The 230,686-nt window shown below is 42.9% G+C and carries 204 protein-coding genes and 4 tRNA genes (2 of these 208 running past the window's edge); 89 read left to right on the top strand and 119 right to left on the bottom strand.

Annotation, left to right across the window (positions count from 1 at the left end; all coding sequences use genetic code 11):
• A protein-coding gene (locus tag GO495_RS04760; protein ID WP_240915150.1) for a DUF983 domain-containing protein crosses the window boundary here: on the top strand, window positions 1-158 show its final stretch. It extends 226 nt beyond the left edge of the window; only the last 158 of its 384 coding nucleotides appear in the window; the start codon falls outside the window, past its left edge; it ends in the stop codon at window positions 156-158.
• Here the strand turns inward: GO495_RS04760 and GO495_RS04755 are convergent.
• Together GO495_RS04755 and GO495_RS04750 are read right to left on the bottom strand one after the other, a co-directional pair.
• A complete protein-coding gene (locus tag GO495_RS04755; protein WP_157298527.1) occupies window positions 151-672 on the bottom strand; it encodes a hypothetical protein in 522 nt (173 codons plus the stop codon). The genes GO495_RS04760 and GO495_RS04755 overlap by 8 nt on opposite strands.
• Window positions 669-1,448, bottom strand: a complete 780-nt coding sequence (locus GO495_RS04750; RefSeq protein ID WP_157298526.1) for an enoyl-CoA hydratase-related protein — start codon at window positions 1,446-1,448, stop codon at window positions 669-671. Before GO495_RS04750 ends, GO495_RS04755 begins: the two co-directional genes overlap by 4 nt.
• A 154-nt stretch (window positions 1,449-1,602) precedes the next feature.
• Between GO495_RS04750 and GO495_RS04745 the strand changes: the two genes are divergently transcribed.
• The 4 genes from GO495_RS04745 to GO495_RS04730 all read left to right on the top strand — a co-directional run bounded on the left by GO495_RS04745 (window position 1,603) and on the right by GO495_RS04730 (window position 3,542).
• Window positions 1,603-2,448, top strand: a complete 846-nt coding sequence (locus GO495_RS04745; protein ID WP_157298525.1) for a hypothetical protein — start codon at window positions 1,603-1,605, stop codon at window positions 2,446-2,448.
• A gap of 108 nt (window positions 2,449-2,556) precedes the next feature.
• A tRNA-Gly gene (locus tag GO495_RS04740) sits at window positions 2,557-2,632 on the top strand.
• A gap of 49 nt (window positions 2,633-2,681) precedes the next feature.
• Window positions 2,682-2,767, top strand: a tRNA-Leu gene (locus GO495_RS04735).
• A 232-nt stretch (window positions 2,768-2,999) separates the two neighbouring features.
• Entirely contained in the window at window positions 3,000-3,542 is a 543-nt protein-coding gene (locus tag GO495_RS04730) for a DUF4145 domain-containing protein (protein ID WP_157298524.1), read from the top strand.
• Between the two features lie 65 nt (window positions 3,543-3,607).
• Here the strand turns inward: GO495_RS04730 and GO495_RS04725 are convergent, their stop codons facing one another.
• The 3 genes from GO495_RS04725 to GO495_RS04715 all read right to left on the bottom strand — a co-directional run bounded on the left by GO495_RS04725 (window position 3,608) and on the right by GO495_RS04715 (window position 5,995).
• Entirely contained in the window at window positions 3,608-4,138 is a 531-nt protein-coding gene (locus GO495_RS04725; protein WP_157298523.1) for a Fic family protein, read from the bottom strand.
• Window positions 4,138-4,374, bottom strand: a complete 237-nt coding sequence (locus GO495_RS04720; RefSeq protein WP_157298522.1) for a hypothetical protein — start codon at window positions 4,372-4,374, stop codon at window positions 4,138-4,140. Before GO495_RS04720 ends, GO495_RS04725 begins: the two co-directional genes overlap by 1 nt.
• A gap of 361 nt (window positions 4,375-4,735) precedes the next feature.
• Window positions 4,736-5,995 (bottom strand): ATP-binding protein, encoded by a 1,260-nt coding sequence (locus tag GO495_RS04715; RefSeq protein ID WP_157298521.1) that lies wholly within the window; start codon window positions 5,993-5,995, stop codon window positions 4,736-4,738.
• A gap of 707 nt (window positions 5,996-6,702) precedes the next feature.
• Between GO495_RS04715 and GO495_RS04710 the strand changes: the two genes are divergently transcribed.
• Window positions 6,703-7,821 carry a hypothetical protein gene (locus GO495_RS04710; RefSeq protein ID WP_157298520.1) on the top strand — a complete coding sequence of 373 codons (1,119 nt, stop codon included), beginning with the start codon at window positions 6,703-6,705 and terminating at the stop codon, window positions 7,819-7,821.
• 40 nt (window positions 7,822-7,861) lie between these two features.
• Here the strand turns inward: GO495_RS04710 and GO495_RS04705 are convergent, their stop codons facing one another.
• The 3 genes from GO495_RS04705 to GO495_RS04695 all read right to left on the bottom strand — a co-directional run bounded on the left by GO495_RS04705 (window position 7,862) and on the right by GO495_RS04695 (window position 10,286).
• Window positions 7,862-8,329, bottom strand: coding sequence for a hypothetical protein (locus tag GO495_RS04705; RefSeq protein ID WP_157298519.1), 468 nt, complete (start codon window positions 8,327-8,329; stop codon window positions 7,862-7,864).
• Between the two features lie 331 nt (window positions 8,330-8,660).
• The gene (locus GO495_RS04700; RefSeq protein WP_157298518.1) at window positions 8,661-9,632 is read right to left on the bottom strand and encodes a quinone oxidoreductase family protein; all 972 of its coding nucleotides are present in this window, start codon (window positions 9,630-9,632) and stop codon (window positions 8,661-8,663) included.
• Window positions 9,633-9,701: 69 nt separating this feature from the next.
• Window positions 9,702-10,286: a Crp/Fnr family transcriptional regulator gene (locus tag GO495_RS04695; RefSeq protein ID WP_157298517.1), complete on the bottom strand. Its 585-nt coding sequence runs from the start codon at window positions 10,284-10,286 to the stop codon at window positions 9,702-9,704.
• A gap of 80 nt (window positions 10,287-10,366) precedes the next feature.
• Here GO495_RS04695 and GO495_RS04690 point away from each other — a divergent pair, with 80 nt between their 5' ends.
• Window positions 10,367-11,479: a Gfo/Idh/MocA family protein gene (locus GO495_RS04690; protein WP_157298516.1), complete on the top strand. Its 1,113-nt coding sequence runs from the start codon at window positions 10,367-10,369 to the stop codon at window positions 11,477-11,479.
• Window positions 11,480-11,738: 259 nt separating this feature from the next.
• Here GO495_RS04690 and GO495_RS04685 read toward each other — a convergent pair whose 3' ends face one another.
• From GO495_RS04685 to GO495_RS04640, 10 genes are all read right to left on the bottom strand, one after another.
• Window positions 11,739-13,913, bottom strand: a complete 2,175-nt coding sequence (locus GO495_RS04685) for an IPT/TIG domain-containing protein (RefSeq protein WP_170302630.1) — start codon at window positions 13,911-13,913, stop codon at window positions 11,739-11,741.
• Window positions 13,914-13,926: 13 nt separating this feature from the next.
• On the bottom strand, window positions 13,927-17,130 hold the full coding sequence (locus tag GO495_RS04680; protein ID WP_157298514.1) for a TonB-dependent receptor: 3,204 nt from the start codon (window positions 17,128-17,130) through the stop codon (window positions 13,927-13,929).
• Between the two features lie 20 nt (window positions 17,131-17,150).
• On the bottom strand, window positions 17,151-18,119 hold the full coding sequence (locus GO495_RS04675) for a fasciclin domain-containing protein (RefSeq protein ID WP_157298513.1): 969 nt from the start codon (window positions 18,117-18,119) through the stop codon (window positions 17,151-17,153).
• Window positions 18,120-18,129: 10 nt separating this feature from the next.
• Window positions 18,130-19,320 (bottom strand): fasciclin domain-containing protein, encoded by a 1,191-nt coding sequence (locus GO495_RS04670; RefSeq protein WP_170302629.1) that lies wholly within the window; start codon window positions 19,318-19,320, stop codon window positions 18,130-18,132.
• Window positions 19,321-19,330: 10 nt separating this feature from the next.
• Window positions 19,331-20,407, bottom strand: coding sequence for a fasciclin domain-containing protein (locus tag GO495_RS04665; protein ID WP_157298511.1), 1,077 nt, complete (start codon window positions 20,405-20,407; stop codon window positions 19,331-19,333).
• A 14-nt stretch (window positions 20,408-20,421) separates the two neighbouring features.
• Window positions 20,422-21,594, bottom strand: coding sequence for a hypothetical protein (locus GO495_RS04660; RefSeq protein WP_157298510.1), 1,173 nt, complete (start codon window positions 21,592-21,594; stop codon window positions 20,422-20,424).
• A 3-nt stretch (window positions 21,595-21,597) separates the two neighbouring features.
• A complete protein-coding gene (locus GO495_RS04655) occupies window positions 21,598-23,265 on the bottom strand; it encodes a DUF4397 domain-containing protein (protein WP_157298509.1) in 1,668 nt (555 codons plus the stop codon).
• Window positions 23,266-23,281: 16 nt separating this feature from the next.
• On the bottom strand, window positions 23,282-26,749 hold the full coding sequence (locus tag GO495_RS04650; protein WP_157298508.1) for a TonB-dependent receptor domain-containing protein: 3,468 nt from the start codon (window positions 26,747-26,749) through the stop codon (window positions 23,282-23,284).
• 84 nt (window positions 26,750-26,833) lie between these two features.
• Window positions 26,834-27,769, bottom strand: a complete 936-nt coding sequence (locus tag GO495_RS04645; RefSeq protein ID WP_157298507.1) for a FecR family protein — start codon at window positions 27,767-27,769, stop codon at window positions 26,834-26,836.
• Between the two features lie 73 nt (window positions 27,770-27,842).
• On the bottom strand, window positions 27,843-28,403 hold the full coding sequence (locus GO495_RS04640; protein WP_157298506.1) for an RNA polymerase sigma factor: 561 nt from the start codon (window positions 28,401-28,403) through the stop codon (window positions 27,843-27,845).
• A 171-nt stretch (window positions 28,404-28,574) separates the two neighbouring features.
• Between GO495_RS04640 and GO495_RS04635 the strand changes: the two genes are divergently transcribed.
• The 3 genes from GO495_RS04635 to GO495_RS04625 all read left to right on the top strand — a co-directional run bounded on the left by GO495_RS04635 (window position 28,575) and on the right by GO495_RS04625 (window position 30,588).
• Entirely contained in the window at window positions 28,575-29,219 is a 645-nt protein-coding gene (locus tag GO495_RS04635; protein WP_157298505.1) for an FAD-binding oxidoreductase, read from the top strand.
• 80 nt (window positions 29,220-29,299) lie between these two features.
• Window positions 29,300-29,659, top strand: a complete 360-nt coding sequence (locus GO495_RS04630) for a hypothetical protein (protein ID WP_157298504.1) — start codon at window positions 29,300-29,302, stop codon at window positions 29,657-29,659.
• Between the two features lie 98 nt (window positions 29,660-29,757).
• Entirely contained in the window at window positions 29,758-30,588 is an 831-nt protein-coding gene (locus GO495_RS04625; protein ID WP_157298503.1) for a helix-turn-helix domain-containing protein, read from the top strand.
• A 99-nt stretch (window positions 30,589-30,687) separates the two neighbouring features.
• Here the strand turns inward: GO495_RS04625 and GO495_RS04620 are convergent, their stop codons facing one another.
• The 3 genes from GO495_RS04620 to GO495_RS04610 form a co-directional block, all read right to left on the bottom strand.
• The gene (locus tag GO495_RS04620) at window positions 30,688-32,010 is read right to left on the bottom strand and encodes a HupE/UreJ family protein (protein ID WP_205691200.1); all 1,323 of its coding nucleotides are present in this window, start codon (window positions 32,008-32,010) and stop codon (window positions 30,688-30,690) included.
• A 3-nt stretch (window positions 32,011-32,013) separates the two neighbouring features.
• Entirely contained in the window at window positions 32,014-33,102 is a 1,089-nt protein-coding gene (locus tag GO495_RS04615; RefSeq protein ID WP_157298502.1) for a DUF3500 domain-containing protein, read from the bottom strand.
• A gap of 97 nt (window positions 33,103-33,199) precedes the next feature.
• A complete protein-coding gene (locus GO495_RS04610; protein ID WP_157298501.1) occupies window positions 33,200-33,877 on the bottom strand; it encodes a LytR/AlgR family response regulator transcription factor in 678 nt (225 codons plus the stop codon).
• A gap of 80 nt (window positions 33,878-33,957) precedes the next feature.
• On the opposite strand from GO495_RS04610, the gene GO495_RS04605 reads away from it, so the two are divergent.
• Complete coding sequence (locus GO495_RS04605) at window positions 33,958-34,524, top strand: TetR/AcrR family transcriptional regulator (RefSeq protein ID WP_157298500.1); 567 nt, start codon at window positions 33,958-33,960, stop codon at window positions 34,522-34,524.
• A 51-nt stretch (window positions 34,525-34,575) separates the two neighbouring features.
• Window positions 34,576-35,598: an aldo/keto reductase gene (locus GO495_RS04600; protein ID WP_157298499.1), complete on the top strand. Its 1,023-nt coding sequence runs from the start codon at window positions 34,576-34,578 to the stop codon at window positions 35,596-35,598.
• A 28-nt stretch (window positions 35,599-35,626) separates the two neighbouring features.
• On the opposite strand, the gene GO495_RS04595 is transcribed toward GO495_RS04600, so the two are convergent.
• Window positions 35,627-36,871, bottom strand: coding sequence for an alkaline phosphatase family protein (locus tag GO495_RS04595; protein WP_157298498.1), 1,245 nt, complete (start codon window positions 36,869-36,871; stop codon window positions 35,627-35,629).
• 49 nt (window positions 36,872-36,920) lie between these two features.
• Window positions 36,921-39,254, bottom strand: coding sequence for a GAF domain-containing protein (locus tag GO495_RS04590; RefSeq protein ID WP_157298497.1), 2,334 nt, complete (start codon window positions 39,252-39,254; stop codon window positions 36,921-36,923).
• Between the two features lie 42 nt (window positions 39,255-39,296).
• Between GO495_RS04590 and GO495_RS04585 the strand changes: the two genes are divergently transcribed.
• Both GO495_RS04585 and GO495_RS04580 read left to right on the top strand, forming a co-directional pair.
• Window positions 39,297-40,496 carry a serine hydrolase domain-containing protein gene (locus GO495_RS04585; RefSeq protein WP_157298496.1) on the top strand — a complete coding sequence of 400 codons (1,200 nt, stop codon included), beginning with the start codon at window positions 39,297-39,299 and terminating at the stop codon, window positions 40,494-40,496.
• A gap of 63 nt (window positions 40,497-40,559) precedes the next feature.
• On the top strand, window positions 40,560-41,579 hold the full coding sequence (locus GO495_RS04580; protein ID WP_157298495.1) for a class I fructose-bisphosphate aldolase: 1,020 nt from the start codon (window positions 40,560-40,562) through the stop codon (window positions 41,577-41,579).
• A 637-nt stretch (window positions 41,580-42,216) separates the two neighbouring features.
• Here GO495_RS04580 and GO495_RS04575 read toward each other — a convergent pair.
• Window positions 42,217-42,768, bottom strand: coding sequence for a hypothetical protein (locus GO495_RS04575; RefSeq protein WP_157298494.1), 552 nt, complete (start codon window positions 42,766-42,768; stop codon window positions 42,217-42,219).
• A gap of 109 nt (window positions 42,769-42,877) precedes the next feature.
• Between GO495_RS04575 and GO495_RS04570 the strand changes: the two genes are divergently transcribed.
• The 4 genes from GO495_RS04570 (at window position 42,878) to GO495_RS04555 (ending at window position 46,625) form a co-directional block, all read left to right on the top strand.
• Window positions 42,878-43,774, top strand: coding sequence for a LysR family transcriptional regulator (locus tag GO495_RS04570; protein WP_157298493.1), 897 nt, complete (start codon window positions 42,878-42,880; stop codon window positions 43,772-43,774).
• Window positions 43,775-43,838: 64 nt separating this feature from the next.
• On the top strand, window positions 43,839-44,279 hold the full coding sequence (locus tag GO495_RS04565) for a VOC family protein (RefSeq protein ID WP_157298492.1): 441 nt from the start codon (window positions 43,839-43,841) through the stop codon (window positions 44,277-44,279).
• 391 nt (window positions 44,280-44,670) lie between these two features.
• Window positions 44,671-45,276 (top strand): TetR/AcrR family transcriptional regulator, encoded by a 606-nt coding sequence (locus GO495_RS04560; RefSeq protein ID WP_157298491.1) that lies wholly within the window; start codon window positions 44,671-44,673, stop codon window positions 45,274-45,276.
• A gap of 215 nt (window positions 45,277-45,491) precedes the next feature.
• Window positions 45,492-46,625, top strand: a complete 1,134-nt coding sequence (locus tag GO495_RS04555) for an alpha/beta fold hydrolase (RefSeq protein WP_157298490.1) — start codon at window positions 45,492-45,494, stop codon at window positions 46,623-46,625.
• A gap of 177 nt (window positions 46,626-46,802) precedes the next feature.
• Here the strand turns inward: GO495_RS04555 and GO495_RS04550 are convergent, their stop codons facing one another.
• Entirely contained in the window at window positions 46,803-47,354 is a 552-nt protein-coding gene (locus GO495_RS04550; protein WP_157298489.1) for a hypothetical protein, read from the bottom strand.
• A 138-nt stretch (window positions 47,355-47,492) separates the two neighbouring features.
• Entirely contained in the window at window positions 47,493-48,017 is a 525-nt protein-coding gene (locus tag GO495_RS04545; protein ID WP_157298488.1) for a MaoC family dehydratase, read from the bottom strand.
• A 360-nt stretch (window positions 48,018-48,377) separates the two neighbouring features.
• Here GO495_RS04545 and GO495_RS04540 point away from each other — a divergent pair, with 360 nt between their 5' ends.
• From GO495_RS04540 to GO495_RS04530, 3 genes are all read left to right on the top strand, one after another.
• Window positions 48,378-49,400, top strand: coding sequence for an LLM class flavin-dependent oxidoreductase (locus GO495_RS04540; RefSeq protein WP_157298487.1), 1,023 nt, complete (start codon window positions 48,378-48,380; stop codon window positions 49,398-49,400).
• Between the two features lie 72 nt (window positions 49,401-49,472).
• Window positions 49,473-50,276, top strand: a complete 804-nt coding sequence (locus GO495_RS04535) for an AraC family transcriptional regulator (RefSeq protein ID WP_157298486.1) — start codon at window positions 49,473-49,475, stop codon at window positions 50,274-50,276.
• 40 nt (window positions 50,277-50,316) lie between these two features.
• A complete protein-coding gene (locus GO495_RS04530) occupies window positions 50,317-51,861 on the top strand; it encodes an FAD-dependent monooxygenase (RefSeq protein ID WP_157298485.1) in 1,545 nt (514 codons plus the stop codon).
• A gap of 60 nt (window positions 51,862-51,921) precedes the next feature.
• Here GO495_RS04530 and GO495_RS04525 read toward each other — a convergent pair whose 3' ends face one another.
• From GO495_RS04525 to GO495_RS04510, 4 genes are all read right to left on the bottom strand, one after another.
• Window positions 51,922-53,334: a glycoside hydrolase family 30 protein gene (locus GO495_RS04525; RefSeq protein ID WP_157298484.1), complete on the bottom strand. Its 1,413-nt coding sequence runs from the start codon at window positions 53,332-53,334 to the stop codon at window positions 51,922-51,924.
• Window positions 53,334-54,800: a RagB/SusD family nutrient uptake outer membrane protein gene (locus tag GO495_RS04520; RefSeq protein ID WP_157298483.1), complete on the bottom strand. Its 1,467-nt coding sequence runs from the start codon at window positions 54,798-54,800 to the stop codon at window positions 53,334-53,336. The genes GO495_RS04525 and GO495_RS04520 overlap by 1 nt, the downstream gene beginning before the upstream one ends.
• An 11-nt stretch (window positions 54,801-54,811) precedes the next feature.
• Complete coding sequence (locus GO495_RS04515; RefSeq protein WP_157298482.1) at window positions 54,812-57,769, bottom strand: SusC/RagA family TonB-linked outer membrane protein; 2,958 nt, start codon at window positions 57,767-57,769, stop codon at window positions 54,812-54,814.
• 288 nt (window positions 57,770-58,057) lie between these two features.
• Window positions 58,058-59,929, bottom strand: coding sequence for a 7TM diverse intracellular signaling domain-containing protein (locus tag GO495_RS04510; RefSeq protein WP_157298481.1), 1,872 nt, complete (start codon window positions 59,927-59,929; stop codon window positions 58,058-58,060).
• 57 nt (window positions 59,930-59,986) lie between these two features.
• On the opposite strand from GO495_RS04510, the gene GO495_RS04505 reads away from it, so the two are divergent.
• The 3 genes from GO495_RS04505 to GO495_RS04495 all read left to right on the top strand — a co-directional run bounded on the left by GO495_RS04505 (window position 59,987) and on the right by GO495_RS04495 (window position 63,592).
• On the top strand, window positions 59,987-60,421 hold the full coding sequence (locus GO495_RS04505) for a DUF2147 domain-containing protein (protein WP_157298480.1): 435 nt from the start codon (window positions 59,987-59,989) through the stop codon (window positions 60,419-60,421).
• Between the two features lie 46 nt (window positions 60,422-60,467).
• Entirely contained in the window at window positions 60,468-62,582 is a 2,115-nt protein-coding gene (locus GO495_RS04500) for a type IA DNA topoisomerase (protein WP_157298479.1), read from the top strand.
• 227 nt (window positions 62,583-62,809) lie between these two features.
• Window positions 62,810-63,592: a TonB-dependent receptor domain-containing protein gene (locus tag GO495_RS04495; RefSeq protein WP_157298478.1), complete on the top strand. Its 783-nt coding sequence runs from the start codon at window positions 62,810-62,812 to the stop codon at window positions 63,590-63,592.
• Here GO495_RS04495 and GO495_RS04490 read toward each other — a convergent pair.
• The 14 genes from GO495_RS04490 to GO495_RS04430 all read right to left on the bottom strand — a co-directional run bounded on the left by GO495_RS04490 (window position 63,589) and on the right by GO495_RS04430 (window position 77,534).
• Window positions 63,589-64,236, bottom strand: coding sequence for an ExbD/TolR family protein (locus tag GO495_RS04490; RefSeq protein ID WP_157298477.1), 648 nt, complete (start codon window positions 64,234-64,236; stop codon window positions 63,589-63,591). The genes GO495_RS04495 and GO495_RS04490 overlap by 4 nt on opposite strands.
• A gap of 79 nt (window positions 64,237-64,315) precedes the next feature.
• Window positions 64,316-65,176, bottom strand: coding sequence for a helix-turn-helix domain-containing protein (locus tag GO495_RS04485; protein WP_157298476.1), 861 nt, complete (start codon window positions 65,174-65,176; stop codon window positions 64,316-64,318).
• Between the two features lie 166 nt (window positions 65,177-65,342).
• Window positions 65,343-66,617 carry an HTTM domain-containing protein gene (locus GO495_RS04480; protein WP_157298475.1) on the bottom strand — a complete coding sequence of 425 codons (1,275 nt, stop codon included), beginning with the start codon at window positions 66,615-66,617 and terminating at the stop codon, window positions 65,343-65,345.
• A 265-nt stretch (window positions 66,618-66,882) separates the two neighbouring features.
• Window positions 66,883-67,761 (bottom strand): DUF5777 family beta-barrel protein, encoded by an 879-nt coding sequence (locus GO495_RS04475; protein ID WP_157298474.1) that lies wholly within the window; start codon window positions 67,759-67,761, stop codon window positions 66,883-66,885.
• Between the two features lie 8 nt (window positions 67,762-67,769).
• Entirely contained in the window at window positions 67,770-68,306 is a 537-nt protein-coding gene (locus GO495_RS04470) for a YceI family protein (RefSeq protein WP_157298473.1), read from the bottom strand.
• Between the two features lie 3 nt (window positions 68,307-68,309).
• Window positions 68,310-68,705 (bottom strand): c-type cytochrome domain-containing protein, encoded by a 396-nt coding sequence (locus GO495_RS04465; RefSeq protein ID WP_157298472.1) that lies wholly within the window; start codon window positions 68,703-68,705, stop codon window positions 68,310-68,312.
• 12 nt (window positions 68,706-68,717) lie between these two features.
• Entirely contained in the window at window positions 68,718-69,125 is a 408-nt protein-coding gene (locus GO495_RS04460) for an OB-fold protein (protein ID WP_157298471.1), read from the bottom strand.
• Window positions 69,126-69,147: 22 nt separating this feature from the next.
• Entirely contained in the window at window positions 69,148-70,398 is a 1,251-nt protein-coding gene (locus GO495_RS04455) for a PorT family protein (protein ID WP_170302628.1), read from the bottom strand.
• Complete coding sequence (locus GO495_RS04450; protein WP_157298469.1) at window positions 70,386-70,961, bottom strand: RNA polymerase sigma factor; 576 nt, start codon at window positions 70,959-70,961, stop codon at window positions 70,386-70,388. Before GO495_RS04450 ends, GO495_RS04455 begins: the two co-directional genes overlap by 13 nt.
• 540 nt (window positions 70,962-71,501) lie before the next feature.
• Entirely contained in the window at window positions 71,502-72,149 is a 648-nt protein-coding gene (locus tag GO495_RS04445) for a 3-keto-alpha-glucoside-1,2-lyase-like domain-containing protein (protein ID WP_157298468.1), read from the bottom strand.
• A 10-nt stretch (window positions 72,150-72,159) separates the two neighbouring features.
• A complete protein-coding gene (locus GO495_RS04440; RefSeq protein WP_157298467.1) occupies window positions 72,160-73,233 on the bottom strand; it encodes a hypothetical protein in 1,074 nt (357 codons plus the stop codon).
• Window positions 73,234-73,235: 2 nt separating this feature from the next.
• Window positions 73,236-74,084 (bottom strand): class I SAM-dependent methyltransferase, encoded by an 849-nt coding sequence (locus GO495_RS32035; RefSeq protein WP_205691199.1) that lies wholly within the window; start codon window positions 74,082-74,084, stop codon window positions 73,236-73,238.
• Window positions 74,081-75,802 (bottom strand): FAD-binding protein, encoded by a 1,722-nt coding sequence (locus tag GO495_RS04435; protein ID WP_205691198.1) that lies wholly within the window; start codon window positions 75,800-75,802, stop codon window positions 74,081-74,083. The genes GO495_RS32035 and GO495_RS04435 overlap by 4 nt, the downstream gene beginning before the upstream one ends.
• A 79-nt stretch (window positions 75,803-75,881) precedes the next feature.
• On the bottom strand, window positions 75,882-77,534 hold the full coding sequence (locus GO495_RS04430) for a chloride channel protein (protein ID WP_157298466.1): 1,653 nt from the start codon (window positions 77,532-77,534) through the stop codon (window positions 75,882-75,884).
• A gap of 91 nt (window positions 77,535-77,625) precedes the next feature.
• On the opposite strand from GO495_RS04430, the gene GO495_RS04425 reads away from it, so the two are divergent.
• Window positions 77,626-78,300, top strand: a complete 675-nt coding sequence (locus GO495_RS04425) for a Crp/Fnr family transcriptional regulator (RefSeq protein WP_157298465.1) — start codon at window positions 77,626-77,628, stop codon at window positions 78,298-78,300.
• A 2-nt stretch (window positions 78,301-78,302) separates the two neighbouring features.
• On the opposite strand, the gene GO495_RS04420 is transcribed toward GO495_RS04425, so the two are convergent.
• Complete coding sequence (locus GO495_RS04420; protein WP_157298464.1) at window positions 78,303-80,714, bottom strand: ABC transporter permease; 2,412 nt, start codon at window positions 80,712-80,714, stop codon at window positions 78,303-78,305.
• 172 nt (window positions 80,715-80,886) lie between these two features.
• Here GO495_RS04420 and GO495_RS04415 point away from each other — a divergent pair, with 172 nt between their 5' ends.
• The 6 genes from GO495_RS04415 (at window position 80,887) to GO495_RS04390 (ending at window position 89,094) form a co-directional block, all read left to right on the top strand.
• A complete protein-coding gene (locus GO495_RS04415) occupies window positions 80,887-82,179 on the top strand; it encodes an SWIM zinc finger family protein (protein ID WP_157298463.1) in 1,293 nt (430 codons plus the stop codon).
• Window positions 82,180-82,183: 4 nt separating this feature from the next.
• Window positions 82,184-83,656, top strand: coding sequence for a DUF5691 domain-containing protein (locus tag GO495_RS04410; RefSeq protein WP_157298462.1), 1,473 nt, complete (start codon window positions 82,184-82,186; stop codon window positions 83,654-83,656).
• A gap of 10 nt (window positions 83,657-83,666) precedes the next feature.
• Complete coding sequence (locus GO495_RS04405) at window positions 83,667-84,746, top strand: ATP-binding protein (RefSeq protein WP_157298461.1); 1,080 nt, start codon at window positions 83,667-83,669, stop codon at window positions 84,744-84,746.
• On the top strand, window positions 84,746-86,941 hold the full coding sequence (locus tag GO495_RS04400; RefSeq protein ID WP_157298460.1) for a DUF5682 family protein: 2,196 nt from the start codon (window positions 84,746-84,748) through the stop codon (window positions 86,939-86,941). The genes GO495_RS04405 and GO495_RS04400 overlap by 1 nt, the downstream gene beginning before the upstream one ends.
• 1 nt (window position 86,942) lies before the next feature.
• A complete protein-coding gene (locus GO495_RS04395) occupies window positions 86,943-88,079 on the top strand; it encodes a vWA domain-containing protein (RefSeq protein ID WP_157298459.1) in 1,137 nt (378 codons plus the stop codon).
• A gap of 73 nt (window positions 88,080-88,152) precedes the next feature.
• On the top strand, window positions 88,153-89,094 hold the full coding sequence (locus tag GO495_RS04390) for a helix-turn-helix domain-containing protein (protein WP_157298458.1): 942 nt from the start codon (window positions 88,153-88,155) through the stop codon (window positions 89,092-89,094).
• 65 nt (window positions 89,095-89,159) lie between these two features.
• Here the strand turns inward: GO495_RS04390 and GO495_RS04385 are convergent, their stop codons facing one another.
• From GO495_RS04385 to GO495_RS04355, 7 genes are all read right to left on the bottom strand, one after another.
• A complete protein-coding gene (locus GO495_RS04385) occupies window positions 89,160-89,723 on the bottom strand; it encodes a hypothetical protein (protein ID WP_157298457.1) in 564 nt (187 codons plus the stop codon).
• A 217-nt stretch (window positions 89,724-89,940) separates the two neighbouring features.
• The gene (locus tag GO495_RS04380; protein WP_157298456.1) at window positions 89,941-90,471 is read right to left on the bottom strand and encodes a YceI family protein; all 531 of its coding nucleotides are present in this window, start codon (window positions 90,469-90,471) and stop codon (window positions 89,941-89,943) included.
• A gap of 257 nt (window positions 90,472-90,728) precedes the next feature.
• A complete protein-coding gene (locus GO495_RS04375) occupies window positions 90,729-91,352 on the bottom strand; it encodes a hypothetical protein (RefSeq protein WP_157298455.1) in 624 nt (207 codons plus the stop codon).
• A gap of 98 nt (window positions 91,353-91,450) precedes the next feature.
• A complete protein-coding gene (gene galA, locus GO495_RS04370) occupies window positions 91,451-93,847 on the bottom strand; it encodes a beta-galactosidase GalA (protein ID WP_157298454.1) in 2,397 nt (798 codons plus the stop codon).
• Between the two features lie 102 nt (window positions 93,848-93,949).
• Complete coding sequence (locus GO495_RS04365; RefSeq protein WP_157298453.1) at window positions 93,950-96,199, bottom strand: multicopper oxidase domain-containing protein; 2,250 nt, start codon at window positions 96,197-96,199, stop codon at window positions 93,950-93,952.
• The gene (locus GO495_RS04360) at window positions 96,196-96,666 is read right to left on the bottom strand and encodes a DUF3347 domain-containing protein (protein WP_157298452.1); all 471 of its coding nucleotides are present in this window, start codon (window positions 96,664-96,666) and stop codon (window positions 96,196-96,198) included. Before GO495_RS04360 ends, GO495_RS04365 begins: the two co-directional genes overlap by 4 nt.
• Window positions 96,667-96,750: 84 nt before the next feature.
• Window positions 96,751-97,086: a hypothetical protein gene (locus GO495_RS04355; RefSeq protein WP_157298451.1), complete on the bottom strand. Its 336-nt coding sequence runs from the start codon at window positions 97,084-97,086 to the stop codon at window positions 96,751-96,753.
• 323 nt (window positions 97,087-97,409) lie between these two features.
• On the opposite strand from GO495_RS04355, the gene GO495_RS04350 reads away from it, so the two are divergent.
• Both GO495_RS04350 and GO495_RS04345 read left to right on the top strand, forming a co-directional pair.
• Window positions 97,410-98,255: a helix-turn-helix domain-containing protein gene (locus tag GO495_RS04350; protein WP_157298450.1), complete on the top strand. Its 846-nt coding sequence runs from the start codon at window positions 97,410-97,412 to the stop codon at window positions 98,253-98,255.
• Between the two features lie 85 nt (window positions 98,256-98,340).
• Complete coding sequence (locus GO495_RS04345; protein WP_157298449.1) at window positions 98,341-98,877, top strand: YbhB/YbcL family Raf kinase inhibitor-like protein; 537 nt, start codon at window positions 98,341-98,343, stop codon at window positions 98,875-98,877.
• Between the two features lie 2 nt (window positions 98,878-98,879).
• Here GO495_RS04345 and GO495_RS04340 read toward each other — a convergent pair whose 3' ends face one another.
• The 12 genes from GO495_RS04340 to GO495_RS04285 all read right to left on the bottom strand — a co-directional run bounded on the left by GO495_RS04340 (window position 98,880) and on the right by GO495_RS04285 (window position 114,388).
• Window positions 98,880-100,886, bottom strand: coding sequence for an alpha-N-acetylglucosaminidase (locus GO495_RS04340; RefSeq protein WP_205691197.1), 2,007 nt, complete (start codon window positions 100,884-100,886; stop codon window positions 98,880-98,882).
• Between the two features lie 7 nt (window positions 100,887-100,893).
• Window positions 100,894-102,414, bottom strand: coding sequence for a right-handed parallel beta-helix repeat-containing protein (locus GO495_RS04335; protein ID WP_157298448.1), 1,521 nt, complete (start codon window positions 102,412-102,414; stop codon window positions 100,894-100,896).
• Window positions 102,415-102,424: 10 nt separating this feature from the next.
• On the bottom strand, window positions 102,425-103,717 hold the full coding sequence (locus tag GO495_RS04330; protein WP_157298447.1) for an IPT/TIG domain-containing protein: 1,293 nt from the start codon (window positions 103,715-103,717) through the stop codon (window positions 102,425-102,427).
• Between the two features lie 30 nt (window positions 103,718-103,747).
• The gene (locus GO495_RS04325) at window positions 103,748-105,562 is read right to left on the bottom strand and encodes a RagB/SusD family nutrient uptake outer membrane protein (protein WP_157298446.1); all 1,815 of its coding nucleotides are present in this window, start codon (window positions 105,560-105,562) and stop codon (window positions 103,748-103,750) included.
• A gap of 21 nt (window positions 105,563-105,583) precedes the next feature.
• Window positions 105,584-109,009: a TonB-dependent receptor gene (locus tag GO495_RS04320; RefSeq protein ID WP_157298445.1), complete on the bottom strand. Its 3,426-nt coding sequence runs from the start codon at window positions 109,007-109,009 to the stop codon at window positions 105,584-105,586.
• A 127-nt stretch (window positions 109,010-109,136) separates the two neighbouring features.
• On the bottom strand, window positions 109,137-110,243 hold the full coding sequence (locus tag GO495_RS04315) for a FecR family protein (protein WP_157298444.1): 1,107 nt from the start codon (window positions 110,241-110,243) through the stop codon (window positions 109,137-109,139).
• A gap of 2 nt (window positions 110,244-110,245) precedes the next feature.
• The gene (locus GO495_RS04310; RefSeq protein WP_157298443.1) at window positions 110,246-110,788 is read right to left on the bottom strand and encodes an RNA polymerase sigma factor; all 543 of its coding nucleotides are present in this window, start codon (window positions 110,786-110,788) and stop codon (window positions 110,246-110,248) included.
• 416 nt (window positions 110,789-111,204) lie between these two features.
• Entirely contained in the window at window positions 111,205-111,411 is a 207-nt protein-coding gene (locus GO495_RS04305) for a hypothetical protein (protein WP_157298442.1), read from the bottom strand.
• Window positions 111,408-112,106, bottom strand: coding sequence for a LytR/AlgR family response regulator transcription factor (locus GO495_RS04300; protein ID WP_157298441.1), 699 nt, complete (start codon window positions 112,104-112,106; stop codon window positions 111,408-111,410). Before GO495_RS04300 ends, GO495_RS04305 begins: the two co-directional genes overlap by 4 nt.
• Entirely contained in the window at window positions 112,103-113,134 is a 1,032-nt protein-coding gene (locus tag GO495_RS04295) for a sensor histidine kinase (RefSeq protein ID WP_157298440.1), read from the bottom strand. The genes GO495_RS04300 and GO495_RS04295 overlap by 4 nt, the downstream gene beginning before the upstream one ends.
• An 86-nt stretch (window positions 113,135-113,220) precedes the next feature.
• Entirely contained in the window at window positions 113,221-113,499 is a 279-nt protein-coding gene (locus GO495_RS04290) for a hypothetical protein (RefSeq protein ID WP_157298439.1), read from the bottom strand.
• On the bottom strand, window positions 113,492-114,388 hold the full coding sequence (locus GO495_RS04285; protein WP_157298438.1) for a TraB/GumN family protein: 897 nt from the start codon (window positions 114,386-114,388) through the stop codon (window positions 113,492-113,494). The genes GO495_RS04290 and GO495_RS04285 overlap by 8 nt, the downstream gene beginning before the upstream one ends.
• A gap of 389 nt (window positions 114,389-114,777) precedes the next feature.
• Between GO495_RS04285 and GO495_RS04280 the strand changes: the two genes are divergently transcribed.
• Entirely contained in the window at window positions 114,778-115,257 is a 480-nt protein-coding gene (locus GO495_RS04280) for a molybdopterin-dependent oxidoreductase (protein ID WP_157298437.1), read from the top strand.
• Here the strand turns inward: GO495_RS04280 and GO495_RS04275 are convergent, their stop codons facing one another.
• From GO495_RS04275 to GO495_RS04265, 3 genes are all read right to left on the bottom strand, one after another.
• Complete coding sequence (locus tag GO495_RS04275; protein ID WP_157298436.1) at window positions 115,258-115,650, bottom strand: hypothetical protein; 393 nt, start codon at window positions 115,648-115,650, stop codon at window positions 115,258-115,260.
• A gap of 441 nt (window positions 115,651-116,091) precedes the next feature.
• Window positions 116,092-117,054, bottom strand: a complete 963-nt coding sequence (locus GO495_RS04270) for an MBL fold metallo-hydrolase (protein WP_157298435.1) — start codon at window positions 117,052-117,054, stop codon at window positions 116,092-116,094.
• 46 nt (window positions 117,055-117,100) lie between these two features.
• Window positions 117,101-118,510 carry an RtcB family protein gene (locus tag GO495_RS04265; RefSeq protein WP_157298434.1) on the bottom strand — a complete coding sequence of 470 codons (1,410 nt, stop codon included), beginning with the start codon at window positions 118,508-118,510 and terminating at the stop codon, window positions 117,101-117,103.
• 133 nt (window positions 118,511-118,643) lie between these two features.
• Here GO495_RS04265 and GO495_RS04260 point away from each other — a divergent pair, with 133 nt between their 5' ends.
• From GO495_RS04260 to GO495_RS04240, 5 genes are all read left to right on the top strand, one after another.
• Window positions 118,644-119,273, top strand: coding sequence for a cytochrome b/b6 domain-containing protein (locus tag GO495_RS04260; RefSeq protein ID WP_157298433.1), 630 nt, complete (start codon window positions 118,644-118,646; stop codon window positions 119,271-119,273).
• Window positions 119,270-120,049, top strand: coding sequence for a molybdopterin-dependent oxidoreductase (locus GO495_RS04255; protein ID WP_157298432.1), 780 nt, complete (start codon window positions 119,270-119,272; stop codon window positions 120,047-120,049). Before GO495_RS04260 ends, GO495_RS04255 begins: the two co-directional genes overlap by 4 nt.
• Entirely contained in the window at window positions 120,046-120,738 is a 693-nt protein-coding gene (locus tag GO495_RS04250; protein WP_157298431.1) for a response regulator transcription factor, read from the top strand. The genes GO495_RS04255 and GO495_RS04250 overlap by 4 nt, the downstream gene beginning before the upstream one ends.
• Window positions 120,735-122,207, top strand: a complete 1,473-nt coding sequence (locus GO495_RS04245; RefSeq protein ID WP_157298430.1) for a sensor histidine kinase — start codon at window positions 120,735-120,737, stop codon at window positions 122,205-122,207. Before GO495_RS04250 ends, GO495_RS04245 begins: the two co-directional genes overlap by 4 nt.
• A 125-nt stretch (window positions 122,208-122,332) precedes the next feature.
• Window positions 122,333-122,665 carry a DUF6799 domain-containing protein gene (locus GO495_RS04240; RefSeq protein WP_157298429.1) on the top strand — a complete coding sequence of 111 codons (333 nt, stop codon included), beginning with the start codon at window positions 122,333-122,335 and terminating at the stop codon, window positions 122,663-122,665.
• Between the two features lie 124 nt (window positions 122,666-122,789).
• On the opposite strand, the gene GO495_RS04235 is transcribed toward GO495_RS04240, so the two are convergent.
• Both GO495_RS04235 and GO495_RS04230 read right to left on the bottom strand, forming a co-directional pair.
• Window positions 122,790-123,590, bottom strand: a complete 801-nt coding sequence (locus GO495_RS04235; protein ID WP_157298428.1) for an FkbM family methyltransferase — start codon at window positions 123,588-123,590, stop codon at window positions 122,790-122,792.
• Between the two features lie 3 nt (window positions 123,591-123,593).
• Window positions 123,594-124,499, bottom strand: a complete 906-nt coding sequence (locus tag GO495_RS04230) for a hypothetical protein (RefSeq protein WP_157298427.1) — start codon at window positions 124,497-124,499, stop codon at window positions 123,594-123,596.
• A 325-nt stretch (window positions 124,500-124,824) separates the two neighbouring features.
• Between GO495_RS04230 and GO495_RS04225 the strand changes: the two genes are divergently transcribed.
• Genes GO495_RS04225 through GO495_RS04205 form a run of 5 tightly spaced genes read left to right on the top strand, consistent with a single transcriptional unit; the run spans window position 124,825 to window position 129,910 of the window.
• Complete coding sequence (locus GO495_RS04225; RefSeq protein WP_276611798.1) at window positions 124,825-126,003, top strand: acyltransferase family protein; 1,179 nt, start codon at window positions 124,825-124,827, stop codon at window positions 126,001-126,003.
• Window positions 126,004-126,035: 32 nt separating this feature from the next.
• Window positions 126,036-126,806: a polysaccharide biosynthesis/export family protein gene (locus GO495_RS04220; protein WP_157298425.1), complete on the top strand. Its 771-nt coding sequence runs from the start codon at window positions 126,036-126,038 to the stop codon at window positions 126,804-126,806.
• Between the two features lie 12 nt (window positions 126,807-126,818).
• Entirely contained in the window at window positions 126,819-127,745 is a 927-nt protein-coding gene (locus tag GO495_RS04215) for a Wzz/FepE/Etk N-terminal domain-containing protein (protein ID WP_157298424.1), read from the top strand.
• Window positions 127,742-128,686, top strand: a complete 945-nt coding sequence (locus GO495_RS04210) for an exopolysaccharide biosynthesis polyprenyl glycosylphosphotransferase (RefSeq protein ID WP_157298423.1) — start codon at window positions 127,742-127,744, stop codon at window positions 128,684-128,686. The genes GO495_RS04215 and GO495_RS04210 overlap by 4 nt, the downstream gene beginning before the upstream one ends.
• Before the next feature lie 9 nt (window positions 128,687-128,695).
• Entirely contained in the window at window positions 128,696-129,910 is a 1,215-nt protein-coding gene (locus tag GO495_RS04205) for a WcaI family glycosyltransferase (RefSeq protein WP_157298422.1), read from the top strand.
• A gap of 166 nt (window positions 129,911-130,076) precedes the next feature.
• Here GO495_RS04205 and GO495_RS04200 read toward each other — a convergent pair whose 3' ends face one another.
• The 8 genes from GO495_RS04200 to GO495_RS04165 form a co-directional block, all read right to left on the bottom strand.
• Window positions 130,077-131,024: a hypothetical protein gene (locus GO495_RS04200; RefSeq protein ID WP_157298421.1), complete on the bottom strand. Its 948-nt coding sequence runs from the start codon at window positions 131,022-131,024 to the stop codon at window positions 130,077-130,079.
• A 2-nt stretch (window positions 131,025-131,026) separates the two neighbouring features.
• Window positions 131,027-132,469: an MBOAT family O-acyltransferase gene (locus GO495_RS04195; protein ID WP_157298420.1), complete on the bottom strand. Its 1,443-nt coding sequence runs from the start codon at window positions 132,467-132,469 to the stop codon at window positions 131,027-131,029.
• 41 nt (window positions 132,470-132,510) lie between these two features.
• Window positions 132,511-132,702: a hypothetical protein gene (locus GO495_RS04190; RefSeq protein WP_157298419.1), complete on the bottom strand. Its 192-nt coding sequence runs from the start codon at window positions 132,700-132,702 to the stop codon at window positions 132,511-132,513.
• Between the two features lie 485 nt (window positions 132,703-133,187).
• Window positions 133,188-133,913, bottom strand: a complete 726-nt coding sequence (locus GO495_RS04185) for a hypothetical protein (protein WP_157298418.1) — start codon at window positions 133,911-133,913, stop codon at window positions 133,188-133,190.
• Between the two features lie 505 nt (window positions 133,914-134,418).
• Window positions 134,419-137,046 carry a glycoside hydrolase family 2 protein gene (locus GO495_RS04180; protein ID WP_240915149.1) on the bottom strand — a complete coding sequence of 876 codons (2,628 nt, stop codon included), beginning with the start codon at window positions 137,044-137,046 and terminating at the stop codon, window positions 134,419-134,421.
• A 158-nt stretch (window positions 137,047-137,204) separates the two neighbouring features.
• On the bottom strand, window positions 137,205-137,612 hold the full coding sequence (locus tag GO495_RS04175) for a hypothetical protein (RefSeq protein ID WP_157298417.1): 408 nt from the start codon (window positions 137,610-137,612) through the stop codon (window positions 137,205-137,207).
• A gap of 85 nt (window positions 137,613-137,697) precedes the next feature.
• Complete coding sequence (locus tag GO495_RS04170; protein WP_157298416.1) at window positions 137,698-138,972, bottom strand: HEAT repeat domain-containing protein; 1,275 nt, start codon at window positions 138,970-138,972, stop codon at window positions 137,698-137,700.
• Between the two features lie 3 nt (window positions 138,973-138,975).
• Window positions 138,976-140,247 (bottom strand): Gfo/Idh/MocA family oxidoreductase, encoded by a 1,272-nt coding sequence (locus tag GO495_RS04165; RefSeq protein WP_157298415.1) that lies wholly within the window; start codon window positions 140,245-140,247, stop codon window positions 138,976-138,978.
• Between the two features lie 175 nt (window positions 140,248-140,422).
• On the opposite strand from GO495_RS04165, the gene GO495_RS04160 reads away from it, so the two are divergent.
• The 3 genes from GO495_RS04160 to GO495_RS04150 all read left to right on the top strand — a co-directional run bounded on the left by GO495_RS04160 (window position 140,423) and on the right by GO495_RS04150 (window position 143,323).
• Window positions 140,423-141,328 (top strand): helix-turn-helix transcriptional regulator, encoded by a 906-nt coding sequence (locus GO495_RS04160; protein ID WP_157298414.1) that lies wholly within the window; start codon window positions 140,423-140,425, stop codon window positions 141,326-141,328.
• Between the two features lie 297 nt (window positions 141,329-141,625).
• Window positions 141,626-142,171 carry a sigma-70 family RNA polymerase sigma factor gene (locus GO495_RS04155; protein WP_157298413.1) on the top strand — a complete coding sequence of 182 codons (546 nt, stop codon included), beginning with the start codon at window positions 141,626-141,628 and terminating at the stop codon, window positions 142,169-142,171.
• Window positions 142,172-142,213: 42 nt separating this feature from the next.
• Entirely contained in the window at window positions 142,214-143,323 is a 1,110-nt protein-coding gene (locus GO495_RS04150; RefSeq protein WP_157298412.1) for a FecR family protein, read from the top strand.
• Between the two features lie 123 nt (window positions 143,324-143,446).
• Here GO495_RS04150 and GO495_RS04145 read toward each other — a convergent pair whose 3' ends face one another.
• Genes GO495_RS04145 through GO495_RS04120 form a run of 6 tightly spaced genes read right to left on the bottom strand, consistent with a single transcriptional unit; the run spans window position 143,447 to window position 150,392 of the window.
• The gene (locus tag GO495_RS04145) at window positions 143,447-143,635 is read right to left on the bottom strand and encodes a hypothetical protein (RefSeq protein WP_157298411.1); all 189 of its coding nucleotides are present in this window, start codon (window positions 143,633-143,635) and stop codon (window positions 143,447-143,449) included.
• Window positions 143,636-143,662: 27 nt separating this feature from the next.
• Window positions 143,663-144,451 (bottom strand): GDSL-type esterase/lipase family protein, encoded by a 789-nt coding sequence (locus GO495_RS04140; protein ID WP_205691196.1) that lies wholly within the window; start codon window positions 144,449-144,451, stop codon window positions 143,663-143,665.
• 16 nt (window positions 144,452-144,467) lie between these two features.
• Window positions 144,468-145,553, bottom strand: coding sequence for a sensor histidine kinase (locus GO495_RS04135; RefSeq protein WP_157298410.1), 1,086 nt, complete (start codon window positions 145,551-145,553; stop codon window positions 144,468-144,470).
• Window positions 145,554-145,600: 47 nt separating this feature from the next.
• The gene (locus tag GO495_RS04130) at window positions 145,601-146,203 is read right to left on the bottom strand and encodes a chemotaxis protein CheB (RefSeq protein WP_240915148.1); all 603 of its coding nucleotides are present in this window, start codon (window positions 146,201-146,203) and stop codon (window positions 145,601-145,603) included.
• Window positions 146,169-146,990 (bottom strand): CheR family methyltransferase, encoded by an 822-nt coding sequence (locus GO495_RS04125; protein ID WP_157298409.1) that lies wholly within the window; start codon window positions 146,988-146,990, stop codon window positions 146,169-146,171. The genes GO495_RS04130 and GO495_RS04125 overlap by 35 nt, the downstream gene beginning before the upstream one ends.
• 9 nt (window positions 146,991-146,999) lie before the next feature.
• Window positions 147,000-150,392: a response regulator gene (locus tag GO495_RS04120; RefSeq protein WP_157298408.1), complete on the bottom strand. Its 3,393-nt coding sequence runs from the start codon at window positions 150,390-150,392 to the stop codon at window positions 147,000-147,002.
• 388 nt (window positions 150,393-150,780) lie between these two features.
• On the opposite strand from GO495_RS04120, the gene GO495_RS04115 reads away from it, so the two are divergent.
• Genes GO495_RS04115 through GO495_RS04090 form a run of 6 tightly spaced genes read left to right on the top strand, consistent with a single transcriptional unit; the run spans window position 150,781 to window position 160,426 of the window.
• Window positions 150,781-151,161, top strand: coding sequence for a response regulator (locus tag GO495_RS04115; RefSeq protein WP_157298407.1), 381 nt, complete (start codon window positions 150,781-150,783; stop codon window positions 151,159-151,161).
• Window positions 151,162-151,210: 49 nt separating this feature from the next.
• Complete coding sequence (locus GO495_RS04110; protein WP_157298406.1) at window positions 151,211-152,338, top strand: HEAT repeat domain-containing protein; 1,128 nt, start codon at window positions 151,211-151,213, stop codon at window positions 152,336-152,338.
• Window positions 152,339-152,345: 7 nt separating this feature from the next.
• Window positions 152,346-153,788: a glycosyltransferase family 2 protein gene (locus GO495_RS04105; protein WP_157298405.1), complete on the top strand. Its 1,443-nt coding sequence runs from the start codon at window positions 152,346-152,348 to the stop codon at window positions 153,786-153,788.
• A 24-nt stretch (window positions 153,789-153,812) separates the two neighbouring features.
• On the top strand, window positions 153,813-155,309 hold the full coding sequence (locus GO495_RS04100) for a glycosyltransferase family 2 protein (RefSeq protein WP_157298404.1): 1,497 nt from the start codon (window positions 153,813-153,815) through the stop codon (window positions 155,307-155,309).
• A 6-nt stretch (window positions 155,310-155,315) separates the two neighbouring features.
• Window positions 155,316-158,180, top strand: a complete 2,865-nt coding sequence (locus GO495_RS04095) for a tetratricopeptide repeat protein (protein ID WP_157298403.1) — start codon at window positions 155,316-155,318, stop codon at window positions 158,178-158,180.
• Window positions 158,181-158,191: 11 nt separating this feature from the next.
• On the top strand, window positions 158,192-160,426 hold the full coding sequence (locus GO495_RS04090; RefSeq protein ID WP_170302627.1) for a DUF4838 domain-containing protein: 2,235 nt from the start codon (window positions 158,192-158,194) through the stop codon (window positions 160,424-160,426).
• Window positions 160,427-160,619: 193 nt separating this feature from the next.
• Here the strand turns inward: GO495_RS04090 and GO495_RS04085 are convergent, their stop codons facing one another.
• Window positions 160,620-162,158, bottom strand: coding sequence for an alpha-N-arabinofuranosidase (locus GO495_RS04085; protein ID WP_157298401.1), 1,539 nt, complete (start codon window positions 162,156-162,158; stop codon window positions 160,620-160,622).
• Between the two features lie 179 nt (window positions 162,159-162,337).
• Here GO495_RS04085 and GO495_RS04080 point away from each other — a divergent pair.
• Window positions 162,338-162,410 (top strand) — tRNA-Gly (locus GO495_RS04080).
• 134 nt (window positions 162,411-162,544) lie between these two features.
• Here GO495_RS04080 and GO495_RS04075 read toward each other — a convergent pair.
• Window positions 162,545-162,745, bottom strand: a complete 201-nt coding sequence (locus GO495_RS04075; RefSeq protein WP_157298400.1) for a hypothetical protein — start codon at window positions 162,743-162,745, stop codon at window positions 162,545-162,547.
• Window positions 162,746-162,806: 61 nt separating this feature from the next.
• Window positions 162,807-163,886 (bottom strand): glycosyltransferase family 2 protein, encoded by a 1,080-nt coding sequence (locus GO495_RS04070; RefSeq protein WP_240915147.1) that lies wholly within the window; start codon window positions 163,884-163,886, stop codon window positions 162,807-162,809.
• Window positions 163,887-163,912: 26 nt separating this feature from the next.
• Between GO495_RS04070 and GO495_RS04065 the strand changes: the two genes are divergently transcribed.
• Window positions 163,913-165,061 (top strand): sensor histidine kinase, encoded by a 1,149-nt coding sequence (locus GO495_RS04065; protein ID WP_157298399.1) that lies wholly within the window; start codon window positions 163,913-163,915, stop codon window positions 165,059-165,061.
• Between the two features lie 18 nt (window positions 165,062-165,079).
• On the opposite strand, the gene GO495_RS04060 is transcribed toward GO495_RS04065, so the two are convergent.
• Window positions 165,080-166,804 carry a carboxypeptidase-like regulatory domain-containing protein gene (locus tag GO495_RS04060; RefSeq protein WP_157298398.1) on the bottom strand — a complete coding sequence of 575 codons (1,725 nt, stop codon included), beginning with the start codon at window positions 166,802-166,804 and terminating at the stop codon, window positions 165,080-165,082.
• Between the two features lie 541 nt (window positions 166,805-167,345).
• Here GO495_RS04060 and GO495_RS31950 point away from each other — a divergent pair.
• Window positions 167,346-167,486 (top strand): hypothetical protein, encoded by a 141-nt coding sequence (locus GO495_RS31950; protein WP_170302626.1) that lies wholly within the window; start codon window positions 167,346-167,348, stop codon window positions 167,484-167,486.
• Here GO495_RS31950 and GO495_RS04055 read toward each other — a convergent pair.
• Window positions 167,476-167,877: a hypothetical protein gene (locus GO495_RS04055; RefSeq protein ID WP_157298397.1), complete on the bottom strand. Its 402-nt coding sequence runs from the start codon at window positions 167,875-167,877 to the stop codon at window positions 167,476-167,478. The genes GO495_RS31950 and GO495_RS04055 overlap by 11 nt on opposite strands.
• 289 nt (window positions 167,878-168,166) lie before the next feature.
• Between GO495_RS04055 and GO495_RS04050 the strand changes: the two genes are divergently transcribed.
• Together GO495_RS04050 and GO495_RS04045 are read left to right on the top strand one after the other, a co-directional pair.
• Window positions 168,167-168,343, top strand: coding sequence for a hypothetical protein (locus GO495_RS04050; protein ID WP_157298396.1), 177 nt, complete (start codon window positions 168,167-168,169; stop codon window positions 168,341-168,343).
• A 643-nt stretch (window positions 168,344-168,986) separates the two neighbouring features.
• Window positions 168,987-169,148 carry a hypothetical protein gene (locus GO495_RS04045; RefSeq protein ID WP_157298395.1) on the top strand — a complete coding sequence of 54 codons (162 nt, stop codon included), beginning with the start codon at window positions 168,987-168,989 and terminating at the stop codon, window positions 169,146-169,148.
• A gap of 87 nt (window positions 169,149-169,235) precedes the next feature.
• On the opposite strand, the gene GO495_RS04040 is transcribed toward GO495_RS04045, so the two are convergent.
• Window positions 169,236-169,616: a hypothetical protein gene (locus GO495_RS04040; protein WP_157298394.1), complete on the bottom strand. Its 381-nt coding sequence runs from the start codon at window positions 169,614-169,616 to the stop codon at window positions 169,236-169,238.
• 486 nt (window positions 169,617-170,102) lie between these two features.
• Window positions 170,103-170,186, bottom strand: a tRNA-Leu gene (locus GO495_RS04035).
• Window positions 170,187-170,408: 222 nt separating this feature from the next.
• Between GO495_RS04035 and GO495_RS04030 the strand changes: the two genes are divergently transcribed.
• The 3 genes from GO495_RS04030 (at window position 170,409) to GO495_RS04020 (ending at window position 172,437) form a co-directional block, all read left to right on the top strand.
• Complete coding sequence (locus tag GO495_RS04030) at window positions 170,409-171,038, top strand: HAD family hydrolase (RefSeq protein WP_157298393.1); 630 nt, start codon at window positions 170,409-170,411, stop codon at window positions 171,036-171,038.
• Window positions 171,039-171,177: 139 nt separating this feature from the next.
• On the top strand, window positions 171,178-171,810 hold the full coding sequence (locus GO495_RS04025; protein ID WP_157298392.1) for a DUF4136 domain-containing protein: 633 nt from the start codon (window positions 171,178-171,180) through the stop codon (window positions 171,808-171,810).
• A gap of 6 nt (window positions 171,811-171,816) precedes the next feature.
• Window positions 171,817-172,437, top strand: a complete 621-nt coding sequence (locus GO495_RS04020; protein ID WP_157298391.1) for an outer membrane beta-barrel protein — start codon at window positions 171,817-171,819, stop codon at window positions 172,435-172,437.
• Between the two features lie 126 nt (window positions 172,438-172,563).
• Here GO495_RS04020 and GO495_RS04015 read toward each other — a convergent pair whose 3' ends face one another.
• The 3 genes from GO495_RS04015 to pyrF are packed head-to-tail and all read right to left on the bottom strand — an operon-like array spanning window position 172,564 to window position 175,590.
• Window positions 172,564-173,541 carry an FAD:protein FMN transferase gene (locus GO495_RS04015; RefSeq protein WP_157298390.1) on the bottom strand — a complete coding sequence of 326 codons (978 nt, stop codon included), beginning with the start codon at window positions 173,539-173,541 and terminating at the stop codon, window positions 172,564-172,566.
• 17 nt (window positions 173,542-173,558) lie between these two features.
• Window positions 173,559-174,740, bottom strand: a complete 1,182-nt coding sequence (locus tag GO495_RS04010) for an acyl-CoA dehydrogenase family protein (protein ID WP_157298389.1) — start codon at window positions 174,738-174,740, stop codon at window positions 173,559-173,561.
• A gap of 25 nt (window positions 174,741-174,765) precedes the next feature.
• Complete coding sequence (gene pyrF, locus GO495_RS04005) at window positions 174,766-175,590, bottom strand: orotidine-5'-phosphate decarboxylase (RefSeq protein ID WP_157298388.1); 825 nt, start codon at window positions 175,588-175,590, stop codon at window positions 174,766-174,768.
• Between the two features lie 158 nt (window positions 175,591-175,748).
• On the opposite strand from pyrF, the gene GO495_RS04000 reads away from it, so the two are divergent.
• Both GO495_RS04000 and GO495_RS03995 read left to right on the top strand, forming a co-directional pair.
• The gene (locus tag GO495_RS04000) at window positions 175,749-176,618 is read left to right on the top strand and encodes a sugar phosphate isomerase/epimerase family protein (RefSeq protein ID WP_157298387.1); all 870 of its coding nucleotides are present in this window, start codon (window positions 175,749-175,751) and stop codon (window positions 176,616-176,618) included.
• Window positions 176,619-176,624: 6 nt separating this feature from the next.
• The gene (locus tag GO495_RS03995) at window positions 176,625-177,980 is read left to right on the top strand and encodes a Gfo/Idh/MocA family protein (protein ID WP_157298386.1); all 1,356 of its coding nucleotides are present in this window, start codon (window positions 176,625-176,627) and stop codon (window positions 177,978-177,980) included.
• Window positions 177,981-178,028: 48 nt separating this feature from the next.
• Here GO495_RS03995 and GO495_RS03990 read toward each other — a convergent pair whose 3' ends face one another.
• The gene (locus tag GO495_RS03990; protein WP_157298385.1) at window positions 178,029-179,126 is read right to left on the bottom strand and encodes an Mrp/NBP35 family ATP-binding protein; all 1,098 of its coding nucleotides are present in this window, start codon (window positions 179,124-179,126) and stop codon (window positions 178,029-178,031) included.
• Window positions 179,127-179,284: 158 nt separating this feature from the next.
• Between GO495_RS03990 and GO495_RS03985 the strand changes: the two genes are divergently transcribed.
• Together GO495_RS03985 and GO495_RS03980 are read left to right on the top strand one after the other, a co-directional pair.
• Window positions 179,285-179,950 (top strand): carboxypeptidase-like regulatory domain-containing protein, encoded by a 666-nt coding sequence (locus GO495_RS03985; protein WP_240915146.1) that lies wholly within the window; start codon window positions 179,285-179,287, stop codon window positions 179,948-179,950.
• 15 nt (window positions 179,951-179,965) lie between these two features.
• Window positions 179,966-180,856 carry a 3-hydroxyacyl-CoA dehydrogenase family protein gene (locus tag GO495_RS03980; protein WP_157298384.1) on the top strand — a complete coding sequence of 297 codons (891 nt, stop codon included), beginning with the start codon at window positions 179,966-179,968 and terminating at the stop codon, window positions 180,854-180,856.
• Between the two features lie 22 nt (window positions 180,857-180,878).
• Here the strand turns inward: GO495_RS03980 and GO495_RS32335 are convergent, their stop codons facing one another.
• The 7 genes from GO495_RS32335 to ribD all read right to left on the bottom strand — a co-directional run bounded on the left by GO495_RS32335 (window position 180,879) and on the right by ribD (window position 187,159).
• Window positions 180,879-181,445, bottom strand: a complete 567-nt coding sequence (locus tag GO495_RS32335; protein ID WP_205691195.1) for an acyltransferase — start codon at window positions 181,443-181,445, stop codon at window positions 180,879-180,881.
• A gap of 10 nt (window positions 181,446-181,455) precedes the next feature.
• On the bottom strand, window positions 181,456-182,193 hold the full coding sequence (locus tag GO495_RS03970; protein ID WP_157298383.1) for an oxidoreductase: 738 nt from the start codon (window positions 182,191-182,193) through the stop codon (window positions 181,456-181,458).
• Complete coding sequence (locus GO495_RS03965; RefSeq protein ID WP_157298382.1) at window positions 182,177-183,115, bottom strand: Gfo/Idh/MocA family protein; 939 nt, start codon at window positions 183,113-183,115, stop codon at window positions 182,177-182,179. Before GO495_RS03965 ends, GO495_RS03970 begins: the two co-directional genes overlap by 17 nt.
• Complete coding sequence (locus GO495_RS03960; RefSeq protein ID WP_157298381.1) at window positions 183,112-183,837, bottom strand: acylneuraminate cytidylyltransferase family protein; 726 nt, start codon at window positions 183,835-183,837, stop codon at window positions 183,112-183,114. Before GO495_RS03960 ends, GO495_RS03965 begins: the two co-directional genes overlap by 4 nt.
• A 293-nt stretch (window positions 183,838-184,130) precedes the next feature.
• Window positions 184,131-184,742, bottom strand: coding sequence for an IMPACT family protein (locus tag GO495_RS03955; RefSeq protein WP_157298380.1), 612 nt, complete (start codon window positions 184,740-184,742; stop codon window positions 184,131-184,133).
• A 3-nt stretch (window positions 184,743-184,745) separates the two neighbouring features.
• Complete coding sequence (locus GO495_RS03950; RefSeq protein ID WP_157298379.1) at window positions 184,746-186,131, bottom strand: hypothetical protein; 1,386 nt, start codon at window positions 186,129-186,131, stop codon at window positions 184,746-184,748.
• Window positions 186,128-187,159 (bottom strand): bifunctional diaminohydroxyphosphoribosylaminopyrimidine deaminase/5-amino-6-(5-phosphoribosylamino)uracil reductase RibD, encoded by a 1,032-nt coding sequence (ribD, locus tag GO495_RS03945; protein ID WP_157298378.1) that lies wholly within the window; start codon window positions 187,157-187,159, stop codon window positions 186,128-186,130. Before ribD ends, GO495_RS03950 begins: the two co-directional genes overlap by 4 nt.
• Window positions 187,160-187,223: 64 nt before the next feature.
• On the opposite strand from ribD, the gene prmC reads away from it, so the two are divergent.
• Window positions 187,224-188,069 (top strand): peptide chain release factor N(5)-glutamine methyltransferase, encoded by an 846-nt coding sequence (prmC, locus tag GO495_RS03940; protein WP_157298377.1) that lies wholly within the window; start codon window positions 187,224-187,226, stop codon window positions 188,067-188,069.
• Window positions 188,070-188,129: 60 nt separating this feature from the next.
• Here prmC and GO495_RS03935 read toward each other — a convergent pair whose 3' ends face one another.
• From GO495_RS03935 to pepT, 3 genes are all read right to left on the bottom strand, one after another.
• On the bottom strand, window positions 188,130-188,501 hold the full coding sequence (locus GO495_RS03935) for an ExbD/TolR family protein (protein WP_240915145.1): 372 nt from the start codon (window positions 188,499-188,501) through the stop codon (window positions 188,130-188,132).
• A 64-nt stretch (window positions 188,502-188,565) separates the two neighbouring features.
• Window positions 188,566-189,282 carry a MotA/TolQ/ExbB proton channel family protein gene (locus GO495_RS03930; RefSeq protein ID WP_157298376.1) on the bottom strand — a complete coding sequence of 239 codons (717 nt, stop codon included), beginning with the start codon at window positions 189,280-189,282 and terminating at the stop codon, window positions 188,566-188,568.
• A 99-nt stretch (window positions 189,283-189,381) separates the two neighbouring features.
• Complete coding sequence (pepT, locus tag GO495_RS03925; protein ID WP_157298375.1) at window positions 189,382-190,626, bottom strand: peptidase T; 1,245 nt, start codon at window positions 190,624-190,626, stop codon at window positions 189,382-189,384.
• 202 nt (window positions 190,627-190,828) lie between these two features.
• On the opposite strand from pepT, the gene metE reads away from it, so the two are divergent.
• From metE to GO495_RS03875, 10 genes are all read left to right on the top strand, one after another.
• Window positions 190,829-193,120, top strand: a complete 2,292-nt coding sequence (metE, locus tag GO495_RS03920) for a 5-methyltetrahydropteroyltriglutamate--homocysteine S-methyltransferase (protein ID WP_157298374.1) — start codon at window positions 190,829-190,831, stop codon at window positions 193,118-193,120.
• Between the two features lie 124 nt (window positions 193,121-193,244).
• Window positions 193,245-193,943: a LytR/AlgR family response regulator transcription factor gene (locus GO495_RS03915; protein WP_157298373.1), complete on the top strand. Its 699-nt coding sequence runs from the start codon at window positions 193,245-193,247 to the stop codon at window positions 193,941-193,943.
• Window positions 193,944-193,965: 22 nt separating this feature from the next.
• Window positions 193,966-194,259: a hypothetical protein gene (locus tag GO495_RS03910; protein WP_157298372.1), complete on the top strand. Its 294-nt coding sequence runs from the start codon at window positions 193,966-193,968 to the stop codon at window positions 194,257-194,259.
• 1 nt (window position 194,260) lies between these two features.
• Window positions 194,261-196,060, top strand: coding sequence for a tetratricopeptide repeat-containing sensor histidine kinase (locus tag GO495_RS03905; protein WP_157298371.1), 1,800 nt, complete (start codon window positions 194,261-194,263; stop codon window positions 196,058-196,060).
• A gap of 110 nt (window positions 196,061-196,170) precedes the next feature.
• Window positions 196,171-197,757: a hypothetical protein gene (locus tag GO495_RS03900; protein ID WP_157298370.1), complete on the top strand. Its 1,587-nt coding sequence runs from the start codon at window positions 196,171-196,173 to the stop codon at window positions 197,755-197,757.
• A gap of 95 nt (window positions 197,758-197,852) precedes the next feature.
• Window positions 197,853-199,106: a hypothetical protein gene (locus tag GO495_RS03895; RefSeq protein ID WP_157298369.1), complete on the top strand. Its 1,254-nt coding sequence runs from the start codon at window positions 197,853-197,855 to the stop codon at window positions 199,104-199,106.
• A gap of 20 nt (window positions 199,107-199,126) precedes the next feature.
• Window positions 199,127-200,377, top strand: coding sequence for a hypothetical protein (locus GO495_RS03890; protein WP_157298368.1), 1,251 nt, complete (start codon window positions 199,127-199,129; stop codon window positions 200,375-200,377).
• Between the two features lie 20 nt (window positions 200,378-200,397).
• The gene (locus tag GO495_RS03885; RefSeq protein WP_157298367.1) at window positions 200,398-200,910 is read left to right on the top strand and encodes a CARDB domain-containing protein; all 513 of its coding nucleotides are present in this window, start codon (window positions 200,398-200,400) and stop codon (window positions 200,908-200,910) included.
• 73 nt (window positions 200,911-200,983) lie between these two features.
• Window positions 200,984-201,196, top strand: coding sequence for a cysteine-rich CWC family protein (locus GO495_RS03880; RefSeq protein ID WP_157298366.1), 213 nt, complete (start codon window positions 200,984-200,986; stop codon window positions 201,194-201,196).
• On the top strand, window positions 201,174-201,569 hold the full coding sequence (locus GO495_RS03875) for an acyl-CoA thioesterase (protein WP_157298365.1): 396 nt from the start codon (window positions 201,174-201,176) through the stop codon (window positions 201,567-201,569). The genes GO495_RS03880 and GO495_RS03875 overlap by 23 nt, the downstream gene beginning before the upstream one ends.
• Before the next feature lie 56 nt (window positions 201,570-201,625).
• Here GO495_RS03875 and GO495_RS03870 read toward each other — a convergent pair whose 3' ends face one another.
• Window positions 201,626-202,051 (bottom strand): FKBP-type peptidyl-prolyl cis-trans isomerase, encoded by a 426-nt coding sequence (locus tag GO495_RS03870; protein ID WP_157298364.1) that lies wholly within the window; start codon window positions 202,049-202,051, stop codon window positions 201,626-201,628.
• 130 nt (window positions 202,052-202,181) lie between these two features.
• Here GO495_RS03870 and GO495_RS03865 point away from each other — a divergent pair, with 130 nt between their 5' ends.
• Both GO495_RS03865 and fmt read left to right on the top strand, forming a co-directional pair.
• Window positions 202,182-203,345, top strand: coding sequence for an exo-beta-N-acetylmuramidase NamZ family protein (locus GO495_RS03865; protein ID WP_157298363.1), 1,164 nt, complete (start codon window positions 202,182-202,184; stop codon window positions 203,343-203,345).
• Window positions 203,335-204,267 (top strand): methionyl-tRNA formyltransferase, encoded by a 933-nt coding sequence (gene fmt, locus GO495_RS03860; RefSeq protein WP_240915144.1) that lies wholly within the window; start codon window positions 203,335-203,337, stop codon window positions 204,265-204,267. Before GO495_RS03865 ends, fmt begins: the two co-directional genes overlap by 11 nt.
• Before the next feature lie 91 nt (window positions 204,268-204,358).
• Here the strand turns inward: fmt and GO495_RS03855 are convergent, their stop codons facing one another.
• From GO495_RS03855 to hemH, 4 genes are all read right to left on the bottom strand, one after another.
• On the bottom strand, window positions 204,359-205,357 hold the full coding sequence (locus GO495_RS03855) for a LysM peptidoglycan-binding domain-containing protein (protein ID WP_157298362.1): 999 nt from the start codon (window positions 205,355-205,357) through the stop codon (window positions 204,359-204,361).
• Between the two features lie 67 nt (window positions 205,358-205,424).
• Window positions 205,425-206,819 (bottom strand): methyltransferase RsmF C-terminal domain-like protein, encoded by a 1,395-nt coding sequence (locus tag GO495_RS32510; RefSeq protein WP_338075356.1) that lies wholly within the window; start codon window positions 206,817-206,819, stop codon window positions 205,425-205,427.
• Window positions 206,820-207,034: 215 nt separating this feature from the next.
• On the bottom strand, window positions 207,035-208,447 hold the full coding sequence (hemG, locus tag GO495_RS03845; protein ID WP_157298361.1) for a protoporphyrinogen oxidase: 1,413 nt from the start codon (window positions 208,445-208,447) through the stop codon (window positions 207,035-207,037).
• The gene (gene hemH / locus GO495_RS03840; protein ID WP_157298360.1) at window positions 208,402-209,433 is read right to left on the bottom strand and encodes a ferrochelatase; all 1,032 of its coding nucleotides are present in this window, start codon (window positions 209,431-209,433) and stop codon (window positions 208,402-208,404) included. The genes hemG and hemH overlap by 46 nt, the downstream gene beginning before the upstream one ends.
• Before the next feature lie 231 nt (window positions 209,434-209,664).
• Between hemH and hemA the strand changes: the two genes are divergently transcribed.
• Genes hemA through hemL form a run of 7 tightly spaced genes read left to right on the top strand, consistent with a single transcriptional unit; the run spans window position 209,665 to window position 216,732 of the window.
• Window positions 209,665-210,918: a glutamyl-tRNA reductase gene (hemA, locus tag GO495_RS03835; protein ID WP_157298359.1), complete on the top strand. Its 1,254-nt coding sequence runs from the start codon at window positions 209,665-209,667 to the stop codon at window positions 210,916-210,918.
• A 3-nt stretch (window positions 210,919-210,921) separates the two neighbouring features.
• Window positions 210,922-211,836, top strand: coding sequence for a hydroxymethylbilane synthase (gene hemC, locus GO495_RS03830; protein ID WP_157298358.1), 915 nt, complete (start codon window positions 210,922-210,924; stop codon window positions 211,834-211,836).
• The gene (locus GO495_RS03825; RefSeq protein WP_157298357.1) at window positions 211,826-212,497 is read left to right on the top strand and encodes a uroporphyrinogen-III synthase; all 672 of its coding nucleotides are present in this window, start codon (window positions 211,826-211,828) and stop codon (window positions 212,495-212,497) included. The genes hemC and GO495_RS03825 overlap by 11 nt, the downstream gene beginning before the upstream one ends.
• A 5-nt stretch (window positions 212,498-212,502) precedes the next feature.
• Complete coding sequence (gene hemE, locus GO495_RS03820) at window positions 212,503-213,531, top strand: uroporphyrinogen decarboxylase (protein WP_157298356.1); 1,029 nt, start codon at window positions 212,503-212,505, stop codon at window positions 213,529-213,531.
• Entirely contained in the window at window positions 213,528-214,439 is a 912-nt protein-coding gene (gene hemF / locus GO495_RS03815; protein ID WP_157298355.1) for an oxygen-dependent coproporphyrinogen oxidase, read from the top strand. The genes hemE and hemF overlap by 4 nt, the downstream gene beginning before the upstream one ends.
• 19 nt (window positions 214,440-214,458) lie before the next feature.
• Window positions 214,459-215,430: a porphobilinogen synthase gene (gene hemB, locus GO495_RS03810; RefSeq protein ID WP_157298354.1), complete on the top strand. Its 972-nt coding sequence runs from the start codon at window positions 214,459-214,461 to the stop codon at window positions 215,428-215,430.
• 6 nt (window positions 215,431-215,436) lie between these two features.
• A complete protein-coding gene (gene hemL / locus GO495_RS03805; protein WP_240915143.1) occupies window positions 215,437-216,732 on the top strand; it encodes a glutamate-1-semialdehyde 2,1-aminomutase in 1,296 nt (431 codons plus the stop codon).
• Window positions 216,733-216,797: 65 nt separating this feature from the next.
• On the opposite strand, the gene GO495_RS03800 is transcribed toward hemL, so the two are convergent.
• From GO495_RS03800 to GO495_RS03790, 3 genes are read right to left on the bottom strand one after another with little or no spacing between them, the layout of a single operon-like run.
• Window positions 216,798-217,583 carry a carboxylesterase family protein gene (locus GO495_RS03800; RefSeq protein ID WP_157298353.1) on the bottom strand — a complete coding sequence of 262 codons (786 nt, stop codon included), beginning with the start codon at window positions 217,581-217,583 and terminating at the stop codon, window positions 216,798-216,800.
• A 31-nt stretch (window positions 217,584-217,614) separates the two neighbouring features.
• Window positions 217,615-218,406 (bottom strand): O-methyltransferase, encoded by a 792-nt coding sequence (locus GO495_RS03795; protein WP_157298352.1) that lies wholly within the window; start codon window positions 218,404-218,406, stop codon window positions 217,615-217,617.
• Between the two features lie 5 nt (window positions 218,407-218,411).
• On the bottom strand, window positions 218,412-219,152 hold the full coding sequence (locus GO495_RS03790) for a glycosyltransferase family 2 protein (RefSeq protein ID WP_157298351.1): 741 nt from the start codon (window positions 219,150-219,152) through the stop codon (window positions 218,412-218,414).
• Window positions 219,153-219,402: 250 nt separating this feature from the next.
• Between GO495_RS03790 and GO495_RS03785 the strand changes: the two genes are divergently transcribed.
• Both GO495_RS03785 and GO495_RS03780 read left to right on the top strand, forming a co-directional pair.
• Window positions 219,403-220,656 carry a hypothetical protein gene (locus tag GO495_RS03785; RefSeq protein WP_170302625.1) on the top strand — a complete coding sequence of 418 codons (1,254 nt, stop codon included), beginning with the start codon at window positions 219,403-219,405 and terminating at the stop codon, window positions 220,654-220,656.
• A 183-nt stretch (window positions 220,657-220,839) separates the two neighbouring features.
• Entirely contained in the window at window positions 220,840-221,787 is a 948-nt protein-coding gene (locus GO495_RS03780; protein ID WP_157298349.1) for a hydrogen peroxide-inducible genes activator, read from the top strand.
• Window positions 221,788-221,866: 79 nt separating this feature from the next.
• Here GO495_RS03780 and GO495_RS03775 read toward each other — a convergent pair whose 3' ends face one another.
• The 3 genes from GO495_RS03775 to prmA all read right to left on the bottom strand — a co-directional run bounded on the left by GO495_RS03775 (window position 221,867) and on the right by prmA (window position 224,407).
• On the bottom strand, window positions 221,867-222,667 hold the full coding sequence (locus GO495_RS03775; RefSeq protein WP_157298348.1) for a M48 family metallopeptidase: 801 nt from the start codon (window positions 222,665-222,667) through the stop codon (window positions 221,867-221,869).
• Between the two features lie 150 nt (window positions 222,668-222,817).
• Window positions 222,818-223,459, bottom strand: coding sequence for a glycerol-3-phosphate 1-O-acyltransferase PlsY (gene plsY / locus GO495_RS03770; RefSeq protein ID WP_157298347.1), 642 nt, complete (start codon window positions 223,457-223,459; stop codon window positions 222,818-222,820).
• Between the two features lie 129 nt (window positions 223,460-223,588).
• Window positions 223,589-224,407 carry a 50S ribosomal protein L11 methyltransferase gene (gene prmA, locus GO495_RS03765; RefSeq protein WP_157298346.1) on the bottom strand — a complete coding sequence of 273 codons (819 nt, stop codon included), beginning with the start codon at window positions 224,405-224,407 and terminating at the stop codon, window positions 223,589-223,591.
• Window positions 224,408-224,567: 160 nt separating this feature from the next.
• Between prmA and GO495_RS03760 the strand changes: the two genes are divergently transcribed.
• On the top strand, window positions 224,568-225,146 hold the full coding sequence (locus GO495_RS03760; RefSeq protein WP_157298345.1) for a hypothetical protein: 579 nt from the start codon (window positions 224,568-224,570) through the stop codon (window positions 225,144-225,146).
• Between the two features lie 61 nt (window positions 225,147-225,207).
• Here GO495_RS03760 and GO495_RS03755 read toward each other — a convergent pair whose 3' ends face one another.
• The 4 genes from GO495_RS03755 to GO495_RS03740 form a co-directional block, all read right to left on the bottom strand.
• Window positions 225,208-225,990, bottom strand: coding sequence for an NIPSNAP family protein (locus GO495_RS03755; protein ID WP_338075355.1), 783 nt, complete (start codon window positions 225,988-225,990; stop codon window positions 225,208-225,210).
• Between the two features lie 195 nt (window positions 225,991-226,185).
• Entirely contained in the window at window positions 226,186-228,540 is a 2,355-nt protein-coding gene (locus tag GO495_RS03750; RefSeq protein ID WP_157298344.1) for a polyribonucleotide nucleotidyltransferase, read from the bottom strand.
• Window positions 228,541-228,626: 86 nt separating this feature from the next.
• The gene (gene rpsO, locus GO495_RS03745) at window positions 228,627-228,899 is read right to left on the bottom strand and encodes a 30S ribosomal protein S15 (RefSeq protein WP_157298343.1); all 273 of its coding nucleotides are present in this window, start codon (window positions 228,897-228,899) and stop codon (window positions 228,627-228,629) included.
• A 146-nt stretch (window positions 228,900-229,045) separates the two neighbouring features.
• Window positions 229,046-229,738 carry a cell division ATP-binding protein FtsE gene (locus tag GO495_RS03740; protein WP_157298342.1) on the bottom strand — a complete coding sequence of 231 codons (693 nt, stop codon included), beginning with the start codon at window positions 229,736-229,738 and terminating at the stop codon, window positions 229,046-229,048.
• A 799-nt stretch (window positions 229,739-230,537) separates the two neighbouring features.
• On the opposite strand from GO495_RS03740, the gene GO495_RS03735 reads away from it, so the two are divergent.
• Window positions 230,538-230,686 carry the 5' portion of a BlaI/MecI/CopY family transcriptional regulator gene (locus GO495_RS03735; protein WP_157298341.1) on the top strand. It continues 232 nt past the right edge of the window, so 149 of the gene's 381 nt are visible here — the first part of the coding sequence; it begins with the start codon at window positions 230,538-230,540; its stop codon lies off the right edge, out of view.

The following is a 230,686-nucleotide window of genomic DNA, read 5'->3' as shown; positions in this document are numbered from 1 at the left end:
GGCTCATTTTTGGCATTTCGTGGCGGGATGATAGTGTTTATCACTGGCTGATAACAAATGGTATTCTCCTGGCGCTGATCATGCCTGGATTGATACGCTGGTCCAGGACCCTGTATCTTTCTTTTTTTGTGAGTTACGAACCTGCGCGGGTTAATTAAGCGGGAATTTCTGCTTCCATTTTAATAGTTTATCAGGATATACAGAATCGTTCTTTTCTGCATATAATGTTACCATACCATTTACAGCTATGCCGATATAGATGATATCCCTGTTCATATCTACAGCCAGGGCAGCTTCATCTGTACCACAGTAATGCCGCCGGCATCCCTGGTTATAAAGGATGGTGCCCTCCACTTCTACAGGAGGTGTAACGTCGAAGCGTTCTGTGAAGACGGGTTCTTCTTTTCCCAATAACTTGTTTATACGCGTTTTAAGCGGTTCTTTCCGGAGCATCCCGGTCTCTAAAGCGTACTTCCCGTCATACTGTTCAAAGATCTGCCAGGAAGCCACCTGAAGTGGTTCTATGGTATCATTGACAGCAATCATGGTATCTGTTTCGGGTTGAATGGTCCCGTGTTTCTTTTCTTCTATTTTATTGTTTGCTACCGGTTGTTTACATCCGAGGATGCAAGCAGCCATCATATAAAAAGCAGTCAGTTGTCTATTACTCATTTTCCTGTAAATATGGGTGTCCTTTTTTCTACAAAGGCCTGCATACCTTCTTTCTGATCATCAGAGGCAAATAGCAGGTAAAAGTTTTTACGTTCAAAATGCAAACCTTCCTCGAGGGAGCTATCAAATGCTTTCAATACTGATTCCTTGGCCATTTTAACTGCTAAAGGGCTCAATGCGGCAATTTCTTCCGCCAGTTTCACGGCCTCCTGCAGATATAGTTCTACAGGCACTACCCGGTTAATGAGACCTGCTCTCAATGCTTCTTCTGCGGTAATAAAACGACCCGTCAGTACCATTTCCATAGCAAGGGCCTTCCCTACTGCCCTGGTAAGACGTTGGGTCCCCCCTGCGCCAGGCATAACACCTATCTTTATTTCCGGTTGTCCGAAGCGGGCTGTTTCGCTGGCGACAATCATATCACATAACATGACCAGTTCACAACCTCCTCCCAATGCAAAACCACTGACTGCCGCAATCAACGGCTTCTTTGTTTTTTTTATTGCATCCCAGGTGCTGAACTGATCGGTATTAAACATATCCATGGCAGTTTTTCCCGCCATCTGTTTAATATCAGCCCCGGCTGCAAAGGCTTTCTCGTTCCCACTTATTATGATCACGCGTACACCGTCATCTGCATCCAATACTTTTAAGGCCTCTTTCACTTCGGTCATAAGCTGCAGATTCAGCGCATTGAGTTCTTTAGGCCTGTTTAGTTGTATTTGTGCCACATAAGGGGCGATTTGCCGGTGTATGATAATATATTCTGGTTGCATATCCTAAGTTACGGGAATTTTAATGTTGGAATTTGCAAATATAAGTAGATAGGCTTACTAACAATCGGTTGAGTATCAATATTGTATTTTTTAGATACAATATCTTTCTTGTATCTTCCGTTCATGAATCATTATTTTTGCATCTAATATGTATATGAGAAAACTTATTTTGCTGATAGCAGCAGCGTTGGGGCTGCAGGGGGTAGCTAACGCACAGTTTTATTACCAGGATATTCTTAATACGATACGTACTGAGGAGAATCTGGATGTACTAAAGCAGAATAAAATCGCTGTACAGTGGGTGGAGAGCCTGGATGCGAATATGGAATCCGATGACGATTTCAGGTGCGAGCGGGAGATACTGATGAACTACAGGAAGATGAAGTCGAAGGTGCAGTCGAGGTCAACCGGCTATTCCACCATGATGTCTTACTTCTCTGCGAAAGGCAACCTGACCAAAACAGTGGACAGCTCTCAGAATAGTACCACGGTCATCAATTATATCCGGGATTCGGCTTCCAAACTCACGGAAGTGTACCTGGTTTCCCAGGACCAGAAGAGCAAATACCAGTTTACTGAAACACGGAGATATATTTACGATGCAGCGGGGCATATCATCAAAATGATCCACTTTCATAACGACCGTATTCAGGATTCTTCTATTGTCACCTTCACCTTAAATGAAAAGGGCCAGATCACAGAAGAGTTTGAATCAGGCAACAATATACACAGTCAGCGTATTTACTATAAATACAACGACCAGGGCCTGCTTACAGACATCGTCCGCTACTCTCCTTCCCGTCAGAAGATGTTACCGGATTATATGTTCGATTACGATGCACAGAAGCGGGTTTCACAGATGACTACCGTGAACGGGCAATCGGCGAATTACACGATCTGGAAGTACACTTATACTGCACAGGGGCTGCCGGATAGAGAGGAATGCTATGGTAAAAAGAAGGAGTTATTGGGGATGATCAAGTACAAATATTCGAAGTAGTTTTCAAAAAAAGAGGGTAGGAATTTTGTTTTTTCAAAACAATTCCTATCTTTGCAATCCCAACGAAAAAATAACGGTTCTTTTAGCGGGAAAGTTCTTACAAGATATGCGGAAGTAGCTCATTTGGTAGAGCACGACCTTGCCAAGGTCGGGGTGGCCGGTTCGAGCCCGGTCTTCCGCTCCAGATACAGATTTCCAAATTGCTTGCAGTTTGGATTTTTTGTTTCCAGGATACCCGGATGGTGGAATTGGTAGACACGCCGGACTTAAAATCCTGTTCTCCGCAAGGGGAGTGACGGTTCAACTCCGTTTCCGGGTACGTTTATTACGCAGACGCGTTAAAAAAGGCATCGATGTAAATCGGTGCCTTTTTTGTTTTCGAAAACTTCTGACAATAATTATACTCAACTTATAAAATATAAAATCTTCAAGTATAATTACTCTGTATATCAGGAGTAATTATACTTGAAGATTATGAACACAGAGCATAATCTGTTATAATTTTCCTACATTGTCCTACTTTTCATTAAGTGCGCAAAAAGAGTGCGCATATGTTCCATACAACAAATCAAAAGGTTCTAACAGAACACGTAGTTAATGATGACGATCCGATAGTAATGATATTTTCCACAGAAAAATATCAAGTCATCCAATGTATGGGATGCGACTTAATCAGCTTTCGTAAACTTTATACTGATCAAACAATGGACACCCAAGCTGAGATATCTGGATATGAATTTATTGATCCATGGGAACAATGGATATATCCTAAAGCAGAGCCTTCCACAAAAGAATTTACCAATGTACCCAAAGTTGTATTAAATATTTATAAAGAAACAATCAAGGCATTCAATAATGATCAACTTATCTTATGTGCCGCCGGATTGAGATCTATTATAGAAGGCATTTGTAATGACAAGGGAATCTATAAAGATGAAGAAGATAATGGTAAAAAGATTGACCTGTTTAAAAAGATTGATGGTTTAGCAGAAGAAGGTCTGCTGACAAAACCCAATTCCAATATACTACACAGTTTAAGGTTTCTTGGTAATGTAGCAGTCCATCGGCTTGAATCTCCAACTATTCCAGGGTAGTATTTAATCCTTTGTGTAACTCGTATACAGTTGCGTATTATACTATTTACACAAAGGATTAAATACTACCTTAATGGATGCTTATCAATATCATTTACATCTATGTCCTTTAATCGCTCATTAGTATCATGAATTAATTCTTTCATTGCACCTGTCACTTCTACTGGAAATGTATAAGCATGTATTACTCCTTTGCTTCTGACAGTCACATTCTCAAAAGACTTATATCTCCCAGGGCTATAGAGCCCATCATCATTCCATTGAGCCAGATTTTTCATCAGTTCTTTATGAAGAGATTTTATATTCTCTTCTGATAACTCTTTAGAATTGTAGTTATTAAATACACTATCTAAAATATTCTGATGATTTATTAAATCTAAGAGTTCTCCGGGAGCTGCTTTGGGGGGAGTTACAAAGTCTTTAAGTAATTTGATGGTTTGACCGTAAGTAAGTGTATTCCCTTCTAATTTATTGGAGTGATAAGTAAAATCAATTTTTACTTTTTCTAAAAAGGCTTTGTCCCAATCTGTGTGAGATGTGAGTTCAGATATCTGGTCTTTAAGTGCATTAATCTGTTCTATTTTTCCTGGAATCATTATTTAAAGTCAATCTCGTAATCAAATCCATGGGCCTGTATTTTTTCAAGCCATTTTTTATATAAATTATTACCAATAACAAGCTTTCCTTCCTTCATATAAAGTGTTTCCCCAATAATAAAGTTTTGAAGATCAAGCTTGAATTCTTGTTGTAGATCATTTAAAAAAATGGTTTCCTTTTGGGATAAAGTCGACAATGCATCTATTCTTTCAGATATTGAAGCAAGCCGATTCATAATTTGATCAGGGATTATACAATGTAAATTAAGAAAATTCTGACTATCTAAAGTTAATAACTATTATGCCCCATCATTGAATTAATAATAAAAAGTATATTATATTCTAATGAAAATCAATAGATGTGATAAGAATGCAATAAGTTTTGAAGTACTTTTATAACAAAAATGCTAGCTGGATAATTCACTGAAAATAAACAAATCTTGTGGTATTTGGTTAGATAATTCTCCGTTTCCGGGTACAGAGCAGACCCTCAAAAAGATAAAAGAAGGTGTATTTCAAAAGTAATTGACGCCCTCTTTTCAATACCATAAAGACCCGCATAATTAATACCAAACAACGGGATTATTTTACGTCAAATTATTGCCACAATATATGAAAAGGAACAGCCCAAAGATTTTTCCCGAAAGGAACTACTTCTTTTCCTGAATACAGCACCACTCCACCTATAAACTCTTTTTCTGTGAGTTCTGCCAATGTCTGAATACCTTTGAAATCGTGAATATTAACAGACTCCGATTTTTTTATTTCTATTGCAAACACAGATCCATCGGGTTTTTCCAGCACGAAATCAGCTTCCTTTCCATCGCTGGTTCTGAAATGTAAAAGCTTTGCTTTTGTTTCACTAAAAGTCAGCAGCTTTGTAAGTTCCGTGGCAATATAATTCTCCAGGACATGTCCGAAAAGGTCAGGCTTATTTTTTTCAATGTCTTCCAGATTTAAATCCAGCATATGGCACAGCATCAACGTATCTGTCAGATAGCCTTTGGGGGATTTAACAAGGCGCTTACCAATATTGCGATACCATGGCTCAACATCGAAATTCAAAAACATCATTTTTAAAATGTTGCGATACAATTTTGACGTTACAGGATTTAACCCAATATCACGAGCAACATCTGCATCATTCAATAGACTCCCGGAACGGATTGCCAGAATACGCAGGAGATTAGGAAGAACAGATATTTTTTCCAGCTCAGCCAGAAGACGCACGTCCCGCTGCAAGATGGTAGTAAGGTATCCATCAAACCAGATACCTCGCTCTGCAGCGTTTTTATCAGCTATTTCAGGGAAGGTTGCTAATTTCATGGCATCAGTGATGCTTAATCCACGATTACTGATATTGGTAAAATCAAGGTTAACGAGTCTATCCAGCCCATTTCCTTTCCCTTGTGAAGCCTCCGCCGTACAAAATGGATAAAGCGTAAGAACTGTCATACGCCCAACAAGCGGATCAGACAATTTCGGTAAAGCCAGAATATTAGCTGAGCCAGTCAAAAGATAACGACCATTCGCATTCGCTTTATCTTGTAATCTTAGTTCATCAACGACAACTTTTAGGGCACGGAAAAGTTCAGGGACAAGCTGCACTTCGTCAATGATTAAAGTGTCTTTATAAGCAGACAGAAAACTTTCAGGAGCTGATGATGCCGCTGCCATTTGGGTAGGACGGTCAAACGATACATAAGCTGCAGGATCATTATTGCGGCCAATTTGTTCCCGGAGATTTTGCACGAGTGTACTTTTACCGGATTGTCTGGCTCCATTAAGAAAAACGACAGGACTTACATTTAAAGCCTGTAGCAATCGAGGGGTGATATGACGGGGTAATGTTTTCATACCTTGCAAAAGTAAAGATAACCTTTATAATTTCAAAAGCAATACTTTAGTTTTACAAGAATCTTACATAAAGCTGCTACCAGTAAGGATAATCTTATTCTTAAATACCTACTAACAGGGCCTTAACAACTCACAATCAGGTAATTTTAGGGCAATTTCAATCTTGTCAGCCACTAAAATCCAGCAAATCTTTGCAATAATTGGTTAGATATTGTCCATTTTCCGGGTATCATTGTTATGCAGATACGCTAAAAAGGTATCGATGCAAATCGGTCCTTTTTGGGGTTTAGAACTCATTTCTAATTCTTAAACCCCAATCCTTTTCAAGTAGATTTTATTCCCTACTAAAGCAATTCTTATTGCAAGGGGGGAATATTTTTACGATCTGATAATGCTTTAGGTATACATATATTATTCCAATCACCATAGCTAGCGATGCGGCGAATAGTTTAAATTAACGCAAGAGTTTATTTCAAACTGAATTTAAGTACTTAAAGTACGTACATTAAAAGAATTTTAAACCTAAAGGCTGGCTCTTCATCTTTTTTCTTCTCTAAGAGTTCTATATAATTGAAATGCCTACCGTAAGTCTGACAATTTCATTAAAAACCAGCAAATATTGTAAAGACAGTCGAAACAGCAATCGAATATTCCGCTAATAATGATTTTATTATCTTTAGCACCGCATCTATCAAACTAAGGCGTAAATGAAACTGTTTCTAACTGTAGCACTGCTTTTATCCCAACTCATCCCTTCATTAGCTCAGGATCCGGATTATGCTAATAATCCCATACCTGTTCCGGAACAACCCAAAACCAAGGTAATAAAACTGAATGCTAACATTCCCGTTCATCATTTTGTAATGCCCGTCAAAGATATCCAGATGATTGCCATTTGCGGAGACAGCGTGAACTTAGGATACTTACCCTACAAAAAGAACTATTTTAAAAAGACCATAGCTCTTCCTGATAAACCATTACAGGATTACCTGCAGGAATATGTAAACAAGCAATATGGCGATCAATACAAAAGCGATAATGGAAAAGATTTACTTTGTTTGATACAGTCTTTCCGGATAGCCGAAGGTGCTGTGGACAAAGCTTATGTTCGTATCAAAGCTGTAGCCTTCCTCTCTGCCGATAATCAGCAATTTCAGCTTTCATGCCAGATAGATACAACTCTGGTATATGATAACAAACGTGATAGTCGTGCTCATAGTGAAAATATAACCCAGGCCATTGACCTGTTAATGAAAGCCGCTGACAGACAAAACATTACTGCTGCTTTTCACTCCAAAGATGAAATTCTCAATATAGCATGGAGAGGTTATAAGCAGCCAATCTATACTACCAGCCAATTTAATGATGGCATTTATACGAGTTACAAAGACTTTTTAAAAAATGCACCCTCTGTTACAAACTTCACTCTAGGCGTCGAGTATGGGAAAGTAGTTGCCTACCATATCCATGATGATAGTACCTGTAACATCATTAATCAGCCTTGGGGTATGTGTTACCAGGGACAACTTTACCGTTATAACGTGGACTGGTTTATTCCCATGAAACGGCAAGGGCTATCTTTCATGTTTACTGACCCTGAATTCAAATCCGACCAGGATACTAAAATTACCGGAGCGCAGATGGCAAATTATGCAGGCCAGACTGCGGAAGCAGTGGCAGGGTTCCTATTATTTGGAATGGTTCAGGTACCAGGTTTCCATGTTCCTGGTGGCAATCTAATCAACACACTACCTTACCTTAATAATCTGCCTGATCCTCCCATCGCCACCATGATCGATCCATTCACAGGAGAATTAATGTTTTAAAGACTATAACGTTTGCCAATATGCCGGCATGGGGTCACATTTAATAAATTTCAAGGATCACCGTATCCTTTTTATTAAAGAGGAAACTATCACCTGCTTTTTTGTGTAGTAATAATGTTGCAAGTGGAGCATAGGGTGAAAGAAAAAATATTGGCTGATCATCTATCAGTTGCTTACCCAATCCGGCTGCAATAAAAAAAGAATGGTCCGGACATCTTACAAAGGCACCTGTTTGAGCAGTTGTATAAATGATATCTGTATTTACTTTCTGTAGCTTGTCAAGCTCCTTGATGTTTTCTGCCAGTTGCCGTGCATACATATCTTTTTCCAGGTGCCCCATCGCTCTTCCTGTTTCGTATTTATCACCTGCCGAACTTTTGCCTTCACTATTAGCCGCTTCCTGCGCGTTATCAATAGCCGATTTTGCCATCGCAATTCGTTCTGCTATCAGTAGCTCTCCGGCTTTTTTCAGACTGGATTTAAAGGCGATCATTTCCTGGCTTGTCATAAATTGTCTATTGAATCTTAGTCAATTTAATAAAATTTTCCACCAGTCTTTCGTTTATATCGCTCCTTCGTCAATAGTTTTTTTAATTAGATGCGTTTCAGGAACTCATCTAATTAACATCAATAAAATTATTACTACAATGAAAAATTATATCATTGTAGTAATAAGATCAAATTCCTTTTGATTGATGCGCTTTATCACCTTTTATAAATCTGGCCACTATTCTCTTAAATATAGCTGTTTTACGAAACCTAAAGGCAATAAATGACCATGCGGCGATTAATAACGCAGCTATCATATGGTAATGTTTAAAGTGTTTGGGAAAGATTATTTATATGGTTACAACCAGGCGTTGCCCATCCGGAACATCTAAATTCCAAAGTTCAGCGATGCCCTCTATTTTAACGTTGATCGTTTTTACGGTGAGTTTTCCTTCGGCGGCTAATGCGAACATTTCCGGAAGTATTTCCTTAAATAGCAAACCAACCTGCTGCTTTGACCAGGCGCCAAGTCCTGACCCGGTTAACTGAAGATTAACGCTTCGCAGATTGGCAGCCGATAATTGGATTAGATCGCCGGCCATACTACCAACAGAAACATATCTCACCCGGTTCGTAAAAGCCCCATCGCCTTTTAAACACGCCAATATCATTTCCGCTGTATGTCCCCAGAGATAATCGATAACAATATCAATAGGTGTTTGCTTATGAATCGCTATAAGCTGTGCTTTAAATTGTTCATCATCCTGAACAACAGAAACTATCTCATCCGCGCCCAGCATCAACAGGTCATTCAGTGACTGCTGGTTTCTACCTGTAGCAATGACCTTCTTTGCACCGTAGTGTTTGGCGATCTGCACTGCTACCCTACCCGTAAAACCGGTAGCGCCATTGATCAGCACTACATCACCAGGCTGAATATCCGCTTTAAACCGTAATCCCATTGCCGCACCAATGACCGCATTAGGCAAGGCCGCGGCTATGGCATCATCCAGCTCTTTAGGCAATTTGACTATCCTGTCTTTATGAATGGTCGCTTTTTCTGCCAGCATACCACTTACGCCCATGCCATATATCTTCGTTCCATCTTCGAGCAGGCAAACACCGTCGCCTCCAATCACTCTTCCACCCTCTCCGGGTGCATCACTTGAATAGTGTTTACCGTTAGCACGCCCTTTATCAAAGTGTTTGATAGCAACCGCTTTTACAGTTACCAGTACTTCATCGTCATTTTGTGCTATTGGCTCAGGAAAATCAACATACTGAGGCAATTCTCCTTTTTGATACATTACTGCTGCTTTCATTTCTTTTCTTTTTGTTAAGGCAAAATTAGCCCCGAAGCAGTACCCGGACGATAACATATGTTATCAAGTTCAGAAATGTGGTTTGCCTTTTGCCAGTTTGCTTTTAATACGGCTTAAATGCACCGTACTGACACCCAGGTAAGAGGCGATATAGTGTTGCGGTACCCGTTGCACAATATGCGGCCTTTCGCTTAGCAGGTTCTGATAACGTTCTTCGGGTGTGTCTCTTATAAAAGAAACAAGTTCTTTGGTATAATGTGTAAGCCGACGGGAAAAAATCTGCAGTAACAATTGCATAAAATCAGGCACCTGACTCAGCTCATGTAACAACTGAGTAACATATTGTTTAGGAAGTAAATAAACAACGGATGATTCTATGGTCTCAATTGTAAACTGACTTGGGATATTATTTACAAAGCTTTCCAAAGAAGCCAATCCTTCATTTTCAAAAAAGAACTGCACTGTTTTATCATTGCCGTTGTTATTGAAAAAAGTACGCACACAACCTTTTTCAATAAAGATATACTGCTGAGATATTTTCCCTTCTTCCAGCAAAACAGTCTTTGCAGGAATCTCAAGTCGGGTCTGAAATTCCAGGTATTTATCCCAAAAAACATTTAATTCCGGAAACTGCGTTTTAAAATGGAAAAGCATATGCTAAGATAAAACTTCATATTTTATTCTTATCTTAATTCCGTTAAGCCTATCCAGACACATCAAATAACCCATTTGTTATGAATTCACGTCGCGATTTTTTACAAAAAATTACAGCTTCTGCAATAGCATTGACTATACTGCCACGCTACAGTATGGCAATGCCCGAACAGCCTTATGATGGTCCTGTGTTAAGAGTAGCCATCATGGGACTCGGAAGTTACGGTTCCCGCGTGGCAGAAGCCATGCAATCCTGTAAGAAAGCCAAACTTGTGGGAGTAATAAGTGGTACGCCATCGAAAATCAAAGACTGGCAAAGTAAATACAGTATCCCTGAAAAGAATTGCTACAACTACGAAACCTTTGATAAAATCAAAGACAACCCGGATATAGATGCAGTATATGTAATCACGCCTAACGCCCTGCATCATCCACACGTAATCAGGGCAGCACAGGCTGGCAAACATGTGATCTGTGAAAAACCAATGGCACTGAATGCAAAAGAGGGCCAGGAAATGATCAACGCATGCAAAAAAGCCAATGTGAAACTCCTGGTAGGATATCGCATGCATTTTGAACCACATACCTTAGAAATCATCCGAATGAGGAAAGCAGGGGAATTTGGAAAGATCCTGTTTTTCCAGGGCCTCTGCGGATTCAAAATAGGGGATCCTAATCAATGGCGCCTGAACAAACAACTGGCAGGCGGTGGCTCCCTGATGGATATAGGCATTTATGCGCTCAATGGCTCCCGGTATATGATAGGTGAAGACCCAATATGGGTAACCGCCCAGGAGACAAAAACAGACCACAATCTGTTTAAACCAGGGGTGGATGAAACCATCCAGTTCCAGATGGGCTTCCCCGGAGGAGCGGTAGCTTCTTGTCTTTCGACATACAACATGAATAACCTGGACAGGTTTTTCCTGAATGGAGAAAAAGGATTCGCTGAATTACAACCTTCCACAGGTTACGGTCCCATTAAAGGACGTACCAATAAAGGTGAACTGAACCAGCCCATTGTAGTACATCAGACTTTACAGATGGAAGAGATGTCCGCGATCATACTGCAAGGTAAACAACCCGTAGTACCAGTGGATGGAGAAGAGGCATTGAAAGACCTGAAAGTAATCGATGCTATTTATGAAGCGGTTAAATCCGGCAACAAGATAACATTGAAATTAGCTGAATAAAAAACAGGCTGTCAAAAGTAGCTAATACACCCTCGATATGTTTGTGGCAAAACATAATAGGCTCCTGACGGAGCCCCGTTTTTGTAGTAAACAAATAGAATAACAAAACACTGATTCCGTTAGGAGTCCCCTATTATTCGCGAGTTAGGGGACTCCTAACGGAGTCTATTATGTAGAAGATAGATTGTTGCTACAAACACGGGGCTCCTAACGGAGCCTTTTTAATGTCTACTAATGCTTTTGACATACTCTTTTAATCTTATTTTAAAAATATCTTTCGGATAGCGCTATTGCCTGCATCCATTACATATATATTTCCATCTTTATCTACACATATTCCATTCATATTTTTGAAATATGCTTCTGATAGCGTGCCATTTACGAAACCCGATTTAAAAGACTGATAAGTTCCTCCCGCTCCAGTGATAGTTGTTACTAACCCTCCGGGGGTAACCATTCTTACCGATTGGTTCAGGTCATCAATAAAGATAATATTGCCGGCGGCATCAAATGCCACTCCTAAAGGACTTCCCATTCTGGCAACATTTCCCTGTCCATCGGTATAGCCGGTATTGCTTTGATCTCCGGCCAGTATTGAATACGTCGCCGATACTTTATGGATAAAAGGATTGTAATAATCACCTCCCCCATAATAAATAACGCCTGCATCATCAATGACCATCTGCTGCGGAACAGATAAATACCCTGATCCTATTCTCGTAAGTACGCCACTTGCTTCCAATTTATATACGCCCTGATACTCTCTGCTAAGGAATATAGTACCGTTTTTGTCCACACCTAATCCACCAGGCAGCCTTTCTGCAATGTTTACCAGGGTAGTCACATCTCCGTCAGGAGTAATTTTCCGGACATATGATCTTTGATAATCCCCATCCTTCACATACAGATTATCTTGTTTGTCTATAATAATTGTTTTTGGGTCGTTAAATAATGCACTGGCAGCAGAACCGTCCCCATGCCCACTTACGCCGCTACTACTTCCGGCAAAAGAACTCACATCTCCGTTAGGTGTAATCTTTTTCACCTGATTCTGATCAAGCGTATATAAATTTCCCGCCTTATCAATTGCAAGACCTGTTGGGGCAGATAATACACCTGCAAGAAACGTCATTACACCCGCACGTCTAAACACAGGACCCGTAGCATCCAGCGTACTTACCCTTACATTCACAGTACCAGTACTTACTGTCGCTGGCGTCTGTACCTGCAATTCGGTTTCCGTAGCACTTAAAACAGTAGCCACCACTCCGTTAAAAGTTACCTGGTTGTCAGCGGCATTCAAACTAAAACCAATACCTGTGATGGTGACCACCGTACCTGCTAATCCGTTATCCGGACTTAATTTTATCACCCCTAAATTCTGCTCTTTGAATAATGGCCCACCAGTCTCCTGCCCGTTTACCCATACCTTCATATTGCCTGTGCCAGCCCCTGCAGGAACTGTTATCACCAGTTGCTTTTCATCAGCAGATTTCACCACTCCTTTCACTCCATTAAAACTCACTTCGTTCTCATCTTTCTCTATACTGAAATAATTACCGGTGATAGTAACATCTTTTCCGGCAGGACTGCTCAGGGGTGTTACTACAGCTAACACCGGTGGTGGCACCACCGTAAATACCGGACCTACCGTTTTCTCTCCGTTAACAGTTACACTCAATGGCCCTGTAGCTACATCATCCGGCGTAGCTACCACTAACTCTGTACCGGTTGCACTGATGACAGTCCCTGGCTTTCCATTGAAGACGATACTGTTCTCAGCAGCCACCGTACTAAACCCTTCTCCACTAACAGTAACATGCGTGCCCTTTCCACCTTTTAAAGGCTTTATTTTACTAATATTCTGAAATGTAAACACCGGACCGGTTACTTCTTTACCATCTACAATTACCTTCACCGGACCACTACCCGCTCCTACCGGCACAGCTGCTATCAAGAATGTATCATTCACAGTGGTGATAATAGCTTCCTTTCCATTCACCATCACCTTTGCCGGTGCAGATAAACTACTGAAACCCGCCCCATGAACAGATATGTTAGTGCCGGCAGGACCATTCAACGGACTCACACCCTGCATACTCAGGTTCTGATAAGTATAGGTGCCTGCTTCCACCTGCTTCCCGGACGCTTTGATAATGAGTTGTCCGGATGTACCCTTCTCCGGCGCAAGCACTGTCAATACAGTATCATTCACATCTGCCACCTTCGCTATCTCTCCGTTAAAAGTCACTTCATTATCAGCTGCACGACGGGCAAAGCCACTACCATTAATGGTAATAATAGTCCCGGCTTTACCACTGTTAGGCCAGAACGATTTTACAGCAAGTGTCATCTTCAACTCCTCCTGTTTATCTCTCTTACAGGCTGTTGCAATAACAAAAAGCCCAAGGAATAAGTATATAAAATATTTCATGATCATGATTGTTTTAAAAAGAATACCGCATACCCATCTGCACCTGTGCCCTGGAATTAAAGAAATCTACCGCATACGGTTTGCCTGGATTTTCGTAGATGTATACAGGATAGTTCCCAGGATTCTGCTTTGCAGGGAAAGCTGGCGTCAATCCTACACTCGCTGTAGAGTTAAATGTATTGGGAGAGAAATAAACCTTTCCCCAGTTACTGTTCAGCAGATTGGTAATATTGATCACCTCTATCGTAAATGTGATAAACTGATCTTTTGAGAAATGATACTCCTGCGCAAAATGAAGGTCTGCCTGTATATTCCATGGCGTACGACCAGCATTACGTTCCGTAAAATCTCCTCTGCGGCTGTGCAGGTATTTATCGCCATCTATATATTGATTGAATGCGGCAGCCTGCTGCTCATCCTGGAAGAACTTAACCGCATCTGCCGCACGGGGAATGTATACCAGGCTTACCTGTTGTGGCAATCCCTGTATACTGTTATTTACAATACCGTATGTAAAAGGACTACCGGATTGTGCTGAACCGAACAGACTGACAGTAGTGTTCCATTTCGCATTCCAGTTCTTATTATAATTGATGTTCAGTACTATCCTGTGACGGATATCGAAGTTGGAAGATGCCAGTCCGGGGTTATTTGGATTTAATGCCTGATTAAGCTGCCAGTTACTTTCCATAGAGTTCCTGATACCATTGGAGACATCCTTAGATTGTCCATAGGTATAAGCCAGAGAAGCATATAATCCGAAAGGATAATTACGGTTTATTGTTCCTGTCAGGCTATAACGATATCCCTTATTGGTATTACCCAGTTCATAAGCATTAGAAAAATGCGGATCCACCGTACCACTGAAAACAGGTTGTTTATGAGCAGAATCGTACGCATAATAACGGGGATCATCTTTAATATTTACCTGCTTAAACATTACATCCTTAATGGTTTTAGTAATGATCCCCTCAAAGCCCAGCTTATACCCAACAGGAGTTGTATAATCCAGTGCAATACTCGTACGCCACACCTGCGGCATTACAAAGTTATTATCCAGTACATCTACCTGTGTTTTACCTGCACGTGCATTATTTGTTACAGCCCCATTTGCCGTAATAAAATCAGCAATGCCATTCTTCCCTGGTTTCAAAGGATCGCTGCCCGGAACAAAGGCTTTTGTATCTGCTTTCTGATCAAAAGAACCATAATTCACCCCATTGTTATAGTAAGCATATGCCAGCCATGCAAAAGGGATACGGCCTGTAAACAAACCTGTACCACCACGCAGGATAAGGCTCTGATCACCATTCCAGTCGAAACGGAATCCTAAACGGGGAGATAGCTGTACTTTATTTAAATAATTATTGTTGATACGATTGAGTGGCGTATAGGTGTAAGTATTACCAAAAAAATCATCTGTATACGCGTTGCGTGTTTGTTCGCTTAATGCAGGTTTATTGGGCAACATTGTATAATCTGTTCTCAAACCCGGCATCAGTTTCAATTTGTCTGTCAGCTGAATTTCATCCTGTGCATACACACTCATCATATTCACATTAAACTTAGCTTCAGGATGTGCCAGAATATAATCACGATCATTATTAGTATAGTTATAACTGCCACGAACACGATAAGGCGTATTATTCAGATAATCATCAATACTTAAATAATCTACACGGCCATTCCAACTGTTCACAAAACCATAATCAATATGATATAACTCATTATGTGTACCAAACAGCAGGGTATGTTTTCCTTTATGCAATGTTAAGTTATCGCTGATCTCAATAGTACGCTGTTTCATATCGAAAATGGATGCTTCCCTGTCTGTGCCAAAGTAAATGGTAGTACCGGGAGAACGTCCCATAATCTGCACCTGTGGCAAAGCAGGATTAGCAGTAGGGTTACGCTTATCATGTACAATACTGTATCCCGCAATAAAGCTATTCGATAGCTGATTATTGAATCTTGTTTTCAGTTCTGCTACAGTAGAACTCTGGTTATTGACCTGCTGATAAGCCATACTGCTGAAACGAAAATCCTGCTGATCACGGTCCATATTAATGGCTTCCGAATGGATAGTATTGTTACGCAGAGAAAGCTGATTCTTATCATTGATATTCCAGTCCATCCTGTTAAAGAATTTCATGGAACGGGCATATGAATTATACGCACCGGCAGTACCAGGATCTATTTGATAACGTTGTAAGGTTGCATTCCGTATATCATCCGCATCTTTTATACTCATGATATTCGCGGTCTCTTTATAGCCCACCTGTAATTGTGCAGGGTCCTGCCTGCGGGTAATTTCCTCATTGGTAAAGAAAAACACCTTATTTTTCAGGATAGGAAAACCTATGCGCAAACCTGCCTGATAATCATAAAAGTCATTATCCATCTTGCCCAACGGGCTCTTACCGGTTAAAGCAGCATTGCGGCCAACCCCATATACAGAACCTGTTACCTTATTAGTACCACTACGAGTAACCGCATTAATACTACCACCTGTAAAGTTTCCGATCTTCACATCAAAAGGCGCCAGATATACCTGCATGTCTTCAATAGCATCCAGCGATATCGCATTGGTTCGGGTACCCGAACCCGCCATGCCGGAGCTACCGGTAATCCCTCCCATAGAAGGACTAAACCCTATCGCATCGTTATTAATAGCTCCGTCAATGGTCACATTATTATAACGGAAATTTGTCCCTGCAAAAGAGTTGTCTTTTGAACCCTGCGGCACCAGTTTAGTAATATCCTGTATGCTGCGGGAAACAGTAGGCATATTAGCAACCTGCACCCTGCTGATATTCTGACCAGCACCAAATGTATTTGCTTTAGGTCCTGCTTTGGTTCCTTTAATCACTACTTCGGATAATTGTTTCCCCTTATCTGTCAGTATGAAATCAAACTGCAATGGCTCTCCCAAACGGATCGAAAATCCCTCTTTCGTCTGGGCTTCCATCCCCATCATACTGATGCTGATGCTATAAGGACCACCTATACGCAGGCCAGGAAGAAAAAAGCGTCCGTCAGCACCGGTAACTGTCCCGTACTTTGTTCCGGACGACTGATGCACCGCTACCACCGTAACACCAGGCAGTAACTCGTTCTTATCATTGGTGATCTTTCCACTTAAACTACCATTCGTTTCCTGCGCACTTATCTCCAGACCCGAAGTAATAAGAAGTATAATCAGTAAAAATATCTTCATCTCAAAATGTCTTTTAATTGTTATTGATTCACCCTTAACACCTGGTCTATTGTATGCAATACACCATTCCCTGTCAGCACATTGCTTTTAATGACGTTTATAGTCCCTGTATTGCCTGATCCCTGCAAAGTAACGCCTGTATACTGCACACCAGTTTTAATCAGTCTAACGGTGATATTATTGCCATTCAGCATACTTTGCTGACTCTTATCAGTAGCATCTGTAGTAAGGATATAATCATAGATGAATTTTCTTCCCTGAAACATCGTATAGTACAGCATATCCTTTAATATAGCAGGAGAAGTAGCATTTACACTATCAATGGATGAATAACCCATTTTCCGGAAAGCGTTATTGGAAGGTGCCAGTACGGTATATACATCGCTGCCTGCCAGCATTGTTTTCATATCCGCCTGCTGTAATGCTACATTCAAAAAAGTAAGCGCGGTATCTGCTGCAATAGCATCCGAAAGAGAAGCATTCACCAATGGCTGTAATACTGCATCCATCACCTGTATCAATCCATTCTCAGCAGCCAGATTATAAGCCAGCACACGTGTACCATTGATGGTCACCACTGTATCTGCATTCTTCACCCAATGCGTAACATACATTTTGGCGCCGGCATCGGTGGTGAGTTCCTGATTAAAAGTATAAGGCAGTTTGTTTAATTCCCATGTACCACTAAGTATATGATAAGACACTATATTGTTCAATACAGTTCCGCTTTCTATTCTTACCGCATCGCTATTGGCATAACCTGCCTTTATAAATGCATTATTATCCGGCACTAACACTGTAAAAGGGCCGTCACCCGACAGTTTCTTTATATAACCGGTACGTTCAAGCACTGTATTGAAAGAAGAGAAATTGAACAGGTTATCCGCTATCACATAACTGATACGATTTGCGCTGTTATCCGGTTGTGCTGTATCATCCTTTTTACATGCTGCCAGAAACAGCATCGCTATATATATTGCTCTTTTCATTTATTCTGATTTATGGCATGAGTAATCCTTCATCCACTACATGGATCACCCCATTAAGCACCCTTATATTCTTATCAGCAAGTGGAAGCGCCGGTTTATCCGAACCCAGTCTTTTTACTAACACCTGCCCGTTGCTATTACTAAAGTCGAGACGGATGATGTGCGATTTATTATTGTACAGAGATCCCTGTTTTATTAGCAACCCGCTTACGCTACTTCCATTATCCAGTAGTTCATTCTCGAAGTAAACCATATTCATATCACGCGGACCTGTACCAGGGCCGTAAATACCGGCATAGTCCAAACGGTTAGGTAATAAAAGGGAATCCATCGCTGAAGTAGGCACTACGAAATAGTTATCGGCATCCAGATCCGGGGAACCTATAGGTAATGCACGCACAGAATATTCACGGATATCTTCTACTGAATTAAACCCGCTTTTTTTGAAGGCATTATTGGTAGGTGCGAATAGAGTCAGTTGCCCACCTGTTCCCGGCATGGCCGACAGTAAAGGCAGATTCAGCAAACCATTATCATAGGGAAATGCATCCAGGTACAGGCTATCATTGATCCGGCAGGCTTCCAGATAAAAGCTGAAACGCTCGTCCGATTGAAGATAAGTGAGCATATCCATCTGCGGAAGTGGCAACAACTTGTCCACCGGGTAAATAGTAGCTGTAACACTTTGTAATGCAATTCCCCATTTACTAACGGCCTTGCCGTTTATCATGAGACTATCATTATGCACACCGGCAAACAGCAGGTAGGTATAGGGATAATCAGCGGAATAGTTAGGAATATCCACTGATTTTTTTAACGATGTCAATACGATATTAATGAATGCAAGGGATAATGATTCGGGAAGAACATTACCTGCTGATACATAATAAGACAACAGGTCATTCAATTCATCGGCTGTCGCATTATTTATTTTATCCATTGTCCACCCTGCATCCTGAAACGCTTTATCTGTAGGCGCCAGCAACGTAAATGCCTTCGAGCCTGTTGCTTCCAGTTTTGCATCCATGCCTGCCCGTTTCCAGGCAGTATTAAAGTAGGTATAAGGAGACTTCTCCAATACTTCATTCAAAGAAGCGGCAGGGCCATTATAATCCACAGCCTCTCCTACCGGCGCCGGTGATATATCCTGTTTACGGCAGGATACGAATACAAGTAATAATATGATGACTGATAATCTCATTTTAATTATTTTATTTGATAAGTGTCTGCGGATATAATAACAGGTCATCTACTATATGTACAATACCATTTGTAACAATATGGTCTGCACCCATTGCCACACCGTTTTTGTAGTGGACCTGGTATGGCCCGTTAATGCCCGATTGCCCCGCATCATCGACTACTGTAATACTATGCGTCTCCTGCTGTAAAAATTCGTTGTAATTATAATATGGTTTGATAGAGAAACCAGGAAGGTGTATATAAGTACTTATACCTCCATAGTCAACATTGATCTGTTGCCAGTCTGTTGAGAATATATGCCGGGGCTCTTGTATCAATGAATATATACCAAAGGCAATGGCCTGGAACTTATCAGGATCCATTTTGTTAATACTGTCAGCCGTTAAGTCATACTTCCGGAAAGCATCATTATGCGGTGCAAACACCGTAAATGGTCCTTTTTCTTTCAGCCCGTCCCATAGCTTAAAACGTTTCATGGCAGTTACAAACAGGGAAAGACTGGTATCTGCCATTAAAAAATCCTGCACTGTTCCCTGCGTATATCTGAAAGGCATGCGCACAACATGCACTACTCCATTTGCCAGCGCAATATTCCTTTTGCTGTTACTATACACATATGCGCCATTCACATACACCGTTCTGTCGCTTGCTCCACTGCCATAGTTTACATTCTTTGAAACAGACACATACATTTCCGGCCCCGCCATGGAAACATATCTGTTCCCCAACTGAAAAGGAAAATCAGAAATATATTTTCTGTCCCTGAAACCCTGGCACTTTAATGCAAAGCGCAGACTATCCACATTCATTGTTTCGAAGTCCTTTGCGCTGGTAATACCAATCGAATTAAAGGCCGCATTATCCGGTGCAAAAAATGTAAATGGTCCTGGCTGATTCAAACTATCTGACAAACCCGCCTTTTCCAGTGCGGCGGATAGTAAAGTCAAATCGTAATTATTCCTGATAAAACTGCCTATAGACCTTGACTCGGCAGTCTTATCCCCTGGTATAGTGAGATCTTCTTTCTTGCAGCCTGCAATGAATAGCAGGGATATAAAAAAAGTGATCAATTTATTGTATTGCATACTTTATTAATTTATTAGTAAACAGGCGGTTCGTACTTGCGCTGTATGGTCATCAGGAAAAATCTCCCGTTCACGTATTCAATAGTATTGACAGTTGCGAAAGACCTGTTTAAATATGTTCCCGAACGGATACTTACTATCATACCTGTCAGTTGATCTGCCGGAATTTTAAAAGCAACATCAAAACTGGGTGATGTAGGCCCCACTGATAACTCTGAAAAACGCCCGTAGCTGTCACCCGAGTACTGATAAAAAGGATTATTCTCCGGTGTATATCCTGGTGCCAGAAAAGTGAAAAGCTGTGTGGTATTACCGGTAAATATTCTATTGGAAGAGGTATCCGGGAAAAGGGGGAAACTATAATACGGACTTACCTTTGCTACAAGCGAACGAATCAGCGGCGTCATATAAACACCTGTATACCCGCTAACAGGTTTTGCAAGATTAGGATCTTTCATACTATTCAGTGTATAAAACACATTCATGGTATCCCTGATCTTTACATTTGCCCTGTTATCGTTATCCGCCAGTTTTCCATACTGGAAATACCCTTCAGAACTGAGGTTATAAAAGTTTACATATACCAGGGAATCCGAAACAGGCTGTTTTACAAAGGTTTCATTACGCACATAAATACCCGCTGTTTTATGAATAGCTTCCTGCTCCAGTACATGCATCGTATATACTTCACCGGCGGTAAAATCCACTACTGTATCTATCAGCACCGTTTTACGCAGGTCATTACTCAGTTCATAAAAAGGGACCGTACTTAAAGGCCTGCTCAGAAACATAATACGATGTTTACCGGAAGGGATCTGTGCCCAGCTGGAAAGATCGTATCCGTTCAGTATAGGTCCTGCCAGTACTTTAGCCGTACCAGGATACTCTGTCTGGTAGGTAGCTGTATTGGCAGCATCAGGATAAGGCCTGGCCCATGTAGCCCGTTTATCTAAAAAATCTCCTGTAACAAGTGATTTTACGGGTGCACCATCTGCATTCATCTCAGGGTCCATCAGGAAAGTGAGGAAAGGTAGTGGTGCATCTTTATTATCAATAGTAATATTGTAATCAAGGTTATTGAATACACGTAAATAAGCAGGATTGCTGATGGTAGTAAATTCAGTTTTCCGGCATGCTGTACCTGCTAACAGTACCAGTAAAAAGAGAAGTATAAATCTATGATACATGTGCTATTTATTATGCTTTATAATGATCATCCTGGCTTGTTCCATATAACCGACCAGCGCTACCGTATAAAAACCGGGCTCGCTGCCAGGTAAGCCTGCTTTATATAATGCAGGATTGGCTATGAACTGCTGCCCCTTTAACACCGCCACATTTCTAAGCCAGTCTCCGGGTAATACAGCAGGTTGAGAAGCGTAAGCAAGAATGGAATTATAAAAACCGGTATTAAACTTTACATAAGGTGATTGTATAACAGGAACGCCTGTTAATAAATGTTGCCCGGGAAAAGGGTCTGAGAAAAGTTGTCCGTTCTCCTGTGTGAAAGTAACTTCTGGTAAATCCGGGCAAAAATTCATGAACCGTACCCAGCTGGGATATTCTGTTTGAAGATTGCTATAAGTGCCATCTTCGGTTGCGCCGTTATAATACACTGCGCTCAGGTTATTGGCTACAAAACTAATAGCTGCTTTACCATCTTTGCCTTCATACACCCACATGCTTTCGTTATCAGCGGGAGAAAGCGACAGGGATTTCTCTATCAGTACAGCACCTCCATCATCCATTACTTTAACAGTATGCTCCCCCCTGATGTATCTTGCATATTCAGAAGCAACCGCAAAATCAAGTGCCCCTCCAACAGTTTCCCCATCTACTGTCACACTTATTTTTTTACCCGGTAATACATTGATTGCCTGTAATCTTGCATAGGTAATGTTTTGGGGTTCTATATCATTAATAATCCTGAAAGCGTTATACTTTGCTGTCACTGTTTCCCCATTCGGATTACCGGTCGGGAACCTGAAATTGGGGCAATCTGCTACCACTATCGTATATACACCACCGGGCTGAAATGTCTTAAATGGAGAGAACGTGAGTTTTGAATCTGTTAATCCCACCTGGTTCGGATAAATCCTTCGGCCATCCATCATGATCCTGCCGGTAAGCGGATCTATAACGTCCAGATCCAGTGTACTACCTCCTACCCCTGGCACCTGTCCGCCGGCAGTAGCAAATACTTTAAACTGATAAGTACCATAAGGTATCTCTATATAATCCGAGTAAGCGCCGGGTGCCACGTTTTCCAGACCAGCTATAGGTGCACCATCTGCCCAGGTCATACTCACAGGGCCTTTTACCGCATAATCATTCACGCCCAGATTCAGCAACCGTATTTTAAAATTCTCCGGATTTGCAGGAGAGGATATAGAACGTGGTATAGCCATCAGGGAGTCTGCACCTGCAAAAGAAGTGAAGTAATAATCCGTTGGATGATTAAAATCATCTTTTGCACTTACACCTCTTGTTAAGTTAATACGCCTTTTCAAAGTAAGATTTGCAAAACGTATATCTGTTGCCATTCCATCAGCATTTACAAAACGCTGCGGGATGTAATAAGTAAGTCCCATACGTCCTGTTCCGGGAAAATAGATCGTTCCGATGGTATTACTCTCATTATAACCATCTTCCTTGTCAGGCGCTAAAAAGCTTGTTAACTGCTGCCCGTTCACCATCAGTTCAGTGGCGCCACGCAGATTTACGATACGTATGCCGGATGCAGCATCCGCACCGGTGTTTACCCGGTTATCATAAGAAAAATCAACCTTTTTGGTGCATGATACCATTCCTGCTCCCAGCAGGCACAATAACAAATATTGTATACATCTGATCATCATAATTCTAATTAATATTTTACAATGTATAGCTCAGTCCAAGCATTATCTCCGATCCGCGCTTATAACTCCGTCGGATATACTGTTTTCCATAATATTTACCACCGGTATCAGGATTTGCATATACTTCCTGTAATGGACGGTCCAGTATATTCTTCGCATATCCTTTCAGTTGCAGGTGTTTTAACAAACGCTGACTGAATACTATGTCCAGCACCGGATTAGGACGGGTATATAAATCCGGTGTACCATCCAGGTTCACTTGTATCAAGCGCTCCCCTACCATGTTAAACGTGGTGGTGATATCTGTGCCTCTGCGTGGATTGTTATAGTTCAGGTAAACATTCACAGAATAAGGAGCCTGTTCGAACAACGGGCTATTAGCTGGTGCGCGACGGTCTATTGCCTGTGAAGCGGCCATTCTCTCCTTTGTTTTCTTTATCTCACTTTGTGCCAGCAACAGGTTGGACCCCAGATAGAAATTGCTTAATGGTTTATATAATATACCCAGGCTCTTTACTATTTCCAGCTCTACACCATATACACGTCCTTTATTAGGATCATTCTGGAATTCAATGGCCGGAAACTCAGGGAAACGTGCATCCAATCCTGTTGAATTCTGTTTGTATACTTTTGTCAGCTGATTATCTATCTCTTTATAAAACACTGAAGCAGAGATCACTTCCCCGGGAGCCGTAAACCATTCCCATCTGAAATCGTAGTTAGTCGTTAACTGATTTTTAAGTTTAGGATTACCTACTACCAGGGCAAACTGGAAAGGATCAAAATCAAATACGTTTGTCAGTTCTCTCAATTCGGGACGGGCCAGTGAAGTACTGTATCCCAGTCTGAAATTCATTTTTTCCTCCAGGGTATAAGTAAGGTTGGCAGAATAGTAAGGTTTGTATTTCGTTTTATATACAGAGTTAGGTTCTGTGTATACAAGGTTTACCTTATTCCCGTTCTTGTCAGGTGTAGTGATAGAAGCATCCAGGAAAACGCCGGAGGTATCAACTGCCGCCTGAATATCTGTCATTTCAAAACGCACACCACCAGTGAAGCGCAGGTTCTCTCTCAGATGAAGGTCCAGCATACCATAGAAAGCACGGGTTTCATAAAAGCCTCTGTAGTTATTAGGAGATTTCTGGATATTATATAAGAACCCGCCTACCATTGGCTGCCCTTCGCCATTATAGCTGGAGGCTGGTCTTATGCCAATACGGTTATATCCCACCAGGCGATCCAGGTTACCATCTACTTCATATAAAGGCAATGATTTACTTTCAGAATAATTAGATCCCGGCAGGAATAATACGTTCTCTGTAAAGTCCCGTTTGCGATGCAGGTAGTTGACACCGGTTTTAAATTCCTGTTTCAGTCCTGCTATTTTAAATGGAACAGCTACATCTGCTTTATAGTTATAGTTTGTTTCACGCAATTTCCTGAACCTGCGTCCATTAGGATCTGCCTGAATGATACCATAAGGGCCATAGCCATTTACATAACCGGATACCAGTGAGTACAGATGAGAAGTATAGGTAGGAGTAGCGCCTGCATTTGGTGTTGTTGATGGCACGTCATAAGTACCTCCGTTTAATGGTTTATAATCTGCCAGATTCACGAAACGGTAATCAGGATCATCCTGTCCGGATGAAGAAGTGGCCATGTTATAACTTAACCTGATACCTTTTATCAGCTTATGTTCTCCCTGTAAATTAAATGTATTTAATGTACGGTAACTTTGTTTAAGCGAATAAACGATATTGGATACAGTACCTGGTAAGCCGGTATATTCATAATGTCCATACAGATTGCTTGCTTTAGTTTCAGCCCCCCGGCTGCCAAGATATTGCATACTGATCTCATGTTGCGGATTAAAACGATATGTTAATCCACCCAGGAAACCATAGTTTAATGTTTGTGTACCTGTATTCTCCTTATAAGTAAGATATCTACCTAAATGAATATTATTTGGTGTGATGTAATTAGGAATGATACGCGGACTGTACACATCGCTGTTACCGGATAATACCCCCTGATAAATACTCCACTGCGTGAGGTCCCCACCATAAATATCTGTAGTACGGCTATAATAATTCGCACCTGCAATGATACCTATCTTATGTTTCTTAAATACATCGAAACTATTTCCATAAGTAAGAGAATAAATCTGATTCAGCGGAGCCTGTTTGTACCTTGTAGTCATCACCGGATCAAATTCATGCATAATACCATTGATACGGTTCGCTTCAGCCAGTAAAGCAGGATCGTTACGACTGGCAGCTATTTTATCCTGAATATCCTTTAAGCCATTAGGATATTGTTTAGACAGGTTCAGAAAATCATTGCTTAATCCTTTGTCTTTTACTTTCTGTCCTAAAAATCCGGTTTCACTATTATAAAAACTATTCACTTTCCCATCCAAACCTACCTGCGTATTAAAACCGCTCTGTATAGTAATATTAAAAGTTTCATGTTCAGGGATTGATTTTGTTTTCAATTCAACGATACCTGCCGATGCATCAGCAGGTTTATCCGGTGAACTGGTTTTATATACAGTGATATTATCAAGCAGACTGGCTGGGATCAGGTCCAGAGGGATAGCGCTTCTATCAGGATCAGAAGAAGCAAGACGTACGCCGTTCAATTGTCCTATTACACTACGGTCTCCCAATCCCCGTATAGCCACGTACTTTTCATCCGTAATAGTAACCCCGGAGACACGTTGTAATGCCTGTGTGGTAGTAATACTGGCCGTTTTCTCTATGTTCTGTGCAGAGATACCATCAGAGATAATAGCGGAGTTCTTACGGTCGTTTAACAGCGAGGCTTCTGTATTGGTACGGCGACGCGCTTCTACCGTCACGCCACCCAGTGTTTTACTATCCTGTGTAATACTGATATTTAATATCTCCTTATCACCCACCTTTACTGTTTTGGTAGCATATCCTACAAAATAAAGTATCAATACATCCACGGTATCTTTTACTTCCACTGCAAACTTTCCGGCAGCATCTGCGGTAATATGATTACCTGTACTTTGTACAAGTATCTCAACACCACCTACCGGCGTATTCTTTTTTGCATCCCTTACCTCTCCTGTAACCGTCCTCCATTTACGTAGTGCAGGTGTTTTTTGCTGTATAACAATCTTACGGATGACGATCTTTTTATTATCCGCAGCTTCAAATTCCAATCCTGTACTTTGCAATAAACTATTTAAAATTTCCTGTACTGTTTTATTATCAAAACTGACAGTGTATTTTTTTGTTACTGCACTTAATTCTGCAGGATTGTAAAAGAACGTGATGCCTGAGCGTTGCTGTAAGATTTCAAGCGAACGGGATAATCCTTCATTTTTAAGGCTTATGCTTGTTCTTTTATTCAGTGCTCCATCCTGTGCCATCGCTGAAAACACTGTGAACAGTAACAATATTAAAACACGTCCCGGCCCGTATATAAGTCTTTGTAAAAATTTCTCCTTCATTCGATTAGTTAATTTTAGAAAATAGAATCCCCCTTATCATTGCGTTGCAATAATTTAAGTATCTGTATGATGAAATTGATGATGCTACCTGATCATAATAGTCCCGCTTTTACTTTTCTCTATCGTTAATCTGTAGGATAGAGAAATTACTTTAAGCATACCGTCTAAAGAATCACCTGTATCAAATGCCCCGGTGAATTTTGTTGTATCAATAGCAGGTTTTGCTACTTTTATTTTTACATCGAATAATTTCTCCATTTCACGGAAAACATCTGCCAGCGTGGAATTATTAAATACGAGTTGTTTGTTTGTCCATTCAATATCCACATCCATGTGCTTATCAATATTCACTATCCTGTTTAACTGATCGTATACCAGTCCCTCGTTAGCAGATAATTGTGTTTTCTTCTCATCAGTGGTTACAGCTACTCTTCCTGTTTTTACGCTTACGCTGGCAGCAGGGATACTGGTACCGTCTGTCACTACAAACGAAGTACCCAGTACCTGCACCTGTATATGCGGAGCTGTAACAGCAAAGACAGATGAGGGATCCTGTGCAATATCGAAGAACGCTTCCCCGTTCAGTTGTACATTTCTTTTATTTCCACGAAAGCGGACAGGGAATATAATTTCACTACCTGAATTCAGTATCGCAACAGAACTATCCGGGAGCACTATCTTTTTCACCTGGAATTTCATAGCAGCTACTTTCTGCATGGGTATAGGGTCTGTAATATCAAGTAGTTCAAACCTGTAAGTATATCCTGCTAATAATAAAAGGCAGGCAGCAGCAGCCATTCCCACCCATCTGAGCCATATTATCTTATGGTCCTTATTCATTGCTGCATGCAGGTTGCCAAGTACCTCTATACGCTGTGTTTCTGTATATTCTGTAACAGGTACCTGTTCCGCATCTTTCAATGCACGGCCAAACCATTCATTAATAAATGTGGTTTCTTTATCAGAAGCCTTACCGGCCAGATACCTGCTGATAATTTCTTTTAATTGCGCGATGTTCATTAGTTATATGTTCCCCTACATATATGTTCTCTAAAGGGAATCGCTTGTCCCGAAAAGGAAGGTTAAGGAATTATTAACAAACCAGAAATATGAGGACGATGGCAAGGTTATGACGGAGTGTTTTCAGGGCTATATGTAATTGATTCCGTACGGTTTTTTCAGATAAACCCATACGTATGGCTATTTCAGCTACAGATAAATGATGACGGCGGCTAAGCAAAAACATTTCCCGGGTTTTGTAAGGAAGGGTTTCCAGCTGGGCTTCTATTTCATTAAATACATCGGATTCATGGAGTTTATCCCATATAACATTTAATACCGGCATAAACTGCTCCTGTACCCTTTCCAGGTTTTCAGGGCTATCCATGATCTCTTTGAGCCTTTTGAGCGACTGATATCTTACTGCCTGTAGCAGGTAGTTTTGCAGCGAACCTGTTATTTCTAACTTTTCATGTCTGTCCCATAAAGAGATAAATACCATCTGCACTACATCTTTTGCATCATCATCAGATTTCAGCAATTTACCGGCAAATGTGAATAATACATGCCAATGCTCATTGAAAAACCTTTCAAAAGCGCTTTTATCACCCGACCTGACCTGATGTAACAACTCTATATCTTCACTACTTTGCATAGCTGCTCGTTTGGCATCGCAGTGCAAAATAATGCAATCATTTGCGGGAGTATCTTAATTTAATGTTATCAATTGGAAGAGGCCGTTACAGGGAGAACAATGGTGGCAATAACAGCGGAATATCTTCTGAATATAAAGAAAAATAAAGACCTTGCATTAAAACACATACATATGACAACCTTCTCTGTAAAAATCATTTCTATACAACAGGTGACTCATGATGTAAAATGCTTTCGTATAGAAAAACCGGAAGGTTATAAATATACCCCCGGACAGGCAACAGATGTATCTATCAATAAACCAGGATGGGAAAATGAAACCCGGCCCTTCACTTTTACCTCTTTAAACAGTGATGCCTACCTGGAATTCACCATCAAAAGATATAACAACGTTACCAATCAGTTACATCAGCTGGTAACAGGAGATGAACTGATGATCCGTGACGTATGGGGAGCGATCGAATATAAAGGGCCCGGGTATTTTATAGCAGGAGGGGCCGGTATCACACCATTTATAGCCATTCTACGTGAACTTCATCAGCAAAAAAAGCTGGACGGCAATATCTTATTCTTCTCCAATAAAACGGCCGCAGACATCATATATAAAGATGAATTAATCCATATGCTGGGAGAAAATGCCCGCTTTATTCTTACAAGAGAAGAAAAGGTTCATATTGATAAAGCCTTCTTACAGGCAAAAATCCCCGACTTCAATAAACACTTCTACGTTTGCGGCCCGGATAAAATGATCCAGGATGTAAATGCTACGCTGGAAGAATTAGGGGTAAAGTCAGAATCCCTCATATTTGAAAAATGACGGAGATCATGTCCTGAAATAACCCTCGTCATGATCTGTTTTTGCCCGTCTGGTTAATTTTGGCCGAAACAGCGTGACAAATGGTAAACGGAAAACTCAGTGAATACGAATCCTGGAAGAAAAGTTTAAAGGCACTGGAAGATGAAAACATTTATTTCAAAACCCGACTGGCACATATTCTAAAAACTGACCCTGACAAAGAGCAGCTGGAAGTATTGGAATATTTCCAGAACAGGTTCCTGAAAACTGATGAACAGATCAGCCTCTTAAGGCATGAGATCAGGGAACAGGAATACCTGCTTCAACCCACCAATGTGCACCAACTCAGGAAAACCATAGACCTTCAAAAAAGACTGGAAGTAAAGATTATCGTACTCCTGGAAAATGTCGAACATCTAAGGGTATCTTTCAATGATTACCTGTCTGAAAACTTCTCCTGATCACTGCCCGGTACCATAGATCAGATAGGGAATTTTAACCCCATATGTACAAATCGGGACTATAAGGGCTAAATTTGTACCCATAACAAGCTGTATAAATGGGACTCACAGGCAAACACTTCGAAGCAGAACCCCCGTTATCTGGTATCGTAAAACACTTTTACGCTATACAGACAACACCCGATTATGAAGAAAATACAGGACACCTTTCTCCCAATTATGAGATGATGCTGATCTTCAATTTCGGATCTCCTGTAAGAATTTCATTTGCCGCAGAGCCGTTAAGCAACCTACAAATTGAACATCTTGCATTGTTAGGGCCATTACGGAAAATGCTGAATTATGAGTTATTAAAAAATACGGATATCCTGGCCGTTGTATTTAACCTCGATGGCTTTTACCGCTTATTTCAACTCCCCATGGATGAAATGGACAGTGAAACGGTTCATTACCCTGATGAAGCCACTTACCATGAATTGTGGTCTATCTTAAACGGAACGCCTTACAACGACAGGCCACAAATCCTCAGTGATTATATTCTCTCTTTTACTCATATATCTGACAACGCATCTCTCCCATTGCTGGAAGGCGCCGGTTATTTTAATGACCCTTCCATCGAACCTGTCAAAGCCATTGCCGAAGATGCCAATTTATCTGAACGTACTATTCAATCGAGATTTAAAAAATATGTAGGATACTCCCCCAAAGAGATGCTGCGCTTTTTAAGATTCAAACAGGTGATTACCAGCATTGAACAAAATACAGGAAATGAAATAGACTGGTTTGACCTTATTCATGATTTTGGATATCATGATCAAAGCCACCTGATCAAAGACTTCAATCATTATTTGGGTATCAGTCCACAAACCTTTATCAAAAAATTCTTCGGGAAAGAGTTTTGTACAACAAAGCCGGGTAAGAACTACTAATATAATACACCTTGAATGACTTCTGAATGGCTTCTGAACAGGATAATCCTCCGTTTATCCTCCGTTTAAAAACGGAGGATAAACGGAGGATTATCCTGTTCAGAGCCTGTTCAAGTCCTGTTTACGACCATATCTCTCCCTGCTGACACTAATAATTGAAGCTATTCCTAACAACAATATCATCCAGGGAGCATACTTCATTAATTGCTGTACCAGGTCCGTGATAAAATTCGTCTTGTCTGATACCCGTTGAATAATCCATGCTAATGCCGCAATAGCCGCCAAAATAGCTCCGGCAATCCTGATATAGGGATAAGTACCTGTCCTGCTTAATAAAATCAACCAGGGGACTGTAATGGCGATTACGAAAAGCTGCATCAGCTCTATCCCGATATTAAATCCAAGAATACTTAATCCCATCCTGGTAGTATCGAGGTCAAGATTAGCCAGCGTACTGGCAAAAGCCATCCCGTGAATCAATCCGAATCCCGCAGCTATATAAGCCTCTTTACCGGAAAAAACCGGGCGTAAAGCATGGATAGCTGATACCAGGATAGAAATCGCTATCAAGACCTCTACCGGTTGCCCTGGTAAACGTAACCAGCCGGTAGCGGCGGCTAATAAGGTAATTGAATGACCGGCAGTAAAAGCCGTCACTACTTTTAAAAGACGGATAACACTGTATTTAGTCCCCCCGAAAGCACCCCATCGTTTCTCTTTTACCAGCAACGGTGCCGGTAACAATAACACCAGTAAGAACAACAGGTGATCTGTGCCTTCTGCAATATGCTGCATACCTAATGAAACCATACTTTTAAAACCTCTCCACATACTGCCGCCCGACTGGTTAATATGCAAAGGCAGGATAGTACCGGTAGGGATATCCAGGCGTATCACACCTACTTCTTCCGGCTGCTCACTGTAAACACCTTTTTCCCAGTCCTGACGAATAGCGACCAGCGCCTTATGTGTCACCAGCTGATGAATAATCACATCATAGTTCAGTGTAAAGTCCTTTGTACTAACACCGACTGGTGGCTGTAACCAGAGATGTGCCGTTAATTCCTGATAAGGACCGCTGGCGCTTTGCTCTACAGGTTGCACCCGCAGGTCCCGGACAGTCACTGTCCATGCACGCCCGTCAGCACTCACCGCGTGAATATGGGCAAGCAGGTAAGCGCGGAGTTCCGGAGACAGCCGCGCCACCAACGTACCCGAATTTTGTGCTACATCATGTCCAAAGGCCAGTTGCAATTCGCTTAGTGGTAGCTGTAATTCGGCATTAACGCCATCCGTTTTTATATCCAGCATTACAAAAGAGTTCGGCATCGGATGCGCGAAGACCTTGCAGGGAAATACCGTTAAAGCTAAAAGCAGCCACCGGATGGCAGTCCGGCGGCTGTAAAATATAAACCCTCTCATGCATCAAAATGTAAAACTGTTCCCGTAATCTCTTTTATGATCGCGCCAGATACTGTGATAATGAATCTGGCTTGGATATACCACTCCTGTCTGACAAACAAATTCTATCCATACACTTGGTCCGTCTATACGTACATAATCCGCATTAGTGGCCAGTGTAGCATTCCCTGAATAAGCAATGTAAGTAGTGCTTAATTCATCTTTATAGGTAGCCAGTAATGTAGCTGCGGTAGAATCATCCACATCTTCTACCCAGGGCTTCATGGCTGCCAGCACCAGCAATTGCTGTGCACTGGTTAATGAACTCACTGCCAGACCTTGTTTCGTAGCAGGGAACTGACCGTCTTCATTAGGCCCAAGTAATACATCGCTGAATGTAGCAGAGAGTTTCGCACTGGCCAGCTCACTGCTGCTTAAAGAAGCCAGCATGGCAGCCATGGCGGATTGTTCACCAGCCAGAGGAGCATAAGTGGTACCGCTTGTTACCCAGCTCTTAGGCTCAATCCCTTCGAACCTTGGAGTAGCCCCTGCCACTTCGCCCGCTTTATAAGTAATATTCACAGCCAGGTGATGCCCACCGAACTGCAACTGCCAGGTGCCTGTTGTAGAAGGCGTTCCTAAAAAAGCGATGAAGTAAATACCGGATGAATAACTGGTGCCCCCACTGGCGGCTTTTAATACATCATCCGCAGCCATGATCTGTTGGATCTCACTATACCCTTCATCTGTTACAGTACCCGAAGCCGCAGCAACTATTGCCAGGGCAGCAGTCACCTGTGCAGTAGTAAGATTACTCATCTGTAACCCATTACGGCAGGTAGCCCCACAGGGAAGGTTAGACCATTTCACCGCATTTGTTTGCGTATAGTCCACCTGTAAAGTAGCCAGCTGAGAGGATGTCAGCAACGCTTCAAACGCCTCTGCCAGGCATACGACCTTCGCAGGAGAGTTAGCAGCGCTGCTGCAATCCGTTGTTGTAGTTGTTGTATCAGTTGTAGTGGTCGTGGTGGTAGTATCCGTACTATCCTTTTTGCTGCAGGCAAAAAATAATAGCGCAGGAACACCGATAAGTAAGATGGTTCGCTTTTTCATAATATAGCTTTGTCTGATAGTAATGCTATACTGACGGAAACTATAAAATGAAGTTTAGTTTACAGGGGTGAACAGGCGATATGTTGTGGTGAACAGGCTATTCCCCTCTGAAAGACTGGAAAAACCCCTCCTCATAACTACTCCCCAATGGGATTTTCTGTCCTGCTACGGAAATAACCTTATTCCGTACCTGCTCAATATGACTAAGAGATACAATATAAGAACGATGCACTCTGATAAATAAATCTGCTGGTATAGACGATAACAATGCTTTCATGGTCATCCTTACAATAACGGGTTTAAGGTTTACCACATGAATCTTCAGGTAATTATCATAGGCTTCTATGAAAAGAATATCTGCTAACACAATTTTCACCAGTCCGTAATCCACCCGCAATACAAGGTCCTTAGGCTGTTCCAGCCGCAGGTATTTATCTGCTTTTTCTACGGCTTGCAGAAAGCGTTGAAAAGTAAAAGGTTTTAATAAATAATCAACTGCATTCAGATTATAACTCTCTACAGCATGCTCACTATAAGCAGTTGTAAATATCACCATGATCTTTTGTGGGATAGATTTATAAAAATCAATTCCCGAAATAGCAGGCATATTGATATCAAGAAATAACAGATCTACAGGAAACTGTTCCAGGTATTTTAAAGCGTCCGCAACTCCGGTAAATGTTTTCTCCAGCACAATTGTTCCCATTTTCTCACAAAAGGATTGCAACACATTTAATGCAGGAGGTTCGTCGTCCAAAGCTATTGCCCTGATCATTAGCGTATAATTATGCTTATCAGGCAATATAGGATTTTTTTTATTTGATCAGTATGAATAATTATTCATATTTTTGAGAAATGAAAGGAAAAGGCAGTACTAAGGAAGAGCTGATCTTTGACGCTACACTCAGGCTGGTAGAGCAAGTGGGGCTGTCCGGCGTATCTATGGAAGCCGTGGCTAAACAGGCAAAGATCGCTACCGGCACTGTCTATATCTATTTCAAAAGCAAAGAAGAACTGCTTAATAAGCTATACGTTACCGTTAAGCTGAAGTTTTACGGCACCATTTCTGATGGATTAAATGAAGATAAACCCTTCAAAGTGTTGTTTAAGAAAATGTGTAATGATTATCTCCGTTTCTTCCTGGAATACTACCCGGAGACCATCTTTCTGCAGCAGTTCTACAATTCCCCATATGTAACAGCATCTACTGTTGACGCCACAAAAGGATTGCTTCAGCCTCTCTCTGAATTATTACAGCGGGGTAAAACAGAAATGCTGCTGAAAGAGATGGATACCAGATTCATGATCACTTTTCTGCACGGCACTATCGGCCAGTTAGCCGGCTTTATCAGGGACCAGCCGGTACAGAAAACTTATACGGATCAGGTATGGACAATCTGCTGGGACGCACTGAAATTGTAGTTTTTTTTATCATAAATATGAATAATTATTCATTATATAAATCATATCATCATGAAGTACAATCTTTTAGGTAATACCGGACTGCTAGTGTCTGAGCTGTGCCTGGGTACAATGACTTTTGGCGGTAAAGGCAGGTTTGCTGCAATAGGTCAGCTGGGACAAGAGGCTGTAAACCAGTTGGTAAAAGAATCTGTAGAAGCCGGGATCAATTTCATTGATACCGCAAATGTATACTCAGAAGGGCTCTCGGAAGAAATGACCGGCCAGGCCATCCGCGACCTGGGGCTTAACAGGGATGAACTCATCATTGCAACCAAAGTACGTGGTACGATGGGTACCGGCCCTAACCAGGTTGGATTGACACGCAAACATATCATGGAACAGGTAGATCAAAGCCTGAAACGCCTGAACATCGACTACATCGATCTCTACCAGATTCATGGTTATGATGCGCTGACACCTATCGAGGATACAATCCGCACCCTTGATACATTGGTACAAAGCGGTAAAGTAAGGTACATCGGATGCAGCAATCTCATGGCCTGGCAGCTGGCGAAAGCCCTCTCCTTCTCCGAATACAAAGACCTTTCAAAATTTGTATCCCTACAGGCGTATTATACCATTGCAGGCCGAGACCTGGAAAGAGAACTCGCGCCTTTACTGTTAGATCAGAAAGTAGGCTTACTGGTATGGAGCCCGCTGGCAGGCGGACTTTTAAGCGGTAAATATGGCCGCAATATAGAAGGACCGGAAGGCTCCCGCAGAAAGAACTTCGACTTTCCGCCTGTGAACCTTGAAAAAACGTATGATATACTGGACGTGCTTCACCCAATGGCGAAAGAGAAAGGCATTTCTGTGGCACAGGTAGCATTAGCGTGGCTGTTGCATCAGAAAGTAGTGACCTCTGTAATCATTGGCGCTAAAGACAGCCAGCAGTTGAATGATAACATCAAATCTGTAGACGTACAATTCAATGAAGAAGAACTGAAACACTTAGATGATATCAGCAAACTGGCACCGGAATATCCGGGATGGATGGTCAACTTTATGGCAGGAGACAGAAAAGCGAAGTAGATAAAACAGGCTCCTTACGGAGCCTGTTTTATTTAATACATTCATTCAATACTTCAATCTTCCCATCTATCTTTTCTGTTATTGAAAGCCCTAACAACTTCGCTACCAACGGATAAACATGTATATTTTCAAAGGTAGCGATCCTGTAATGCGATTTGAATGCCGGTCCCCACGCCATAAACACCGCATTCATATTGGTGAGATTATTATCATACCCATGATGCCCCGGATATCTCTTTTTAGTTTCTTCGTTCACAAACATATACCCGGCTTCTGCCACCAGGATAATATCTCCAATCCGGTGATAAACGTCTTCCATGCCATAGTGCCATCTCAAAGGCGTCTCTTCCTTCAGATAAACCGTATAATGTGCCGCATGCTGCTTCAACGAATCATACACAAATTTCACCCGCGCTTCATTATCTCCGTACAACATCATCTTTTCATTACCACTGGCCGTTATCATATCCTTCACTACCGGGGCAACTATAACATTATGCACGGTATCCATTGTCGTCATACCATGATCGGATACTATAATATAATTAACCGGCAGATGCAGCTTCGATACCGCTGCCATCATCTTACCTATACTGGCATCCACAAACTGTACGGCATCTCTTGTACTATCTGAATCAGGACCATACTTATGCCCCTGATGATCTACTTCAGGGAAATAAAAAGTGATCAGATGCGGACGTTTCTCTTCCGGTAAACTTAACCAGTTCACTACCGTCTGTATCCGCTGATCAATACCTGTTTTCTCCTGATAATTAAAATAATACGTGGGATAAGTATGCTGTATAGCGCTCTCAGAACCTACCCAGAAATAACTCGCACTCAGCATATGCTGCTGCTCTGCCAGCACCCATAAAGGAGTACCGCCATACCAGCTGCCATCTTCCACTTCCTTTTTATTACTTACTTTATATTCCCGCTTACGTGTACGATCATAAAAAGTATTATCCACAATACCATGATGCGCAGGATATAAACCAGTGATTAAAGAATAATGATTGGGAAAAGTTAAGGAAGGATAAGCAGGTTGCATCGCAGTTGCCCGCACACCTGCATCAGATAATGCCAACAGATTATGCGCGTTAAATTTCTCTGCATAATCATACCGGAATCCATCAATGGAAATCATGATTACATAAGGCTGCTGTTGTTGGGAAACACTATTTATTCTACCTGCAACTACATGTTGTGTCGTATCCTGTGCAAAAGTGCAGTTAGTCAGGAGAACAAAAACTGCTGATAAATATCTTTTCATGAGATAACAAAAATAAGCCATCACAAAAAAAGATAACATTAAATTACTATTAATAGACCACTCCTACCCTGAGCGCCTTTAACCCGGTTAAGCCTTGTAAGTCCTCCAGTACCAGCTCTTCGAGGTCGTTATGTAAAGTGCCCTTCTCCTGTAAATAATGGATGAATGGTAAATAGTCGTGTATATCTGCTTTATCAAAATAAATCAACACAATCTTATCCGGCTGAGTCAACCGTTCTTCTGTATCCCGGACACGCACTTTATCAATCCGTTTTTTAATCATCTGGTAACGGATACTGTACGCACCCTCTACATCAAACTTTCTTTCATCTGTACGGAAAGCGATATTGATCACATTATTATGCACAAAGATCAATTGCGTAGTGTGCAAAGGTGTAGGCATTTCCGGTAGCAATCCATGGGTGATTTTTGCAATGGCTGCCATGGAAGACAACTGCCAGAGACGAAGGTTTTTAAGATGGAACTGATTGAATGGTTTATCCGGTGCAATAGACTGTCCAATATAAATATCATACTCTATACCATCTGTCCTGAACTTCTCAAAGTAACAGGGAAAAGGTTGTTGCAGTGTATCATGCTGGGATTCGTAATATTCCGCTACCGCATTATTGATCATCTGCATCGCTGTTTCCAGCGCCTGCCTGTTGCTTTGTAAATTGCGGTCAGACAGTAACAGGTATTCATCAATGATAGCAGCAGTATTCTTATCCTGTTTCGACAGATGAGTTAAGTAAGGAATAACGTCTTCCTTCACAAAAATAGTGAGGTTGTTTTCATCTGCCGCATTCAGTTGGTCTTGTTGCAGCATCTCCTTCCATTTCCCACACTTAAAGATCAACTCTTCCATCAGTGCAGAATGATCATACTCCTGCAAAACCGACAGTGTTTCCAGTAATGTATTTAACTGGCCTTCAAGGTCAGCAATGATGGCTTTATTCCTTTCTATAGTAGAATTGCGGATATCCACAGCGCCATATAACGGATACACCTCATTGAAACGGATAGGCACTGTTTTAACAGGAAGGCCTTTCTTCTTACTATACAGATAATTCCAGGCTGCTTCATTAAACTTCCATTGCACTGCTTCCTGTATAGACGTGAATTGTTCCTTGATAATAGTTTCTATCTCCAGGTTAAACTCGTCGATGTATATCTGTGATAATTGTTCCACGGCTGAAATAGCAGGCTCCAGTAATGGCAGAATACTTTCGGAGAAAGTATGGTCTTTCCAGGTATGCATACATAATACGCCTACCAGTTTATGATTATAAAATACCGGCATCAGCGCCAGCGACCGCACACCCAGCTTACGGAAATACTCCAGGAAAACATGCCCCTGTTCTTCCGGTGCAGTAATATCTTCGGAGAAAAAGAAACGTGGACTGGCAGTATATCCTTTTACCTGCCGCTGAAATTCTTCTGTAGATAAACGGTCTTCCCCCCATACAGAAAACAGCACGCCTGTTCCTCCTTTTACATAACCATATACCGGTTCATCATTCACTCTTACAAAAGGGAAGAGATCAAATTCGATATTATTATTCTTAACTAATGTTTTCAGCGATAACATCACACTCTTATACCGCTCATCTTCATCACCGGGATGACTGTCCAACTGTACCTTCCGTATATGCTGTACAGCCATACGGGCAGTGATATCCGATATCATCACCGCAGTTATTCCCCTGAAAGTAAAGAGGTCCAGCGGCAACATACCTTCCAGTATTTCGTAGCCTGCGCCATCCGTCAGTTTTGTATATAATTTTTTGAAATCGATATCAGGTTTTTCTCCTTTTACGGTCACCTCTATAAAGTCTACATTCATCTGTACTCCATAGTACTCATGCAAACCGGTATCCATGTTCTTAACGCCATGATACTGTCCTGTTTTAAGAGGTACCTGGAAATTATATACTTTCTTGAGAATGAGTGAATATACAATCTGCAGACGTTCCCGGTGATGATCTTCAGTTCTCTTTGGAGTGATAGACAAGTCATTGTAGTCTTTCCTTCTTTCCATCAGATCATATAGCGTACTGGTACCATAAAAAACAACCGGCTGCATAGGATAACCAAGCGCCCAGGCCAGTTCATTCTCTGCGGCCAGTGGCGCAGAAAGGCAGAGGTATACCTGCTCAAGCAATACTTCATACTGGTGGATTTCCTCCAGCGGAATATCCTGGTCATACACATTCTGGCTGTCAAACAATGAAAGGGTGCTTTTAAACAACATTGCTTTAACGGTCTGTTCTTCTTCCGCCCTTTTCCTCAGATAATCGATGAAAGGCTTAAAACAGATGGCAGAATTCACGTGCAGACGCTCGGCAACTCCTCCTGAAAGGTCAAGTATAATCTTCTTCATAATTCTTCGCAATGCGGCCCTGAATTTAGTAAATTACCCATTATGAAACGTATTATCCTCTTTTGCCTTATTATAAGTCTGGGTGTAACAGGCTTTTCACAATCTTATTTCCCTCCCCGGGGGCAATGGCAGCACCGCTCCCCTGCCTCTCTGGGCCTCGATTCTACTAAACTGGCAGCCGCTATTCAGTTTGCGAAAGACAACGAATCCAAAGCTGCCCGTAACCAGGAAATTGCCCAGGCGCTGAGCTTCGGCAAAGAACCCTACAGCGATGGCGTAGGTCCGTTCTCTGAACGCGGAGACCCTACCGGTATTATCATTTACAAAGGATATATTGTAGCAGAATGGGGAGACCCTTCCAGGATAGATATGACGCACAGCGTTACCAAAAGTTTCCTCTCCACTGTCATAGGACTGGCGGTAGACCGCGGCCTTATCCACAGCGTATATGATACCGTAGCGCCTTATGTACCGCCTATAGAGGTATTCAACGCCGGTAACCCGGCCCCGGAACAGCTGGGGCAGCCTGGCTTACTCACCCCCTTTGCAAGCGCCCATAACCGCACCCTTACCTGGGATGTCATGCTTCGCCAGACCAGCGACTGGGAAGGTACATTATGGGGGAAACCTGATTGGGCAGACAGGCCCTCTGGTAACGCAGCGGAATGGATGACCCGCAAAAGGAATACCCCCGGCAGCGTATGGAAATATAACGACGTACGGGTGAATGCCCTGGCCCTCGCGGCTACCAGCGTATGGCGGCAGCCACTGCCGCAGGTACTCAAAACACTCATTATGGATTCTATAGGCGCCTCCAATACCTGGAGATGGTATGGCTACCGTAACTCCTGGATAGTGCTGGACGGACAGCCAATACAGTCTGTCAGTGGCGGCGGTCACTGGGGAGGCGGGATGTTCATTAATGCGTATGATATGGGGCGCTTTGGCCTGCTCACACTGCATAAAGGCAACTGGAAAGGCAAACAGCTGATCTCTGAGAAATGGGTACAACAGGCGTTAACGCCTACCACTGCCAACACAGGTTATGGCTATATGAACTGGTTCCTGAATACGGACCGTAAATTATTACCTGGCGCTCCTGCTAATGCTTTTGTCCATATTGGCAACGGCACGAACTTTATTTATGTAGATCCGCAACATGATCTCGTAGCAGTTGTTAGATGGATAGAGAACAATGAGATGGATAAAATGGTTGCACATATCCTTGAAGCTGTTCAATAAGTTCCGGACAATCAGATAATCGGATCAAATTTTGATGCAATAAATGCAGCTGAAAAAAACATCATGAAAACACAAGAACTGACGGACACAACAAAGGCCATGATGGCAGGCGATAAAGGCCTCCTGGCTATGGACGAAAGTATTCCTACCTGTAACAAACGTTTTGCGGAAGCCGGTATCCCGCAAACAGAAGAATACAGGCGGGCCTATCGCGACCTGATCGTTAACACACCTAACCTGGAAACAGCCATCAGCGCTGCTATTCTAAGTGATGAAACCATCCGGCAGCAGACCCTCGCCGGCGTTCCCTTCGCAGATGCCCTGAAGAACAAGGGCATCGTCCCGGGGATAAAAGTAGATCAGGGAACAGTAGCGCTGGCGGGATTTCCCGGGGAGAAAGTCACTGAAGGACTGGATGGCTTACGTCAGCGTATGAGTGAGTATTACACACTGGGGGCCAGGTTTGCCAAATGGCGGGCAGTGATCATTATCAATGAACATATCCCTTCAGGTGGTTGCCTGGAAGCGAATATGCATGCACTGGCACGCTATGCGGCCATTTGTCAGGAAGCAGGTATAGTACCGGTTGTGGAACCGGAAGTGCTGATGGATGGTACTCATACATTAGAAAGATGCCGGAAAGTAACACAGGAAGGGTTGCTGATGCTCTTTACCGAATTGCATAATCAACGGGTAGATCTACACGGGATAATATTAAAGCCTAATATGATATTGCCTGCTAAGGATTGCCCCGTACAGGAAGATGATGAGATCATCGCACATACGACCATTAAATGCTTACTGCGTTGTGTACCTGCTTCTGTACCCGGGGTCGCATTCCTTTCCGGAGGGCAGTCACCTCAACAGGCAACGGCACGTCTAAACACAATGCATAAACTCTACCCTTCTCTACCCTGGGCGCTTACATTTTCTTATGCAAGAGCGGTTCAGCAACCGGCAATGGATTTATGGGCAGGGAAACCGGAGAACATAGCGGCTGCGCAACAGGCGCTGTACCACAGGGCAAGTCTTAATAGTACTGCCCGCAGAGGGAAGTATACGGAAGAAATGGAAAAAAGTTAAAGCTAACGGAGTTCCGGTGTTTGTGCATCATGCTAATGATACTTTTCAAAATAAAAGGTGCGCTGCTGTATGCAGCACACCTTTTTATAAAATTGTTTACAATCGATTTTAATGTTGAAACAACTGACCGTTGCACACGCATGAATACATCGTAATCTAATATCTCCAGCTTGAATACGTACTCAGTTGCCGGTTTCAGATTCTTCATTGTATAAATACTATCAGGTAACTCAAAACGCGTATAAATAGGCCTAAAAAATGACTTAAACGAACATAGTTCGAATCCCTCTCTCCGCAGAAAGAACAAAATCCGCTACAGTAGCAGATTTTGTCGTTCCGGTAATTTTATGCTTATTTTATAAAACGATATAAATCAAGGTGGTAAATATTTTAATGGGTCGAACTATACCAAATATGTCCCTATTACTGTGAATAACCTTTATTGGCTTGTTCGTCGGTATTGTTGACCCAAACCGGGCGGATGTCCACCACTCATGGCAGCTCTTAAGTATGGGTCGACGGAAATAAATAATGGCTTTAATAATAGCTGACCATCGGTAGTCGATCGTTTTGCGGCATACCTGCTGGCATATTCAGCTATCTGATTAATTTCGATTTCATTTTTTTAACCATTCAATCAAATACCATAACTGCCGGTAAGGGCTTTCTTTTCGATGCTTTTTGCAAACAGGGGTGTTTCTTCATGATTGTGAGCATCCGATGCAACCTGGCGGTCGTGAGCAGCCTGCGTCAAAGAAATGTTGTGCACTTTCATAAATTCAAAAAACTCAGGCGTTGCTGTTGCATGAATTTCGTTGGTATATTCACAGGTTTGATCGTCCAATTTTGTGGCTCTAAGTTCCCATAGCACCTGAACTTTGCTGCGCCCGTTGGTAGTGATCGCATCAGAAACCGATAACATACGGCAATAATCTGCCCTGTACTCAGTAGCCACATAATGCTGAATGATAAGCGCGTTACCGATGGTCTCTACATTGATTGACATAGGCTCGCCAGCTAAAGTGCGTGTAAAGCCAGCTGCGATATGAGCTGTAGAGCACCTTTGATATTCTTCATCGGGCAGATTGAATAACCAATCTGCGATGTTTACTTTTTCAATTGGCGCGTTAATGATCGCTTTTACAGTTGAGTGGGAAAGCGCGTTTTCGGTAGTTTGTTTGATTTCCATGATATTTTTTGTTTAATAATTCAAAGGTCACCGAAATTCACTAATCGTTAAAACTCTTATTTTAGATATACTTGATCGGTAAAACCGATTATTTTTAATATTTTTAAAAATGGAACTTCGTCAATTGAAATACTTTATCAAAGCCGCCGAATTACAAAATTTTACTGAGGCTTCGGGTGCATTATTTATCACGCAAAGCACACTATCTCAACAGATCAAACAATTGGAAGATGAACTGGGAATACCATTGTTTGACAGGATCGCAAAGCGGGTGCGGCTCACAGAGGCAGGTAGAACGTTTTTGCCTTATGCCCTCAAGACAGCGAAAGATGCCGAAGACGGCAAGGACATGTTGAAGGATTTGATGAACCTGAATACAGGAACGCTGTCGATCGGCGTAACCTACGGACTAATGGCCTTGTTAACGAAAGCTATACTGGACTTCTCACAAGAATGCCCAAAAATCAGCATAAAAATCAGCTTTGGCACCACTCAGGATTTACTGGACAAGCTTGATCAGGGTCATATTGATATGATGTTATCTTTTTCTCAAGGCGAGAAAGGCGAAGGATTTGAAATTGAACGTTTGTTTTCTTCCTGCCTGGCACTTGTAGTTCACAAAAGCCATCCGATGGGCGGTAGAAAGCAGATCAACATTAAGCAATTAGATGGTCTGCCTTTGCTATTGCCTACCAGAGGATATAGCATCCGCAATTACCTCGATCTTTTATTGGAAGATCATCATTTAATACCCGATATCAAAATGGAAGTAAATGATATCAATATGCTTTTACAATTGGTAGATAGTGGTCGGTGGGCAACCATATTAATGGGTTCGTCGATCTTTAACTATCCTGAATTAAAAGCACTGAAAATTACAGGCGAGGGTATGACCCGATTGGCCACTATTTCCTGGCCGGCAGGTCAATATCGCAAAAAAGCAGCGCGATTACTGGCGCAGCTATTAGTCCATCACGCGGAAGACTATCATGTTCAACAGGCTTAATAAAAGACCGATTGAATGAAAAATTATGTTGAAATATAAAATTAATCATTCAAGAATAAAAATTATGAGAACAATTAACCCTTGGATCAACTTCAACGGAAATGCCGAAGAAGCATTCACTTTTTACAAATCAGTTTTTGGCGGTGAGTTCACAAAGATCATTCGCTTCAAGGACCTATCGAGCGCTGAATTTCAGGTAGCCGAGAATGATGCCAACAAAATAATGCACATTGCGTTACCTATTGGCAAACACAATGTACTGATAGCCAACGATGTTCCCGAATTTATGGGGCGGGTAAACGAAAACGAAAACCGGTCTAAAATAGTTGTTAGTGCTGAAAGTAAGGAAGAGGCCGACCAAATATTTAACGGATTATCGGCAGGTGGGGATATTGAAGGCCCCATTGGCGACGGTCCCTGGGGTACCTACGCCGGCATGTTCAGGGACAAGTATGGTATTGAATGGATAGTGGAATTTGACCCAAATTATAACGGGCAAATTTAACCGAAGAAAAAAGCGGCCCCTTACATGGTGCCGGGTCCAATGTCATAAAGTTAAGCCAACCATTTGCTCGTAATAATTGAATTTAGGGTAATAACACACTTAAAATTAATAAGATTTGATTACGGCTTTAAATCCGATTTAAATTTTTAAAGTCTCTTTCCTGTTTTGGTTTTGAAATGCGGCTGGTGTATGATCTTGCCAATATCCCGCAACGCCTCATTCAGGTGCTGCGCCGTTTCCTATAGCTGCGTTTTGAAGCCGCCAGCACCACTAGATCTTTTGCGCCCAGTCCCTCCAATATCATAGCCTTACATTGCCATAATTTGGTTAATTTTTTATTTATTCTTTAAATAAGACTTTTTAGTCTAAATTTGAATAATTAAAATAAGCAATGAACATAAAAGGAAAAGCGGAAAGAACTAAGCAATTTATCATTGAACAATCGGCGCCAATATTCAATTCGAAAGGAATAGCCGGAACGACTATAGATGATATACTGGCGGCCACAAAGATGGCGAAAGGAGGCATATACGGGAATTTTGAAAACAAAGAGGCGATTTCTATCGCCAGTGTAGATTTTCTTTTCAGTAAAATGTCCGCCAAAGCTTATTCTGTTATGTCAAAAGAAAAAACAGCGGTTAAAAAGCTGTTTGCGTTCATTGATCTTCGTAAAAATCCTTTGGATCCCTTTATCGAAGGCGGATGCCCTATTTTGAATTTCGGTGTAGACTCGGATAACACAAATCCAACAATCAAAAAAAAGGTAAAGGCAATGATCGAAACCTCTATGACACTTTTTATTGATATTTTAAAACAAGGTATAGCAAACGGAGAATTATCAGATAAACTGAACCCTGAAGAGTATTGTTTAAAAGTACTCGTAATGCTGGAAGGAGCAACTCTGGTTTCGAGAGTAACCGATAGTGTTAAGCCGATGTACACAGTTATAAAGATGCTTAAATCTGAATTAAAATCTTTCGAGATCAAGCAAGCGTAAATGAGCTATATGGTTTAAATGATTGAATCAGGGAAACCATTTTTTTATAAACAAAATAAGACTAAAAAGTCTTTTAATGAATACCAAATATGAAACGCAGAAACTTTGCAAAAAGCACAGCGCTTGTTGCTTTGGGAGCGGTTTTGATCCGCCCTTTGGAGGTATTAGCAGAAAAAAAACCAAATCATATGAAAACAAATGAACAATTAAATGACATGAAACTACCGGCAGGCATACGTGAACGGTATGTTACCGGGGTCAACGGCCTGACAGTACATGTACTGGAAGCCGGTTTTGACACACCAAAACGCCCCGCTGTACTACTGCTGCATGGATTTCCGGAACTTGCCTACAGCTGGCGGAAAATAATGCTGCCATTGGCTGCTGCGGGTTACCATGTGATCGCCCCTGATCTTCGTGGCTATGGCCGCACAACAGGTTGGGATAACGATTATGATGGAAATTTCGCCTCTTTTAGGACACATGAACTTTCCCGCGATGCTCTCGGTTTGATGATGGCTATGGGGCATGAGTCTGTTTATTCTATAGTCGGACACGATGTGGGGGCGACAGTAGCGGCCTATTGCGCTCTTGTCAGACCAGATTTTTTTCGGTCAGTCGTTCTTCTAAGTTGCCCTTTCGGCGGTGTGCCACCTCTACCTTTTGGCGTTGGAGAACATCCTGCCCCCTATCTGCACCAGGCGGCGCCACCTGCTCAAGATCCACTTGCATTACTATCAAGACCCCGTAAGGACAGTACCACCTATTTCTCATCACGCAGCGCGAATAATGAAATGCTGAATTGCAAACAGGGCCTGCACGATTTTCAGCGGGCTTACTTTCATGTAAAGAGTGCCGACTGGAACCAGAATAAACCATTTCCCCTTACCTCGGGCACGGCGGAAGAATTCGCCAAACTGCCAACTTATTATGTTCTGGATCTTGATAAAACAATGCCGGAATCAGTTGCTCCCAACATGCCCTCACAGAATGAAATAGCCGCCTGCAAATGGCTTCCGGATAACGACCTTGATATCTATACACAGGAGTTTAAACGTACTGGTTTCCAAGGCGGATTAAACTGGTACCGCTGCACCACGGGCGGATTAAACAGGTCTGACCTCGAACTTTTTTCGGGTCACACAATAGATGTGCCTTCCTGTTTTATTTCAGGGATCGCTGACTGGGCAACATTTCGCCCGCCAGGCGCATTAGAGCAGATGCAGCGCCAGGCCTGTACAAAAATGCAAAGCTTTCACATCATTGAAGGTGCGGGTCACTGGTTACAACAGGAACAACCTGAACAACTCACCGGATTGATTATCGATTTTTTGCAGCACGTAAAATAGACGACATTTGATAATAGTATAACAAAGAGCCGATAAGATGTTAAAAAGATCTTATCGGCTCTTTGTTAATAATAGTCCTTTTGCGACCGCAATGATTTCATCTTTTCCTTCAGGAATAGCTCTCATTACCTCTCCCATTTTGATCCCCTTTTGTTCAAATGCAGGAAGATATATCGCCTAAATCCCATAGGTTCCTGTCAAAGCCTTTTTTTCTATGCTTTTTGCAAAAAGAGGGGTTTCTTCGTGATTATGGCTATCCGAAGCCGCCTGCCGTGCTGCTGCTGCCTTTTCCAATGTTAATTCGTGCGCCTTCATAAATTCGAAAAATTCATCCGTTGCCGTGGCATGTATTTCGTTTTTATATTCACAGGTGTTATCATCGATTTTCCTGACACTGAGTTCCCAAAGTACCTGAACTTTTGTACGGCCATTTTTTGTGATCGAATCAGAAACAGACAACATCCGGCAGTAATCTGCCCGGTGCACCACTGCGACATAATGTTGTACCATCAAAGCGTCACCAATGGTTTCAACGTTAATTGACATTGGCTGGCCATCATAAGTTGTTGTAATGCCTGCGCCAATGTGTTGGGTCGAACAACGCTGATACTCCGCATCTGGGAGATGTAAGAGCCAGTCAGCGATATCGATCTTTTCAATTGGCGCGTTTATAATTGCAGTCACTACGGAATGTGATAATGCATTTTCGGGGGTTTGTACAATCTCCATATATTTTGAATTTATTTATGAGTAGTATATTAATGCGGTTTATTCCAATCAGGATAGCCAGTAATTCCTGCGATTTTGAGAGGAAAGACGAGTGTCCTGTATTTAACTGATAGACATGGGTAATATTCCCTGACTTAATCATTTGTTTTGCAGATCTCCAGCTTGTCTTGCTTTTAAAAGATATTTATGGGTGCCCGACAGAACGAGCTCACCGTTTTGATTATGAATTGTAGCTTCAGTCTCTACAATACCTTTATTGCCCTGTGGCGTTAAAGAGATGATTTTTAGAGCAGGATATAAAGTATCACCGGCATTGACCTCTTTTAAAAATTTACAGGATACCTCTGTGAAAGCTATAAATACCTCGCCAATCACATGAGGAAACATAGTGGCACCTGGAGCTGTAAATGCAAGTACCTGGAGTCCGTGGACGACCGGTGCCTTGTGTCCGTGCTTTTGCGCCCATACCATATCGTAATGTACCGGGTGATTATCACAAGAGACAGTTTGAAACGCTGCGGAATGCGCATCCGTAAGGGTCCGGCTCGGTGCCCTGAAAATTTCGCCTATTTTCAAGTCTTCAAAAGTTCGTGCCGGTACTATCAGAAAATCTGCCGGATCAAAAGCGACTGTCTGCTTTTCATTTGTTGATTCAGTTTTCATAAATTATTAATTTGATGTTTTGCTATGATGTTTCAAAAAACGAACCATAGTACATCCTATTCAAAATCAATTATTTAATATTAAAATGCCTTGTTTCCTGATTACGAAATAGCGTTAATTTATGACAGCATTATTGACGTTGAAAACATACTCTCCTCTGTACCTCTTATTTATATTCATCTAAATAGCAACACATAAAATATGAATGGTTTATATCCCGAACTGGAAGATTATATTTATCGGTATTGTCAGAAATTTCAAAACAAAGATGAGTTAATGGCCGGGAGGACAGATCTGGAACGAACATCGGCATGAATTATCATTAAATATTTGTGGTATTTTACGATCGAAAAGAGACTTATGAAGAAAATAGGATTTTTATCGTTCGGACATTGGTCTAATCATCCAGCCTATCAAACCCGTACGGCGAGTGACACGTTGCTTCAATCTATTGATTTGGCTGTCGCTGCCGAAGAAATCGGTTTAGATGGTGCATATTTTCGGGTACATCATTTTGCAGCTCAGTTAGCATCTCCATTTCCTTTGCTTTCTGCCATCGGAGCCAAAACAAGCAGCATAGAGATTGGAACGGGTGTTATTGACATGCGTTATGAAAATCCACTCTACATGGTGGAAGACGCCGGAGCTGCCGACTTGATTTCGGGCGGGCGATTGCAACTGGGAATCAGCAGAGGTTCGCCTGAACAGGTAATCGATGGTTGGCGTTATTTTGGGTATGAACTAGCTGAAGGCGAAACTGATGCAGATATGGGACGCAGGAAAGCGTTGCAATTTTTGGATAAACTCAAAGGTGTTGGATTTGCACAGCCAAACCCTCACCCAATGTTTCCTAATCCACCGGGCTTGTTACGATTGGAACCTCACTCCGGGGGATTGCGGGAACGTATCTGGTGGGGAGCAGCTTCTAATGCTACAGCTATCTGGGCAGCCGAAAACGGAATGCACCTGCAAAGTTCGACCTTGAAGTTCGACGAAAGTGGCAAGCCGTTCCACGTACAACAAGCAGAACAGATCAGGTTGTACAAAGAAGCATGGCAAAAAGCAGGACACCAGCACAAGCCAAGGGTTTCAGTGAGCCGGTCCATCTTTGCACTGATAACTGATCAGGACAGACATTTCTTTGGGCAGGAATCCAATAGGGTCGACAAAATTGGTTTTATTGAAAGTGACAAACGTGCCATTTTCGGAAGAAGTTATGCTGGAGAACCGGATCAGCTCATCAGGGAGTTAGCTCAGGATGAAGCCATCCAGGAAGCTGATACCCTCCTTTTGACTATACCTAATACGTTAGGAGTTGACTACAATATACACATCCTGTCGTCTATTCTGAAGCATGTTGCTCCCGGCTTAGGTTGGCGTTAATTTCTTGTAAGGTTCGAAAAGTGTATAGCTGTAGCTGGGTAATGCTGGTATGAAACTCTATATTGATAATTTATGCATCAAGAATTTGAACCACCTGAAGAGTTACGGGATACCATAAAATGCTTTTGGTATAACAGAAAAGACTTCGGAGAACTACAATCGAGTTTTAAGGTAGTGCCTGATGGCTATGCTGAAATTATTTTTCATTTCGGAAGCCTCTCTAGCACTTCTTACAATGGAAGCTTGCAGCCATTGCCATCACCGTTTATGATGGGGCTACTCAATCAGCCTGTTCTTTTTTACACGAAAAACTGTTTAGAGATCATTGGTATCAGGTGCTTTCCTTGGACCGTATTTGATTTACTCGGACTGCCGTCCGGTAAAGACGGATTGCGCATATTTGATCACCCTATCGCCCAGCTTCAATCCACGTTGAATAAATGGATTGAAGCTGGTAGGATAGATGAAGCGCTGGTTCACATAAAACAGTATTTCCTGCATGCACGGTCGGGGATTGCTACAGACAGTATGCTGTTCAAAGCGGGAGTTGCTATGAGAAAAGCAAACGGCACTATGCCGGTAAGCCAGGTAGCAGCGGCGGCTCATGCAACAGTTCGTACACTGGAAAGGAAGTTCAAGCAATCTTCCGGATATACTGTTAAAGACGTGTCCGGCCTGATACGCTTTGAGCAGGTACGAAACCACTTATGGCATTATCCGGATTCCAACCTTGCCGGCTTAGCTCATGAACTGGGCTATACGGATCAATCCCACCTAAGCAGGGAATTCAAGCGCTACAGCGGTACTACGCCAGCAGTATTCGCTCGAAGAGCAAAGAAAAGGAAACAGCATTTTGTCGCGTTTGTACAAGCCTGACACAGGAGCTTTCCAGAATTTTGTGTTTCAATAATTCTATATGAAAGCTACACCTGAAAGCAGGGAATCCGCACAAAATCACTCTATTCACGATGTAATCATTTCCGGTGCAGGACCTGTAGGTCTGTTCCTCGCCTGTGAACTGGCACTGGCCAAATGTTCAGTCCTGATACTGGAAAAAGCGGAAAATCCGCACTCGCCATTGAAGCAACTTCCCTTCGGGATACGGGGACTCTCCGCACCTACTATTGAAGCCCTTTACCACCGTGGGTTACTTGATGAACTTGAGGTACACAAACGCCTTAAAAACCCTCACTCAAACGCTGTACAAGGGCCACGCCGTCAGGCAGGACACTTCGCCGGCATCCCATTCCATGAGGGTAATATTGACACTTCACAGTGGAAGTATCGCCTGCCAGGTTCCACCGACACCAGTTTGATTTCTGAAATGCAGGAGCTTGAAACAGTGTTGACCCGCCGCGCAGAAGCTTTGGGCGTAGAAATCAAGCGAGGGTTCGCCCTTACTGACTTTCATCAAACCATGAATGGTGTAACTGTTCAATCAGGTGACCAATCATTTAAAGGTAAGTGGCTTGTGGGTTGCGATGGAAGCCGTAGTGTTGTTCGCAAGACAGGCGGTTTTGAATTTGCTGGTACCGAACCGGAATTCACCGGCTACACTACCCAGCTTGATATTGCCGACCCCGGGAAACTCAACCCGGGCCGGAACGTAACACCAACAGGCATGTACCTGCAATCCCAACCAGGTTATGTGATGATACAGGATTTTGATCGCGGGGCATTTCACGGTTCAGAAAAGCCAATCACGCTTGAACATGTGCAGGAAGTATTACGCCGTGTCTCGAACACCGACGTAACTATCAGCGCCCTGCATATCGCAAACACCTGGACTGACCGCGCCCGGCAGGCTACAACCTACCGCAACGGACGGGTACTTTTAGCCGGCGATGCCGCACACATTCACGCGCCCTTGGGAGGCCAGGGCCTTAACCTTGGGCTGGGCGATGCCATGAACCTGGGCTGGAAGCTCGCTGCAACCATCCAGGAGAAAGCTCCGGAAGGCTTGTTGGATAGTTACTATACAGAACGGCACCCAATTGGTGTACAGGTGCTGGATTGGTCACGCGCCCAGGTCGCGATCATGGGACCAGAACCCCATGCCCGCGCACTGAACGCGATTATCCGCGACCTTATAGATACGCGCGATGGTGCCACCTACATTGCAGGAAGAGTGCGGGGCGTTTTCACACACTACAACCTCGGTGGCGACCACCCTCTGGTAGGCTACAGCGTTCCCAACTTTGAGTTTGAAGATGGTGTAAAAATTGGCGACTTAATGCACGATGGCCAGGGGATATTGCTTGATTTTGATATGAATACTTCACTTAAAACTTTGGCGAGTGAATATGGCGATCAAATGAAGTATGTTTCGGGTCCGGTGAGAGAACAATTCGGCTTGAGCGCGGTACTGATACGCCCTGATGGGTTTATCGCCTGGGCTTCTGACAGCGACCCTGATGAGCAATCAATCAGGCAGGCAGTTGCTCTCTGGTTTACCCGATAACATGGAGTTACAATCATAAGAAAGGGTGCCTCATATGAGACACCCAATTTTCCGTCCCCCTTATTTCAATATAATTGTACTCACCGCACCGGCTTTCAGTAAATACGGATATACCACTGTACCATCCTGCACAGAAAACTGACGATCCTCTTTACTTGTATTCAACACCACTAATACCCTGCTTCCATCCTTATTCAGAAACGCTGTATTCTCCAATCCTTTAACCAAAGAAGAATACACTCTTACAGCACCCGGCCTCACAAACCTGCTGAAATGCCCCAGCGCATAATACTCTATATTCTTCGTCACCACCCCATTAGTCGACTGTACCGTTACCACTCCCCTGCACGTCATACATCCCCGGTTTACCCCGGAGGCGGTATCAGGCTTATTCGTAGTAGGCCCGTTATGCTCATCCAGCGCCATATTCCATAACAATACATTCTTAGACCAGTTATTCACCGTACCTATCAGTAAATTCCCTATCATATATTGCAGGTTATCTGCAAAAGAAGGCGCCCAGCTGCCACCGGAACATTCCGTAAAATAAAGCCCCTTCTCCGGATGCGCCGCATGTACCTGGCTCATAGCGCCAACCGCTCCTTCATAACAATGAAACGCAGCGCCTGTAGTATATCTGGCTACAGCCGTATCATCCAAAATAGAAATAGGGTACTCCGGACTATTCCAGTTATGATCAAACAACATAATCTCCGGCTTCAATCCTTCACGCACCAGCATAGGCCCCAGGTGATCTTTAATAAATACCGCCTGCTCGGGTGCCGTCATTTTCATACTCGGATAAAACGCTTCATACTGCGGTTCATTCTGTACCGTCAACGCCGTTATCTTAATACCATTATCACCAAACACCTTCAAGTATTTTACAAAATACCTTGCATACACTTCATAAGCATCTGTCTTCAAAGACCCACCTTCCAGCTTATCACTTGTCTTCATCCATCCCGGCGGACTCCAGGGCGTTCCCATGATATGTATCTCCGGATTAATCGCCACTACCTGCTTCAGCACAGGTAACAACATACTATCACGTCCTATACTGAAATGTAATAAGGAATCATCCCGTTTACCTGCCGGCATATCATCATAGCTATAAGGAGCCACCGAAAAATCGGAGGCTCCCATAGACATTCTGATATAATTGATTCCTATCCCTTTTTGTGCATCAAACAATGCTTCCAGCAAAGTATCACGTTGAGCAGCACTCATATACTGCTGCATTACATATGCAGAAGACCCTGTCATCGCTGCACCAAATCCTTCTATTTCCTGGTACTGCAAAGCCGTATCAATACGTATATTAGCTACTGCCGTATCCTTACCTGCATGCAACACTGGTTGTAACGCCAGTAACTGTTTTGCATCCGGTGTAGTCAGATAAACATCTGCCTGTTTTGAAACATGATTACAAGCTGCTAAAATAAAAGCCAGACTATAAATTCCCCACCTCATTAATACCCTTCGTTTTGCGTTAAATTAGGATTCTGGTCCATCTCACTCTGTGGTATAGGCCATATTGATTTCTGTGCTGTTAAATGATATCCAAGGTTCACTCCTTTGCCATCTGTTACCGCTTCCATCACAGGAATAGCACGATCGGTACGTACCAGGTCATACCAGCGCTGCCCTTCAAAAGCCAGCTCCAGCCTCCGTTCATTCTCAATGGCCAGTCTCATGTTAGACTGATCTGTTACCGTCAATGCATTTAGTTTAGCACGTGTACGTATCTCCGTTACGATATCATTTGCACCGGCTACATCGCCCTGTTCGTTCAACGCTTCTGCTTTTAATAATAACACATCCGCTAAACGGTACAGGATAATATTCTGAGAACCATCAGACTTCCGCATCTTATAAAAGAAAGGAAAGCTATCCAGTGATAAACGTGTATCACTCCACTTACCATTTACATCAGCAAACGTGATTGTAGACTTCATACGAACAGAATCATGCGCATTCTGATACGCCCTTATCATATCATTACTCGGGTTACAGAACTTCTTCCAGTCTGTTCCATAGAACATAGATGTTCCCCAGTTACCACCGGTATCCCAACTGTCAAAATTCAATTCAAAAATAGATTCCGCAGAATTCTCATGCGCACCATCCCACAACTGATCATACACCGGCAGCAGGCTATACCCCAATGCGATCACCTTATCACAATACGACTGCACCGTAGGCCAGTCAACCGGTTTACGCGTTGCATATATTTTTGCCAGCAATGTATACACCGCTCCTTTCGTTACGAATCCTTTATTGGATGCAGTAGCAGGCACCGCATCCGCCGCACTTTTCAGATCTGCGATGATCTGGTCGTATACGCTGTCAGCACTGGTACGTGCAGGATATAACAACGGATAAATCTCTGTCAGGTTAGAAGAAGTAATAGTAGGCAACTCCGTTAATACCAATGGTACTGCACTATATAATCTTACCAGGTCAAAATAAGCACGTGCACGTATAAACTGTGCTTCTCCCACGATCTGCGCTTTACGGCTATCTGTTAATGCAGCATCCGTTACTTTGGGCACATTTACAATCACTGAATTACAGGATGCAATGTGATTATACAAATATCCCCAGTCGCGTTGTACCCATGAATTGGTAGAAAGTATACGGTATTCATCTATCTCAAATCCGGCAGAGTTATCGGCGCCCGCATATGCATTGTCCGACTGTGCATCACTGATATTAAAATAGTCGAGTACATAATACTCTCCTCCACTATTACGGAAATAAGCATAACAACTGGATATCGCAGATTCCGCCGTAGCAGCATCTTTGATAAAAGCACCTGCCGTACCCTGTCCGCCAGTACCACTGGTAGTATTAGAGATAGGCTTCAGGTCCAGTTCTTTATTACACGCACCCAAAACGAATGCGATCACTATAATGAGATAACTTGATGTTTTCATGACTGTGGCGTTTAGAATTGCAGATTTAAACCTACGATGAATGTTCTGGCAACAGGATAAGTACCATAGTCGATACCCAGTGTTACTCCATTATTAGCATTGGTAGCGAAAGCATTTACTTCCGGATCAAACCCTTTATACTTCGTAATAGTAAACAGGTTCTGTGCAGTAGCATATACCATCAGCTTATTCAGATGCAATCTTGAAATAGCGCTCTCCGGCAGCTTATAAGATAACGTAGTACTCTTCATACGCAGGAAAGATCCATTCTCTACAAAACGGGAAGAGGTACGTGAATTCGTAACATCCCCATTGGTCGCTTTCGGAATATCTGTTACCTGTCCGGGTGTTGTCCAGCGGCGTAATACTTCGGTCGACTGATTCTTACTATCATACATCCCTTCTGTTTCCATACGGGAAGCATTAAACACTTTATTACCCTGTGATCCCTGTAACAGGAAAGACAATGACCAGTTCTTATAATCTATATTGTTATTCAAACCATACGTAAACTTAGGCTGCGCACTACCAATAACAGTACGGTCCTGCGGTGTCACATTCCCATCTCCGTTTACATCTTTATACCTGATATTTCCTGTCTGAGGATCTACACCTTCAGATACATAACCATAAAAAGTACCTAATGCTAAACCTTTCTGCAGAATGATGATATTATCCCTGTTTTCTACACTGGCATAATAATATACCTTAGATAACTGCAGGTCGGTGATCTTGTTACGGTTAAAAGCGATATTGAAATCTGTACTCCATTTCAGGTCCTTCTTATCAACATTCACAGAAGATACTACAAACTCCAGCCCTTTATTCTCCAGACTACCGGAATTACGGGTGATATAATCATATCCTGTTGGAGGAGGCAGCGTTACATTTAACAACAGATCAGAAGTCTTTTTAATGTACGCATCTGCAGTGAAGGTCAAACGGGAATCAAACATACTCAGATCAATACCTACGTTCGTTTGTGTCGTAGTTTCCCATTTCAGATCAGGATTAGGAGCGATTTTAGAAGGATTGATGACCGGACCTGATAACGGACTGGTAGCTGTCTGACGGGTATAAGTATTCAACCCGTAAGCGGCATAAGGGTCCAGTCCTTCCTGGTTACCATTCTGTCCCCAGCCGGCTCTTATTTTCAGGTCACTGATCTCTTTCACGTCTTTCATGAAAGGTTCAGCAGAAATACGCCAGCCGGCAGATACAGAAGGGAAATATCCCCATTTATGTTTCTTATCTAATTTGGAAGAACCATCCGCACGGAAGTTCGCTGTCACCAGATATTTACTGTCATAATTATACATCACACGGCCCAGATATGACATCAGGAACCATTGCGATTCATACGTATCTCCTACTATCTGGTTCGCGGCATTCAGCGTTTTCACAGTAGGGTCCGCAGGGAAATCACGACCCGTTAAATTGGATTCGTTATACTTATTCTTCTGGGTAGTTACACCACCTAATGCCGAAAGACTATGTTTATTCCATTTCTTATCGTAGTTCAACGTATTCTCCCACAGATAAGTAAAGCTGTTAGTTTTCTGGGAAGAGGCATACCCATGATCATTACGACCCGGAGTGGTCATGATATAATCCAGGTAATAATCATACTTATGACTGAAATAATCCACCCCGAAATTACTCCTGAACTTCAGGGATTTAGTCAGGTTGATATCCGCAGAAGCATTACCCAGCACCCTGTTATCACCTGTTCCCTGGGTAGGGCCTTCAATCGCTGCCATAGGATTATCCCATCCTGCTTTGTAAGGATTCATTGTGTAACGACGGTGACCGTCCGCATCCGTTTCATAAATACCCATGATAGGCGGAGCATTCAATGCACCCAGGATAGCTGCATTACGCCCCGCATTATCATTGTCTTTTAAATCTTTCAAAGCCACATTCGAGTAGCTGATATTTGTTGAAACCTTCAGCCAGTCTTTCAGCTGATTATCTAAATTCGTCCTGAATGAATAACGGTTATATTGCGCCGGTTTCACCATCCCATCATCTTTGGTAACAGCGCCGGAAACGAAATACTGCGACTTCTCACTTCCTCCGGACATAGACAACTGATAATTCTGGTTATGCCCTGTTTTGAACACTTCTTTTAGCCAGTCGGTCGTTTCCGTAGGAGTGGTAGTAGCATATCCCAGATCTTTCATCAGATCATTATACTGTGTTGGATTCAGTACATTGATCTTCTTCCCCACATTTGATACACCATAATAAGTATTGAAATTGATCACCCCTGCACCTGATTTACCTCTCTTGGTGGTAATCAATACTACCCCGTTAGATGCCCTGGCACCATAAATGGCAGCGCTGGACGCATCCTTTAATACAGTAATGTTCTCAATATCATTAGGATTCAGGTCCCTGGTATCGGAAGTAGGTACTCCGTCTATTACGTACAATGGTTCATTACCAGCCTGTACGGAAGTAGCGCCACGCACCCTTACGGAGAAAGCAGCGCCCGGTTTACCGCTGGGCTGTGTAACCTGTACCCCGGCAGCTTTACCTTGTAAAGCGGCGGCTGTCTGAGTAATAGGTCTTTCCCCTATATCTTTGGTGCTTACACTTACTACTGCCGTCGTCACATCTTTCTTTTTCTGTGTACCATACCCGATTACCACTACCTCACTAAGGTCTGTTTTGGTATCGGCCAGACTGATATTCAACTGTGTACGGCCATTTAATACAACGTTCTGCCCTTCATAACCTACATAGGAAATCTCTAATGTACCTGTTGAAGGAGCTTCGATGGAAAAATTACCATCTGCCTGCGTAATGGTACCTCTGTTAGTACCTTTGATTTTTACGGAAACCCCGGGAAGTGAAGTACCCTGTTTGTCCTGAACGTGTCCTTTTACAGTAATGTCCTGTTGCGCCATCGCAAAGCTGCATAACATAAACAGGCATGCTGTCAGGAATGTCACCCTTTTTTTCATAATGTGTCAGTTCTTAATTGTGGAATAAGGATCTGTGAACTAAGCATAGGTATTCTCTCATAACATGACTTCTTTCACAACGATGGTATAAAGATAAGGGGATTTAGTATTCCGAAATAAAAAAAATCTTCACAAATAATTGGTTTTTAATTACTTATGAGAAATATGATACGCTTGGATACCATAAAAGGATTAGTGAGAAAAGTACTGATAATGAAAGGAAAGACAGGGATTTTCCATTAATTTGATTAGAGATGCTGATACGCTTGGATACCCTTCAATTATTTCTTAACCGCGCACTTCGTCGTCTAAGACCAGCAAACTCCAGCCCTGACCATTCGCCTGCTTCAATTCCTTCTTCCTTTCATCCATCATCTTAATGATCCGGGTTGCATAAGACCAGCAGGTACTTTGCCTGATTTCGAGGATATCAGACAGTTTATGGGAAGAAATCTTCCCTTTAGTGGAATACACGAGGAAAGTGAGATAAAACGCTTTATTAATAGGGATACGGATATTCTGATAGATAGTATAAGCTGTAGCCGACTCCTCATACCCACACTTACTGCAACGCCTGCTAAAAGGCTGATGACCGGCATAATAATGCTCATTCCCGCACTTACGGCAATGAAATGTCCCGGTCCATTTTAAATCTGCCAGAAACTGCAAACAGCTTTCTTTATCAGGATAAATCTTGCTGAACTCCTCAAAATCAAGGGAAGTAGACAAGGCCCTGGCCCTGCTCACCTTCTCCACATTGGTCTGCAACTGTATATTATCCTGTGCCAGCAACGCATTCATACGGGAAATCTCCGCTGCCTGGCTTTCTAATAACGCATTCGTCTCTGTCAGGATCTCATTCTGCTCCGCAATTACCCCAGCCTGCTCAGATAACTCCTTCGTCCTGGCCTTTACCTGTGCTTCCAGTTCTATATTCAGGTTATCCTTCAGCCTGGCATTCTCCGTCATCTGCCGGATCATCATCCGCCTGGCCTTATCCCTTTTCTTTTTCAGCAAACGTACCTTGTCCCCCACCGCAAAAGACAAAAAGAACATCTCCAGGATAAAACAGAAACTCAGGCTATAATAACTCACAATCCCGAAGTTCAGCCAGCTATACCCAAGCATAATGAAAAACTTGAGCATAAATCCCACAAACAAAAAGCTATACCCCAGCACAAAAAACCGGGCAGGCCGGTAGCCCCTGGCCAATACATGGATCCCCGTATAAAATGCTACCGCCAGCGGGATCACCTCTATGAACTTATAATTAAACCAGTAAGGATTGATGAACAAACAGGCTAAAAAGAACAGGCAACGTGCTATTATCACCCCCATAATCAGGCGGTTCAGCACCGGCGCCCTGAACTCCACATACAACAGGCTCCGCGTAAACAACAGGGCAAAAATGCTCATACTCAGCAACGGCCAGGCAAAAGCATACTGATTCCAGTTGGGGGAATTGGGCCATAACCACTGATAGGCAATACCGTCCGTGCACATCTCATACAACACCACGCTCAGGTTATACAGCACATAATACAGGTACTGCCGTTGCCGCATGGCAATGAACATGATCAGGTTATAAAAGCTGAAAATGAAGATCATGCCGTAAAAAATCCCAAACGTCATGTATTCAGACAACGCATAAGAAACAAAATGATCAAAAGAGCGCAGCACGATAATCACATCCGCTGTTTGTGCAGATCGCAGCCGGAAATAATACACATCCGTTCCGTCCTTACTGTTATCCACCGGCAGCTCGAAATTCTTATGCCGGAACCAGCGTTGGGAAAAGGGATAACGATCGCCCAGCAACACCTGCTTACCATCCGGCAGATAAGCCGTTATCTCATCTATCGTCTGGTCAAAAAACTCCAGCAGATAATAATTATGCGACGATGTATCATGCTTTATACTGATCCTGTACCAATAAACAGAACCCAGATGATCATTCTGCGGAGTACTGACAGCGCTGGGTTTAAAAGGAGCATTTATAACCTGGTCTAAACGTAACTTCCCTCCCGGATCTTCCAGGTATTCAATTTCATCATAAGTGAATATATGCTGAGATAAACCTTTCTCAATAGGTACAGGCTGCTGGCCCCTGGTAGTACTTCCCCCTAAAATCAATAATATAACTGCATACCAATAACGCATCAAAATATCTTGATCAGATTTGACAAAATCAAGCTAATTTACTTCAAAATTTCATCCATGAAGAGATTAGCTTTCATTCTGATTATTCTTATAATTTCCACAGGCAGCATATTCGCACAAACTCCGGCAGCAGACAGGGTCCTCGGTAACTGGTTAAATGCAGAAAAAGATGCCAGGATCGAGATCTATAGAACAGGTAATAAATACTATGGAAAAATAATCTGGGGAAAGAACATTTTTAACCCTGATGGCTCTTCCAGAACAGATACCAAAAACCCCGATAATAAACTAAAATCCCGGTTACTCCTGAACCTCGTTATCCTTACAAATTTCACCTACGATGATGGTGAGTGGAACGGCGGAAAGATCTACGATCCCAAAAGTGGTAAGACCTACAGTTGTTTCATGAAACTGGATGGAACCAGCCTGAAAATAAAAGGATATATAGGTATTACCCTACTGGGCAGAACTACCATCTGGACAAGGGGCTGATATTCCCGCTAATTATACGATATTTGCCGCCCTATTCAGCATTATTATGAAGGTTTGTATTGCCGAAAAACCAAGTGTGGCAAGGGATATTGCCGAAGTACTCGGTGCGAAGCAGCGCAAAGAGGGCTATTATGAAGGAAATGGTTATCAGGTAACCTGGACTTTCGGGCATTTCTGTACCCTGAAAGAACCACATGATTATTTTGATTACTGGAAATACTGGCGGCTGGAAGATCTTCCCATGATCCCATCCAGCTTCGGTATCAAGCTCATAGACAACTCCGGTGTACAAAAACAATTCAAAGTAATAGAAAACCTCGTTCAGAATTGTGATGAGGTCATCAACTGCGGGGATGCCGGGCAGGAAGGAGAACTCATTCAGCGGTGGGTCCTGTTAAAAGCCCAATGTGCCGTACCTATCAAACGCCTCTGGATATCTTCCCTTACAGAACAGGCTATCCGCGAAGGTTTTACCAAACTGAAAGAAAGCGATCAATACAACAACTTATATGCTGCAGGCAGCGCACGCGCTATTGGCGACTGGCTCTTAGGCATGAATGCGACCCGCCTGTTCACGAAGAAATTCGCCTCAGGAAAAGTAGTACTATCCATCGGCAGGGTACAAACACCTACCCTGGCCATGATCGTACAACGACAAAAAGAAATCAATGCGTTCGTTTCCGAAGAATACTGGGAATTAAAAACCATCTATCGCGAAACAGAATTTACGGCTACTATAGAACGTCTCCGCAACCTGGAAAAAGCCAATAAAGGACTTGCTTACCTGAAGGAACATCCCTTTGAAATCACCTCTTTCGAAAAGAAAGAAGGAAAAGAAGGGAATCCCCGCTTATTCGACTTAACCGCCTTACAGGTGGAAGCCAATAAGAAATATGGCTTTTCTGCGGATGATACCCTTAAATATGTGCAAAGCCTCTATGAAAAGAAACTGGTTACCTACCCCAGGGTAGATACCACTTACCTTTCGGAAGACTTACACCCCAAAATTGCCGGTATCATGCAGGATATGACGCCTTACAGCGCCCTGACTGCCTCCATATTAGCTAAACCTATCCCTAAACTAAAATCCGTTTTCGACGATAAAAAGGTAACGGATCACCATGCTATCATTCCTACAGGCGTATACCCGGGAGGTATTGGGCTGGAAGAAAAACGCATCTACGACCTCATTGCCCGTCGATTCATCGCGGCCTTCTACCCGGAGTGTAAGATCTCTAATACGACCGTCCTCGGGAAAGTAGGACAGGTAGAGTTTAAGGTCACCGGTAAACAGATCCTGGAACCAGGCTGGAAAGAAGTATATGCCAATGATGTCAGCGCCAGAAAAGAAGGCGAAGAAGAAGAGAAAGTATTGCCATTATTTGTAGTAGGAGAAACCGGCCCGCATACCCCAAGGGTACACCAGGGTAAAACCACTCCCCCTAAAGCCTTTACAGAAGCTACTTTGCTAAGGGCAATGGAAACAGCCGGGAAACAGGTGGAAGATGAAGAAATGCGCGAACTGCTCAAAGACAATGGCATTGGCAGACCTTCCACCCGCGCTAACATCATCGAAACACTGTTCCGCAGAAAATACATAGAGAAACGCAAAAAGAACATCTTTGCTACTCAAACCGGCATGGATCTCATAGATACGATACAGTCGGAACTCCTTAAAAGTCCTGAGCTAACGGGTATATGGGAACGTAAGTTACGCCTGATAGAAAAAGGTGAATACGCCATGGAAACCTTTAAACAGGAGTTAATACAAATGGTCGTGGACCTCACCATAGAAGTAAAGACCAACGCCCATAAGACAATAACAATAGCGCCCGATCCGCCGCCGGTACCGGAGAAAGAAGAACCAAAACCCAAAGAGCCGAAGAAAGCAATCGTCATTGAAGAACTCTCCTGTCCTAAATGCAAAGAACAATTGCTTAAAAAGGGCAATACCGCTTATGGCTGTGCTAATTTCAAAGTATGTGGTTTTAAAATCCCTTTCGAGATCCTGGGCAAAAAACTATCAGACAAACAAATAACAGATCTGTTAAGCAAAGGAAAAACCGGTAAGATCAAAGGACTAAAAGTTCCAGGTAGTGAGACCGAAAAAGAAGGCAAACTGGTAATGACAGCTGATTTTAATATTGAGATGGAGCAATAGAATACTGATTTACTATCAATGTCATTTAGTTAAACGCTCTATATACAAGAAAACATAATAGGCTCCAACGGAGCTTTTAATTAGTTCCACCCGCTACCACATCAGAAAAAGGAACAAACCATTATAGCTGTCCAGGTCTGCTTTTTTACCATCAGATAAAATTCGTAAATTGTCTACCATTATTACTTTTGAGGATTCCATTTTGGTGTCTTTGGGTTTAACATTTCGTGAAACTCTTTGAATATGCCTGGCTAAAATCATCTATCGATGCATTCCTGGCAGCTGTAAATAAAGATATCAATACGCAGGGCCTAACTAAAAACGCTGCAATAGAAAAGAATAAAACACTGCTGCAACGCAACAGCTATACTTATCTTAAACCCGAACATGTTCACTCTCTGGAAGCAGGTTACAAAGGTTTATTCCTCGACAATCGTTTACTCGTTGATCTTGATTTCTACTACAATAAATACAGCTCCTTTATTGCACAGGTAGAAATGAGCGTTCCCAACACCCAAAATGCAGATTCCGTTGCCTACTCACTATACGATAAAAAAACACAGGCCCGTTACCGTATGTGGACCAACTCCAACACTACTGTCTATAATTACGGCCTTGGCCTTCGTTTAAAATATGACCTCAGTAATGGTTATATAGTATCATATGCGAAACTGACAAAGAAAAGTTCTGATGATGGATTAGAAGATGGATTCAATACACCCAAATGGATGGCGAATATTATGCTCAGCAAAGAACACATCTTTAAACATTTCGGAGCTGGTATCACCTACAGATGGCAGGATAATTATTACTGGCAGTCATTCCTCGTAAACGGGAATGTACCGGCCAACGGATCCGTAGATCTGCAGGTAAGTTATGCTTTCCCCACACTTCCCGTGAGGATAAAAGCCGGAGCTACCAATGTACTGAATCACTATTACACATCCTTCCTCGGAGGGCCTCAGATAGGTGGTCTTTATTATACCACCCTCACCTATGGATTAAATTAACGGTCATTTTTTGCCATGGCAGCAGCCGTTCCTTCAGGAGCTTCTTCCAGGTTAGTAACAAGATTTAAATGTTGTACTCCTTTCTTCTTAAAGGTTTCCATCACTTGCTTCACCATCGGATAAGGGGTGGCATTATCTGCCTTAATACAATACTTCAGGGCTTTAATGTTACTTCCCTGCGCTGCCTGCGCATATTCAATCCACACAGCCAGTTCATTATTGATAGTATCTGCAGGAATACCAGTTTCCTTGTTGTATTTTTTCCTGTTGGCAGAAGATAAGCCAAGATACTCTTTCAGATGTTTCATATCAACACCCACACTGGCTCCCAGCATAAACATATTCATCTCTTTCTCATCCAGTCCCAGTTTAAACTGCTGGTTCAGGTCCTCAATCATCTTCCTTCTTTTAGGTTGCCCGTCCATACTAAAGAATACCCTGCCTGTTTTATCAATACTTACCAGAATAACATCTGCATCCGGCAACAACTGTGTATTAATAGAGGAAGGCGTAACGATAGCAACCGGTTCATCCGGTTTAGCGCTGGTAGACATAATAAAGAAATTGAGGATGAGGAATACCATGTCCGTCATGGCCGTCATATCCACTAATGTACTCTTCTTTGGCATTTTAAACCTTGGCATAGCAGTTCAATTATTCAACTGCAAGATGTCCCGTATTTAGCTGGATAGAAAGGCGCAATTGCGCCATTTGATGGTATAATCAGGAATGCTGCTGCCTGAATGTAGCAGGACTCATACCCATATGTTTAGTAAAATACTTTATAAAATGGGTAGTCTGAGAGAATCCCATTTCAAAGCCAATCTCTTTCACGGATAAACTGGTGAAAGCTATCATACGCCGTGCTTCTATCACTACATGATCGTCAATGACCATCTTAGCCGTTTTACCTAGTACATTACTGGTAGCTATATTCAATCTTTTCTCTGTAATATTTAATTGTTGCGCATAAGCAGCAACAGATTTTATCACCTTATAATTCTGGCCTATTAATAATGAATAACGTTGTGTGATTTGTGAATCCGGTCCTTTCACCACATTCACATTATTATGCGCATTGAATTCCCGGTTAGATAACATAATAAAATTATGCACCAGGTTCCTTACAATAACGGCACTGAATTCATCCATAGGGTGAAGCAGTTCGGTTTGAATAGATTCAACAATAGCAATATATTCCCTGATATTAACAGGAGATATTTCCTGTACGATAGTGCTGTTAAATAAAGGGTTCTGCTGTAACATAGACAGATCATTATCATTCTTACAAAAGAAGTTCTCTGTAAATGCAATGACTATACCATCATAAACGGCTGTCTGGTCAAAGAGATGTACCCTGTTTTTACTAGAGAAGATAAGAGAATATGGTTTCACCGGGATCTTATCAAAATCTAATAAATGATTATCAACATAAGTGAAAGGCATAATAATATGGTACACATTTGTGCGGAAAGGATGTATTAACATCTCCCGGTTCTCTTCCTGGAAAACCTTCATATTGGTCAGTTCAAATCCCCAATTCCGAAGATCCTCTAAACGGAGATCATGTATATGTGGCTGCATTCTCTTCACATAGTAAATCTACAGAAAAAAAGGACCACTTTAGGGCGCATTTACGCCTTTCTATTATCCATTTAGGATCATCCTGAAGGGAAGTAAACACAAAAAAGAGGGTGTCATAAATAGAAATAGGGCCTGAGGATCGCTTAAACGACTATCCGTCGCCATTTTATTTCAGAGGGACAATCCACGCCGCATGCCGGTATGGCTCCCATTTTACACCTGCAAGATCTGTATTCGGGTCTATCAGGAACTGTGGTGTCCCTCCGTTTAAACTTACCTCGCTCATTGCATAAATCCTTACATGCGGGAACCCGTTATCCTTACACTCCTTTTTCAATCGTTGCGCATATTGCCATATCATATCCGGCAATCCCACCAGTGAATTGAGTGTAATATAATTCAGCCGGTTCTCTGGTTCATCTATCCAGGTCTTCCCTGAATCAGGATCTGTGATCCTGAAATATACCCATCCTGCTTTATTACGCAACATCATCCGCCAGCTCATGCGAAACCCTTCTTCAGTCCAGTTAGGATCTGTGCCGAACAACAGGTAACGCACAGGTAATAATAACTGGACCAATAAATATACACCCATCAAATACATCCCTATCCTGTTTTTATTATTTACGCTTGCCCGCTGCACACGGGTTTCGGGGAAGAAAAAGATCATAGCAGATAAGGACAGGAAAGGAAAGATGCCTATTTTAAAAACAAATGCATTGAATAAATGAAAAACACACGCCATGCAGAATGCAACAATTCTCGTCCGCTTAAACAGTAACAATGGCGTAATCAGCAGATCAAATAATAAACCACTATAACAAAGAAATAACTGTACGCTCTTCTCCTGTAAAAAGGGATGATCCATTCCCGTCATCAGGTATTTCATATACCTGCCGCTAAGCCATTCCGCATTGATTTTATTAATGGCAGCAAAAGTATATACAATACCGAATTGAGCAATAAATAACCAGCCTGCCCATCGCGGACAAACATTACTTTTCTTCACAAGCCCCATATATACATCCACTGCAAAGCGGCGATGTGCAGGCATAAAACACATCAGCGAACAAACAAGTATTATCAGGTAATAATGGTTGTTATAATCGCATTTCTGCATCAGGTAGATAATCGTCCACATCACAGTAAATACAGCCATTGCGATCCTGTAAAATACACCTGTCATGATCATTATACCTAACATGCTCATGATTGAAAAATAGATATACATACCATTTCCTGGTAAAGGTTGTAACCATTCGAAACCGATAAAAGGAAAAGTAAATGCCGGTTCGATAAACAGGTCTGTAACCTTACCTGATATCATATCATTCATACATTCCAGGAACAATAAAAATCCCAGCAGGATGCGGAAAACAATCAGTGGCCTGTTATCCACCGGTTCCCACAACCGGTCATTCAAACGGTTGGCATAAGTCATACGCCGGAAAATAATAGCTATCCCACACTATGCGTAACAATAATATAAGCATTGCGGATATTTCCCGACAGACAGTTTAAATTCCCGGACCAGTGCCATTTTCACACGAAAAAGGGCGTAAATCATACGTAGATGATTTACGCCCTTTCGTCGCAATTATTTAATAATTATCCCTTATTTTACTAAGAACATGCGTCCTTTACCTTTCAGATAAAAAAGCCCCCCGGATAATCATCCGGAGGGCGAACATTACATAGGCTATGATCTACTTCTTAAAGTTGAATGCTCTTGTAACATTGAATCCAAAGAAGATATCTCCTTTACCCCAGGTCCCTGTCGTCTTAGCCAGGTAATAAGGCCCCACCATTCCACTGGCATTGGTAAACACCAGCTGAAATACGTGCCCTCCCGTTTCAATATCTATTCCCAGGGACATGGAACTTTTTACGCTTGTAGTCACTACCTGATCAGGTAAAAGGTAATTATATTCTGCTGTTATACTCATTCGTTTGGTGAACTTCATACGTCCCCCTGCACTCACCGCAAAAACATCACTCTTGTCCTGTGCCGTAGGCACCAGGTTAAAGTGCATCCACGCCGGTACTACTTCCAGCGATAAATTACGCGTAAACTTACGTGCTATAATTACCTGTGTAGTATAAGCCGTACGATAACGTGCATCCAGATAAGGCTTATCCGTATAACGTTGCGTATAATTAGTTACCAGCCCATACAAACTCACAGATACAGGTATCTGATGAGTCGTCTGCTGCAACAGTTTATACTTCAGTGAACCGTCGAATGTTTTATCCTCAGAACTCCTGCCTACACCCACTGCCAGCCTGTCCGTAATACCATAGTCAAATCCAAAACGGATAGAAGCATTGTCCAGGCCAAACAATTCATACGAACCACCATTCAGTTTCCCGAACCGGTGCATGATCATAAATTGTAAACTCTTCTTACCCGGAGATTCTACCGTAGGTAAATTTACTATCTGTGTAGCTTTAAATGTGCCCGTTACCACTTCATGCTTTTGCTGCATGCTGAGTGAATCATCCAAAGACTGCAGCAGGCTGTTATCCTGTGCCATTAACCGGTTACCCGCTACTAATAAAAGAAATAAGAATGCTGTTTTTTGCATAAAACAAACTATTTAGGTAAAAATTCAGCACTCACCTGTACAGGTATCTCTGCCGCAATTTTGTCTTTAACTAATGATGGTATCTTAATATTATAATCTGATGGCTTGATGCTAAAAGCAGATTTACCTACCAGCTTTCCCTGCTGCAAATTCAGCTCCGCAGGCATACTCACCGGTTGGGTAACTCCATGCATGGTAAGCTTACCATCAACCTGCACTTTATACACACCGGGAGTTGTGCCGATATTTCCTGTGATAGTACCCTCAAACTGTGCCTTTGGATATTTATCACTCTCAATATAATTCTCATTGAAATGTTCCTGCATAAGCTGTTTCTCAAAAAGAAAATTCTTTTGCAGTAATGTAAAGGCAATCGTTTTCTTCGAGACGTCAATGGCAGCAAAAACCTGACTGTTAACCGCCTTGATATCTTCCATCGGTGTCTTCGAATAGAAGCTTATCTTGCCATTCCGTGTAATCCATGACTGTGCCTGCGTTGGTATGTATAACATACTGGCCAGTATGATTGAATATAATACTTTCATAAATTAGTTATTTTGTGTACCACGATTAATCCAGTCCTTGATAATATTGATATTGCAATCAGACAACTTAGCGGCACCCTGTGGCATAGCCGGATAACCTGCAGCATGCGTAATAACAGCAATCAGGTTACCATTATCTGCCTGTGTTTTCAAACTGGCATAACTATCAAGGGATATACCACCGGAAGCAGATCCGTTACCATGACAACCGTAACAGTAAGAAGAAATAATAGGCTGTACATTGGTCGCATATTTCATATTAACAGTGTCGCAACTGCTACCACCAGTACCAGTTGTATCTGCTGCAAGGTCGGCCTCATTACTTTTAGAACAGGAAGATACCATCATCAGGTTACAGACAATGATCATTGCAGCTAATGGAAGGAGTACTTTCTTCATAATTTTAACGGTTTATTTGTTGACGATAGTTGCATCTATAATACTTACATCCATTAAGAATCCCGTACAACGGCCCTTTACATGTATCAGTGATCCCTTACGCGGAGCAGGTACATCACCGACCATCGTACAATTCACACCTCCTCCATTACCGCCACCAGACAATAACACAGATATATCTTTCCCATTTTTCTGCACATCCAGCACAGCTCCTGTTATTTCAAGCACTTTATTCCCATACTGCACATCAGCAGCCTGTTCATCCTTTGTATAAGCATCAAATAACTCTTTGGCAGATACCAGTTTATCCGCGCTCATTTCAGCCGCAGTAGTCCTGGGCATATTGTACAGGTGATAACCTATGGCCATGACTGTAAGGCACAGGATTACCCCTGCGAAAATGATGATCCTTTTTCGCATTATGTAATGTTTGATTTAAAAACTAAAAACGAATTGGTCTTGTAATACCAACGTTAAGGCCCACACTTGTTATTGGCAGATTTCCAACTCCTACTCCACCGGTAGGTATATTCAGATATGGCTCTACACGCAATGTACCTACAGCACCTAAACGATGCTCATAACCTACTCCTGCATGTATAATAGAAAACCAGTTACGGGTAGAGTTTTTATAGTCCCAGGTTTTCGTATCAACCCAATTGTTCATCTCATATTTATAAGCGTAACTCTCCCTATTCATGATATAAGAAGTGAGTCCTCCATTCACATACCAGTTGCTCTTCTCTTTTATACCAAAAACATACCGCACGGTAACAGGTATTTCTATCATATTACACCAACCATCTACATTGATGATCTTCATATCTGACGGAACAGGTATTTTTTTCGTACTGAAATGGCTACCATCTGAATAATAATATTTTCTTTCCAACAATACTCCCGTTTCAACGGCTACACGTCTGGAAATCCTGTACCCCACTACAATCCCTGCATTATATCCTACCTTGCTTACATGCTGTAATTTTACTGTACTGATATCCGGACTGGCAACAATACCTGCATACAAACCTTTCTGCACTTTTACAGGCACGTTCATTTTTTCAACCACAGATGATGTAGTCATTACCGGTTGCTTTACAGGCTGTAATGCGGCAGATATATTCCACTCTCCTGCATTAGCAGAAGGCAACACATGTATGCTTAAAGGTGGTACGATATCATTGTCCGCACCGGATAAAGTAATTCCGGTTGTATTGTTCACTATTCTTTCCGGAATAGATTTGTTTACGATATTGTTATTAGCACTGTTCGCAACAATAACGGGTGCATAAATATTATTATTGATTTTCTGTTTTTTAATTCTGGTATCTATACCGGTTTTTGATACTTTTTCAGCAACCGGAACATCATTATTACCCACCACAGTTTTTGATGTTGTCTCAGTAACCGGAACAACTACATTATTAGTCACACCAGTTTCAGCCTCTGTATGCGGTACTAAATCTCCCGTCTTCAATGATGGAATACTAACTCCCAGCACCAGCAATGCCAGCATGGGTCTCCAGAACCACCTCAGCAATCTGTTAAATGAAGAGGCAGGCTTCTTCTCAGAAGCAGAAGACTCAGACAACCTACGCATTACCGCATCCCAATCCTGTCCGTCAGTCTTTAAGGGATACTGCGAAGCTGCATTACGAAATAATTCGTCCATATCGTCATCTAGAAGCTGCATACATCAAATTCCTGTGTATCATTACTTAATTTCTTCTTTAAATGTGCCCTCGCCTTTGCCAGGTTAGACTTGGATGCCCCTATACTGATACGTAGCTTATCCGCTATCTCCTGGTGCGAAAAGCCATCTATTACATACATGTTAAACGCGACCTGGTAAGAAGGAGGAAGCTCTTTTATCAATACGATCAACTCTTTGTAATACAGCTTTTGTTCTGCGGATTCGCCCTCATCAGCTTCCTCCCATACGTAATCAGGAATCCCCCCTATTTCAGGTATCATGTTCTTCCGGCGCAATTCATCAATCGCCGTATTCACCATTATCTTCCTTATCCAGCCCATGAGCATTTTTTCCACGTCCTCCGATTCCTCGTAACTAAACCGCTCAAAATGACTGAATAACTTCACAAACCCGTCATTTACAATGTCTGCCGACCTTTCATACCTATAAATATACCTGAAAACGATCTTAAATGCATAACCATAATAGCGCTCGTACAGAAGCTTTTGGCATCTGGACTGCTTATTCCGGCACCCATCTATTATTGCAATCAGTTGTTCCAAATCAATTTAGTAATGGTCAAAATTTGCTGTACTACAATGATAATACGTGAATAGGGGATAATGGTTGCCTGGGATTAAATATTTTTTTGAAGAAAAGAGGAAGAAAACAACTAACTCACTAGTAATCAATAAGATAAAATAGATAATTATTATCCTGTTTATTAAAAATAAAACTTATAAAGTACCCATTCCACCCAAAATACCCATCAGGTTAAAATGTTGAGGAGTAAAAATTTGATGGTTTTCACAGGTAAGTACACTCCATTAAAGGACCGTCCCAAACGTAACCTATAGGCGGGGCATAAGGTAGTATAAGCCCTATATAAGCCCACTCATAGTCCCCTATAAGCCCCCTATAAGCCCACCTTATTTAAGGGGGGCTCATAGAGGGCTTATAGAGGTGTTTAATACTAATTTCCAGACCATTAAAGTGCTTATTCAGTTGTACATGGGATGCAACCGGCAAGACAAAACATTAATAGTCCCCTGGCTTGTGAAGCACAAGTCAGCTGGTTAAAGTAAAAATTGAGGAAGGACCTGTTATTTCTGCTGAATCTGCAAACTTGTGAAGTCTCCGTCAGAACCATTACCCACCCATAAGCCTAACTTTCCTGAAGTACGCTGATTTAACTGGGTCACTGTTAAACTTGGCTCCGTATTCCGGTTAACATATACCGTTATTTGTGGATATTCTACTACGATCTTTACATGGAACCAGTCATCCGGACCAGGGGCCGGATTAACCGCCTGCTCATACTTGCCCGGATACTTATTCCTTAATACTTCCCAGGGAAAATCCGGATGGGATACATACTGTACAGCATGGCTTTTCTTTACCGCATCCTTAGCCTGAAAATTGAAAGGCCGGAAATAAACAGCATCCAGCACCTTCCGGCTCTGCACATGAAAAGCCACTCCCAGGAAACTCTCCTGGGAAACATCCTTCCCCTTTAAATCTATCTCAATAATACCGTTGGAAAAATCCAGCCCCTCTATCCATGCCACACCATCCCCCTTGGCTGCCGAAAGATGCACACAACTCCTGCCACCCGAATTCCTTGCCGTCAGCTCACGATTAAACACTTTCATCTTATCATTCTTCACCAGCTCTTCCAGGTACACTCTCTTTACCTGCCCGCTCACACTCGCCGTAATAAAAAACAAAGCTATAAGCGTAACTATTTTCATACTATCGTTTTTAAAAATCAAATATATGCTCAACACTGATCTTTCCTGCATCAAGTTGCTTTAATAATTTACTTAACCCGGTTACTGGTACCGCCAACGCTACCCGCTTCTGCGATGGCTTAGACGCTATCACCTGCGTAAAAACAATCTGCGTACCTTCAAATGTTGCAGTATCCACAGAAGGCACCAGCACTGTCAATAAAATCGCTGAATTATTTCCTGCCACTTCTTTAAAATTACAACCACTCTCAGCTAATATATCGGCCGCCCTGTTAAAGCTATTATACCTTGGCAGATACACCAACACAGCACTGTCCCCAAACGTTTTTGCCCCCTTTAACGAAGCACATTTTGAATCCACTACCACCGCTGTAGTCAGCAATGCATCCTCATATACCGTCTTCGTCCCCATCCCTATGAGCTTCCCATAACCAGCCTTTACCAGCAACTCAGAAGTTAGAATGTACTTCCGCTCTATCTTCCTCAGAAAATGATCTCCGAAAAAAGAAGTACTCCATAACTTACGTAACTGGCTTCCAAAATCGAAGGCATACCAGGGGCTGTTCTTAATGAAATCAACATACTCCTGCGTAAACTTCGCATTGAACCTGTCCTCTTCTGTAATAGCCTCATGTGTATCCGTTATCCGGCCTGTCACCGTCTCATACCAGGCTTTAACGGAGTACTCCACAGAAGCGCTGCTCCCTATCACCCATATCATAAAATGATACCCCTTATTAACAGGAAAATTATCTTTTATCTGATCATTCACAATATGATAACTCTCCCATATCTGCGCAGTATGGCTCATAAAAGGAAAACTACTGGCAGTATATTGCCTGAAGTAATTCGCCTGCTCTTCCGGACTAAATACCAGGTACCATTCAGGAAAAGTAAGGAAAGTCTGATCTGCCGGACGTACATCCTTCACAGGTGTTAACGGATGCTGATTCACGGCCAGCCATTCCTTTTTTATCACTAACCCTTTCCCGGCAGCAACAGTCGCAGGCTCTCTTTTCTTAAAAAAGAAAATGCAGGCTGCAATGACCACCGTGCAAAGCGTCATTATCCTCAGTCGCTTCATAATTACAATTTTGTAAACGAGACCAGTGTATTATCAGAAGGATCTCTCTCCTGTAAAATCCTGCTACCAGCATCTTTAAACCCATAAGAGCTGATGATCTTACTCCATTCATCTATAGATTTAAAAGATTTAAATTCTGATTGGTCCGTCTCCCAGGTTACTTTCAACCCAAGGTTAAACACCGTATGTACCAGCGATACAAACGTTGCCATCTCAGGAGTTTTCACGTCATGATCACGCATGATAAACAAACCACCCTTACGCAGTACACGTTTAACAGATTTAATATAGCCATCCAGTAAATCATGTGGACAATGATGCAGTCCTATATGACAGGTAACCAGGTCTACGCTTTCATCCGGAATCTGCGCAGCACTGACAGGCTGGTAATCCAGTGGGAAAAATGTACCTATTTTTGCGATCTGACCTCTCTCCATAATATCTGCCAGTGAATAATCTGTTACAATATCATTGGTCAGATAAATCTGTCCGCTCAATGAAATATGTTTCCTTAATTCACTGATATATCTGCCGGTAGAACCTATCTCCAGGTAACCATCTATCTTTGTCTTATCTCCCAGCAATTGCAATACCTGCCTGGCCATTTCCTTCTTCTGCTTCTTCAGCGCCGGTAAGGCATACGTCAGTTCTGACAGGAATGTTTTTATCTTAGGTAAACCTGCCTGCACTGTCTTATATATCTCTTCATCATTGCCCTTTTCTTTAGAAACAGTAGCAATCAGATGATGGAATTTATCTTCAGGATATAAATGAAAAATTACCTGTAAAAAGCGGTAAAAATCATCACTCCATTGGGTATCTGAGTAAACAGCTTTGAATTCGGAATTCATATGGATTTATTTTTTTTATAGTAAGTATCCCAAAGTATATTTCTGAATTTAAAACCGGGATCCAGTTTAGCTTTTATGTCAAATAATTTTTTAGCATCCGGATAGGCAAGATGGAATTGCTCCTTAGTAGCATGCGCCTGGTAAGGCAGATAATAAGCGCCGTTAAAAGCGATAGCTGCATTAATCAGCTCTCTCGTCCACACCCCTACTTTACTTTTCTCCACTTCATTCGTGTACTGCTTGTACCATACCACGAACGCAAACACTTCTTCCCTGGCCCAGGCCATCAAAGAGCCACTATCAGCCGCCGCATGGCGAACAGATACATTCAGTGTATTCACATTATGCCTGATAAAAATCTCTGCCATCAGATCAGAGAAGGCATCAAAATGCCGTACGGGGATAAAGTATTCCTGCAACACATAAGTGCTCTCTGCCCTGGATGCGGGCTCCAATTCTGCTACATCGTACCCGGCTTCATAATTCCGCCAGTGAATCTTTTTACTGAGATATAAAACAGGATCGATGATATACTCTCTCCGCCACTTTCCAAATTTGCTCTTACTAAACGCGCTGATAAAATATCTTTCAATAGGATAAGCAGCAGACAAAGGCATCAAACGGGTTTTTACGGTAGGCTTCTCCGTTGTTTTTATCCAGCTGACCGCTCTCGCATTCTTATAATAAGGCGGATAAAGATCGCCGTTATGAAAAACAACATCCTTATTATCCCGGATATGTTCAATGAAGAAATCTTTATACTTACTTCTCTTCATTTTCCTGAATTCCCGCTTCACCGCAACATTCTCTTCCAGCTCCAGTTCAACAGCAGCGATTACGGCCACCGCATTATAACAACCCACACAGGCAAAGAACAACTCCGGCTTTTCTGTTGCTGAAGTCTTCACCAGCTGCCCATCGGCTAAAATTACTTCCAGGGACTTTACAGATAAGATCAGCGCCCCTAATCCAATATACCTGCCATGACAATTCACACTCAATGATCCTCCCACCGTAAAGTTGGCGTAGGTCTGCATGATCTTCACACTCAGGTTATGCGGATCTACATATTGCTGTATATCGCACCAGCGTATCCCCGCCTCTACTTTAATGGTCTTGTCCTGTGCAGAGAATGCGATAATCCTGTTCAGCTTCCGCATATCCACATGCGTACAACCCGGACTGGCTGTTTGCCCGCCCATACTAAACCGGCCACCCCCAATAGCAATAGCGCCGGAAGTATCCTTAATAATACTTCCCAGCTCCCCGATACTGGCGGGAATAACTACCTTTGAAACAGTGATGGGATTCAGTTGAGTAACGTCATTCACGATCGTCTCTACCTGCGGATTCTTAAAATAATCCGGTGCAGAACCAGGCACTACACCATAACGGTTAGGCAATACACTTCCCTTCTTAAAACCCAGTAAAAAAATAAGGATCAAAGGTCCCGCAACAGGGATCAGGACCAGCCATAAGCAATGGCCGGACCTGTTGCTGTCATGCAATCTTTTGATGGCAGTTGCCAGTAAAGACCAGCCTAAAATGGGGTAAATGGCCCAGGTGGCGCTGTAGCCTGCTACAAATTCAAGAAGGTTGAAAAGTATGTAAAAAGACGTCCAGATAAACACAGATACAGTCCAGTACGTCAATCGGTTAATTCTCCCCCTTCCTGTGAAGAGTAAATAGCTTACAGGTAATTTATTCTTAAATACCATTCAACAATAAAATATCGTTGAAGATAATATTTCTTTTTTAATGAATTTGTTAAAATAAGTATACTAGTTGTTTAGATTACTACCTCTTCAGTAATCTCTTTCCTTTCACGATCAGTTTATATCCACTTCTCTTCACAGATATAGCACGCTGGTAATCTTCGTTCGCCCTGTGTTTTTTGCCATAGGCCGCCAGTACCAGCCGTGCTGTTAATACACCAACTACTTTACCATCATCCATCACTGGTAAATAATCGGTATTATACTTGTCCATCAATGCAATTGCTACACTCAGCTTACTGTCGGGATGCACATACGCTTCTGGTATTCCTTCCACGGTAATCGACTTATCCATTGCGTCTTCCGCATTTATTCCCTGCAATACATCCGGCCCATATACATCCGGAGTAGCTACCCCGCGCCGCTGGATCTTCTCTGTCATAATACTGCTCTTCATCAGAAAGAAAGAGACAAAATAAGAAGCTGTACACGCACCAAGTAAAGGTAACAACCCATGCGGCTGCATAGTGGTCTCAAAAGCAAATACGATCGCTGTTAATAAAGCCCTGGCTGCACCGGCAAACATAGCTGCCATACCTATCAATGCACAGGTAGGAAGGTTAATATCACTATGAGGGAAAATCGTTAACACCAGCATTCCCAAACCTACACCGGTTGCTCCGCCGATAGTCAGCAAAGGCGCCAGTGTACCACCCGAAGTACCACTTCCCAAAGAAACGGACCAGGAAATAAATTTCAGTACACATAACCCCAGTACTATCTGAAGAGATAGATTCCCACTCAGCAAAGAAGAAATATTACTATACCCAACGCCTAATGTATAAGGTGCAAAATACCCGGTAACACCCACTGCTACTGCTCCAATGGCCGGCCACCACATCCAGTGAAAGGGCAGATGCTCGAACAGGTCTTCAATAAAATAAATACTCTTGGAAATAAACGCAGCTATCACACCTATTACCACTCCCAGCAAAACATACCACAACATGGCCTGTGAACCTGCTGCCGGAATGGCCGGCATCGCAAAAACGGGATCCGTACCAAACAACATAAAATGCATGGCGGTACCAGTCGCACAAGCCAGCGCCACCGGAATAATAGACCTCGGCGAAAACTCAAACAACAATAATTCTATTGCCAGCAATACGGCTGCTATTGGCGTACCAAAAATAGCTGCCATACCAGCGGTTGCTCCTGCAGTAAGCATGATCTTCCTTTCATTGGGCGTAATATGCATGATCTGCCCGGCCAGGGATCCCAATGCCCCACCCGTAGCAATAATAGGTCCTTCTGCCCCAAACGGACCACCGGTCCCTATTGCAAAAGCGGCAGATAAGGGTTTCAGCCAGGTAATGATCGGCTTGATCTTACTGTCATTCGTCAACACCTGCTCCATCGCCTCCGGTATACCATGCCCGCGGATGGCTGAAGAACCCAGCCGGGCCATCACTCCTACGATCAAACCACCTATCACCGGTACTATAATCACAAATAAACCCAGGGTATTATGGACAGGACTCGCTTCCCCAAATGAAAACTTGCCGTAAAAGGATAAATTAGTGATCAGGTTGATTAAGGCTACCAGCCCTTTAGCCACAAAACCGATCACGATCGCATTTACAATAGCCTGCAAACTCAAGAACAACACTCTTTTTGAAACAACCGGAGACGGTTCTATATTAATATCTAGCGACGGCGCAATTGGAACTGACATGAATAACTATTTTTCACAAAAGTATTACATAAACAATACTTTTCATCAAAATTTTATAATTTTGCACCATTAAACATTGCATAAACAATATATGACCTATAACCATGGCGATTGTTTTTTATGCCGGTACAGCCTGCCGGAGTGGTTTACCGCCATCAGTACAAACGCTAAACTGCTGACCATAAAAAAAGGACAACTGATCTTTAAAGAAGGAGATCCGGTTACTGGTTTTTACTTCCTGCACACAGGTAAAGTAAAAGTGCATAAACAATGGGGAGCAGATAAGGATCTTATCGTAAAATTCGCCGCCGCAGGAGATGTGCTCGGTCACCGGGCACTGGCTGCCAATCAGCACTATCCCGTTTCCGCCACTGCCCTGGAAAATGTAACAGCCTGTTTCGTTACACCGGAATTTCTCAGAACTACCTTGAAAGTAAACAACGAACTTACCTACCAGCTCATGCTCTATTATGCCAATGACTTACAGGAAGCAGAAAGAGGGATGCGTAATATGGTACACATGGATGTAAAAAGCCGCATAGCAGAAGCTATCCTTAAAATAGCAGCGATCTTCGGTTTAAATGATAAAGGGGAAATAAACAGCACCTTAACGCGCCAGGATATCGCCTCCTACGCAGGCACCACCTACGAAACACTGTTTAAATTAACCAATGAACTCATCACGCAAAAGATCCTGGATGTTTCCGGAAAGAACATCAGGATCTTAGATGAAGAAAAGTTGAGAGGGTTAATAAAAAACGGATGATCTTATTCAGATTTCAAACTCCTTACCGGGTTGGCCAGTGCTGCTTTGATCGTCTGGAAACTAACAGTGATCAGCGTGATGGCAATAGCGCAGCATGCAGCCATCGCAAATACCCACCAGCTAATATTGATCCGGTAAGCAAAATCTTCTAACCAGCGGTTCATAATAAACCATGCCAGCGGAGAACCTATTATAAGGGCTATACCTACGAGCTTTAAAAAGTCTTTTGATAACAGTGTTACAATGCCAGTGATAGATGAACCCAGTACTTTACGGATCCCTATTTCCTTGGTACGCTGCTCTGCTGCATAAGTTACCAGTCCGAATAATCCCAGACAGGCAATCAGAATAGCAAAAAAAGCAAAGGATAAAAACAGCTTACCCGTACGTTGTTCCGCATTATACAGGCGGTTAAAGTCATCATCCAGGAAGAAATATATAAAAGGCTGGCCAGCCATCTTATCCATTCCATGATAAGCCTTTTCGATCTGCGGAATAACAGAAGAAATCTTATCAGCAGTAATCCTCAATGCCATACGGTCCCTTGTTTCCGTTAACTGAAACACTACCGGCGGGATCTTACTTCTCAAAGATCCTGCATTAAAATCCTTTACCACTCCTATCACATTAAATGGATTCCCCCCATTATACAATACCTTATTTAACGGGTCTTTGGTAAAGCCCAACAGACGGGCGGCCGTTTCATTAATGATAACCGTCTGCGAATCCGTAGACAGCTTCGGGGAAAAATTCCTTCCCTTTGCCATCTCCATACCCAGTGTTGGTATATAATCCGCATCTACGCTCCATTGCGTTAAACCTAACACCTGCCCTTCGCTCGCGGCTGCATCTTTAGAAAATATCCCGGTATTTAAGCTGGTAGAAGTAGGCATAGATCCTGCCATCGTAACAGCTTCCACTCCGGGTATATGTAAGATCTCCTCTTTAAATGTCTGTGCATGGGTCCACAAAGAAGCAGTATTCCCCAACACCAGCACCTGTTCTCTTTTATAACCCAGTTTTTTATTCCTGATATAATTCAACTGACTATAGATCACCAGTGTACCTACTATCAATATAACCGCCGTGGCAAACTGAAACACTACTAAACTATTTCTCAACCATCCTCCTTTAAAACCTGTAGCAATCTTTCCTTTCAGCACCTTTACCGGTTCAAAGGAAGAGAGGAAAAATGCAGGATAACTGCCAGCCAGTAACCCCACCACTATGGCTGTAAGTACCAGGGATACCAACATCCGGTTGGCTGCAAAAATGTCCAACATCAGTTGCTTTCCGGATAATTCATTCAGAAAAGGCAATAAGACAGCGGCCATCAGAATGGCTAATACCAATGCTATAAAACTCGTTAATACAGATTCTACCAGGAACTGTGAGATAAGATTCGAACGTTGAGAACCTAATACTTTACGTACCCCTACTTCCTTAGACCTGCCGGCAGAACGGGCAGTAGAAAGATTCATGAAATTAACACAGGCAATCAGCAATATGATGATGGCAATCACAATAAAACTGTACACATACTGTATATTACCGGAAGGCTCTATTTCACTGGTCAGTGTGGAGAATAAATGAATCTTTGTTACAGGGATCACATTATAACCAAAATGACCGCCTTTCTTCTCTATATCACTGATACTGCTACCTGTCATTTTCATCAGCGCAGGTTCCATATATTTTTTTGTTACCTGCTTCAGATAAGTATTCAACATGGCTTCATCTGTACCGGGTTTTACTAAAATGTAGGTAGTAAAGTTATCAGACATCCAGTGATCATCCCGGCTTTCGTTATTACCTGCCATTGCCCTGATAAAATTCAGATGTATATGCGAATTGGCAGGCATATCTTTCATTACGCCGGAAATCGTATAAGTATTGATGTTATCCACCAATAATGTTTTGCCTAAAGCATCAGTGGTGTTAAAGTATTTTTTTGCCATACTTTCCGATATCACCATTGTATTAGCCAGCGTCAGCGCTGTTTTGGGATTACCGGTAATCAGGGATAATGTGAATACATCAAACAGCGAGGAATCTGCAAAGGCGGTATTATGCTCTACCAGTGTCTGCTCCCCTTTCTTTATCAGCATATCCCCAAAATCTATCATACGCACGGAATTCTCTATCTGCGGATAATCATTCACCAGCGTAGCACCCAGTTGTGCAGGGGACAGCCTTTCTTTAAAAGTGCTCCCGTTCACCAGGAAGTCTGCATTCACCCGGTAAATGCGATCGGCCTTCTCATTATATTTATCATATCCCAGTTCATCCGTCACAAATAAAGCGATCAGTAAACAGATAGCTAACCCAATGGCAAGACCCAGTATATTAATGGCAGAAAAAACCTTATTATTCCAAAGATTCCTGACAGCGATCTTAAAGTAGTTTTTGAACATACACCCTTAAATTAATAATTCCTGGTTCCCCAAGAAAGTGCCAGTTTATATTGATTTAATTATCAACACCTTATAATAAGGCGTAATATTGTAAATGTCCGCTTTTGATACGTCCGGTGTTCACTTTTGGAATTTTGTATTACTTTAAAAGACGAATTTAAAAAAACATCCTTTGCAACTGACAGAAGAACAAGTAATGGCACTGGCGCCTGACGATGCATCCCGCAAAGCAGGCAGGGAATTAAGCAGTCCTTCCAAATGGGTGACCAAAGGCGCCAACGAACAAGCCCTCTGGGGCGAATGCCAGGGCAGCGGCAGTAAACCTTACCGTACCCAGGTAGACCTGGCCGGAATGGCCTTTAAATGTAGTTGCCCCAGCCGCAAATTTCCCTGTAAACACGGTATCGGCTTACTGATACTCTTTGCCCGGAACGCCGCTGATTTTACTACTACTGAAGCGCCGGACTGGGTAAGCGAATGGATCTCCAAAAGAGAAATAAAAAATACGGCTACAGATAAAAAACCGGCTGTTAATGAAGCCGCTCAGGCTAAAAGGCAACAGGCCCGCGAACAGAGCGTAGAAGACGGACTGTCCGAACTACTCCTCTGGATCAAAGATATCGTACGCAACGGCATTGTAGGCATCCCGGAAAAAGACAGTTCCTTTTTCACCGATATGGCCCGGCGAATGGTAGATGCCAAAGCACCCGGACTGGCAACCCTTGTCAAAAACGCAGGTAATCTCAGTTTTTACAAAGAAGGCTGGCAAAATGAGTTCACCGATCTGTTGGCACGCATGTACCTGCTGATTGCCGGTTATACGCATAAACCAGCCGCTTTAACAGACGATCTGCGCAGCAATATAGGATTTACCCAAAGCCAGGAAGAACTGCGGGAAAAGCCTGGTATTAAGGATACCTGGCTGGTATTGGGTAAACAAACTGAAACAGAAGACTCGCTTACTGTTGAACGTAACTGGCTATACGGTATCACTACGCAGCAATATTCGCTCGTGCTACAGTTCAGTGTCATGTCTCAGAGCATGGTACTCAACCTCGCTCCGGGAATGATGCTGGATGCAGAACTCGTATTCTACCCCTCCGCACAGCCTTTGCGTGCGCTCATCAAAAGTCAGGCAGCCGCCGCTTCCATTCCCCCCATCTCCGGCCTTAGCGGCTGGCAGCAGGTAGCTGAACTGGAAACCGCATACAACAGTGTACTGCCATTCAGCTCACCCAGACCTTTCCTCCTGCAGCAAATCACACCCCTGCAATACGAAGGCCGCTGGTGGCTTTCTGATAGCAGCAACAGACTGGTACAGGTAAAGGAAGGTTTCCGCGAGATGTACAAACTGTTGTCCATCAGTGGAGGCAGACCGGTGAACCTTGCCGTACTGGGCAACGAAAACTGTTACGAACCCCTGGGGATCCTGGCAGGGACCCATTACATTTTCCTGTCAAACTAATCTTATGCAATTCTGGAACAATATCATACAAACCGCCATGCTGGGTACCAAAAGAAAACAGGTCACAGCAGACGAACTCCCGGCAGTACTGTCAGATGCTGTAACAGTGATTACCGGTAACACGAACATCGACAAGGAAGAACAATTCCTGCAGATAGTCAGCCTGGCTTTTAACTACCGTCAGAGCGGCGTGCAACCTTTACACAAAGAAATCGCCATTCCACCATCTCCGGCGGAAGAAAAGCCTTACTGCACACCAAAGGCTTCCCAGGTATTAAAAGATATCCTGGACGAAGATGCAGACAGCTTACTTCAGCTATGGCTGCAGTTATGCTCCCGCAAAGGACAACTGATGCCGCCATACCTGCTGCCGGCTTTACTGGATAAAGCGACCCTGCACAAAAAATTACGCACGCTGGTAGAAGATTGTATGGGCAAACGCGGGGAATGGCTATCCTCATTTAACGAGTCCTGGAACTTTACCGCTGCAGAAACAGAAGAAGACCGCTGGTTAACCGGTAAACCGGAACAGCGGAAAGAAGTACTGGAACAACTCCGTACTACCAACCCTGCCCTTGCCCGCCAATGGATACAGGAAACCTGGCCACAGGAGAATGCCAACAGCAAAGCAGAACTACTGAAAGCATTCAATGTAAATCCTGAGGCAAAAGATGTGGAATGGCTGGAAAGCATTATGACAGAGAAAAGCCAGAAAGTAAAGGAGGAAGCGCTGCATTTACTCCGCCAGATACCTTCATCTGCTATCATACAACATTACTGGCAATTAGTACAGGAATCCGTTTCATTGAAAAAAGAAAGCGCTTTCCTGGGATTGACTACCAAAAACATATTAACCATCCAGGTGCCTGCGGGTATCAACGAAGTGGGTATAGAAAAAATCAGTAACCAGAAAGAGTTTACAGATGAAGAGTTTATTCTCTACCAGTTAGTGGGATATATTCCGCCACACTTCTGGGAAGAATATTTTCAATCCACCCCGGCAGATATCTTACAGTTGTTTGGCCGGCATAAAACATCTGCGAAACTCATCCCTGCTATCGTAATAGCTACCGGAAGATTCAAAGATCTTACATGGGCGCCTTTGTTTACAGGAGATAAAGACAGACATTACGTTAGCCTGTTGCCGTTATTATCAGAAACAGACAGGGATGCTTACCTGCTAAAGAATTTTGAACAGATGATAGACATGGTGATTCCTTTCCTTACACAGGAAAATACCCGTGAATGGAAACTACCCATCGCCAGGGCCGTCCTTAAACATACTGCAGCCAACTCTTACCAGTACAACCGTAGCTTTTACAACCGGTATGTTCATTTCATCCCGGTAGAGACAGCCGCAGAACTGGATAATTATCTGCCAGCAGAACCCTACCAGCAACATACCTGGCGTACCAATGCCGACTATATCAGGAAATTGCTGCAACTAAAGCAAAGAACCATACAATCCTTTTCATAAAACAAACAATATGTCCCAGGTTTTACGCGGTCATGCGGAACAGTTATACGCACAGGAATTGGAAGAGCTTAAAAAGCAGGATGGCAGTAAACTGCCTGCCAACTGGAAATTATCGCCACAATCCGTGGTTACTTACCTCGTAGGTGGTAAGCTGAAAAACGGCTTCGAAGTATCTCCTAAATACATCGGTAACCGGCGGTTAATGGAAATTGCCGTGGCTACCCTCACTACAGACAGAGCGCTGTTACTATACGGATTGCCCGGTACCGCCAAAAGCTGGGTGAGTGAACACCTGGCGGCGGCTATCAGCGGTGACAGTACCATGATCATTCAGGGAACTGCCGGTACCAGTGAGGAATCTATCCGTTATGGCTGGAACTATGCACGCTTACTGGCAGAAGGCCCCAGCGCCAATGCAGTAGTGGAAACGCCGGTGATGCGTGCCATGAAAGAAGGCAAGATCGTTCGTATCGAAGAACTGACACGTATCGGTGCGGATGTACAGGATACGCTCATCACCATCCTCTCAGAGAAAATGCTGCCTATTCCCGAACTCAATACAGAAGTACAGGCGGTGCGGGGCTTCAACGTGATAGCTACTGCCAACAACCGCGATAAAGGCGTGAACGATTTATCCAGCGCTTTGAAACGCCGGTTCAACACAGTGATCCTTCCTGTTCCGGATAGTATAGATGAAGAAATTGATATCGTTCGCCGTCGTGTAGAGAGCTTTGAAAAGATCATGGAAATTCCTGCCGAAGCACCTGCTTTGGGAGAGATCCGCCGCATTGTAACCATCATGCGCGAATTACGCAATGGAATGACTACAGATGGTAAAACCAAACTGAAAGTCCCTTCCGGTACACTCAGCACTGCTGAAGCGATATCCGTAGTGAACAGCGGACTTGCCATGGCTGGTTATTTCGGGGATGGCCGTTTAACTGCAGAAGATATGGCAGCAGGTATTATCGGTGCCGTGATAAAAGATCCTGTACAGGATAAAATCGTATGGATGGAATACCTGGAAACCGTAGTAAAAACAAGAGAGGACTGGAAAGATATTTACAGGGCCTGTAGAAATATGATGTAATGATTCATACACTAGGCATACGTCACCACGGGCCAGGCAGCGCCAGGAACGTAAAAGAATTCCTGGAAGCCACAAGACCCGATATTGTACTGGTGGAAGGTCCGCCGGAAGCAGATGCCATTCTCCAATGGAGTAATAATACAGAGCTACAGCCTCCTGTAGCTATTCTCTTATACCAGGTAGACAACCTGCATCATTCTGTCTTTTACCCTTTTGCTGCCTTCTCACCTGAATGGCAGGCAATCCAGTATGCCTATGAACATAATGTTCCGGTGCGCTTCATGGATATGCCGATGACACATACGTTCGCATTGAGGAATATTGACAAGGATAAACCAGAAGAACCCTCTTTCAGGGCTGATCCTGTAAGCTGGCTGGCAAGGGCCGACGGATACTCCGACACCGATAAATGGTGGGAAAAGATGTTCGAACAGCGGACTTCCAATGAACAGGTTTTTGAAGCAGTCAGTGAAGCGATTCATGCAGTGAGAGAACTGGCGCCACCCGACAAAGACCCTAACGAGCCGTTGAGAGAAGCCTGGATGAGAAAGATCATCCGCCAGGCGCAAAAGGAAATGTACACCGAAATTGCAGTGATCTGTGGTGCATGGCATGTACCGGCCCTCACAACGATGCCTTCCCAGAAAGAAGACAATGACCTGCTGAAAGGACTCCCTAAAGTGAAAGTGGAATGCACCTGGATTCCCTGGACCTACGAACGTCTCAGCTTCCACAGCGGTTATGGTGCAGGTATTGAAAGTCCGGGCTGGTACGACCACCTCTGGGAATTTCCCCAGGATGATGGTACCCGATGGATGGCCAAAGTAGCTCAGTTATTCCGCAGCAAAGACATGGATACTTCTGTAGCCCATATCATAGAAGCGGTACGCCTGGCCCAAAGCCTGGCAGCACTAAGGGAACTGCCAAGGGCCGGCCTCGAAGAGCTCAATGAAGCTACCCTCAGTGTGCTTTGTAACGGCGAATCAGTGCTCATGCAACTGATCCACGACCAGCTGATCGTCGGCAATAAAATAGGCAGCGTTCCTTTTGATATCCCAAAGCCGCCACTGCAATCAGATATAGAAAGGTTACAGAAGAAATTACGCCTGCCCGCAACGGCAGACTGGAAAGATTATATTCTCGATCTGAGAAAAGAAAACGATCTGGAAAGAAGTATCTTTTTACATCGTTTACAATTACTACAACTCCCCTGGGCAGAGAAAACGGATATCAGCGGCAAAGGTACCTTCAAAGAGCAATGGCGCTTACAATGGGACCCTGCCTTTATCATAGAGATCATCGACAAAGGGGTATACGGTAATACTGTAGAAACAGCGGCTAATGCCTATGTAAAACACCTGGCAACCAGTGCTGCCTCACTAAAAGTACTATGTGAGTTACTGGAAAACGCATTACCTGCTGAACTGCCACATGCCGTAGAAACGCTCATCCGGCAGGTAAGCAATCAGTCTGCGGCAACAGGTGATGTTATCCAGCTGATGGAAGTTATTCCGCCTTTAGTCACTATCAGCCGCTATGGCAACGTGCGTAAAACAGATGCGGCGCTTGTATCCGGCATTGCAACAGGGATGATTACACGTATCTGTATCAGTCTGCCCGGCGTCTGCACTGGTATAGCAGAAGAGGCGGCACAAACACTGCTGCAGTTGTTCCTGCAAATGAACAACGCAGTGAACATGCTGCAGGAACCTGATATCACTACACAATGGCAACAAACACTGCATGTGATTGCGGCAGCGAATAATACCAGTCCTGTTATAGCAGGGTACAGCACCCGTTTACTAGCCGACCATAAACTATTCACCAGTGAACAACTGGTACAGGCATTCTACAGCGCCATGTCAGCAGCCGTATTACCCGGTACTGCGGCGGCCTGGCTGGAAGGTTTCTTAAAAGGCAGTGGTACATTACTGCTGATAGACCCGGACCTGTGGCGGGTAGTGAACAACTGGGTACACCAGTTGCAGGAGGAAGTCTTCATACAGGTACTTCCTTTATTACGCCGCACATTCGCCAGCTTCACCGCTGCTGAAAGAAGAAAACTGGGAGAGAAAGTGAAACAGGGAGACAGCGGTACACAAACATCCCAGACTGAATACGATATTGCAGAAGAAAGAGGTGCCAGGGGCATCCCTGTCATTATGCAGTTATTAGGTTATAACAACAACATTTAACATGGAAGAAGAACAAATCCGGAAATGGAGATTAATATTAGGAGGTGAGCAGAATGACGGTACCGGGTTCAAACTCGGGAAAACAGACCTGCAGATGGATGGCGCATTATCCGCTCTCTATGACAGCGACCGCAAAGGGGGTCTCGGCCCCTCCTCTCCCAACGTCAGCCGCTGGCTGGGGGATATCCGTACCTTCTTCCCAAATACGGTAGTCCAGGTAATGCAGCAGGACGCCCTGCAACGCCTCAACCTCACCCAGATGCTCTTCGAAAAGGAAATGCTGGAACAGGTAGAAGCCGATGTGCACCTGGTAGCTACCCTGATGACCCTCAGCAGGGTCATCCCCGATAAAACAAAAGATACCGCCCGTAAGGTAGTGCGTAAAGTGGTGGACCAGCTGCTGGCCCGCCTCTCCCAGCCCATGCAACAGGCAGTATCCGGCAGCATCAGCAGAAGTCTCCGCAATACCCGCCCGAGACATCATGAGATCAACTGGCACGTCACTATCCTTAAAAACCTGAAACACTACCAACCCGACTATAAAACCATCATCCCCGAAACAAGAATCGGATATGGCCGCAAAAGGACCTCTTTAAAGGACGTTGTTCTTTGTATAGATCAAAGTGGTTCCATGGGAACTTCCGTGGTTTATTCGGGCATCTTTGGCAGCGTAATGGCCAGTATTCCGGCAGTCAATACAAAGATGATCGTTTTCGACACTAAAGTGGCCGACCTGACAGAAGAACTCACCGATCCTGTAGAACTGCTTTTCGGGGTGCAACTGGGCGGCGGTACAGACATCAATGCGGCCCTCACCTACTGCCAGCAGATCATTACCCGTCCCCTGGACACAGTAATGGTACTCATTACCGACCTCTTCGAGGGAGGCAACGAACAGCAAATGCGCAAAAAAGCCACCGAACTGGCCGCTGCCGGTGTACAGGTAGTCGTTCTCCTGGCCCTCAACGACGAAGGCGCACCTTCCTACGATCATGATAACGCACAGTTTTTCACCAACTTAGGCATTCCTGTATTCGCCTGTACGCCCGATCTCTTCCCCGATCTGATGGCGGCGGCCTTAAGCAAACAGGACCTTAATGCATGGGCTGCCAGAGAGGACATTGTGTTGAAAAAATAGAGGTACTATACTAGAGGATACCAGCATGATTGGCAACAATTTGCCAATTTCCCCCTAATTTTGCCCCTTTATTATGAATACGACTACTCCCATATTGGATATTCCATCCACTATAAAATATTACCTGTCGCTCGATAAGAAAGTGGCACAGAGTTTTGGGATGGACAAGTACGACGAACTCCTGCATCCTGACAATTTCGCTCTCCTCAGCAATGAAGGCAGTGTGAAAAAAGGAATGCCTATCAAAACTGATCATTACGCGATTATACTCTGCATACGTGGCACCTGCTCTAAAACAGTAGGCGCTTTTACTTTTGACGTAACGCCCATGTCGCTGCACATCGTCTCTCCCAGGTACATCACTTCTTTTGAGAATGCCTCGGACGATCTGCTGTTATACATGGTGATGTTTAAAAAGGAATTCATTGCAGATAGCTTTATCAAGCAAAACGTACTTGATCCTTTGATGGATTTAAATCCGGCCTGTCCTCCCATCTATAAATTATCTCATGCTGAATTTGTAAAAATAAAGCAGTTGTATGAAAATATGGATGAGGAATACCGGGATGGTAAACCGTTCCATTTACAGTTGATCCGGTTGAAACTGGTAGAGTTACTCTATGAAGTGAACCGTGCATTTGAACAATGTACGAGCAGCAGTCCGCATCATCAGCTTTCCAGACAATATACTTTGTTTGTAGAATTCAGGAACCTGGTAGAAGAAAATTTCCTGGAGAAAAGAACCGTGCAGGAGTATGCAGATATGCTACATGTATCGGCTAAACATCTCAGTGAAGTAGTAAAACAGGAAACAGGAAAAAATGCTTTGCAGATCATTCATGGAAGGATGTACCTGGAAGCACGTTTATTGTTAACCACTTCTTCATTAAGTGTAAAAGAAATTTCTGATCAGTTGAACTTTGATACCAGTTCTCACTTCAGCAGGTTCTTCAAGAAATTTGCAGATGAGAATCCATCCGAATTTAAGAAACTGCCATTTGCATCTTTGTCATAGAAATAGAAAGATCGCCTTTACTCAAGGCGATCTTTCCCGCTATACTCTGTGACTCCCTGAAACATTTATAATCCAAATGCGTAAGCTACTCTGATCCCTAAGAGATTGCTTGATTCCCCTCCGTCAACAAATTTGGAATTACCTTCAAACTTCACACCAGCATCTAAATAGTTGCCTTTGCCAAGTGGAATTAAATACCCTATCTGCGGACTGTAAACAAAGGCTGCTGATTTGTTATTGAACGGAGTAGTGCTGTTCGTAATGAACGTCACACCTGCCTGTCCCTGTACATACAAGTTCAGGTTACTTACGGGGAAATACTTTAAACCAGCCTTAACGGGGATGAGTTGGTAATCGTTCGCGCTGGTAGTATAATCAGCGAAAACATTGGTATAACCGGCATTCAGATTTACGTACAACGTTTTCTTAATAATAGCAAGATCAGCTTGTACAGATCCTCCTAATGACCACTTATAATAATTGTTCCAGTTACCTACCGGAATTCCTGCTTCCGGTCCTGCACTTAAAATTAAACCCGGTCTTTCGTTCTTGCTCTGTGCGTTAGCTCCTATTGCCAGTCCCATCACTAAAGTCAACGCGGCAATGCCTGTCATGATTGTCTTTTTCATCGTCTTTTGTTTTACTTATTTATCTATCGTTTTTATATCCCAGCTGTGATGACACAAAGGTATAGCGATCGATAAGTTCAAACAATTCCAATACGACGGATAAAAAAACCAATTTTTCCTATTCTTATTAAAGAGCAATTTTTTAGTATGGAGCTTCGCACCATTACAAAAAAATTGAAGGGGTTTTACAGGGCGAAGCCCTGCACCCAAAACTAATTTATTGCTCTACTAACTGAATATTTGCAAACAATGCCACTTCTTCTCCCAGCATAAATCCACCTGCTTCCATCACAGCATTATAGTTAAGTCCGAATTCCCAGCGACTGATAGAACCTGTTACTTCAAAACCAATCTTTGTTTTACCATTAGGGTCTACAACAGTACCACCGTATTCCGCCAGCAGTTCTACAGGTTTGGTAATACCTTTCATGGTAAGATTACCTGTAAGGCTATATTTATCACCTTTTATTTTTCTGAAGTAAAGAGATTTGAAATCGATATGCGGAAACTGTGCAGTGTCAAAAAAGTCAGCAGAACGCAAATGCGCGTCCCTCTGTTCCTGGTTGGTATCAATACTATTTACATCTACAGACAAATGCACTTCTGCATCTTCAATATGACTACGATCTGTCGTTGCTCCGCCCTGGAAGTTGTTGAATGCACCGGTGATATTAGAGATCACCATGTGCTTGATTTTGAACTGTACATCAGAATGATCCGCGTCTATCAGCCATTTCCTTTTACTCATATAGTTTATTTTTAACAAATATAACTAACGTAGTCAGCTGAGACAACCCCAATTAGTGGGATAAAAGGACCAATTTTCCGGGGCTTTGGAAAAATTGGTTTTCTATTCCGTTCTTTTGGTTTTCCTATATGCGTGAGCAATACTAATTTTGCGTCGAACTAATTCTGTACAAATACAGTTTTAACAGTTGTAGGTTAAGTAATAGACGGAGATAATCATATCCCCGTCTTTTTTTTGTGCCTACATGAAAAGATTATCTACAAGCCATCCTGCTTCATCCCTTCCAGGATGTTACAATGATAAATGTAATCATGATAAGAACTGAACTCACTGGGGTAGTTAAACCCATAAGGCCAGAAATGCTGACTGTCACCATGAATCTGCGCGGTAGAGTCGCCGGTGATCGTTCTTAGTATCTGGGTAGCTACCGGCCCCGTGTAAATACCACTGACGATCAATGTGTTCCACCATACACTGGAAGTACCAACACCTACAGTATGTGCTATTTCATGTAACGCTGTAGCGGCGTTCATGTAATAGGTATTAGAGCCGAACCGGATGGAACCATTGATGTTCCCATCGGCAGTAGCTACTGAAGGCACATAAGTAACCGTGATGGATTTAGTGAACGTAGTGTATGCGTTCATGTACTTTACCGCTGTATCCATAGCGGTGGTAATCAGGTCGTACGCTGCCTGTTCTGTTGCCGTGGGCGTAGCAGATTTAACCAGCGTATAGGTTACATTTCCGGTGATAGCCGCTTCTGCAACTGTTGTTGCCGCCGGCATTTTGTCATTTACAATAGCTTCATCTTTAGAGCAGCTGGCAATCGTAACAGTCAGGGCTACGATCGCCGTCAGAAAACAGGGGGATTTTTTCATACTTACAGTTTAAGTGGGTTTACAATTTGGGTTTACGAAAAATATATAGGTTTATTTTGAGCTTAAATATGGCATTCCCCCCCTAAAAAATATTATACTTATAATGTTAACGTTGCTGTCTGCAACCCATTCCCTTCTGCTTTAAATGATACAGCTCCCTGCTTATTATTCGCCCTGATAATCACCTGTGCCTTTCCTCCGAACAAACTACGCTGCCATGCTCCAGTTACGCATTGATCCGGTTCATGGCTACTGGGATCTCCATTACCAACACCAATGATCACCGCTCCACCTTCTGTTGAAAAATGGATCAGGTCAGCTGCATCAGGTACTTCCCTGCCCTGAGCATCCACGGCACTTACATTCACCACTACCGCATCTTCATTATCTGCTGATAAAGTAGTTTTAGAAGGCGTTAAGATGATACGTGCTGCTTTTCCGGTGGTCTCTACCTTAGATGTAATCTTCTTGCCATTCTTGAAAGCCACCGCTTCCAGTGTACCTGGTTCATAGTTCACCGTCCAGCGGAGATGCCCGTTACGCGGCATATCTTTTTTACCAAGGCTCTTCCCGTTCAGGAACAGCTCTACATTATCTGCATTGGTATTGATCCATACCAGCACCGGCTGTCCTTCTTTACCAGGCCAGTTCCAGTGAGGAGCGATGTGCAGGATATCTTTATCTGTCCACCATGCCTGGTAGTAGTAATAAACGTTCTTAGGGAAACCACACATATCCATAATCCCGAAATGCGAGTTGATATTAGGCCAGTTGTACGGCGTAGGTTCGCCACGGTAGTCGAAGCCTGTCCAGGCAAAACCACCCATGAACCAGTCGCGTTTAGCAGCCAACTGCCACCATTGTTCCGCAGTAGATGCCCAGGAAGGATAGGTGCTATCGTAATCAGGTACATAAGCACGTACGGTATCTTTCACATAGATGCTCCTGGTAGTCACCGTACTGGCCACTTCTGTGCCTATTACAGGCTGGTTCGGATGATCTTTATGATAACCATCCACACCATACAGATTATAATTAAAACCCCTTACAGGGATCACTTCATTCACACCCTTGAAATCATTGCCCATATTGGCAGCATAGGTGCTGGTCCTGGAAGGGTCTAACTCCTGTTGCAGTAATATCTGATTCTGTGCGATACGCTTACCTATATCTGTCCGTTGCGTAGCAAATTCTTCATTCCCGATAGACCACATGAAAACACTGGGATGATTACGATCTCTCAATATCAGCTGCCTGAACTGGTTTTCATATTCAGTACCGCTGTTTAATAAACGCGGTTCATCCAGCACCAGCATACCCAAACTATCACAGGCATCCAGTAACTCCGGTGTAGGCGGGTTATGACTGGTACGGTAAGCATTTGCGCCCATCTCCTTTAATAACCCTATCCTGTAATACTGTAACTGATCAGGTAAGGCAACACCAACACCTGCATGGTCCTGGTGACAACAAACTCCTTTTACTTTTACCGGAAGGCCATTTACGAACAAGCCTTTATCTTTATCAACCGTAATCGTTCTAACCCCAAAACGCACCTGTACACTATCTGCAACACGGCCTTCTGATTTTACAATGACAATAGCCCTGTATAAATAAGGATTCTCCAATGACCACAATGTAGCCGCAGGAATATTCAGTTCCTGTTTAACTGTTCTGCTCTCATTGATCGCTAATGTAAACGGTACTTCTTTTCCCTGTGCGATCTTCTTCCCGCTTCTGTCGGTAATAACGGTATACACACTGGCATTAGCAGGATGAATATTCTTATTCACCACCTTTGTTTCTATCGTCACAGTCTTAGCGGCAGTATGCACATATACACCACCTTCAGTAGCGACATGTACATTATTGATAGTATTCAGCCACACATGCCTGTAAATACCTGCACCTTCATAAAACCAGCCTTCATACTGGGAAGCATCTGCACGTACCACCAGTACATTCGTTTTATTGAAACGGATAAAGTCTGTGATATCATAAGACGCACCGTTATAGCCGCTGAAATTACCACCAACATAATAGCCGTTAATCCAAACCTTACTATCACGGTACACACCGTCCAGCTGAATAACAAAACGATTGCCTGAATCTGCACGGTTCATCTCAAATGATTTCCGGTACCATCCTATACTGTTCTCGGGAAACAGTCCGCCTACCGGTTTGTAACCATGTCCGTCTATATCGTTGTTCTTCACATATTGAAAAGGTAACCCTACTACCCAGTCGTGCGGCAATTGTACATCCTCCCAGTTCTTATCATCGAATGCAGGATCAGCAGGTGTACCCCAGGCAGATCCTGATTTAGAGAAGATAGTCTCCAGGCTGTAGTTAAAATCCCTGGCAGCATCAGCAGCATGCCCGCGATGGAATTTCCAGTCCGTATCAAAGTTGATATGCGTGCGCACGGACTGTGCCACAGCAATTACAGAAAGACAGGTAATTATTGCAGATAAAAAAAGTCTCTTGCTGACCATAACTTAAGTGAAATGTATGATCAGCAAGATAACTATTAAATGTAAAAAAGACAATTTATACGGATGTGAGTTAAAATAAGCGCAGATCTGGTTAAAATACAGTTAATAATTTAATGTAACACCTGCACCAAATCCCATGTCACTATCGTAGTGTGTGGAAAAGGAGAAATACTTCGTTACGATGTACCTGAATCCCGCCATATATTCCTTGTCTGTGTTAGCCATGAAATTGAAGCGCAGACGTTTGGTGAGTGGTACATCTTCCCTGCTCAGCTGGAATCTTAATCTTCCATCAGTATCTACAGATGCATCGGCGATGACCAGCATCGGCAATGTATATTCTACCCCTGCATGAAAAGCGCTTCTGTAATTCTTTGTATTGATCTGACCGAAAAGGTTTTTCTCCGGCGCCTGCATTTTTCTGTAACGGAAATCCCAGCCTATATAAGGAAACAGCCATTGCATTTTACCGATGTATCTACCCAGATGGCTCTCACTTTCATATCCATTCTCCGGTGTTAATCCAATACGCCATTCTGTCTGTAAACGGTACCTGGTGTTGGAGAAGATCAGTTCTCCGTCACTGCCATTGCTTTCCAGTCCTATTTTTGCAGAAGGATGAATCTGGCGGTCATCAGCATAGATCTTCTTTATAGACTTATCAGGGTTCGGAATTTCCGGGTTGGCAGGAGAGTTTTCATAACTGAATATCCGTCCCATACCACTCATCATGTGATAGAGGATATGGCAATGGAAAAACCAGTCGCCACTTTCTGTTGCTGCAAATTCCAGGGTATCTGTTTCCATAGGCATAATATCCAGTGTATTCTTCAGGGGAGAGTAATCTCCCTGCCCGTTCAATACCCTGAAGAAATGGCCATGTAAATGCATGGGATGGCGCATCATCGTTCCGTTGTACAGAATGATCTTTACGTTCTCCCCTTTTTTGATAAGGATCTTATCTGATTCAGAAACGGTTTTGTTATTGATACTCCATACATACCGGTTCATATTACCGGTAAGATTGAAGTGCAGGATTTTCTCCGGTCCTGCCGGCAGGTTAGTTTTTACAGGAGAGCGAAGCATACCATAATTCAGCGTGACCATATCTTCCGAAGAAGACATTTTCATTCCCTTCATATCCCCCATATCATGCTTCTCTTCACTCAACTCAGGATACATTACCGTATTCATATCCATCTGCTGGTTACTCATCTGCATATCCATATCATTCATCTCCCCATTCATCTTCATCATATCATTCATCATCTTCATCCCCTCAAAATATTTCAAGCGGGGCAGATGTTTCGCCGGCATCTCCATTCCACTGCCCAGGAACAAAGAGGTTGACCGTGTACGGTCTTCTGAGGTAGCGAGGAATTCATACTTCATATCTTCCGGGATGGTCACCACTATGTCGTAAGTCTCTGCTACGCCTATGATCAGCCTATCAACTTCCACTGGTTCCACATCCATCCCATCATTGGCCACCACAGTCATTTTCCCACCTGCATAGTTCAACCAGAAATAAGTAGAAGAGCTGCCGTTCACAATCCTCAATCTTACTTTATCACCGGCTTTATACTGTGGCTGTTCATCTGCTTTTTTACCATTGGCCAGTACCTGGTCATAGTATACATCGCTAACGTCCATTGCCAGCATACGCTTCCATTCATTGGTCAGTTTGGTCTTAAAATGGCCTGCTTTAGCCGCTTCTCCGTAACTCTGTACACTGTTCTTACGGATGGCAAACCAGTCGCTGGCGATGTGCAAACGACGGTCCACTTCGTAAGGCTTGTCATTTGTCCAGTCGCTTAACAGTAAAGTATGTTCCTTTTGCACGGGAGCGTCCTTTTTATGTATCACAATAGCACCGTACATACCGCTTTGCTCCTGTAACATGGTATGTGAGTGATACCAGTACGTGCCGCTTTGTACAATTGGGAAACGGTACAGATGTGTTTCACCCGGTTTAACAGGAGCCGTAGTGAGATAAGAGACGCCATCATACCTGTTAGGTAATATCAGTCCATGCCAATGTATAGATGTTTCCATGTGCATGTTGTTATGCACGTATACTTCCGCAGTGTCTCCTTCCGTGAAGTATAATACCGGCGCCGGGATAGACCCGTTAATAGCCATTGCCGGCCGGGACTTCCCCGTATAATTAACGGTGGTATCTGATACGTACAAATCATAACGCACGACTCCCTTAGATGGCGGAAAGTCATGTTTCATCTTCATGAGTTTGTCATGGGACATCTTCATCGGTCTTTCCGGCCGCTGCTTCGGCAAAGGATGTTGTGCAGATGCAGAAGAATATACCAGCAACATTAAAAGTATCTTTCTCATAATGTATCGCTTACTTTTCCGCATGTCAGCATCTGTTTGCCATAATAAGGATTCTTAATCGCCGCGTCTTTACTCAGCCAGTAGCTCTTTTTCATAGGGCAATACTGCTGGTATAATGATTCATCAGACAACTTCACTGCTTTGGACAAGGCGTACATATGATCAGAAAATGCCTTAAAAGCAACCCTTTGCCCGCTCAGGTCCGTAGTTTTGGCTATGGATTCAGCATCCGCAGACAACTTCTGCTGTAAAGGCTTAAAAGCGGCCTGTTCTTCTGCTGTAAGGCTATTTATATCAACAGCATTCACCACTTTGGCGAATTCAGCCGCTTTAGTAGCAGCAGTAGCGGCATCACTGTTCACCAGGGCATCCTTGATATCCAGGTACAGATTTAACAGGGGAGATAAATGGCCTGTAGAAGAAAAAGAGGAAAATAATAATATCGTTGAAAGGATCAGACTTTTCATCGTAAAAGATTTAATGTTAAAAGATAGCAATAAGAATAGCAGCTAATATCCTGCCGGATATTAGCCAAAACATGGGCTATCACATCAAATCTGAAAGGATTGAATAGACACACGTATGTCATCAGGTGGTATTTCCTGCCTTACGATACGGTATTGCTGCGGGTAGCTGTTATAAACAATTTGCAGGGAAGGAAGCGTAATGAATACCACAGGGGCATTCATCACCGTATTAAAGTGCTGTTCAAGGCTTTTATCCAGTTGCTGGAATTTAAGCACAGCATCATTACAGCAGTGCTTACTGGCTATCGCCTCATGTTTATGGCAGCAGTCATGCGGAGTCAGGGCGCAGGCCATCCCTACCAGCGTATTCAGGAAGAATACAACCAGCAGGAAATAAGCTTTTATGACCTTTTTACCCATCACCCCCCAAAGATAAGGCTAAAGCTCCTTAGTGAAATTTATATAATTATTACTGAGATGTATATAATTCCTAAATTGTCAGATTAACACTTATATTTGAAAGACTATTAAATCCACCGTTATGAAACTGCTGATTCTATCTATTTTAGCTTTCGCCGTTCCGTATGCATAGACTATCTGTACTATAATAAAGATGGCAGCATGAAAAGAGTGATCATGACCAGCGAGGGGGGTGAAGCCTGCCAGGTAAATCTTATACCTGTGCGGTAGTAGTTTGCATGTTATTTGCCAGATGTTGTTGAATGATTTATTACCTTTGGTATATGAATATATTTTCATTGCCGGAAGATCTCAATACCACTGATAGCATTTCAATTTTCAGCTATCAATCCTCTTCCAATACTGAAAAAAGTAAGATAATACTCAATCAAAACATCTTCAGTTTCTTAACAGAAGGTAGTAAAAGTGTTTACTATTCGCAAAAGAGTGCACATATAAATAATACGGAGTTTTTACTACTCTCATCCGGTAATTGCCTGATGAGCGAAAGGACTACACAAAACGGGGTTTACAAAAGCGTACTGTTCTTCTTCGATAACAGCGAGCTGGTTAACTTCTTCATGAAACATCCGGATATCTTTGATACCAACATAAAGAGATCTATGGAAGAACCATTTATAGTATTCCAGGTAGATGATTTCCTGCAAAATTTTATTGCTTCATTAAACCTGATGCTGGCTACTAACAAACCTATCTCTAAAGCCATGCGGGTTTTAAAGTTAGAAGAGCTGATGTTATACATGTGTGATAAATACAGGGATGAAGTGATCAGCTTACGCACGGCCGTATTAGAAAACCAGGAAGATCTTATTATCAGGAAAGCAGTAGAAGCTAATATCGGAAATTGCATCACAATAGATGAACTGGCATTTCTCTGTAACATGAGCCTCTCTACCTTCAAAAGGAAGTTCTCTAAATTATACAGTACCTCTCCCAACAAATGGTTTTTGCAAAAGAGAATGGAACTGGCAGCCACCTTATTACGCAACAGTAATGAAAAGCCCAGTGATATCTACCATAAAGTAGGATATGAAAACCATTCCAGTTTTACACATTCTTTCAAACAAACATTCGGGCTCACCCCCAGCGAGTATCAACAAAGAAATTGAACTTTTATCTGTAATTTTTGAACTGTTATCCCTAACAGGACACCTCCCCGGCATACTACCTTTGAATCCTAAATAAAAAGGTAAAATGAAAAAACTCCTGTTTCTCTTGGCGATTGTTACGATCTGTACAACTGTATCTGCACAAACTTTCACATTGAAAAGCAATGATATGGGCGGACAAATATCCAATAAGCAGTACGCCAATTTCATGGGGTACACCGGCGAAAACTTATCGCCTCAGTTATCATGGGAAAACGCACCCGCCGGCACCCAGAGTTTCGCTATCACTATTTATGACAAGGATGCGCCTTCCGGTAGCGGTTTCTGGCACTGGATGGTATATAATATCCCTGCAGACATCAAAGAAATACAAGCTGGCGCCGGTGATGTTACTAAAAACTTATTGCCTGCCGGAGCTATCCAGGGTAATACAGACATGGGTAAACCTGGTTATGTAGGTGCAGCCCCTAATCCTGGTCCTCCACATGAATACCTGGTGACAGTGTATGCACTGAAAAGCAAATTAACCTTAGATAAAAATGCTACTGCTGCATTTATCGGGTTTAACATTTTTGGCAATACCATTGCGAAGGCATCTATCGTCGCTTACGGGCAAAGATAAATTTAATGGGATTGGGTATTGTTCTTTACCCAGTCCCTCTCCCATGTAAACCAGTCAGGTACTGCTGTATTCCCTTTCAGATAATCGAAATACAACTCCCAGCGTTTTTTATAGAACGTGAGCATCATCCCGCTCCATTCTTTATATGCATAATCATGCAGGTTATCTTCTTTGGGGTCATTCTCTCCCCAGTAAGTGATCAGCATCATCGCATTTAACAAGTGATATTTTGCCTGCTGCTGATAGGTACTTAGACGGTAATAGGGATGTGAATTTAATAACTGGTTAGTAAGATCATGTAATTGCAAAAATGCTTTGGAAGATTTATCAAAAGCAGGCATGTCTTTGCTGTTATAAGCAGCCACAAAATCTGCAAATACTTTATCCGCCTGATTAGCCAGTACCTGTCTTTTAAAATTGATCAGGTCTATTTTATATGTTTCACTATTAGAAAAAGAGCCTGCTGCTGATTCAAAACTTTTCACGGCATTAGCGAATACAGTTGTATCATATCCTTTTTTCAGATTTCCCCAACTGGAAACGGATTTTATTTTTAAGGCAGGTCTTGCACATAAAATGTTCTCCGGAGGGCCTTCCTGGTATCCGGGATTACTGTAGATAGTAGATAAGAAAGACTGCCAGGCACGGGCTATATCCGGGTTATATTTGCCATAACGGGCTGTTATATACCCTGTGATCCAGTCTTCGACTTTTACATGCTCTTTATGCCATCCCAGCTCCAATAATAATTCGTAGGTAACGGGGTTGTTATTAATCCCTTCCGGCATGATCCCCACTCCTTTCATATATCCGGAAGCCTGAGACGCGCGATACACTTCGTCCGCAAAGCGTTGCAGCTTGCCGCTTAATCCCGGTCTTTCTCCAAAGTTGGTAACGGTACACCAGATGAAAGGCGTATGTTCATAACTGTCCCGTGTTTCCCAGTTGTTAGTATTCTCTCCGAATAACTCCTGCACCAGGATAGTGGATTTGTCTGTCTCTGCCAGTAACTCCTTACGCGGATTATCCTGCCAGCCCTGTAACACCCAGATAGCACCAGGGAAATACTGCTGCATGGCTTTTTGAATAGCGGCACCAGCTTTGCCTAAATCAACGCCATCAGTGATACCACCTTCATGGAAGGGGTCTCCTGAAAAGAAATGAATGTCTTTACCATAGATACGTTGTGTTTCTTCATAGAAGATACCAGCTATACGTGTGAAGGCAGTATCTGTAGGATCTAATATATCCGGTCTTACAAAAGCTCCCCATTTGCTTTGATTGATGATATGAGCAGTGGTTTTGTTCTTCAGTGTGCTGGGAACCATGCCATAAAATGCAGGCATTACAGGCGAGATACCTAATAACTTCATACGTGTGATCATCTTTTTCGTCAGTGAAGCACGGTTATCTATCTCTGTCTGTGGCATAGGGCCACCCCATCCCTGTATATTACCCATCAGCCACCAGGCGTTATAAGCAGGACCAGTGATATAATCACTGATCTCCTTATCAGAATAACCTATACGTTTCAATACATTCTGCCATACGGCTTCTTCACCATTCGCTACCAGCATTACATTCACACCGTTTAACGCCATCCAGTCCAGTTCATGCTCCCAGTCTTTCCAACTGTAAAAACTCATGGTGTAATTGTAGGTGCAGTAGTTGAGTGCATAACGGTATTGCGCAGCAGCATTTATTGTAATTGTTTCTTTGATGACAGGCAAAGGAAAGACCGCTGAAAGGTTATCTCCCATATGCGACATAGACCGGTGGCAATAATATTTCAGATACCAGTTGAGACCAACAGCAGCTGCATTAGGATTATCAGCGCTGATAACTAACTGCCCGTTCCTGGTTTCTAAGGAGAATACATCCTTCCCTGGTATTGTTTTAAATGTAACATGCAACCACGGCACCCTTCTGTCAACAATCCCCTTCACTCCACTAAAATCCGCAGCCAACAACTGTATGGGTAATAACAGTAAACAAAATATCCTGAACATGCTTTAATTATTGCGGCTGATGCGCCCCTTTGCTAATCTTATTATTAATGATACGCGGATGCCCGTCTATATCCGTTGTTCCGTTTATATCAGCTGAAATCACTACTCCTGTATTATTAGCAGGAGAAGCAGGCTGTATATGCAGATCTGTACTGCTTACCAGTAAAGGGTCTACACCATTTACAGAAGCCGCGTCATTACCACTCACAGTACGCCAGGTAGCAAGATCCGTAACAGGAGCATCATTCGTACTGTTCCATATCCACTGCGGTGTACCCGTAGTAAAATAGAGATTATTATCAATGATATTATTACTCCCGGAATTAGTATACTTATGGATAAAAAGATCTACCGGCCGGGCATAAATAATATTGTTTTTAATCACATTATTAAAGCATTGCTCTGTTAATCTGATCTCTCCTTCTATCTCTCCAAAAGCGCCTGATTCCTTATTATTAAAATACAGGGTATTATTCACTACATAACAGTTGCTGGTACCACCGGAAGTATAATTAAGATATCCCCCCAAATAGATCCCCGCCCGGAAACTGTTAGACACAAAGTTATTGCGGACAATACAATCATTGGTAGGAAAAGCATCATTCTCACTTACGATACCAATCCCTCTGTCCACTTCATGAATTTTATTTCTTTCTATAATGATGTTCCTGGCACCGTCTACGTAAATACCGATAGCACCGTGCCCGGTACTACCGCCTATTGGCCCGGTGGTCATATCTATATTGTACAGCTCATTATCGCTGATCACCCCATTACGGGCATAGTTAAGTGCAGGTGTAGGGTTGGCGGAATAGCCACCGGCGGCATCAATACCAATGTTCTCTGCATTGTATATTTTGTTGCCCTTTATTGTAAACCCATCTACATAACCGTTGATGGTTAAGTTCTCACTATACCCGGTGTTGCAGTCATGGATCTCATTTCCTTCTACCAGGATATTCTTCATCGGGGTAGTGGTATTACCCGCAATCTCTATTCCGTGCCCGCTTCTTCCATCTGCAGGCGCAACATTATGTTCTATATTATAAATCCTGTTATTCCTGATGATCAGATTGGAGGAGCTTCCATTAGCTATTATCCCGTTGACGTTTACCCAGGGAGTACTGCTTTTGTAATTACATACGTCAAAGCCTTCGAAAGTAATGTAACTCGCATTGCTGAAAGTTACCAGTGCTTCCTTGCCTGTAATGGACAACCCTGTGCCATCAATCGCAGGTATCTCTCCGGGGTATGCCTTTAAGGTGATCTGCTTATCCAGCCGGCCCGATTTAGGGAAACTCACTTTCTCATAATAGATACCCTGCCTGACGATAACGGTATCTCCTGCTATCGCTTTACTTAAAGCAGTGTTAATAGCCCTGAAAGGAGCATTTAAAGTGCCTGCATTGGCATCATTGCCTGCAGGGGAAACATAATACTTGTGTGTGTTTGGGATAATATTATTGTCTGATGATGTGCCGCCTTTACTACAGGCGGCCATCATCAGGGCTATCAAAAATATGTTCATATATTTCATGCTATTGTGATACTATTTTCCTAATGCGGTTATTGTTCTTATCTAATACGTACACCACGCCATTCTTATCCACTGCCACGCCTCCCGGTGCACTAAAAGCGGCTGCTTCTCCGATAGCATCTGCATAACCTGCAGATCCGCTGCCGGCATATGTACCCACTACCCAACTACCACCGGCGATAAAACGAATACTCTGATCAACATTAGACGTACTACCATCCACTGTCCCGTTACCTGCCACGTAAACGTTGGAGGCCGCATCCACTGTGAGTCCAAACGGATTTGCAAACCTCGCGTCCATACCTGCACCATTTACATATCCCGGAGTTCCTGCCTGACCGGCAATTGTAGTCTCTGCCCAGGTATTCTTATCAAATCTTTTGACTACATGATCATCAGCTATAGCGATGAAGAGATTACCGTCTTTATCAAAGTGCATCCCTGCAGGCTTATTAAGTCCCTGTATCACCGTTGTACTGCTACCATCAGTATCCATCTTATACACATTACCCGAATTGGAAAAATTTGAATAATATAAAAATCCCGTAGTAGGATCTATCGCTATACTCCAGGGTTCCTGGCTGGCCCATCCCACAAGAACGGCCGTACCATCCGGCGTAATTTTCCTGATATCCCAGTTACCAGGATCAGCTGTATATAAATTCCCCTGCGCATCAATAGCGATATCATAAGGCAAACTGAACTGCGCTGCCAGGCCCTGCCCGTTTGCATACCCTGCGGCATTCGGATTACCCGCAAATGTGGTCACATTCCCCTTGTCATCTATTTTCCGGATACAATGATTTCCCGGATCAGCGATATACAGATTCAGATTATCATCCACTGTAATCCCTTTACTCCTGTACCACGGCTGCCCGTTAAAATTAAACATCACATCTGCCCCCTGTCCATTGGAGAAACCCGCAGTACCGTTACCGGCTATTGTAGTCACAGTACGGGTGAACACATAATTAAAAATATCCGTACTCACCACACTATCAGATCCCACTTTTACAACCACTTTGCCAGAGCCGCATCTGGCAGGCACTACTGCCATCACCTGCGTGGCACTGGCTCCGGTAATGGCCAGTTTATTACCATTGATAGTGACAGAGATAGCAGCTGTATCCGTAGAGAAATTACTCCCTGTAATTAATATAGATGTCGCGCCACCACCCTGCTCCGGTGTAAAATGATCCACCGACATCGGAGATCCGGCACTATGCGTAAACCCGTTATCCTTCTTACAAGCTGTAAAGAAGATCAAACAACCTGCTATGATATACCTGATCATAATACTGTAATTGTGTTGTAAAAGAATTTATTACCATCCCGGATTCTGCACCAGTGCCCTGTCTCTCTCAATATCTCCCTGATTTATCGGGAACAGGTACATCTTATTATCCCAAAATCTTTGCTGGAAAAGCGTTCTGGTATAAAAACCGGTGAAAGAAAATCCTAAGCCATTGTCGTTGGCATTTACATTCATGCTATAGATGGCCTTGTTTTCCTGGTTACCCAGCAGCAGCCTTCTGGTCAGCGTATAATACCTGTCTGCTTCAAAGCATAATTCTACTTCTCTTTCCTGCAGAATATATTTTCTCATCTGGTCTTTATTACCTACCGCTGAAGGATATACGGTTTCAATACCGGGCAATCCTGCTCTTGTTCTCACCATATTGAGATAAGTGACGATATCACCATTACCGGGATCGTATTCATTCAATGCTTCGGCATAATCTAATAATATCTCCGCGTAGCGCATCAGGATATAAGGGCCGTGGAAAGAACTAACATCATTTCTTATATTATCATTAGGACTTACCCTCTTCAAGGCTAAATAACCGGTGATATTATTACTGCCGGCAGAACGCTGACCAGATTTACCATTATAGTAAAACTCGGTTCTTCCCTGGCCATCAACATTCTCATCAGAAGAATAAAAATTCTTATCATCTACTGTAGGAGCAGGTAATACAGGGCGTGCATTATACTGTATATAGGCATAAAAACGGGGTTCCCTGTTGGCATACATGTTCCAGTCGCTCTTACGATGTCCCCAGCTATTAGTACTGGCAGAAGGAGCAAACCCTGTTTCTACATAATTGGAAGAAGGATCATCAATTGTACGGCCGTTGTTCATGTAAAATGCGTCCACCAGATTCTGCGTAACATCGTACAGATTATACCCACCCGGACCAGGAGACACACATTTCGTATACCCCCAGCGAGACCAGCCTACATTTGCAAAGATGATCTCGTCATTCCAGTTGGTTAAAAATAAATCCCTGACTGAGAGATAAGGATCAAACGTAGTTCCCCCATTATCCAGGTTGGTAAACAACTTATAATTACCACCATCAATTACCGCCTTTGCAGCAGCTGCCGCTACTTTCCATTTGTCTTCACTATAACTGGCAGGAGCTAATGCTGTACCATCTGCATTCTTAAAGTTGGCAAAGTAAGTATTCCCATTCCACAGCGGACTGGCAGCCAGTTGTGCTACCTTGGCTTTTACCGCTAAACAGGCTCCTTTGGTAGGACGTCCGTTATTACTGGAAGAAGACCATACTGCTGGTAAGTTCAATGCCGCCTGGTCCATCAATGAAGATATATACGATGCACAGGTATCAAAAGGAGCACGTGGATACTGGCTAAAATCCTCATCCTGCCCCAACTGTCCGGTCAATTTTACAAAAGGTCCATACTGTCTTAAAATCATCCAGTAATAATAACCGCGTAAAAAAAGGTTCTCCCCCTTATACTGTATCTTCAGATCATCACTCAATTGATTAGTGGGTACTTTATCAATATTCTGTTCAAACACATACGATTTCTTGATGGCTGCATAATAATTCGACCAGTTATTAAAGTATCCGCTGGCAACATTCCAGTTACCACTTACCATTTGTCTTACAGTCGTTGTAGGTATTGAAACAGATGTCTCATCAGAAGCTCCCATAGAAGCATAATCTCCTCCGTCTGTATTATATACATAACTATAAATATTATAGAGATAAGCCTCTGCATTTGCACGTGTTTGCCATATCTGGTCTTCCGTTAAAAGATTATCCGGCTTTTTATCAAGATACTTGCTACAGGAAGACAATACGACTAAAAGAAACAATAAGTATTTCATATGATTATCTTTTTGTCTTGTTTAAAATTGAGCCCTTATACCTACGGTCATTGTTTTTGCATAAGGATATTTCGCCCCGTTACCACCCAGTTCAGGGTCCCATAGTTTGAACTTCGAGAAGGTCAGCAGGTTGGTAGCGGCTCCATACACTTCAAGATTGCTGATGCCCTTCTTCTTCATATCGGGTGTGATAAATGAATAACCCAGTGACACCTGTTTCAATCGCATGAAACTACCATCTTTCAACCACCAGCTGCTGTTTACATAATTGTTATCGCTGGTATTGGTGATTGTTAAGCGTGGGTAATCTACATTCTGACTGGGATTTTCTTTTGTCCATCTGCTTGTTGAATTAGATAATACATTTGCAGGATACTGACCGATACCGGTGAATGGCACCACACCTACACCGCTTGCAGAACCATCCGTTGACACTATATCAGCGCCATTTGCCATGATACCTACATCAGCTACGCCTGCAAAAACAGCGGAAAGAGAGATCTTCTTATAACCGAAATTAAACCCATAACCATAAGACCAGGTAGGGAAATAGGACTTACCTAAGTAAGTTCTGTCATTACTGTCTATAACACCATCTCCGTTCAAATCTTCATACTTGATATCTCCCGGAAATACGGTCCTTGTTTGTGTAGGACTTTTATCCACATCAGCCTGATCAACAAATAATCCTTTGCTTACATAACCCATATATTCACCAAACCGGTGACCTTCAGGTTGCTGATAAGTATATAGATATTTGGGATAATCTGCATAAACAATTCTATTCTTAGCATAGGTGATATTACCAAAAACGCGTAGCGTGATATCTTTACCTATACGCGTATCATATTCAAAACTACCATCAATACCAATGTTCTTCATCTCTCCCATATTGGTATAGATTTTTAATCCACTATAACCTGCGATAGAAGAAATAGACTGACGGTTAATTAATATCTCCGATCTCTTATCCCTGAAGGCATCTATCGTCAGACTTAATTTATTCCATAATCCCACTTCAAGACCTACATTGGTTTTAACGGATTTTTCCCACGTCAGGTTCTGTGTACCGATAACAGTAGCGGATATACCACCATAACCAACAGGAGAAGTACCGAAAACAATACCATTTGCACCAGAGATATAAGTAAGATAGCCGAACCTGTCGCCGCCCTCCAGGGTCCCTATCTGGTCATTACCTGTAGAGCCTACGGAACCTCTTATTTTAAGCAGGCTTACCGTATGTGTTAATGGTGCGAAGAAGGCTTCTTTAGAGATTACCCAACCTGCAGATACAGCTGGAAAATATCCCCACCGGTGACCTGCTTCAAAGTTTTCAGATCCGGTAGCCCCTACGTTTAATTCTGCCAGGTATTTATCTTTAAAGGAATAAGTGATCCTGCCTGCCATACTTTGATTACGGTAAGGAATAGCCGATTTCAGGTCCGGTGCAGCACCTCTCACCCTGTTGCGCATTGTACCTACTATTAATCCACCGAAAGTGTGATTCCCAAAAGCATGATCGTAAGCAATATTACCTTCCAGGTACATAATACGTTCACCCGAAGATGAAGTGCCATAGCCAAGATAAGTGCTGCCCGTCCTTACACGTTCATACACAAGATTTCCGGAAGCATCTCTTGAACCCGCATACCAGAGGTCATTATACCCTGTTCTGCTGGTATTGAATTCACCATAGGTGTCAAAAGAAAACCTTCCCATTGCGGTTAATCCCGGTACGATCATATCCAGTTTCTGGTTCAGTGTTACTACAGACTGCACAGAAGGTTTGAACTCTGTGCTGTATCCCAGATTCTGGACCAGGTTGAAAGGATTGGCACCACCATTATTCCTGGGGCCTGCCCATAAATTACCAGGATATTTAACGGGGAAAGAAATAGGATTGGTAGCATATGCAGCGTACCATATATTACCGGCAGAAGTACCCGGATACCGGCTGTTCACCAGCATAGCGGCAATATTCATAGACAACACTGTTGTCTTCGTTACATTCAGATCAACATTGGTACGGAAATCGTATCTTTTAAAATTAAGATTAGGATTATATCCGCTCAGGTTCTTCACTTTATACTGACCGTCCTGGTTGTAAAAAGAGGTGGATACATAATATCTCATAGACTCTCCCCCACCGCTTATATTCACATTGGCGTTGGTCATGGGTGTAAGATCTTTATAGATAGTATTGATCCAGTTTACATTGGGATAGAGATAAGGGTCCAGACCGCTGGCAGTTTTTTCGATCACTTCATCGGAATAGGTAGCGGAATTGCCATCGTTTGTTCTTGCCTCGTTGTATAGCTTCATATAATTTACGCCATCCAGCATCTTAGGCAGCCTGGTAAGACCATTCACCCCTGATTCTACTTTCGCTGAGACCTTAGGTTTTCCGGCCACCCCTCTTTTAGTGGTGATGATCAACACCCCATTGGCACCTTTGGCACCATATATTGCAGTAGCAGACGCATCTTTTAATAAAGAGATACTCTGTACATCTTCCGGATCTATATTATTAAAAGCACCACCATAAGTACTGTTCACATCGTCGCGTTGTACACCATCTACAATGATCAGCGGAGAAGTACTACCCGTGAAAGTGCCTATACCACGAATGGTAAAATTAGGATTGTCGTAACCCGGTTCACCGCCACCGCTCTGCATGGATATTATACCGGCGACTTTTCCCGCCAGCGCATTGGTCAGAGAGCGTACAGGCGTTCTCATATCATCCATGTTTACAGTAGACACAGAACCCGTAACAGTTACTTTCTTCTGGCTGCCAAACCCTACTACCACCACTTCATCAAGCTTATCTATTTTTTCACTTAAAGTTACCTTCAGTGTTTTCTGGTCCCGCACTTTAACTTCTTCCGGGTTCATCCCCATCATGGCCACCCTCAATATATCATCGTTGGAAGCGGCGATAGAGAATACACCCAGTTCATCTGTGATCACTCCTTTAGTTGTTCCCCTGACTGACACTGTTACGCCGGGTAGCGGGTGCCCTTCCCCGTCCATTACCTGTCCTTTTACTATCCGGCTTTCCTGCTTTCCCTCTTTTACAGATTGGGTTGTATTGGCCGCCTCAGGTGCTTTTTTATCAAGCACTATGCGGTTGTTTTTCACCTCGTAGCTGATGTTCCTGTCTTTAAACAGGGAGGCTAACACTTCCTGTAAGTGTACTTTGTTGAAATTGACGTCAACTTTCTCGCCATCGTTTAATAGCTGGTTGCTGTAAACAAGTGTGAAACCTGTCTGCTTTTTAATGGACTGAAAAATCTGTAACAGGGAAATGTCGTGGCCTGTTACCGTAACCGTGGATTGGAGCGGAGTATCCTGCGCTTTTGCAATAAAGCCTAAGCCCAGCAGAAGGTATAATAGTATACCTCTCCGCATAGCCAGGTGGCAATGGCGTACACTTTTTCTCATTTTGGTTGATCATTTAAAAGTTATACGATGGTGTAGCATTAAGCTGTTAAAACTGCTTTTCAATACAACTACAACGTAACATGGAAAACGGGTGAACGCTAAAACGATTTTTTTCGGGAGAGATAAATTATTTAATGTACAGCTCATCACCAGATAACTGGTAAGTGATATGAGCGGTGGTTTGCAGATCGTTCAGGAAGTCATTGAGCTTGTTCCTGTCCATCAGGCCTGTAGTGGCTACGCCTGCAAATTTCTTTTCATCTAATGTGATATGGATACCATAAAAACGGGAGGCCAGGCCTGCCAGTTCGGTTAAAGGCATGCTATGGAAGTAATAAACGCCATTCATCCAGGAGAGCACCTCTTCTTCGTCAAAGGGACGGGTGGTGAATCCTTTGGCCTGCTGGTAATCTGCTTTATAGCCAGGGCGCAGGTCCTGACTTTCGCCATTGGCACTGCGGGCAATGACCCTGCCTTCTACCAGGGCGGTCTGTACCTGGCCGGATTGATAAGTATTGACATTAAAGGCCGTTCCCAGCACTTCTACCCTCGTAAGGGGTGTATGGACGATAAAAGGACGATCAACGTCTTTAGCGACCTTAAAATAGGCTTCCCCGTCAATATATACTTCCCTGGATGGACCTGCGAAATGGAAAGGGAAGCGTAAACGGGTGGCAGCGTTCAGCCACACCTCGGAGCCATCGGACAAAACGAGTTTATAGTTCTTACCGGCAGGGACCAGCAAAGTATTCTGTATGGTATCTGCGGAAGTGTATTTTAATGTACCCCCGCTGGTATTTAAAGTAGCATTGCCCAACGCGATAGTACCGGTAGTATCTAATCTAATGGATTGACCATTACCGGTTAAGAGGCTTATCTGTTGTGGTTTGGAGATCTTTTGTTGCGCTATCTGCTGTTTATTGGTGCCGCGCGGGAACAGGAAATAAGCTACTGCTATAAGTACAACAGCAGCTGCAGCCACGCTTTTCCAGGGGAAAATCCGGTTTACGGTCTGCCGTTGTTTAAGTTCCTGTAAACCGGCTGCTGCATCTATCTTATTAAGGTATTCTTCTGTATTAAGGGAGATGCTTTCCTTTTCCAGGGATGACCATATTTCCCTGAAGGCGGCATCTTCTGCCAGCATTTTATGTACATAGCTTTCCTCTGCTGCAGATAAGTTACCCGTCAGCTTTTGTATGTATAACCTTAAAGCCTGTTCATATTGATGTTCCAAGGTTAATGGTCTTTATTATTAAATGCGTGACGCAATACCTTCAATCCATTTTTGAGATGCGTTTTGAAGGAATTGATACTGATACCCATCTCATCTGCTGCTTCCTGGTATTTTTTGCCCTGTAAATATACCATTTGAATAGCTACTCTTTTTTGTCCACCCATATCATTTAGTGAGGCGCGCAATTGTTTATAGTAATCGGGAATGCTATCTGTGTTAATCGTAAAGGTATCTTCCTGCATATGCGAGAAGGTCTCCTGTTTTTCCAGGTAGACTTTCTGTTTCTTAATATAATTAAGACAGCGGTTCCTGACGGCTGTGTGCAGGTACCCCTTTACATCTCCGTTAAAACCAAGATATAACTTTTTATCCCATATGTCGAGGAAGAACGTTTGAACAATATCCTTTGCTTCCTGCTCATTGTGCAGGAACCAATATGCATTCAGACATAACAACTTGTAGTACTTCAAAAAGAAAGCATCATACGCGGATACGTCTCCTGCCTTCAATCGCTCAACCAGCTCTGTATCTGGATTGTGATTCATGGAACAAGAATATCGTGATATAAATTACAGGCACACCGGGCCCTGGTTGATTAGCTGCTTTGATCGATTTTGGCTTAGGTGAAATCAGCCCCCTTTGATTATCAAATTAATCATTAAAAATTAATTATTATAATTATTTTTTCCCTCCATTACGTCATTATATTAATCCGTACCACTTATATTTTCCTGAACGAACTTAGTGATATGAAAATCTGGCTTAACATGAGGATCATGCTAATTTATTTAGCATTTATTAAAAAAGGGTCTGAAAAACACAGGCATTAAAATTACGTACGATTTACTTAGAAAGCAATACGGCCCTGAACCGGTTATTCACCGATATCAGAAGTGGGGGCTTTGAAAGATAGCAGGGCATAGCACTCCGTATGAACGCTGTGATATTCAGATGGAGTTGGTTATTTCCGGCGCGGCAGTTTAATGGTATCCCGCACCAGCGCCAGTGCGGGTGCAGCATCAGCCTTGCGTTGAAAACTACTGTCAATGCTTGTCTGCACCTGCGTAGCCAGCCCTGTTGTTGTGCCTCTATTATTGTCTTTTTTCAGGTAGGAAGCGGCAAACAGTACCACTCCTACGAATAACATGTGTAATAACGCTTCTTTCATAATTGCGTGTAGTACTTTAAAAAATTCTGCTCATAATTTGCTCCGACGATTACTTCTTCCCCATTAATGGTGAGAATCCTGTTTTGTAACCTATTTATTTTACTAAGAGAAACAATGTACGATCGGTGTATACGTACAAAATGATTTGCCGGTAATTGTGCTAAAATATCATCCAGTGTAAGCCTGGCCGTTACAGGCTGCTGCCTTTTTAAATGAATCTTCAGGTAGTCATCCAGTCCTTCGATAAAAAGAATATCAGATAATGCTATTTGTAACAGACTATAACCTGAATGTACGACTAAATATCCTTCTAACCCGGTATCCGCACTTTGTTGTAATAAATCAAACTGATGCTTTGCTTTCATGGCGGCCTGTAAGAAACGCGGGTATTGAAATGGTTTTAACAGATAATCAGCCGCTTTCATATTAAATCCTTCTACTGCATATTCGCTGTAAGCTGTTGTAAAAATTACCATCGCCTTCCTGGACAAGGACTTATAAAAATCGATTCCCGAAATGGCCGGCATATGAATATCCAGAAATAGCAAATCTACTACATGTTTCTCCAGGTATCTGAGCGCTTCCACAGTACTGGTAAATACCCGTTCCAGACTGATCAGATCTGTTCTGCTGCAATAACGCTCCAGCACCTGCAACGCTGGTGGCTCATCATCTATCGCAATTGCCTTTATCATGTCAGATGCATTATTAAGTTCACTGAAAAATCAATATCATTGTCCACTATCTGTAACTCATGCCTGGAAGGATATAACAGTTGCAGGCGCTTTTTCGTATTTTCTATGCCTATCCCATCTCCATCCACGGGCGCTCTTGTCACTTTTTTATTGACAACAAATAAACTGAATATATTCTGTTTCAATTGTAATCGGATCGTAATCACAGATTCCTTATCGGGATTTACCCCATACTTAAATGCATTCTCTATAAAAGAGATCATAATCAACGGGGCTATCATTTTAGCTCCGGGAAGTACATCTGTCTCATACACAATGCTGACTGTCCTGCCCAGACGGGATTGCTGTAAAGCAATGTAATTATTGAGATAAGCCAGCTCTTTTTCCAGCAATACTTCATGTTTATCTGCATCTTTAATGATATACCGCATCAGCTCCGACAACTCTACAATGGCATCAGGAGCGCCATCGTCTTTGGCCAGGACAAGGGAATAAATGCTATTCAGGGTATTGAATAAAAAGTGAGGATTGATCTGTGCTTTCAGATGGGTGAGTTCATCGTTATAACGGGCTGTTTCAGCCTGGAACCAGCGCTCCCTTACCCTGAGTAAGGCGGAAGACAGGATCACGATGAAAAAGAGAAAAACCTGATGCCTGATCTCTTCGGCGAAGCGACTACCGGCAGGCCTTGGCGGCATCCCATCAGCAAGGTGCATGGGCTGATGATCACTCCAGGGTACAACACCTGTAATAAGGGAGGGTAACAAGCAAATAAGCAGCAATGCCGTAAGCATACAGAACGCATAGCTGATATACCTTTTCTTAAAATAAAATGCCGGAATAAGCAGGTAATAGTTGAGATAAAAAACGAATAACATCAGGAGATTTCCTGTAAAATCCCGGATAGTGGGACGCGACCAAAAGCCTACTTCTTCCGGTGGCCTTGGAGATAATAGTAACGGTAATACCAGGAACGCGATGCTCCCCAATACATGGTATAGTAAATATTTGCCCCCCTTTTTGAACATATGCCCCCGCAACTTCCGGATTTTTCATTTTGAAAACAAACAAATGAGGCCAACTGTTCATTTTCAGAGGTGAAAAAGCCGGACAATCAATTGTCCGGCTCATTAAATTCTGCGATCAGTAACTTTAATTCCAGCATTCTTTTCCCAAACCTTTTATGCAGATACCATACGTTCAAATAATAAAAGCTTATGCCGGACAACAGGATCGCACCCAGCATCCAGTATAAAGGGACCTTATGTGTAGCCAACCAGATCTCCTGTAACAGGTCTTCTCTATCCTCTTTATACTCCGCATAAATATTGACAACTTTATAAATGATTCCCTGGTGCGGCATAGTATGGTCCAGAAATTCAGCTTTAGTCATTCTTCTCAAAATTAAAAGGGATGTTCTTCAGGGTATATCCTTTCTTTTCCAGTAATGCGATCACGCCTGTTTTGTCTCCCAGATGCATGGCGCCCATGCAAAACAATACTGGCTCTTTACCCAGCAAAGGAGTTATCCTGTCAGCCATCACAATATTCCTTTTTACCAGCAGATACTCATTGAAATTGGCATCAACCATCGCACCTTCGCTCAGGTCCTCCATTAAGTTTTCAATATCCTGTTTAGTATAGACGGCAGTCAGTCTGGCCAGACTTTCCTTTGGAGAAATATCTTTCAGAATAGCATCTTTTAACATCTGTACCTGTGCCGGAATGCTGATCGTATTGAGCGCATCCATTTCCTCTTTCACAGTTTCCAGTCCGCCTACCGCATCTTTCTTCGCGATAGCAGCCTTATACAGTTCCATATCAATAGACGGCGTTTTACCATCACCTCCTGCTATGATACTCCATAAAAGAATGGGTTTTATGGCATATGCCTTATCGCCCAGCATCTGCAATATGGGGGAAGCGGCCATTAATGGTTTCAGCTTTGCCAGGGATGGTGCATCCAATAGTTTATCAATAAATTGTGTACTATCGGTGATGTACATGGCATTCATCATTTCAGCAGCATCAATATGACCGAAATCCAGTTCAAAAAATACCTTTTTCACTTTATCAAGAATGGCGAAAGGAGCGGCAGGTAAACGGTATGCCGATGTATCATACATATGAATAGTACCATACAAATAAGCCGGATGGGACATACCTTTACCGGAAATCTCCCAAAGCAGCCCTTTTTTCTGCTGGGCAAAGGAAGAAGTAAAACCAGTGATGATGAGGACTATACAGATAACAATGGTTTTCAGACAGATATATATTTTCATGTTGCAAGTGTTTATTCATTAGTACCACTACCTGCCCGAAACTTACACTTATTTTAAGAATTTATTAAAAACAGCAAATTAACAGGAGCAAAACACGCGCTAGTACTAGCATTCTATCATCATTCCTTTATCACTCCTATAGCATTCCTATAGCATTCTACCGGCATTCCTATATCCAAACGATATAGGAATGCTGAAAGAATGCCGAAGGAATGGACTTTCAGTGATGAAGGGATATAGGATTTAAGATTGTATCTGCACAAGCTCAATCAGCACTCTTTTATCAACTGACAATACTATACTTGTCTATCAACAAATTAAGTATATACAAAAAGCAACATTATTCCTTTTACCCTTTTTCGGCTACTTTTAGGACCAATAATATCTCTATGATTATAAAATATGGCTGCCTGGCTGTTATTGCCTGTTTTGCTTCACATACTTTACAGGCACAGGTAAAAGTGCAGGGAGAAGTAAAACATGCGTTACAATTAACCCCCGCTTATCTGGTAAAAATGACAAGAGTAACAGCCAGTGCTAATGACCATGATGGCAAAGCCCATAGTTACTCAGGTATAGCCGTATCGGAGATACTGGATAGTGCAGGCGTGACCACCGGTGCGCAGTTACGTGGTAAAAACCTCGCTAAGTATATGCTGGTGAAATGTGCAGACGGATACGAAGTAGTATTCTCTTTAGCAGAACTGGATAATAATTTTACAGACAGGGTAGTAATCTTAGCTGATTCGGTTGACGGTAAACCTTTACCTGAAGGAAAGGGGCCTTATAAATTAATAGTACCGGGAGAAAAGAAACCTGCGCGTAGTTGCTTCCAGGTAACAGATATTATCATTGGGGCAGCGAAATAATTAATCGCAGGAAGTGATCACTTTATAATCCTGGTAAGTTTTACCAGCGCCATATTCTGCATAGATAATGGCAGAGGTGGAAGTGCCTGCAGGGATATACGTTTTTGTAAGACCAATATGTGTTTCGTATTGTGCACCATCTGTAGTTGTAATAACAATCTTCATATTCACCAGTTTAGCTCCTTTGCTCACATCATAATCTTTTGAAGAAGTATTCTTTGCATCCATTGCAACGAATATGCTATGCGCACCCGCATAGTCAATAAACTCCGTTTGTGTTAATGTAATGTTGTCCGCAAAACAAGATCCCGGCATAGGGGATGTATCATCCTTTTTACAGGCAAATAATAACGTGATGGCAAATACGCTGTACAGAATAACTCTTGCTGGCATTTCTAATGTTACGTTTGGCAATTAACAATTGGCATTTTTAAAATAACTATGAATTACCTAATATTAAAAATTGTGCCAATAATAGCCAGAACTGTTTAGTATACTGAGTATCAGCACTCATGAAATTTGTAAGATTTCGGGAAAGTCCGATCCATGACAGCTACCGGAGACATATATTTAAATATATTAAAGTATTCAACTACTTTATATGATATATGAATTGAATACGTATATCTACGCATGAAAATACGCGTAACTACTCTTTCCTGTTCTATGGATGGGTTGTAATTTGCACACTCAATGGACAGGGATTTCATTTTCACAGGTTTCACTTCTACAAGAGTGGAACCTGTAAAATGAAATATTTATCGATTCGCGTTTTCATAACAAACATGATTTAGTGCATAATAAGAAGGATTAAAAAAAATGCCAATCAAAAGATCATAAGCTTTTCTTTATCCTGTCTATCAGAAATATCCCCACTCCTATAACTGCCAGTGCAGCCGCCGCCTGCAATATTATTCTCTTATTGTTCGCATTGGGTAAATATTCCACGCCACCGATGCCAGCCACTGCCGGATCATTTACATATCTGCCTGAAACAGGCACTGCATCCTTCTTAAAGTTTTCTGCTAAACTGTTTAATGCTTTCAGCTCTTTGCCTTCCATGGGTCGTCCGTGACCACAAGCTACCAGCAAAGGTTTTAACGCTGCCAGTGTTTTAACGGACCTTTCAGCAGCGAGCCAGTCGTAAGTAAAGTATTTAGGCGGACCAGACAAACGTTTCTCCTGCGTAAGAACTGAAAGCAATGATTCCTGGCGGGTAGTGACGAATGCATCTCCTGCCAGCAATACACCATCGCGTTCACGGTACAGGCTTATATGGCCCGGAGCATGCCCCGGAGTATGGATATATTTCCACTCATCTAAACCAGGTATATTCCCGTTTTCAGGTAATAAGAGTAATCTTCCTTCCAGGTCCAGCGGCTGACGCGGATAGAGAAAGGATAACCAGGAGAAAGCTCCGCCACCAACGGAAGGGTCTGGCGGAGGATAAGCAGAACGCCCGGAGAGATAAGGCGCTTCCAGATAATGTGCGTATACAGGAACATCCCATTCGTCGGACAATCTGATAACACTGCCGGTATGATCGAAATGTCCATGTGTAAGCACTATAGCGGAAGGTGTTACCTGTGGCCAGAAAAGTTGTTCAGCTACTCTTTTTATTTTTGCGGCAGTGGAATGAAAGCCGGTATCTACCAACACCCAGTTGTTAGCGGGTGGGTTATGTACAAGGTATACATTCACGACTTTGTCCTGTATACCCCATACACCCGGTGCCACATAAAACCATTCCTTACGGATACGTTGTCTTACTATTACTTGTGTCTGCTTATTTTTCATATGTCTCTGGAATTAACACAGTAAAGCATACAAAAGTGATACCGCTTTAATCTTCTTTACTTCCGTCATCTGCCATTCTCACGATACGTGGCTGAAACTTTGCCACAATATCCACCAGCTCCTGCTGGGCATCCATTACCACGTTGATATCTTTGTATGCCATTGGCGCTTCGTCCAGCCCTGCGCCTATCAGCGTCACCTTATTCTCTTTCAGTATCGCAGACATCTCCTGTTTTGTAATGTTGCTGATGGCTTTAGTACGGCTCATCAATCGGCCCGCCCCATGAGATGCCGAATTAATCGCATTTTCAAGCCCTTTTCCACGCACCAGGAACCCCGGTGCAGTCATAGAGCCCGGAATGATCCCCATCACCCCTTTCCCGGCCGGAGTAGCCCCTTTTCTATGTACGATCACCTCTTCTCCTCCCCATTTCTCTTTCCAGGCAAAATTGTGGTGATTTTCTACTTTGGCCAGCAGAGTACCCCCCATCGCTTTTGCCAGTTTCTGGTGGATAATATCATGGCAGGCAGAGGCGTAATCACCCGCCAGGTTCATGGCCAGCCAGTATTCCTGTCCGGCTTCAGAGTGCATGTCCAGGTAGGCCAGGTTCACAGCATGCTGTGGCAACTTACAGATTTCCTTTGCCAGTCGTGTATAATGCCCTGCAATCTGCGCTCCCATACCACGTGAACCGGAATGTGTCAATAATGCTACATAACTACCTTTGTCGATATTCAACACTTCATCACGCTCAGAGAATTCAATAATACCCCATTCCACGAAATGGTTTCCCCCACCGGAAGTACCGAGTTGTGAATAAGCTTTATCCTTTAACTGACTGATGAACTGAGTCATGTTGAAGGCGTCATTATCCAGCACGGCATGCTGGGCGCGTTCCTTCTTTAAAAACCCATGACCTGCACCAAATCGTGTATGGGCAATCAGCTCACGTTTATATTTGTCATGGTTCTCATCGAAATGTATTGCAGGAATATCGAAGATCGATAATGCCATACGACAACCGATGTCCACACCTACCCCATAAGGAATTACCGCATTATGTGTAGCCAGTACACCGCCGATCGGTAAACCATATCCCTGATGCGCATCAGGCATTAAAGCGCCAGCCCTTGAAACAGGCAATGCCATCGCAATTGCCATCTGCGCCTTTGCACCAGCGTCGATATTATCCTCACCATATATCGCAAACTTATCAGGCTGTTCTTTCAGCACAATTATATCAGCTACTTTTCTGTCTTCCAGGACCATATCACGCAGCTCACTCAGTTCACCATCATACACATCGTCCAACACTGCTGTCAGCATTGATATCACGGTATCACCGTCCATATCTTTCAGTAACTGTTCCGCTACTGATAATGCCTTTCCTAATATCTTTCCTTCCTTATATCCTGCAGACATTAAATCCTTTGCTGTTATTTTGTTCGTTTTCATGGTACAAATATGCAAGTGTATCTGCGCAGACTTTTTGCGCAGATATAAAATTGTTATACTTCTGTGAGATCTTTTTCCGTCAATTAACCTTACTTCGTTAAAAATCAGTACATTACTATATATAGATTGTCAAATGAAAACAATCAAAGAAAAGCATTCGTTAGCAATGCGCTGGTTCCACTGGATCAATTTTCCCCTTTTAACTATCATGATCTGGAGTGGTATACTTATTTACTGGGCCAGCCCCATGCTCCCCATCCTCTTCCCGGAATGGTTCTACAAGTTATTTAATATTCCTTTCCGCCTGGCAGAAGGGATGGCCTTTCACTTCCTGTTCATGTGGTTCTTTATCATTAACGGGGTGATGTATGTGTTATACACCCTTGTTTCCGGAGAATGGCGGGAACTCGTTCCTAACCGTCATTCCTTTAAAGAAGCCTGGCTGGTATTACTGCACGACCTCCACATCCGTAAAACCATTCCGCCGCAAAAAAAATACAATGCAGCACAACGCATTGCTTACAGCGCTATTATACTAATGGGCATAGGCTCATTCATAACAGGGCTCGCTATTTACAAACCAGTGCAGTTTAACTGGCTCTGCTGGTTATGCGGCGGATATTACGCGGCAAGAATAGAACACTTTCTTTTAACGATAGGTTACGTCTTGTTTTTTGTGATACATATCGTACAGGTCATCCTGGCCGGATGGAATAATTTCCGGTCAGTCATTTCGGGATTTGAAGTAACAGAACAGCCATGAAAATAAAGCACCTTTTCCGCAGGAAAACCCTGACTGTTGAGCAGAGGATCAAAAGACGCAACATCATCTCCTTTGCAGGGTTTGCAGTACTATATGCTGGTATTTACGGCTCATGGAGATGGCTGTACAATGCTCCGGAAGAAGTGGCAGGTATCACCGGTGGGGCCAGGAAACCCCTGAGGGCCGCGCTGAATAAAACAGAACTGGCTTTCAGAAAGGTCTTTGATCCTAAACATTTAGTAAAAACATACCCCGCTTCCATGGGGGCAAAAGAAGTAAGACAAAATGGCGACATAGGCATTGATACAGCGCCGGGACCCGACTGGGAACTGCTGGTCACAAAACAATCCGGCCAGGAACTGCACATCTCTCTCAATGATTTAAAAGCATTACCCAAAACAGATATTACCTTTGACTTTAAATGCATAGAAGGCTGGGAACAGATATCCCACTGGGCAGGTGTAAAGTTCAGCGACTTCATCATGCACTATCATCTGGAAGATCATGCAAAGATGCAATACGTAGGACTTTCCACCCCGGATGAAAACTACTATGTAGGTATCGATATGCCAAGTGCCATGCATCCGCAGACATTACTCTGTTATGAGATGAATGGACAGCCATTGCCCGTGGAAAACGGATACCCGTTGCGATTGATCATACCCGTGAAATATGGTGTGAAACACCTGAAAAGGATCGGGAGTATGGTATTCAGCAATGAACGTCCGCCTGATTACTGGGCAGAACAGGGCTATGACTATTATACAGGACTATGAAAAAAATTCTTTTAGTGGAAGATGATAAACAGATCTCAGAGATGCTGCATCTTCATTTTAATGCGCCCGCTTATCATCTTACTTCCTGCGAAAAAGGGAAACAGGCGGTTGTACTTGCTACTACAGAGAAATACGATCTGATCATTCTGGATATTATGCTACCCGATATCAGCGGGTGGGAAGTATTAAAACAACTAAGAATGAAAGAGTGTGGAACGCCTGTCATTATGCTTACTTCATTGGGAGAAGAAGCTGATAAAGTACAGGGACTTGAATTAGGTGCAGATGATTACATTACAAAACCATTCAGCATACTTGAATTAATGGCACGCACAAAAGCCCTGCTGCGCCGTACAGAACAAAGTAAACCGGAAGATCCTGATACTCCTGAAGAAATCCGCTTTAAAGATATTCATATTGATAAAGTAAAAAGAAAAGCAACTATCAGGAATGAACGTTTAGATCTTACACCTAAAGAATTTGACCTGCTTTACTTATTAGCAAGCAATCCCGGTAAATCATTCAGTCGCTTTGAATTACTGGAACTGATATGGGGCTTTGCCTTTGAAGGATATGAACACACCGTAACAGCACATATTAACAGGCTGCGTATTAAAATAGAACCAGACCTCAGCAAGCCGGAATATATCTTAACATCCTGGGGCATTGGTTACAGATTTTCAGAATGAAACAAAGACACTTCGGTATATTCAGACGGATTACCATTATGGTATTTACTTTAACAGCGGCCCTGGGTGCACTGTTTATTCTTATTACCTACCTGGCTGCCATGCACTTCTACCAGGCCAGTACACAGTTACTGAACAAAGATGTAGCTGCACATATTGCTACATTCACCTCTCCCTTCGAAGATAATGGCCTGAATAAACAGAAAGCTGATTCCGTTTTCCAGAATGCAATGGTGATCAGTCCCAGTGCAGAAGTGTATTTCCTGGATACCACCGGCACGGTGATGTATTTCCATGCTTCTCCCAAAGATATCAAACGCTGGCATATACCGCTGCGAAACATTCGCCGATATATTGCTTCCGGCGGCAGGTTGTATATCAAAAACGATGATCCGCGGGACCCTGACAATGAAAAGATATTCTCTGCCGCAGTGGTAAATGGCAAAACAGGGAAACTGGGTTATATCTACGTCATCTTTGGCAGCAGTGAGTATCGCAATGCGACGCAGATGTTGTACAAAAGTCATGTCGGCAATCTTGCTTTAGAAGCATTTATCTTTATCATCATCATATCTGCCGGCGCCGGATTTTTATATGTAAACAATTTACAAAAAAGATTTACCAAGATGATCCGTGTACTGGAAAGGTTCCAGAACGGCGACTTTGAAGCCAGGCTTCATATCAGTGAAAAAGACGAGATGGGAATGGTGGCGCAATCATTTAATAAGATGGCCGATCAGCTGGTGTATAATATCCATCGCCTTACCAATTCTGAACAGGAAAGGAAAAACCTCATCGTAAATATATCACATGATTTGCGTACTCCGTTATCTGTAGCGAGGGGGTACACAGAAACATTACTGATCAAGAGAGAAAGTAAAGAGATCAGTGAGCAGGAACAAACGGAATATATCAGTCTTATCATCACAAAGATCCAGCAGGTAGAGAATATGGTAAGGCAGTTGTTCGACCTGTCAAAAATGGAATCTGCTGCTTTCGAATTCCAGAAAGAGCCTTTCATTTTCTCTGAGGTATTGCAGGAACTGGTGAAAGCATTTGCATTAAGCGCTGCTGAAAAGCAGATACAGATTGAATGCATAAACGGTACAGATGCATCGTGGATTAATGCGGACATACGTTTAATGGAAAGAGTAATTCAGAACCTGGTGGTGAATGCAGTGAGTTATACGCCCAAAGAGGGTAAGATCCGTATCACGCTGGAGAGAACGGATGGGGAGCTGGTGTTTACGATCGAAAATGAAGGCCCTCCTTTACCCGATGATCTTATCCAATGGCTGAACGCGTCTGAAGAAAACAATACCGTTAAGAAGCCTTCCAAATCCACTATAGGGCTATCCATTGTAAAGCGGATCTTATATTTGCATCAGTACGCTTTTGAAGTTAAAAAAGAGAGTGGTTATGGAAACAGGTTTTCTTTTCATATGATGATTTATCAGTTTGCAGACTAAACAGTAAAACTTTTCCGGCATATAAAGTGTTATACTTCCGTGATATCTTTTCTATCGTAAGACCTTTAATTTGCATAGCATAACTGCTGATTCACAAACCTGTAATTCACACAAAAAATTAGATTATGAAAAAATTACTTATTCTTTCCACCGTATTTATTATGAGCGCCGGCGCTACTTTTGCACAGGATAAAATGGCCTCCAAGCAGGAGAACATGTCAAAGATGAACAAACCCATGAAGGATTGTGTGATAATGAAAGATGGTAAAATGTGGACGATGAAAGGTGGTAAAACAATGGAAATGACGCAGCCCGCGACCATGAGCAATGGAACTACTGTAATGGCAGACGGAACTGTTAAAACCAAAGAAGGTAAAACAATGATGATGAAAGAAGGAGACTGTATGTATATGAGTGGAAAAATGAAAAAGATGATGAAGAAAAAAGGTAGTATGTAATTTCCATAAATCATAAAAAATCCCGGCAGGAATATCCTGCCGGGATTTTTTATGATTAGTGATGTATGTCACGTAGAATGAAAAATTCAATCTACCAGGAGCCTGGTAGATTGACAGGATGCTGTTAACGTTTTATTGCGACTATATTCTGAAATGCGAATATTTCAAAGTCCAATATTTTATAAGCCCCTAATGGTAATAACCCATCCGGCAGTAATCTGTAAAAATCATATCCGGGCAGGGCATCAATAATATCCCTGAAGAAAGTCCTGGAGATCACGTTCATCTCATTGAACTCTATCTGTACTACATTTACCAGTCCTCTTTCAATCGTATCCTTTGCCCCTTTTAACACATTCAGTTCATGTCCTTCCGTATCTATTTTCAGCAAAGCTATTTTGGCTATTTTATTTTCTGCTACAAACTGGTCTATGGATACCAGGTCTATATTCACGGCTTCCGCTTCACTATTGCGTAAATCAGAGATCACCTCTTTATACATGCTGGCATGTTCAGAGCCTGTATTACCTGCATAGTCATAAATAACAGCAGTCGCAGATACCGCTCCTGCTCCCCGTTCCACCGGAATGAAATGATGTGCGGAGGCAGCCTGTTCCAGCTTTTTAAACGCAACAGGATTTGGCTCAAACGCAAAGATGGGAAGTAAGATGTTGTTTTCCCGCAACATAATCGCATAGTGCCCCACATTAGCGCCTACATCCAGGATAACCCCATCCTTAAACAGATTACGCGCCTTCATATATCTGATGAAGGCCCTTTCCCCGCTTACATGATCGTTTTCATAATTGTGAATACCGATGCCTGTCATGCTTAATTTATAGAACAACAGGTTCATACGATAGAGCGCCTTACGGGCAAACAGAAATACGTAAACCTTCTTTACTGTATTAGAGAGTGCATTCATATTTTACAATAACTCTGTGGTGTTAGAAGAAACATTAAATACAGGCAGCCCTTTTATGCATTCATAACGTGCAGCACCTGTCAGATGTGTGAGCTTACCTTTCCGATCTCTGCTTTCCCGGAAACGGGAGAGTACATATCCTTCTGCCGCAGTGAGCGACTTTAAACTTCCCAACCGTTCCTTTTTAACGAAATAAGCATTATTGCCTATGGAATTGGAACCGACGAAGGCATACCCTTTTTCATCCCCCAGCATACACAGCGACTGTATAGAGGCCCCGAAATACAGGTTGCTATGGTGGGCCTCCCCCCTTACGAAATCCTCCTTGTAAGGCACTGTAACAGGCCTTTCTGCCCCGAACACACTATTATATTCTATCACCACGATAGCAGGCTGCACCACTTCTATCGCTTTCCATATCCAGTAATCATTCCCGTCTATATCTATAGATAACAATCCTATTTCCCCGCTTATTCCCTGAGAACTTATCAGTTCATTAATATTCTCAGCGGTGATAAAAGAGGTCACTACTTTTAATTCATGCTGGTAATAAATATCATCTGTCTTAATAAAATCGGTGGCTTTTTTAGAACCATCGATAATCAGTCCGCACCAGTTATCATGTTTCAGCAGGAAACGGGTATTGGATTCTATATAATTTTCTACTCCAAATTCTATAAATGTTTTATCCTGTATATGTACTTTATTTATCAGATACTGAATAATACCATCATCTCCTGCCTGTGAAAACACTTTGAACTCGGCATCAGCCAGACTGTTTATATGTGAAAGTTCTTTGTTTTGTCTTGCCAGTAATGTTCCCAGTAATAAGATATCCGCTTGTTGTGTTTTTCTCAGATTATACAGATAATGGTATAAGATATTGGTTAATTTCTTTATACTTTTCATCAAATTTTCATATCGTTTTGAGGTTAAAAAATTTCTCCTCCCTTAAATACATAATAATATAATTATTGTTCATTTTTTAATTATTCATAACATATGAACATCCGGAGATCTCACCCGGATGGGGTAATAAGGCTTTTTTCCTTCAATTTTGTGCAAATGACAATTTTGATTTAACTTGCCCCCGTCTGAGAATGCTATAATCAATTTGATACTTAAAATAACTCCATATGTGTAGTGACTAACCATCACTACAGGGTTTCTGTTGTTTTATACGTACACCATTCCATGACACCGCTTTCATCAAGCCCCCCGGTATTTTTTCAGCCTGGATGTTATACGTGCTATTGCACCACTTATTGTTGTGCTGGCTCACTGGCAGTTTTTCTATTATACGAATGATTTTACGCTCGATTCCTCTCTGGAAAACCTGCATTTACCACTGTATCCTTACCTCGCCATGTTGTATAACCTGTCGCCTCTTGTGGTAGATCTCTTCTTCCTGTTATCCGGCTTTATCTTCTTCTGGTTTTACAGTGAAAAGATTGCCTCCCGGGAAACTTCATTCGGCAACTTCCTGTTATTCAGATTTACCCGCCTGTACCCTGTTCACTTCATGACATTGATAGTCCTGGTTGTTTTACAACCCATCGTGTATAATCTGAACGGGCATAATTTCATTGTTCATAACAACGATGCCTGGCATTTTCTTTTACACCTGTTCCTCATACAAACATGGGGATTTGAAAAAACACCTGCTTTAAACGGGTTTAACGGCCCTTCCTGGTCGGCTTCGGTAGAAGTGCTGCTATACCTGATATTCTTCCTGCTTTGCTGGTTAAAACTGCATAAGAACAAGGTAGTTATTGTTGGTATAGTGCTGTTTGCGCTGGTGGTGCAATATATCTATCCCATGATAGGACAAGGGATATATTCATTCTTCCTCGGTGCGCTCGTGTATCATATATACCACTGGGCCGCGCAGAAAAATTATCTGAAAAAGATAACCAATGTGGTGATAGGGCTCGCTATCCTGCTGTGGATATTCAGCCTCTCTGAATACGCTTTTTCGTTTATGAGGAATGGAGCTATGATCTTATTACAAAAATTCCTTCCCGCAAAAGATGCAGTAACCCATACAAGATTGTTTGACATAACCAGGAATGTATTTTTCCGTACCCTTATCAATCCGGTAACATTACTGATGATGGCCCTTGCAGAAACAACCTATGGCGGCCTGAAGCTAAAATGGATGATGACATTGGCGAATTCCAGTTTAGCCATGTACCTGCTCCATTTTCCATTAATGGTATTGTCCGTTATCGCGGTAGATTTCTTTGGCATCAGCCGGGACATATTCCACTCAACATTTACCTTATTATTCTTTTATGCAGTATTAATCCCGTCCAGTCTTATTATACACTATTATATAGAAGTACCCGTGCAGCAGAGACTAAGGAAAAAAGGGAGTAAAACTGCCCGGAAACCAATGGCTGCTGCCGCCTGACGTTGAACATTCAATCCCAATATACACTAAACATGATTCCTAAATTCTATCTTCTGTTATTCATCGTAAGCCTGTACCTGTTAGCCGGCTGCGCAAACACAAAAAGGTTAACGTACTTCAATGACATTGAAAAGGCAAACGGGGCAGCAACAGATAACAGGATACAATCGCTAAAGGTCCAGCCGGGCGATGTTCTGCAGATCACCATCACGACTATCGACAAAGACATCTCTATGATCCTGAACCCGGTGTCAATAGGCGGTACAACGGCCGCTTCGTCCAGTATGACAGATCAGGGTTACCTGGTAGACAGTACCGGATATGTAGGCCTGCCTATGATCGGTAAAGTATATGTAAAAGAAAAAACAACAACAGAGATCAATACGCTTGTTGCACAGCAGCTGGACAAAACGATCCGCAACGCTTTCGTATCTACCCGCATCGCTAATTTCAGGATATCTGTACTGGGAGATGTAGCCCGTCCAGGTTCTTTCAAAATACCTGCCGAAAGAGCTTCTGTTCTGGAGGCACTGAGTATGGCCGGTGATGTAAACAACACTGCTATCAGAGATGATATCATGATCATCAGGGAAACAGACGGCATTAAAAAGTATGTATCCCTGAACCTGAACGATAGTAAAGCCTTGTCATCCCCCTATTATTATCTGAACAATAACGATGTTGTTTATGTAAAACCGGGAAAGAACAAGGCATTTACCAATTCCACCTTTCCACAATTTTTACCGGCAGCTATAAGTGCGTTATCGCTTATCACTACCCTTATCATTGTTACTGTTAAATAGCGTTGCAAGCATATGAATAAGAACAATACGATCATCGATATGAATGATCTCTTCAAAAAAATCGCGTTCCACTGGCCATTATACTTAATTGTAGTCGCGGTTGCGGTGACAGGAGCCCTTTCATACCTCAGATATGCAAAACCAAGATATCTTTCCAGCGCTAAGTTATATCTGAAGGATGATGATAAGAAAGGCGGCGGCGAAGAAATGGATATGCTTAAATCACTCTCCCTTTTCAACAATGGCAAGAACATTGAGAATGAAATGGAAGTACTGAAATCTCCTATCCTGGTAGGAAAAGTAATACAGGATAATAATTTCAATATACGCTATTTCAAAAAAGGGACTGTAAGCAATGAAGAACTGTATGAACACAATCCGCTCAACCTGCACTTCCTCACCGATAGTTCACAAACCGGTAACTATACCCTTGATGTGACCCCCGAAAACGGATTGCTGAAAATAAAAAGTGTAGATGACGCATCTGCCACACCCTTTACTATACATGCAGGAGAACCGTTTACCATACGCAAAGACCGTTTCAGTATCTCTTACGATCCTGTTACTGCAGAACAGAATGTTGCGTTCCGTATACGGATAGACTCTATTCCGCAATTGGCTTACGAGAAGATTGAAGATATAGGTACTGCACTGGTGAACAGGGATGCCACCGTAATAGTGGTTACCTACGAAGACCGTGTAGCTAAAAGAACGGCACACTTCCTCAACGCCTTGCTGGATACCTACAATGAATATACACTGGACGATAAAAACAGGGTTGCCCTTAAAACGATCCGTTTCTTAACAGTACGTATAGATTCCCTGAAAGACGAACTGGGATTCCTGGAAAGACAGGAAGAAAGTTTTAAAGTAAAAAGAGGGATCACAGATATTGAGGGTAACTCCAAGCTTGCCCTGGAACAGGAGAAACAGGCATGAACTTTTATCATACTATCCGTAACAACAATCAGTATGGGTATAATTGCGTGGGCTTTGTGGATGACCAGACCAATGGCCTGATCAATGGTCAGTACCTGGGTAAACTATCTGAACTTACCAGTATACTGGAAGCAAATGAGATAGATGATGTAGTGGTAGCTTTACCCGGAAAGTCGAAAGAACAAACACAGAAGATCATTGACCAGAGTGAAAGGGCCGCTAAAAGGGTAAGGATCATTGCGGACTGTCATCAGTACTGTACACCTTCCGTAAGCATGAATGTGTATGGCAACGTACCACTGGTAAACATACGTTCATGCCCGTTAGACGATACCGGTAATCAGCGTATTAAACGTATGCTGGACATCTGCTTTTCACTGTTTATGTTTATTGTCTTTGGCTGGTTGTTTTTACTGATTGCGGCTGTTATCAAACTAACCTCTAAAGGCCCTGTGTTATTTAAACAGGAAAGATGGGGCCTGAAAAACAAGAAGATCACCTGTTATAAGTTCCGTTCTATGGTAGTGCAGACAAGTGAAGTAGATAGTAACGGGCAATTTCTGCAGGCAACAAAGAATGACAGCCGGGTTACACCTATTGGCCGTTTCCTGCGCAAAACAAATCTCGACGAATTACCACAGTTCATCAATGTATTAAGAGGAGAAATGTCTTTTGTAGGGCCAAGACCCCACGCGACTCCTTTACACATTGAATCCAGGGAGACAGTGGAGCATTATATGCTGCGGCAGATGGTGAAACCCGGTATTACAGGATGGGCACAGGTGAATGGCTGCCGGGGAGAAACCCGTCAGAACGGGCAGATGAAAAAACGTGTAGACATGGACATCTGGTACATTGAGAACTACAGTTTCTGGTTAGACTGCCAGATCATTTTCCAGACAATAATGAACATGATTAAAGGAGATAAAAACGCTTACTGATAACAGCATATGCCCCGACGATTATTACTAATAGGCGTGAACTATGCACCTGAGCCTACAGGGATTGGTAAATACAGTGGAGAAATGATCAGATGGCTGGCCGATAACGGATATGAATGCACTGTCATTACAGCTTATCCTTATTATCCCCAGTGGAAAGTACAGGAACCATATGTTAAAAACAGGCATTGGTATAAAAAAGAAGCAGAAGGAAATATCACAGTTTATCGCTGTCCGCAATATATACCGGCAGATCCTTCCGGCAGGAAGCGGATTATGATGGATTTTACTTTCCTGTTGTCTGCCTTCTTTAAATTATTGCAGTTATTATTTGTAAAGAAATTCGATGTGGTCATGACCGTAGTCCCCCCTTTCCATCTTGGATTACTGGGGGTACTCTATAAAAAGGTCCGTGGAGCAAAGCTGTTCTACCATATACAGGATTTACAGATTGAAGCCGCCAGGGACCTGGGCTTGATACACGCAGCTTCCTTTATCCGGCTGTTGTTCAGGATAGAGCGGTACATCATGAAACAGGCAGATGTGATCAGCAGTATTTCTGAGGGGATGATCCGTAAGATACAGCAGAAAACAGGAAGGGAAATCGTACTGTTTCCTAACTGGGTGGATGTTTCCTTGTTTTACCCGCTGGATAACAGAGACTCTCTGAAAACGGAGTATGGGTTTAAGCTGACGGATAAGGTGGTGTTGTATTCCGGTGCAATAGGTGAGAAACAGGGACTGGAAGCTATCCTGCATACTGCAGCCGGACTGAAAGACATTCAGTTTTTAATCTGTGGCTCAGGGCCTTATAAGGAAAAACTGATTACAATGGCCAGGGAGCAGGACTTGCAGAACGTGATCTTTTTCCCATTGCAGCCATTTGAGCGTTTTAATCATTTCCTGAACATGGCAGATGTTCACCTGGTGATCCAGAAAGCGAATGCAGGGGACCTGGTGATGCCGTCCAAACTTACTACCATTATGGCAGTAGGCGGGCTTGCACTGATTACGGCCAACAGCGATACCAGTTTATATGAGGTAGTGAGTGAGCGGAATATAGGGATACTGGTAGCCGCTGAAGACCAGCTGGCGTTGAATGAAGGTATCCGCTCGGCCGTACATAAAGAGCCAGGGCACATCACCGGGAATGCCCGGGAATATGCCCTGAATTATCTTGCAATAGATAAAATAATGGTACGGTTTGAGGCGAGCCTACGGTAACGTCATATTAATACGTCCCACTGTGTGGCAGTGGATGTGAATGTCAGTGAATGTAATCTTAGTACCACTAACTTTTTCTTCAATACAGATATCACAGGCACAAATTTTGTTGACGCAGAGAATTATCTTATAGATCCGAAGACAAATAAGATTAAGAATGCAAAATTCAATCTACCGGGCGCGTTGTCGTTCCTGAGTGCGTTGGATATTGTAATAGTAGATTGATTAGTCTATCTGTTCTTGCTTCTCTTCCGTCTTTATCTAAATGATAAACAGTATCGTAAAACAATGTGTCATCAAACACCATTCCTTCCGGTGTACCTAGTATAGGGATTTTTAATTCTCTTTTTAAATCAGCGTAATATCTGTCAAAAATATCCTTGTTCCTCTCGAAATCTGAGCGCGGGAATGGAGGAAAAACAAGATATACTTCTGCACCTACACTATCCATCCTTTGTTTGAAGCGGTTCAAAGTAGCTATTTCTTCGTAGTGCCTGTACTCCAGTCGTCCGTAATGTCCGTAAACAGGTTTTTTATACGTAAGATATCCAACTGCATCGCCGAATTTATTGATAGTACGGGAGTGAACATAGATATTACTGGATCTTTTAACAGGTGTTAGGATCCTGTTTTGCACGGATTCAATATTGATCTTGACATCATTGATCCATTTAGTATAAAAAGGCTCTTTTACATGCAGATATGCCGACGCAGACGGATAATATTTCAATATATCTTCTTCCGCACTACACTTCGATGTAAGAAAGTATTCTATACTTAAAACAACTTTATCATTTGCATGTATTCTTCCTTCCAGTTCATTCAGCATAAAATCCAAACCGAATCCGGCGAATAATCCCATATTAACTACATTCATATTCAGCTCACGGGAGATCCGCTCTGAGTTCATACCATAGAAGGCATTAGAGCCTCCTGTTATAATGAGTTTAGGGGAAGGTAAACTATCCAACCTCGCATGTTTATCTATCAATGCGGCGGTAGGATTATCAATATATCTCAATTTGTCTCCACCTATCTTAATAAATACTAAAGGCAGCAATAAAAGGATGAGTATGATGAAAAATAATAAAAGCCGTGTAAGAAATTTATTCATTGTCAGAATTGAAAGTATATAAATGCCTGTGGTTTACCTGAAGAAACAATAATTGCAAATACAATCAGATAATAAGCTGTCCATCTTAAAAATACATTCCCACTGAATATTTTTGCTATCGCAAACTCCCGTTCCCTGCCGCGCCATTCTACTAACAAAAATATCCCCACAAGTAACAATACTAATATAGAAGAGAATCTCCCGTTATAATAAGGTACAGACAGTAATGAATGGGAGAATATAGCATGCACATACGTAAATGCCTGGTGCAGGTTTTCTGACCGGAAGAAGATCCAGGCAAATACAGTAAGAGCGAACGTGGTACTTATCTGTATAACTTCCTTGAATGAAGGTAAACGCCTGCCCTGGGCCACAATACCCAGGTAATTCCTGTTTGTATTAAAGATGATGGAAGGCATAATATAAATAGCATTTAGTAATCCCCAGAAGATGAATGTCCAGTTAGCTCCATGCCAGAAGCCGCTTACCAGGAAGATGATAAAGGTGTTACGGATCTTCATCCAAACTCCAACCTTACTACCGCCTAGAGGAATGTAGAGATAATCCCTGAACCAGCTGGATAAAGAGATATGCCATCTTCTCCAAAACTCTGCAATATCTCTGGAGAAATAAGGGAATGCGAAATTGCGTAATAGCTCTATTCCAAATAAGCGCGCTGTACCTTGCGCAATATCAGAGTACCCGGAGAAATCACAATAGATCTGGAAGGTGAAAAATATTGCACCCATAACAACCGTACTTCCACCTACAGGTATATGACTATTAAATATGGTATTCGCATATTCTGCGCAGTTATCTGCGATTACGATCTTTTTAAATAATCCCCATAATATCTGTCGTAAGCCCGCAATCGCCTGTCCATACTCAAATGTTCTGGGCTGCTGTATCTGGGGTAACAGGTGCGTAGCCCTTTCTATTGGTCCGGCAACAAGTAAGGGAAAGAAGCTCACAAACACAGCATAATCAGTAAAGTTCCTTACAGGTTGTATCCTGTTCTTATAGATATCTATCACATATGATAACCCGTGAAAAGTATAAAAGGATATCCCTACCGGTAATATCACATTTAACGTCCAGGGGTGGGTACTGATACCTAATAAAGAGAGTCCTTCTGCAAAAGAAGAGACGAAGAAATTATAATACTTAAATACGCCCAGGAAGCCCACGTTAATGAGTACACTTAATAAGAACCAGGCCTTTTTACTTTTAGGGCTACCTGCATCGAACATCTTTATCCCGGTGAAATAATCCAGGAAAGTAGAGAAGATGAGCAGGAATAAAAATTTATAACTCCAGCAGGAGTAAAAAAAATAACTAGCCACTAAGAGGACGATATTCTGTATTTTCAAATCTTTTTTTACCAGCCAGTAAAAAGCAAATACAATGGGAAGGAATATGGCAAAGCTGATGGAACTAAAAAGCATCTTTACGTTTTATTATTACAATATTCTTAAATACGAATATTTTAAAGTCGGTATTTTATTTTATAAGCCCCCAATGGCAATAAGCCATCTGGTAACAATCTACAAAAATCATATCCAGGCATCATATCAATAACATCCCTGAACAAAGTTCTGGAGATCACATTTATTTCATTGAATTCTATCGCTATTACATTTACCAGGCCTCTTTCAATGGTATCTTTTACTCTTTTCACCTCATGGCGTTAATAGTTCTGGTTGTTTTACAACCCATCACGTATAATCTGAACGGGCTAAATTTCATTGTTCATAACAACGGATCAAGTTGAATTGTTTTGGGAAATGATAAAAAAAAATTGCAACTCATTAAGAAATAACAGTTTTGGAGCAGACCTATCGACAGTTAATAGAACTTCTACTTCCTCAGGGACTTTTAGCGTATTTTAACCTTGTTAAAACAATGCAATCCTCCAATGGGCTTCATATTTATCTGAAAGAAATAAACTAACCTCCTGTCGGGTATAACAACAGAAGCTACATTCAAAAGGGGTTACACTGAGATCCGGATACAGGATTTTCCGATCAGAAAAAACAAAGTGACACATTAAATCCTCCAACAAAAGGTATCCATAAAGAGCCAGGGCACATCACCGGGAATGCCCGGGAATATGCCCTGAATTATCTTGCAATAGATAAAATAATGGTACGGTTTGAGGCGAGCCTACGGTAACGTCATATTAATACGTCCCACGGAACTGCCATTCGAAGAAGTAAAGGCTAGGTTACAGAAACTGACGGTAATTGAACCTCCATCTACAGATACATACACACTACCGGAGTTAGGGGTCCATGCACCGGTGGTGGTGGTAGTAATAGTAGCCTTTGCATAACCGGTTGCCAGTGTACCACTGGACGGCTGTATAGTATACACGCCTTCTGATGGAGGCTGTGTACCTGCAAATTCCACCACTACACCAGCATTGGTACTGATGCCTTCTATCTTATAAGTATTGCTGCTGGTAACGGAACCGTTTATACTACGTAAAGACATATAGGTAACTCCATCCAGCTGGGCAGTGTTGCTATCCAGTCCGCAGGGAGCCCATGGCCCAACCACTGTAATTCCTGTTACAGAGTCTGTATAGGTACAACCACCGGCAGTTTTGATTTCTACCACGTAGTACTTATTCTTTCCCTTTGTAGGATGTATAATAGTTGGATTCTGCTGCGTGGAGGTAAATCCGTCAGAGCCTGTCCATCTATATGTATTACTCGGTTCCACACCGAAAATAGATAGCCTGAGCGTATCATTCTGGCCTATTGGGGCGTTTGATGATACAGTTGGGTTTACGATATCAGTACATCCTGAACCTTTACCGCCGCCGCAACCGGCCAGTAAACCCGTTATTAAAGTAAGAAATGCTAAGAGTGTAAATTTATGCTGCATCGTCTAGTATTCGTAAATTCTTAATTTTTTGTTCAATCCTCACAGGCAAACATTATTATGTAAGCGTCCACGGCCGCGGTAGCGTATAAGTTATCACACCCGCGGCAGGTGATAATCTTTTCATGAACTGACAATCCTTTATATTCCCCGTTTCACAAAAAACAGGATAGCACGTCTCTCTAAACGTGTAAATAAATCGCAATCTTGGCATAAAATCTAGGTATAGGCAATAAACACACTATAAATATAGCAAATAGTTTATTTATTATGATTTTTTTCAATGGAATATCTTACTCATAGTAGTACAACCTTCGTTGGATAAAATCGATTAACTAATTGTTATTTAAATACTTACAGAATCAAATAAAAATTTAATTAACAATAATTTTCCTGGCGAAAGTACTCAAAAATGGAAGTAGAAATGGTTTTTGGGTGCAAAACTGGCAGATATAGAAACAGCCATAAGAAAATTCTTATGGCTGTTAAGTATTGTATATATTTTGTATTAATTTATACTGATATATTGCTCGGGTACATTCCAACCGTATACAGAAACAGCTGCATTTCCGCTTTTGCCTACCATATCGCCACTGATAGTCACGATCTTTTCTTCTCCGGGTAATACCGATACATAGTTATCATTATAGAATACGGGGAGGATACGCTTCTTTGTCTGGGCATCCACAAGAGATACGCGGTTAAAGAAGGCTACCGGTCCGTTCGCAGGATTGCTGATTTTCACAGCGATACTGTCTGTACCTGCCTTGTGGGCGGTGATCTGTACCTTAGCGGCTTCCATCTTCTGCAAACCGGAATAATTACCCTTTGCATCCGGGAACCAGTACAGATTATCGGATATAACCTGTTGGTTCTTATCTCTTAACCTCACAGACAGGAACATGCCTTCTTTGCTGCCTAGTCCTTCTATTGCTGATTTCACAGACAGGTATTTCTGTACTGTTTTAGGACTGATCTCTGTAAATACCTGGGTAATCAGGCTGTCTTTACCAGCCATATTATAGGCTTTCAGTTCCAGCATTACATCGGTATAATATTTAAAGGTATTATTTACGGAGTAAATGGAGCCATCTGTAGGGTTACACATTGCATGCAGAGGTGCACTGCCATTATGCAGACCATAGAGGCAGGCATTCGGATCCAGGTAGTAATCGTACATCTGTCCGCGCAGAGCTGTCCATGGGTTCTGGGTTTTCCAGATAATTACACCGGTGTACCAGTCCCACATATGAGCACTGAAGCCTTCCATCAGGCCACGGTACTGGTCGTAATTCACCAGTTGAGCCTTATTGGCGAAGTCTCTTATGTCTTTTGGCTTGCCATATGGGTCCAGGTGGTCGAAGTAAGGGATATATTTATGGTAATCCCATACGGAATCCACTCCGTTGGGCGTATTCACAGGAGCTACCATATTTTCTTCAGGCATAAAGCGTTCCAGTGATTCGTAATCCCCTACACCTACGGAACCCACTTCAGAGTTGAAGGGGAAAGTACGTTCGTTCCAGAAAACGGAGAGCGGCTGTATATTATAAGGACCATCGCCGTTACCTCCCAGGGAGTTGTAAGACATGCTGTCCGTGTTGGAATAATGGAAGAAGAAGCGGGTACCGTCCAGTTTAGGAATGATGGAATCTCTCATGACCGACAGTATATCTTCCGGAGGAGTGATTTCATTACCACCACACCAGAAGGCCAGTGATGCATAGTTACGTAGCATCTTCACCTGATCAATTACGGAAGTGATGAACAGGCTGTGATCATCAGGATACTGGCGTCTTGTCCACTGGCTTTCCTTTTTCATTGGATCTACCCAGCGGCCGTTGCAGTCGCCGGACATCCAGAAGTCCTGGAATACCAGCAGGCCATATTTATCGCAGGCCTCATAGAACTCCGGTCTTTCCGTTAAGCTCCCGCCCCATATGCGGATCAGGTTCAGGTTCATATCCCTGTGGAAGCGGATTTCTGCATCGTAACGTTCTTTGCTGAAGCGGAACATAGCATCTGAAGTGATCCAGTTACCACCTTTGATAAAGATTTTTTGTCCGTTTACAGCCACTTCGCGGCTGTTGGTATGTGCATTCCAGTAGGTCTGGATTTCACGTACACCAAATTCCACATCTTCGGTATCTTCTGCTTTCGTGGTGTTGAAAGATAACTTCAGCTGGTATAGGTTCTGCGGGCCATAACCGGCAGGCCACCACAGCGCAGGTTGTTTCAGTTCCAGATCGGGCAGCTGTACTTCTACAGTAGCGTGAGGCGCAATCGTTACTTTTTTGCTGATGGTGTTCCCGGCCAGTTTATAACTAACTGTACCGGCGATACTTTTAGCGGTAGCGTTTTCCAGTTCCGTAGAAACCAGGATGGTAGCAGGAGCCTGCACTTTGGTATCCGGCAGTCTTACGCCAGGGACCCTTGTAACGATATGCGGGTTTTTGATCCGTACGGCGCCCGTTCTTTCGATGGTCACTTTATCCCAGATACCGGTGTTACGGTCGCGCATAGGCTGAATCCAGTCCCAACCGGCAGTGTATTGAGGGCCTACGTTTTTGGCGATAGTACCATCACCGCCTTGTCCGCCATTGGGATTACCCAGGATAGCGGAAGGATATACGATGACAGCCAGGCGGTTGTGACCGTCTTTAGCCAGCCATGGTGTAATGTTATAAGAGAAGCGCAGGTAAGTACCGAAGTGGGTGGTGGCGTTTAAGCGGTGACCGTTCAGGTAAATATCACAGCCGTCGTTTACACCTCTGAAATGCAGCCATACCTGACCATCCGCAGCAGGTTGTGCTTCTGTAAAGTCTTTTACGAACCAGTAGGTATAATGATCACGTCCGATATGATAGATATCCGGTATGCGCATGTTGTTCATACCATAAAACGGATCAGGTACCAGCTTGTTATTGAGCAGTGTAGTAAGCACGGTACCCGGTACGGTGGCAGGTAACCAGCCGGTAAGCTTGTAGGAAGGCACTGAGAGCGCCTCTCCTTTTACTGTGACACCGGAAATGTTACTACATTCCCATCCGCTGTTCAGTTCATACTGACTTTGTGCAGCTAATTCTAAAAAAGGTAATAACAGGAAGAAAGTAATCTTCAGCATTCTCCGAACCATAGATACATAAAATTTATAGGCAGACCTGTTGCCTTGTTCACTGATGAGACAAAAGTATATGTTGAAAAATCAAAATCAAAGATGGTGCGGTAAATTACATAAAAAAAGGGGTATAAGTGAACCTCCACTTATACCCCTTTACCTATTTATTATATGATTTATGCCGGGTCTGATTCCACCAGCACTATCTTCACGAATATGTCCTGGTTGGGAGGATTTACCTGAGCACCGTCTGCACCCTGTATGTCTATTGAAATGGAACCTACGGAATGAGTTACTTCCAGCGTAGTACCGTCCAGTACATCCGGGATAGCTTCATAGATTTTGCCATCAAAAGAGAAATAAACGAGTACCCCATTGGTCTGGTATACGCGGTCATCTATTTCTGGCATGCTGATCGTTACGTAGTAAGTGTTCTTAGTATTGTCTACTTTCCATGCACTTGCAGGAATCGTAGTGGTAATCGTACGGTTAGGTACTACTACCTGTTGAACAATTGTCTCTTTCTTACAGCTGGAAAATAATACGCCCATTAGCAACAGTGGCAGGAGCAGAAATGACTTCATAATGAGAACTTATTGATAGTTATAGAATATAAGCGCGATTCACGTTATGTTAAACATTCTATAAATATCAAAATGAATGCCATGATTATCTGATAGTCTGTTCCGTTGGATTTCTGATAGCTAAAACTTCTTTTAAAGCCGCTTGTGCCAAAGGTGGCTGGAAGGGCATTGAAGCCGTGATCCTGTCGACTACGTCCACACCCCGGATGCTGAGCAGTACGTCCCGGATAGCATTGACAGACACCGTATCCGCTGTTTTCATCGTGTACAGTAGTGCCGGCACCATTTCTACATTGCCCAGGGCCCCTACTGCATTTATAGCCGCCAACTTCACCCGCGGGTCCTTATCGGAAAGGGAGTTTTTTATCAGACGGGCCCCCGCTGTTTGTTTGCTGACGCCTAACATCGTTATTACGCCTGCTTTCACCGCTCCTTCCGAAAGTTCTGCTTTGCGCACCCACTGCTCTGCATTGTCACCGGTAATATTTCTGCCTGCCAGCTGGAAAGCTGCTGCGCGGTATTGCGGCACAGTATCATCCACGGCTTTCATCAGGATGAATATTGCCTCTGCACTACGGGTCTGTACGAGCAGTTCCAGGGCTGCACTGCGAATGTAAGGCGAGTGACTTTTTTTAAGCAGCTTCTCTGAAGCTGCTGCGGCTGGCCCTATGGGCCAGTTCAATGCCAGTCTTTTTGTATAGAGTATATAGGCAGCGGTAGCTTGTGTACTATCAGTATTGAATTGACTCTTTTCTGCCGCAGCTGCCAGGATGGGCTCACTATCTTCATCGCCTATATTAGCCAATGCCAGTAATGCCGTTCTTTTTATCAGCGGATCATTTGAAGCAGTAAGCGCCGTGATTTCATCTAAAGCGCCCAGGTAGTGCATTTCCCCCAGCGCGGCTATTAAAGTGATCCGGTTATTACCGGTCGCTTTTTTCAATGCTGCCAGTAAAGCCACTTTAGCACCAGGACTGTTGATTTGTACCAAAGCCCTTGTAGCCGGATCGCAGAGGCGTTTGCTGCTTAAGTATAATTTAAGTGCCGGCACCGCTTTGCTGTCTCCACAGATTTGTAATAATGAGATAATGAAGGCTTTGTTTTCCGGGCCCTTAACTATTGGCAATGCCTTGCAAAACGCGCGGGAAGCAGTTTTACGCATCTCTTCCTTATTCGCATCGGTAACCCCGTATGCATAACCGGAAAGGGTATACTGTAAGCTGGTATTATCCCCCTGCCCTACCGGCCTTAACTTAGCTGCGAGCGCCAGGATTTTTGCTTCCAGACCCGTAACAGGTAGTGTTTGCGCCTTCGCAGGTAAACCGGTACAAGTCAATATTATCAGAAGTATCTTTTTCATGTTTTAATATAAGTTCCAGGGAGCCCTCATTGGCGGGTCTATCAATTCATTCGCCCCATCATCGTATATGAATACCTGTTTTACAGGGTCAAATTGCAGGGAGCGTCCCAGTTGTAAGGCAATTTTCGCCATATTCACCAGTGTACAGGAGCGGTGTCCGTTCATTTCATTGAGCGCAAATTGCTTACGTTGCCTTACAGCTGCTGTAAAATCTGTGAGTTGCGGCAGCGGCTCCGGATAGATCGCCAGTTTCTTTTCCAGGTCAGGGATATCTGATTTAAAACCGGGATATAGTTTACCCAGCGGACCTTCAATGTAAGCCGCCTTTTCATCAGTGCCTTCTCCATCTAATATAATCTGGCAACCGTCCTCGTAGGTATAGGTAATCCTTCTCCAGGTACCTACAGCATCAGGATGTTGCTGAGGAGCGTCTATTTCCACAGAAACGGGGCTGGTATTGTCTTTACCAAGGATATATTGCACAGGGTCCAGATAATGCTGGCCCATATCCCCCAGCCCCCCGCCATCATAATCCCAGTAACCCCGGAAGGTCTGGTGGACGCGATGTGGATGATAGGGTTTATATGGCGCAGGTCCCAGCCAGCGGTCGTAGTTAAGATCAGCAGGAACTGGCATGACAGGCAGGTTGGTTTTGCCTGTCCAGTTGAATTTCCAGTCGAACCCGGTGGTTTTACCTACGGTCACTTTTAACGGCCATCCCAATAATCCACTGTTTACCAGTTTCTTCACTGGTTTTACAGGTGTATTTAATCCATAGAAATTATCTTCGAAACGAAACCAGGTATTTAACCGGAAGATACGGCCATACTGTTGTATAGCTTCTATCACCCTTTTGCCTTCGCCAATCGTGCGGGTCATGGGTTTCTCGCACCAGATATCCTTGCCGGCAGCAGCTGCATGGGCCGCGATCAGGCCATGCCAGTGGGGCGGAGTGGCAATATGTACAATATCTACTTCCGGCAGTTGTATCACTTCCCGGTAATCATCAAAAGTTTTAACCCCGCTGTCCAGCATTTCCTTTGCCTGTTGCAAATGCCCACGGTCTACGTCGCAAATAGCCACTACACGGGTTCCCCCGTAGGCGAAATGATTCCGGCCCATCTCTCCTGTCCCTATCACGGCTTTTGTCAGCTGATCGCTGGGAGCCAGGTAACCCCGGCCCAGTACGTGCCTGGGTACGATGGTAAAGGCGGCGACCGCACCTGCCGTATTCCTGATGAATGTGCGCCTGGAATGATTCTTTTTCTGCTCCATGGTTTGTCTGAAAAGTACAAGATATGAAAATCATTTCGCAAGTGTATACTGAAGGGATTTTGCAGTTTTTATTATTATATTCGTTCTTCGGATAGCCAAAATCAGTTTGTTATGAGCCTACTCTAGAGACCACGCGTTAACCAAAGTATTACCACGTCACCATTAAAACACAACTATGCCATCAATACTGTTATCTCAAAAGGTAAAGATCCCTGAGCAGTATCAACGTTATATCTACCCTTTTTCAAAGCCCATACTAAGGACATCTCCTTCTTTTTCACGTATAGAACAGGTTACCACTATTCCAGGGTGCCGGGTCTGCAGCATCGTTAATATTGCCGAAAAGGAAACGGAGATCCGTCATTATTACAAAAGCAAGTCTATTACCTTACAGGTTACACTACAGGGAAGGATAAGTACAGGGACCAGCACCCTGGATAAGGGAGGTTATAACCTGATCAGGATCAATGCAGGACATCATAAACTATTACTGGCCCCTGGTGTTAATGAGTTTATGCAGTTTGACATTTCTCCTGCCCTGTTTCAGGAACTCTTACCGGATTCCTCTTTTATCCGTAAAAGAAATGATCATCCGGCCGGTGTGTCTAATAGTAAGTTAATGAAGTTAATTGCCCAGATAAGGCAAACACCGGTTACCGATGGTATTCAGCAACTAAAGTTATATATACAGATTACGGAACTGATCACAACGGCCATTATCCCTTTACAATCCACCCCTAAAAACATGACTATGAACAATCCCCATCATGAATTGATTACTAACATTCAAACCTATATCCACGATAATCTGCATAAACCTATTTCTCTTTCCCAGCTGGCGGGTATTTATTTTATCAGTGAATCCAAGCTGAAACAGGACTTTAAAAAGTACCTTAATTCTTCGGTACAGACTTATTTACAGGAACAAAGGATGCAAAAGGCACTAAAAATGTTACAACATTCAGATAATGATATTACAATGATCGCAACAGAGGTTGGCTATACGAATGTATCGAGCTTTAACCGGGAATTCCGGAAGCATTATGCCTGTTCTCCTAAGGAAGTAAGGATAAGATCATAAATGTGACTACTTAATTTTTATCGTATATGTACTCAGTACTCCTTACAGTTTGCACAAATTTATTTTTATTTATTGGCATAAAAATTTCTTGCTAAAATGAACATTTGTAATACTTTAGTACTATGAATCATTAAGGAGTCCTCACTATATTTACAAATCGTTAACAACTTATTATTTAACTTAATTTGTTAAAAACATAATGTCTTTAGTAGTTTTGCCCCGTCTTAACAATAATTAAATTGATTTTAGAGGGTAGAAGAACAGCATTAAACCGTAAATCGTAAAGGGGGTATTATAATGCGTCATGCGAATACGAACGATCTGCAGCAGGGGTACCGGCCTGCAGATGAAGAAGTTACGTACGAAAAGATATTTAAGCAGTATGCGAAGGCTTTATGGGCTGAAGCATTCCGCCATTTGCAGGACCAGCAGGAAGCCAAAGATATAGTACAGGAGTTGCTGATAGAAATCTGGGAGAAACGCTCACTGAAGAATGTAGAATCGACAATAATGTCCTACCTGTTCCAATCTATTCGTTATAAATGCTACCGGTACATTAAAAATAAAAATGCGGAAGAACACAAGGCGGCAGCCTGGTCGTTCTTTCAGGAGGATTGTACAGAAACAGAAAGCAGCTTAGAGACAAGGGAATTACAGCAGAGCATAGCTGCGGCCATTAAAACATTACCCATACAATCGTCCAGCATCTTTACGCAGGTTTTTATTGAAGGTAAAAAAAGGAAGGACGTTGCGGCCAACATGGGAATTTCTGTTAATACAGTGAACGTGCATATCTACACCGCCTGTAAAAGATTAAAAGAAAAATTAAAAAAAATACAATAATCCACTAAATGGTTTTGATTCTTTTTGTCACTACCTGTTGAAATGGATATTCAAACAGATAAGATCTATCAGCTGTTAATGCTAAAACTTACTGATTCAATTACAGAATCTGATGAGGGATACATTAACTCGCTAATAGAGAGTGAGCCGGAAGTATACGCGTTGTGGAGGGAGATCCAATCGGACTTTGCAACTGTACAGAACAAAAGGGCCTTACAGGAATTTGATACTGAAGGTATTATAGCAAATGTAAAGGCAGAAGTCCGCCGGTTGAAAAGAGGAAGACGTGCCATGAGCATATTTGCAGCAGTTGCAACTATTGGGATCAGTATATGTTTATATATTATCCTGAAAGATAACAAAGTTGAAAATTTTGCGGCGAAACATGATGTTACCAAGCAGGTACAACTGCAACTGACAAGTGGAGAACAGATCAATCTTTCTGAAAGATATGGCATGCAGCTTACAGAGGACGGTGCGGTTATACTAAACAATACAAACAATACATTTGTATATACTGCCAACAAAGAAACCAATGCTACGGCAACGATCATAGTACCCGCAGGAAAAGACTACCGTGTGAAACTTGAAGATGGTACAAAAGTGCATATGAACAGTGGCAGTAAGTTATTATTCCCGTTCAGGTTTTCAGGTGGAAAAAGGGAGATCACTATCAGTGGGGAAGCGTTTGTAGAAGTGGCCACTAACGCAGCATTACCGTTTATAGTACATACACAGCATACAACGATACAGGTACTGGGCACATCATTTAATGTAAACAGTTATGATTCAGGGAAAGTAACGGTAGCGCTGGTGCAGGGAGCAGTTAAAATAAATGAGGTGTTACTTAAACCAGGTTATGCCGCAAGTGTTAGTAGTAAGGGAACAGACGTACATTCCTTTGATGAAGAAAACGAGCTGGCCTGGCGGAATGATCAATACATATTCAGGCATAGTCCGTTAAAAGAGATAATGCCCGTGCTGGAAAGATGGTATGATGTACAGATAGTATTCGATAATCCTGCAACAGCTGACAAAGTGGTAACAGGGCATATCATGAGATCCGATGACATCACAACAGTGCTGAATATGCTAAAGAAGATCTGCAATGCAGATTATTATTACAAAGAGAATAGTATACATATCAGATAGCAGCAATGCTATATGATCATCATAAAGAGATTTAATCTTCGTTTACGAACAATGCAAAATGAAATACCGGCGCTTTATTCCTTTAGTGCCGGTTTCTTTTTTCTACACTGTCCGTATCACTGCTTAATAAGCAGGAGGACGTTTCCTTTTATTAATGTCATCATTCTCCAGCCTTTCATCAAGGTGTTCATCACTCTCTTCCCTGTCCATCTCTTTTGCGGGTCTTTCTGTGCCTTCAAATGCACCGCCCGAACCGGTATGTACTATCTGCTCCTCCGAAGATTGATTTTCTGCCTTTGTATCGAAAAACATCTCTCTGTTATTTTATTGGTTTAGGTTTTACCTGACTGCCTTATAAATGGCTTTTCCCCAGAATTCACCCAGCGCTGCAGCTCCCTGCTTATTGGGATGAAGGTAGAAAACGCCCTGCCAGCCTTCCTCTGCCTGCAAGTCGGTTTGAAAATGTTTTTTAAAGTACGAAAAAGCCTGTTTATCACCAACAGTTACTTGTCCGGGATAGGTTTTTTTATAGCTGTTTACCAGGGCATCGATCTCGGGGAAGTAGGTTTGTAACCTGTCCAGCCCTGCCTGCAGGTAAATGGAACTGTTATAGGTATTAGGGCTGTACCAGGTAGGATAATGGAAGATCACCTTACATCTGGGATAGTCTGTAAGCAATTTGGTAGCAATTGCTTCAAGGTTCTTACGGTAGTCTTCGGGAGATACGGGAGATCCATTAGGCCCCTGTGTAGCGCTGTCGTTGGTGCCCAGGATAATAGAGAAGACCATGGTAGCTGTTTCATCAGCCATGAATTTTCTGGCAGCAGCAGCTACTTTTGTATAATAAGTAGCGGTAGAAGGTAAAAAATCGACAGAGGTGGCACCGCTAACGCCCTGGTTTGAAATCGTTACCTTACCTATGCCGGACTGTTTTTCCATCCAGGCAGCAGCCATTACCGGTGGTGCCTGTGATCCCGGATCACTTAAAGTTGCGCCATGCGTGATACTGTTGCCAATAAAAACGATGTTGACGTTGGTGGCAATTTTCTGGGCCATCAGTGGGAACCGGCCAATAGAAAGCATAAACAGGAATAAACCTGCCAGTTGTAGTTGTGCATAGGTCTTCATATTCTAAAACAGATTATTACCTTCTCCACTGGAAGTAGAAACAACTTCCTTCGCCACGCGTCGACTCCACCCACACTTTTCCTCCCTGTGTTTCTACCAGTAACTTCAAAATATTCAGGCCCACACCTGTTCCTTTTGGATCTGTATCATCTACTTTTTCGAATAAGCGGAAGATACGCTCATTGTCCTTCTCTTCGATACCAGGGCCGTTATCCTTTACATAAAAATCATAGAAATCTCCATTTTCATTTGCTCCTATCACTATTTCAGCGCTCTCTTTATCGTTATACTTGATCGCGTTTGTCAACAGGTTCTGGAATACCTGCTCAAGTTTTTGTCTGCTGGTATGCATAATAGGGAATCCATCTCCTATCAGGATCTCTACATGAGGGGGTGGAAACAGCATCTTTATCAGTTCCTTCAGCATTTCCTTTACATCCACATCTTCCTCCTGGCCATCGAACTGATGTTCCCGGCTATAATCCAGAATGGCCGTAATCATATCTGCCAGGCGGGAGGTAGCATCGACCGCCATCTCTGCATATTCCAGCAGGAAAGGAGAGTTCCTGATCTCCTCTTCTTCCTTCATCAGTAATAAAAGTCCTGTAATCCCTGAAAGCGGTGATTTCAGGTCATGCGCCACTACGTGCATGAAGCGTTCCAGCTGACCATTCACCTGTTCTTTCTCTTTTAATGCCTGTCTTAATTCGCGCTGATAAAAATATAATCGTTCAAACACATCTACTTTGGCACGTGTAACATTGATATCCAATGGTTTGGAAAGATAATCCACTCCCCCTTTCTCAAACCCTTTCAATACATAAGTTTCATCCCTGTTGATTGCTGTTACGAAAATGATGGAGATGTCCTTGGTCCTGGGATTGGCCTTTAACAGCTTTGCTACTTCAAAACCGTCCATATCAGGCATCTGCACATCCAGCATGATCAACCCTATTTCCTCATTCTTTAAAACCTGCTTTAACGCCTCGTTCCCTGAAGTAGCCTGTATAAAAGTTCTGTTCTCCGCTATGAGCATTTGCTCCAGCGACAGTAGGTTTTCCATTCGGTCATCTACCAACAGGATGGTAAATTTTTTAGTCATGCTCATCTTAATGGCTCATTAATTAATACTTACGATATAAATCCGGCTTACGTTTCAAAAAATATAAATTTTATTATTTCTTCAATCGTCAAAATTTTCACATCTCTGCAAAGGTCTATAGCAGACTGTGGCATTGCCTCAAATGTAGCCGTTTGAGGATCCTGCGCGATGCCGGTACCACCTGCTGCGATGACTTCACATAACCCTTCTGCCCCGTCTTTATTGGCACCACTGAGCAGGATGCACAATGCCCGGTGACCATAAACTTCTGCCACACTGCTGAATGTCATATCGATAGCAGGACGACTATAATTGACCAGCTCCGAATAATCCAGCATAAAAGTTTTATCGGCCTCTATCATCAGATGATAGTTTTGAGGAGCCAGGTAGAAGTGGTGGTCTTTCACCGGCTCTTTATCTTCCGGTTCCCTGATCTTTTTTGTGGCCGACAATAATCTTCCCATTTCGCTTTCCACATTCCGGAGACGATGTAATACTATAACTACAGGCATCCGCATATTCTCAGGAAGGGCATCCAGGAGCATTGTTAATACGGACAAGCTTCCGGCAGACCCTCCTATTGTAATAATATCGTATGCCCCTTTCATTGGATGATTATGATTTACGACGGTATATTTTCTCTTGTGCATGTACCGTTTCGTATTGCTTATGAATGTTTGCAAACCGCATCGATTCCCGGATACCCATTGCCAGATACCCACGGGACGAAAGACTGTCGTAGAATAATTGCAGCACATGATTCTGCAGTTCCCTGTTGAAATATATAAAAACGTTCCTGCAACAGATCAGCTGAAATTCATTAAACACAGTATCTGTTACAAGGTTGTGCTGAAAGAAATTTATCTGTTTTCTCAGCTCCTTTTTAATAAGCACATTATCATACCTGGCAGTATAATAGTTAGAAAAGTCTGCCAGTCCACCAGATTGTATATAATTATACGTATAATCTTTCATATTATCCAATGGTATAATGCCTGTGGCCGCTTTTTCCAGGTTCATCGGGTTCAGATCACTGGCGTATAACTTTGTCCGGCTTAATAGTCCGGCTTCCTGCAACAGAATGGCCATCGAAAAAACTTCTTCGCCGGTAGAACAGCCTGCATGCCATATTTTTATATTAGGATAGGCCGCCAGTTTAGGCAGTACTTCTTCTCTTAGCGTACGGTAGAACCGGGGGTCGCGGAACATTTCAGTTACATTCACTGTAATGTACTGTACCATATGGGTGAACAGCTCACTGTCATTTATCAGCCGGTGTTTGAGATCAAAGACCGTGGAAATGTTCGTCCTGCTCATAAATCGCAGGATACGACGTTTCAGCGATGCCTGTACATAACCGGCAAAATCATAACCATATTGGAGCTTCACAATATTAATAATATCCAGAAAATCTACCGCTGAAATATCTTCCTTCATAATTACCTGTTATACCATCCATACACGCATCAGAGAAAGCAGTTTACTACTGTCTATTGGTTTTGCAATATAATCTGATGCCCCTGCGGCAATACATTTTTCACGATCTCCTGCCATCGCCTTTGCTGTTAAAGCAATTACCGGCAACTGACGAAAACGGCTGTTCATGCGGATTTGCCGCATGGCCTCATAACCATCCATCTCCGGCATCATAATATCCATCAATACAATACTTACATCCGGATTTTCATCCAGTTTTGCCAGTGCTTCTTTCCCATCAGCAGCTGTTACTACGTCCATGCCATGTTCTGACAGTAATGCGCTTAATGAGAATACATTCCGCATATCATCATCTGCCAGCAGCACTTTCATTCCATCCAGCTTCTTTTCTTTTAACGGGTAGTTATCAGATCTGAATGAAGTGTTTGTTTCTTTCAGTTTGTAGAGGAACAATTCCAGTTCATCCATCAGCCTGTCTGTAGAGAAAGTTGAATTGCGTACAATGGCCGCCGCATCTCTTTTCAAGAGTAATTCATCTGCTTCCGAAATATCATGGTCGAGGTATACGATGATTGGCTTGCTTTTATTTACCAGGTATCTCAGACGGCCCAGCTTTACGATACCCGCTCTCATATCCGTACTTACATCTAAAATGATACCATCATAACTTTTCTCTTTTAACTCTTCTTCAGCTTCTTCAACAGTAGTAACGCGATGGTATTGTGTCTGCATCTGTCTTTCATCGCTGAGTGATTGTAAAGAAGGATGATGCAACAGCACGCCGTCAGATACTACCAGTACCTTCTTGAACATGGCCTGCAACTGCTGACTGATACCCGAGAATACAGATTCCAGGTCTGTCATCTGCAAAGGCTTTTGCGTATAACCCTGTATCTTGTCCCTTACCTGCAATGAGATACCACCGGCAGAAATCACATGTATGAGAATGTGTTTAAGCTCGTCGTTATTCTTTAATATTTTGAGAATGCTCGTCCCATCTATCTGCGGCAGGTTCATATCCAGCAGGATGGCAGCGGGCAGGTATTTGCGGGCAAAGAACAGACCATCGTTACCATTTAATGCCACAATGGTCTTGTACCCTTTTCCACGGGCAAAGTCCCTTAAAATAGTAGCAAAATTGGGATCATCTTCTATGATGAGGATCAGCTTATCCTGTTTGGAGGATAACTGATCGCGATCGTCTTCTATCTTCTGAACCGTATCAGAGAATAGCTCCGGGATAACGGGCTGCGCCGGTTCGATGATTGTTTCTGTGTGAGGGGTTAACGGTATATCCGTGTGCATCACGATGGTAAATGTACTGCCCACTCCTTCCTGGCTTTCGATGCGTATTTCTCCGCCCAGTCTTTTCATGAGTTCTTTACTGATAGACAGTCCAAGGCCGGTGCCACCGTACTTCCGGTTGGTAGACCCATCTGCCTGCCGGAATGCTTCAAAGATGAGTTGTTTCTTATCCGAAGCGATGCCGGTGCCGGTATCCGATACAGAGATGTGCAGACCATCTGCTTTTACTTCCCAATGCAGTTTGATGGACCCTTCCCTTGAAGTGAATTTGAATGCATTGGATAAGAGATTGCGGATTACCTGTTCCAGCCGCTGCCTGTCTGTATGAATCGTTTCCGGCACACCTCTTTCAATCGATGTGATAAACTTTATATTCTTTTCTTCCGCTACGACGTGGAAGAGTTGCTCCAGGTCCATCACCATCGACTTTACCGGAACGTCTTCAATATTCATCTCTATCTTACCTGCTTCTATCTTGGACAGGTCCAGGATATCATTGATCAGCGTAAGTAAATCCGATCCGGATTTATGGATGACACCGGCATACTCTATTTGTTTACCAGTGAGGTTATGCTCTTTATTTTCTTCCAGCAGCCGGGCCAGAATCAATACACTGTTGAGTGGTGTACGTAACTCGTGAGACATGTTTGCCAGGAACTCTGACTTATACTTACTGCTTTGTTCCAGCTCTTCCGCTTTCAGGGAAAGCTGTTCACGGGTGAGTTCCAGGGCTGTGTTCTGCACTTTCATTTCATCATTTACCTGTCTCAGCTCCTCTTCCTGTACCCTCAATTCTTCTTCTGAAGCCTGTAATATTTCGGACTGGCGGGTCAGTTCCTCGTTCGACTGCCGCAATTCTTCCTGTTGTGCTTCCAGGGTTTCCTTTTGTTCCTGTACCCGTTCCAGCAGATCCATGATCCTTGTTCTGCCAGCAGCGGCTGCCAGCGCCACAGCGATCGCATTGGATGTATTCTGCAATAGTTCCGGCATCCTGGCAGGGACCTTGTCAAATACTACCAGCTCTATTACGCCTGTCAGTTCATTTTCCAGCCACAGGGGCATACAGATAATAGTACCGGGTAATGTATTGCCGGTAGCCGTTTCTATACGCCAGTAGCTGGTGGGAATATTTTTTATTACGGTCAGTTCCCTTTTTGTAGCTGCATGGCCTGTTATACCTTCCTCTAAAGCATACTGCTGTTTTACTGAGGAGGGCAATGCAACACCGGCAGACAACCTTAGCAGGTTCGCAGCTTTATCAAAACAGTAAAAGGCAGCGGCAGGAATTCCCAGGTATCCTACCAGTGCCTGCAGGCATCTGGCAGCCAGCAGATTCATGTCAAGTTCACCCTGCAAACTCTCGTTCACCCTGCTTACTCCTGTCAGTAACCAGTTATTCCTGTTGGCAGCATTGTTGAGATTAACAACTTCCTTGAATTTATCCGCTAACTCCTTTTGTGCTTTTATCCTGTTGCCGGCTTCCTGAAAAGATACGATCATCAGGGTAATGGCTACCAGTAAAATTAATATAGTGTTTGCTACAAGCGCTATAACGGCATGTTGTACAGAGGTATCATTGGTTTGGTTCCTGTTTACCAGCAGCGTCCGCTCTTCCATGACAACGTTCGTAAGACTGTTATGCACAGAGTCAAGGAATTTCCTTTCTGTGAGTGTTATATCCACCGCATGATTAAAGATGTAATTGGTATCCTTCATAGCCCCTAATGTCTGCCAGAAGTTAAGGAGAGAGATCATCCCGTTCTCTACCGTTGCAACTCTCATTGCCTGTGCCCGGTCATCTGCTACCATCTTTTTAAGATCATATACTGCCGGCATGATCTTAGGGCCCGACTGAAAATACGGTTCCTGGAATTTTGGCTGATGGGTGCTTCTGTAAGCGGTCCCCGCAGATTCGATTTCGTACACATAACGATTTATCCGCTGTGCCAGTGTGATAACTTCATAGGAATGCTCTACCCATTTCGCTTCAGCTCTCTGGTTATTGAAAGTGACAAATGAAATGATACCTCCGGCAATTACCAGTACAAGCGCTACTCCAAAACCTATGTATAAACGTGTTTTTAAAGGAATCTTCATATACGGACAGTTGACAATAAGCAGTAACAAATATAATGCTTAAAGTTGCTTGGCTATCTGCTGTATATCAACAGTTAACGAAATTCTATACGATTTGTTTACATACACGTATATAAATACACGTAATATGGCTATTTATCGATTGTGATTGGTAACTTAGATGTAACAACCACTTTTTTTGACATAAGGAATGCATTGTTCGTAATAAATGATTTATAAAGATTTTTAATGTGATAATTTTTCCATGTTTTTTTATTTTAAATAAATCCCAATCGACTGATTTATAGTAAGTATATAGTTGAACCATTAGGACTATGAAGCGTATAATAACCACATATAGGTTTGCGGATCACAACATTATTAAACCATACACTAATTAAAAGCCAATATGAGTAAAATTCTGTTAGTAGAAGATGATGAAGTGATGCCAAAAATTGTGGAAAGAATCCTGCACAAAGAAGACTATCAGATTGAACATGTGACCAATGGAAAGGAAGCCTTCCAACGCTTAGAAGATACCAACTATGATTACGATCTGATTATTACAGATATCATGATGCCATATGCAAATGGTTTTGAAATACTGAGCAGAGTAAAAAACAGGAAAGAGGGTAAACCAATTCCGGTAATTATTGTTTCTAATGCAGGTAACGAAGCCATGATCCTTGAAGGATTTAAACTGGGAGCCGATGACTTTCTTAAAAAGCCTGTTATTCCGGGTGAACTATTAATCCGGGTGAAGAGACTACTGATGCAATATGACAAGTAGAGGAATACACTGTTCCCTGCTTATTGACGACTAATTGACCAATCCTATTATGGAATTTAGCTTTTATGAATTCAGGTATGCTCCGCTGAGCATACAGATAGCTTTCATATTTATTGTTGTTGCTATAACCTGCACCATCCTAGCCTACCTGTCCATACTCCGGGGAAGATACAAGGCGTACCGGCGTGAAAAGAAACTGGCCAGCCTGCACCCTGTGATCGATAATCTGCTGATGGAACACATTCTGCTGAATGATGAACTGGCCAGTGATACACCTGCAGAACAGGTACAACTGCCGGTAGAAGTGTTCCGCCTCCCTGTTTTTGAACACCGCTGGGCCCGTGAAGCGCTGATTGACCGGCTGATTCATTACCGTAATAACGTACGTGGTTCCATGGGTGAGCAACTGCGTAATCTATATATTCAACTCAACCTGGATAAAGATTCCCTGAAGAAAATGAAATCCCATAAATGGGATAAAAAAGTACAGGCGCTGGCTGAACTCACCAATATGAATATGTCAATAGCAGATGTAACCATTCTGCCACTGACAAACAGTAATAACCGCGAACTACGGGCTGCGGCCAGGCATGCGTATATCAAACTGAGTAAAAATGAACCCTTCAAATTCTTTGACGTAGTAACGGAACCCCTGTTGCTATGGGATCAGGTTGAACTGTTTAAAATCATTTCTACAACAGAACATATCGCTATTCCCAACTTTGCACAATGGATCACCTACTCTTCCAATAAAACGATCGTCTCCTTTTGCCTGAAGCTGGTAGTACATTATAACCAACTGAGCGCAGTTCATGCCGTTATAAAACTGCTGGACACAAAAGATCATTACCTGCGTGCCGATGCCATCAACTGCCTTGGCAAACTGAAAATAGAAGAGGTGCAGGAGAAGCTGATCCATATGTATGACAGTCAGCCGCTGAACTGCCGCCTGGAAATACTGAAGGCATTAGGCCGTATCAGCAGTGGTAAACATGTGGGTTTCCTGCGACAGGAATTCCTGCACTCCACCGATTTTGAAGTGCGCAAACATGCTGCTAAATCTCTGATCAGAAATGCCTGGGCTGCCAAGGGCCTGATCCAGGAGTTGATAGATACAGCTACCCTGGAAAATAAGCTGATCCTGAAACATTGCATGAACCCATTAATTAAATTTTAGTCAGGAGATGGAAAGTACTAGTATCTGGGATGGCCTTGCAAGGATATATGAAAATACGGTTTTCGTGTATGGATCGGTGTTGCTTGTTACCTATGCCTTGCTGGCTGTATTCTCCATGATCTCTGTAAGGACTTATGCCAAAAAAGATAACTTTAACCAGGATATAACACTGCTCGGCTCTCCCCTTGCACCAGGTATTACAGTACTGGCGCCTGCATTTAATGAAGGAATGACTATCATCTCCAATGTACGTTCATTGCTGACACTGAATTATCCGAAGTTTGAGATCATCATTGTAAATGATGGCAGCACAGATAACAGCCTGCAACAGATGATCAATGAATTTGACCTGATAAAGGTAGACTTTGCCTACAATGCCAAGATACAGACACAACCCGTAAGAGGGATCTATAAATCTACCAACCAGGCCTATGCCAAATTGATGGTCATAGATAAAGTGAATGGAAAGAGTAAGGCGGATGCATCTAATGCCGCTATCAATGCTGCTGCATACAATTACTTCGTATGCACGGATGTGGATTGCATTCTTGATAAAAACACCCTGCTGGAACTGATAAAACCAGTTATGCAGGAAGAGAATAAAAGAGTAATTGCCACAGGTGCAACGCTGCGTATTGCCAATTCCTGTGAATTCGATGAAGGAGTGATGACGCGTATGCGCCCGCCAAAAGAATTACTGGCCCGGTTCCAGGAAGTAGAATACATCAGGGCATTTGTGCTGGGGAAAATGGGCTGGAGCCTGTTGAACTGTGTGCCCAATGTATCCGGAGGATTAGGTTTATTTGATAAAGAAGTGGCCATCCGCAGCGGTGGATATGATCATAGCTCCTTTGGTGAAGATATGGAACTGATGACCAGAATGTGCCGCTATTCATATGATAACAAGATCGATTACGCCATCCGTTATATTCCCAAAACGTTATGCTGGACAGAAGCGCCGGTAACCATTAAAGTATTCAACCGTCAGCGTACCCGCTGGTCCAGAGGTCTGGCACAACTGATGACCGCCCACTTCAGCATGTTCATGAACCCGCGCTACGGCAGAATGGGACTGATCATCTTCCCTTATAATTTCTTCTTTGAATTACTCGCGCCTATTATAGAGTTCACAGGTATCATCTACTATATTGTGATGACCTGCCTGGGACTTATCAACTGGCCTACGGCTATCATACTTTTATTCTTTGTATATACCTATTCCGTGATGATCACCACGCTGGCCATATTGTGGGACCAGCTGACCTTCAGGTATTACAAAACATGGCGGGAAGTGGCTTACCTCTGCATGACTCCTTTCATGGAGTTTTTCCTGTATCATCCCCTGATCGTAATATTTGCACTGAGAGGATATTTTTACTTCCTCACAGGGAAGAAAAGTACCTGGGGAAATATGCAGCGACGCGGATTCAAAACTGCTGCTGCAAAATAGAATAACAATATAAAGACTGAGATATTGGAACTGTTTAAGAATATTTATGAAGGCTTCGTATTCGTGTATGGCTGCACCATGCTGTTCATGTATGCGTTGCTGGCCGTACTGTCTCTGCGGGGGATTATCAGATTCCAGCGGAAGAACAGTTATGTGGACTATACCAAACTGCTGCAGTCCCCGCTGGCGCCCGGCATCTCTATCATTGCTCCGGCATTCAATGAGGCCGTAACGATCATCTCTAATGTGCGCTCACTGCTAACATTGAACTATCCACGTTTTGAAGTGATCATTGTGAACGATGGGAGTACGGACGAAACGTTGCAGAAACTGGTAGATGAATTTGAACTGGTGCAGGTAGACTTTGCCTATAACGAACGTATTAAATCACAACCGGTAAAAAGATTGTTCAAATCTACCAACAGCGCATACGACAAACTGGTGGTGATAGATAAAGTAAATGGGAAGAGTAAGGCGGATGCATCTAATGCGGGAATTAACGCCGCAGCTCATGATTACTTCCTGTGTACGGACGTGGACTGTATCATTGAGAAAGATACCTTGTTACGCATGATCAAGCCCTTCATGGATGAAGAACATAAAAAGATCAAAGAAATCGGAGAACCCTGCCCTGAATGCGGTTACGTGCATATGGTAGAAGACAGCGTACGTGTTATTGCAACGGGCGCGACCCTGCGTATTGCCAACTCCTGCGAAATTGATGAAGGAGTGATTACCCGTGTAAGACCTCCTGAAAGGTGGTTACCCCGTTTCCAGGAGATGGAGTACCTGCGTGCATATGTATTGGGAAAAGTAGGCTGGAGCATGATCAACTGCGTACCGAATGTATCCGGTGGATTAGGACTGTTTGATAAGGAGATTGCGATTAAAGCAGGTGGTTATGATAGTAAATCCTTTGCTGAAGATATGGATATGGTGACACGTATGTGTACCTATATGATCGATAACAAACTGAAGTATGCTATCCGGTATATCCCCACTACACAGTGCTGGACAGAAGGCCCCCCTAACATGAAGGTATTCAGTCGTCAGCGTACCCGCTGGGGCCGTGGTCTGGCGGAAATCATTACTATACACCGAAAGGTAATTTTCAATCCTCATTACAGAAAACTAGGATTGATCGTATTGCCTTATAATCTGTTATTTGAGTTTCTCGCTCCTATCATTGAATTTACAGGTATCATCTATTATATCTATCTCATTATTACAGGTAATATCAACTGGCAGTATGCACTCATCTTATTGCTGTTCGTATACCTGTATTCTGTCATGATTACGACACTGGCAGTACTGTGGGACCAGAAGACCTATCAGTATTACAAAACCTGGAGAGAGGTGATAGGATTAGCATTAATGGCCTTTATCGAACCTTTTGTATACCATCCTCTCATCGTGTTTTTTGCCCTTCGCGGTTATTATTTCTTCATGATCGGCAAGAAACATAGCTGGGGAAATATGCAACGCCAGGGATTTGGTAAGAAGAAACCTGCAAACACTTAAGTTAGTATGATGTCCGTTTTTAAATATATACTTTTTAGTGCAGTGCTCTGTTTGTCGTTGCAGACACAGGCACAGCTATTCAAAAAAGGAAAGGATGCAGACGATCTGTATAATGAAGCCGTTCAGGAAACCAAACAGCAGCATTATCAGAAAGCGATACAGTTGTCCCTGCAGGCGCTGGAAAAAAGACCCGATTTTACAGACCAGGAATTACTCCTGGGCAGACTCTACCTGTTAACAGGTAATTATGAACCGGCCAGGAAATATGTAAAGAAAGTACTGGAAAAAGATCCCTTATACAAGGATGCTTACCTGTATGCTATCAATATTGAAATCAGTGATAAGAAATATGAAGAGGCTGCATGTTATGTAGATGAAGCCCTCTATCATTTTGCCGGCGACAAAGACCTGATGTTAAAGAAACTGGCGGTGCTGGATGTAGCACAGAACTTCTTCCAGGGAGGAGTATATGCGAATTCTTTATTAGAAAAATATTCCGGAGATACCACCGTTCAGAAAGCATATACAGGGCATTTTCTGCTCGCAGGACGATACTACCAGCTAAGAGGCAATGACCTGCTTGCACAACAGTACTATGAGAAAGCGCTGATGCTGAACCCTGGAAATACCGAAGCCAAAGATGCTATTACGGGGATGTATATCCGTAGCGGTAGTTATACGAAGGCGATTGAACAGGTGAATGCAGAGCTGGCAGCTAATCCCGGCTCTTATGACCTGATGATGCGTAAACTGGGATTATTGCAGGATACACATGATTATGCGGAAGCACTGAATATATTGCAGGCGATATTAAAACGTTATCCGAATGACGGGAAAGCACGTGGTATGGAAACATCCCTGCGTATGGAAGCAGCTGCCTGGTATGCGAATGTAGATCCTTACCTGTTATACCAGGGGATATTGGAAAAGAACCCCGGCAACAGGGAAGCATTGGATAAGGTGATAGGTATGAGCATGTCCCGCGGGGCTTACCGGGAGGCATTAGCCTGGATTAACAGGGGGTTGAAAAGCGCTCCGAATGATCAGCGTTTGTTAGGATTAAAGATGGACGTACTGGAAAGCGACCGTAAGTTTACAGAGGCAGCTGCGCTGGCCGAAAGGTTGCGCCTTGGCAATTCTTCAGCAGATATGCGCAGTCATTTTATAGCGCTGAAAATAGCCAGCGGACGTGATTATTTAGCACAGCAGCAATACGATCTTGCACTGGCAGAGTTTGAGAAAGCCTTACAGGCAGACCCTTCTGACACGACCGCACTGGATATGATGGCGAATACCTACATCAGTCAGAAAGACCATGTACATGCGTTGCAGGTACTGGATAAAGCGATCGCTTCCAACCCGGACAATGTGCGTTTCCTGATCAAAAAATCCAGTGTGCTGGCTGATATGGGGCAGTATGATGAGGCTGCGGAGATTGCGGAACAGTTGTTGAATAAATATCCTTCAGATCAGAAACTCTCCGCCAATCTTATAGATTTACGCCTGACAGCGGGCCGTATCCTTCTGCAATCAGAGGAGTATGATTTAGCGGCAGGAGAATTCAGGGAAGTGATCGCACAATCTCCCAACAACCTGGATGCGCTTAATTATCTGATTAACCTTGAAATGGCCGTAGCACAGCCCGACAGTGCCCTTCTCTATGCCAATCAGGCATTACAATACTACCCGGATAACAAAGACCTGCTGCTGAAAAAGGCCAGTGTGCTGACAGAAATGAAAAGGTATGATGAAGCAAATGCGATTACTTATCAACTGATGCAGCGTTATCCTTTTACGGTCAAATACAGAACGGCTTATACAGAAGGTTTGCTGGCATCGGGCAATGCCGCTATGAAAAACAATTCCCCGGACAGCGCCCTTACAACTTTTAAAAAGATACTGGCTATTAACAGGAAAGACTCTATGGCTTTACTGTATACGATCAATACCCTCCATACTAAAAAAGAGTATGATAGCGCTTTATTATATGCGAACCAGGGATTACGGTATTATCCCACCGACGAAATCTTCCTGCAGAAACGCGCTACAACGCTTGAATTGCTAAAGATGTATGGCCCGGCGGCAGTTACTGCGGACTCGATTGTACTGGTCCATAATACGCCTGCAAATGTGGATTACGCGGATTACCTGCATAGTAAGGTCATGAAAGACCAGTTTGGGATGTACTACCTGCATTCCAGTTATGATTATACCGATGGCAAGTACAATATTGCTACACTGGAATACCGTCACTTTATAAAACGGGGATCTTATGCTGCCAGGTTGAATTATGCCGGCCGTGCCCAGGGAACGGGCTTACAGGGTGAAGCGGAATTGTATTATATCCACAATCCTAAGTTATACTCGTATGCACTGGCTACTTATTCCAATGAAGTGGCTTTTGCTAAAATGCGTCTTGCATACTCTATCTTCAAAACTTTCAAACATAATATTGAGGGTGAGTTAGGTATACGTTATCTGAATGCTGACAGCTCTACCAGTATTTCCGGTGTAGCATCCATTGCTAAAACATGGAAAGACTTCTGGGTCAATTTCAGGGCTTATTATATCAGTCAGTCCCCAAAGTCTTATACTTCCTTCAATCTGACTACACGCTATTATATGAACCGTCAGCAGGATTACCTGTCCTTTACAGCAGGACTGGGGACTTCTCCGGACGACAGAAGCAGGTTGATCCAGTTCCCGCAACTGGCAGGATTATTGACCCGCAGTGTAGGTGCAGGTTATCAGAAAACGTTTAAATACCGCACTACGGTCGGTCTTTTTGGTACATGGATCAATCAAAAAATATCAACTTCTGATTACCAGAATCAATACGATATCTATATTATGCTTCAGCGTAAATTTTAAATATGTTCCGGATGATGCATTGCTTATTATTGTTCATGACCTTGTTTACGAATTGTAATTCTCCTGAAGGGGATATCAATCTTCTGATAAACGGGACTACCAGGTATGTGATTGTTTTACCTGAAGGTGCTTCTAAAGCTGAAATAAGTGCGGCAAATAAATTACAGGATTACCTGAAAAGGCTCTCCGGTGTATCTTTCAAAATCATTAATGAAACCGCACTTACTTTACAACCAGCGATATTCATTGGTAATACCGGTCATGCTGAAAAGTTCAACACCGGCAAGCTCAAAAATGAAAGTTTTTTCATTGCTACTGATAATCAGAATCTGTATATAAAAGGCGGTGGAGGCAAAGGTGTTTTATACGGTGTATATACTTTGCTGGAAACTTATTTCGGGTGCAGAAAATATGCGGACATACCTACTCTTGTGCCCCGCAGTATGAACCTTCATATTCGGCAACAACTGATGGATAAACAGGAACCTGCTTTTATCTACCGGGAAACCTATTATCCTCCTGCTTTCGATAATGAATACCTGGAATGGCATAAGCTGCATCGCTTCGAGGACCTCTGGGGATTATGGGGGCATTCTTTTTTCAAACTCCTTCCGCCTAAAACATACTTTTCTACACATCCCGAATATTATGCACTGGTGAACGGACAACGCCAGGCTACGCAACTTTGCCTGAGTAATGAACAGGTTTTTAATATCACTGTTGATTATTTCCGGAAGGCCATAACGGACAATCCCGATGCATTATACTGGTCTATCTCCGCAGAAGATGGTGGCGGATTCTGTACCTGTGATCAGTGCAGTAAGGCCAATGAGGAAGAAGGTGGACCATCCGGTTCCCTGATTCGTTTTGTGAACCGTGTAGCAGCGAAGTTTCCCGGACAATCTTTTACGACGCTGGCATATCTGAATACAGCAAAACCGCCCTTGCATACAAAGCCGTCCGACAACGTGTATATTATGCTGAGTAGTATTGATGCTTACCGGCAGGACCCTTTAAGTACGACTCCATCTGCGGCTGTTTTCAGAAAGAACCTGGAAGCGTGGGGCGCAATCACCGGCAATCTTTTCCTCTGGGATTATACGACGCAGTTTACCAACTACCTGGCGCCATTCCCTGATTATAATAATCTGCGACCCAACTTACAATATCTTCTTTCTAAGAAGGTAAAGGGTATTTTCTCTCAGGGTAGCGGGGAGACTTATGGTGATATGGAATTTTTCAATGCCTATGTGCAGGCGAAACTATTATGGAACCCTGCCGCTGATGTAACTACTGATTTTTTAGAGGGGTATTACGGGAAGGCGGGTACGTTTATAGCTCAATATATGCAGGCATTGACTACCAATCTCCATAAAACTAAAGCGACATTGGATATTTACGGTAATCCCGTGAATAATTTTACGAATTATTTATCTGCGGAAGCGATTGATCAATATTCTTTGTTACTTGACAATGCGGAAAAAGCGGTGGAGGGAAACAAGACTTTATTAGCACGGGTGTATAATGCAAGGTTACCACTTGAATATACGGTATTGCAACAGTCGCGTTTCTTTGGCGCTGAAAAGTATGGGTATCTGATTCCTGAAAACGGCAGTTATATAGTAAACCCGAGATGGCCTGTAAGGGTGCAAAAGTTCGTAGCACAATGTAAGGATGCAGGGGTGAAAGAATTGTCGGAAGGCGGGCTTTCCCCGGATGCTTACCAGCAGGAATGGAATGTTATATTCAGCCGCAAATGGATTAACAGCCTGGCTTTCCAGTCGCCGGTGAAGCTGGCGAATCCTTATTCAGAAGAGTATCCTGCAAAGAAAGAAAAGACGTTGACAGATGGATTGCAGGGAGATAAGGATTTTAGTATTAACTGGTTATTTATCTATGGGAAAGATCTTGTAGCTACTATAGATTTAGGAAAGAGTTTGTCTGTGAAAGAAGTGCAGATGAATTTCCTGCAGGACCCGAGGCATTATATTTTTAATCCTTCAGATATTGTGATTGAAACCTCTGATGATGGGGTAAATTTTAAGACGGCAGCTTCTCAGCAAGTGCCTGCTCTGGCCGGAGAGGATTATGATATTAAGATTAATAACTTCCATTTTAAGCTACCGGGGGTGAGCACACGTTATATACGTGTTACCGGCAGGTGTCTGACAGAGGTGCCTTTGTGGAGGGCCGCAGGGCCGGAGAAGAAAGCTTCGGTATGTTGCGATGAAGTGTTCGTGTTATAAAAAAGTACGTCTCAAAAGTATTAGCAGACAGCCAAAAGGCTCCGTTAGGAGCCCCGTGTTTGTAGCAAACACATTAAGCAACAAAACACAGACTCCGTTAGGAGTCCCCTAAAAGCGAATATCAGGGGACTCCTAACGGAGCTATTTAAAAGACATCAGGAAAACCCTCTCTTTTCTTATACAATATCGGATATTACTTCAATTCAAGTACTACCACTGATTCTGCTGGTAATTCCACTACCAGTTTATCTCCTTGTTTCTTTGCGCCTGAGAAAGGTACGATATGTATTTTATCAGGTTGTTCGAATGTATTAATGTCAGTGAATTTTGCAGATGTAAGGATCTGTCCGGTTACGCCTTTCCATTGCACACCATCCAGACTGGTACTCACTGTTATCTTTTCTTTAGGATTGAGATTTACGAAAGAGATGTGTACAGCGCCACTGGAATCGCGGGAGGCAGAGACATTGACAGCGGGAATCTCCTCATTGCCTGATTTATATGCAGGACTGTTGAGTGTGATGGGCAGATAAGCCGCATCCTGGTGTACTTTATAGAGGTCGAATACATGGTAGGTAGGCGTGAGCAGCATCTTCTCCTTATTGGTGAGGATAAGCGCCTGCAGCACGTTTATGGTTTGCGCCAGTTCCGCCATGCGTACACGGTCGCTGTGATTATTGAAGATGTTGAGCGTAGTACCGGCAATCAGAGCATCGCGAAGGCTGTTCTGCTGATAGAGGAAACCTGGGTTGGTACCCGGTTCCACGTTGGTCCATATGCCCCATTCGTCTACCACCAGCGCCACTTTCTTCCTGGAATCATATTTATCCATGATGGCTGAATGTTTCGTTACGAGAGAATCCATCAGCAGGCAATTCTTCATAGTAGCGAAGTATTGCTTTTCGTCGAAGCTGGTAGCAGAGCCTTTATCGTTCCAGCCGTTCATAATGGTGTAATAATGAAGGGAAAGTCCCCACATATCATTCACTGGAACTTGTTTCATAACGGTTTCTGTCCAGTTATAATCAAAGGAGTTCGCTCCGCTGGCAATTCTCTTTAATGGAGCGCCCGGATAATCTCTTGCATAGGTAGCGTAACGACGATACTGATCCGCATAGAAAGCGGGCGTCATATTACCACCGCATCCCCAGCTTTCGTTCCCTACTCCCCAGAAGCTCACTTTAAAGGGTGCAGGATGACCGTTTTGTGTACGGATGGTACTTTGCGGGCTTACGCCGTCAAAGTTCAGGTATTCCACCCATTTGGCCATTTCTTCCACAGTACCGCTGCCCACGTTGGCAGATACGTATGGTTCGCAATGCAGCAGTTCGCAGAGGTCCAGGAATTCATGTGTACCGAAGCTGTTATCTTCTGTTACACCACCCCAGTTGGTATTCACCATTTTAGGGCGTTGGTCGCGGGGACCTATCCCGTCGCGCCAGTGGTATTCATCTGCGAAGCAACCACCTGGCCAGCGCAAATTCGGGATTTTTATCTTTTTTAAAGCTTCTACGATATCTAACCTGATTCTGTCTTTTTTAGGAACGTCCAGACCTGGAGCTACCCAAAAGCCATCGTAGATACATCTGCCCAGATGTTCTGAAAAGTGGCCATAAATATGCCGGCTGACGGTATGATCAGATTTGCTCTGAATAACGAGGCTGGCAGTATTTTGTGCATGCACATTGTATACGAACAGTAACAATAATAAGAAAGGAGACTTGCTTTTCATTTTTAATATTTAACGGTGAAGACGCGGAACAGTCGCTAAGATAGAAAAAATAATTGTCAATTATACAAGTAATTAAATCGTATAATTATTAAAAAAAATGTTGCTTTTATTTTGTGAATTCAAACAATATCTTACATTTGCAATCCCAATCGGGAAAAAAGATCTTTACAAATACATATGCGGAAGTAGCTCATTTGGTAGAGCACGACCTTGCCAAGGTCGGGGTGGCCGGTTCGAGCCCGGTCTTCCGCTCTTTTTAAAAGTCCTGGTATTGCAAAATATCAGGACTTTTTTGTTTTAAGGAAGTACTATCGATCCAATAAGTCCAAAAACAAAAACCCCCTTAGCAAAGCCAAGGGGGTCTGAAAGAAATATCGCTGAATCGCTTATTTATATTTAGGATTGTACAGTGTGTTCTCAGGCACCACTACTTCTGGTTTACCCATATAACGGTGTTTGTACAGGTTATAGCATCCACCCAATACAAAAGAAAGCAGGCAGATCACTGTTACATAAAAAAGGAAGCGGGAAGATGATACCCAGCTGCCGGTAAAGTCGTTCTTGTTCTCAACAGTATTTTGTTCCATAGCTATATTATTTCGCATTGCAAACTTACATCATGTCAGATAATAATCAAAGGAAATAAAGTTATTTTTCCAGTGTGCGGAAAGTCTTTCTGTTAAGGAAATAGTATCTCCAGATCATAATCCCGTGAAAAACACCGCTCAACTCCAGTAATTTCTTCTCCGGAAGGGGATATTTGGAACGGTCATAGGTACGGCGCCATTTCCAGTAATGCCGGTAAGCCCTGTATACTGCCCTCATATCTGCCGGCTTACCAGCTACCAGGCTTTTTACAGCCGCCAGTACATCCAGGAAGAAGCGCTGGAACAATACGATCCATCTGTCTGCCGGGTGCAGGTTCTTCCAGAGCATCATTAAGTTATTCCGGAAGTTGAGGTATAGTTTACGGGGATTACCCTGTGGTAAACTCCCCCCTCCTACGTGATATACAACAGATTCCGGGCAGTAGCAGATCCTGTAACCGGCCCTTTTCAGCCGCCAGCAGAGATCTACCTCTTCCATATGAGCAAAGAAATCGGCATCAAAACCATGCATTTCATGAAAACAGGATGCACGGATGAACAAAGCAGCCCCCGTAGCCCAGAAAATATCCTGTTCATCATCATATTGCCCCTCATCCACTTCTGTAGTATATAAAATCCTGCCACGGCAGAACGTATAACCGAGGATATCCATCCATCCTCCTGCTGCTCCGGCATATTCAAACTCCCCTTTATCATAGAAAGCACGCAGTTTAGGCTGACAGGCAGCAATGTGATGATCGCGCTGCATCTGTGCGACTACAGGCTCTATCCAGCCGGGCTCCACTTCCACGTCCTGGTTCAGCAACACGTAGATATCGGCCTTCACATGCTGTAAAGCAGCATTATATCCCCCGGCAAACCCATTATTCTCATTATTGAGGATGATCTTTATCTGGGGATAATGAGCACGCAGAAATGCCACGCTGTCGTCTGTAGAAGCATTATCTGCCACATACAGCTCCAGGTTCCTATAGGTAGACCTGCAAACAGAGGGCAGGAATTGCTCCAGGAAACTACGTCCATTCCAGTTAAGGATAACAACCGCTACAGATGGCAATGCAGGCAAAGCGTTCTCTTTATGCGTGAAATAATAAATTTTAGCGTTGCAAATATGCAACAAATTATAATCTTAATTTAGATGCTGATATGTTTAAAAAGTTTATAGGATGGAAATTCGTATTGTTATCTACGGCAGTGATCATTGTTGTGGGAACCATATGGTATGTCAGCAGCCTTGCCAGCAAGATTGAAGAGGAAGAGACAAAAAAAGTGGCTACCTGGGTGGCAGCCAACCGGGAATTACTGCAGGCCTCTGATGAAACCAACATCAACCTGGCAGCAGAAATCATCACAAACAATACTTCCATTCCTGTTATTATCACCAATAAAGAAGGGCATATTATCGATTCCCGGAACCTGGACAGCGTACGTCTTGCCCATGATACCGACTATATACAGGAGCAGCTGGATATCTTCCGGAAACAACATCCTCCCTTTGTAATGGAGATCGATGGGCGAACCAGGCAGTATAACTTTATTTATTACGGGGACTCTCTGATCCTGAAGCAGGTACGGTACTACCCTTATATACAGCTGGTGGTAGTTGCGTTTTTTATATTTCTCGTACTTATAGCCCTTTCCAGTACTAACCGGGCTACTCAGAACCTGGTATGGGTGGGTATGGCCAAAGAAACCGCCCATCAGCTGGGAACACCTCTCTCCTCTATAGAAGCATGGATAGAACTCCTGAAAGAAAGTGAAGGTAACGAACTGGTAGCTTCAGAACTACGCAAAGACGTAGACCGGCTGAAACTGATCACTGAACGTTTTTCCAAAATAGGCAGTGTGCCACAACTGGAAGAGAAGGATGTGATCCAGCAGGTGGAAGCAATGATGATATATATTAAGAAGAGAGCGCCGCAGAAAGTACTCTTTACCATGCATACCCAGGAGAATGAGATCCCTGCTATGATTTCCCCTTCCCTGTTCGACTGGGTAATAGAAAACCTGCTGAAGAACGCACTGGATTCTATGGAAGGGAAAGGAGCGATCGATATTTATATCGAGAGTTACCCGGCACATATTATTATAGATATCACAGACACGGGTAAAGGTATTCCCAAAGCCAATTTCGAGAAAGTATTTAAGCCGGGGTTCAGTACCAAGAAGCGTGGCTGGGGACTGGGCTTATCTTTAGCCAAGCGGATTATAGAGGATTATCATAAAGGGCGGTTAACGGTGAAATCTTCTGAATTAAATAAGGGAACAACATTCAGAATATTGCTACGTAAATGAGTTGTTCCCTTATTTAATTTATTTAATTTTCAGGCGGAAGCTTCCACTGACATCTATTTTTTTGCTGGTCATCCTTCCTGTCATTTTGGTAGAAAATGTACCTGCAGCATACTTACCTACTCCACCGTACTCTGTAAAAATAATCTGATTTGTAGCATCGCTAAGCAGATCTTCATCATAGCCTTCCGTTTCTGTAATAAGATACATATAGCTGAGCGGAAATGTACCCGTAGTAGTAGTACCTGTTGCCGAAGCGCCAAACGACATCTTACCAGTGCTTGCGTATAAACTGTTAATATTATTTCTGTAAGCAAATGTTAATAATGAATCATCGGGCGATACGGTGTAGAGTGTTCCATCTACCGTAATATTAAAGAACTGTGTAGTGGAAATATCACAGGCAGAAGATGTTCCTACATCGTATGTTCCTGCCGTTATATTAAATTTTGAAGCAAAACTTTCTTTGGATGCATCTTCATCCTGCACTGTAAGACTTACTTCTGCGGGACTGATATCACATCTGTCCATAGTAAAAGTAAAGCTACCATTGCTGATCTTTGCACTATAATAATTATCGTCAAAAAAGATAAATGCGTTACCCTTTGTAACAGGCGCTCCATCACAATTAACGGCCTTCCCGGAGATAATAACGTTTTCACTGTAAGGAATTGGAACGCTTAGTATTCCAAGATCTGCGTACTGTGTAAACGGACCTATTTTCTTACTATACACTACATTATTACATTTGTCAGATACCACTATCTGCAGCGATTTACCGGCAGGGATCTTTCCGGATACTTTGCCTGTGCTATCGGTACGGCCATATGCCTGATAAGATTCATTTTCTACCTTTATCTCCACCAACGTATTGAACATCGGTTCCCCGTTCGTTCCTTTTATTACTGCCTGAAAACTGACCAGTGGGAATGGTGCATCGCAATTCCAGTAGGAAAAGTGAGTAACCGTCGCGATGTAGCTGGTATCATTTTTTGTCGCGGTCCCTTCTTCTTTCCACAAACCGTTTGCTTCATTGAATGACCATAATGGTATCGTTGCAGGAGCGGTGGCTCTTAGTGCTGCCGGAATGGGCATGTTTAATGTAGCAGGTTTTGACAGCTGTAATTTAACACCTGCATCATCTGTCAGTTCTACGGCCATCATTCCAAAGGATTGTAAGCCTTTTTCCTGACCGGTGGTGGTGAGACCTCTTAAATCTCCCGGCATTACCTCCGGCAATTCCGGCAGGGTAGGATTTATGAAATGAGCGCTTACATTCACGTTACCTGTGTATGCAGCATTATCGGCTGCCGTAACGATACCACTCCCTGTAAAGGTGATGGATCCTCCATTTGGTACAGTAACCGTTCCACCGCTTGCCGCGGTAAATTCCCCGGCGGTATTACTGGTAATTAGTTGCAGTTGTACAAAATTGAGGATGCCTTTATTGGCGACAAATGTCCTGAACCCGTTAAAGTAACCGGTTTTGGAGACTTTTACAACACTGGCGTGGATATCAATGTCTATACTATCCAGGCGAAAAATACCTCTGGCGTTTGTTCTGGTAGTGTATTTGCTTATTACTACAGTAGCCCCCGCAACCGGTTGCTGGTTATCATCCAGTACTTTACCCTGGATACTTGTTTCGATGTATTCCGGTCTTAGTGTCGTCTGGATCTCTTTTGCATCTTTCTGGCAGGCAAAAAGAAAGATTGTGGTTATCAGAACTAAATATGCGTGTTTCATTAGGATATATGATGGGTTTAGGCAAAAGTGCTATCATATATAGAAACTGCATATCTGATATAAAAGGTTGGGGCGACTGTATAAAATTTCCAAACTTTCAGACAGCTCTTCAGAGAAAGTCTTTAACTGGTAATTTTATCCCTCGCTCCCGGTCAACAGTGAAATCCTTTGAATTAAACAAAGGGACAACATTTAGAGTATTATTCTGTAAATAACATACTGATAACCTCATATTGATATTAATATTGACTGCTAAGGAGTTATCCACAGGAATGTGAATAATTTATTATACTACGTTCAAATAATATTAGTAATATTGCCCTGCTTTTTACTTACGCGCAAACTCCAGCTTAAAAAGCAAACGCCGTAACCAACCGGGCGATCTGATTGATACGTAAGGTCATTCTGATTGGACATACCAACTTTGAAATTTCGTGAATGTTTTGATTCGCCTGCTTTAGCAGGGTATGTTATGTGATGTGTCAGCTAATAATTTTAGTTAGCGAAGTATCATTCTTTCCCATTTTATTAACCTTAATGTTTGAGTAGAATGCAAGCAAAAAAGAGTAAAAAGAAGCAGGTTGAAAAGGTGCGGGCTAAAAAGATCAAAAAGAATGATGACCTCAGATGGTATTTTCTTACGCCAAAAGAGCCGGTGAAAGAAGTGAATGTTAAACCTTAGTGTTATTATCTATCTTATTCAGATCTTTCAGATTTACAATGATATCCTCTTCCAACTCATCCAATATGTCTCCTATTGGGCGGTCAGTAATTTTTGCTTCCAGTTTAGCGAATCTATGTAATAGTGTTTTCATTATAGCACGTTCCCTGTTCAATGGATCACCTGCGTCTGCGGGTTTTATATCTGTGCTTAATTCTTTACTGAAGTGAGCTTTGAAGTCTTCTATATGTTTTTCTTTTACGGCCACACTCCCGCCTAATAATCCGGAGAAGTAAGTTCTGGTAAGCCCAAGTCGTTTTGCGATATCCTCGTTATTAATCTTATTACCTGATGCTTTCGCGTTTGTTTTTACAGATTTAACAAGGTCATTGTACTCTTCTTTGAGTTTCATTAAATAAGAGGTTAAATCTTTATAGATTTTCGATTTTACGATAATCGTACACTTACATGTACGATTATCATAAATATCATACATATATTTGCATTAAGCAAGCTTCTGGGCAAATATAGTAAAAAACAAGTCTGATGTATTAACAGATATATAGCCACGCTTTTGAACACCATCATTAAGAAACCAATCAACACAAAAACTTATGAATTGGGACAATGTTAGATTCAGTAGTAACGACATGATTATGATATTGACAAATGTGATCATCATAACCTCATTTCTACTATTTATGAAGAACGATATACGTACGTTGTTAAGCGAGCAACAGCGTTTAGAATCTGCGCAGAATAAGCAGGAATCTTTCCAGGAGAAAAGTGAAAAGAGCGGGAATGACTTGAATGTGCGGATTAGTTTGCTGGAGCAAAAAGTATTGACGCTTGAAAACGAGAGGAACAGGAAGCGTTAGGTAACGAAAAACCCTTTAGGTTGCATTAAAAGAGACAAGGTAACACGCCTTTCTAAAGTATTTATTTTTCATAATTAAGATGTGGCTGTATTGATTTTGATAAAAATATTTTGAGTAGTTTTACCCTGCTTTTTCTTACAATTATAAAATAAAAAGCAACAGCCGTAACCAATCGGGTAATCTGAAGGGCATGTAAGGTCTTTTAGAATCAGTTATGCTTAAAAGAATAGAAGTAACGTATGTCGTGTCAATTAAAAATTGGCACACTGTACATTATTTATTAAAACTGATTCTAAAATGAAAAAATCTAATAAAAGAAAAACGAAACAGCCCTCAAAAAGAAATTGTGAATTAGAATGGTACTTTACTGTGAATGTTGTAAAACCAGTACCTATAAAAGTTGAAAAGAAGCTAGACAAAAGAAATCTTAGCTGACCATAAGAGAACTTCCTTTATTTGAATAATGTTCATTTTGCTGTCTCCTAGAAATATTTAGGAGGCACCCGCCGTAACCAATCGGGTTAATGTTTCACCAAAGCAATCGACAATTAGGGCGTAGCAATACTCCTCTCTTTTACATTTCGAACAAATGATTTTCATTTGATTCGTTATGAGCTTTATTAATTGAAACACGGTAATGAAAATGCAGGTAAAAAAACTTAAGAAAAACAAGAAAACAAAAGTACAAAAGCAGCAAACTATCACAGACAAAGCCTCCCTGGTCTGGTACTTTGCCCCTATACCCAAAGAAGATTCCCTGATAAATAATTTAAATAATTCCGCTGATCCGCTGACAGGCAGATAACTTATGTGAGGTACTGATTTAGCTGAGGATTTGAAGAAGAAGTGGGTTAGGATAATGGAGAAGGTGGTTAATTCTAGCTTTTCTGTTCTAATCATTCAACTCATTCATCACATCCCTTGTATCTTTCTCAAATTCCGCCAACACTACTTCTATCGCTGCACCGGTAGCTGCCGATTTTAACTTCGCTACCTCATGTAACAACACTTTAATAAGCGCGCGCTCCCTGTTCATTGAATCCCATGCCGGCGCAGGTTTCACGTCCCCACTTAATTCTTTACTGAAATACGCTTTAAACCCTTCAATATGTTCTTCTTTTACAGCAAGACTCCCCTTTAAGAGTTCAGAAAAATAAGATTTTGTAAAGCCAAGGCGTTTTGCAATCTCCTCATTCTTTATCTTATTACCCGATTCTTTCGCATTTGCTTTTACAGATTTAACAAGGCGATTGTACTCTTCTTTGAGTTTCATTTAAGTTAGAGGTTAAATCTTACGGATATCTAATTGGTACGATTAATTTATATTTTCACTGTGCTTAGTACGATTATCGTACATTTTATATTGCATTCAGTATTGTAGTACGGCAACTATGACGCAAATATAGTAAAATCAAAACCGTTACACCAAGAGATATTGATAATCTAAGTATCAATCAGATATTGAGAGATACATCAAACAATTGGCTTAAACTTACTCATAAAGACAACAACTAAATCAATTGACAGACAGATCAGGTAATTGATCTAAAAAGACAACGACCATAGCAGTCGTTTTTGTTGAAAAATTTGAAATTACATCGAATTAACAAAGGTTTTCGAATACTATACTACAAAATAATTGCGATTATGGACGAGTATAACTTCAGATAGTATATGGATCAAACAGGGATCAGAATGATATTCCTAAGAATGTTACGGGCACAAAAAAACCTGCTCGATGAGCAGGTTTAATGTTGCGTGCGGAAGAGGAGATTCGAACTCCCAAGCCCTTTCAGGCACTACCACCTCAAAGTAGCGCGTCTACCAATTTCGCCACCTCCGCAGCTTTGAAGCGGATGCAAAAATAGCTTGTTTTTGATAACGAACAAATTTAATTCACAGTTTCCTGTTAAAGAAATGATTTTAAATGGGTTATCTTAAGTCATCAGTCAAAAATCATACTTGAAAGAATGTTTATCAATTCAATAAGTCTGTCTGATCAGTATATACACGCTCACACAATTTATATTTTTCCATAATTTATAAATTGCATTATCTTTATTTCATGAACACTGATGCTGCAAAACAATATTCTAACCTGGTATTCGATCTTGGCGCCGTGCTGATAGATTGGAATCCCCGTTACCTATATAGTAAGATCTTCGCTACTGCGGCAGAAACAGACTTTTTCCTGGAGAATATCTGTACATCAGACTGGAACGAAGAACAGGATGCCGGCAGAAGTCTGCAGGATGCAACAGAAATGCTGATCAGTGAACATCCGGAATACGAAGCGCATATCCGTGCTTTTTATGGCCGCTGGAAAGAAATGCTGGGGGGCCCTATAGAAGACACTGTAAATATCCTCAAAGCTTTAAAAGAAAGCAATCGTTATAAATTGTATGCGCTGACGAACTGGTCTAATGAGACCTTTCCGCTGGCGTTACTGTTGTATCCCTTTTTACAGTGGTTTGATGGCATTGTTGTATCCGGCAGGGAGAAGATGCGTAAGCCACAGGCAGAGTTCTATGAACTGCTGTTGACCAGGTATAATATCGATGCACAAAACACCCTCTTTATAGATGATAATCAACGCAATATAGCAGGCGCCGCTGCCTGTGGAATAGAAGGCGTTCATTTCACCTCTCCTCTTCAGTTAAAAGAGGTTTTAGCCCAAAAATCCATTTTAAGCTGACTTTAACATTTCTGCTGTAAACTTTAAGTAACATACTCGTATCTAATGCGTTTAATGATCATGTCTGGTGATTGTTAATCAGCAATAAACCTCGTTATCCCCCTACCTCCCTGAAGCAGCAAAATATAAACCCGAGTATATGAAAAGAGTCATGTATTTAATGAGCGCAATGCTGGGACTGGCAGTGTCCATCAGCAGTTGCAGTAAGGACCCGCTGAAGAATATGACAGACGAGGAATCCAGGATTTATGTCACGAATCGCGCAGACAGTGTCGATTTTACCTCTTACAAAACTTTTAGCATCGCCGATTCTGTGGCTGTCATCAGCAACTCAGGTAAGGATGAGCGTGCATTGACAGATTATGATAAAAAACTGATAGCAGATGTCTCGGCTGCCATGGTCGCAAAAGGTTATACACTGGTGGGTAAATCCGCCAAACCAGACCTGGCCGTGAACCTGACGCGTATCGATAACACCTACAGCGCAATTTATTATGATCCTGGCTACTGGAGCGGTATTGGCGGGTATTATGATCCGTTTTACTGGGGATATCCGGGATATGGATACTACTGGCCGTCTTATTACCAGGTATATCAGAGAGAAAGAGCTGTTTCCATAGATCTCATAGATCTGAAGAATCCAAAGAACAACGAACTGGTAGCGATATGGAATGCGATGCTACGGGGTTCCGGCGTATGGGATATAGCTAATGTAGACTCCATGGTGACAGCAGTTTTTGCACAGTCTGCCTATCTTACAACTTCAAAATAATTACAGATGAAAAGCTTAAAGAACGGGATTTTGTTGATGATTGCCTGTATGGGTATGCAAACTGCATTTGCCCAGATGCGCTCTCCATTATCTGTAAATGTTGATTATTCTATTGCGCAACCTTTGGGATCTCTGAAGGATTATACCGATAAAACCAGCTTCCGCGGATGGACTGCCGGGTTACAATACCATCTGAACGACCGGCTGTCAGTAGGGCTCCGGTCGGGCTACCAGGAGTTTTTTCAGAAGCTGCCACGTGCGGTGTATCATATAGATGGTGGTGAAATATCAGCAGTACAGACACGTACGCTACAGGTAGTACCAATACTGGCTACTGTACAGTACCAGTTGGCGAAGCCGGATGCTGCTGTAATCCCATATGTAGGATTAGCAGCTGGTGCGGCCAGTATGGAATACAATAAGTTTTACGGAGAGTTTTCCGATAAGTATGACAAGTGGCAGTTTATGGCCTCTCCTGAAATCGGGATTAATATACCATTCGGCAAGGGTTCTCCGTTATTGTTTAACGCGAATGTGCAGTATTCCTATTCTCCTTATAAAATGCAGGAAATTACCAGTTATAATGTGATACAGGCTAACGTGGGTCTGAGACTACATATTAACTAAGAATTATCACGTATTCTATAAAACCAAGGTTGGGGACTGCATACGCAGCCCCCTTTTTTATAGACAGTGATTTCCTTTTGACATAAGGGGAATACTATTTCGAAAGCTTCCCGGAATCAGCAACCTTTACATTTGTTTTGCTAGTAATTTTTCAAATCCGGGGGAGAATTTTTCTTTGATAATACCATCTGTGTCTTTGTAAATAAAGTAGACTTCCAGTCCGTATTGTTGTATAAATTTCAGGGCTTTTTCTATACCCATTAATATGAGCGCATTATCGAAACCATCTGCAGTCATTGCATTTTCTGCAATGACTGTTACACTAACGATGTTGCTGTGCAGTGCCTGTCCGCTGACAGGATCTATTGTATGGGCGAAGTGGACACCTCCCTGTTCAAAAAAGCGGCGGTAGTTGCCACTGGTGGTGATAGCCTTATCTTTTAGTTCCAATACAGCTGGTTGTTCAGCATCTGTTCTCTCTATTCCTACTGTCCAGGTTTTGTTATGCTGGTTTACCCCCTTACTGCATAGTTCTCCACCTACATCTACCAGGTAATTTTTGATGTTATGCAGTTCTAAAAAATGAGCCAGTACATCTGAGGTATATCCCTGGGCAATCCCATCACAATCTATCTCTACACCTGCTTGTTTTTTTATCAACCAGTTATTTTTAATCCGTAAATTTTTATACCCTACGCGTTTTAAAACCTGTTTTAAAGTATCTGCGGATGGTACTGTTTGTACAGCCGGGCGGTGTACCCCGAATCCCCATACATCTACCAACGGTTTTACGGTGATATCGAAAGCACCGGCTGTTGCTTTACTGATCCATAAAGATTTTTCTACCACGGCACGCATGTGTTCATCCATCTCTATCCTGTCTCCTGCATTAAACCGGTTAATAAGAGAGCCTGGCTGGTACAGAGATAAGGAATGATCTATACTGGCGAAAATGGAATCTATAGGATGTTGTAAAGAGGTAGTATCTGTGGAGAGATACTTTACGATGTAATAAGTACCCTGTGCTTTTCCTTCGAAAACCATCAGGTGTTGAGCAGTTGTGTTAATAGAAATAAACAGCAGGAAAATAAAAATCCTAATCATATCGATGGGAGATCTTCTTAATGAAAAGCGTCTAAACCGGTTATATCCTGCCCGGTAATAAGCAAATGAATTTCATGGGTACCTTCATAAGTGATCACACTTTCCAGGTTCATCATATGGCGCATAATGGGGTATTCCCCGGTAATGCCCATACCTCCCAGCATAGACCGTGCATCCCGGGCTATTTTAGTGGCTATTTCGCAGGAATTACGCTTTGCCATGGATATCTGTGCAGGCGTGGCCTTGCCTTCGTTTTTAAGTACTCCCAGCCGCCAGTTCAGCAACTGTGCTTTCGTGATCTCTGTGATCATCTCCGCCAGCTTCTTTTGCGTCAACTGGAAACCGCCGATAGGCTTGCCGAACTGAATGCGTTCTTTTGAGTAACGCAAAGCGGCATCGTAACAATCCATTGCCGCACCTACTACTCCCCACGCAATACCATAACGGGCAGATGAAAGACAGCTTAACGGGCCTTTCAATCCTTTTACATTGGGGAGAATATTTGATTTAGGGACTTTTACATTGTCGAATACCAGTTCGCCGGTGGCGCTGGCCCGCAGGCTCCACTTGCCTTTGGTTTCCGGAGTGGTAAATCCGGGCATCCCCCTCTCCACGATGATACCCCGGATCGTACCGGTTTCATCTTTGGCCCATACAACGGCCACCTGTGCAAAGGGCGCATTAGAGATCCACATTTTAGCGCCGTTGAGGATAACATGATCATCCCCTGTATCGCGGAAGTTGGTGATCATGCTGGAAGGATCAGAGCCGTAGTCGGGCTCTGTAAGGCCGAAACAGCCCATCCATTCTCCACTTGCCAGTTTCGGCAGGAATTTACGTTTCTGCTCTTCACTGCCGAAGGTAAAAATAGGGTACATCACCAGCGATCCCTGTACAGAAGCAGTAGAGCGGATACCGCTGTCGCCCCTTTCCAGTTCCTGCATCATGAGCCCGTATGCGATATGGTCCATTCCCCCTCCGCCGTATTCCTGGGGGATGGTAGGCCCGAAACATCCCATCTCTCCCAGACCTTTAAGGATTTGTTTGGGAAAAGTTGCCTGCTGGCAGGCATCTTCAATAATGGGAGACACCTCTTTCTTCACCCATTGACGCACGGTATCGCGCACCAGCAGGTGTTCCGGAGTGAGCAGATCATCTACCTGAAAATAATCGGGGGATTGAAACAAGTCTTTCAGCATGTGGAGAACGTTATGCTGTAATATACTAAATGTCAGCAAATGCAGCTTCCAGGTATTCCACCATTTCCCTTTGTAATTCCTGGGCGGCTGCACGGGCATCCTGGGCAAAGTCTTCTCCGTTACCGGCATAGATGATGGAACGACTGGCATTTACCAGCAGACCACAGTCTTTGTTCATCGCATTGGCGGAGATTTCCTGTAAGCTGCCCCCCTGAGCGCCGACACCTGGCACCAGGAAGAAGTGATCAGGCACCAGTTTACGGATATGTGCCAGCTGGGCAGGGTCATTGGTTGCGCCGATGACAAACATCAGGTTGTCCGGGGTCCCCCAGGTCATTCCGGCTTTAAGTACCTTTTCGTAGAGGTATTCACCGCCCATCTGCTGCATCTGGAAGTCGCTGTTGCCTTCATTGGAAGTAAGCCCCAGCATAATGGTCCATTTTTCATGGAAGGAAAGGAAAGGCAGTACACTGTCGCGGCCCATATAGGGAGCAACAGTCACCGCATCGAACTTATATGTTTCAAAGAAGGTCTTGGCGTACTGGGTAGAGGTATTGCCGATATCCCCGCGTTTAGCGTCTGCAATGGTGAATAAACCGGAAGGGATGTATTCAACGGTACGTTGCAGACTTTCCCAGCCACGGATGCCCATGCATTCATAAAAAGCGGTATTGATCTTATAAGACACACAAAGGTCTTTTGTAGCATCAATAATGGCTTTATTAAAAGCAAATATCGGATCTGGATAAGAAAGCAGGTGACGGGGAATCTTATGTAAGTCCGTATCGAGTCCGATACAGAGATAAGATTGCTTTTCCTTTATCAGATTCACCAATTCCTGTCGGTTCATAAAGTATCAATTTGGGGCGCGAAGTTAAGCAATATTAGTGTCTTTGTCAGCCATAGGTGGCTATTTGTACACTTAAAGTTCAGCTATTTTATTTAAATGAGAAAATCCCGGTTTTTGGATTTATAAAATTTTGTTCCTAACTTTTACCATCTGCGTTTATGAAAAATATTATGAAAAACTACCTCAGATGGCCATTTTGCGCTATATTCTTCTTTGTTTTGCAATCGAATGCACAAACCAGGTTACCCATGCTTGGGATGACCACTTCTTACAAGAATGACAGTCTTCTGTATGCCGAAGGGTTTACCTATATAGAAGAGACGGTCACCAGGATATTATCGCCTGATATTCCGGAAGATACGTTCCGTTTGCAATTACAGCAGATCCGCAAAATGCGTTGTAAGCTGGAGAACTGTAACGGTTTTTTTCCAGGAACTATGAAACTGGTAGGACCAGCAGTAAATGAAAACCAGGTACTTACATACGTGGATATAGTGATGCAGCGGGCAAAGATTACCGGGATAAAGACAATTGTGCTGGGAAGCGGGACTGCCAGGAATATCCCGGATGGGATTAATCATGATACAGTACGGTTGCAGTTTGTGAACTTATGCCGCAAGATGGCCGTGATAGCCGCCCGTTATGATTGTACCATTGCCATTGAGAACCTGAACACGACGGAGACCAACTTCGTAACAACCCTTGCCGAAGCCAATGATATCGTGAATGCGGTCCATCATCCTTATTTTAAATTAACTGCAGACATCTATCATATGCTGAAAGAGCATGAGACCGCTGATAATATAGAAAAGGCGGGCAAAAACCTGGTGCATTGCCATATTGCTGAAAGAGAAAAGAGAACAGCTCCCGGTGTGGCCGGTGATGATTTCAGGCCCTATATGCTGGCATTGCATCGTATTGGCTTTACAGGGAAAATCAGCCTGGAATGCCGCTGGGATAATATGGAAAAACAGGGAAGACCTGCCCTTGAGTACTTACGCAATCAAATCATCTCATCTTATAAATAACATATAATGAAATCACGTCGTGAATTCCTGAAACAATCACTGCTCACCGGCGCTGGTGTTACTATCAGCGCAATGGGCCTACCTGCCAGCAGTTATGCCCGCATCATGGGGGCTAATGACAGGGTCAATGTTGGTCTGGTTGGCTTCTCCGACCGCGCCCGCCAGGCTCTACTCCCCTGCTTTTATAACAATAACAGGGAGCTGAACTTCGATATCATCGGGGTATCTGATATCTGGAAAAGGCGTAGGGAAGAAGGACAGGCTTTCCTGCAACAAAAGGGCGGTCATGATATCAAAGCCTATATCAATAATGACGAATTATACAAGAATAAAGACCTGGATGCTGTGATAGTGGCTACGGCCGATTTCCAGCATGCTTATCATACGATAGAAGCCGTGGGCAACCGCATGGATGTATACTGTGAGAAACCCTTTGCGGAAACAATGGACGATGCGCGGAAAGCGCTGAAAGCCGTGAAAGAATCCGGTAAGATATTCCAGGTGGGTACACAACGCCGTAGTGGAGATAGTTATCATGCAGCCAACGACTTTATCAAATCCGGTAAGTTTGGGCCTATCTCTATGGTAGAAATGACATGGAACGTGAATCAGCCCGGACGCTGGCGCAGACCAGAACTGGTGAAGGAAATCAGGGAACAGGATACTGACTGGAAACGGTTCCTTGCCAGTCGTCCTGCTGATAAATGGGATCCTCGTAAGTACCTGGAATTCCGTCTCTTCTGGCCTTATTCCTCCGGTATTTTTGGCCAGTGGATGACCCATCAGATTGATACTGTGCATTGGTTCAGCGGATTGAAACACCCACGTACCGCTGTAGCCAATGGGGGTATTTACCAGTGGAAAGACGGGCGTATCAATGCAGATACAATAACAGCGGTGTTTGAATATGGCCCTGATAATGATCCTAAGAGCGGGTTCCAGGTGGCGTATAGCTCCAGGTTCTCCAATTCTGCAGGTGGAACCAAGGAAATGTACTTCTCCAATGGAGGAACAATTGACATTGATAAGAATAAGATCAGTCCAACCGGTGGTTTAACAGAACGTGAAGCACAGGAAATGGGTATGCATGCGAATCTTTTGCCGGAAATGACATTAGCTTCTACTGAAAGCAAAGTATCTACCGGCGCTAATACAGGCGGAGATCCTTTGACGAATGCGCATATGAGGAACTGGATGCAGAGTGTGCGGGACAGAAAGCCGGCTAATGCACCTATAGAAGCAGCGTATTCCCATTCGATAGCGCTGATCATGGCGAATGCAGCCTTTCGTACCGGGCAGAAAGCTACTTTTGACGAGGAAAGACAGGAAGTGATGGTAGGCGGGAAACCGTTTATCCTGTAAATAAAAGAGAGAGGCCGTATCAATCAGATACGGCCTCTTTAATATTATCTAAACAAATATTTCTACGATCTTAGTAGGCGCTACATTCGCATTCCTCATGGCAATACTACGTGCTGCATGACTGGCAAAACCAATAAAGGCCAGTTTAGTAGCATCATCTCCACTGATCATTGCAGGAACTCCATCATCTCCACCTTCGCGGATACTTTGTACCAGGGGAATTTGTCCTAAGAAAGGTATATCCAGCTCGTCTGCCAGGCGTTTACCACCATCTTTACCAAAGATGTAATATTTATTACCAGGCAGTTCTGCCGGTGTAAAGTAAGACATGTTCTCTACCAGTCCAATGATAGGTACATTGATCTGAGAGCCGCTGAACATGGCAATCCCTTTCTTGGCGTCAGCCAGTGCTACGTCCTGTGGAGTAGTCACGATGATTGCTCCCGTTACAGGAACTGTCTGTACCAGTGTGAGGTGGATATCACCTGTTCCCGGTGGCATATCTATCACCAGGTAATCCAGCTCTCCCCAGTTTACATCGGTGATAAACTGTTTGAGAGCGCTGCTGGCCATAGGGCCACGCCATACAACAGCCTGTCTTTCATCTATCAGCAGGCCGATAGACATCAGTTTGATACCGTGTTTCTCCAGAGGTACGATCATACCTTTACCTTCCACGTTTACCATCTGAGGTCTTTCTCCACGTACACCAAACATAATAGGTACGGAAGGACCATAGATATCAGCATCCATCAGACCTACCTTGGCACCGCCTTCGGCGAGGGCCAATGCCAGGTTAGAAGCTACGGTAGATTTACCCACCCCTCCTTTACCGGAAGCTACTACAATGATATTTTTTACCTGGGGCAATATACCTTTGGCATCCTTACGGTTTGAGTTTACGTTGGCGGTCATGTTCACATGTACCACTGCTTCTTTACTCACCAGGTGATGAATAGCATTCACACAGGCATTCCTGATCAGATCTTTCAACGGGCATGCCGGCGTAGTCAGTACTACGGTAAATTTCACATTGTTACCATCCACTTCAACATCCTTAACCATGTTAAGCGTTACCAGGTCTTTACCCAGATCAGGCTCTTCCACATTGCTGAGGGCCTTATAAATCTGCTCTATAGTGATCATAAATAGTTGTTAATTTTAATTCGAGACTGCAAAGTTAACCCAATTGAGACTTAATTTGTCGCCCATGTCCATACTTTTTGTTGATGAGCTTTCCATTCATCATCTATATCGATCGTATGCGGCAGAATTTTCAACAAATCCTTTATCTTAGAGCCGGCATGCACAAGAAGATTACCTACATATTGTTATCATTTCTGTTTTTTCCTTTCCTGCTGAAAGCACAATTTGCTCAGTTTAAAGACAGTATCATACAAATTTCCGGTATAACCATGACTGCAGACAGTCTACGGGCCATTCCGGCAGTAAGCATCCTCGTAAGGGGACAGAACCGCGGTACCATCTCCAATACGCAGGGGGTGTTCTCTATCGTGGCTTTTAAGGGTGATACGCTGACTTTCAGCGCGGTAGGTTTTAAACGGAAGGATTATAAAATTCCTGCGTCACTGCCCGGCAATAACTATTCGATGATACAACTGATGATAGATGATACAACCTATCTGCCGGTGACCATCATCAAACCTTACCCTACGAGGGAAGAATTTGATAAGGCTTTTGTGAGTTCGGATATTCCGGACGATGAATATGAAATAGCTCGTCAGAATACACAACAGGCCCAATTACGCGCCCTTTCACGTTATACACCTCCGGATGCCCGCGAGGCCACCAATATGTACCTCAACAAACAGGCGCAGTCGCTGTATTATGCAGGGCAGCAGCCTCCCCAGAATATTCTGAATCCGCTGGCATGGGCACAATTCATACAGGCCTGGAAGCGGGGTGACTTCAAAAGCGGCAGTAACACGAAATACGGTTACGGTTATTAAAAATCAATACACCATATGCAACAAATTGCAGTTATCGGCGCCGGTACCATGGGAAATGGTATCGCCCACGTATTTGCACAAAACGGTTTTAAAGTAAACCTGGTAGATGTATCTGCCCCCTCACTGGAGAAAGCGTTACAAACTATTGAAAAGAACCTCGACAGGCAACTGGCTAAAGAAAGTATTACCGCTGAGGTAAAAGCCCGGACGCTTCAGAACATCACTACTTACACAGATCTGGCCACAGGCGTTAAAACGGCAGATTTAGTAGTGGAAGCGGCTACAGAAAACATCGCGCTTAAATTAAAAATCTTCCAGGACCTGGATGCATATGCTCCCCCTGCAGCTATCTTAGCCACCAACACGTCTTCCATTTCCATTACACGTATCGCTGCTGCTACCAAACGTGCAGGGAAAGTGATAGGTATGCATTTTATGAATCCCGTGCCGGTAATGAAACTGGTGGAGATCATTAATGGATATGCTACAGAGAAAACCGTATCCCGGACAATTGTAACATTGTCTGAAAAGCTGGGCAAAGTACCCTGTGTCGTAAATGATTATCCGGGCTTTATTGCGAATCGTATTTTAATGCCGATGATCAATGAAGCGATTTATTCTTTGTATGAAGGAGTGGCAAATGTAGCAGAGATTGATACCGTGATGAAACTGGGAATGGCACATCCGATGGGCCCCTTACAACTGGCCGATTTTATTGGGCTGGATGTTTGTTTGTCTATATTGAACGTATTACATGATGGTTTTGGAAATCCTAAATATGCACCTTGCCCTTTGTTAGTGAATATGGTAACAGCGGGATATCTGGGAGCCAAGAGCGGAGAAGGATTTTACAGGTATGAGAAAGGGAGTAAAGACCTGATAGTAAGTGAACGGTTTGTAAAATAATTATAACAGGGCTGATGAAATATCAGCCCTTATTTTCTGCCTGGAAATTTTGGATTGTTTTAATAATTTTTGCCGGTACACCTCCAGCAACTACTTTCGCTGGTAAAGATTTTGTTACTACTGCACCTGCTGCGACTACTGTATTAGCCCCTATCTCAACACCCGGTAATACAATCACATTTGCACCTAACCATGCTCCCTTCCTGATGATGATAGGTTCGGAAGGATAATGCCCCTGATCATAGATAGGGATATCAGGATTATCATAACAATGGTTTGAAACGTACATATGAACACCCGATCCCAGCAGCACATCATCTTCAATGATGATCGATGTTGTCAGGTTATCAGACATTCCGTGGATCATGCTTCCTGGTCTGATAGCTACCCTGTTTCCAATAGAGATCTTAGAACACCCCACAACATAAACGCCGGGACGGATCTCTGCGGTATCTGCAAATGATTGGAATTTCTTCTTACACAACTTCAACATCTTTTCCTTGAAGAACATTCGCCAATAGGTAGATAACATATCTGGTCCTATTCTGTCAGCATTATTCCAATACTTAATCCTGCTTAATAAACCCATACAAATAATTTTAAATACAAGTCCATCCACCGTCAACAATCAGATTCTGTCCTGTAATATAACTGCTCTCATCACTAAGTAAAAAAGCAACGGAAGGAGCAATATCTGCAGGTAATCCCATCCTTCCCATGGGTACCTTTTTATTATAATTATCTACAAACACCGGGGGCTGATTATCGAATATCCCACCTGGTGAAACACAGTTAACACGGATATTATAGGGCCCCATATAAGCAGCCAGATATCTCGTAAAATTAACCACTCCTCCCTTGATAGCAGAATATGCCGCAGGCATTGTCATTCCGGTATCATCATATACGGTAAAATCCGGTCCTACTACGCCATAGATGGATGCCATATTTACGATGCTACCGGAACCTTGTTTTTTCATTAGTACTGTTACCTGCTGGCACAAATAAAATAGGCTGTTCATCTGCACATCCACATTTTTTTTCCATGAGTCATAAGGAATATCTTCAAACTTAACCCCCCAGTCTTTAGTTCTCGGATAAGCATTATTCACCAATCCATCAATACGACCAAAATGCTGCTTCACAGTTACAACCAGATCATTAATGCTTTTCCCATCTGTAATATCCGCCTGTATCACACTCAGATCAGCAGTAGTTGTTGCATTGATATCGACATTCAGCACTTTTGCACCTTCCGCCTTTAGTTGCTGAACGATGGCCGTGCCAAGCAAACCAGAACCGCCGGTAACCAGAATTATTTTATCTTTTAATCTCATCTTCCTGTAAACAGATTTTTAATATTTTCAATGAATTACCAAAAGTGTTAAGAAGAGGTGTTACATTCTTACTGATGCAATCTGTGAAATAGGCCATCTGTTTAGTATAGGTATCTTTGATACTAAAATCCGGCTGATCAAAAACCACTTTACCACTCTCTGCAATGATCCTGTTATTCATCAGATCTACTATCCAGGTGTCATCCTCAAATACAATATCGATGGTGCGTTTTGCCTTTCTACGGAAATAATTCAAGAGGATAGTAGCAGTGAATCCATTATACACCCAACTGAAAGATGCAAAATCAACAGCAGAGATCTCTAAAGAAGAAGCGCTGGTCTTTATACTAATACTCCGGCTGGGCAATCCGAATAACCAGCTTATATAGTCCAGCTCATGAAACAAATCCAGGTGAACACCACCACCCATATCTGCCCTTGCACTGTAATTTTCTCTAAAGTCAATTTTGGGACGCCAGTCTGGTAAATAAGAACCTGCGTATACCAACACTTCATTGATACGCGGCCTTTCATCACTTATATACGCATGCAAAAACTGTAATACTGGGAGGAAGCGGAGATTACAGGCAACATACGTAGGAAGTTTCCACTGACTAATTTGCTGGTCCAGGATATCAAGATCATCCAGTACACTTGCAATAGGCTTTTCAAGAAATACTGGAATGCCCTTTTCTGTTAGGATTTTCACATATTCCGTATGTCTGAATGTGGGCGTTGAAACAATTGCAAAATCAACTTTCTCTGCTAATTCTTCCCATCCATAGATATTTACCACTCCTGCCACAGGTGCTGATCCGGCATGTGAACGTAATGCATAACAGATAGCGTCAGGATAAAGATTATCCAGTGCCTGCTTGTGCTTCGCAGCTATTGATCCATATCCAATGAATAACACATTCATGATAATTCAAAATCCAGTTTATTATTTTGAATAAGATATTCCAGGAAATCAAAATCTATAGGATGATCCAGATCAAAACAGGTGTGGGGCATCTCATAAATAACTGACTGCTCTGTAATCACCTTATTAGAAGCCTGTTCAAAAAAAACTCTTCTATACAGGTAGAAAGAAGCGTTTAACTCATATACCTGGGGAGCACTTTGTCTTGTTAAGGGGCCATTGGCACTATTTTTTACCAGGAAATAGAATCCATTTTCCTTCTTTTCCACCATATTGAAATAAGGATTTCTTCCGGCCTTATTTACAGAGAATAAGGTCTGCGCTTTTTCATCGGCAACAAACGATTCATAGGCTGCTTCCAAATCCTCTAAGGTGCGTAAGGGAGAAGTCACATCGAGATCCAATATATAATCGAAAGTGGTACTTAGGCCCTTTTCTTCAAACAACAGGATATCTTTGATAGCATCAACTTTGCCCGCTGTATCAGAAGCAAGGGTTTCGGGGCGTTGATAACCGGATACCAAACCACAGTTGGTCGCTATGCTACGGATTGCATCATCGTCTGTAGATAATGCGACTGTGCCATTATGCTTTTCAGCAAAAAGCTTAGCTATTTTGATAGTATAATCTATCAAAGGCCTGCCCGCTAATGGTTTTATATTCTTTCCGGGAATCCCTTTCGATCCTCCCCGGGCACATATGGTAATTAATATTGACGACATTGCTTTTAGAAATTGACATACTTAATATCTTGTGCAATCTTATAATCTTCATGTTTACTAATGTCCAGCCAACATCCGCATAATGAATAAGATGCCTCTTTTTTTCTTAGAGATGAGTAATACCATGAGGTCAGTTGCTTTGAAAAAAAAGTTCTTCGGATTTAGTTCCAGACATTATCACTTTATCAAGTAGATACCTCCATTTGAGCAGCAATTTTACTGTTACGCTTGAAGATACATTTATACTGGAGAAACTGTAATAAACAAAAGTTGGGCGAAATCCCACCTTAATTTTATAACAAGGCAGTGGATACCACTCTTATCTCCAGCCGATGAATATCTTTTAATTTCAGCAACGTCTGTTCCTCTAGGGCTTTGGGCACTCCGATGTTCATGGAGCAGAATAGTTGTAACTCCTGTGAATGGATGGTACAGTTCTGTTGTTTTACAACCATCATTACATCATTTAAAATCGTGTAATCAAAACTGAGCTGGTATTTTATTTCTATGTTTTTTTGTACCGCAGGAACGAGTTGCAGCACCATTGCTGCGGACATTTTATAAGCGTTAATTAGTCCGGGCGCACCCAATAATGTACCTCCGAAATAACGAACTACGACTACCAGTATATCTGTTAGTTGTTTGCTGTCTATTTGTCCAAGGATAGGCTTGCCTGCTGTACCGGAAGGTTCACCGTCATCACTGGCACGAAACTGCAATCCGTCTGTCCCCAGGCGGTAAGCGAAACAATGATGTGTAGCTTTGGGATGTTCTTTCTTCACTTCCTGCAGACATTCTTTTACCTGTTCTGTCGTTTTCACCGGCCATGCATAAGCCAGGAACTTACTGCCCCTGTCTTTAAATTCTGCTTTGGCTGTTTTCTCTATAGTAAAATAAATTTCCATGCTCTATTTTTTGGATGCCGGCCCTATATAATTGATCAGTAACAGGTTATTCTGTTTCAGATCGGTTTTAATCCGCACATATTTCTTTATAGTACCTGCGGTAATCTTCATCACAGCGGTATTCGGGGGAATACTACCCAAATTATCTGCCAGTAACAACAGGCGATTCTCTCCCGGTTCCAGTACAACAGATAACTTTTGATTTTGTTTTAATACCGGGAAACTGGTGACTATCAACCGGTCGTTGAGGCGGATGGAGACACTGTCCCCATCTTCTGCTGCATCGTCCCATAGTTCCAGTTCTACCTGCGGTGTCGCGACTGTCAGCTGGTCAACGAGACTGTTTTTACGTAAGGTGGTACGCGGGTCCTGCTGCAATTTCTTCAACTCTGAAAGTGAAGGTACTGATACCATCGCCGGAGGCGATACTCTCGCAGGAGGCGACACCGGCGCTGGCCCCGTTATTCGTGCAGGAGGAGCTATAACAGGAACCGGTTTAAAAGGTGGTGGCGTCCTGTAAAACTGTGCTACCAGGAAAGTGGCGTATGCATTAGGCCTTTGTGAAAAATCGTAGGTGTAATAGCCGCTGTCTGTCTGTGTCCTGAAAGCCCCTGTGTTAGGCGGGAGCCTGCCGTAATTATCCGCAAAGAAAGTAAGTATGTTCATACCTGTATCCAGCGGTATTGCGAGCACTTTATCTTCACTGCTGATAAATGCCCTGTCCAGCAGCGGGTTTCCGTTAAGTACTAATGATATAGTATCCCTGTCAATCGCATCTTCATCCCTTATGAGTACATGTAACATCAAATCAGATAAAGTGATTTTATCATAAATACCGAAGTAGATACTATCTTTTTCAGGATGTAAAATCCGGTTGGTATGCGGATGTATCCACGGTGTATTGTTTATTTTTTTCAGTGCGATAGAATCCTGATACAAGAAATTGCGCAACGCTACTTTGGAGCTTTCATAGATTTCATCATCGTCATATAATCCCTTCATGAATAATCCGAAAGAGCTGATCCACATTCTTTGCAGGGATAGTACGTTTTTATTGTAATTCAGTGTACCATTGAGGTACAGCATCCAGGAGCCAAGACTGAAAGGCTTTTCCTGTATGGGGAATTTATTCCTGCCTATACCTAACTGCCCGTCATTCTTTTTTGCGAGGAGTAATTCATAAATGCCAGAGAATCCACCGTATGATAGTTTTAGTTGTGCGGGATACAGCGCATTACGCTCTGGCTTGCCTATCTGCAATTCTATCTGAATAGGAGCAGCCGTAGCGTATGGTTTATGTTCCATTCTCCAGGTGCCTGTCCATTTATCTGTCTGGGCAGTTGCTGTCAGCACACAACATAATAATATCAGGGTTACTATAATTCTCATGATGTTTTCCTGTAATACATGATCCGGTCTCCTTCCAGATCTGTTTCATTTGTGAGCAATGCATTTTGTAAAACAGGAGCTGGCAGTCCTTCGGGGAACTGGGTTCTACCTGTAATTATACGGGCTTCATCCCATAGTCCTGCATCGATGAACTGCTGTAAAGTATTTGCACCGCCTTCCACGAGTACGCTTTGAATACTGCGTTCGTGTAAATGCTGCATGATCTGTGGTAATACCGGCTGTTGAAAATCTACCTGCACGGTTTCCTTTTGATCGTCCTTCGCTTCCGTAAAGAATAAAGTATTACCCTTCCACAAATGATAATTACGGGGGATTTTCAGAGTACGGTCTATTACCAGCCGGATAGGGTCTTTGCCTGTCCAGAGACGGTTATTCAGGCGCGGATTATCTGTGAGGGCTGTTGACGTCCCTACCAGGATACTCATTTCCTCACTACGCCAGCGATGCACCAGACGGTCTGTGAAAGCGTTGGAGATCCTTACCGGCTTACCATCCGGAGGCGCAATAAAACCGGCAGGCGATTGCGCCCATTTTAATATAATATAAGGGCGTTTCTGCTCATGAAAGGTGAAAAAACGGCTGTTCAGCTCCCGGCATTCTTTTTCCAGTATCCCTGTGCGGACCTGTATCCCGGCATTTTTCAATATCTCTATTCCTTTACCGGAGACTTTCGAGAATGTATCTACACAACCGATGACCACTTCTTTTATCCCCTGGGCGACTATCAGATTCGCACAGGGTGGTGTTTTACCATGATGGGCGCAGGGTTCCAGGCTCACATAGATTGTAGAAACCGCTATCAGTGGCTTATCTTCCTCTTTTACGGAGTTCACACAATTTACTTCTGCATGTGCAAAGCCATACTGGCGGTGATACCCCTCTCCTATAATACGGCCCCGGTACACCAGCACAGCACCTACCATAGGGTTAGGCGCTACATGTCCTGCCCCCAGCTTTGCCAGTTGCAGGCAACGCTGCATAAAAAATTCATCAAAGGTGCTGTCCAATATTATACTTTTGTGTGCAAAAATATCGTTTCATCGGCGATTTTCCTCTGAACTTCAATTTTTTATGACAATACAAGCCGCATTTACACTGATCATCAATACACTGGGTCCCCTGCAAGGCAACAGGGAAGCGGCTAATATCGCTCATATAGTGATTGAACACATTACAGGAATGGGTAGGATGGACAGGGTTATTTATAAGGATAAACTGCTTTCACCTGCTCAGGAAGAACAATTACAGCAGGCTCTTAATGCATTACTAAAACACGAACCTGTTCAGTACGTCACCGGTAAAGCCTGGTTTTACGGGTTAGAGTTTACAGTAAACAGGAATGTACTGATCCCAAGACCAGAAACTGAAGAACTGGTAGAATGGATTGTAAAGGATACACACACGCCGGTTAAAATACTGGATATAGGTACAGGTAGCGGAGCGATTCCCATTGCCCTGAAAAAAGATCTCCCGGCTGCCACAGTGTGGTCCGTAGATGTTAGTGCAGGGGCATTGGAAGTAGCATCTCAAAACGCCACACAATTAAACTTAAATGTTCATTTTGAACAAATAGATATATTAGATACTACAGCAACTCATTCCCTGCCTTTGTTTGATATAATAGTCAGCAATCCTCCTTATATTTGCGAAAGTGAGCAGAAAGATATGGAAGAGCAGGTAATAGCCTATGAACCCAGGATAGCCCTCTTTGTACCCGATAACGATGCATTACTTTTTTACAGGCAGATAGGTTTATTAGCTAAAGAAAAGTTAGTACCCGGAGGCTTGTTATACTTTGAAATAAATGAAGCATTCGGAAAAGAGGTTGTAGCATTGTTAGAAAAGCAGGGATTTAAGAATGTAATTTTAAAACAAGACTTGTACACGAAGGACAGGATGGTTAGAGGAGAAAATTAAGACATAAAAAAACCGGCTCTCATGAGCCGGTTTTTATTTATATCAATTTCTTACCAGGATCTATCCCTTACTCTGCGGATTCGCTGTTGCCAGCACCACCTTCGCTCCTATCTCCCTGGCCAGTTCCATGATCCTTACAATATCTTCTACCGGTACGGATTTCTCTGCATTGATAACAATCGTAGGATCTACGTTCTCTTTAGACAAAACAGGGGCCAGCTTCTCTTTCAGACTTTCAAAAGGAACTTTATTAGTACCAATAAAGAACTCTCTTTTATCATTAATACTCACTACGACCGTCTGCTTAGACTTGGTATTGCTTTTCGCTTTGGGAAGCGTGAGTTTGATTACGTTTGGATTGGCCAGCGTAGATACGATCAGGAAGAACAACAACAGAATGAACAGGATATCATTCAGTGCTCCGCTGTTCATCTCTACGTGCCGTTTTAATTTTCTATTGCGTAGGTCCATATTTACAATTACGAAAATGATCAAATTACCTTGTCGGCTCCTGCAAAATATCAATAAACTCGGACGAAGCGCCTTCCATCTTATTGATCACTTTATCTATCTGTGCATTCAAAAAGCTGTAACCAATGAAGGCTACCAGACCAATGATCAGACCACTGGCGGAAGTGACCATCTTCACATAAATACCACCGGCAATTGTTCCCAGCGTGATATCCGATGTAAGGGAGATATTGTAGAAAGTCTGGATCATACCGGCAATTGTACCGAGGAAACCGAACATAGGAGCGATACCTGCTATAATAGACAGGATCACCAGGTTCTTTTCCATCTTGTATATTTCCAGCTTACCTACGTTCTCCATTGATTTTTCTATACTATCGATAGGCTTGCCTATACGCTGTATACCTTTGTCTATCATACGGGCTATAGGACTGTTGGTGTTCTTCGACAAAGAACGCGCAGCCGCAATATTCCCACTGGAAATGTGGTCCCTGATCATAGGCATAAAGTTATCTTCCAGCTTGCCTGCCTTCGAAATAGTGAGAAATCTTTCTACGAATGCGAAAACGGCAATCACGGAAAGGATACCCAATGGTATCATTAACACCCCACCCTTCATCAGCAGATCCCATAACCTGAGCGTCTGTTCTGAAGAAGCGATTTGACTTACCCCACCGGCTACTGTATCTGCCTTTGGCCGTAATAAAGAATCCTGTAATAATGTAACTAATCCTAAGAGCATGAAAAAAATTTTAACCCTGCAAAAGTATTAAATTCAAATGCAATAAGAGGGAAGATACCAATAATATGGTAAACATTTAACGAATATCGCGCCAAAATATTATGAATGCTCTTCCCAAACCTGTGCCAGATGCACGATTGTTTGTACCGCTTTCTGCATATCCTGGACGCTCACATACTCATATTTGCCATGTAACGCCATTTCCCCCGTAAATATATTCGGACAGGGTAATCCCATAAAAGAAAGACGGGAACCATCTGTCCCTCCCCGGATGATCATACGTAAAGGCTCAACACCGGCACGCCTGATGGCTTCTTCGGCATAAGCGGTTACCTGTGGATGCAGGTCCAGCATCTCTCTCATATTACGATACTGCTCCGTAACCGTTAATGTGGCGCTGGCCTGCGGATACTTAGCCATTACTGTTTCCATGATATTGCGCAGGAAAGCAGCATGTTCGTCCAGTTTGGAAGTGATAAAGTCGCGCAGAATGAAGTCGATCTCTGCCTGCTCTACAATACCATTCACTCTAACCGGGTGAATGAACCCCTGCCTGTCTTCCGTAGTTTCGGGAGATAAACTGTCCTTAGGCAGGGCATCTATTATTTCAGCGGCGATTTTTACCGCACTTATTAACTTGTCTTTAGCAGTACCCGGATGTACGCTCACCCCTTTGATCACTATTTTAGCCCCATCAGCAGAAAAGGACTCGTTTTCCAGAGAACCACGTTCCCCACCATCCATGGTATAACCAAACTGCGCTCCCAGCTTCTGCATGTCCAGCTTTTCCACGCCACGCCCCACTTCTTCGTCCGGGGTAAAGAGGATGCGGACAGCTCCATGTTTAATCTCAGGATGATTGATCAGGAAGTTAACGGCATCCATGATTTCAGCCACACCGGCCTTATCATCTGCTCCCAGTAAGGTGGTACCGCTGGCAGTGATGATGTCGTCACCTTTTCTTTCCTGTAAATAAGTATGTACAGATGATTTGATAATGGTATCGCCTTCGGGCAGTACAATATCCCCTCCATCATAATTAGAATGAATAATTGGCTTTACATCTTTTCCACTGCTGTCCGCAGAGGTGTCCATATGCGAGCAGAAACAGATGACAGGCACCTTTTTCTCTGTATTGGAAGGTAGTGTAGCATATACATATCCATGTTCGTCCAGCGCGGCATCCGTGATGCCAATAGCCTGCAATTCGGCTACGAGCAAGCGTCCCAGGTCTTTCTGTTTTTCCGTGGAGGGAAAGCTCTTGCTGAGCGGATCAGACTGTGTATCTATCTGAACATAACGCATAAAGCGTTCGGTCACCGTGTATTTATAATCGCTAAACATATTGCAAACGTACACAAATTTCGGATGGCGGTAAATGAGACAGAAAATTTTACTGTTTACCTCTTTGTTTTCTGACTAAACAGAATATAACACTTGTACAACCTTATTATAAAGAACAAAACACCAAATAATAAACATTTAACTATTTATTTGAACTATATATTTAGGTTTGTAAAGAACATTAAACCAACAACCCATATATATGCAAACCAACGTTCTTGGATATCCGCGTATCGGTAGTAACCGTGAATTAAAAAAAGCGAACGAAGCCTTCTGGGCAGGTAAAATGTCCTTGGAAAGATTACAGCTCACTGCAAGAGAACTTCGCAGACAAAACTGGGAAACCTTGCAGGCTGCCGGTATAGACCTCATCCCCTCCAATGATTTCTCCCTGTATGACCAGGTACTGGATATGTGTCTGATGACCGGCACCGTGCCGGCCCGCTTTAAACCTCTGATGGAAAGCCTGGCAAATGTTAGCAGTCCTGAGTTATATTTCGCCATGGCACGCGGTTATCAGAAGAACGGCTATGATAGCACTGCTATGGAAATGACCAAATGGTTCGATACCAATTATCACTACCTGGTACCGGAATTCGATGCTTCTCAGACATACAGACTATTCTATAATAAGTGCCTGGATGAATTTAAAGAAGCATTATCCATAGGTATTCACACCAAACCTGTGTTAATAGGCCCCGTTAGCTTTTTATTACTGGGTAAGATCAAAGATGAGCAATTACAGATAGCTGATCTGCTGGATAAACTGCTGCCCGTTTATATTGAGATGTTACAATCCCTGCAACAGGCAGGTGCTACCTGGGTGCAGATAGATGAGCCTACACTGGTGCTGGACCTTACCCCTATAGAGCAATCACTTTTCCAGTATGCATATAATAAGATCAAAGCGGCTGTTCCGGAACTGAAGATCATACTGGCTACATATTTTGGCGGATTGCAGGATAATACCGCACTCACACTCAAATTACCGGTACAGGCACTGCATATTGATCTGGTAAGGGCGCCGGAGCAACTGGACCACATCTTATCTCTGATACCATCGGCCATGCAGTTGTCTATAGGTGTGGTGAACGGCCGTAATATCTGGAAAAATAACTATGATCAGTCGCTGGTACTGATTAAAAAAGCCATAGCTGCCTTAGGTGAGGAACGTGTATTCATCGCTACTTCCTGCTCTTTATTACATACTCCTTATGATCTTGAACTGGAAGAACTTCCTCTACAAAAAAACTGGATGGCCTTCGCCAAACAGAAAGTAAATGAGTTAAAAGAACTGAAACAGATCATAGCGGGCAATACTTCTTTGTTAGCCTTAAATCAGGCTGCAATGAAAGACAGAAGCACCTCTTCCATCATACACAAACCTGCTGTAAAAGCACGTCTGGCTGCACTTACTGATACTGATGACCAACGTAAAAATACTTTCGGAATAAGACAAAAAGTACAGGAAGAAATATTACAACTCCCTCTCTTCCCTACTACCACTATCGGCTCTTTTCCTCAGACGGAAGAGATCAGAAAATTAAGGGCTGATCTGAAAAAAGGAAAGATCGACCAGGATCAATATGATGCAGAGATCAGTAAAGCCATTACTGAATCTGTAAGATGGCAGGAAGGACTTAAAATTGATGTACTCGTACATGGTGAATTTGAGCGCAATGATATGGTGGAATACTTTGGTGAACAACTGGAAGGATTTGTGTTTACAAAGAATGGCTGGGTACAGAGTTATGGTTCCCGCTGTGTAAAACCACCCGTTATATATGGCGATGTAGAGCGCATTGCACCGATGACCGTGAAGTGGAGCAGCTATGCACAGTCTATCACCAATAAGCCTGTGAAGGGGATGTTAACAGGTCCTGTGACTATCCTGCAATGGTCTTTTGTACGCGATGATCAGCCAAGGGAAGATACGACCATGCAAATAGCACTGGCTATCAGAGATGAAGTAACGGATCTTGAAAAAGCAGGTATTAAAGTGATACAGGTGGATGAACCTGCTATACGCGAAGGCCTTCCTTTACGGCATGCCGACTGGCAACAGTACCTCAACTGGGCAGTGAAAGCTTTCAGGATTGCTGTCTCTTCTGTAGAGGATGCAACACAGATTCACACCCACATGTGTTATGCTGAGTTCAATGATATTATCAACAATATTGCGGCCATGGATGCGGATGTGATTACGATAGAAACATCGCGCTCACAGATGGAACTGCTGGAAGTATTCTCTGTATTCAAATATCCTTATGAGATCGGCCCCGGTGTATATGATATTCATTCTCCCCGTGTACCTACCGTTCAGGAAATGACGGAATTACTGGAAAAAGCAGTACAGTTATTACCTGCAAGGAATATATGGGTAAACCCCGACTGTGGACTGAAAACCCGTAAATGGCCGGAGACTGAACAGGCATTGCGGAACATGGTGGCTGCTGCTCAGAATATGCGTATAGCGATAAAAGAACATGCTTAAACAGTGAGAAAATGCATCAAAAGCAGTACTGCCAGACAGAAAACTGCTTTTGACACATTTTCCATACTTCAAAAGTTCAAATCCTGCCATAGATTATGTAGCTTTAGCGTAGTAAACATTGTTTATGAAATGCATAATACTTGAGGATAACCCCCAGGATCTGGATTTAATACGATGGTATATTACGCAGGAAAGCAGTCTTGAACTGAAAGCATCATTTACTTCCGTTCCGGATGCACTTTCTTACATAAATGAATTTGAGCCCCCTCTCCTTTTTATGGATATTGATATGCCCGTAATGAAAGGAATTGACCTTTATAAAAAACTACAATACCGTCCTGTCTGCATTTTTGTAACGGCCCATAGCGAATATGCAATAGAAAGTTATGAAACACAGGCATTCGATTTCATTTTAAAACCCCTTACGGCCAATCGTTTTAACCGCTGTGTAAGTCGCCTTACAGAATATGAACAATTAAAAAAAAGGGCCGATCTTTACGATACCTTATTCGAAACACAGTCTGTCATGATCAAAGAAGGTACTGCTGTACACAGGGTACCACTGAATGATATTATTTATATTGAGGCACTGAACGACTATAGCAAGGTAGTTACTAAAACAAGGAACTATATTACACTCAGCAAACTGAAGCACTTTTTAGAAAAATTACCTTCAAAAGATTTTATCAGGATCCACCGTAGTTATGCTGTCGCTAAACAATCAATTGAAAACATAACCGGGAACGAATTAAAAATTGCAGGACAACAATTACCCATTGGTAAAACATTCCGTCTAACCCTAAAAATGGAATTAGCTTCTTAACATACCCCCAAAAATAAATTACATGAAAACTTCCAAAACCAAATCAATTGAACCCACTGATAATCCTGAAATGGGCATTCATCTGGTGGTACCACATGGTATCGAACTGAACAGCGACAAAATGAAGGTCTCTGTTAAAAACCAACAGATCATTATAGACCTGGGAACTCCAACAGAGAAAGTTTCCAACCAGGCGACAGGCATAAAAAAAATCCTTAATCCACCGCCGCCGCCTAAAGGACATAAACGACCTTTGAAGGATATATTAAAGAACCTGAAGTTCACTATCACTACTTCAAATCATCCTGATAAGTAGTATGGGCAGGATCATTCTAATCCTGTTCTTTTTATCAACAGGCTTTTGCAGCCTCGCTCAAAACAAATTTAAAAAGCTGGTATCCGCAGCTTATGATAGCAGTATGCATGGTCAATACCGTACAGCCATCAATTTATTACATACGGCCGCTGCTTTGAAAGGGACTGATACCGGCTATAATGAATCAATAAATCTGTATTACGGCAACAATTATGAAGCATTGAATAAAATTGATTCAAGTATCTATTATTACGGAGAAGCACTAAAGTATTATGAAGGCACAAAAGATTATGCCTCAATTGCTTTTATCTATAACCACCTTGCCTCGGCAGAAATCAACTTTACAAAGAGATATGATAAAGCAATAGATTATTTCAAAAGACAGGCCAGCTATTCGCTGCTACAAAAAGACAGCAGCAGCCTGTTTGATTGTTATAATAATATAGGCATTGCTTACAAGATCATCAACCAGTATGATTCAGCGCTTACTTATTTTAGTAAAGTGACTGCCGATAATTCCATCTATAACACTTCCAGGAACAGGGCATTGTTATTTACGGCAGACACATACTCATTAATGAAGCAGTATGAACGGGCATTGAACTATTATAATAAAGCAATCGATATCCTGCTATCACTAAATGATAGCGCTTATCTGTTCATCGGCTATCTCAATAAGGGGGATTGCCTGATGAAACAGGACCGCTTTACAGAAAGCATGTCCAGCCTGAAACAGGCACAAAAATACCTCCATGCAGCCACTGATGATAATGATACAAAAGTATTATATCATAATCTTGCGTACGTATATGACAATACCGGTGACTATAAAAACGCTTTCTTTTATAAAAACCTGGAAGCTGTTTTAAAAGACAGTATCAATACTGCTGACATTGAACGGGCAGCAGCTGAAGCAGATGCTAAATTTGAGGTACGCAGGAACCACGACAGCCTGTTGATCAGCCAGCAAAACCTTGCACTATCAAAAGATCAGTCCAGTGTAAGGCAGCGCAATTTTATCATCGTACTCATTATTGCCCTTGCTATCAGCCTGCTGGCCTTCCTTGCTTTCAGAAACCTGGGCATTCGTAAAAGAGCGAATCAGAAACTGGAATTGGAAAAGCAGAAAGTAGAAACACTGGCAGGCGAACTGGAAGAAGCCAATCAAACAAAAGCAAAACTGTTCTCTATTATCAGCCATGATCTCCGCAGTCCTATCAGTTCATTATACGCGCTGTTTAAATTAAAGGAAATAAAAGCCGGTGGTGAGGGTGAGGAAAGTGAGCAGCTAACCCCACTGCTGGACACTATGGAAGACCTGCTGATCTGGAGCAAGAGCCAGATGAACAAATTTACCCTTCAGCCAGTTATGTTAATGGTTCACGACGTCTATCAGGAACTGATCAGATTATACCATGATGTGGCAGAAGAAAGGCATATCACTATTGTAAATAATACAGCACCCGAAATAAAAATCCGCACAGACGAGAATCTCCTGAAAACGATCCTGCGTAATACGATTTCCAATGCTATTAGTCATGCATTACCACATTCTACTGTAATGCTGAATGCCGGCACTACTGATAAAGGCATTATCTGTTCTATCATAAATGAGGCAGATAAAACTACGTTTGAACTGCTTGAACTCAGGTTACTGCATGCTTCTCCCGATAGCGGCAGCAATGGACTGGGACTATTCCTTACAAAAGAATTTATGCAGAAACTGCATGCTGCCATTGATCTGACATATACCAACGGACATATCCATCTACAGATCTACATTCCCTTTTTACCTGCTTAAATTCGTTTACAGATTATTTCATCACGTTTACAGAGTAATTCCTTAAGCGTCTGCCCAACATAACTACTTTCGACTCCACAACAATTAATCACCCCCAAAAACAAAATGTTATGGCAGACGTAATGAAAGTACTTAGTGATCTCAAGTACAAAGCTGTAGGTGTTGACCCCAACGCCCAAAAAATGCCTGAAGGGTATTTTGTATCTTTTCGCCCCATCGGATTACCAATCCCTAAAGAAGATTTTGAAAATCCATGGACGCCTACCGGCTCCAATCTGAAACAAATCCTTGATTCGAAGTCTAAAACACCAGGTAGTAATAGTACTACGGGCCAGGACCCTGCTACGATACAGCCGGTATCAGCAAGTAAGCAACTGGATGATATGCAATTCCTGAGCGCTGGTATCGGAGCAAGCATGCAGGCATTTCTGCAAACCTTTATGCTGACCGATGCCAAGATTGTGCTGGATAGCTCTTATCGTGCTGCTCCGGACCAAAGCAAGATCAATGACGCCTGGTTTGCGATCGTCAATGGCGCCAATGGCATTGCTCCCGATCTGGAACTGAACGACGAGATGAAAAAATCCGTCGACAAAGCACATGCCGTGTTAATGGATGCCAACGGAGACTCCACCCCGCATTACGAAAAATACGTGGAGTCCCGCGATAAGTACCAGACAGCCGTACGCACCAGGGATAAACAGTACGCCAATGCGCTTTCAGATCCTATGAAATTACAAATGTGGCCCATGCAGGGCAAAACCTATCAGGACGATGTGGATTTTGCATGGGACCAATGGCAATCTTTTGGTTTTAAACAGGAGATTGATGAAGCTATCGCAATATTAGCCAGTCAGGGTATAGATCCTGCTATATTAATGATCGCCAGGGCAAAACACAAATATGAGAACAGCCTGGTAACTATTCCTTCTGTAGGAAATATCCCTTATACCTTTATGACCCCTTCTAAATGGTATTCTGCCACTGATGGCGATGGCTGGAACAGTTATTCTCAAACCGATTTTCACTCAGAAGTACATTTTGACTCCCAAACCAGTCATACTGATGCCGGTGGCGGTTTCAGCATAGGTTTCTTTTCTGTTGGAGGAGGTGGCTCTGCCGACAAAACAAAAACATCGCTGAACATTCAGACAGAAGGACTGACCATCGAATTTGAATATGCAACGGTAGATATTCAACGTCCCTGGCTGGATACTACCTTACTGAATCTTAATAACTGGTTCCTGGTGGGCGATTATCCTGCCAGTTGTATCTCTAACGGTACATTTAACCAGCAATTCAGACAGGACAATCCAACTGCAATGCTGTTCCTGCCTTCAATTGTTACCAGCCTGATTGTCGCCAGAAATGTAGTGATCAAATGGAACAAAAAATCTACTGATATCGAAACATTGAGAACAGCAGCTTCCGGCGGAGGATCTGTAGGTTACGGACCATTCTCTATATCTGCTCATCACAGTGAATCTCACAACAAACAGGATTTTACGTTTGATGAGAACAGCCAGGGGATCTCCATTGAAGGTGTACAGGTGATTGGCTATGTATCTGTCATCACACCCGGATCACCCAAGAAAAATGGCAAGGATTTTATGCAGAAGAAAAAAGATGAACAGCCAAAGACTACTCCTGCAGCTACTCCTGCCCAGCCTGCACCAGCTCCGGCCCCGGTTAAGTAATCACCTTCACCATTGAGGCTGTACTAAAACAAATTCCCCAAAACATCATTCAAAAGAAAGTATACTTTCTTTTGAATGATGACTAATCCTTTATCATGGACATCAACAATCTCATGGAAAATGTGCGTGCATTTTTCTCCGAGCAATATAAAGGTGTAGAGAACTCCAATTCCTTCATCTCTTTCGAGCCCCTCGGCAGTATGATAGATCCCTCAGATTTCATGGATGATAATAACGGGGTATCTGATCTCAAGGCAATTGAACAACTGTCTATATTAGGTGACCGTCTTCCACAGATAGAAGAAGTTTTTATACCTGATACAGGCCGGTTAAGCAGTGCCTATGAAACACTCATCGAAAGCGCTGTTTTTTCGGGTGTGAAGATTAAAGCAGAAGACAAATCCAGCTATATCGCCCGTTTTAGTGAAGAAAAATCAGAAGCCCTGTTAAAACTGGACGAAGGGAGAAAAGCATCCATCAATATGCCGGAAGGAAGTTATCTTCCTGTATACAGCTTCCCTAAAAAATGGTATGATACAAGCGGCTCTTTCTGGGTAAATAAAACTTTTTCTTCCGCTGAAACACCACCTCCGGCTACATCTCCTCCTCCCCCTGGCAGAAGACCCTTTTTAGGATGGAGGACCAAACTGTCCGTAGACCCGGAAACATTGATCGTAGCGAATATTCAAACTCCACCTGCCGCAACCCGGCCAGCCAGATTAAATATTCCGTTGCGTACACGGTTCCAGGAGATTAACAGACCGGTTAACGTTGCGGCTACTGTCAGACCCATGAATACTGTCGCTGCATTGAATACAACAGTAAATCCGGTAGCTGCAAAACCTGTGATGGAAATGCGAAACTTAAATCTCTTAAATAAGATAGATTTTTCCGACAGGATCCGTGTTACCCAGCAGTTAGTAAAAGATGATACGGCCAATGTGGCTCCTGTACATTCCAATGCATTTTCCATGTCGTTTGATTACTGTCTGGTATACCTGCAAAGACCATGGTTCAATACATCGCTATTCACTTTTTCAAACGTCTGGTATAGTCTCTCTTTACAGGAAAATTATTTTTCCAATGGTCTGAAAGATGAAAGTAACCACGGAATACTGAAGTGCATTCCAACAGCCATGATCCTGATAAAAAATTTGAAAATAACAGCTGCCTGGACAGATGATGATAAGTCAAATGCAAAAAACAGTATTGGTCTGGGCGTATTCAATCTGAATAACAGTGAATTTATCGACAATGCACTGATCACTCCCGGTATGCAGATCATTGGCTGGATGTGCGAAGTATTACCCAAACTACCGGCTCAGGGAGACCCGAACATTATATCATAACATTAAAAAATATTAACCCCATGAACGACGTAACAACAAGGGTATTGGATGAACTCAATACCATACCCGGAACAAGTGTAAGACCCGGACTCTCCAGAATAGAAGACGCAAAACCTTTTATATACGAATTCGTACAAAGATACTTTGCATCCGACTATGATAATGTAGCCGTGATGAATAACGATGAACTCTTTGGTTATTTACAAACACTGGATAAACAGGTACTGGATTTTACTTTTGATACACAGGAAAAACAGGTCCGCTTCACAACAGTGGAAGACACCACTCTAAATGAACAAACATTATTAGTTACGGATAATCAAACCCAGCCGGATTTTGAGACGATCATACTGGAAAGGGATGGGGATGTAATCCCTAAACTTGTAGCTGTAAGCCTTCCGGCCTCATTGGATTTATCTTCATTTACAGCAGGCGGATTGCCATTTCATGTATTCTTCCATCCTACACTGGGTCAGAACACCGCATCATATTATACTGCTGTTAACCAAACCGGAAGAGAATCTTTGAAAGACACCATTGACGGGAACTACTCTCCTTATGGCTGGGATTTTTTATTCTTTATCATCCTTCGGAATCTAAGCTATCAGGCCAATACAAATATCAATGCAAACAATGTTATCAATGAATGGGCAGGTAAAGGGCTGCTCTATCAAATAGCGAATGCAGATAAACATGTGATCAATATTATTCCTGTTCTTGATCCACAAAAAAATGGTGGTGACTTTGAAAAACCAGATAGCCATTTGCAGATCTTAAAAGAAGTACAACAGTTTTTGCTTAACCGGCAGGGAACTGTAAATGAAAATCTGTTACCCATAGGTAAGTGCGCTGTTTCAGCTTTCAGCAGCGGACATTTATGCAGTAATAATCTTCTGCAGGCTTCCGGCAACAACAGTTTCAGCGAATTCTACGGAGATGCCTTGCAGGAAGTATACATGTTTGATGCACCTGTTCAAACCAACGACAACTGGGTACAACTGGCAAATGCATGGGCACAGAAATATGGGGAAGAAAAAGTGGTAAGAGCCTATTCTCAGTGGACACCCACCAACGTGAACCTGTTACTGGCCAAAGGTCAGGCGCCTGTCAGCAGTAAACTGGTTGTAAACAGCGATAATCCTAATCGCTCTTTTGCGCAACTCGGACAAGCATTTTTCAAAAACATCATCAGCAATTCAGATTGGCAGGCTATGCATCAGGCTATTCCTTCATTGATGCTGAATGATGCTTTATCAAGAAGTCAATTTTAAACACTCCAAAAATAACAATCATGAAAACTACATTTTACAGATCTCCTGATGCACAGGGTGGAACAATAGCAGATACAGCTAACCAGGGCGTTACTGATATTTTCGGTATGGACAGCAGGGATACCGGCACCACAGGAGATGCAGACACTACAGCTAAAGCAGAAGATCCTTCCTCTCTCGTTCCTACAGAAAACACATGGGTAAGCAACGATGGCGGTACCACCATTGTTTCCGATCCTGTACAGGGTGAACCCTATGATTTCTGTATCACCATCGCCAACAAGGGTAAGACGGATTCAGGCAGCTTTATGGTGAAATTCGTACTGAGTGGAGACCAGAACCCACCACTGGAATTGCCAACTGAAGCAATGGACAGCCTGGCGCCTGGCGCCAGTGTGCTGGCAGTAGTACACTATGGCGCCTTTGAAAACAAATTTGGGATTTTCCATGTTCAGGCAACGGTGTATACAGCTGATGGAAAGCAGAATATCAGTACTGATGCAGGGTTCGACTTTACGATCCATTCGCTTTAAACAACTGTATTTAAAAAAAAGGGCCGTATCAAAAGTAATTTGATACGGCCTTTTTTTAGACTAATTTTGGGGCATGGCCCATCATGAAACCGTAACATGTCCGCGCTGTAAAACAGCCTTTGAGTGCCGGGTTGGTTCAATACTCCAATGCCAGTGCCAGCAGGTGATATTAACGGAAGAAGAGCGTGCCTATATCAATGAAACATACAGAGAATGCCTGTGTGCCAACTGTCTCACAATAATGCAAAAAATATACAATAGTCATGGCATACGAAAAACAGATTGAAGAATCAGTTACCCGCATCTTTAAAGCCGTATTTCCAAACACAGTAAACCATTATGATACGCTTTTCGGTGGTACTGCGATGCAACTCATGGACGAAGCAGCTTTTATCACCGCTACACGTTTCAGCCGTATGCGCATGGTAACGGTTTCCAGCGATCGTATAGATTTCAAGAAAGCAATACCGGGTGGTACCATTATAGAACTCGTGGGAAAAGTAGTGCATGTAGGGAAAACAAGTCTGAAAGTAGAAGTAGATATTTTTGTGGAACAGATGTACAACACACATCGTGAAAGAGCCATATCAGGCAGTTTTACCTTTGTGGCCATTGATGATCAGAAAAGACCGACACAGATCGTATTACTACATGATTAAAAATAAAAAGGTCACGTACTGCTACGTGACCTTTTCTATTGTGTAATAACTTACTCCTATTTGATCTCTACCAGCTCGATATCAAACACCAGTGCTTCACCAGCCAGCGGGTGGTTAGCATCCAGGGTAATAAATTCACTGCCGATAGCCGCTACCTTTACAGGGAATACCTGTCCTTCAGGATTGCTCATCTGCAAGTCCATACCAACTTCCGGATTCAATTCAGCCGGGATGTTATCTTTTGGAAATTCCATGATCAGCTCAGCGTTTTTAGGGCCGTATGCTTCATCAACAGGAATTTCGAGGGTTCTTTTATCACCCACTTTCATATCGATCACACCATTATCGAAGCCTTTAATAACCATACCTGCACCTACCTGGAACTCCAGCGGGTCCCTGCCTTCTGAAGAATCAAATGTAGTTCCATCGGTCAGGCGGCCATGATAATGTACACGTACCGTATCTCCGTTTTTAACTTGCATAATAATAAAGTATTAAGTGTTTACTGGATTAATACCTGCAAGGTAAGAAAATTTATATACCCACGAACCAGCCTTAGCATTGGTTATAGAGGTCTATCGTCTATGGACTATTTAAAGTAAATTTACGCCCATGTATAAAATCATCATCCCGTTATTTATATGGATGGCCTGCAGCTTTACTGCCAGCAGCCAGGTTATTACCGGAGCCGACAGGACCAATGAATACCTTCCCCTGCTGAAAGGCAAAAGGGTGGCGTTGCTGGTCAATCAGACTGCTACCATAGGACATACACATCTCGTAGATTCTTTGTTAAAACTGGGCATACATATCCAGAAAATATTCAGTCCGGAACATGGGTTCCGCGGGAAAGCGGATGCCGGAGAGAAAGTGGGTAACGGTAAAGATGCCGCTACCGGCCTTACTATTGTATCCTTATACGGTAAACACAGGAAGGCGGATGCAACAGATTTAAAAGATGTAGATATCTTAGTGTTTGATATACAGGATGTAGGCGCACGCTTCTATACTTACATCTCCTCTTTACAGGAGCTAATGGAAGCTGCCGCAGAAAATAAAAAACCACTGATCGTACTGGACAGACCCAATCCTAACGGACATTATGTAGACGGGCCTATCCTGGATACAGCCTTCCGCTCCTTCGTGGGCATGCAGCCTGTTCCCATTGTACATGGTATGACCGTAGGAGAATATGCAGGGATGCTGAACGGGGAAAAAATGCTGAAGAATAAGGTACACTGCCGGCTGACGGTTATTCATTGCCAGCATTATGACCATCATACTATTTACCTGCTGCCAATAAGCCCTTCGCCCAATCTGCCCAATATGGCATCCATTTACCTGTACCCTTCCACCTGCTTATTTGAAGGTACGGCCTTTAGCCTGGGACGTGGTACAGACCTGCCATTCCAGGTATTCGGCTCTCCGCTGCTGTCTAAAAACCTCTTCTCTTTTACGCCTCACAGCACTGAAGGCGCTAAAAACCCTCCCCTGAAAGATACTACCTGTTACGGGTACAATCTTACCGGAACTCCGGAACAGGTAAGGGCTGAAATGGATGGACGGGTGCAGTTGAAATGGCTGATACAGGCTTACAAACTATTCCCTGATAAAGAAAAATTCTTTATCCCCTATTTTAAGAAACTGGCAGGTAATGCGATGCTGCAGGAACAGATCAAAAAAGGGTTAAGTGAGGAAGAGATCCGTAAAAGCTGGGAACCAGGTTTAACAAGATTTAAAACTACGAGGAAGAAATATTTATTATATGCAGAATAATACCAGGATCATCTTTATGGGTACACCGGACTTCGCAGTGGCTTCACTGGATATACTGGTACAGAATGGATATAACGTAGTAGCGGTGATTACAGCTCCTGATAAACCTGCCGGACGTGGATTACAGTTACAGGAAAGTGCGGTAAAACAATATGCCGTCTCCAAAAATATTAAAGTTTTACAACCCGAGAAGCTGAAAAACCCTGCCTTCCTGGAAGAACTGAAGGCTTTACAGGCTGATTTACAGGTAGTGGTGGCCTTCCGTATGTTACCGGAACTGGTGTGGGATATGCCTCCTCTGGGGACTATCAACGTGCATGCCTCTCTCCTCCCCAATTATCGCGGGGCCGCGCCAATTAACTGGGCGATCATTAACGGAGAGAAAGAATCCGGTGTTACGACGTTTAAATTGCAGCATGAGATTGATACCGGCGATGTGTTATTCAGTCAGGCAGTGCCGATCAGGGATGATGAAACTGCCGGGGAACTGCATGATGAGCTGATGCAGACAGGTGCACAGTTGTTGTTAAAAACAGTACAGGCAATAATTTCCGGGGATGCACATGAAAAACCGCAGGCACAGATGAATGCTGCGGATGTTAAACATGCACCTAAGATCTTTAAAGAGAATTGCCAGATCGACTGGAAATTACCTGTTGACCAGATCTATAATTTAATAAGGGGATTAAGTCCTTATCCCGCTGCCTGGTCTACGTTACAGGGCAAAGGGATTAAAATTTTCAAGGCGGAGAAAGAACATGTTACACCTAAAGTAGCTCCCGGAGAGTTTGTGACAGACAATAAAACGTATCTGAAAATTGCAGCGGCAGATGGTTATCTTTCTTTGTCAGAGATACAGTTAGAGGGGAAAAAGAAAATGGATATAGAAGCTTTTTTAAGAGGATACAGAGTTACAAACTAAAAAACCGCTTCTTTTTTTTGTGATGGTTCAAAGCGCCATCACAAAAAAAGAAGCGGTTTTTGCAGGGAGAAGCGCTCCCCCCTGAAATAATTTAGTCTTCGTAATTCAGCTCTACATAGAACTTAGTATCGCTGGTACCTAATGCTTCCAGCGCAGAATCACTCAGTTTAATGATAAGTCCGGCATTCTGCTTGATCTGCGGAATGGATTCCAGCACTTTTGCATAAATATATTTACCGTTCAGCGGATTGGTTACTTTGATGATAGTTCCTCTCTGCGCAGTATTATGCAGCGCATAATATTTACCTGCACCGGCATTGCTCTTAAACCATCCACCAGGGCCTTTCTCTGTAGTTACTTTACCCTTGCTGGTCTGCTGTGCGTACAGTTGTTCGAAAGAACCCGAAGCAACCGGCGCCGTTTTCACTGGCTCCGGGGCTGGTGTTGATGCCGGTGGTGTAGTTACTGGTGTATCAGGTTTGGTTGTAACCGGTTCCGGCTTAGCTGGCTCTGGTTTAGTAACAACTGGTTCCGATTTGGCAGGAGCAGGTTCCGGCTTCGTGGCAGGCGGCGTATTTACCGGCGTTGTAGCCACAGGCACAGGTGTGGTTGCCGGAGCAGCAGGAGCTGGTATACCACCACCACTCTTCAGAAATCCTACAATCACATAACTGTCTTTCTTCAAACCATCTCCGGTCAGATTATTCCAGTGACGGATATTATCCAGAGGAACTTTATTATGATTCAGGCTTAAGCGATACAGTGTTTCCTTCTCTTCCACCTTATGATAAACAGGTGTATTCCCTGTTACCGCATCTGCTTTCTGTGAGAAGTTGTTGTTATTCAAAGGAATTTTCACTGTCTGCCCCAGTTGCAAACCCTTATCAAATGAAATACTGTTTTCTGTAGCTATATCCTTGGGAGATATACTATATGCCCTTCCCAGGCTATAAAATGTTTCTCCTTTTTTTACCGTGTGCGTTAAATAGAGGTCGGGGGTAGTACCCTCAACCTGCAACATATCCTGTGCATTTGCTCCTGCCACACATAATACAAGTCCTGCTACAATTGTCATGAACGTTTTTACCATACTACGCTGTTTGTACCTTTCGGGTAACGAAATTATAAAATTATTTAGGTTTTGAGGTTTATGCACTTCAAACATCCTTTAGTATACGGAGTTCTTTAGGATAGTAATTATTAATGCGGTTGGGTAAGATCTTGGCCCATCCAAGATGCATATCCTCATAACGCATTAGTGTCCAACCCCTGGTATTGACCGTCACCTGCGGGTCTTCTTTTCTCAGGTAACGCAAAGCCTGTTCACGGGTCAGTGATACAGAGGGTGTTGCTGATGATACCAGTGTACTCATGGCCAGCTGGTGATCGGGGATCAGTTCCTTCTGGGCCAGTTGCCCTGCTTTTACCCCGGCTTTCCGCAAATATAAGTGCTGCTGCAATAACGACACAGCAGGAGCTATCTTTTCCGGAAATATTAACACCTCCCCCTGGTGTTCCATCAGGAAAGCATCCGACAGATCTTCCATCCATGGTAACACTTTTCCCAGTTCTTTTCTGGGTACCGGCGTGAGTATATCCTTTTGCTTTTTAGCCACAAACACATCACCGGCCGTTTTACGGAAGCAGGTGATAAAGAATCCTTCTCCCTTCACTTTATCCGGATAAAAGCGATATCCCTCTGCTTTCTTCTTACCTGCAATAGTAGTGACAATATTCCAGGAAGCAGACACCGGTACTGCAATATTTTCCAAAGAAAAATTATCTTCCAGCCATTCCATGATCGCTTCGTCCTCTTCACGCGAGTAAGAACAGGTAGCATAAATGAGAATCCCGTTTTCTTTTAACGCCGGTAAAGCATCTGCCAGTATCCGCTGCTGCCGCTCGCTGCATAAAGCTACATTTTCCGGCGACCATTCCTCTACAGATTCCGGATCACGGCGAAATAATCCTGAACCGGAGCAGGGAGCATCTACCACCATCACATCAAAATATCCGGGTAAACGCCTGAAATCGCGGGGATCATTGTTTGTCACCACCACATTCGCAGCGCCCCATTTACTGATATTATCTGCCAGCAGGGCGGCCCTGCTCTTGATCACTTCATTGGACACCAGCAAACTTTCTTCACTGATCAGCGATTGCAGCAACGTTGATTTACCACCCGGCGCAGCACAAAGGTCCAGCACTTTCAATGGGGCCGACAGATCGCATGCGTGCCGTACTATCTGTTCCAGGAACATCGATGATGCCTCCTGTACGTAATAAGCACCCGCATGGAAAAACGGATCAAACGTAAAAAAAGGACGCGTAGCCAGGTAATAACCATACTGTGACCACGGTACCTTACTTGTTGGTGCATCGACCAGAGACTGTAGCACCTTTTGCGCTGTCGCCTCTTCCCTTATTTTGTTCGGATTAATTCGCAGGGAAGTAATTTTCTCTCCTGCTGCATGTACACGCAAAAAAGCTGCCAAATCTATCTCCGGCAAAGCTGCTAAAGTGTTTGTAAATGTATCTGGTAAAAAATCCACCCCACTATTTTACGGCAAAATAACAAAATTAGTCCATAGAAACAGCGGGAGCCATTCATTCCCCGGGTGCTTTGATCATCTGCTTTTGCAGGTCAATTACTTTTCCACAGTGGATAACATATAGAGCAATTTTTTGTGATGAGGCTTCGCCTCATCACAAAAAATTGAAAGCGAATGGCAGGGCTTCGCCCTGCACCCAAAATGTAACTGAGTCATTATGCGATCCCTTTTGCAGCCTGCATTATAGCGGGCATGGCTACCCCTGTCACATAATTACCCGCCAGCTGTATACCTGGATACTGCTGTTCAAAAGCTTTTATATGCTGACGAATTTGCGCATGCCCTACATTCAGTTGCGGAATGGCCCTCTGCCATTCGTTAAAGTGTTGTAATTCCGGGGGTGTCTGCAAGCCCAGTAATGACATGAATTCACTGATCACCGTCTGTTGCAGTTTCTCCTTCCCTAAATCAGTAAATAATTGTTCCTGCCTTGCTCCACCGATGAAAATAGTGAACAACACTTTCCCTTCGGGAGCCCGGGATGGGAAAATAGCTGAATTACAGATGGCTCCCAGGAAGTGTTTACCGGCTGCATGAGGCACCAGGAAACCAAATCCTGCGGGTACTTTCTCCAGCGCTTCCGCGCCAAAGCCCAGGTGCAGCACTCCCATATGAGGATAGTGAATATTATTGAGCGCTGTTGATAAGGAAATATCCAAAGAAGCAATTGCAGCGCCGGTACTATAGGCTGGAGTCGTAAAGATCACCCTGTCTGCATTTAGCATGGCCGTATGACCGTTTTCATTGTATTGTACGATATAATCCGTAGCGCCCTTCGTAATGCCTGTAATCGCACAATTAAAGCGCACCGGGCCTGTTAGCAGCGAAAACAGGCGTTCTGTCAATACCACATTACCACCTTTGAACGCAACAATCTTCCTGCCTCCCATCGCTTTCATGTTCTTCATTAATCCGGCGGTTACACTACCATATTCCTTCTCCCAGCCGGGCAGCATAGGTAGTACCTCTTTTATGGAAAGATCATCCGGGTTACCGGCATAAATACCGGATAATATAGGTTCGAACAGATACTCGTTTATTTCCCTGCCGAAGCGGCGGTTCACAAAAGAAGATACAGATTCTTCATCATCTGTTTTACGCGCTTTTCTAAACCTTTCAGTAAACAGGCGGAATTTAGCGCCTCCGCTGATATACGCGGAACGCAGTATTTTAAGAGGATGAGGAGATACCGCATGCAACTGCTCATTCCTTACCAGGAAACGGTTTTTGCTGGCAGCCGATGCTTCCATCAATACATCTTTTAATCCCAGTTCTTCTATGAAGGCAATTGTTTCCGGCGTGGCGCCTATGGAATTAGGGCCTGCATCCAGCTCATAACCATCTATATGCAGCGATTTAACGACCCCTCCGGCCTGTGGTGCAGACTCCATCAGCTGGTAGGGAATCCCCTTCTTTTGCAGCTCATATGCGATTGTGAGCCCGGATAATCCGGCGCCGGCAATAATAACTGGTTGTGTATTCACAAGTGGTAATTTGAGTTGTTCCTGAAAGAAACTATGTTTTAATGCTGTAATGCGGAAAGCCATTTCACTACTGCCTGCACCCATAACGGATGAATATTCATGCAGGGGATCATCGTAAAACTATCTCCGCCACTTGCCAGGAAACTCTTCTTTCCTTCCATTGCAATCTCTTCCAGTGTTTCCAGACAATCCGACACAAACGCGGGGCACACGATCAGCAACTTCTTCACCCCTTCTTTAGGCAACTCTTCCAAACGCAATGCCGTATAAGGTTTCAGCCATTCCTCACGTCCCAGACGCGACTGAAAGGATAACGCCCATTTCTCACGTGGTATACCCAGTTTTTCAGCTACCAGCTCTGATGTTTTGAACACCTGGTGACGGTAACAGGTTGCATGCGCCGGAGAATCTACATGACAACAGTCATTTACCTGTAAACAATGTTTATGTGTAGGATCAGCCTTCGTCATATGCCTTTCGGGCAATCCATGATAACTGAATAATAACTGGTCGTAATCCTGTTGTAAATAAGGGCGCATACTCTCTGCCATGGCATTGATATAATCCGGTTCACTATAGAACGGTGGTACCATGGTAAGCTTAAACCTGTACCCTTTTTTTTGATAAACAGCTTTCGCATGTTCTACTGCTGTCTCATAAGAAGACATCGCATAATGAGGATATAACGGTAAAAGGATCACTTCCTTCAGCGCAGGATTATGCTTTAACAGGTTTTCATAGGCAGACTCCTGTGAAGGATTCCCGTATCGCATCGCTATTTCCACCGGCATAGACAGATCATTCTGCACAGCGTTCTGTAATTGTTTTGTCAGCACCACCAGCGGAGAACCATCTTTCCACCATATCTTCTTATAAGCTTCTGCAGAATTAGGCGCACGTTTGGGAACGATGATCCCTTTGATCAGCAATAAACGGAACAGATACGGATAATCAATCACCCGCTCATCCATCAAAAACTCGTTGAGATAACGTTTAACATCAGGTACGGCCGTAGAATCCGGCGAACCCAGGTTCATCAAAATGATTCCTATATCAGATTTAGCTTCCATCCCTTGCTTTAAATTGTTGCAAATGTAACCAGTAAATAACGCTCCAAATGTCATACAATTGTTGAATTAAAGAATGCTATTGTTTATAACGGCTGTCATCTCATTAACTGATAAAAGTCATTTTTCAGTAGTATCTGATACCAGCGGTAGAAATGACACACTAATGACCAGCTCCATGACATTCTTCAGTTGTATGCAAGTACTTTTGCAAACGGAAGCTTATAAAATAAAATGCAGGGTAGTTATTCAAAAGATATAGCCCATTTTCATATTGTTGGTATCAACTATAAGAAAACAGATGCTGCTATAAGAGGATCGTTTGCTATTAATCAGTCACAATACCAGCACTTGCTGGAAGATGCGAAAGCTATACACATGGATGATGTGTTCGTGCTTTCCACCTGTAACAGAACTGAGATCTACGGCTTTGCCGATGATCCCCAGCAACTGGTAGAGTTGGTTTGCCGCGAAACAAATGGTGATTGCAATCTGTTCAGTCAGCTCTCATACATCAAATCAGGGGAAGATGCCATCAGGCACCTTTACCAGGTGGGCACAGGACTGGATTCCCAGATCCTGGGCGACTATGAGATCATCGGTCAGATACGTACCGCTACAAGATTCGCCAAAGAACATGGTTGCCTTGGCGGCTTCCAGGAAAGGCTGATCAACAGCGTGTTACAGGTATCAAAACTGATCAAGAACGAAACAGGTCTCAGTGCCGGCACCGTCTCCGTTGCCTTCGCTACCGTAAGATTACTGGAAAGTAAAGTACCGGATATCCTCAATAAAAAGATCCTGCTGGTAGGTGTCGGTAAAATTGGTCGTAATACTACCAAGAACATCATGGATTACCTGGGCGTGAAACAGATCACTCTCGTAAACCGTACCACCACTGTGGCCGCAGATTTTGCAGGACAACACGGACTTCGTTATGCGCCGTTTGAACAACTGGCTGAAGAATTAGAGGCCGCAGATATTATATTAGTGGCGTCCAATGCACCTGAACCCACCATATTACCTGCTCACTTCACGAACTCATCGTCCAAACTGATCATCGATCTCTCCATTCCATTCAACGTTGCTCCTGAAGTAAATGATCTGCCACATGTAGAGCTGATCAATGTGGACGAATTGTCCAGGATCCAGGATGAAACTTTACAGATGCGTTTGCAGGAAGTGCCTAAAGCACACGCAATTATCGGAGAGCATATGACAGAGTTCCTTTACTGGTACAAGATGCGTAAACATGCAGTAGTGCTGAAAGCAGTAAAAGATAAACTACACGAAATCCACACAAAAGAAATACAACAACAAAAGAACAGCGCTCAATATAACCTGGAAGATGTGGAAGCCGTGTCTTCCCGTATCATTCAGAAGATGATCAACCTGATGGCCGGAAAAGTGCGCAAAGAAACAGATAAGAGCGATCAGTACATTGCAATGATCAACGATATTTTTGAGACAGGCGTTAATCAGGAATAAACCATGAACAAAGAGATAAGGATAGGTACCAGGGAAAGTCAGCTGGCCTTATGGCAGGCAAATAAAGTAAAAGACCTGCTGGAAGCACAGGGCTATACCACCGTGCTCGTGCCTATTAAAAGTGAAGGGGATATCGACCTGGTAACTCCGCTGTATGAAATAGGTGTACAGGGTATTTTCACCAAAAGCCTCGACCTCGCCTTACTGAACGGCCGTATAGATATTGCCGTACATTCTCTTAAAGATGTTCCTACCCAGTTACCACAAGGAATCATACAGGCTGCAGTGCTGGAAAGAGGTCCTGTGAAGGATTTGCTGGTATATAAAAATGATCTTTCCTTTCTTGATAATACAGTAGCAAATATTGCTACCAGCAGTGTAAGACGCAAAGCGCAATGGTTACGTAAATACCCTCAGCATCAGTTGCATAACCTGCGCGGGAATGTAAATACCCGTTTGCAGAAGCTAGCAGCAGAGAACTGGGACGGTGCCATCTTTGCTACTGCCGGACTGGAAAGGATCGGTGTTCGCCCTGCTAACTCAGTAGAGCTAGACTGGATGCTGCCCGCTCCTGCACAAGGTGCAGTAGTAGTGGTTTGCCGTGGAGAAGATGATTATTCCAGGCAGGCATGCTCCCCCTTAAATGACTTAACGACTGCATTATGCACACGTATTGAAAGGGACTTTTTACGTACACTCATGGGCGGATGTACGACGCCTATCAGTGCCTATGCTTTCATTAAAGATAATACCATTATTTTCTCCGGTGAATTATGCAGTCTTGACGGTACTGAACTCCTGACCATACAGGAAGAAGCCAGCCTGACACATGCGGCTACAGTGGGTATCAGCGCAGCTGAGAAGATACTGGCACAGGGCGGCGATAAAATCGTAGCACAAATAAGAAATGCAGGTTAGCATCTTAAGTACGAAAGAATTACCTCTGTCACTGCTCGCAGCAGCAGCAGAACAAGGTATGGATATTACAGTTGCTCAGTTCATTCACATACAGCCTGTTGCGGCAACATACAGTATACCGGAAAACAGCGTAGTCATATTTACCAGCGCGAATGCAGTGAATAATGTGCGGCTGATATATCCAACCTGGCAGATCTTCTGCCTGGGTGGGGCCACACTGGAAGCCCTGCTGGCAAGACGCCCTGATGCACAGGTAACAGCCACCGCATCCAATGCTGCAACACTGGCAGCACATATCATAGAACAGGGAAATATCAGCAATGTTGTTTTCTTCTGTGGTAATATACGCCGGAACGAACTGCCCGACCTGCTACATCAACACCATATCACTGTACAGGAGATAGTTGTCTATGAAACGACAGCAATACCAGCGGTTACAACAAACAATTATGACGGCATTTTCTTTTTCAGTCCAAGTGGCGTAAGAAGTTATTTCACAGTGAACACATTACCTGCAAACACTGTATGTTTTGCTATCGGTAATACCACTGCCGGCACATTGAAAGAATATACCACCAATAAAATTATTACCAATCCGGACGTACCTTCGGCGACGCAGATGTTACAAACGGCTATATCTTATTTTAACAACATCAACTGATACAAATGAGTGCATTGAAGAATGACCTTTTGCTGAAAGCTTTACGCGGAGAAACAACAGAACGTACACCCGTATGGATGATGCGCCAGGCAGGCAGATATCTGCCTGATTACATCAAATTGCGGGAAAAATATTCCTTCTTCGAACGTTGCATGAAACCCGAACTGGCTACCGAAATTACCGTGATGCCGGTACACCAGGTAGGTGTAGATGCGGCGATCATCTTTTCAGATATACTGGTTGTTCCACAGGCAATGGGTATGGAAGTACAGCTGATAGAAAAAACAGGCCCGGTATTACCAGACCCTGTTAAAAGTGCAGAAGACCTGAAACGCCTGGTAGTACCTGATGTAAAAGATACATTGCACTATGTGTTCGATGCACTGAGTTTAACGAAAAAAACACTGGATGGTGCTGTGCCGCTGATCGGTTTTGCCGGCGCTCCATGGACACTGTTGTGTTATATGGTACAGGGCAAAGGTTCTAAAACATTTGATGCTGCCAAAGCATTCTGTTATCAGCAACCTGCTGTTGCACATAAGCTGCTACAGATGATCACAGATACTACGATCGCTTACCTGAAAGCACAGGTGGAAGCAGGGGCCGACTGTGTACAGCTATTCGATTCATGGGGAGGGTTATTAAGTCCGCAGGACTTCGAAACATTCTCCCTCTATTATATGCGGCAGATCGTTGCTGCGGTAAAAGATGCGGCTCCGGTAACCGTATTCGCCAAAGGTGCCTGGTTCGCACTGGAAGAAATGGCAGCCACAGGCGCTAACTGCCTGGGTATCGACTGGTGCATACAGCCTCAGCGTGCAAGACAGTTTGCCGGTAACAACGTTACGTTACAAGGGAACTTCGACCCGGCCAGACTGCTGGCCCCTATCCCGGAAATTAAAAAGGCCGTGAAGGAAATGATGGCCGGTTTTGGGAACCATCGCTACATTGCTAACTTAGGCCATGGTATTCTGCCAAACGTGCCTGTAGATCATGCAAGAGCATTTGTAGATACTGTAAAGGAATATAAATGAGTATCAAAGAGAACTTTATAGCGCTTATACAAAGGTTGCAGAACGAGATTTGTACTGCACTGGAAGAAGTAGACGGGAAAGCTAAATTCCGTGAGGACCGCTGGGAACGTCCCGGTGGTGGCGGCGGTATTTCCCGCGTCATTGCAGATGGCGCTGTGATTGAAAAAGGCGGCGTAAATACATCTGTGGTACATGGACAATTGCCCGAACTGATGGCCAGACAGTTTGGCGTGAGCGAGGCGCAGTTCATGGCCTGTGGCGTCTCTTTGGTCATCCATCCTATCAATCCTTTCGTACCTACCGTTCATGCTAACTTCCGTTACTTCGAACTGTATGATGAACAGGGTAATCTGAAAGACAGCTGGTTTGGCGGTGGAGCAGATCTCACCCCTTATTACCTGGATGAAAAAGATGGCATTCACTTTCATCAGACATTTAAAAATGCCTGCGATCCTTTCGGAAAAGAGTTATATCCTCTCTATAAAAAACATTGCGACGAATACTTTGTAAACAAACATCGTAATAACGAAGCAAGAGGTATAGGCGGTATATTTTACGATTATCTGCGCCCGACAGCAGAACGTACCGCAGAAGATCTGTTCAGCTTTGCAAAAGCAAACGGAGAAGCATTCATACACGCTTATCTGCCAATAGTAAACAAAACAAAGGACCTTCCTTATACAACTGCCCAGAAAGACTGGCAGGAATACAGACGCGGACGTTATGTGGAATTTAACCTGATCCACGACAGAGGAACGCTGTTTGGTTTAAAAACGAACGGAAGGATAGAATCTATTTTAATGAGCCTGCCTCCGAGAGCCCGCTGGGAGTATGATTATCATACAGTACCAGGTAGCCCGGAAGCTGAACTGGAAGAATATCTCAAGCCCAGGGAATGGGCCGTATAACCATCATAAAATACAAATCATGATACGCAGAAACAGGATTTTGAGGACATCTCCGGCCATTCGTGCGATGGTAGCAGAAACAATATTAAGGCCCGGCGATTTTATCGCTCCCTTATTTATCGTTGAAGGAGAGAATGTGAAAGAAGAGATCAGTTCAATGCCAGGTTATTTCCGCCATTCGCTGGACCTCACCGTAAAAGAGGCGAAAGAACTCTGGAGCATGGGAATTAAGAGTGTACTACTGTTTATCAAATGCCCGGATGAATTAAAAGATAATAAAGGAACGGAAGCCGTAAACCCCCATGGGTTAATGCAGCGTGGTATCAAAGCCATAAAAAATGCCATTCCGGAGATGATAGTGATGACGGACGTGGCGCTGGACCCCTACTCTACCTACGGCCACGATGGTATCGTAGAAGGCACACAGATCGTGAATGATGTAACAGTAGAGGTACTGTCACGCATGAGCCTCAGCCATGCAGAAGCAGGAGCAGATTTTGTGGCACCCAGCGATATGATGGACGGCAGGATTTTATCTATCCGTAATACCCTCGAACATAATAACTTTACCAACGTTGGCATTATGGCATACAGTGCCAAATATGCTTCCTGCTTTTACGGTCCTTTCCGTGATGCACTGGATTCCGCACCTGGTTTCGGAGATAAGAAAACATACCAGATGGATTATGCGAATTCCCGCGAATCCATCAAGGAAACACTGATGGATATTGAGGAAGGAGCAGATATCGTGATGGTGAAACCAGCGCTGGCTTACCTGGATATTATCAGGATCATCAAGGACCGTGTAACAGTACCGGTAAGCGCTTATCACGTAAGTGGTGAGTATGCGATGGTAAAAGCAGCCGCTAAAATGGGATGGCTGGATGAAGATAAAGCGGTCCTGGAAATCATGACCAGCATCAAACGTGCGGGTGCAGATCTGATAGCTACTTACTTTGCAAAAGATGCGGTGCGGTTATTGCAATCATAAAATACAATGAACACCATGTACAATCTGAGTAAAACATTATTTGAGAGGGCACAAAGAGTTATCCCGGGTGGCGTTAATTCACCGGTGCGTGCATTTAAAGGTGTAGGCGGTACGCCCATTTTCATGAAGAGCGCCAAAGGCGCTTACCTGTATGATGTGGATGGCAATACCTACATAGATTACATCAATTCATGGGGTCCGATGATCCTGGGTCATGCGTATGAACCAGTGGTGAAAAAAATCCAGGAATATGCTACCTACTCTACTTCTTTCGGCGCGCCTACTGAGCTCGAAACAAAGATAGCGGAACTGATCGTGCATATGGTGCCTAACATCGACCAGGTACGTATGGTGAATTCAGGAACGGAAGCCTGTATGTCTGCTTTAAGAGTAGCAAGAGGATTTACCGGTCGCAATAAATTCATCAAATTTGAAGGTAATTATCATGGTCATGCAGATGCATTTTTAGTGAGTGCGGGAAGTGGCGTGGCTACACTTGATATACAATCCGTTCCGGGTGTTACGCAAAGCGTTGCAGCAGACACCCTGACCGCCCCATATAATAATCTGCCGGCAGTAGAAAAGCTGGTAGCAGAATTTCCGGACCAGATTGCAGCCATAATTGTAGAACCGGTAGCTGGTAACATGGGCTGTATCCTGCCACAACCGGGCTTCCTGGAAGGCTTGCGTGCAGTATGTGATGCCAATAATATCCTGCTGATTTTTGATGAAGTAATGACTGGTTTCAGATTGGCAAGAGGGGGTGCACAAGAACTGTTTAATATTAAAGCAGATTTGGTTACCTTTGGCAAGATTATTGGCGCAGGTATGCCAGTGGGAGCCTTTGCCGGACGCCGTGAAATTATGCAACACGTAGCGCCTGTTGGTAAGATATACCAGGCAGGAACTTTGAGCGGCAATCCAATTGCCATGATAGCAGGATATACTTTACTACAGACATTGGACGAAAACCCGGATATATACCGGCAACTGGCGGAAAAAGGAGCTTATCTGTCAGGTGGAATACAATCAGCATTAAGTGCAGCAGGCATTGTTCATCAGGTAAATAACCTTGGGTCTATGTTGAGTGTTCATTTCGCAGAATATCCTATCATTAATTTTGATGCCGCATCCGGAGCCAACAATGAATTATTTAAGAACTTCTTTCATGCCATGTTAGAACGTGGAATCTATCTTCCACCATCTGCTTTTGAAAGCTGGTTTATCAGTAACGCTTTAACGATCGAAGATATGGACAAGACAATAGCAACTGTAAAAGAAGTTATTGCTGTCATCAAATAGTTAACAATTCAAATCCTGTGCAGAGTGGAGAAACGCCCCGGTCAAGTGCCGGGGCGTTTTTATTTTTATTTCTTTGTATTTGAGAAGAGCCATTTCAATAACCCTGGTTCTGCAAAAACATTATCCCAGCTGTTATGTCCTACACCCGGATATTCTGTATACTGCACATCTGCATGTAATGCCTTTAATGCCTTATAATAATTCTGCGAATAAGTAACCGGTACTACAGGATCTGCTCCTCCATGGAAAATCCACACCGGTATCTTCGCAAACTTCTTTGCATTTTCTGCAAAACCTGCACCGCAGATAGGGAAACCTGCTGCCCATGTTTTAGGATAACGGGCCAGCATATCAAATGTTCCCATACCTCCGAGAGACAATCCACCGATGTATACTTTTTTACTGTTTACTTTATGGGTAGCCAGGAGGCTGTCCAGCAGGGACTTTACGAGCTGTCCGGGAGTCGGCTGACGGTCAGCCGCCAGGAAGTCAAATCCCGTCACTTTACCCGTGCTGTCCCTCTTCAGGTGAAAAGGCGCCCAGGTAGAATCCGATGGGCATTGCGGGAAGATCACAAAAGCAGGATATTCCCTGCGCAGGGAATCTTCCAGGAATAAACTCCCACCGTGTATTAGCTGGGCTGCATTATCACGGCCTCTTTCTCCTGCACCATGCAGGAAAATTACCAGCGGATAGGATTTATGGACATCATAATTGAGAGGGGCAAGCATGCGGTAGCGCAGCGTATCTCCGTTATGAATGTATGTTTCACGAGTGTAAGCATCATACCCCTGGGCCTGGGCAAACTGCTGCATGCATAAGAAGATAATCAGGTAACAAAGCTTTTTCATCCTGGAATGTTTTCCCCAAGATAATAATAACCTAGTACTTCAGTATGAAATGCTGTTTGATTTTCATGTCCGGACGGAAAAACACCAATCCTATGAAAAACAGGTCTATGGTGAAGGTGACCCTTGGATGCTGTTGAATGGTATGCCAGGCAGCTTCCATATCCGGCGTCCAGTGAATATCATCAAAGATGAACAGGGACTCGTCATGGGCTTTGCCCAGGCATTGCTCAAAGTATTGTAATGTTGGCGCAGAACGATGGTTACCATCGATATATACATAATCCAGCTTGGGCACTTGCTGTAATACAGCAGGTAATACCGCATCAAAGTTGCCCACGTACTGTTTGATATTATTTAACTGTAAGTCCTTAAAATTCTGCGCTGCACGGGCAGCGATGTTCGGACATCCTTCTATTGTGATCACCTGGGCATTGGGAGCAGCTTTGGCCATATAGGAAGTAGACATGCCCATGGAAGTACCCAGCTCCAGCAGGTATTCCGGTTTATAGTATTGGATCAGCCTGTAAAAAAGCTGTCCGTATTTAGCCGGTTTGGCTGCATTGCGGGTAATATCCCTCACTTTCCGCTCTGTACCGCTGTTTACCAGTGAACCCGCACCCAGGTCTGTTACCTGTAGGGTTTCATCACTTTGCAGCAGGGACTTGCGTACCTGCTCAATTTCCCTGAAGGCTGCCGGTTTCTTTTTATCGCGCAGGATCTCCTCTACCAGTGTATATACAAAGGGAGAATGCACATCATGGCGGTTGCCGGCAGTAAAATAGTAATGCAGGTATTTCTTAGCTAATTCCCACTGTAAGCCCATAAGGGTTAATTATAGATTTTTGCTTTTATCAGTCCCCATTTATGCAAACGGTGCTGTAATGATACACGCAATACCCCAAGTCCGTAAATACTGCTGCGTTTGAAGTTAATGCTGGAGGCTTCATCGAAATACTTGGTTGGACAGGTTACCTCTCCTATCTCATATCCTTTCATGAAGATCTGCGATAACATCTCATTATCAAAGATAAAGTCGTCGCTGTTGGCCATATAGTCGATATCCCTCAGCACCTCCCCGGAGAAAGCCCTGTAACCGGTATGATATTCACTCAGTTTCTGCCCGATAAGGATATTCTGAGCCAGGGTGAGGAAACGGTTAAATACGTATTTATAACCCGGCATACCGCCTTTTAAGGCGCCTTTGCCCAGAATCCTGGAACCCAGCACAACAGGGTATACTTCGTTGGCAATAATGGAACTCATTGCCGTTATCAGTTTGGGAGTGTATTGATAATCAGGATGTAACATGATCACAATATCAGCGCCCAGCTCTAATGCCTTGTTATAGCAGGATTTCTGGTTCCCGCCATACCCCTTGTTGTTGTCGTGACGGATAATATGCCTGATACCCAGCTGTTTACCAACAATTACTGTATCGTCCTTACTGGCATCGTCCACCAGTACCACGTCATCCACGATATCCATGGGTATTTCCAGGTAAGTTTTTTCCAGTGTTAAAGCTGCGTTATATGCCGGCAATACCACCACTATCTTCTTATTATTTAACATGAAAGTGGATAATTTGGCTGCAAAGGTAATAAAGTAGTTGAAAGACTGACAATTTCAACTTATTATAAATTGTTATCTTTGCAGCGAAAAGTTTTTTGGCACCATATTTTCTTAGCTTTTTGTTATTGAAATGCGTGCATAGCATGCAAAAAACACTTACAGGTCGAAACTGGGGGCTGTGTATTTTACCGGCCTACCGAAAATGTCGCACCCTCAAGTGAATGAATTTGCACTTAAACCAGGCAACAACATGCATTTAAAATCTATGATGAGATATCTGACACTACTATTGATCTTCCTTACTGGTTTTCAACTGGCCAACGCGCAGGAACCTACTAAAGTACAGGACCCTAACGAATTGAAGACTGTTATGCCTCAGGTGAGGGCAGCCGACACCACACTCAGGAGGATTGTTGATGAATTACAACGTATTACGGACAGCGACAAGCAAAACTCCAATGCCATTCAGGGATTATTGCAGGGCCGCGAAATCGATAATATCACCAAGTATGAGCTCATCAGGAACAACATCGTATATGCCAGCGAAACATATTACCTGCTGAATAAAAAGATCATTGACCTGAAATCACGTACTACTACCAGTAACCTCGACATATTCATCACATCCCTGAATAACCCGGAAAGTAAAGAGCTGGGCTTTTCACTGAGCGACCGTATCGTGGAACTGGTAGAAAAGGTAGTGTTAAAAGGTAAAGGTGATAAGGATGAGAAGAACAGTAAGATCATAGAGTCTACCAAATCCATTATCGCCAGCCCTATCTTCCAGAGCTTCACATCTTTAACGCCACCTTTAGCTATTGCTAACTCTGTGATGAATTTCCTGCACAGTGTGAGTGTGAATAATAAAGAGATCAATCAGAAAACTTTAAAAGAGTTTGAGAAAGAACTCAATAAATACGTAGTGTATTACAGTGCGTTGAATGATGCGAACCAGAAGTTTGAATATGGTTTGAATTTCAATAAAGATCAGTTGAATTTATTACATGATAATCTGTATGATCATATCATGTTCACTGCCAGTGCATTGAAATACCAGTTGCCGCAGCGTGGAAATAAATCTATTGGAGAAACACTGAATGATTTCTTCTTTGATTTCAAAAAGGAAAAAGTAGTGGTATTTTTCAATGATCTTGAAACCAAATATACCAAAGGTAAAAAGATAGATTACGAAGCATTACTGCGTGAGAATCCAAATCTGAAAGAGGTAAATAACCAGCTGGAAGATCTGATCCTGCAAACCAAACGTTTCGAAAATCTTTATAATGAATATTTTACTTTACTGGACTCTTATTATGGTAAGGTAAACAGCTCTTTGAAAATAGCACAGGATAACGGATTAGCTGATAAGAGTGTTATTGATGCCAAACAAGCTGAGTTCCGTAACCTGAAAGATGATGCAGTGAAAGAAATACAGGCTTCTATCAACATAAAAGAACTGTATAACAACACGGATAAGATCAAATACAGATATAGGATTTTCTAGTCTGCAAACACGGGGCTCCTAACGGAGCCTTAAATACAAGAGGCTCGGTTAGGAGCCCCGTGTTTGTAGCAAAATATTCACACTTATCACAGGCTCCGTTAGGGGCCTTTATTTTTTCCTGCCTATATCTTTCACCGGAGAAATAGATTTCATCAATACCTCAAGGCTGTTTAATTTTGTGATATGACCACAGTCCAATTGGAATACGTTGTTGCGGTTGATACGTATAGAAGTTTTGTCGTTGCAGCCGAAAAGTGTTTTGTTACACAGCCTACGCTTAGTATGCAGATACAGAAGCTGGAAGATGAGCTGGGAGTAAAGATATTTGACAGAAGTAAACTGCCCGTTGTACCTACAGAAATAGGTATTGCGGTAGTAGCGCAGGGCCGGATCATACTCAAAGAGAGTGGCCGGATCAAAGAGATTATCGCAGGGCATAAAAAAGAAGTACAGGGTACTTTGCGTGTAGGGATCATTCCTACATTGGCGCCTTATTTACTGCCAAGAATTCTGACAGGTTTCATGAAGAAATATCCGAAGGTAAAACTGGAGATATGGGAACATCCTACAGAACAGATAGTGCAGTTGTTAAAACAGGAGCAACTGGATTGCGGGTTGTTAGCGACTCCCCTGCAGAATCCCAACCTGGAAGAACAACCCTTGTTTTATGAGTCTTTTGTAGTGTATGCTGCCAAAACTAACAGCCTGTTTGAAAAGAAGTATATTAAACCGGAAGATATTGATGCACGGGATGTATGGCTGCTGAACGAAGGGCATTGTATGCGTAACCAGGTGCTGAATATCTGTAAAGATAAATTCACGATGGGTGAATATAAGAACCTGGAGTATAATACGGGTAGCGTAGAGACACTGAAAAGGATGGTTGACCTGAACGCAGGCTATACTATTCTGCCGGAACTGTCTTTGCAGGACCTGTCAGCCCGCCAGATGAACATGGTGAGGTATTTTAAGGCCCCTGAGCCGGTTAGGGAGATTAGCCTGGTAACTCATAGGTTCTTTATTAAACAGGCGCTTATTGAGGCGTTTAAGAAGGAAATACTGGCACATGTACCGGATAAGATGAAGGTACAGAAGAACAGGAAGGTGGTAGATATAATAATAGAGAAATAAAAGTCATTTTTTGTGATGGTGCTTCGCGCACCATCACAAAAAAATTGAAGTGGTTTTGCAGAGCTTTGCTCTGCACCCATTATTTTATCGGCTGATAATACTTCATTGCTTCCGGCATAACAGCCTGTAACTGTGCGATACGACGGTCATCACTCGGATGCGTACTTGTCAGCTCAGGTGGTTTGCTACCGGTGCTGGCACTCGCCATACGCTTCCAGAAAGGAATTGCTTCCTGTGGGTTATAACCCGCCATTGCCATGAAGATAACACCCAGGTGATCGGCTTCCAGTTCATCCTTACGGGAGAAAGCCAGTAACCCCAGGTTACTACCTACACCAAACGACTGTAAGAAAACATTCTGCGCAGTAGGATTACGGTTAAGCGCTACCTGTCCTGCTACCTGTATACCCTGAGATACCAGTTGCTGACTCATACGCTCGTTACCATGACGCGCAATAGCATGTGCAATTTCATGGCCCATTACGCAGGAAAGCGCAGTTTCATTCTGTGTCACAGGCAATAGACCTGTATATACCACTACTTTACCACCGGGCATACACCAGGCGTTCACCTCTTTATTATCCACGAGATTAAACTCCCATTTATAATTAGCTACTTCAGCAGATAAGTTGTTCTGTGCCATATAACGGGTAACCGCAGCAGAAATACGCTGTCCTACCCTCTTTACCATTTCAGCATCTTTGCTGGTGGCAGAGGATATAGCTTTGTTGGTTGTTAAAAACGTCTGGTACTCCTGCAGCGCCATTGACTGCATAGTACTTTCGGGGATCAGGTTTAACTGGCTGCGACCGGTAATAGGGACACGGGCACAACCCATCATTAAAGCAAGACTACCGATTAAAAGGAATTTCTTTTGCATCTGAGAACGAATTTAAACAGGACTTTTTGCTACAGTTAATAATACGCTTTTGATTATTACGGATACAGGACCGGTAATAATCAAAAGCGTCGGAAAGTTAATATTTTTGATCTTTAGAGCAATAGATATGCCAGAAAGGAAGTGCAGGTTTTAGTCCCTTGTCCGTCTGTTCTTGAACAGCGGTACTTTATTTTCATTACCACTTAAAAGGCGGGTAATGTTCTTCTGGTGAGTAAGCACCACCATCAGCGCAACAGCGATCGCAAATATGCGGTAAAATACTTCCGGCTCATTAAAGATGTACAAAATGAGAATAGGGAAGGCTATACTGGCAATAATAGAACTCAGGGATACATACCTGGTCAGTGACAGGATCAGCAGAAACACACCTACACAGCAGATCGCTACCAGGGGCTGAATGGCCAGTACCAGGCCAAATAATGTGGCGATACCCTTACCACCACGGAAATTTGCCCAGATCGGGAAGATGTGGCCAACTACGGCCGCCAGTCCCAGACCTATCTGGAAATTGACCAGTTGTGTAAGATGATCAGGATTGTGATAGTAAGATAACAGGTAAGAAAGACGAACTGCCAATACACCTTTGAACATATCCACAATCATTACAAAGGTCCCGGCTTTAGATCCAAGCACACGGAAAGTGTTGGTGGCACCGGCATTGCCGCTACCATACTCCCGGATGTCCATACCATAAATCCCTTTGCTGACCCAAACCGCAGTAGGTATAGATCCGATCAGATAAGCGCAAAAAAGCAACAATAATTCAAGCATCAAAATAAGTTAGGTTTTGCTAAGATAGTAAATTCCAGCGTTAAAGTTAAGCTAATATTAAGATTTTAATTAACACAAAGATGGGATAATCAGACACTTTCATATAAGTTATTTCTAACGCCTGGTTTATTACCTTGCTAATAACTTCATTGCCAGCCAGTTATCTTTTTCTATTTGTTGGTCCAGTACTAAAGCATGCTGTCTTGCAGCTTCCAATATCGCTTTTTCGTCTTCTTTCAGGATACCGCTAAGTAGCAATACGCCCCCGCTTACCAGCAAACGGCGCATATCTCCCATAAATTCAAGTAAAATATTGCGATTGATATTCGCCAATACAACATTATAAGTATTTATAATGCTTTTAGGGGTATCTGACCGCCATACTTTTACAGCCAGCGCATTATTGGTGATAATATTTTCTTTGGTGTTTTCTACCGACCATTCGTCGATATCAATGGCCTCGATCACAGATGCGCCCATTTTGGATGCCAGGATAGCCAGGATACCTGTTCCTGTTCCAAAATCGAATACTCTTTTGCCTCTGAACTCCACATCCTTCATCAGGCGTATCATCGAGGAGGTAGTGGCATGATGGCCTGTACCAAAAGACATTTTAGGTGTGATGATGATCTCGTGCTGTGGCTGCGGATCAAAAGGTGGATGGAAACCAGCGCGGATACCGCAGAAAGTATCTACACGCACGGGTTCGAAATTACTTTCCCAAACTGCATTCCAGTTTGTTTGTGCAATATTCTCCTTTTTATAGGAAATGCCATAGATCTTAGTCAGCCTTTCAACGGCAACTTCACTAAAATCATTCTCGGGGATATAGGCAACTAATTCGTTACCCCTCTCCTCAAAACCTTCAAATCCGCTCTCGGATAATTCGGCGATGAGGATATCCTTCAGCTCTGCGTTACAGGTAAGGGTGATTGATGTATGTGACATAGAGAATAAAGGTAAAACAAGATAATCAGCTATTTATACCGCGTAAGATGTAGTACATGTTATTGTAATGTTAATGATTTGATCGCATCTGAGACTCACTGGCATTAACATAGAAAAAAATGAATATATTTGCATAATTCTTAATGTAAACCATATTTTAATGAAGACCTTAATTTTATTTATTACAGGGCTTGCGCTATGCGTGGCCACCAAAGCTCAGGAGATCATCAAGTTACTGCCTGATGATACCATGAAGGACTCTATTACCTACCAGACTTCTACCAGTATTCTCGTTATCAACAAAGTAGATTTACAGAACTATTTCCAGGTACTGGATACCATGCTGCAGAACAATTGTTATAATAACAGGACGTTCCGTAACATACAATTCAGTCACCTGACACCGGCGGAAGTGCAATCGCATTTTCTGCAGGCAAAAGCGTACCTGGCAGATTCTTCTCATACGGATCTCAATTTCAATACTGATAAATTCACACTGTTCTGGACGCCCAATGAAGGTATCCTTCTCCCTTACATCGAAGAGCTGTTAACAACGCTTTTAACTGATGCAAGGATCAAGGTGATAGACAGGTCGAGTAAGGTTTCTGTACCTCAGTATTCAGTGTTTTATGAAGATATTGACGGACAACCGTTTAAGATATACAAGTTGCCTACAGGTAAGATTATTTTCAAGGAAAGTAATTTTTATATAGAGCAGTATGTGAAGGCAAAGAGCTAGTTTACGGATTGCAACAATTATGAAAAGAGGCCGTATCATTTCTGATATGGCCTCTCTTGTTTTAGAAATCAGAATATTCTGCGGGGTGTAATAAAATCACATCTGAATGAGAAGTATTATGAGCGTATTGCGGCTGTGGCAATAATGCTTTCCATACAGGATCACTGCTGAATGCTTTCCAGTGTTCTTCCCTGGATGCGCGGTTCTCGAAAGTAGTCATGTACATGAGGTTAGGCATGTGACTGCCGCTCAATACATCTGCATAAAATACAGCGTTAAAGCCCAGTCTTTTGAACAGACCGATTTCATCTCCTTTGTTGAACATATCTACTTTGTTCTGGTGCAGTTTTTCAGATGCACTTTCGTAACTGCGTAACTCGTATACTCTTTCACTTTTAGCAGATTTCAATACAGGCACTTCCATTTTGGTCATACCGGGAAATGCTTCCAGGATGATGGTTTCCATACGGGTATATACCGGCTGGTCCCAGGCTGCATCAATATAGTCTTTACCTGCGCTGACATAGCTGCTGTTTGTCAGTAACTGGCCAGGCAGCTTAAGCAGTTGTTCTGCTGAACGGCCGGGTATGAATACATATACACGGCGGTCTGCCGTGGTATCATTGTCTATAGGTTTAAAGACCCCTACTCTGGTAATACCGGCTTTATGAACGGCTGGTAATAAAGCATCTTTCAGATAAGCATCCAGGCGGGTTTCCTGGGCAGCATCTTTCAGATGATAGACGAGAATACTATAATATTCCTTTTGAGGAGGAAGCTGGCCGGCCTGTGCGAAACCTGAAAACAACAGGGCCAGCATGATGAGTGCATGCGTACTTTTCACGTGAAAATCATTTTGCGAAATATATCATGAAAAAAGAAATAACGTGGGGAAAATGTTAAGAATGGTAAAACATAAAAGCCTTAAAAAGCTCCTAACGGAGCCTATTATGTTTTGTTAATGGAGCTTTTAAATTAAAAACAAACAGCCGTTCTGATAACTCAGAACGGCTGTTAAGTATATTAAATCAAGTCGATTCTACTGTTCGTCGAAAGTAGGCTCATCCGGTTCTGATTTGGGAGACGGGCGTGGGCCACGGTCGTTCCTGTCACCACGGTCAAAGCGGTCACCGCCTCTGTCGCCACCACGATCGTTATTGCGGAAGGAAGGACGTCCCCCACGGTCGCCACCTCTGTCACCACCACGATCTCCTCTGTCACCACGGTCTCTGCGTTCGCCTCTGTCTTCACGGTCACCTTCAGGCCTTTCCACATAACCTTCCGGTTTTGGCATCAGCACACGACGGCTTAATTTGAACTTACCGGTCTTAGGATCGGTACCTACCAGTTTCACCTTTACTTTTTCACCGTCTGTCAGCACACCCTCCATAGTTTCCAGGCGTTTCCAGGATACTTCAGAGATATGTAACAAACCTTGTTTACCAGGCAGGAACTCTACGAACGCACCATAAGGCATCACTGACTTAACGGTTGATTCGTATACTTCACCTACTACAGGTACGGCAACGATGCCTTTTATCCAGTCGAGGGCCTTCATCAGACCTTCTCTGTTCGCGCAGAAAATGCTTACTTCACCAGTTTCACCAACTTCTTCGATGTTGATGTTAGTACCGGTTTCGCGTTGAATTTCCTGAATAACTTTACCACCGGGTCCGATCACAGCGCCAATAAATTCGCGGTCGATGATCAGTTTCTCCATACGTGGAGCATGTGGTTTTGGTTCAGGGCGTGCAGCACCGATACAGCCATACATGGCCTCAATGATGTGCAGGCGTCCCTGGCGGGCCTGGGATAATGCAGCACGCATTACGTCCATGCTCAAACCATCCACCTTGATATCCATCTGGATACCCACGATACCTTCGCGGGTACCTGTTACTTTAAAGTCCATGTCTCCCAGGTGATCTTCATCTCCGAGGATATCTGTCAGTACGGCCCATTTTCCATCGGCAGCACGGGAGATAAGACCCATTGCCACACCGGAAACGTGTTTAGGCAAAGGAACACCCGCATCCATCAGCGCCAGTGAACCGGCACAAACGGTAGCCATGGAAGAAGAACCATTAGATTCCAGGATATCAGATACTACCCTTACAGTGTAAGCATAGTCACTACCCGGCATCATTTGCTTCAGAGAGCGCATTGCCAGGTTACCATGACCCACTTCACGACGGCCGGGGCCGCGCATCATTTTCACCTCTCCTGTAGAGAAAGGTGGGAAGTTATAATGCAGGATGAATTTGGAATACTTGGAAACAGCAGCGCTTTCAATCAGCAGCTCGTCATCCGGAGTACCCAGGGTCACCGTTGTTAAAGATTGTGTTTCACCACGGGTGAACAGTGCAGAACCATGCGGAGAAGGCAGGATATCCACTTCCATGTTCAGTGGACGTACCTGGTCCAGGCTACGGCCATCCAGACGAACCTTATCGTCCAGGATCATGTTACGGATCACTTCTTTTTCCAGGTCATGGAAATATTTACCTACCAACGGAGCATCTTCCTCAGGCAATTCGCCCAGGGATTCAACCAGTTCTTTACTTATAGCATCAAATGCATCTCCACGTTCGTGCTTACCCATTGCAGCTTTAGCTACTGCAAGGATACGGTCTGTAGAGAATGCGGCGATTTTAGCTTTCAGTTCTTCGTTCTCACGCGGTAATTCAAAAGGACGTTTCGCTTTATTGCCAGCCAGCTTATGCAGTTCTTCCTGCGCCTTCACCTGTACTTTAATGGCTGCGTGAGCGATCTCGATCGCTTTGATTACATCTTCTTCACTGCACTCCTTACTTTCGCCTTCCACCATCATGATGTTCTTTTCGGTAGCGGCTATGATAAAGTCCATATCTGCTTTTTCCAGCAGGGTACGGTTAGGATTTACAACGAAGTTGCCATCTATGCGGGCAACCCTTACTTCGGAGATGATTTCCTGGATGGGCACATCAGAAACTGCCAGTGCTGCAGAAGCAGCCAGCGCAGCAAGGGCATCCGGCATCACTTCTGCATCAGAAGAAATGAGGGAAACCAGTACCTGTACTTCACAGTAATAATCATCAGGGAACAGCGGGCGCAGCGCGCGGTCGATCAGACGGGATATTAAAACTTCAGAATCAGACAGTTTACCTTCGCGTTTAAAGAACGAACCCGGGATACGGCCTGCAGAAGCAAATTTTTCCTGGTAGTCAACAGTAAGTGGAAAGAATGATTGTCCTGGTTTGGGAGTTTTATTTGCGACAACAGTAGCCAGCAGGATACTATTGCCTAGACGTACCGTAACGGCACCATCTGCCTGGCGGGCTAACTTGCCAGTCTCAATGGTCACGATCCGGCCATCTCCTATATCGAAATTGACTGAAATAGGTGTCAGATTCATAAAAAGTGAGGATTAAATTGGTATACCTAAAAAAAAACTATTCCCAACCTAATAAGTTGGGAATAGCGCTATAAAAAAGTTCTTTGTTATTTTCTGAGACCTAACTTCTCAAGTAAGGCACGATAGCCTGTGAGGTTAGTTTTAGACAGGTAAGAAAGCAAACGCTTTCTTTGGCCTACCATCTTCATTAAACCACGGTGTGTAGAAAAGTCCTTTTTGTTTGCTTTCAGGTGACTGGAAATGCTGTTGATACGCTCTGTCAGCAGTGCGATTTGCGCTTCTGATGAACCTGTATTTTTCTCGTTTCCACCAAATTCTTTAAAAATATTGGCTTTCTTTTCAACAGTTAAGTAAGACATCTTTGATAAATAATAAAATGATAAAGGTTTATTTATTCGCTATTTTTCCGGAGGCAAAGGTAAATTAAAAATTACGAATTAACAATCATAAATAATAATTGGCTTCCGGAGCTTCCCCGGAAGAGTCCCCTTTGAATACGAATTGCTTATACAAAATTGATCGTTGCGTTGTCCGTTACCCGTCCGTTTTCCGTGCGCAGTACGCGGGAAGGGAACTTTTGCAGCAGGATATAATCATGCGTGGCCATCACCACCGCAGCGCCTTCTTCCCGGCTGATACGGAATAATAACTGCATAATTCCGTCTGAAGTCTCGGGGTCCAGGTTACCGGTAGGCTCATCTGCCAGGATCAATTTAGGGGAATTCAGCATTGCCCGGGCAATATCCACGCGCTGTTGCTCGCCTCCACTCAGTTCATATGGCATTTTAAAGCCCTTTGTCCCCAATCCTACCTTTTCCAGTACATCATGGATCTTTTCCTCCATCTTCTTATTATCCTCCCAGCCGGTGGCCTTCAGGGCAAATTTCAGGTTATCATGCACCGTCCTGTCTGTCAGCAACTGAAAATCCTGGAAAACGACTCCCAGATTACGGCGCAGGTAAGGCACCTTCTTCCAGTCCATCTTCTTCAGGTCAAATCCTACTACCTGTCCTGCTCCCTCGCGCAGATAAAGATCGCCATAGAGCGTTTTCAGCAGGCTGGATTTTCCCGTACCCGTTTTACCGATCAGGTACACAAATTCTCCCTTGTCCACACTGATATTCACATCAGAAAGGATCAGGGAATTCCCCTGGTATATATTCACATTTGATAACTGTATAATCGGTTGCTCGGCCATATGTCCTATGAAAATGAGTTTAGTAGTAAAACAAAAATAGCCAATTATAAATAATAACCGTAGGGGAAGTTTTTACCCGGTAAAGGCAGCTGGTATCCTTTGTTATAAGTCTGTTCTGACGCTTAATATTTGCCATATTTCCTGCCATTATATTTCTCATTATAGTTTAATATATTGATAATCAGTAGTAAAAAAGCATCGAAATATTAGTCTATCCTGTTAACCTACTGATACTCTGTGCCTTCAGGTATATAACCCGTATATAAGCCCTATATAACCCCTATATAACCCCTATATAACAGGTATATAAGCTGTACTTATATAGATAGGGCTTATATACCGGTTATATCATAGTCAATTAACAATTATAAAGCGTATAGAGGAAGGTTTATGCACTTCCTGACCTATGTTAACCCCTATTCCGGGTAGTATAAGACAACTTCAAACTAAAAGGGAGTGCCCACCCGGGATACAAGCTGGTGACATCGGGGAGTGTTATGGAATTGGCTATACGTTCAACATAGGCTGAACATACTTTGGCCGGGGCCGGGGCCGATCAAAGTATGTTCAATCTATCTCCTGACCATGTTCAAAGTATGTTCTACTCTCTAACTCTCCCCGGAGACACTGTTAATTTGTATGGCAAAAAGCAAGTATGCTGTTTTAAAATCAACTGATTTACAATTATTTGAAATATACTCTCAGGGAAAATCGAAAGGGATGCATGACCAACTAAAAATATAGTTTGATAACTAAATAATTAGTTTTATCTTAGTTTCAGACTTCTAAAACATACCAGATGAGCAGCGTAAAAGTTTTAACAAAAGCAGAAGAACAGATCATGCAGGCACTGTGGAAAACAGGTCCTGCATTCGTTAAAGAACTGATTGATGCCATGCCGGAACCCAAGCCGCATTACAACACGGTATCCACGCTGGTAAAGATCTT

Origin of the sequence: Chitinophaga oryziterrae, from assembly GCF_009758125.1 — a bacterium.
In the GTDB taxonomy this organism is placed as follows: Bacteria; Bacteroidota; Bacteroidia; order Chitinophagales; family Chitinophagaceae; genus Chitinophaga; species Chitinophaga oryziterrae.
Note: the sequence above shows the minus strand (reverse complement) of the source record. Positions and strands in the feature narration are given on the sequence as shown.

Excerpts from the sequence above, each read along its gene's own strand:
- GO495_RS04755 (WP_157298527.1), bottom strand. The coding sequence starts at position 672 with ATGAGTAATAGACAACTGACTGCTTTTTATATGATGGCTGCTTGCATC.
- GO495_RS04750 (WP_157298526.1), bottom strand. The coding sequence starts at position 1,448 with ATGCAACCAGAATATATTATCATACACCGGCAAATCGCCCCTTATGTG.
- GO495_RS04745 (WP_157298525.1), top strand. The coding sequence starts at position 1,603 with ATGAGAAAACTTATTTTGCTGATAGCAGCAGCGTTGGGGCTGCAGGGG.
- GO495_RS04730 (WP_157298524.1), top strand. The coding sequence starts at position 3,000 with ATGTTCCATACAACAAATCAAAAGGTTCTAACAGAACACGTAGTTAAT.
- GO495_RS04725 (WP_157298523.1), bottom strand. The coding sequence starts at position 4,138 with ATGATTCCAGGAAAAATAGAACAGATTAATGCACTTAAAGACCAGATA.
- GO495_RS04720 (WP_157298522.1), bottom strand. The coding sequence starts at position 4,374 with ATGAATCGGCTTGCTTCAATATCTGAAAGAATAGATGCATTGTCGACT.
- GO495_RS04715 (WP_157298521.1), bottom strand. The coding sequence starts at position 5,995 with ATGAAAACATTACCCCGTCATATCACCCCTCGATTGCTACAGGCTTTA.
- GO495_RS04710 (WP_157298520.1), top strand. The coding sequence starts at position 6,703 with ATGAAACTGTTTCTAACTGTAGCACTGCTTTTATCCCAACTCATCCCT.
- GO495_RS04705 (WP_157298519.1), bottom strand. The coding sequence starts at position 8,329 with ATGACAAGCCAGGAAATGATCGCCTTTAAATCCAGTCTGAAAAAAGCC.
- GO495_RS04700 (WP_157298518.1), bottom strand. The coding sequence starts at position 9,632 with ATGAAAGCAGCAGTAATGTATCAAAAAGGAGAATTGCCTCAGTATGTT.
- GO495_RS04695 (WP_157298517.1), bottom strand. The coding sequence starts at position 10,286 with ATGCTTTTCCATTTTAAAACGCAGTTTCCGGAATTAAATGTTTTTTGG.
- GO495_RS04690 (WP_157298516.1), top strand. The coding sequence starts at position 10,367 with ATGAATTCACGTCGCGATTTTTTACAAAAAATTACAGCTTCTGCAATA.
- GO495_RS04685 (WP_170302630.1), bottom strand. The coding sequence starts at position 13,913 with ATGAAATATTTTATATACTTATTCCTTGGGCTTTTTGTTATTGCAACA.
- GO495_RS04680 (WP_157298514.1), bottom strand. The coding sequence starts at position 17,130 with ATGAAGATATTTTTACTGATTATACTTCTTATTACTTCGGGTCTGGAG.
- GO495_RS04675 (WP_157298513.1), bottom strand. The coding sequence starts at position 18,119 with ATGAAAAGAGCAATATATATAGCGATGCTGTTTCTGGCAGCATGTAAA.
- GO495_RS04670 (WP_170302629.1), bottom strand. The coding sequence starts at position 19,320 with ATGAGATTATCAGTCATCATATTATTACTTGTATTCGTATCCTGCCGT.
- GO495_RS04665 (WP_157298511.1), bottom strand. The coding sequence starts at position 20,407 with ATGCAATACAATAAATTGATCACTTTTTTTATATCCCTGCTATTCATT.
- GO495_RS04660 (WP_157298510.1), bottom strand. The coding sequence starts at position 21,594 with ATGTATCATAGATTTATACTTCTCTTTTTACTGGTACTGTTAGCAGGT.
- GO495_RS04655 (WP_157298509.1), bottom strand. The coding sequence starts at position 23,265 with ATGATGATCAGATGTATACAATATTTGTTATTGTGCCTGCTGGGAGCA.
- GO495_RS04650 (WP_157298508.1), bottom strand. The coding sequence starts at position 26,749 with ATGAAGGAGAAATTTTTACAAAGACTTATATACGGGCCGGGACGTGTT.
- GO495_RS04645 (WP_157298507.1), bottom strand. The coding sequence starts at position 27,769 with ATGAACATCGCGCAATTAAAAGAAATTATCAGCAGGTATCTGGCCGGT.
- GO495_RS04640 (WP_157298506.1), bottom strand. The coding sequence starts at position 28,403 with ATGCAAAGTAGTGAAGATATAGAGTTGTTACATCAGGTCAGGTCGGGT.
- GO495_RS04635 (WP_157298505.1), top strand. The coding sequence starts at position 28,575 with ATGACAACCTTCTCTGTAAAAATCATTTCTATACAACAGGTGACTCAT.
- GO495_RS04630 (WP_157298504.1), top strand. The coding sequence starts at position 29,300 with ATGGTAAACGGAAAACTCAGTGAATACGAATCCTGGAAGAAAAGTTTA.
- GO495_RS04625 (WP_157298503.1), top strand. The coding sequence starts at position 29,758 with ATGGGACTCACAGGCAAACACTTCGAAGCAGAACCCCCGTTATCTGGT.
- GO495_RS04620 (WP_205691200.1), bottom strand. The coding sequence starts at position 32,010 with ATGAGAGGGTTTATATTTTACAGCCGCCGGACTGCCATCCGGTGGCTG.
- GO495_RS04615 (WP_157298502.1), bottom strand. The coding sequence starts at position 33,102 with ATGAAAAAGCGAACCATCTTACTTATCGGTGTTCCTGCGCTATTATTT.
- GO495_RS04610 (WP_157298501.1), bottom strand. The coding sequence starts at position 33,877 with ATGATCAGGGCAATAGCTTTGGACGACGAACCTCCTGCATTAAATGTG.
- GO495_RS04605 (WP_157298500.1), top strand. The coding sequence starts at position 33,958 with ATGAAAGGAAAAGGCAGTACTAAGGAAGAGCTGATCTTTGACGCTACA.
- GO495_RS04600 (WP_157298499.1), top strand. The coding sequence starts at position 34,576 with ATGAAGTACAATCTTTTAGGTAATACCGGACTGCTAGTGTCTGAGCTG.
- GO495_RS04595 (WP_157298498.1), bottom strand. The coding sequence starts at position 36,871 with ATGAAAAGATATTTATCAGCAGTTTTTGTTCTCCTGACTAACTGCACT.
- GO495_RS04590 (WP_157298497.1), bottom strand. The coding sequence starts at position 39,254 with ATGAAGAAGATTATACTTGACCTTTCAGGAGGAGTTGCCGAGCGTCTG.
- GO495_RS04585 (WP_157298496.1), top strand. The coding sequence starts at position 39,297 with ATGAAACGTATTATCCTCTTTTGCCTTATTATAAGTCTGGGTGTAACA.
- GO495_RS04580 (WP_157298495.1), top strand. The coding sequence starts at position 40,560 with ATGAAAACACAAGAACTGACGGACACAACAAAGGCCATGATGGCAGGC.
- GO495_RS04575 (WP_157298494.1), bottom strand. The coding sequence starts at position 42,768 with ATGGAAATCAAACAAACTACCGAAAACGCGCTTTCCCACTCAACTGTA.
- GO495_RS04570 (WP_157298493.1), top strand. The coding sequence starts at position 42,878 with ATGGAACTTCGTCAATTGAAATACTTTATCAAAGCCGCCGAATTACAA.
- GO495_RS04565 (WP_157298492.1), top strand. The coding sequence starts at position 43,839 with ATGAGAACAATTAACCCTTGGATCAACTTCAACGGAAATGCCGAAGAA.
- GO495_RS04560 (WP_157298491.1), top strand. The coding sequence starts at position 44,671 with ATGAACATAAAAGGAAAAGCGGAAAGAACTAAGCAATTTATCATTGAA.
- GO495_RS04555 (WP_157298490.1), top strand. The coding sequence starts at position 45,492 with ATGAAACTACCGGCAGGCATACGTGAACGGTATGTTACCGGGGTCAAC.
- GO495_RS04550 (WP_157298489.1), bottom strand. The coding sequence starts at position 47,354 with ATGGAGATTGTACAAACCCCCGAAAATGCATTATCACATTCCGTAGTG.
- GO495_RS04545 (WP_157298488.1), bottom strand. The coding sequence starts at position 48,017 with ATGAAAACTGAATCAACAAATGAAAAGCAGACAGTCGCTTTTGATCCG.
- GO495_RS04540 (WP_157298487.1), top strand. The coding sequence starts at position 48,378 with ATGAAGAAAATAGGATTTTTATCGTTCGGACATTGGTCTAATCATCCA.
- GO495_RS04535 (WP_157298486.1), top strand. The coding sequence starts at position 49,473 with ATGCATCAAGAATTTGAACCACCTGAAGAGTTACGGGATACCATAAAA.
- GO495_RS04530 (WP_157298485.1), top strand. The coding sequence starts at position 50,317 with ATGAAAGCTACACCTGAAAGCAGGGAATCCGCACAAAATCACTCTATT.
- GO495_RS04525 (WP_157298484.1), bottom strand. The coding sequence starts at position 53,334 with ATGAGGTGGGGAATTTATAGTCTGGCTTTTATTTTAGCAGCTTGTAAT.
- GO495_RS04520 (WP_157298483.1), bottom strand. The coding sequence starts at position 54,800 with ATGAAAACATCAAGTTATCTCATTATAGTGATCGCATTCGTTTTGGGT.
- GO495_RS04515 (WP_157298482.1), bottom strand. The coding sequence starts at position 57,769 with ATGAAAAAAAGGGTGACATTCCTGACAGCATGCCTGTTTATGTTATGC.
- GO495_RS04510 (WP_157298481.1), bottom strand. The coding sequence starts at position 59,929 with ATGCGTTATTGGTATGCAGTTATATTATTGATTTTAGGGGGAAGTACT.
- GO495_RS04505 (WP_157298480.1), top strand. The coding sequence starts at position 59,987 with ATGAAGAGATTAGCTTTCATTCTGATTATTCTTATAATTTCCACAGGC.
- GO495_RS04500 (WP_157298479.1), top strand. The coding sequence starts at position 60,468 with ATGAAGGTTTGTATTGCCGAAAAACCAAGTGTGGCAAGGGATATTGCC.
- GO495_RS04490 (WP_157298477.1), bottom strand. The coding sequence starts at position 64,236 with ATGCCAAGGTTTAAAATGCCAAAGAAGAGTACATTAGTGGATATGACG.
- GO495_RS04485 (WP_157298476.1), bottom strand. The coding sequence starts at position 65,176 with ATGCAGCCACATATACATGATCTCCGTTTAGAGGATCTTCGGAATTGG.
- GO495_RS04480 (WP_157298475.1), bottom strand. The coding sequence starts at position 66,617 with ATGACTTATGCCAACCGTTTGAATGACCGGTTGTGGGAACCGGTGGAT.
- GO495_RS04475 (WP_157298474.1), bottom strand. The coding sequence starts at position 67,761 with ATGCAAAAAACAGCATTCTTATTTCTTTTATTAGTAGCGGGTAACCGG.
- GO495_RS04470 (WP_157298473.1), bottom strand. The coding sequence starts at position 68,306 with ATGAAAGTATTATATTCAATCATACTGGCCAGTATGTTATACATACCA.
- GO495_RS04465 (WP_157298472.1), bottom strand. The coding sequence starts at position 68,705 with ATGAAGAAAGTACTCCTTCCATTAGCTGCAATGATCATTGTCTGTAAC.
- GO495_RS04460 (WP_157298471.1), bottom strand. The coding sequence starts at position 69,125 with ATGCGAAAAAGGATCATCATTTTCGCAGGGGTAATCCTGTGCCTTACA.
- GO495_RS04455 (WP_170302628.1), bottom strand. The coding sequence starts at position 70,398 with ATGCAGCTTCTAGATGACGATATGGACGAATTATTTCGTAATGCAGCT.
- GO495_RS04445 (WP_157298468.1), bottom strand. The coding sequence starts at position 72,149 with ATGAAAATAGTTACGCTTATAGCTTTGTTTTTTATTACGGCGAGTGTG.
- GO495_RS04440 (WP_157298467.1), bottom strand. The coding sequence starts at position 73,233 with ATGAAGCGACTGAGGATAATGACGCTTTGCACGGTGGTCATTGCAGCC.
- GO495_RS32035 (WP_205691199.1), bottom strand. The coding sequence starts at position 74,084 with ATGAATTCCGAATTCAAAGCTGTTTACTCAGATACCCAATGGAGTGAT.
- GO495_RS04435 (WP_205691198.1), bottom strand. The coding sequence starts at position 75,802 with ATGGTATTTAAGAATAAATTACCTGTAAGCTATTTACTCTTCACAGGA.
- GO495_RS04430 (WP_157298466.1), bottom strand. The coding sequence starts at position 77,534 with ATGTCAGTTCCAATTGCGCCGTCGCTAGATATTAATATAGAACCGTCT.
- GO495_RS04425 (WP_157298465.1), top strand. The coding sequence starts at position 77,626 with ATGACCTATAACCATGGCGATTGTTTTTTATGCCGGTACAGCCTGCCG.
- GO495_RS04420 (WP_157298464.1), bottom strand. The coding sequence starts at position 80,714 with ATGTTCAAAAACTACTTTAAGATCGCTGTCAGGAATCTTTGGAATAAT.
- GO495_RS04410 (WP_157298462.1), top strand. The coding sequence starts at position 82,184 with ATGCAATTCTGGAACAATATCATACAAACCGCCATGCTGGGTACCAAA.
- GO495_RS04405 (WP_157298461.1), top strand. The coding sequence starts at position 83,667 with ATGTCCCAGGTTTTACGCGGTCATGCGGAACAGTTATACGCACAGGAA.
- GO495_RS04400 (WP_157298460.1), top strand. The coding sequence starts at position 84,746 with ATGATTCATACACTAGGCATACGTCACCACGGGCCAGGCAGCGCCAGG.
- GO495_RS04395 (WP_157298459.1), top strand. The coding sequence starts at position 86,943 with ATGGAAGAAGAACAAATCCGGAAATGGAGATTAATATTAGGAGGTGAG.
- GO495_RS04390 (WP_157298458.1), top strand. The coding sequence starts at position 88,153 with ATGAATACGACTACTCCCATATTGGATATTCCATCCACTATAAAATAT.
- GO495_RS04385 (WP_157298457.1), bottom strand. The coding sequence starts at position 89,723 with ATGAAAAAGACAATCATGACAGGCATTGCCGCGTTGACTTTAGTGATG.
- GO495_RS04380 (WP_157298456.1), bottom strand. The coding sequence starts at position 90,471 with ATGAGTAAAAGGAAATGGCTGATAGACGCGGATCATTCTGATGTACAG.
- GO495_RS04375 (WP_157298455.1), bottom strand. The coding sequence starts at position 91,352 with ATGAAAAAATCCCCCTGTTTTCTGACGGCGATCGTAGCCCTGACTGTT.
- galA (WP_157298454.1), bottom strand. The coding sequence starts at position 93,847 with ATGGTCAGCAAGAGACTTTTTTTATCTGCAATAATTACCTGTCTTTCT.
- GO495_RS04365 (WP_157298453.1), bottom strand. The coding sequence starts at position 96,199 with ATGAGAAAGATACTTTTAATGTTGCTGGTATATTCTTCTGCATCTGCA.
- GO495_RS04360 (WP_157298452.1), bottom strand. The coding sequence starts at position 96,666 with ATGAAAAGTCTGATCCTTTCAACGATATTATTATTTTCCTCTTTTTCT.
- GO495_RS04355 (WP_157298451.1), bottom strand. The coding sequence starts at position 97,086 with ATGGGTAAAAAGGTCATAAAAGCTTATTTCCTGCTGGTTGTATTCTTC.
- GO495_RS04350 (WP_157298450.1), top strand. The coding sequence starts at position 97,410 with ATGAATATATTTTCATTGCCGGAAGATCTCAATACCACTGATAGCATT.
- GO495_RS04345 (WP_157298449.1), top strand. The coding sequence starts at position 98,341 with ATGAAAAAACTCCTGTTTCTCTTGGCGATTGTTACGATCTGTACAACT.
- GO495_RS04340 (WP_205691197.1), bottom strand. The coding sequence starts at position 100,886 with ATGTTCAGGATATTTTGTTTACTGTTATTACCCATACAGTTGTTGGCT.
- GO495_RS04335 (WP_157298448.1), bottom strand. The coding sequence starts at position 102,414 with ATGAACATATTTTTGATAGCCCTGATGATGGCCGCCTGTAGTAAAGGC.
- GO495_RS04330 (WP_157298447.1), bottom strand. The coding sequence starts at position 103,717 with ATGATCAGGTATATCATAGCAGGTTGTTTGATCTTCTTTACAGCTTGT.
- GO495_RS04325 (WP_157298446.1), bottom strand. The coding sequence starts at position 105,562 with ATGAAATACTTATTGTTTCTTTTAGTCGTATTGTCTTCCTGTAGCAAG.
- GO495_RS04320 (WP_157298445.1), bottom strand. The coding sequence starts at position 109,009 with ATGAGAAAAAGTGTACGCCATTGCCACCTGGCTATGCGGAGAGGTATA.
- GO495_RS04310 (WP_157298443.1), bottom strand. The coding sequence starts at position 110,788 with ATGAATCACAATCCAGATACAGAGCTGGTTGAGCGATTGAAGGCAGGA.
- GO495_RS04305 (WP_157298442.1), bottom strand. The coding sequence starts at position 111,411 with ATGAAAGAAGCGTTATTACACATGTTATTCGTAGGAGTGGTACTGTTT.
- GO495_RS04300 (WP_157298441.1), bottom strand. The coding sequence starts at position 112,106 with ATGATAAAGGCAATTGCGATAGATGATGAGCCACCAGCGTTGCAGGTG.
- GO495_RS04295 (WP_157298440.1), bottom strand. The coding sequence starts at position 113,134 with ATGTTCAAAAAGGGGGGCAAATATTTACTATACCATGTATTGGGGAGC.
- GO495_RS04290 (WP_157298439.1), bottom strand. The coding sequence starts at position 113,499 with ATGACTAAAGCTGAATTTCTGGACCATACTATGCCGCACCAGGGAATC.
- GO495_RS04285 (WP_157298438.1), bottom strand. The coding sequence starts at position 114,388 with ATGAAAATATATATCTGTCTGAAAACCATTGTTATCTGTATAGTCCTC.
- GO495_RS04280 (WP_157298437.1), top strand. The coding sequence starts at position 114,778 with ATGATTATAAAATATGGCTGCCTGGCTGTTATTGCCTGTTTTGCTTCA.
- GO495_RS04275 (WP_157298436.1), bottom strand. The coding sequence starts at position 115,650 with ATGCCAGCAAGAGTTATTCTGTACAGCGTATTTGCCATCACGTTATTA.
- GO495_RS04270 (WP_157298435.1), bottom strand. The coding sequence starts at position 117,054 with ATGAAAAATAAGCAGACACAAGTAATAGTAAGACAACGTATCCGTAAG.
- GO495_RS04265 (WP_157298434.1), bottom strand. The coding sequence starts at position 118,510 with ATGAAAACGAACAAAATAACAGCAAAGGATTTAATGTCTGCAGGATAT.
- GO495_RS04260 (WP_157298433.1), top strand. The coding sequence starts at position 118,644 with ATGAAAACAATCAAAGAAAAGCATTCGTTAGCAATGCGCTGGTTCCAC.
- GO495_RS04255 (WP_157298432.1), top strand. The coding sequence starts at position 119,270 with ATGAAAATAAAGCACCTTTTCCGCAGGAAAACCCTGACTGTTGAGCAG.
- GO495_RS04250 (WP_157298431.1), top strand. The coding sequence starts at position 120,046 with ATGAAAAAAATTCTTTTAGTGGAAGATGATAAACAGATCTCAGAGATG.
- GO495_RS04245 (WP_157298430.1), top strand. The coding sequence starts at position 120,735 with ATGAAACAAAGACACTTCGGTATATTCAGACGGATTACCATTATGGTA.
- GO495_RS04240 (WP_157298429.1), top strand. The coding sequence starts at position 122,333 with ATGAAAAAATTACTTATTCTTTCCACCGTATTTATTATGAGCGCCGGC.
- GO495_RS04235 (WP_157298428.1), bottom strand. The coding sequence starts at position 123,590 with ATGAATGCACTCTCTAATACAGTAAAGAAGGTTTACGTATTTCTGTTT.
- GO495_RS04230 (WP_157298427.1), bottom strand. The coding sequence starts at position 124,499 with ATGAAAAGTATAAAGAAATTAACCAATATCTTATACCATTATCTGTAT.
- GO495_RS04220 (WP_157298425.1), top strand. The coding sequence starts at position 126,036 with ATGATTCCTAAATTCTATCTTCTGTTATTCATCGTAAGCCTGTACCTG.
- GO495_RS04215 (WP_157298424.1), top strand. The coding sequence starts at position 126,819 with ATGAATAAGAACAATACGATCATCGATATGAATGATCTCTTCAAAAAA.
- GO495_RS04210 (WP_157298423.1), top strand. The coding sequence starts at position 127,742 with ATGAACTTTTATCATACTATCCGTAACAACAATCAGTATGGGTATAAT.
- GO495_RS04205 (WP_157298422.1), top strand. The coding sequence starts at position 128,696 with ATGCCCCGACGATTATTACTAATAGGCGTGAACTATGCACCTGAGCCT.
- GO495_RS04200 (WP_157298421.1), bottom strand. The coding sequence starts at position 131,024 with ATGAATAAATTTCTTACACGGCTTTTATTATTTTTCATCATACTCATC.
- GO495_RS04195 (WP_157298420.1), bottom strand. The coding sequence starts at position 132,469 with ATGCTTTTTAGTTCCATCAGCTTTGCCATATTCCTTCCCATTGTATTT.
- GO495_RS04185 (WP_157298418.1), bottom strand. The coding sequence starts at position 133,913 with ATGCAGCATAAATTTACACTCTTAGCATTTCTTACTTTAATAACGGGT.
- GO495_RS04180 (WP_240915149.1), bottom strand. The coding sequence starts at position 137,046 with ATGGTTCGGAGAATGCTGAAGATTACTTTCTTCCTGTTATTACCTTTT.
- GO495_RS04175 (WP_157298417.1), bottom strand. The coding sequence starts at position 137,612 with ATGAAGTCATTTCTGCTCCTGCCACTGTTGCTAATGGGCGTATTATTT.
- GO495_RS04170 (WP_157298416.1), bottom strand. The coding sequence starts at position 138,972 with ATGAAAAAGATACTTCTGATAATATTGACTTGTACCGGTTTACCTGCG.
- GO495_RS04165 (WP_157298415.1), bottom strand. The coding sequence starts at position 140,247 with ATGGAGCAGAAAAAGAATCATTCCAGGCGCACATTCATCAGGAATACG.
- GO495_RS04160 (WP_157298414.1), top strand. The coding sequence starts at position 140,423 with ATGCCATCAATACTGTTATCTCAAAAGGTAAAGATCCCTGAGCAGTAT.
- GO495_RS04155 (WP_157298413.1), top strand. The coding sequence starts at position 141,626 with ATGCGTCATGCGAATACGAACGATCTGCAGCAGGGGTACCGGCCTGCA.
- GO495_RS04150 (WP_157298412.1), top strand. The coding sequence starts at position 142,214 with ATGGATATTCAAACAGATAAGATCTATCAGCTGTTAATGCTAAAACTT.
- GO495_RS04145 (WP_157298411.1), bottom strand. The coding sequence starts at position 143,635 with ATGTTTTTCGATACAAAGGCAGAAAATCAATCTTCGGAGGAGCAGATA.
- GO495_RS04140 (WP_205691196.1), bottom strand. The coding sequence starts at position 144,451 with ATGAAGACCTATGCACAACTACAACTGGCAGGTTTATTCCTGTTTATG.
- GO495_RS04135 (WP_157298410.1), bottom strand. The coding sequence starts at position 145,553 with ATGACTAAAAAATTTACCATCCTGTTGGTAGATGACCGAATGGAAAAC.
- GO495_RS04130 (WP_240915148.1), bottom strand. The coding sequence starts at position 146,203 with ATGCACAAGAGAAAATATACCGTCGTAAATCATAATCATCCAATGAAA.
- GO495_RS04125 (WP_157298409.1), bottom strand. The coding sequence starts at position 146,990 with ATGAAGGAAGATATTTCAGCGGTAGATTTTCTGGATATTATTAATATT.
- GO495_RS04120 (WP_157298408.1), bottom strand. The coding sequence starts at position 150,392 with ATGAAGATTCCTTTAAAAACACGTTTATACATAGGTTTTGGAGTAGCG.
- GO495_RS04115 (WP_157298407.1), top strand. The coding sequence starts at position 150,781 with ATGAGTAAAATTCTGTTAGTAGAAGATGATGAAGTGATGCCAAAAATT.
- GO495_RS04110 (WP_157298406.1), top strand. The coding sequence starts at position 151,211 with ATGGAATTTAGCTTTTATGAATTCAGGTATGCTCCGCTGAGCATACAG.
- GO495_RS04105 (WP_157298405.1), top strand. The coding sequence starts at position 152,346 with ATGGAAAGTACTAGTATCTGGGATGGCCTTGCAAGGATATATGAAAAT.
- GO495_RS04095 (WP_157298403.1), top strand. The coding sequence starts at position 155,316 with ATGATGTCCGTTTTTAAATATATACTTTTTAGTGCAGTGCTCTGTTTG.
- GO495_RS04090 (WP_170302627.1), top strand. The coding sequence starts at position 158,192 with ATGATGCATTGCTTATTATTGTTCATGACCTTGTTTACGAATTGTAAT.
- GO495_RS04085 (WP_157298401.1), bottom strand. The coding sequence starts at position 162,158 with ATGAAAAGCAAGTCTCCTTTCTTATTATTGTTACTGTTCGTATACAAT.
- GO495_RS04075 (WP_157298400.1), bottom strand. The coding sequence starts at position 162,745 with ATGGAACAAAATACTGTTGAGAACAAGAACGACTTTACCGGCAGCTGG.
- GO495_RS04065 (WP_157298399.1), top strand. The coding sequence starts at position 163,913 with ATGTTTAAAAAGTTTATAGGATGGAAATTCGTATTGTTATCTACGGCA.
- GO495_RS04060 (WP_157298398.1), bottom strand. The coding sequence starts at position 166,804 with ATGAAACACGCATATTTAGTTCTGATAACCACAATCTTTCTTTTTGCC.
- GO495_RS04055 (WP_157298397.1), bottom strand. The coding sequence starts at position 167,877 with ATGAAACTCAAAGAAGAGTACAATGACCTTGTTAAATCTGTAAAAACA.
- GO495_RS04050 (WP_157298396.1), top strand. The coding sequence starts at position 168,167 with ATGAAGAACGATATACGTACGTTGTTAAGCGAGCAACAGCGTTTAGAA.
- GO495_RS04045 (WP_157298395.1), top strand. The coding sequence starts at position 168,987 with ATGCAGGTAAAAAAACTTAAGAAAAACAAGAAAACAAAAGTACAAAAG.
- GO495_RS04040 (WP_157298394.1), bottom strand. The coding sequence starts at position 169,616 with ATGAAACTCAAAGAAGAGTACAATCGCCTTGTTAAATCTGTAAAAGCA.
- GO495_RS04030 (WP_157298393.1), top strand. The coding sequence starts at position 170,409 with ATGAACACTGATGCTGCAAAACAATATTCTAACCTGGTATTCGATCTT.
- GO495_RS04025 (WP_157298392.1), top strand. The coding sequence starts at position 171,178 with ATGAAAAGAGTCATGTATTTAATGAGCGCAATGCTGGGACTGGCAGTG.
- GO495_RS04020 (WP_157298391.1), top strand. The coding sequence starts at position 171,817 with ATGAAAAGCTTAAAGAACGGGATTTTGTTGATGATTGCCTGTATGGGT.
- GO495_RS04015 (WP_157298390.1), bottom strand. The coding sequence starts at position 173,541 with ATGATTAGGATTTTTATTTTCCTGCTGTTTATTTCTATTAACACAACT.
- GO495_RS04010 (WP_157298389.1), bottom strand. The coding sequence starts at position 174,740 with ATGCTGAAAGACTTGTTTCAATCCCCCGATTATTTTCAGGTAGATGAT.
- pyrF (WP_157298388.1), bottom strand. The coding sequence starts at position 175,590 with ATGAACCGACAGGAATTGGTGAATCTGATAAAGGAAAAGCAATCTTAT.
- GO495_RS04000 (WP_157298387.1), top strand. The coding sequence starts at position 175,749 with ATGAAAAATATTATGAAAAACTACCTCAGATGGCCATTTTGCGCTATA.
- GO495_RS03995 (WP_157298386.1), top strand. The coding sequence starts at position 176,625 with ATGAAATCACGTCGTGAATTCCTGAAACAATCACTGCTCACCGGCGCT.
- GO495_RS03990 (WP_157298385.1), bottom strand. The coding sequence starts at position 179,126 with ATGATCACTATAGAGCAGATTTATAAGGCCCTCAGCAATGTGGAAGAG.
- GO495_RS03985 (WP_240915146.1), top strand. The coding sequence starts at position 179,285 with ATGCACAAGAAGATTACCTACATATTGTTATCATTTCTGTTTTTTCCT.
- GO495_RS03980 (WP_157298384.1), top strand. The coding sequence starts at position 179,966 with ATGCAACAAATTGCAGTTATCGGCGCCGGTACCATGGGAAATGGTATC.
- GO495_RS32335 (WP_205691195.1), bottom strand. The coding sequence starts at position 181,445 with ATGGGTTTATTAAGCAGGATTAAGTATTGGAATAATGCTGACAGAATA.
- GO495_RS03970 (WP_157298383.1), bottom strand. The coding sequence starts at position 182,193 with ATGAGATTAAAAGATAAAATAATTCTGGTTACCGGCGGTTCTGGTTTG.
- GO495_RS03965 (WP_157298382.1), bottom strand. The coding sequence starts at position 183,115 with ATGAATGTGTTATTCATTGGATATGGATCAATAGCTGCGAAGCACAAG.
- GO495_RS03960 (WP_157298381.1), bottom strand. The coding sequence starts at position 183,837 with ATGTCGTCAATATTAATTACCATATGTGCCCGGGGAGGATCGAAAGGG.
- GO495_RS03955 (WP_157298380.1), bottom strand. The coding sequence starts at position 184,742 with ATGGAAATTTATTTTACTATAGAGAAAACAGCCAAAGCAGAATTTAAA.
- GO495_RS03950 (WP_157298379.1), bottom strand. The coding sequence starts at position 186,131 with ATGAGAATTATAGTAACCCTGATATTATTATGTTGTGTGCTGACAGCA.
- prmC (WP_157298377.1), top strand. The coding sequence starts at position 187,224 with ATGACAATACAAGCCGCATTTACACTGATCATCAATACACTGGGTCCC.
- GO495_RS03935 (WP_240915145.1), bottom strand. The coding sequence starts at position 188,501 with ATGAACAGCGGAGCACTGAATGATATCCTGTTCATTCTGTTGTTGTTC.
- GO495_RS03930 (WP_157298376.1), bottom strand. The coding sequence starts at position 189,282 with ATGCTCTTAGGATTAGTTACATTATTACAGGATTCTTTATTACGGCCA.
- pepT (WP_157298375.1), bottom strand. The coding sequence starts at position 190,626 with ATGTTTAGCGATTATAAATACACGGTGACCGAACGCTTTATGCGTTAT.
- metE (WP_157298374.1), top strand. The coding sequence starts at position 190,829 with ATGCAAACCAACGTTCTTGGATATCCGCGTATCGGTAGTAACCGTGAA.
- GO495_RS03915 (WP_157298373.1), top strand. The coding sequence starts at position 193,245 with ATGAAATGCATAATACTTGAGGATAACCCCCAGGATCTGGATTTAATA.
- GO495_RS03910 (WP_157298372.1), top strand. The coding sequence starts at position 193,966 with ATGAAAACTTCCAAAACCAAATCAATTGAACCCACTGATAATCCTGAA.
- GO495_RS03905 (WP_157298371.1), top strand. The coding sequence starts at position 194,261 with ATGGGCAGGATCATTCTAATCCTGTTCTTTTTATCAACAGGCTTTTGC.
- GO495_RS03900 (WP_157298370.1), top strand. The coding sequence starts at position 196,171 with ATGGCAGACGTAATGAAAGTACTTAGTGATCTCAAGTACAAAGCTGTA.
- GO495_RS03895 (WP_157298369.1), top strand. The coding sequence starts at position 197,853 with ATGGACATCAACAATCTCATGGAAAATGTGCGTGCATTTTTCTCCGAG.
- GO495_RS03890 (WP_157298368.1), top strand. The coding sequence starts at position 199,127 with ATGAACGACGTAACAACAAGGGTATTGGATGAACTCAATACCATACCC.
- GO495_RS03885 (WP_157298367.1), top strand. The coding sequence starts at position 200,398 with ATGAAAACTACATTTTACAGATCTCCTGATGCACAGGGTGGAACAATA.
- GO495_RS03880 (WP_157298366.1), top strand. The coding sequence starts at position 200,984 with ATGGCCCATCATGAAACCGTAACATGTCCGCGCTGTAAAACAGCCTTT.
- GO495_RS03875 (WP_157298365.1), top strand. The coding sequence starts at position 201,174 with ATGGCATACGAAAAACAGATTGAAGAATCAGTTACCCGCATCTTTAAA.
- GO495_RS03870 (WP_157298364.1), bottom strand. The coding sequence starts at position 202,051 with ATGCAAGTTAAAAACGGAGATACGGTACGTGTACATTATCATGGCCGC.
- GO495_RS03865 (WP_157298363.1), top strand. The coding sequence starts at position 202,182 with ATGTATAAAATCATCATCCCGTTATTTATATGGATGGCCTGCAGCTTT.
- fmt (WP_240915144.1), top strand. The coding sequence starts at position 203,335 with ATGCAGAATAATACCAGGATCATCTTTATGGGTACACCGGACTTCGCA.
- GO495_RS03855 (WP_157298362.1), bottom strand. The coding sequence starts at position 205,357 with ATGGTAAAAACGTTCATGACAATTGTAGCAGGACTTGTATTATGTGTG.
- hemG (WP_157298361.1), bottom strand. The coding sequence starts at position 208,447 with ATGGGTGCAGGCAGTAGTGAAATGGCTTTCCGCATTACAGCATTAAAA.
- hemH (WP_157298360.1), bottom strand. The coding sequence starts at position 209,433 with ATGGAAGCTAAATCTGATATAGGAATCATTTTGATGAACCTGGGTTCG.
- hemA (WP_157298359.1), top strand. The coding sequence starts at position 209,665 with ATGCAGGGTAGTTATTCAAAAGATATAGCCCATTTTCATATTGTTGGT.
- hemC (WP_157298358.1), top strand. The coding sequence starts at position 210,922 with ATGAACAAAGAGATAAGGATAGGTACCAGGGAAAGTCAGCTGGCCTTA.
- GO495_RS03825 (WP_157298357.1), top strand. The coding sequence starts at position 211,826 with ATGCAGGTTAGCATCTTAAGTACGAAAGAATTACCTCTGTCACTGCTC.
- hemE (WP_157298356.1), top strand. The coding sequence starts at position 212,503 with ATGAGTGCATTGAAGAATGACCTTTTGCTGAAAGCTTTACGCGGAGAA.
- hemF (WP_157298355.1), top strand. The coding sequence starts at position 213,528 with ATGAGTATCAAAGAGAACTTTATAGCGCTTATACAAAGGTTGCAGAAC.
- hemB (WP_157298354.1), top strand. The coding sequence starts at position 214,459 with ATGATACGCAGAAACAGGATTTTGAGGACATCTCCGGCCATTCGTGCG.
- hemL (WP_240915143.1), top strand. The coding sequence starts at position 215,437 with ATGAACACCATGTACAATCTGAGTAAAACATTATTTGAGAGGGCACAA.
- GO495_RS03800 (WP_157298353.1), bottom strand. The coding sequence starts at position 217,583 with ATGAAAAAGCTTTGTTACCTGATTATCTTCTTATGCATGCAGCAGTTT.
- GO495_RS03795 (WP_157298352.1), bottom strand. The coding sequence starts at position 218,406 with ATGGGCTTACAGTGGGAATTAGCTAAGAAATACCTGCATTACTATTTT.
- GO495_RS03790 (WP_157298351.1), bottom strand. The coding sequence starts at position 219,152 with ATGTTAAATAATAAGAAGATAGTGGTGGTATTGCCGGCATATAACGCA.
- GO495_RS03785 (WP_170302625.1), top strand. The coding sequence starts at position 219,403 with ATGCATTTAAAATCTATGATGAGATATCTGACACTACTATTGATCTTC.
- GO495_RS03780 (WP_157298349.1), top strand. The coding sequence starts at position 220,840 with ATGACCACAGTCCAATTGGAATACGTTGTTGCGGTTGATACGTATAGA.
- GO495_RS03775 (WP_157298348.1), bottom strand. The coding sequence starts at position 222,667 with ATGCAAAAGAAATTCCTTTTAATCGGTAGTCTTGCTTTAATGATGGGT.
- plsY (WP_157298347.1), bottom strand. The coding sequence starts at position 223,459 with ATGCTTGAATTATTGTTGCTTTTTTGCGCTTATCTGATCGGATCTATA.
- prmA (WP_157298346.1), bottom strand. The coding sequence starts at position 224,407 with ATGTCACATACATCAATCACCCTTACCTGTAACGCAGAGCTGAAGGAT.
- GO495_RS03760 (WP_157298345.1), top strand. The coding sequence starts at position 224,568 with ATGAAGACCTTAATTTTATTTATTACAGGGCTTGCGCTATGCGTGGCC.
- GO495_RS03750 (WP_157298344.1), bottom strand. The coding sequence starts at position 228,540 with ATGAATCTGACACCTATTTCAGTCAATTTCGATATAGGAGATGGCCGG.
- rpsO (WP_157298343.1), bottom strand. The coding sequence starts at position 228,899 with ATGTCTTACTTAACTGTTGAAAAGAAAGCCAATATTTTTAAAGAATTT.
- GO495_RS03740 (WP_157298342.1), bottom strand. The coding sequence starts at position 229,738 with ATGGCCGAGCAACCGATTATACAGTTATCAAATGTGAATATATACCAG.